Source organism: Crocosphaera sp. UHCC 0190 (assembly GCF_034932065.1).
Taxonomy (GTDB): domain Bacteria; phylum Cyanobacteriota; class Cyanobacteriia; order Cyanobacteriales; family Microcystaceae; genus UHCC-0190.
Genome location: NZ_JAYGHP010000002.1, coordinates 115,344 through 346,029, shown reverse-complemented (window position 1 = coordinate 346,029; position 230,686 = coordinate 115,344). Strand labels below are relative to the sequence as shown.

Genomic DNA, 230,686 nt, shown 5'->3' with positions numbered 1-230,686 from the left:
TGTTAAGGCGCGACTAATGCCATAAGCAAGGGATAATCCTATTAATGAAACAATTAGCATAATCGCCAAATTTTTGATATAAAGAGCTTGTAATTGAAGCACATAGGGTTGGCTAGGCACCCGAATAATTAACTTCCAAGGAAGATTATTCTTTAAATCAATTTCTTTAATATAATAGGACTCTTGCCAACGACTCATCAGGGGTTTTCCTGGCTTAATGGGTAGCCATTGCATCAGATCATTTTGAATTTTATGAATCTCCCCTCCTGCTTGCCAATTAAAAATTTCTCCGGTTTTAAAATTGTCTGGACTATTAGTAATTATTGCATTATTTTGATCAACTAAAATAGTTTCAATGACAATTTTTTCTAGCTTGATTTCGATTGATTTTTGTAATTCTTTTAAGGTTAAATGACCATGAATAATTCCGCTAAAACGGTTTTGCTCAGCTTCAATTATTGGCACTTGAATCGTCAAATCATGTAAATCAGAATACTGATTTTTGTGGAGTTCATATAGCCATGGTTTCTGTTGCTTTTTTATTTGATTCCATTGCCCTTGATCAAGAATATTTAAACTGAATAAAGAACGACCAATTTTTTCACGATTAGGATAAGCATTGGTGATAATTCCCTGCTCATTCGTCTGATAAATTTCGTCAAGCTCAGAGAAAGAATTTTGAATTAAAGCTAGGTTATTTTGATTGGCAGAAGTAGAGGCATATTGAGCTAAAGATTGCAAAGCATTGAGATTAGATTGATACCATCTTTCCACATTATTAGTGATTGGATTAATGACAGTTTGTATTTCTATATTAATCTCAGATTCAATGGATTTAAGAATTTGATTGCCTTGGATAACTGTTATAATTAAGCTAGGAAATAGAATAAATGCTAATAAGAGATCAAATATAGTTTGTTGAAACGATAATTGACGAATCAACTTACGTTTACCAATAATTCTGTCAAGAGGAATGTAAGTAATCATTAATTGAGCAACAAGTGCATTAACAATTCCATTAAGTCCTTGTTTCAAAAGAATTACCCAGGTTGCTGATACTGTAGTGGGCAAAAGCAACCCATAAAATAACCCAACCAAGGGCATTCCAATTCCTACCCAAAAAATGCCATCTAGTAAGACAAAATTGTTATAGCGACGGGATAAAAGGGCGATAAATAAAGCTTCTAAAATGATTACCACCATCGCATAAGGATGACCCCAGAGATAAAAAGTAACGCCACCACTAATCAGAGCCGCGAGGGTTCCCCCAAAAATGCCGTAATAATAAATAACAATTAAAACCGCGATACTACCAAAAATAAACTTTATGTCAAAAAACAAAGAAAAACTGTAATAATTTCCCAAAAATGCGGCTGCCAGTAAACAAGCAAAACTAAGATAATATCTAAGATTCCCCATCAATTAATAGCATCTCCCGAAGATGCTTGCGCTTCTTCTTCCATTATGGGGAATTTTGTCACTTAATGATGTGATTCGTGTAAATTATGTTGATGATCTTCTCCTGTCGGTTGAAGGTGATTTTGATGATTATGGGGTTCCGACTTAATTTCAACTGGCCCCACTTGCCATCTTCCTAAATTGACCAAGGACATGGTTTCTACCCCAAAGGCAGCAATTCCCATCGTTACAATACCCGTCGCTACGGTTCCCATGGCCACTGCTCCAAAGGAAACCACCCCCATTGGCACAACCCCAATGGCAAGAATGCCCATGGGTGCAATACCAATAGAAATAATCCCTGTGGGGGTGATGCCGATAGAAATGAGTTTTCTTTTCTGCTTGCTACAATCTCCGGTGGATTGAATCTCAATGAATTTCTGGGGTTCTAATTTTGACACCATGACTCGCTATTAGACAAGGTTTTTTAAGGTATTCATTGTACTAATAAGGGCAACACCCCGTCAAAAGACAGGCGGTCAAACTTACCAACGCCCCACCCCTATTGCCCCTTCGCGGAATCCAAAATGCAGCATTTAGTCAATAACATTGATGGCAGTACATCCCACCTGAGAAGTGGAACCATCGGGCATGATGGCACCGCATAGGTTAGCCTCATCCAAGTTAGAATCAACCAGCACCGCCCCCAGTAAGTTAGCATCACTTAAATCGACCTTTTGCATATCAATGTCTGTCAATTGTGCCGAGGCTAAATTAGCATTACTCAGATTAGCCCCAACTAAATAGGATGAATTGAGATTAGCTCCTTGTAAATCAACACCACTCAAATCGACCTTTTGCATATCCATTTCTGTCAATTGTGCTGAGGCTAAATTAGCATCACTTAGATTGGCCCCAACTAAATAGGATGAATTGAGATTAGCCCCTTGTAAGTTAGCATTACTTAAGTTGGCCCCTTCCATGTTAATTTCTGTTAGTTTGGCGGCGATTAAATCAGCATCACTGAGATTCGTATTAACCAAATAAGCAAAGTGTAAGTTGGCATTTTTTAAGTTGGCATCTTTTAGGTTTGCTGCTTCTAAATCAACGTCTTGTAGGTTAGCATTCTCTAAGTTTGCTCCCTCAAAATTGGCATAACTCAGATCAGCATGGAGGGCAGAAACTTCAGGAATAACAAACTCACCAATTAACCCTAAAACTGCCCCAGGATAAATCAAGGGAATGGGTGCTGTAGCTAGATTTAAAGCCATTTTTGCTGTGGTATTATTGGGATAATCTAGGGAGAAATCTGTGGCGGAAAGATTGGCCCCTTGAAGGTTGGCTTCTTTCAGTTTAATACCTCTTAAATAGGCTCCGGTTAAATCAGCATTTTGGAGATTGGCCCCTTCTAAATTAGCTCTTTCTCCATCATGAAGGGTTAAGTCTGCCCCTCGGAGATTGGCTCCTTCTAGGTTAGCCTTTTTCATCAAAACCCCTCTCATTTGCGCTCCTTCTAAGTTGGCATTTCTTAAAATAACCCCATCGAGATCCGCATTAACAAGATTTGCCCCTTTTAGGTTGGCATCACTCAAATTAACCCCATTTAATTGGGTATTAATTAAGTTGGCGTTTTCTAAGTTAACTCCTTCTAAATTTAGGTTTTGCAGATCGGCATCTTGTAAGTCACAACCGACACAAGCATGGGTATCTTTTAATTGCTGTAAATGAGCCGGATTTTCTGCTTTGGCCATTGGCACGACTAACAAAGAAGCCATGACAATAATTCCGATTCTGGTGATCGCTTTCATAATCTTTCCTTCTCTTAAACCTTTGATTTTTGATTAAATTTATGCTATACTTACCAAGTCGAACCTTTGAATCAAGGTCTTCCTCACAACCCCTGATTCCGTCAAATCCTCCATCTTCATTATGTCTTAATCGAGCAACAAATTTTGGGGAAAACTTAGGAAACTTAGTAATTTGAAATATTCCTTAAAGAAAAACTTAAGAAGTGACCGAGAATGAGGGTTCAAAAAGTATCATATTAAAAGATAAAAAGCGATTTTCTGGAGTTAATCCATGTCTTCTCTCTCCCCTGATTTTAATTTTACTGATGCGATTCCCCTCGATAAAATCCGCTATAATGAACAGGGATTAGTGCCAGCGATCGCCCAAGATTATTTGGATGGCACTGTCTTGATGATGGCCTGGATGAATCGAGAATCCCTCAAAAAAACCTTAGCAACGGGAGAAACTTGGTATTGGAGTCGTTCTCGTCAGGAATTATGGCATAAAGGGGCCACCTCTGGCCATATTCAAAAGGTCAAGGCAATTCGTTATGATTGTGATAGTGATGCCCTATTAATTACTATCGAACAATTGGGGGATATTGCTTGTCATACGGGGGAAAGAAGCTGTTTTCATCAATTAGAAGATTCCCAAAAAGTTGCGCCCCCTGCTGATGCTTTGTCAGGGGTTTATGAGGTGATTTGTGAGCGTCGAGATCATCCGGTTGAGGGATCGTACACCCGCACTTTATTAGCAGGGGGAGATAACAAAATCCTCAAAAAAATTGGGGAAGAATCTGCTGAGGTCGTCATGGCTTGTAAGGATGATGACAAAGACGCGATCGCCTCAGAAGTTGCTGATTTATTCTATCATACTTTAGTGGCTTTATCCTATCATCACGTTCCCCTAAAAGATGTCTATCGTAAGTTACAAGAAAGAAGACGATAGAAAGGAGTTTATCTTACTCTAGATTAGAAAGGTTTTGCAGAAAATTTTCAATGTCTTTTTCTAGATTTGTCAATAACTCCTCATGAGTTTTTTTAAATAAAGATTGACGTTGTTCTTCTAATTTTATGCGCTTTCTTTCTAAAGCTTCATTAAGTTTTGTTGTGGAAAAAGAGCTAGTCATAAAATCAAGATTAGGTAACAATTTCAAAGGTTAAATGCTCTTCTTTTAAGAAGTTGTAGGTAAAATGATCAACAACATTAGTATCACTTAATTCTAAGTTATAAAAATCAACTTCATCGTGATCAAAATATGGCCCTGCGTGCCAAGTCCCCACATTTAATTTAATAAAGCAATTTCCTGGAATTTTAAAGGCTTTTAATTGTGTCAAATCAGGATAATTTTGCTCACTAGGAGGTGCAACAGCCATAAACCATTCTTTCCCTTCTAATGCTCCTAAACATTGGGTACATTGACAATGACGAGTAATACGATCAAACTGTCTACCTCGTTTTTCTAAGTGCATAATATAGAAGCGAGGGATGCCATTTTTTAGGTTTAATTGGGCATCAGTTTCATCATATAGTTTACCATGTTGCGACGGGGTAATTAACTGACCATAGGCTTGAAAATTGTCAGAATTAATGGCGAGAGCAGGTAAAGGTTTAATGGTGGCTAACATAATGATTCACCTCTTGATTTATGGTTACTAATTCGTCTGTCTTCTCCTCTTTTTATTGGTTTTAATTTTCCTAAATTACTTGTTTATTGCTTAACAAATTCTCGAACTTTTGTCAAGTAAGTTTCTGGGGCTTCTAACATGGGGAAATGAGCCGTTTTTTCAATCTCTACATATTCAATTTTATCATTTAAACTGGCTGCCATACGTCCCATTGCTGCCGGAATAATGATATCTTTTTCCCCTGCTATTAACAAGGTTGGAACAGAGATTTCGGCGAATATTTGAGGCATAACTTCCACAGCTTTTAGACTAACGGATGTATAAATAGTTCCTAATGCTGCTTCATAATCAGCTAAAATAAAATCCTCTAAAAAAGCAATCCTTTCTTGTTTTTCAATGGGACGATGGAGAAATCTCGCCATAAATAAGCGATCAGCAAAGGGGAATTTTAGAAACCAATTATAACGAAATTTAACTACATAACCACCAAACTTGTGAAAGGCAGAAAAAGCCCTTTCATCATATTCAAAAATTCCGTTGCAAGTGAGAATTAATCTTGCTACTTTTTCGGGGTACATGGTAGCAAACAAAGCTCCGACAGATGCCCCCATTGAATGACTATGGAGATACATTTTATTGATTTTTAATGTTTCTAATAACTCTTTTAAATCTTCGGCATATTCTTCTAATTCATAGCTTAAATTTAATGGATTTTCTGGTAATTTAGAGCGTCCAAAACCTCGTAAATCATACAATAAACAATCATAATTATCACTTAAAAATGTGGCGGTACTGCGCCAATATCTAGCGGAACCTCCCCAACCATGAACAAACACCATGACAGGTTTTTGCAGGGTTCCTGGTTGTCGTATCCACTCATAATAGTGATCGACACCTCGAATATTTACGGTTCCCACTTCTTGGGTGGTTAATGGGGGTTTGGGTTGGGTAAGGGATGGATTCGTTTTCATGTTATTTATCCCTGGCAAGATATGGATTTATCTACTTTATTTTAACTCACATTGGTATGAATGAAGCAATGAGCCCTAAGTAAAGTTTAATTATTTAGATTAATTTAAGTTGATTGTTGTTTTAATCAATTAATTCATTTTAAAGTTTATTGTTGTCTAGACTAGCTAAAATTTCGATTAATTGATAGTTGACTATTTCTAAGAAGTTTTCATAATCTCCTATTTCATTATTCTCACCTTCTTCTAAGGAGTATTCTAAATTCTCCCCCTTTACTAAGGGGGGTTGGGGGGGTTCAAAATTATAATAAACTATCCCAAAAAGAGGGACGTAGGGGCGTATGGCATACGCCCCTACGTCCCTCTTTTTCCGCTTGTAGGGGCGCAATGCTTGCGCCCTCTAGCTTGCACTTAATATCTGAGAAGTTACAGGAATAAATTCAAACATGATGCTTATTAAAATAGTTATGTATTTAGCGAACCGTTTTAAACGGCCCCATCGTGTCTGATTATAGTAAAATCACAACGCACAACCCAATTTGTAGCAAAAAAACATAGAATAACGAAAGAAATCTTAAAATAATGGCTGTCCATGACTACTGTTACCATTTCCGTTCCCGCAACCACCGCAAACATCGGCCCAGGTTTTGACTGTCTTGGGGCAGCCCTAACCCTTTACAATCAATTCCAGTTTACCCTAGCACAAGAAAACAGCCCAGAGCTACAAATTACCGTCACCGGAAGCGAAGCACACCGCGTCAGTACGGATAAAAGTAACCTAATCTATCAAGCCTTTGCTCATTTGTACCACCATTTAGACAAAAAAGCCCCTAGAATCGCCATTAACATCCGTTTAGGTGTTCCCCTAGCCAGAGGGTTAGGAAGCTCTGCTACGGCTATTGTCGGCGGGCTAATGGGGGCCAATGAATTAGCGGGAAACCCCCTCTCCTTGTCAGAAATCATGGAACTTGCGATCGCCATGGAAGGCCACCCCGATAATGTCGTACCCGCTTTACTGGGAAACTGTCAATTATCCGTCGGAGAGATGGGAAACTGGGAAATTTGTCAAATTCCTTGGCATAGCGATATTATCCCCGTGGTTGCTATCCCTAACTTTGAATTATCCACCGAAGAAGCAAGGGCCGTTTTACCCAAAACCTTACCCCGTGCTGATGCTATATTTAACATTGCTCACATCGGACTGCTAATTAGAGCCTTGGAAACAGGCAACGGAATTTGGTTAAATAAAGCCATGGCCGATAAAGTCCATCAACCCTATCGTAAAGGACTAATTGAAGGCTATGAATTTGTGCAAGAATCGGCACTGAAAGCAGGAGCCTATGGTATGGTCATTAGTGGAGCAGGGCCAACCCTTTTAGCCTTAACAAGTCCCCAGAATCTTCAAGCTGTTGAAAGTGCCATGAAAACAGCTTGGACGCAACGAGAAATTAATTGTGAAGTGCGATCGCTTACCATTGATACTCAAGGAGCAAAAGTTCAGTAATATCTAAAATTAATTCAGCGGCCAAAATGCTAACACAAAATTATCTAAAAAATCTTTATGAAATTGATGAATATCTTTGGCTAGAAGAAACCATTAAAATTCTTAAAGAACACCGTTTAAATGACTTAGATATAGAAAACCTCATTGAGGAGTTAGAAAGCTTGGGTAAAAGGGATAAAAGCAGAGTAAGTAGCTTTCTAGAACAGATTATTAGACATTTATTATTATTACAATATTGGGAACTGGAAAAGCAAAGAAATCAGAATCATTGGCGAGCAGAAATACAAAGTTTTCGGACTCAGTTAAGAAAATATTTGACAACTAATTTACAAAATCATCTAGCAGAAGAACTAGATAATATCTATGAAGATGCTTTGGGTTATGTTCAAGAAAAAACAGGCTTTTTTGTAGATTTTCCTGAAAAATGCCCTTATACATTAGAGCAATTATTGACTCAAAAATGGTTCCCTAGTGAAGATTAAGGATAATTCTAAATTAGGCGATCATCTTTCCGGTGAGTCTTCTTGAGGATAACATCATCAAGTCATTTAACCGTGTAGATATCGATAATCAGATAAAATAAAAAGTATTTCCTGAAAATCAGCTAAACATGATTACCATTGCATTACCCAAAGGCGCACTTTTATCAGATTCCATTGAACTCTTTCAAAAAATCGGCTTAGATTTTAGTGGATTTTTAGACTCAAAAAACCGTCAATTACAAATTACCGATCCCACCAATACCGCCAAAGCCTTATTAGTCAGAGCAACAGATGTACCTGTTTACGTCGAATATGGCCAGGCACAATTAGGCATCGTTGGCTATGACTTATTATTAGAAAAAACTCCCACAGTAGCCCATTTATCCGATCTAAAATTTGGCAGTTGTCGAATGTCAGTGGCCGTCCCTGCATCAAGTCCCTATCAACGGCCAGGAGAACTGCCCCCCAATGGAAAAGTAGCCTCAAAATTTGTCAACTGCGCTAAAGATTATTTTCGCCGCTTAGATATCCCCGTAGAAATCATACCCCTGTATGGTTCAGTAGAATTAGGCCCCATTACCGGAATGTCAGAAGCGATCGTCGATCTCGTTTCCACCGGACGCACCCTCAAAGAAAACGGTCTAGTCGAAATTGACACCCTATTTCAGAGTACCGCCCGTCTCATTGCCCATCCCCTCAGTTATCGATTAAATTTAGATAATCTTAATGATTGGAGTGAAAAAATTAGAGCAATCGTCTCTGAAACCCAAGCAATCAAGGGTTAAAATGAGAGAAGATCATCGTTCAGATCAATATTCAACCTTTCCCCAAAGGCGTAAAACCACAAACAATGATCAAACCAAGCACAACAGTAGTGAACGCTACAAAAATCAAACTTAAATAACAGTAAAAAAAAGCTGTGTTAAAATCAGCTTACACGGGCAAGCAGCAGGTGATGGATAAATAAAGATATGTTTGAACGCTTTACAGAGAAAGCTATCAAGGTAATAATGTTAGCTCAAGAGGAAGCTCGCCGCCTCGGCCATAACTTTGTCGGGACGGAACAAATTCTTCTAGGGCTAATTGGCGAGGGAACCGGAGTCGCGGCCAAAGTCCTCAAATCAATGGGGGTTAATCTTAAAGATGCTCGCATTGAAGTGGAAAAAATCATTGGTCGGGGATCAGGGTTCGTCGCCGTTGAAATTCCCTTTACCCCAAGAGCAAAACGAGTGCTGGAACTCTCCCTAGAAGAAGCCAGACAACTCGGTCATAACTACATCGGTACCGAACACCTTTTATTAGGACTAATTCGAGAAGGGGAAGGAGTCGCTGCTAGGGTATTAGAAAACCTAGGGGTAGACCTCTCCAAAGTTCGTACCCAGGTGATTCGTCAACTCGGCGAAACTGCTGAAGTGGCGGCCGGTGGTGGCCCATCAGGACGGACAAAAACACCCACTCTCGATGAATTTGGCTCTAATTTGACTCAATTAGCCGCCGAAGGACAACTTGATCCTGTGGTCGGACGACAAAAAGAAATCGAGCGGGTCATCCAAATTCTCGGCCGTCGTACCAAAAATAATCCCGTTCTGATCGGAGAACCAGGGGTCGGTAAAACAGCGATCGCAGAAGGGTTAGCCCAACGCATCGCTAATAAAGATATCCCTGATATTCTCGAAGATAAACGGGTCGTTACCCTCGATATTGGTTTATTAGTGGCCGGAACCAAATATCGGGGTGAATTTGAAGAACGACTGAAAAAAATTATGGACGAAATTCGTCAAGCGGGAAATGTTATTCTCGTTATTGATGAAGTCCATACCCTGATTGGGGCCGGGGCTGCCGAAGGGGCGATTGATGCCGCCAACATCCTCAAACCCGCCTTAGCACGGGGTGAATTGCAGTGTATCGGGGCTACCACCCTAGATGAATACCGCAAGCACATTGAACGAGATGCCGCCCTAGAGCGTCGTTTTCAACCCGTCATGGTGGGTGAACCTACCGTAGAAGAAACCATTGAAATTCTCTACGGACTGCGGGAACGCTATGAGCAACATCATAAGTTAAAAATCTTAGATGAAGCCCTGGAAGCTGCCGCTAAACTGTCAGATCGCTATATTTCTGACCGTTTTCTTCCTGATAAGGCCATCGATCTTATTGATGAAGCGGGTTCGAGAGTACGTCTGATTAATTCCCAACTGCCTCCCGCGGCCAAGGAACTGGATAAAGAACTGCGTATCATCCTCAAGCAAAAAGATGATGCAGTGCGTTCTCAGGACTTTGATCGCGCCGGAGAATTACGAGATCAGGAAATGGATCTCAAGTCCCAAATTCGCGCTATCTCCTCAGCTAAGAAAGGGGAAGGGGAAGGTGACGAACCTTTTGTTGATTCAGAAGAAATCGCCCATATTGTAGCCTCTTGGACAGGGGTTCCCGTTAATAAGTTGACGGAAACTGAGTCTGAAAAGCTCCTGCACATGGAAGATACCTTACATCAGCGTCTCATTGGTCAAGAAGATGCGGTGAAAGCGGTTTCCCGGGCCATTCGTCGGGCCAGAGTTGGTCTGAAAAACCCCAACCGTCCTATTGCCAGCTTTATCTTCTCTGGGCCGACAGGGGTTGGTAAAACTGAATTAACCAAGGCTTTGGCCGCCTATTTCTTCGGATCAGAAGACGCGATGATTCGCCTCGATATGTCCGAATACATGGAACGCCATACCGTATCCAAGTTAATTGGGTCGCCTCCTGGCTATGTAGGATACAATGAAGGAGGACAACTGACAGAAGCAGTTCGTCGTCGTCCTTACACGGTGGTTCTCTTTGATGAAATTGAAAAGGCCCACCCTGATGTCTTCAATATGCTCCTGCAAATCTTAGAAGATGGTCGCTTGACTGATGCTAAGGGTCGGACAGTGGACTTTAAGAATACCCTGTTAATCATGACCTCTAATATCGGTTCTAAAGTCATTGAAAAGGGTGGCGGTGGCCTCGGCTTTGAGTTTGAACAAAACCAAAATGAAGCCCAGTATAACCGCATTCGTTCCTTAGTCAATGAGGAATTGAAGAATTACTTCCGTCCTGAGTTTCTCAACCGACTTGATGAGATTATCGTCTTCCGTCAGTTGAACAAGGACGAGGTCAAGGAAATTTCCGAAATTCTCCTCAAAGAAGTCTTTGCACGGTTAACGGAGAAGGAAATTACCCTCCGAGTTACCGACAAGTTCAAAGAACGCTTAGTTGAGGAAGGTTATAACCCCGCTTATGGGGCCAGACCTTTACGTCGTGCCATTATGCGTCTTCTCGAAGATGTCCTAGCTGAAGAGATTTTGTCAGGACGAGTCGGGGAAGGAGACACGGCTGTCGTGGATATCGACGAACAAGGCCAGGTTAAAGTGATGCCAGGCGATACACAGCCAGTTTTAGCCAAGGCTACTGACTAAACAGAATTAACCCTCAAAGCACGGTAGAAGTTTAACCCTTCTACCGTTTTTTTCATTAAATCCTCAATTATTTTATAGCAGTCTGAGGGATGAATTAAGGGCAAATTAAGGGCAGACCTATTTCCATCCTACCGTTACTATCTCTATTAGCATACAAAAAAGTAGTATGGTTTGTCAACCCCTTGCCTTCATTACTTATTAAGAAAGATTTTTAATTATTATGTTCATGATGAACATTTACAAGGGTATTTTGTCTTTAAAGTTACAGTTTTTGGCGATAAAAGTCATATTTAAAATACAAATATGTTACAGATTATTTGGTTGTTAAAACTTATAAATATGTGACTAAAAAATCATTAGTAAAAGTTTATAACCAAAATTGGCGATCGCCTTCTGGGGTTGTCGGATAAATACCTTGTAAGCGACGATAAGCAATAATATCAGAACCATAAACAGGAATAGGTAAACGGGGGTCTTTTAATGACCCATGATGTAATAAAGTTAGCTTTAAGGTAGCATCAATTCAACTTTCGAGGGATGCTTGTTCTCCTGCTTCATGAATCCGTAAACGGAGAGGACGAGGTATGCCGACTGTTTCTTTGACTTGAGTGGTTACTAATATCACTTCTCTCTCGGAAAGCTTTAATCCTAACCCTCTGGTGGGTGCATTGATTTGAGTCAAATCTTCACTCAAGTTATACAATCTGGGAATTTGAGATTTAACACATTCAACCAGAATAAATTTAGCATTAATAGCTTTTGCTCTACCTAACAAATGGTTAACCTCTTCGCCTTGAAACCGTCCATCTCGATAGATTAAAACGGTTTTAGTTTTAAATTGTGACTGGGGAAAGAAATTTTCTATGGTACGTTGGGGAATTTCTTCCCCTTCAATGAAAGAATCTTCTAAGCGATATTGAATAAATTCCCCTTGTTTTCCATAAAATCTTACACTCGCACAAATATTCCGACTTCCTGCTGTTTTTTGATTACTCATACGGGAAATATCTAATCCCACAAAAGCATCAGCAATTTCTAAGGGTTCTGCTAAGATAAAGGGTAAATTTCCCAGTTTAGCTAAAATCCCAATCACAACTTGATTTAAAATATTTTTCTGCTCATATTCATCATTAAGTGCTTTTTTTAGGGTGTCTTCATAAATCACCTGACTGGCTATATTTCGACGGAGTAAACGAGATTTAATCCAAGAATAAAGACTCCCTTCTTCTGTTTCATCTTTATCACGATCATCTGTGGGCAAAAAGACCAAAACAATATCAGTAGGTACTTGAATTAAATCATCCACAATTTCTTCTAATTTTGCTCTTGCTTCTACCCCTGTTAACGCATCAATATCATAATTCTTACTACTTTCTGGAGGTAATAAGGACTCAAATTTATAGCTTTTAAGTTGTTCTTGTAAAGCCTTTCTAAAATTTCCGACTTTAATTGTTGTTGGTTTAAGAATTGCTAAACGAATTTTTCTATTAGAATCTAGAAAATCTTTGTGTCTTCGATAAACACCTCCTGCTTGTAATCCTGACAAACTTCTATTTTTATTTTTTATTACTCCCTTGCCAAATAATAATTTAACGTCTTCAAGTTTGATTGTAGGTTGAATAAATAGAGATTTCTGATCTCTGGTATTGATACTGGTTTTTGAATTAATTTTAAAAGTTGCCAAACACTTTGTCATTGCTTCTCGATATAATCTAGTATACTCTTGTTTCTTACAGTATGTTAGTTTTGTCTCTTTTGATAAATCACCATATTTCACGCCAAATAAATTCGCAGTTTTTGCTGTAATACGAGGAATTAAAGCAGCTAAAGGATAGTCATATAATTGAGAATTTTTACCAAATTTTACACTAACAATAGGTTCATTATCATCAGCATTTAACAACTTTTCTCTGCTAGTAAAACGGGACGCTTTTTCTAATAATTCATTCCTTCTATTGCCAATTATTCCCGCTATATCTACTATAGTTGCTATACTATTTTTTTCAATGTCTTTAACTTGTAAACCTACTAGAATTTGTTCGGGTTGATTACGTTCAGGATGATGTTCAAAGAAATATTGTAAGTCATAATCATAGATCATTTCTGTTTTTGTATTAAAGGCGATCGCCGGCCATGTTTTTTGATTATATTCAAAGGTTTCTGCCCAATAATCGAGTTCTGTTTTCACACTAACTTGATTTTGAGTATAGATAGTTTGAGCAGAAAAATTATTATTTATTTTTAGCACTCTTATGGCTAATTCTGCTTTTACATTAGCTGTCATTTCAGGGATATTTCGGATTTCTTCAAGAATATAGTTTCTCTCTCCAATATCGTCCTTTAGCTGTTCTTGAATTTCATTTAATCTATCTTGCCATTCCCGTTTATTGAAAATAGTAATTTCTGGTTTTCCTAACATACAAAAATACTTATCTTCTCGATCCCAAATTACAATAATATCTGGATATTTGGTACTTAATTGCCAACTCAAACGATTGCCAATTTCTTTGCCAATATTAGGACTGACCCGAAAACATTGACAATTTTTATTGAGAAATTCAATGGGAAAAATCTCACCAACGGAATTAGGTACTTTAGGGGTTTGAGTCATTATTTTGTTTCCTGAGAAGTATAGTGACAAATTGTGTTAAAAATGCAGTTGCGGCAAGCAATGCCAGGATTAGGGGGAAATAATTGAGAAAAGTTTTGAGGATTTTTACGATATTTGTTTCTTTCTTCTTGCCAATATTTTGAGATTTTATCTAAATCCATAAAAATTGACTCTAATCCTTGAGAACTTAAGGTAATTCTTTGATGCCATTTTTGAGTTTCTAAGTTATAAAATGAAACGAAACAGGAATGATTAGGATAGAGAGATTTAGCTACCAGTAAATAAACGTAAGCTTGTCGTTGATCAGGAGAGGTTTTCCCTGTTTTAAAATCTACAATATGAAGGCTGCCATCAGGTTCTTGTACAACACAATCAAAGACATAATACAGTTTAAGCGGATTATTTTTTTGTCCGATAATTTCTGAGGGAGTATCTTTTACATCTTCATCTCCTCGTTTTAACTGTAAAACCTCTTTTCCCTGTAAAATAGGATTAGTTTGATAATTCTGAATAATGGGAAAAACTCTTTCTTTTACTTCATCAGGTTCTTGATGTAACCCTATAGCATCGGCAACTTCAAAGACTCCATTTTCTTTCGTTAATAACTCTGGTTGCTGATGAAATTCCCAAACAACTCTTTGGGCTAAATGTCCAACTTTTTGAGGAATGGTATCCTGTTCGCATAAAAATTTAACCTCTGGTTCTTCTTGTTTGCGAAATCTTTTGTATCCTCGCTGCATTTCACAATGAAAATGTTCCATTCCCACTTGAGGATAATAGTCTGACCAAAGAGCATAACTCGCAAACCGAAGCCAAGGCTGATAGGGTTTTTGGGTTACAATGGACATAGATGATGAATTCTTTGGCTGCATTCTGATCAAGCTTAATATTCCCCCTTGAGATGAGTTAATTATAGGTTGACTAAAATAATCAACCCTGATATTCACTAAGCATAATCGATGTTGACTAAAAAAGTCAACCGTGATAAAATACCTAATTAAGAGAGGTAAACGACCGTGAAAAAAACCTTTGGTCAAATCATTCGCCAAGCGCGAAAGGAACAGGAATATAGTCAGAGGGAACTAGCCAAGATTGTTGGTGTTAATTATACCTATCTTTCTAAATTAGAAAATGATCATGCTGGATATCCTCCTAGCGAAGAAGTGATCGAAGCATTAGGAAAAAATCTTAATTTAGACGTTCAAGAATTAACCACATTAGCAGGAAGAATTAAACCAGAAGATGAACAGGTTTTTCGTGAATTAGTGCAGCAATATCAAGAAATGCCAGCTTTTTTACGTCGAATGCAAAGTAATCCTCAATTTGCTAAAAAAGTTTTATCTGAAGCAGAAAAAATCGAGAATGAGGACTAATAAAATTGGAAATTATCAAGCCTTTTCGTTGGTATAACAAAGAAGAAATTGAAGACTTAGCTGATACATTACTTATAGAGGTTGAGTCGAAGCGTCGTCGTCGTTTACCTGCGTTCAATTTAGCAGAAGTTATCGCGGATTATTTAGATTTAGGCATTGTTTGGGAACAGATTTCTGGAGATAAAGAGGGAGAAATTGCCGCCATGATTATCCCGACAGAAAGAGAAATTATTATTAATAGTAGTATTGATGAATCAAATGAAGGGTTTAAACAATCTACGATTGCTCATGAAATTGGCCATTGGATACTCCATATTAACCATGATGCCGTTCATAAATTTATTGATTATCGAGAGCAAGGGATTGATTTGACACTCAAACCTTTTTTATGTCGTAGTCGTCAATCTAGCCAAAAAAATGAATGGCAAGCCCAGTATTTTGCCAGTTGTTTGTTAATGCCAATATCTAAATTAAAGCGAGTGCAGAAAGGACGAGATTTAACGAACTGGAAACATCTCTATGCAATGGCAGATGAATTAGGGGTTAGTATTTCTAACCTAAAGACTCGACTAATTGACCTAGAATGGATTATGCAGCTAAACTCATCCAAACGCCTTTATTTGGGAAGTAAGGGAAAATTACTCATGAATGAATCCTTACAAAGATAAAAATAACTAAAATATCAGCTAGAGGAAACCTAATAAATTTGGTGTGAGGATTAGATAATGAAGCAACTCCAAGGGCTATTTTGGGGACTGGTCGCTTCTCAAGCAGTTTGTATCGCTGTTGATGCCAATACTCTAGAATATTGGGATTTTGATGTGCAACAAAATCGGCTGGAAATTGTCACCGAAAATGGTGTCCGTCCCCAAGCATCAATGATCCCTAACCCTACCCGTCTCATTATTGACTTACCTGGGGTTAGTTTGGGTCAAGGGAGTGTTCATCAGGGGGATATTACTGGTTATGTCACTCAGGTACGAGTCGGACAAGTAACCCCCTATACCACCCGTATTGTTGTAGAATTGGGGCGACAATATTCTATGCGTCCTTGGGAAGTTAAAGTCCGTAGTTTAGGGCCTAACCGTTGGTATGTACAGTTAGCTGAGTTTCAACCCCATTCTGTCTATTCTTTACCTGTAGAAGATGAACCTGTTGCCATTATGGTTCCCTTACCTTCCCCCAATTCTAACCCTGTCTATTCACCTAGGGGTGGTTATAAGGTGGTGATTGATCCTGGCCATGGGGGTCGAGATCCTGGGGCCATTGGTATTGGTGGGTTACAGGAAAAGAACGTCGTTTTATCTATTGCCGCAGAAGTGACGAAAATTCTGAAACAACGAGGAATACAGGTGATTATGACTCGTTCTGGCGATTATTTTGTGTCTTTATTGGGACGGGTAAAACGGGCAGAAAATAGCAATGCTAATGTATTTGTGAGTATCCATGCGAATGCAGTAGGGGGCAATAATTCTCAGGTTAATGGGTTAGAAACTTATTATTATTCTTCGGGTTATCGGTTGGCTTTAAGTATTCATCGCAATATTTTACAACAGGTACAAGTAGAAGAAAATCGTGGGGTGAAACAAGCACGGTTTTATGTCTTAAGAAAAACTTCTATGCCTGCTGCTTTAGTGGAGGTCGGGTTTGTGACAGGAAGAACAGATAATCGTAATTTAAAAAATCCTAGTTATCGTAAGAAGTTAGCAGAGGCGATCGCTGATGGAATTACAGAATATTTAAGATAAAACAGGCACTGCGTAGCAGACCACACTACAATTTTTCTAGCAATCTGTCATACTCTGCGTGTGAACCAACCCAAAACCAGATCACAGTATCTCCATCCAATTGACCTACCGCTCGATAGTTTATGTTTATACGAGCCGAATAAATTGGCAGTTGTGGATGTACCTTCTTGAAACGTAGACTTGGATAGCTTGAATCTTTCTTGAACTGTCGATACGCTGCGCGGGTTTGTTCTTGAACCTGTTCGGGTAAATCAGCGAACAATTTACGGAACTCGGCGTTAGTGCGTGATTTCACATTGTCTCTGGATCAAGTTCTTGAGTTTTACCTGCATGGTACTCAGCCATCGCTGAGGCCGCAAGTTTTGCCAGAATATCTGGTGAACGAGAAAACGATTCATCCCAACGCCGATCATCCTCAATTTCTTCTAAAATCATGGCCGCGATCGCGTCTTGTTCGCTTTCAGGCAAAGTTTGCAACCTAGCAATTGCACGCTCAAGTAAATCAGTCACGGCTACCCCACTTAAAACATTAGAACAGTATCCTATTCATTATTTTAACAAAATAACTCAATAAATTAGGTGCGTTACATTTCATTAACGCACCCTACAAGATCTACAAGATCCGCGATCGCTAATGTTTTGCTATTTTTTCCATGAAAATTCGTTCTTGTTCCTCCAAGGGTATATCTTTGGAATATATTACAGGATTTGGATCTCGCTTTAATAATTCTGCTAGTGCTTCACTAAATTTATCATCATCACTGCGATTTTTAGATAAATATTGTTTTAATTCTGTTACAGTCATTTGAGTTAGATCAACCATTAGAAAAACCTCCAGTTTCCATCAGAATAAATTACTAAGGCAATTTCATCATTGACACCCCCTTGAATATAAATCGTTTTTAATTTGGAGTCATAACGAAAAATATTGATGGGTTGATAACTATTAGATAACCACTGACAAAGAATAACAGCTTGAATAGATTGTGCTGAGGTTGGCCATTTATCAGACTCCTTATTTTAACAAAAATTATAACTCAATAAATTAGGTGCGTTACACTTTGTTAACGCACCCTACAAGATCCGCGATCGCACTGCGATTTTTAGATAAATATTGTTTTAATTCTGTTACAGTCATTTGAGTTAGATCAACCATTAGAAAAACCTCCAGTTTCCATCAGAATAAATTAACAAGGCAATTTCATCATTGACATCCCCTTGAATATACATCGTTTTCAGAGTATTTCAAGTATCTCAACTGCATCCTTTTCATCAATCATGTTCAACTCAATCATCCTCAAGAAATAAGATATCCTGTGAGTCCCCTCAAAAAGACATAATTTCTGATTGGCATAAAATCCACAACCAAGTTTTAAGGCATTTTCATATTGAATTACAATTGGCGGGAAAGGCCATTTTTTATTGTTTATCATTTCTTTGAAGATTACATAATCATAATCATTCTTATTTAAAAAATCATCAAATTGGTCTTTCCACATATTGATAACCTCCCCATTATCATATCTTAATTCATCTACTAAATATTTACCGACAACTTCCCTTCTGAGAATTTTATTAACATTTATATCAAAATATGGAAAATATTGATTAAATCTATCAGGATGCTCAAAACATACTTGACTTATAAAATCCTTATCCAACAATGGGTATTTTTCATGTGCATTTTTCAAGAAATCTCTATAATTTTCATCTATCAACATTTGGTTGGGTCCACATAAATCTTTAGGTAGCATATTTTATAATTAATTATATTTTGACTTAACTCACAATCTTATCAGTTCAGTACGGAATCCACATTTATCAGTAAAAATACTAATCCCGACTAAAATAGTCGGGTATGTTTGACGGGGGTTTTCACCCGTGTTACTGTACAAGAAGATTGACAAAGTGTTACCCAAGTACCCAACCATGACCCAGGCAACCCAAACCCAAACCCAAACAGGTTTTAGCCCCACTTTTACCCACCTCGTATCTAAAGAAGGTGGGGTTAAATATCCCCTCAAAGCCCTTCATGTCTGTGAAGAAACCTTTTCACCCCTAGAAGTGGCTTATGATTATGATGCCATTCGTCGCCAAGTTACCCGTGAAACTATTCAAGCGGGCCCCAACTCAATCTGGCGTTATAAAGCATTTTTGCCCGTAGAAAGCGAAAATCCCATTGATGTTGGCACAGGGATGACCCCTCTCGTTAAATCTAACCGTCTCGCCCGTCGCCTGGGTCTAAAGAATCTCTACATCAAAAACGATGCGGTTAATATGCCTACCCTTAGCTTTAAGGATAGAGTCGTCTCCGTTGCTTTGACTCGCGCTAAAGAATTAGGCTTTACCACCGTTTCTTGTGCTAGTACCGGAAATTTAGCCAATTCTACCGCCGCTATTGCCGCTTACGCAGGTTTAGACTGTTGTGTGTTCATTCCTGCTGATTTAGAAGCCGGAAAAGTATTAGGAACCCTCATCTACAATCCTACCGTAATGGCGGTTAAAGGCAACTACGACCAAGTAAACCGTCTCTGTTGTGAAGTAGGCAATACTTACGGATGGGGCTTTGTTAACATTAATCTACGTCCCTATTATTCTGAAGGTTCCAAGACATTAGGTTTTGAGGTAGCAGAACAGTTAGGCTGGAAACTTCCTGACCATGTGGTAGCACCTTTAGCCTCTGGTTCTCTTTATACCAAGATTTACAAAGGTTTCCAAGAATTTGTTAAAGTTGGGTTAGTGGAAGACAAGCCTGTACGTTTCAGTGGCGCACAAGCTGAAGGATGTTCTCCCATTGCCACAGCTTTCAGAGAAGGACGGGACTTTGTAACCCCCGTTAAACCTGATACCATTGCTAAATCAATTGCTATTGGTAATCCTGCTGATGGTTATTATGCCTTAGATATTGCCCGCAAGACTAACGGTAATATTGAAAGCGTTAACGATGCTGAGATTATAGAAGGCATTAAATTATTAGCAGAGACAGAAGGTATCTTTACCGAAACTGCTGGTGGTACTACCGTCGCTGTGTTGAAGAAACTGGTGGAAGCAGGTAAAATTGATCCCGAAGAAACCACCGTTGTCTATATCACTGGAAATGGCTTAAAAACCCAGGAAGCGGTACAAGAATACATCGGTCAACCCTTATTTATTGAACCCAAACTAGATAGTTTTGAGCGTGCGTTGGAACGTTCTCGCACCTTAGACCGTCTAGAATGGCAACAAGTTCTAGTTTAGCCTCAATGCCATAAGCGAAAACCAAGCTAGTAGGTACAGGTCGCAAGAAAAAGTTTGGGTCTTGGGAACCAGGACTCCTGCCCTTGGAGGGAATATAAGACCAAGAGAATTTTGGTTCTGGCGGCAATTCCCGATGAATTGGGAAGCCCACACTGTACCGTAGGTCAGTGTGTGGTAGTTCACTCCCCGCTACAGTCGTCAGGTTTTCCTCATCTTGTATCCCTGACGGCTGTTTTATGGGTAATCATTACCCATAATTGATTGTAATTTGTTCATTTTTCAAGGACTATGGCTATAAAAGTATTAATTCCCACACCCCTACAAAAATACACGAATAACCAAGCTACCTTAGAATGTAGTGCGGAAAATGTGATTTCCTTAATTGAAACCTTAGAACAAACTTTTCCTGGTATTAAGGCGCGTTTGTGCGATGATGATGGAACTCCCCGCCGTTTTTTGAATTTCTATGTGAATAGTGAAGATATTCGCTTTTTGGATAATACGGAAACCTCTCTCAAAGATGGGGACGAGGTGAGTATTGTTCCTGCGGTTGCAGGGGGTTAAGAAAGGAAGAATTAAGGTTTTTCCTGTTGGTAAAGGTAAAGTATTGCTTCAATCAATGTGTTTTAATTAGACCTGCTGATGCAGGTTTTTTTGTATATGGCAATATTGTTGGCGATCGCTGTAAGATTGAGGATTAGTGAAAACCTTTTTATTTTGGAATCTTAATAGCAAATAAGTAACCCCACTGAAAAAAAGATGGTCTTTATCCCCCAAAAACAGCAAACACACCCATTTTATTAACAAAAATCCGAGTTATGATCAGTGATTAAAGTCGGATAAAAACCATATGAATTCATCCTTATTAGAGACAAAAAATGAGCAACACACGAATGGTTATTTTGGGGTTTTACAAAAATGTGTTAATGATAATAATAGTCTTTCTGTTTCCCAATGAATCGTAATTATTATCTTAGTCTCCAACAAAATTGATAAAAGGAATTCTATTAAATTAACCATAATTATTCAATTAAGAAAACATAAAACTACGAAGAAGATCTAAGACCATACAACAATTTAACAATATTGGTTAACTTCTTAATAATTGGGCGCAAACCTAGAAAAAAACTTAAAAAACAGGGACATTTCCGGTTAGCTTTCCTAGACTTGAGAGACAGAAAGCAACAAAAATTACTGGTTAATTATTTATCTTGATAATTCTTAACTAGCTACCATACTATAGGCATAAAATTAGGAAAACCATGGGGAAACTGGAACAAACGCAACAAGGTCAAGGAAAGATATTCTCCCAGAAAACAACCACCAAGATGCAAGGGTTACGACGTATTTTAGCCGCCTTATCTCTGGGGGTTATCTGTTTAGAATCAACCTTACCCGTGTTAGCGGCCCCACCTCGTAACCCCGAAGAAACCGTTAACTGTGATATTTTAATAGTAGGAGGTGGACTTTCAGGAGCCGCTGCTGCCTATGAAGGGTTATTAACAGGGCGTACCGTGTGCCTCACGGAGATAACTGACTGGATTGGGGGACAGATTTCCTCTCAAGGAACTTCTGCTCTAGATGAAGGCAAAAGTCAGCGATCGCTTCAATATTTTCCCAAAGGGTATCGGGTACTAAGGGATAATATTACAAGGCTTTACGGTAAGCAAAATCCGGGAGATTGTTGGGTCAGTGAAAGCTGTTTCCTTCCCTATCACGGTCATCAACTATTATATCAACAGTTAAAAGAGGCTGAACAATTGGGGCGAGGCACTCTCAAATGGTTTCCCTCAACGGTGATTAAACAATTAGAAATTAGTGATAACAAAAAACTGATTAATGGGGCGATCGCTATTCAACATAATCCCAAAGCAGGGATATCTCCCAATCAAGACCCCTTATCCCAAACTATTGAAGATGCTTATAGTTACCAAAACTCTGATAAGTTTAACAAAAAAATTATCCGCTTTCAGGCCAAATCAAAAAAAGGTCATCCTACAGATTGGTTTGTGATTGAAGCCACAGAAACGGGTGAAATCGTGGCTTTAGCTGATGTTCCCTACCGTATCGGCCTTGATCCCCGAAGCTATCTTAACCCCTCCTCCCCCACAGAAAAAGGCGATCCCTATTGCGTCCAAGGGTTTACCTATCCCTTTGCGATGGAAAGGACAGCGACACCCCAACCCCAGTATAAACCCTCATTTTATGAACAATACCAACCTTACTACGGTTATGATAGCGATCGCCGATTTGCCTATTTTGATTTAGTCTTTACCTATCGACGGATTTGGAGTCCCCAAAAAGGCCAATTGATCCGAGTGGGACAGATGAAGGTTCATGAACCCACACCAGGGGACATTTCTATGCAAAACTGGTTATGGGGCAATGATTATCGGCCAGGAACATCCCAAGATAATCTGATTTACACCCATGATCAATTAGAAAAAACAGGACAACTGCAACCTGGGGGATGGAAAGGCGGGTTACGCACGGAAACCCTGAGAAAAGGAGAGGAAATTTCCCTAGGATTTTATTATTGGTTAGTGGCAGGCAATACAGATTCTCGGTTAGGCTATGGCATTAAACGGCCTGAACCCAATCATCGTCTGTTAACTGGGGTAAATTCTCCCATGGGAACCCAGCACGGGTTATCTAAATATCCCTATATTCGGGAGGGAAGACGCATTATCGGTAGACCATCTTATGATCATCCTGAAGGGTTTTCTCTCAATGAAATTGATATTTCTACCAAAGATTATTGGAATGATTTTTATCGGACGACCCTACCCCGGCCCATGTATCAACAGGTTTGGTCAACCATTGCCAATTTAGAAGCTACGACGATGACACCCAATGATCGCCCCTCCTATTTAATGACCAGACGCACCCATGCAACGGTTTATCCTGACTCGGTGGGAGTAACTCAGTATATGATTGATTTCCACCCTTGTATGGCTTTGTCTCCTCCAGAAAAGCCAGGAAACCGAGAACGGGAAGATGTTCGTGTGGGTCAAGGTTCCGCTTATCCGGCACAAATTCCCCTCAGAGCAATGATTCCCCAAAAAGTTGATAATTTGATTGTTTCAGGAAAAAGTATTGCCAGCAGTCACATTGCGGCAGCGGCCTATCGGGTACATGGGTTTGAGTGGTCAGTGGGGGCAGCGGCGGGAACTTTAGCCAGTTTTGCCTTGGAAAAGAATATTTTACCCTATGAATTAATCGATAATCTACCTCAACAAGAAGCTAAATTACAAGAGTTACGTTATCGACTCGAAAATAATGGAAATCCCACGGCTTTTCCTCAAACTATAATGTTTGATGCTCGTCGTCATTAAATTAATGATGGCAATTTGAGCAAATTTATGATTTTTTGATGACACAAAGGCTGATTTTTTGCCATCAGATGTGTTATCCCATGATTAGGTGAAACGAGAGAGTTTTGAGAGTTCTGTTTACTGTCAACTATGATCAAAAAAGGTAGAATCTACTGTTTTCAAGCGGATTATCGAGCATCCAACCACTTTAATGAACATCGTGTTCCTGATTGGTTATCTTTAGAAGTTCATTGGCAAGGTTATTGTATTTCAACGGTGCCTTGGGTTGCTGATGTCGCTCGCATTTTAGGAATTTTGCCCATTGATGATACCCCAGAAGCTTGGATTAGTTATTTAGAAAGTTTAGGTCTTAGGGGCGTAACACAGGTAGGTTGCGAAGATTTTTTTGAAGATAGGTTGTATTGTTTATAATCTTTGAACCTACTGAACTGATTTAAACATGAAGCGAGATTGAGTTTTAAAGCCTAAATTATCATAAAGATTGAGGGCCGGTTGATTAATATCAAATACTTGTAATCCGAGTTGATGATTCCCTTGTGAGATCACCCAAGTTTTTGCCTGATTAATCAACTGAGTTGCTAACCCTCGACGACGGTGTTGCGGCATTACATAAATTAAGAATATATGACCATAGCGATCGCCTGTTACTTGATCAATTCCCGTCCCCATCCAAAGACAGGCCACAGGGGAAACTGACGGCAATTTATCTTCCTCCAATATAATCCACCAGAGGGGAGTTTTGGCAGAAAAATATTGGGACACCGTTTTCTTGAGGTGGCTAAAATCCGACTGCTCAGGAAACAATTCTTGATAAGTCAGCTGCATAAACTTTAATAGTTTAGCGTGATCAAGCGTTGAACCTCTTTGGAGTTGATAGGGAGAGGGTAAGTCCGTCCCTTGCTTTGTTTCCATTTTAACAATAGTTTATCCCACATCCCAAACTACACTAGACATTCCCAGATCATCAATGGGAGCAGGAGCCGCTAAATCTGAGGGTAAGAAAGCACGGGCCGTTACAGCTACCAAAGCGACTAAAAAAATCAAGACAATCAACAAAGGCGCAATATATTGACGAAAAAATACCATTTGATTCCTTGAATTACAAGAGATGATGAATTATTATATTATAGTCGATTGTATAATTAAGATGCAGGATTGATCTTAGTTGAATACTTTTAAGAGCTAACCATAATATGAATCTAACTTTAACCTAAAAATAGCCTAACAACTTCCCTTCAATTTCAAAAAATGTTGTATAATCAAGCAATAAACCTTAAAAATAAAGTCAAATAATGGTCGTCATTAATCAAAAACAAATGCCCATCAACCCTATCTTTAACCCAGAAGGAGATGATGCAACAGAAAACCGATCTATCTGGTTTGGTAATACAACTAATTTAATGCAGTTAAATGATGTTCGTTATACTTGGGCAGTGGGTTTATATCAACAAATGCGGGAAAATTTCTGGATTCCTCAGCGTCTAGATATTACCCAAGATGTCACTGATTATGCTAATTTAACCGAAGATGAACGGTACGCTTATGATGGCATTCTATCCTATCTTACCTTTTTAGATTCTGTTCAAACCTGCAATATTCCTCACATAAAAAGCAGTGTTACTGCTCCAGAAATAAGTCTCTGTATGGCAGAACAGATTTCTCAAGAAGGAATGCACAATCAAAGTTATCAATACATTATTGAAACTATTATTCCTCCAGATAGAAGAAGTCAAGTTTATGATTTTTGGCGCACGGATAAAGTCTTAAAAGACCGTTGTCAATTCATTGCCACATTATACCAAAAATATATTGATAATGCAACGGCTGAAAACTATTTCATCGCCTTACTTGCGGACTTTTTATTAGAAGGATTATACTTCTACAATGGCTTCATTTACTTCTATAACTTGGCTTCTAGGATGTTAATGCCAGGGTCAGCCGACATTTTCAAAATGATTAATCGAGATGAACTAAGCCATGTTAGATTGTATCAAAAATTGATCCCAGAAGCCCGAAAAATTTTTCCTCATTCCCTGGAACAAATCTATGAAATGTTTGACATGGCCGTTGAACATGAATGCCGTTGGACTAACCATATTGTGGGCAATAATATCTTAGGAATTACGGAATCAAGTACGGAAAAATATACCAAATATCTCGCCAATATTCGCTTACGTTCTATTGGTTTAGAACCCCTTTATCCAGAACCAAAATACAACAAAAGTCCCTACAGCCATTTAGAGAGATTTTCTGATACTAAAAAAGAAGGTCATACTAAAGCAAATTTCTTTGAAGCAACCGTTACCAGTTATGTCATGTCTTCTGGAGTGACAGGATGGGATGAAATTTAGATTTCTTAATCTAAAAGAGTAAAAGTAAGTAGCTAATCATTTAAAAAGTATTAGCTACAATCCAAATTATTTGAATAGGAAATCAAGTAAAATGTCAATACAAATTTCATCAAAAATATCAAATTTGTATCAAGAAGATTTTAATTTATGGTTAGAAAGGATGGTTGACTTATTGCGGGAAGGTAAATTATTAGAGATTGATTATCCAAATCTTATTGAGGAATTAGAAAGCATGGGGAGAAGTGAGAAAAATGCTTTAAAAAGTAATTTAAGAATTTTATTAATGCACTTACTAAAATATCAGTATCAACCTCAAAAAAGAAGCAATAGTTGGCGTTATACCATTAGTGAAAATCGTCACAGAATTGCCGATAGTTTAGAAAATAGTCCAAGTTTAAGGCTTTTTTTAGCAGATAATTTTGAACAATGTTATCAAGGAGCAAGACGCTTAGCATCTGATGAAACTGGCCTATCTCTTAATATGTTTCCCGAAGATTGTCCTTTTCTGTTAGATGAAGTGATAGACATGAATTATTTGCCTGATTAAAAAACTAACAAAACATTGAAATTATGATGATGATTTTTCATCTCTGGTATCTTGATAAGCGGCCCCTAAATATAATTGTCCCACTTTGGGGTCGTTTAATAACTCTTTTCCCGTTCCTTCAAAGCGATCGCGTCCACTTTCTAATACATATCCCCGATCTGCCATCATTAACGCTTTCTTAGCGTTTTGTTCCACTAAAACAACGGCTTTTCCCGTCAAATTGATGGCCTTAATTTGTTCAAATACACTATTAACTAAAATGGGAGATAAGGCCGCCGAAGGTTCATCTAACAATAAGACATCAGGATCTAGCATTAAGGCCCGTCCCATCGCTAACATTTGTCTTTCTCCCCCTGATAAAGTGCCGGCCCGTTGACGACGACGTTCAGCAAGTCGGGGAAACATGGTGTAAATTCGTTGTTTTTGCTGTTTCAAAGAACCATGACTAATAAAGGCCCCCATCTCTAAATTTTCCTCGATAGTTAGGGCAGAAAAAACATTAGAAATCTGAGGAACATAACACATTCCTAATTTAACAATTTCATCGGATTTTAGCCCCGTAATCTCCTGTCCTTTAAAAATAATTTTACCTTGATTCGCCTTTAATAGTCCAAAAATTGTTTTTACTAACGTAGATTTTCCCGCCCCATTAGGGCCAATTACAGTGACTAATTCCCCCATTGCAATACGAAAATTAATGCCCTGTAGGATATTCAAATCTTTTACATATCCGGCATAAACATCATGAACTTCGAGGATATTTTCCATAACTAAAATGATAACATCTTAAACTTATCCCTGGAAAAATGCTAACTTAAGGTTAGGGCGTTTTTTGCAATTCTGGTCGTTCTTCGGGAACAATTGCCCCTTCTACCGGACAAACTTGTAGACAAATTCCGCAGTCAATACAAGTCGTAAAATCAATCCAATACCAATCAGTTCCCTTGGCATTTTTACCCGGCCCTTCATGAATACAAGCCACGGGACAAGCATCTACACAGTCGGCAACGCCTTCACAGGTTTCAGTGACAATAGTATGGGGCAAGGTTTTTCTCCTTTGAGTTTGATTCTACAGTTTGTTATTGTAAACTATCTCGGTCAACCTGACTAGATCTAATCAAGTTTTTTTATTCCATTCTTTTGCTAGAATACCTTTGACAAAAAAATATTTTTATCAAAAATGCTCAAAAGTGCTAGGTTTAAACTCTCCCCAGAAATCATCAATTTATTAATTGCTTGTGTGGTAGTTCTTGCTGTTACACTCTATTTTTATTTTAGCAAATTTGATGGCAATATTACAGGTTTTTTTCGCATTGGTTCAATTTTACCCCTTTCCCCCTATCTTAATGCTGATCAAACTTTGATTTATCAAGGAGAAATTGGTTATGATGGACAACAATTTTTAAGCTTAGCTCTTGATCCTTTTTTACAAAATCCGGAAACAATTAACGCCCTTGATCATCCTATTTATCGGTATCGGCGTATTTTATATCCTTTATTAAGTTATGTTTTTAGTTTTGGCTATCGTCCCTTAATTCCCTATATGATGGTAGCAATTAATGCCCTTTCAATTATTACGATTGTGGGGCTAATTAACCTTTATTTTAAATCAGATAATAAGTTTAAATATCAGCCCCTACTTACCTTATGTATTCCTGGGGTTTGGATGGTATTATCTTTAGGCACGGCTGACTTATTAAGTAGTGTCTTCTTAATCGCCGCTTTTTATTGTTATCGTGATCATAAATACTTAGGGACTGGCATTTTTATTAGTTTAGGTTGTTTGACCAGAGAAACATTATTAATTATCTGGTTTTCTCTCTTTTTAGCTAGTCTTTTACAACAAAGAATGAAGCAGATTAACTATTTATTAGTTGCCTTACTTCCTCCTATTTTTTGGACTGTTTATATTACTTTTTTAAATTTACCGGGAAAAGTCAGAGTCAAAGATAACTTTGGTCTTCCTTTGATGGGCATTATCAATAAATTTACGGCTCTTTTGACCGGGGGATTAAACGGGAGAAACTTGTTTGAAGCTTATCTTTTTATCCTGTTATTGATGAGTTTTATCGCAATTTTCATGATTTATCTAAAAAACAGACAAGCTAACGTATTAATACAAATTAGCAATAGTTTTTATAGCCTCATGTTTACTTTTAGTAGCATCACAATTTTAGGTTATTATTTAGATTATTCACGGGTCTTTATGGATGTTTATTTTTTACTTTTACTGAGTTGGAATACCAGTAAAATTCCTGGCAAAACCTTCCTATTATCGGCATCAGGATTAAGTAGTGTAGCCTTCTTGTTCCTACATTCCTAGGGGGAAGAAGTTATTCAAGTGCTAATATCAATCAAGAAATATGACCCATGACAGGAAAATTAGGCTTCTTTAAAACTTGCTGATATAATCTTTCAACCCGCGAAATATTCTTAGTCAAAGAATAGCGTTCTAAAACCCGTTGTCTGGCTTTTTGTCCCAACAATTGGGTAATTTCGCTATGCTCTCTAAATAGAGGTAATAGAGTTTTCAATTGAGTCGTTACTCCTTGGGTATTTAACACGACACCGGCCCCATCTTCCAACACTTCTCCGTCGGCCCCCGCATCCGTGGCAATACAAGCGACACCACAGGCCATGGCCTCCAATAAAGACAAAGATAACCCTTCCACCAAAGAAGGCAAAATAAAGACATCAGCGGCCCGTAAAATATCAATACGCCGTTGTTCATCCGCAATAAACCCCAACCAATGAATGCCATATTCCCGGCCATAAAAAGGTTCTAAAGAGGGTTTAAGAGGGCCATCTCCCACAATTAATAATTTACTATCCCGGCCCATATTGGTATGTTTCCACGCCTTCAGTAACGCTTCTACATTCTTTTCTGTGGCAATTCGTCCCACATAGACAAATAAACGCTTCGCTTTAACCTGAGACTTCACATAAGAAACCCCAGGAGAATATTTAATCAAATCAACCCCATTGGGAATTACAGCTAATCTTTCTTCAGGAACCCCCAATTTCATCAATAATTCTTGTTGGAGACGAGAAAAAACGATGACCTGATCATAATTAGCCAAAAAAGGCGCATAAAGCTGATAAGTTAAAAATTGAGTACTTGACTTAAGATTCCGCAACTTGCTGTCAAAGGGTGGATGAAACGTGGCAATGAGGGGTAAATTTAAGGCCTGACAAATTTCAGGCAGTCGGAAATCTAGGGTAGATAAAGTTAAAGACGCATGAACAATATCAGGTTTTAATTTGGCCAAAGCATCCATCAAAACTTTACTGGATTTCGGGGTGGGGATAGTGTAAACCTGAGATTTGTAGAGAAAAGGCAAGAAAACCTCTGGACAGTCGGGCCGGTTAATCTGATGGGAATCTTCTTCGGAAAAATGAATAAAACTGACCTGATACCCATGATCTAGAAGAGCATTAGTCACTTCCCGACCATAAGTAACATTTCCACAGAAAGGGGATTTTTTCCCTAGCCAAGCGATGTGCATTCAGATATAAAGACAGATGGTTATAACGAACTGATTAAGTGTAAATTAGCTTTAATTGTATGGGTAAAAGGATGAGATAGATTAGCCAATTTGTCAATTGCTCTCATCAGTTTCTTGATGCAACCGGACAACTCAGCTACCAATCATCGGGAAAAGTCCTCTAAGTTGATTATCAGACTAAGATAGCATGAGTTTAGGGATTATCGCCCGTAGAAATCCTCATCGAGAATCTGCTCGACGGAAAAAGGACAGATCAGAGGATACTCACTTTCTTCTGGCACCCGCACCCCAAACTTCCCCAACTTCCCTTGCTTAATCGCCAGTTTCCGACCTTGTGGATAAGCTTTGGCGATCGCCTCTCTAAGAAAACTCTGGAGTGAAGGCGTATCTACCAAATTATTGAGAACTCGCTGACGATGTTCAACCACTGAACTATACCAACTGCCCTTCATACTATCAGGTACATCATGCTGAACCGTCAATTTGAGTAAATGTGCTAACAAAATCATGAGATTGCTTCTCAGTGCATTTTTTTCCGATTTACCCAAATCAACTAACTCCTCAATCAAATTCTCAATATCCAAGGACTCAAATTCACGATTTTTTAATTGACTAATCGTTTGCTCAATCCAAAGTTGCAGATCGTAATCGTATAGCGTGTTAGACATTCCTTAGATCTACTCCTAGCCATCAAACCTTATTAGCTCTCTATTTTACTATTAATTTTCTGGGCTATAAATTACTCGAAAAAGTTATTAACCCTTGAAAATTGTTCGAGACTGTTGTTAGAATTTTGAAAAAATCATTGTCAATTCAAACAAGATTTTTCCCTGCTCTCAAACAACTTCATTTTATTAAGGATAGATTTACCGTGAAAGGTTTATTGCCAACCATGTTTCTTGCAGTCACGATAGTGGCCACAGTCCCCGTAAGTCAGGCACAGGCAGCAACAACGGTCTTTGCTGCGAATCTGGCCGGATCAAACGAGTCCCCACCTGTTGCCTCTGCGGGGACAGGAACAGCCATTGTTACCCTTGATGACATTGCCAACACGATGCGCGTTCAAGTAACCTTTAGTGGACTAACAGGGAACACAACTGCTGCTCATATCCACAGTGCGACTGCCGTTCCTGGTGTCGGTAATATTGGGGTTGCGACACCGGTTCCTACCTTTCCTAGCTTTCCGTTAGGTGTGACTAGCGGAACCTATGACCAACTTTTTGATATGACGCTGGCATCCTCTTACAACCCTACTTTCATCACGAACAACGGTGGCACCACGGCAAATGCCCAGATTGCTCTTTTTGACGGGATTAAGTCGGGTCGTGCTTACCTGAATCTTCATACAACTGCCTCCCCTAGTGGTGAAATCCGAGGGTTTTTTGTATCTGTACCAGAACCCACTTCTGTCCTCAGTCTTCTTGCTCTCGGAACCCTTGGGCTAGTCTCAACCCTAAAACGCAAACTATAGCAGTACATTTTTTGATTGATTCATAACGTGTTCTTCCACAAAATTTGTATAAACATCCCCTGCTAAAAAGGCGGGGGTTTCTAATACCCGTCGATGGAAATCAATAGTAGTGGGAATGCCTGTAATAGCACATTCTCTTAAAGCCCGTTTCATGCGTTTTATTGCTGTATGACGATCAGGCCCCCACACAATTAACTTACCAATTAAAGAATCATAATAGGGGGGAATTTCATAATCTGTATAAACATGAGAGTCCATTCTCACTCCTGGGCCACCAGGGGGAAGATAACCGCTAATTCTGCCTGGATGGGGACGAAAATTGAGGTCAGGATCTTCGGCATTGATCCGACATTCGATCGCATGGCCTTTTAATTGCACTTCATGTTGTTTTAACTGTAATCGTTCCCCTTGGGCAATGCGAATTTGTTCCGTAATTAAATCTAACCCTGTAATCATTTCCGTCACAGGATGTTCGACTTGGATACGGGTATTCATTTCCATAAAATAGAAATTCCCCTTATTATCCACCAAAAACTCGACGGTTCCTGCTCCCACATAATCAATAGACTTGGCCGCTTTAACTGCCGCTTTACCCATTTTGTCCCGTAATTGGGGCGTTAGAAAGGGGCTAGGGGCTTCTTCTAACAGCTTTTGGTGACGACGCTGAATCGAACAATCTCTTTCCCCTAAATGAATTACATTGCCATAACTATCAGCTAAAATTTGAAACTCAATATGACGGGGACGTTCAATAAACTTTTCTAAATAAACCCCGGCATTACCAAAGGCCGCTTCTGCTTCCCCTTGGGCCGCATGAAACAGACGAGAAAACTCGCTTTCTTCCATTACCAGGCGCATTCCTCGTCCACCACCCCCCGCAGTGGCTTTAATCATTACAGGATAGCCAATATCACGGGCAATAGTTAGGGCTTCTTGTTCACTGCCAATTAGTCCCCAGCTTCCAGGTACCGTCGGAACCCCGGCTTTTTGCATGGTTTTTTTGGCGGTAGATTTGTCTCCCATGGAACGAATGGCATCAGGAGAGGGGCCAATAAAGGTAATTTGATGATCGGCACAAATCTCAGCAAATCGGGCATTTTCTGCTAAAAATCCGTATCCTGGATGAATCGCGGTGGCGTTACGGGTGAGGGCCGCTGAAATGATATTGGGAATATTGAGGTAACTTTTACCGCTTGCGGGGGGGCCGATACACACACTTTCATCAGCTAATTGAACATGAAGTGCCTGACGGTCTATGGTAGAGTGAACGGCAACTGTCGCAATGCCGAGTTCTTCACAACTGTGTAAAATTCGTAAGGCGATCTCCCCGCGATTCGCAATCAGGATTTTGGAAAATTGCATCGTTTAACCTGTGCATAAACAGTTATATCTAGTAGGATATCTGGTTTTGTCCTTCTGATGTTAGGTTTGGGGTAAGCCAGTGAGGGAGTGAGGGGAGAAAATCCTTAATTGATAGATAAATGAGTTAATCCTTCCCCTTATTAAATTTTTTTAAGTATTAATACTCAATTTGTTATCAGGTTTAACTGTCTATGCTACATCATCAATACAAATAATTCTATGATTATGATAGATTGACAAGATTTTTACTTTTAACTGATAAATTTGGGTAATTTTTGGTATGGACGAATTTTTAAATAGGGATATCTTGGTAGTAATTACACTTAATTTTTCAAAACTTTATCCCTAAAAATTCAAGAGAAAGATAATATCAGTTTCTTGTCTATACTTAATAGGATACCTATGCAATCCGTTGGGAAATGATTTAGGACAAAGATATAGTGGATAATGGTCAAAAAATCCTTAATCTTATCAAATTTTCATTTAAGCGATTATGAATCAGAAATCTTTAAATATTAATCTTACCGATCATCAGTCAGAGAAACTTAGACAATATTGTCAAAAAACGGGACAAACCGAATCAGACGCAATCAGAGAGTTCATTAATTTATTAGATGATTCTAGCTTAATAGAAGTCTCTAAAAACATGAGAGAATTCCCAGAATCAACAAAGAAAGAAAACTTTTTACAATTAGTATTAGATAATATTCCTCAACTTATTTTTTGGAAAAATAATGAATCAATTTTTTTAGGATGTAATCGTTTATGGGCCAAAGTATCTGGGTTAGAAAATCCTGATGAAGTCAAAGGGAAAACCGACTATGAGATTTATAATTCTCAAAATAGTCAACATTTAGCTCCCCCAGTTCGTAACCTTGATTATTATCTTGAACAGGATCGCAAAATCATAGAAACAGGAATCCCTGAATTACATTTTATTGAACATAAACAAAATCCAGACGGGCAAGAAGTTTGGTATGATACCAATAAAATTCCTATCAAAGATTCTCAGGGTAATATTGTCGGAATTCTAGGAACTATTGAAAATATTACTGAGAGGAAATTAACAGAAAGAGCTTTATTTGAAGAAAAAAAACTCGCTCAAATTACTTTGCAATCTATTGGTGAAGCTGTCATTACTACCAATGAGAAAGGAATGATTAGAGAACTTAATCTAATGGCTCAAGAATTAACCGGATGGACAGAACCAGAAGCCATCAGAAAGCCACTTATAGAGGTTTTATGCCTAAGAGATGAAACCGGGGAACCTCTGGAAGATTTACTCACTGAAATCTTCCAAAAAAACAGAAGTCAGGAGGTGAGAAATTCAGCTATTTTAGTTGCTAAAGATAAAAGGCAATATGCAATTGAAAATATTATTACGCCCCTTCTTAGTCCAGAATGTGAACTGTTAGGAACTGTCGTGATTTTTCGTGATATCACCCAATCGGCAAAATTGGCGAATCAGTTATCATGGGAAGCGAGTCATGATGCTTTAACAGGATTAATTAATCGACGGGAATTTGAACAACAATTAAGAATCGCTTTGGAGGAAATAAAAACTCAAAAAAATAACTATATTTTATGCTATTTAGATTTAGACCAATTTAAAATAATTAATGATACCTGTGGACATATTGCTGGGGATGAATTACTGAGACAAATTACTCATTTATTGCAACAAAGAGTCCGTGCTGCTGATATTTTAGCAAGACTGGGAGGGGATGAATTTGCCCTATTACTTAAAGGTTGTTCTCTTGAACAAGCAGAAACGATTGCCCAAACATTAAGACAATTAGTAAAAGACTTTCGTTTCACTTGGGAAAAGCAGATTTTTTCCCTGGGAGTTAGTATTGGAATGGTTGTCATTAATGAAGATATTCATAGTGTTGCTCGTGTCCTCAATGAAGCAGATATTGCCTGTTATACGGCTAAACAAAAAGGAAGAAACTGCATTTATGTTTATCAAAAAAATGATCATCAATTAGGTAAAAAACGGGGAGAAAACCAATGGTTTTCTAGACTAAATGAAGCCCTTAAAGAAAACCATTTTTGTCTTTATTCTCAATCAATTGTTCCCTTGCGATCGCAGAAAAAAACTTACCATGAAATTTTGCTGAGATTATTAGATGAATCGGGTAATATTATTTTGCCTATGGCATTTATTCCAGTGGCTGAACGCTATAATTTAATGTGGAGAATTGATCAGTGGGTCATTGAAAATTTTTTAAGAGTGTATGGCAATTATTGTCAAGAAAAATCTAGTCAGAGACTAGAATTACCAGCCAGTTTATATATGATTAATCTCTCAGTGGATAGTCTCAAGAATCATCAATTTATAGAGTTTGTTCAAGAACAATTATCTCGCTTTAATGTTAATCCTCAACATCTCTGTTTTGAAATTACCGAAACAGTGGCAATTACTCATTTTAATCAAACCTTTAAATTAATTGAATCTTTGAAACCCTTGGGTTGTTCTTTTGCTCTGGATGATTTCGGTAGTGGCATTAGTTCTCTATCCTATCTTAAAAATTTACCTGTAGATTATTTAAAAATCAATGTAAATAATCTTAATAATTCAGACATAAATTCCGTAGATTATACCTTAATTGATTGTTTTAATCGCATTGGTCATGTGATGGGTATAGAAACCATTGCCGAATTTGTGGAAAATCAGGAAACTTTGGCAAAATCACGGGAAATTGGCATTGATTATGGTCAAGGATTTGAGTTTGATCAACCCACACCTTTTATCATTTTACCTAGATGAGTCACGAGAAAACAGACAATAATTAGAGATAAACTATACAAAATTAGACAATAACGTATAAAGTTAGACATTTTTAAACTATGGCATTTTCTCAATTAATGAGCTAAACTTGCTTAGTAATCAATACTTAAATAAATATATTAAGAATATATAAGCTAAAACTATGAACAAACTCTTTTCAACTTTAGTGGCTGCTTCTCAGCCTCTCTCATCTGTGTTAGCGACTGGTGCTGCATTGACTGCCAGCTTACTGGCATCTTCCCTATTCTCTCCCGCTTTCGCTATTCCTAACTTACAGTTGAATGTTACGGGGGGTACTTACCTCTCTGGTGATGAATCTGGCACTAATGTCGATGGTAGCGGTGGAACTATCAACCCATTTACCCTGAATCTCCTCTGTCAAACTGCTAACGGTAATAATGCGAATCGGAATATTTGTCCGACAAACAACTATTTCTTTTCCATCGCGCTGCTTGATGCGGGTATGAATTCCCTTACTAATGGCTTTGATTTTACTAACATTGGCTCCTTTAGCGTTAAAAATCTTGCGACCAATCTAACAACAATCTACACTCCTAACTCTACTGATTTCAGTTTTGGACATCCAGGAACTTCGGCAAGTGGTGCTTTACAACCTCACGGTGTTTTTGATACTTGGTATAAGGAAGTATCCATCGGGAACTTCGCCACAAGTCCCAAGACGTTGTCAGTTGACGCAGTAAATGCTAACGCTGGATTCGATCCAACAGCGGGTACTCAATGCCCCCCCAATTCAGGATGTGATATGTTCTATCAACAATTTGAGATTGATATTGCTAATCTCAGCAACCAGGTTAAGCTCCATTTCGACTTTTACAACAAGAACGCGAATGGAAGTGTTAAACAGAACGCTCCTTTCTCTCATGATGTCGTGTCCACCGTCGGTGGCGGTGGAAATCCTCCAGACGAAATTCCTCCAGACAACGTTCGTGATGTTCCAGAACCTTCAAGCCTATTAGGATTAATCGCTTTTGGCACATTAATCGCTGGCTCTTCTCTTAAGCGTAGATAATTGATGAGTGGGGGAAATGTTCCCCTTAGAATCCTATTTTCAGGACTAACGTACAGTTGCGTCAGTCTTATTTTTTTGGCTAAAAATTACTATTCAAGTATCAGTTAATACCAAATCCGGTTATCAAAATAGATTAACGTAGAGACGTTGCAGGCAACGTCTCTACTGGGTTTTGTTGGTTTTAATAACTCTACTTTTTAAAGCGGATTTGGTATAAGTCATTTATTTTCGGCAGAAACGATTAAACTGTGAGAAGGCTGTTTCCTGTTCCCTGACGCTGACACTCCTTTAGGGTTAAGCTATAATCTCAAAGCCCGCGAAAACGGGCTTGGTTTGTATAACCCCAGGGTTGAGACTGAGGGAATTTGAAAGAATGAAACAACCCTGAGTTAGTTATTGTCAATCAAGGATTAAATGACCGTTCTTTTACCTGCGATTATTCCTGTTGCGTTTATTATTTTTATTGGCTTTATTGCGGGTAAAACCCTCAAGCTTCAACAACAAACTCTCTCTCAATTAACTGTTTATATTTTAGCTCCTGCTTTGGTGGCAGATAGTTTATATACAACAACAATGTCCGCCGAAAGTGCGGCTAAATTATTGTTGGGAGTATTTATTATTGCTGCTGTGCTTTATTTATTAGTGTTAGGCGTTAGTTATTGGCTTAATTTATCATCCCTAATTCGGAAAAGTTTAATTGCCACCACCTTACATCCTAATAATGGTAATATGGGACTCTCTTTAGTGGATTTTGCCCTGGGTTCTGGGGGCTTAGATCGCGCTATTATTTATATGATTGGTTCCAGTATTTTGTTATTTGGCATTACGCCCGCTATTTTAGCAGGTAGTAGTTTAAAACATAGCTTAGGGGTGGTTTTTAAACTGCCTTTAATTTGGGCTATGATCGCGGGTTTAAGCCTGAGAGTCTTACAAATTAAACTGCCATTTAACTTAGGTGAAGGCTTACATCTATTGGGAGTAGCTGCAATTCCTATTGCTCTATTAATACTGGGAATGCAGCTTGCTGATACTAAGTTTAAAGTTAGAGAATTTGAATTTGCTTCCCTTAATTTACGCCTAATTATAGCTCCTTTGATTGCTTTTGTGACTGGAAAATTAATTAATTTAGAAACTTTAGATTTACAAGTTTTAATCCTACAAAGCTCCATGCCCACCGCCGTTAATACTTTAGTTTTAGTAACAGAATTTGGGGGTGATCCGCCTCTAGTTGCTCGGACAATTGTTGTCACAACTTTGCTGAGTTTTTTAACCTTACCTATGGTATTATGGTTGTCAACTAAATTATAAATGCTGTAAAATTTATCTAGACTCAAAAAGCTGTAAAAATTGAGACATCATTATGGAAAAACTCGCCCAAAATCACTATCCTCTCCATGAGTTAATTAAACAGCGTTGGAGTCCTTTAGCTTTTAATTCTCGTCCCGTTGAACCCGAAAAAATTGGTAGCTTATTAGAAGCCGCTAGATGGGCTGCTTCTTGTTATAATGATCAACCTTGGTTTTTTATTATCGCTACTCAAGATCAGCCTAAAGAATTTGAAAAACTGTTAAATTGTATCGTAGCAGCTAATCAGAAATGGGCTAAAGATGCCCCAATTTTAATAATTTCTGTGGCTAGATTGTCCTTTAAACACAATAATAAACCCAATCGTCACGCCCTTCATGATGTGGGTTTAGCGATGGGAAATCTAACCTTACAGGCTCAATCTTTAGGGTTATTTTTGCATCAAATGGGAGGGTTTGATCAAGAAAAAACTAAGGAAACTTATCATATTCCTGAAAACTATGAACCAGTTGCTGCGATCGCCATTGGGTATCCAGGGAATGTTAATCAATTAGAATCAGATTTACAAGAGAGAGAATTATCTCCGCGAAATCGTAAACCCTTAGCAGAATTTGTCTTTCAGGATGATTGGGGAAATTCTTACTTTTAAATAAGCAAAAGTGCTTCCCCCAAAAGAAGAGTAGAAGCACTTATTAGAGGAATCAAACAACAATTTTGACAGAAAAAAAACTTAGAAAGGACAATCATCCTCATCATCTAATTGCATATCCCATTTAGCGGCTAAAACTTGAGTTACCATTGCTTCTAAAGCAGCAGCATCAAGGTTAGAATTACTATCAGGTATTGGGGAAGAATGGGTAACAGGCATCAGCCTTAAACGGCGGTTATCCTGAATTAAATCAAAATAGGTTGCTTGAGTGTCTGATCGCTGAAGTTGTAGATAATCGAAACTTTGAACATTAAGATAAAGAGAACGATTCGCTACAATGGTCGCTTGCTGGGGATCACTAAAAACTTCAACAATCCACCCCTCTCCTTCACTTTGTAACTGTCCATCAAGGGTATGAATATAACGCACCCGTCCGAGATCGTTAAGGATGCGTTTTATATCTTCGGCATTAATAATAATCCCAAAGTCAATAATGCAGGGAGCGGGAAATGGGTGTGAGGTATGGTCGTGACTCATAAGAAATTGCCTTCAAGCGCGACTATCTTGGCCAGTCTGGAGTTAAGATCCCTGGTCTTTGATTGGCCTGTAAGAGTGATTAGGGCTATGACATAATATTAACCTAATATTCCCTGGGGATTTCTTAAAGTTTGAATAAATTATGAAAAAAATAAGTATTAATGCTCAAAAAAATTCAGAACAAATTTATTGATTCCTTAACATCTCTGTTAGGGGCGATTACTTTTTACACAATTCTGCCCTTACCTCCCCATTGGCCCCTAAAATTTCAACGCCTGGCCCGTTGGGCCCCCCTCATTGGCTTGGGGTTAGGGGGAGGTTTAGGATTAGGAGATGAACTCTTAAAATTGATCGGGTTTCCCGTCGGGATCAGGAGTGCATTAATTATTGTCCTAGGGATTGCCATCACAGGGGGATTACATTTAGACGGGGTGATCGATAGTGCCGATGGTTTGGCCGTTACTGATCGCCAAAAACGGTTAATTGTCATGGAAGATAGCGTGACTGGGGCCTTTGGAGTGATGGCAGGGGTGAGCGTTATCGTCCTAAAAATCTTGGCCTTGGGGGAAATCTCTGATTATCGTTGGTGGGGGTTAATGGTGGCAGGTGGATGGGGAAGATGGGGACAAGTGAGCGCGATCGCCTTTTATCCCTATCTTAAACCCACCGGAAAAGGGGCCTTTCATAAACAACAAATCCGTCTCCCCCAAGATCTCTGCTGGGGGTTTCTCGCTTTGTGGGGGATGAGTGGACTATTAGCCTGGTTAAACCCTGATTTATGGGGATTAGGGGCGACGATGGGACTGATGGCAATGGCGATCGCCTTGGGGGTTGGCGCATGGTTTAATCAACGTTTAGGGGGTCATACCGGAGATACCTACGGTGCCGTAGTAGAGTGGACAGAAACCCTAATTTTATGTGTTTTAACCCTGGTATTTAGCGAGTGACAGGGCGTAACCGCGTCACCTTTAAGCGAAAATTGCCACTTCCCCTTTCCCCAAAGGCCCGGACACGGATGATATATTTGCCAGTTTCCGTAATCCGAGAAAATAACAGAGAATTGGTACTGCCATCAGGGCCATCATCATTTTCAGCGATGGTTGTGCCATCTTCTCCGATCAATAAAATAACACTATCAAATTCCTCTGACATGAGATCGATGGCCACTTGATCCCCCTGTTCGAGATCTACCAGATAATCTTTAGCAAAGCCTCCTTCTCCCGTGGGAATATCCTGAGTAGTCAGGCGATCAGAGACTTCCGCATCAGATTTAAGCGGGATCGGATTATAAAGTCCTTGCTGTCCTCGGACGGGTAAGGCCGTAAGTCCCACAACCAGAGAAAATAAAGCGATCGCCAGGCCATGAGAGGAAGATTTACCAAACAAATAGGTCATAAAATCTATAAAATGATGCGTAAACGGACTCCATTATAATCACAAGTTCCCGCTTAGAATCAGGGATCTTATGAAATCCCAAGAACAGGCAACATACTTTTACCTATCCCCGTCTACTGCAACCAAACGCTCTTAAGATTCTCATCGGAATCGTTTCATTAAATTCAATTTAAAATCGGAAAAGTTCTTACTTGAGGAGATTATGACTGCTGCACGCGATTACTCACCCACACCATCCCGATCCCGTTCATACCGTCGAAGAAAACCCTTGGCCCCCTCTGAGTCTTCTCAGTCTTTCCCTCGCCCTTCCAAGGTAACTCCCCTCCCCAAAACCTCTCAACAACTCCCCTTAGCCCTCCAGTTTCTCTTATTGGTACAAAAAAGTTCCACCACCCTTACCTGTTGTTTAGTGATGATCACCCTGGCCGTCTATGGTTGGACAGTTTACGCACCGACTCTGTGGACAAAAGAATTTTCCAAACTCAAAACCTTACAACGCAACGAACGTCAACTTGCCTCGACAAATGAAACCTTAAAGAATAAAATGGCACAACAAGCCGAACAACCTGGTTCTGGCTTAACTGAACCTAACCCCAATCAATCCCTGTTTCTGGCCCCAGCTGAGGTTCCTAAGATAAGTGTTCCTGTCACCCCAGCTTCCACCAAAGCACAACCCCTCATGCCAGATTCTCCCATTGCTTATTAATTGGGGGAGGGGAAATCGGCAATCGGAGGAGTTGACTCAGTTAAAATGGGCCAAACCATTGAAGTTGGCTAAATTGTCTCTAACTTCTTACTTCTAGCTTCTACCTTCATCCCTACTCCCCACACCTGAACAGGCCATGCGTAACTCTCGCTTTAAACAACGTCCTAGTCGTTCAAACCGTCCATCCTCTCCCAAATCTGTCCCTAGGGGTCGTTTATCGCGGCCTGTTAGGACTAAACCCCAACCCCCCCAAAAAAATCAACCGACTCCCTTACCAAAATTCCGCTTATTAATGGTTTGGGGGGTGCTGGTTGCTGGAATGTTGGGTTTAAGTTGGAAAATTTATCAGTTACAAATTGTTCAATCTCCAGAATTAAAAGAAAAGGCTCGTTCACAACAAACTGTTAATATTCGCCCCTATATTCCCCGACGTTCCATTATTGATAGTGAAAACAATATTCTAGCAACCGATCGCCTCGAATATATTCTTTATGTCCATCCGATTCAATTTAAGCTGCCTCAAGCAGAAGTGGCAGGCCAATTAAGTCCTATTTTAGAAAATAAAACCCCACAACAACTCATAGAACGATTCAAAGAGCGTAAAACAGGAATTCCTCTCGCACGGGGATTAACGGAAGGGGTGGCGGAACGGATTAAGGCCCTAAAACTTGATGGGGTAGAAGTCAATGAAACCTATCGTCGCTTTTATCCTCAGGAAAACGTGATGGCCGATGTGGTGGGTTTTGTGGACAATGAACGACAGGGCCAAGCGGGAATTGAATTAAGTCAAGAAAAGCTGTTAGAACGGGATTTAATGAGTCTTTATGTGCAAAGAACGGCTTTGGGTTCGATCATACCCAATTCTCTGCCTTCGGATTTGCTCAAATCCAATGATTGGCGGGTACAATTAACTATTGATATGCGCTTACAGCGGTCTGTCCGTTCTGCCCTACAACAACAGTTAAAGAAATTTAATGCTAAACGGGGGGCTGTCATTGTAATGGATGCAACGGATGGTTCTTTGTTGTCTTTGGTCTGTGAACCGACGTTTGATCCCAATCAATTTTATAAGTCTAAGGTAGAATTGTTAAAAAATTGGACAGTGAGTGACCTTTATGAACCCGGTTCGACTTTTAAACCGCTTAATATCGCCTTGGCCCTAGAAGCAGGGGTAATTGAACCGAATACAGTTATTTTTGATTCGGGTTTGGTGACAGTTGATGGCTGGAATATTTTCAACGCATCTAAGACAGGAAACGGCTCTATTAGTATTGCTGAGGTGTTACAAACCTCTAGTAATGTGGCTATGGTTCAGATCATGCGACGGTTGAATAAGGAAGATTATTATAAACGCTTACAAAAGCTAGAAATTAATCAAAAAACAGAGATTGATTTACCTGGGGAAGTCGCAGGAAGATTAAAAAATAAAGATATATTTACTGAGCGTTCTATTGAAACGGCAACGGCTTCTTTTGGTCAAGGTTTTTCTTTAACACCTATGAAGTTAATACAATTACATGGGGCTTTGGCCAATGGAGGTAAATTAGTGACTCCTCATCTGGTGAAGGGTTTAGTCGATGTGGAAGGAACACTACACTGGAAACCGAATTATGAGACAAAACAAATTATCTCCCCGAAAGTGACGAAAGAAGTGGTGGAGATGATGGAAACTGTTGTTAATAGCGGGTCAGGGGAAGCCGCAAAAATTCCTGGCTATCGTATTGGAGGGAAAACAGGAACGGCCCAAAAAGCGGGGCCGAGGGGGGGGTATTTGCCTAATGCCAAGATTACGAGTTTTGTCTCAATTTTGCCGATAGAGTCCCCTAGATACGTGGTTTTGGTGGTAGTGGATGAACCGCAAGGAGGCAATACCTATGGGTCAACAGTGGCCGCTCCTGTGGCTAAATTGGTGATTGATACGTTAATTTCTTTGAAGGGAATTCCCCCCTCGAAATAATACCAAATCCGGTTGTGAAAACCCACTTAAAGGTAAGAGGGGGAAGTGTGGGAAGTGTGGGGGGATAAACACCAAAAATCACAAGGGGGGTCTGGGAACCGGATGTTGAAAAAACCATAACTCCGAACTCAGGTCATTCGGAATCCTTGCTAAGATGATGATGTAAGGCCTGAAGTCCTAATAGATAACTTTGGGCCCCAAATCCAGTGATCTGTCCAATGGCGATCGCTGCAATATAGGAATGATGGCGGAAAGATTCTCGCTGATAAATATTGCTCAGATGGACTTCCACCGTGGGAATTTTTACCCCCAACAGGGCATCCCGTAGGGCAACACTTGTATGAGTATAGGCTCCCGCATTGATTAAAATTCCTTGATGTTTCCCCCAGGCCCCATGAATGGCATCCACTAAGATTCCTTCATGGTTTGATTGCATTGTGGCTAAACTGACGTTTAGCGTATTTGCTACCTCCGTTAAACGGCCATTAATCTCATCCAGAGTCAGAGAACCATATAGACCAGGTTCGCGTCTTCCCAACAGATTCAGATTCGGGCCATGAATCACCAGAACACTTAACGGTTTTAACCCTTTGTTCGACACGAAGAATTTCTCAACTTTAGCGACGGCGTTGACGGTCATTCACAGGAATTGGAATTAACTCTGGTTCCGGTTCTGCTTGCGGCCCTAACAACGTCTCAATGAGTTTTTGGGCCCATTCTTTGAGTTTTTCGAGAACTTTTTCCAAATAGTCCATCAGACAGACGGCTCCTCTGATACGGTGGCTTTTCTATGATGGCTTGTCACTGCTAGAACAGACACAAACATAGATTTGTATCTATCGTTACTATATCAGTTGTTAGAAATGACAAACCTAGCTTGTAAACGAGTTTATAGATACATTAAGTTTAGCACAAGGTTTCTGAAGATGGGCAAAAATTCGAGATTTTCTTGTTCGTCCTTAACTTCCCTCTCACCTCTAACCCTTTGTTTATCTGCCTTATGGCGACTGGGGCTAGACAAGAATAATCTTATTAAAATATCCCTTGAAACTAGGACTATTTTTAAATGCTTAAGAAACATTTTTTCCCTAAGACAAGCAAATTACAGGCGCACAACTCGGCTAATCCTACCGTTACTATCATTCATTACTATACAAAAAAGTAGTATGGTTTGTCAACCCCTTGCTCTCGTTTCTTAATGAGAATATTTATCATATTTTTTGTTCATAATGAACATTTTTTGAGGTATTTTGTATTGAATATTACAGTTTTTGGGGGTAAAAATAATATTTAAAATACAAATATGTTACAGCTTGATTGATTATTAAATATGACGGGCCGTTTGTTTTAGTTCAACATCTACATAGCTAATAAAATTTCCTTCTGTCTCTAATAGCATATGAGCTTGCTCAGATTCATAATTTTAACTTAACCACTATCTAGAATAGAATAAAGTTTAGTAAGGTGGGCATTGCCCACCCTACCCATTAATTTGCACAAGCAGTACAACTATTATCAGACTCTTTAAAATCGTCTTTTTGTACCGTTCTGACGTAATAAATAGCTTTACAACCTTCTTTCCAAGCTAACATCAAACTATCAAAAATATCCTTAGCGGTTAAACAGCGTTCCGGTTCATTAGGGAAGTAAACCCCTTGATTCAAATTAAACAATAATTCCATGGAAATTCCCGTATCTATCCACTGTTGAATAGTTGCCACTGCTTTAACTACTTTTTGTTGATCTAAGGTCTTATTTTCGTGATAAAACCAAAATGAATCATTAATAAATGGGGGGGCAATGGGAACTGTACCTTTGGCCCATTTATCATAGAAGAAACGACTATAAACGGGGAGAATACTTGCTGTACAACCTTGCACTAATGAGGAGGAAGTATTCGGTGCGATCGCGGTAATATGGGAGTTACGAATTCCGTAAGTTTTAATATCTTCTGATAAAGTTAACCAACGGTCTTTTTGATGAGCATTTTCTAAGAACCATTCAACAGGTTTTGACCCAATTAATTTACCCAAACTCCAATCACTTCCACCGAAAGCATTATAAGCCCCTCTTTCTTTTGATAACTCCATAGAAGTTTGAGTACACCAATAACCGACTTCTTCAAATAATTGGCTAATTTCTGTTAAGTGATCATAGGTTAAACGCCTTTTAGCTAACCAGTCTGCTAACCCCATACAGCCAACCCCAATGGTGCGATATTCATTATTATGACGCTTAGCATCATCAAAGGGAGGGTTAGTAATATCAATGGTATTATCGAGAATACGAACTGCTATGTTACATAAATAATCAATTTCTTGATCCTCAATATTGGCCAAATTAAGACTTACGAGGTTGCAACAATGACTATGTTTTCCTGGGGATACATTTGAGAAGCTCTCAGTGCAAAGGTTCACACCAGGAATATAACCAACGTGCTTATTAGGATTTGCTCTATTTATAGTATCTTTAAAAGCCAAATAGGGCATTCCTGTTTCCACCTGCGATCGCATGATAGTTTTGAACAATTCACGGGCATTCACTCGCTTATACAGTGTAATTTTTCTGCCTAATTCTGCTTCAATTAAGCCATAAGCTTCTTCAAACTTTTCGCCCCATAATGACCCTAATTCAATGCCCAAATTGTTACGAACTTCGTAAGGATCAACTAACGTCCATTCCTGCTTATTTTCCACCCGACGCATGAATTCATCGGTCAAAATTAACTGAGGAAAAATATCATAAGCTTTCCGTCTTTGATCCCCATTTTCTGTCTGTATTTCCAAAAATTCTGGGACATCTAAATGCCAAATATCCACCCCAACGGTGACGGCCCCGGCCCGTCTTCCTCCTTGGTTAACGGCGATCGCCGTATCATTCAAAAGTTTAATCCAAGGAATAACCCCCCCAGAGGCATTGGCTTTCCCCATGACCCAACTGCCCGTGGCCCGAATACGACTGACATTGACCCCAACACCACCGCCATTTTTAGAGATTCTGGCACTATTGGTAATCTCTTCAAAAATGCTCTCTAAGCTGTCATCAATCGACAAAATAAAGCAACTGGTCAACGACCCCCCTGGAACCCGTAAATTAGCTAAAATTGGCGTAGCTAGGGATACTTTACGACTGGCAATGGCTTCGTAAAAACGCTTCGCCCAAAGGAGACGGTTTTCGGGGGTTTCTACCGTCGCTAAAAGTAAAGCGCAGGTTAAGATAGCCTCTTGGGGGAGTTCATCGGGTAACAGGTAGCGACTGGTGAGAAGTACGGCCCCTGCATAGTCATAGTCTGTATCCCAATCAGAATTAATCCAGGAATTCGCTTCTTGTAATTCTGCCGTAGAATAGGTTAAGAGGCGTTTATCATAGCTCCCATTCTCTACCTTAGTCCTGACGGTAGTTTCATAATTCCCGTATTGATAACCGCGACTGACTAGAGTGTCTTTCCAAAGACTCCAGATGTGCAGTCTTCCCGCAACATAACGCCAATCCGGTTCTTCGGGACTACACATTTCCAAAGCGCAGTTAATTAGGTTATCCTGGATTTCTCTCGTGGTGATGCCATGACGTAAACGGGTGGTTAATCCGGCCTCTAGCGCAATTGTATTAACTTCTTGGTCAGCACAGGCCCAGTCTACAACTGCCCGAATTTTACCAATATTCAAGGCAGTCCAAGAACCATCCCGTCGGATCACTTGAATTTTATTCGTTCCTAGCTGTGAAGGGTTGCCGGAATGAGGGGTGTGGGTGTCTCCAAGATGGGTTTGATGGGGGGAAGTTAAGACTGTCGGTTGCATCATTTACACTGCTAGGACTAAGGGTAAAAAACTAATAGTTTTGTACTAAAAAAATCACTGAATTTGTGCCAATTAAAATCAGGACACTTTTCGTTTATACCACAGATATGGTGTCATGTCCTCTTTAATTTCTCAATACTTACTCTATATGTGGAATTATAGGATAGCTTGTTTTTTCAGGAATGGTTGTGATTTGGACTACATTAGTCGTTAATCGTTCAAAAAATATGAGCGTTACACCAGTAAGCTCAATAAACCCGTCCTTACAGGGTTGATAGTTAAATTAATATTATTTTGAAAAGTGATTAATTTTCTAATAAAACCCGATGCAAATAATGGGATAATGTAAAGGCATCAACCCCCAATTCTGTGCGTTCTTTTGCTGCTAAAATTCCCCCTTGACTATGCCACCAAGCGGCAGTAGCAACCATAGCTTCTAAGGGTTTTTCTTGACGCAAAATTTGTCCTAATAAGCCCCCAATTAATCCGGTTAAAACATCGCCACTGCCGCCTCTTGCTAAGGCGGGGGTACTTTCAGCAATAACCAAAGTCGTTCCTTGAGGATGAGCAATAATCGTTCTGGCACCTTTTAATAAAATAATCGCACCGCTTTCTCTGGCCGCAGTTTTCACCGCCGTAATTCTATCTTTTTCAGGATGAAGAATCTGGGGAAAAAGTCGTTTAAATTCTCCTAAATGGGGGGTTAAAATTGTAGGGGCAGGGCGTTGAGAGAGATGGGAAACCATTCCTAATTGGGCTAAAATATTGAGTCCATCAGCATCTAAAATAAGGGGGCAATTGGCTTCTAAAACTTTTTCGATGATCTGAGGGTTTTCTCTCGTTAAACCAGGGCCACAAGCGATAACATTATAGGAGTCGAAGTCTGTCGCTAAAGGGGGTAACTCAGCGATCGCTCCGGTTGCGGTTTCGGGACAGTCAATAATTAACGCATCAGGAAGCTGACTCACCAGTAAAGGTTTGATGGAAGTAGGAACAGCGATCGATAACATCCCTACCCCACTGGCCCGGGCCCCTAATCCGGTTAAAATACTGCCCCCCGCATAACGACGGGAACCACAAATAAGCAGTAAATGGCCTTGCTGATATTTATGGGTAAGTAGGGGACGGGGCAAGGGTAAAAACTCTAGTGCTAGGGTTTGAGTTAAAATTTGTAAAGGAGGCGGTTGGGAAATAATCGACCAAACATCTCGTAAAGGAATACCAAAATCTATCCTTTCAGCTTGTCCAATGTAGGGTAAAGCTTGATCCTGAAAAAAAGCAGGTTTCCATAACCCTAAACATAGGCTAAGACTCGCTTTAACAGCAGTGCCTAAGATTTCTCCGGTGTCGGTGTGTAAACCAGAGGGAATGTCTACACTAACCACGGGAATTGACCATTCATTGAGGAGATCTACGGCTAAAGCAATATTACCCGATAGTGATCTCGTCAGGCCAAACCCAAATAACCCATCAATAATTAATTGACAGTTGCTTAAAGATTCGATGTCACCATAATAGGGAATACCTAAACTATCGGCATAGTTAGCGTGTTGTTGGGTTAATTCTTTTAATTGAGGAAAGGGACGATATAAACAAACATCATAGCCTTGTAAATGCAGTTCCCTAGCAATGACTAAAGCATCACCTCCATTGTGGCCTGGCCCCACTAATACCCCAACCCGTGAGATCTGGGGGAAAGGATAAAGCTGCTGAATGCGTCTGAACATGAGATAAGCAGCTTTCTCCATGAGGGCCGCCACTGGCATTCCGGCCGCAAAAATTCTCCCTTCAATTCTAGCCATTTGTTCGGCAGTGACTACAATGGAGTCAAGTTGTTTTCTCTGTTGCATGATTACTGCTCTTTTCTCAAACTATTTTATTGTATAGATAATTCTTTTCTTGATGCTGTTTATTCAGGAAACTTTAAACCGTTAAATAAAGTTGTATTAAGGGTAATTAGAATCAATGTAGAGACGTTATCCATAACGTCTCTATCTCTAATTTTTATTATTCCCCTGTTACAGATAAATTATCAATCCAAATTCTCGGACAAACTCCCCCAGGAGTAACTTCTGATTCTGTTTCGATACAAATAATTGACTTTAACAATTCTAGAAAATCTCCTGCTACTGTTGCCGCATCAATACTGGTTAATTTGCCTTGGTTAACTAACCAGCCATCAAAGGGCAAAGAAAAAGATCCTTGTAAGGCATTTACTCCCGCATGAAGGGCTTGTAATTTGTCAATTAAAATGACATTATCTGCCTGATCTAGAGAATATTGAGGGGCTTCTGTTGCATTAGAAAAGACGTGATAAAAATGAGAACCCACTGTCACTTTTGACCCAATATTGGCGTTTCCTGTGGGCTGAGCATTCATCCGTTTAGCGGTTCCTGTGCTGTGTAATAATCCCCTGAGAACCCCATTTTTAATTAATTCAACACGACGGGTAGGAGTTCCTTCTCCATCAAAGGTTTCGGCCCCAATATTATCAGGATGTAAGGCATCATCACAAAGACAGAGAGAATTAACAGCAACTTCTGTTCCTAATGAATCTGGGTTAGAAAGACTTTGTTTATCTAAAATATTCTGAGCATTAAACAGGTTAGAAAAGGCACTAATTAAGCTTAAAAATGCTTTTGGAGAAAAGACAATTCTGTATTTACCAGAGGGAATACTTTGATAATTAATATGACTAATTGTTTTTTCAGTCACTTCTTTTAAACAGCCCTCAATATCTAAATCTGATAACCCCCTGCTGATTTTCATGGAACTTGCGCCCCTCGGTTTTTTCCCTTCTTCTTCCGTGCGACTATAGAGATAAATAACAGAATAGGAACGAGCTTCTTGACGCATAGCTCCTTCACTGTTTAAATAGAATCGTTTAATATCTTCTTGAGATAACCCGTTATAAGGAACCCCTTTAATCGCAGGATGAGCTTCTAAGAGGGTTTTTTCTGCTTGAATTAAGGTATCAATTAAGGTAGGAACGGGGGACGGTTCAACCAATTGATCGGGTATATTAGCAATGGGAGCTTTTGCTTCGGGACTGAATTCTGGAATGTTTTCTGTATTGCCAAAAATACTAGCTTCTTTAGCTGTTTCTAAGGCTAATTTTATGCCTAATTCATCTAAATCAGTGGTGGTTGTTACCCCGACAGTTTCCTTCTCATTCCAGACTCTAACAATAACACTTGAACGATTTGATGCTTGGACTTGTTTGGGTTCCCCGTTATCAACTTCAACGCTGGTTTCATCAATCGATGAACCATAAATATCATATTTAGTGATGCCGATTTCTTTGGCACTTATTTGAGCATAATTGGCGATTTCTTCTGTATTGATCATAGGGATTTATGGTGCTTTTTCAGGATATAATGTTGAGCTTACTATCCTTTATTTTACACTCTTTAGTCAACTATGTATCTTCAGATGTCGAGATTGTTGGGCTATTGCTTAAGACAGACAGCCCAAACAATAATACTAGCAAATCCAATGTATCCGAAAACGGTAAACCAATCCCAAAAAGTATAATAATTCATGGGTTATTATTTGATTATTAAGGGAATTAAACAGTAACTCACCCCATTTTAACGCTTTAATTCTTGCCAAGCAACTTTTAGAGCATTGGGTAAACGTTGAGCCATGTTTTTAATTTTGTTGACTCCTTGTTTTATTGATTGCCTTAAGCTTAGGAATTTTTTACGCCAATTAGATGATTTTTTGAGGGGATAGCTAGGAACTTCAATTATTACTTCATTGGGGTTAATATAACGAGTGCGATGGGGTAAATCTTCCGTTTCTAGCCAATCAGTTAATTGATGAGGATAGAAATATTCAAACCCTGTACCAGCATCCGTTAAAAGATAAAAAGGAAAATCCGGGTCTTGTAATTTAGCATAAACCTCTTGATCGCTCAAGTAATGAACCTGTTTTTTTCCATCACACCAAATCTCCTCAACCCCACTTATTTTAGGGTGATTATTGTTGTCATGATTGACAATTTTAATTTGATGATAATGACGGTAAATGTGACTCATTTTCTGACTCCTCAATAATTCAGCAGGAATTATCTTCTGTTGTCAGCCTAACCCAAAAAAGCCGTAAACTGAGTTCGGTTTAGTTCCCTAAATCGGTAGAGATTTCCCCTAACTGCTTATTTTTAACTTAAGTATTAAGGCGTTTCAAACAAACGATCATCAGGGAAGTTACTCACGGCTCTTTGTAAGGCATTCAGAGACTGATTATATTGAATAATTGCCTGTAAAAAACGCCCCCGCGCACCGGAAAGATCCCGTTGAGCATTAATAACATCGGTTTGAGTTCCTACCCCTGCCTGAAACCGTAGACGAGCTAATCTCAGGGCTTCATCAAAGGTAGCCACATTCTTACGGGTACTATCAATATTTTCCTTATTGGCAATCAAATTGTAATAAGCTTCTTCTACTTCAAAGCGAATTTCATTGCGTTGGTTAGCAAATTCGAGGTTTGCTCGATCCATACGACGTTCAGCCCGTCTTGCCCCCTCAAAGGCTCTCCCCCCGTCAAAAATACGCCATCTGACGCGAGCTTGGAACGTCCAATCCGTTAACACAGGTACACCATCATCAAAGTTCTCACGAGCATCATAATTCGCCGTAAAATCTACTCTAGGCCTAATCTCTGCTAAGGCAATTTCTCGATCATTTTCCCCAAGTTCCCGATCAATTAATCTTTGTTCTAGCTCAGCCCGATTTTTGTAAGCGCGGACAATGGTTTCATCCAGGGACAAATTCCAAATCCCTGATTCGGCAATTTCATCGGCCGCCGATAATTCGACCTGTTGCCCCAAACTTAGGGTTTCTGCCAGTCTTCGCCTGGCTGTTCGTTGATCGGCGATCGCCCTGGTTAACTGTTCATTGGCTGTGGCTAAGTCTCCTTCTGCCCGTAGGACATCAAATCGCGTCCCTAAACCGGCCCTTTCTAATAATTGAGCATCTCGTAAGGTTTGAGAGGCATTTTCCACATCCGCTTGCCGGATAGCCACCTGAGCATCAGCATTTTGTAGTAGGTAATAGTTATCCGTCGCTTCAAAGCGGACTCGCTCCGCAATCACTTCCACTTCTAATTGCTGACGACGCACTGATCGCTCCGCTCGCTCAATCCTGGCAGAACGTCCTCCCCCTGTATAAATATCATAAGTTAGGTTTGCGCTGGCTCTGGCATCGGTAAAGGTTTCTGCTGAAGTGACCTCAGGCCCCAGAACGTTTCCCAGTAGGTCTGTACCCCCCCCGAAAACCCGGTCATTCCGAAAACGCACCAGGCTGGTTTCGATGTCAAGAATCGGGAAAAGTTCCGCTCTAGCGACCCCTAATTCTGCCTGAAGTTCTTCTAAGGTTGTTCGGGCTGTTTGAACTTCTCGATTGTGTTGTAAGGCTAAGGCGATCACTTCTTTTAAGCTAATGGCTTGACGAACATTTGTCTTTACTTCATCGGGTTTGGTGGGAAATAGTAAAGGGTTGCCACTCGGATTAAGATTATTTGGGGGCAATTTTTCTAAAATGGTTTCCGACGGTTGCAAAGATTCTTGGAAATTGGTGGGCGAAATGGGCTGAGGGGGAACGGCTTGTTCTCTAACCACTGTATTCTCTTGATTGCTTGGAGTAACTCCTTCTGTGTCGGGTTTAACCGAAGTTTCTTCCAATTGCTTAAGTTCACTGACACGGGGTTCTGATTTTAATTCGTCAGCCCCTTGATTCAGGGAAGACGTGGTTTGGGCTGTCACTGAGGCCTCATAAGCCAGTGCCACTAAAAGACTTACACTCACACACACACAATAACGTAAAACAAACATAGGATTTATCAGGAATTCGAGGTGGACATAGGAAAATGACAGATGTGAGAAGTGAATAAATTGAGAGATCTTGTTACATAAGTTACAGTATCTCTCATCAAATCGGAAATCGTCGAGTTAACCTGAATGCTCCTGAAAAGTTTAACAAACAATAGCGACTCCTGCCCGACGGGGATCGCCAAACCCTTCTAAGGTTCCTGCTTCCCCATATTTAACCCCGTGAACTCCCCCAAAAAACATACTGGTTTCTTGCCAGGGTACAATTTCAGTCTCTGGGGGAAGATTTAAGGACGCAAAATTACCCAATTGCTCCATGGGTTCTAGGTTAAAAATATTATTTTCCCAGTGAACTCTGGGATAATTGATGGCATTTTCTAGGGAAAGGTTAAAGTCTAATAAGTTAGAAATAACTTGTAAAATGGCAGTTCTAATTCGGTTTGATCCCCCTGATCCTAAAACGATTTCGGGCTTGCCTTCTTTTAAAATAATGGTGGGAGACATCATGGAAGAAATTCGGTGATCGCTCTCCCAAGTATGAAAGCCTAACGGGTTTAAATCCGCTTCTCCTAACATATTGTTTAACATAATTCCTGTGTTGGGAATTACATAGGATGAGCCTTCTCCATTGGAGTTGGTCACACTGGCAGCATTTCCGTCTTGATCGACCGCACTAATATGAGTGGTACTGCCCCATTTATTGAGGGTTTTTTCTAATTTTTCTTGCGAGTTATTTAGGTTTTCTTTACTTAGAAATTTCTCAATAATATCGCCTTGGTAAACATAGTTATCATAGTTTATTTTTCTGGCTTCATTGGTTAAAGCCATAACTTGAGCCAAAATTTCTAGATGTTGTTTACTTCCCCATTGCAACCTATTAACAGGATAAGATTCTAATAATTTTAAGCAGTACGCAATTAAGATTCCTCCCGAACTTGGTGGGGAATTAGTTAATAATTCATAGCCGTGATATTGGAATTTAAGAGGATGTCTTTTTATGACACGATATTGACTTAAATCTTCTAGGGTTAAATGTCCTCCTTGCGAAATATCTATGATAATTTGATGGGCAATTTCTCCTTGGTAAAATTCCTGAACGCCTTTTTTAATTAGTTCTTCTAGAACATTGGCAAAGTCTTTTACATAAGCATTTTGCCCAGTTTCTAATAAGTTACCGTCTGGAGAATACAGTTTTTGAGCATTACTTGATCCAGTTAAAATCGGTTCTAAAATCTCAAATGTTACCCGATTATACGGGGTGACTAGATAACCGTTTCTGGCATATTCAATGGCCGGTTCCGCAACAACATGAAATGGCAGTTTACCCAGTTGTTTTTGTACTTTAAAAATTCCTGCTAAGGTTCCAGGAACGGCAATGGAACCTAAGCCAATATGAAAGACTTGAGTAGCCCCTTTAAAATCTAAATTGACGGCATAAAAATCGAGATCTTCCCTCGCGTTTTTCTGGCGCGGAGTTTGACAAAAAAAATCAAATAAAATATTCTCTCTCTCTTTAGTATGGGCTAAGAAAAATCCACCCCCTCCAACAGATGTTAGGGTAGATTCCACCACACAAGAGGCTAACATGGCTGCAATGGCTGCATCAAAAGCATTGCCCCCTAATTCAAAGATAATTTGACCCGCCTCCGCCGTTTTTGGATGGCCCGCAGCTATCGCACCTCGCGTTTTTTGACCCATTAATCTCTCAATGAAAATTGCTCTATTTTTTTGACTTCTTTTATGGTATTATTTTATTGAAAAAGATTTCATAATGGAAATATAAAGATTTGTCCATAAACAAAGCCATTCCCATTATGATATAAATTGTCTCATAATTGCGTGAGGGTTGTCAAGAGCAACAACCCTATATTTTGAGTTAAAAATGCTAAGAAATATTACAATCATTAATGCCAAATTACCAGGGTATCGAGAGAGTCAAAAAATCGTAATTGATGAGCAAGGAATCATTAAAGATATTGAGTCAATGAGTGCGAGAGTTTCTCCTGACTACCAGCAGAATTATTATGATGCTCAAGGGGACTGGATTTCTTTAGGGGGAGTCGATTTACAAATTAATGGAGGATTAGGATTAGCCTTTACTGATCTCCAAGAAAAACACATTCCAAGCTTACACAAAATCTGTCAATTTTTATGGCAAGAAGGCGTTAATAGTTTTTTGCCTACCCTGGTAACAACCTCCGTGGAAAATATCCAGCGATCGCTGTCAGTAATTGACAAATTTATCAGGATACAAAGGCAAGAATTACTTGAAACTTCCCAAATATTAGGCGTTCATTTAGAGGGGCCATTTCTCAACCACGAAAGAAAGGGAGCGCACCCGGCCCAATATTTATTAACCCCTTCCGTTGAAGCCATTGAATGGTTACTAGGAGACTATAGCCATCTGGTCAAAATCATAACCTTTGCCCCCGAATTAGAGACAACAGATGAAGTCATTCCTTACCTATGTTCACGGGGAATTGTTGTCAGTTTAGGTCATTCCCAAGCCAAGGCTCAAGATGCCAAAAAAGCCTTTAAATTGGGGGCTTCAATGGTCACTCATGCCTATAATGCCATGCCTAGTTTACATCATCGTCAACCAGGATTATTAGGGGAAGCAATGATCAATCCTCATGTATATTGTGGGTTAATTGCGGATGGGAATCATGTCTGTCCTACCATGATTGAATTATTATTAAGAGGGAGTCTTTATGAAAGGGGAGTTTTCTTAGTCAGTGATGCCTTAGCCCCCATTGGATTAGAGGATGGGGTTTATCCTTGGGATGCTCGACAAATTGAAGTTAAAAAAGGCACAGCGAGACTTGCCAATGGAACTTTAGCGGGAACAACGTTGCCCTTATTGATGGGGGTAAAAAACTTAGTTAAATGGCAATTATGTTCCCTAGGAATTGCCATTGCCCTAGCCACAGAATCCCCCAGAAAAGCGATTAATTTACCAGGCATTTCTTCAGGACAACCGGCCCATTTATTACATTGGCATTGGGACGAAGAAAATAATCAAGTTAGTTGGAAAAGAATTTGAGATGATATGATTTTAGTCGGGAAGTTATTATTGGAAATCATGTCGGACTTTTGCCCTTCTCTCCATCTCATCACCTCTTATCGTCCTTATCCGAGTTGTGTCTTCCTGAAATTAGAAGCAGGGACAGCACAGACAACAGGGGAACCCTTGCCCCTGACATTAACCCTGGAATGTAATGAACAAGAAAAAGCCTTACTCAATGGTCATCTGAAATTTGGCATCAAAGGGGGTAAACTCACCCTGAAAGTTGAAAATGGAGAGATTATTGCACCCCAAAGCTTATTAAATGATTTTTGTCAGTTAGTCAGCACATCTAATACTGTTGCGACTTGGCAATTGATTCCTCAAACTGGGCAATCAATATTTACAGTGGAGATGGTTGCATTTTTGGCCAAGATTCAAGTCACAAGCCATCCCATTGCTCTTACTTTGAGTTGTGATGTCAGTCTAGCTGATATTTCCATCACTGATGTGGTTGGATTATGGAAACATGATATTCATCCCAATAAACAGAGTATTTTAGAAAGGAAATTAGCACAATTTTTGTGGAAGTTGCGGCTTTCTCCCCATTTATCTCTGTTAAAGTTTACCTCAGACTTAGCTGCTTATGAAAGGCTAGAAGAAAGTTCGACAACTACCATTGATCCTAAGGCCCTTTCCCAACTTCATCAACAAATTGACCGCATTTATAACGCTGAAACCAATAATTTATTAGAATTAGCCCAAATCGCCGAATTAAATCCCTTACAAGACTTAGGGGGGGGGAATTTCCTGGCCACTGAATTAAGCGGAATTGAGTTAAGTGGGGCCAATTTAACTCAGAGTAATTTTCGGGGAGCCAATTTAACTGATGCAGACTTAAGTGAGGCGGTGTTAAACTATGCAAGATTTAGCGGGGCTGATTTAAGTGGGGCTTATTTAGGCAATGCCAACTTACAGCAAGGGGACTTTTATCGGGCCAGTTTAGCCTTAGCTAATCTCATTGGGGCTAATTTAACGGATACTAATTTGCAGGATGTGAATTTAAGCCAAACAAATTTGAGTGGGGCGGTGGTTAAAGGGGCAAAATTTGGCAATAATACAGGAATGACGGCAGAATTGGCCGCAAGTTTGCGGGAACGGGGCGCGATTTTTGTCGGTGATTCCTGACGTAATGGTTAACAGCATGAGGATGAATCATGTTATCCTAGAGAAAACTGTGGACACGTAGCTCAGTGGATAGAGCACCAGGTTCCGGTCCTGGGTGTCGGGGGTTCAAATCCCTCCGTGTTCGTTTTTTGTACAGTGACAGTTTATTTGTCATCGTTGGAATTTTGGAACAAGATACGGTTACATGGTTTTGGATTGGAAGTCATGATAAGTATGAGGCATTTTTTGGGTAAGTTAGGGTTAGAGAGTTGCGATCGTTGCTTGTGGGATAATGGCAAAGTTGAACAGTGTGATTGAAAGAAAAACGGCGATCGCGTCTTTGACCTAATATAGAGTTTGCAGCCAATTCTCCGTATAATAGTAAAATATATATTCTGACAGATTAGGGAGGGCTAATCGATTGTCCAAGCCAGTCAAGGTTGCTATACTAGGAGCAACAGGAGCCGTTGGCACTGAGTTACTCGAACTCTTAGACAGCCGCAACTTTCCCCTTGGGAGTCTAAAACTCTTGTCTTCTCCTCGCTCAGCAGGGACTACCCTGACATTTAAAGGAGAAAAACTCAAGGTTGAGGCAGTCGAAGCAACTTCCTTTCAGGGAGTTGATTTAGTATTAGCGTCTGCGGGAGGCTCTACCTCAAAAGCTTGGGCAAAAACCATCACAGAAGCAGGGGCCGTGATGATCGATAACTCCAGTGCTTTCCGCATGAACCCAGATGTACCTTTAATTGTCCCAGAAATTAACCCAGAGGCGGCAGCTAACCATCAGGGAATCATTGCTAACCCCAACTGTACCACCATTCTCCTGGCCGTGGCTATTTACCCCTTACATCAAGTCCAACCCATTGAGCGCATTGTAGTAGCTACCTATCAGTCGGCCAGTGGGGCCGGGGCCAGAGCAATGGAAGAGGTAAAAATTCAATCTCAAGCCATTTTAAACGGAGAAACCCCGAAAGCGGAAATTTTCCCCTATCCCTTGGCATTTAATCTCTTTCCCCATAACTCCCCCTTAACAGAGACAGGATATTGTGAAGAAGAGATGAAAATGGTCAACGAAACCCGTAAAATATTTAATGAGCCTAACTTGAAAGTCACTGCGACCTGTGTACGGGTTCCCGTGTTGCGGGCCCATTCAGAAGCTGTTAACTTAGAGTTTAAGGGGCCATTTCCAGTGGCTAAGGCGCGGGAAATTATTGCTAACGCTCCAGGGGTGCAACTTCTAGAAGATTGGCAGCAAAATTATTTTCCTATGCCGATAGATGCGTCTGGTAAAGATGATGTCTTAGTGGGTCGAATTCGTCAAGATATTTCTCATCCTTGTGGCTTAGAATTATGGCTTTGTGGGGATCAAATTCGCAAAGGTGCGGCCTTAAATGCGGTACAAATTGCTGAATTGTTGATGGAAAAAGATTGGCTTAAACCTACCAATAACAAAGAAATCACGGTTTAAATCTTAAAGAAAAACCAGCCTTAAAGTTGACCAAGAAAATAACTGTAACTGATAACAAAACGAATGAGTGATCCAAGTTTTGGACGGGTAATCACCGCCATGATAACCCCCTTCGATGAAGCGGGGAATGTTAATTATGCTGTTGCTGAAGAATTAGCTGCTTATTTAGTGGATAATGGCAGTGATGGGTTAGTGGTTTGTGGGACAACGGGAGAATCACCGACCTTAAGTTTGTCAGAAAAATATCAGTTATTTCAAGTGGTTAAAAAGGCGGTAGGAAACAGGGCCAAAGTGATTGCAGGCACAGGAGCAAATGCCACAGATCACAGTATAGAAATGACTGAAAAAGCGGCTAAACTGGGCTTAGATGCTTGTTTACAAGTGGTTCCTTACTATAATAAACCCCCCCAAGAAGGACTTTATGAACATTTTAAAAAAATTGCTCAAAGTGTAGGCGATTTTCCCATAATGTTGTACAATATACCTGGGCGCACTGGTCAGAATCTTCTCCCAGAGACGGTGATTAAATTAGCAAAAATTGATAATATTATTGCCATTAAAGAAGCCAGTGGAAATTTAGAACAGTCCTGTAAAATTCGGAGAATGACTGACCCATCTTTTTTAATCTATGCGGGAGATGATCTTTTGACTTTACCCTTACTGACGATGGGTGGCACGGGAATTGTTAGTGTAGCCAGTCACTTAGTCGGCAAAGAAATTCAAGCCATGATTCAGGCTTTTGAAAATGGTCAGGTAAAAATAGCCACCGAGATTAATTTGAAACTTTTTCCCTTATTTAAAGTCTTATTTTGTACAACCAATCCTATCCCCATTAAAGCGGCCTTGAATTTACAAGGGTGGAAAGTGGGAGGGTTAAGACTTCCCTTACTGGAAATTTCGGCTGAGTTGCAACAAGAAGTTAAATCAGTGTTGCAAGAATTCTCCCTCATTGAAGGCTGACAAAAAAGCAAAAATTAGCTAGTCTAAGATCAATGATTGATGCCTATTAATGAAGCATCTTTTAAAAATAAACTTCATGGTTATTAAGTGGCTAAACCTAGCAATTCTTATTAAAATTTCCAATTTTTCCCAACAGATTCATAACTGAATGACTTTAACTTTAAGGAGGCAAATGAGTCCAACTAAAAACCAACCGACGCTAAAAATTATTCCCTTGGGGGGATTACATGAAATTGGCAAAAACACTTGTATTTTTGAGTATGATGATGAAATTATTCTTTTAGATGCGGGTCTTGCCTTTCCGACAGAAGAAATGCACGGGGTCAATATTGTCCTGCCCGACATGACCTATTTACGAGAAAATCGTCATAAAATCAAAGGAATGATCGCCACCCATGGCCATGAAGATCATATCGGTGGCATTCCCTATCATTTGAAGCAATTTGATATTCCTATTATTTATGGGCCAAAACTAGCCATGGCCCTATTACGGGATAAATTAGCAGAGGCAGGAGTGAGCGATCGCACCACCTTACAAACCGTTGGCCCGAGGGAAATGGTGCGGATTAGTCCTTCCTTTTTAGTTGAATTCATCCGTAACACCCATTCCATCGCCGATAGTTTCACCGTAGCCATTCATACGCCTTTAGGGGTTGTGATCCACACGGGAGACTTTAAAATTGATTACACCCCTATTGATGGGGAAACCTTCGACTTACAAAGACTCGCTGAACATGGGGAAAAGGGGGTACTCTGTTTACTCAGCGACTCCACCAACTCAGAAGTGCCTGGAATGACCCCGTCCGAACGTTCGGTCTACCCTAACTTAGATCGGATCATTGCCCAAGCACCAGGGCGGTTAATGATCACCACCTTCGCCTCTTCAGTGCATCGGGTTAATATTATCCTGCAATTGGCACAGAAACACCAGAGGAAAGTGGCGGTAGTGGGACGTTCAATGTTAAATGTCATTGCCCATGCCAGAAACTTAGGCTATATCAAATGTCCCGATGATGTCTTTATTCCCCTGAAAGCGGCCCGAAATTTAGCCGATGAAAAGGTCTTAATTTTAACCACCGGATCACAAGGGGAAACCTTAGCGGCCATGACTCGCATTTCCAGAGGAGAACATCCCCATATTAGAGTGCGTCAAGGAGATACGATTGTCTTCTCTGCGAACCCCATTCCTGGGAATACCATTGCCGTTGTCAACACCATTGATCGCTTAATGATGCAAGGGGCCAACGTGATCTATGGTCGTCATCATGGCATTCACGTCTCCGGCCATGGATCTCAAGAAGAACAAAAATTAATGTTGGCCCTAACCCGTCCTAAATTCTTTGTTCCGGTTCATGGGGAACACCGAATGTTAGTGAAACACGCCCAAACCGCCTATAGTATGGGGGTTCCAGCCGAAAATATGGTCATTATCAATAATGGGGACATTGTGGAAGTGTCAGCCGATAGTATTGGGGTGACTGGGGAAGTATCTTCCGGTATCGAATTAGTAGATCAAGCTGGTGTTGTGCATGAACACGTCATGCAAGATCGTCAACAATTAGCCCAAGATGGGGTGGTGACGGTAGCTGCCCCCATTAGTTGGGACGGTCAATTATTGACTCCACCACAAGTGCATTTGCGGGGTGTGGTGACGAAAGTTGAACCATCTTTGCTGCGACAATTGATTATTCGGGCCATTGAAAATTTATTAGACGATCGATGGGACGAATTTACCTCAACGGGACGGACAACCAAAGTTGACTGGTCATTGCTACAAACAGAAATTGAAGCCACTTTACAGCGACTGGTGAAACGAGAATTACGCAGTCATCCCTTGGTGGTATTTCTCTTACAAATGCCAGAACAACCCCCAGAAACAGAACAACCACAACCACAACCACAACCACAAACACAGACACAGACATCGACGAAAACCTATCGTCGCCGTCGTTCCACAGCATCAGCGACTTTGTAAGTCACTGCTAAGTTGATCAATGTTTCTCTGGTAGGGGTGAACGGCCGTTCACCCCTACCTTTTGATAGGGTAACTTTTCTTAAGCAAACAAGATTGAGGCCCCCTTAAACCCGTAAACTGTAAAGTGGACATATTTGGTAGCGCAGTTAGAAACCTTTAAGGGAAACATCATGGCAACAACCTCTGATCCAAATCAAAAAACGCCCCTAGAAATTCGAGAAATTCAAGAATTAGCGATCGCTATCTCGGCCAAAAATCTCAATCCTACCATGCTATCTCAAGAGTTTCTTAAACAAACTGGCATTGTTCCCAATGAGTGGGAATTAGGGAAACAACCAGTTTTGGGGCCGAATTTATCTCAAGTTACCTTCCAAAATGGGGTCAGTATTGTTGCTCAACCCCGCAATATCACCTTTATGGAGTCTATTGGCACCAAAAACCCCAGTGAATTGAATATACCTAATATTGCTCGTCAGTATGTGGAAAAATTGTCTAATGCTGAGTATCAAGGGTTGTCTATTAGTCCAAAAAGTTTAATTCCCTTTCCAGGGGGTGAAGATGGGGCCAGAAATTATATTACGAGAACCTTGCTTTCTCCTGGTTCTTGGCAAGATTATGGGAAAGCTCCTGTACAAGCGGGGTTAAATTTATTGTATCAGCTAGATCGGTGTCAATTTAGCCTGAGTATTAATGAGGCAAAAATCCAAATGCCCGATCAATCTTCTATTCCTGCTTTATTATTTGCCGGCAATTTTAACTATAATGTGGGCAGTAATAGTCAACAGGAAATCTTGGCACAGTTAAAAAAGGGAATTGATGATTGGAGTTCGGATTTAAAAGACTTTCAGGAAATTGTCAACCAGCGATTTTTAACCCAACAACAGCAAACGGTTTTTCCTGGTGCATAATCTATAGAAATCCCTCAATTTTTGATTATTGGTATAGGAGTTAGCATAACTCCTTTTTTTTGCTTAACTTGGGACTAACATGATTGATTCTATCGAACTTGTTCTGCTAAATCAACACCTACTATAGAAACCAAGTCTGCCTTCGGAGACTAAATTATACCAATTTCCTAAAGTCTAGGGACACATTCTCCTAGGGGTCAACCCTGAGCAGAGTCGAAGCGTTGACCCCTACAATATCCACATCTATAGTCCAAGTTGATGAAAATAGTATAAATCAACTTTGCCTACTTTTGTGATTAATCATTTAATTGTCTCATTGCATCAATGTTTGCTAAATTGAAGATCAATCGTCACGATTAGTGGAATAATGTACGAGATCACATTTAGGCTGCCTTCACTCTTAATTATAGGAGGAATCTTCGTTATTTTCTGTGGTGCCTTATTCTATTTTGTATTCTACAGACAGCAAGCAAAACGAATCAGGGATAAAATGGAAGGAAGGAAACAAGTAGAAACAGAGAGTAATTCACAAAAAATTATAGAAAATCAACTAATCAATCAACAAGAATTACTGAAAACAATTGTTGATAATATTCCAATAATGTTGGCTTTCTTTGACAAAAAATATAATGTTAAGTGGATCAATAAAGAATGGGAAAATATTTTAGGTTCGAGTTTAGAAGACATTGAAAAGGGAGATGTTTTAGCAGAATTATATCCCGATCCTAATTATCGTCAGTATGTTCTCAATTATATTCAATCTGCCCAAGGGATTTGGGGAGACTTTAAAACTTGTTTACCTAATGGCACAATTATTGATACTGCCTGGATGAATATCCGTCTGTCAGATGGTAGTAATATCGGCATTGGACAGGATATTAGTCAACGGAAACACATGGAACTTGCCTTGCAAAAGTCAGAAGAAAAATATCGTTTATTATTTGAAGCTAATCCTCATCCTTTATGGGTATATGATTCAGAAACATTACAATTTTTAGAAGTTAATGAAGCCGCTATTCAACATTATGGTTATTCCCGTCAAGAATTTTTAGAAATGACCATAGAAAATATTCGTCCCGTGGAAGATATTACTATGTTAAGAAAGTTTCTAACAAACCATCCTCATCGGATTCATGAATCTGGAGTATGGCAACATAAAAAGCGCAATGGCGAATTGATTAATGTTGAAATTATTTCTCAGGAAATTATTTATACTGGCAGGAAAGCTAGACTGGTTTTAGCTCATGATATCACTGAGAGTCTTAAGGCGAAACTTGAGTTAAAAAAGAGTGAAAAGCGTTTTCGACGAGCGATTATTCATGCTCCTTTGCCGATTATTATTCATGCTGAAGATGGAGAAGTTTTACAAATTAATGATACTTGGACGGAGTTGACAGGATATACTCATCAGCAGATTCCTACCATTGCTCAATGGACGGAAAAAGCCTATGGAGAAACTAAAGAAATTGCTCGTTCAATCATTGATAATCTTTATTCTTTAAACAACAAAATTGATGAGGGAGAAATTACCATTAAAACCGCTCAGGGAGCAGAAAAAATTTGGCATTTTAGTTCTGCACCTTTAGGGAGACTTGCTGATGGAAGACGGATGGTCATTTCCATGGCAATTGATGTTACTGAGCGCAAAAAAGCAGAAGAACAATTACGACATGATGCCTTACATGATAGTTTAACTGACTTACCAAATCGACTTTTATTAATGGAGCGATTAGAGCAATCAATTCAACGGGCTAAACGCCATAAAAATTATCGGTTTGCTCTGATTTTTCTGGATTTAGATCGCTTTAAACTTATTAATGATAGTTTGGGGCATGTCGTCGGTGATCATCTGTTAATTCGCATTGCTTCTCACTTAAAAAATTGTGTTCGCGTTTTGGATACAGTGGCTCGTTTGGGAGGAGATGAATTTATTATATTATTGGATGATTTACAGGAAGAAATTGAAGCATTACATATTGCAGAACGAATTATTGAAGCCTTAAAAACACCATTTAAAATTGGTGATCGGGACGTTTTTACAACAGCTAGTCTGGGAATCGCTTTTAATAAACAAGAAGATGAAAATGCCTATCATATCCTGAGAAATGCTGATTTAGCTATGTATAAAGCGAAGGAAAAAGGTAAGTCATGTTATGTGATTTTTGATCAAAAAATGCACGTTCAAGCACAAAAATTGCTCGATTTAGAAACTAATTTAAGATTAGCTCTTAAACATCAAGAATTTCTGCTTTATTATCAACCAATTCTCTCCCTTTCTACGAGAAATTTAGCCGGGTTTGAAGCTTTAGTGCGGTGGCAACATCCCCAAAAAGGTTTGATTTCTCCGGCTCATTTTATTCCGGTTGCAGAAGAAACAGGGTTAATTATTCCTTTAGGGGAATGGGTTTTATTAGAATCCTGTCGTCAATTAAAGGGTTGGCAAGAGCAATTTGCTCAGTTTCAACATTTAAAAATAAGTGTTAATCTGTCAAGTCAGCAACTCAAAGATCATCAGATTATTGAAAAAATCGATAATATTCTGAGTCAAACTGGATTAGATGCAAACTGTTTAAAGCTTGAGATTACTGAAAGTATCCTCATGGAAAATAAAAGTATTGCTAGGGATATTTTATTACAATTAAAGGAACGGGGAATCGAGATAAGTATTGATGATTTTGGGACGGGTTATTCTTCTTTAAGCTATCTTCACCATTTACCTGTTGATAGTTTAAAAATTGATCGTTCTTTTGTGATTAATATGAATCAACATCAAGATAATATGAGAGTGACTGAAGCAATTATTACTTTAGCACATCATTTACAGCTTGATGTGATTGCTGAAGGAATAGAAACGGAAAAAGATTTACAGCAATTACGAGATTTAGGGTGTGAATTTGGTCAAGGATATCTCTTTTCTAAACCTTTATCTGGGAAGGAAATTGAAGCAAAACAGTTTTTATTTTGAGTTTGATTAAAATGTGGTTTTAGCTGGCTTTTTAAGTTAATATTTGGGGCTATTTCATTCTTCCTGATGCTGAACCCTTTAGGGTTCAGCTATTATCACTAAGCCCGCCTTCGCTGGCTTCATTCCTATAACCCCAGGCTTTAGACTGAGGGAATTTAAGGTACTTTTAAAGATCGTAAACGGTTTAGGGCTGCAGCTAATTCAAAGCGACGAAATAACACAAAATCTCCCTGAGGAAACTCACTTAAAATATCTAAGCCTTTACTATCAATATCTATCATAACATGAGCTAAAATTTCTGGCAAGGTATTTTGACGATTCATGTATTTATTTTTAGCATAAATAATCGCTGCAGCGATGGCGCGTAATTGCCCTGATTCAACAATTTGTTCAACAGCAGTTAAGTCAATATCTTCTGTCCCAAAAACCACTTCATCTACATCCCTAACTTTCACTTTAACGTCTCGTCTTCCTCGACTGGGATCAATACTTTCAGGAAGGGGAATTCTAGGGGTGATTTTACCGAATTCTTGACCTCCTTCTATTAATCTTTCATTGGGAGTTTGTTGAGCAATTAGTTTAGCTTTTTCTGTAACATCATGAGGTTGAAAATTTTCCATTGCGATGACAGTATTAGCGACATCAAAATAGTCACCACTTCCTCCCATAACTAATATGGTAGATACTCCATATTCTGTATATAATTGTTGAATTTTATCAATAAATGGCGTAATGGGTTCCTTCTCTTTTGCAATTAACTGTTGCATTCTGCGATCGCGGATCATAAAATTGGTAGCAGCCGTATCTTCGTCTACTAATAACACTTGAGTTCCGACTTCTAATGCCTCAATAATATTCGCTGCTTGGGAAGTGCTACCACTGGCATTTGTACTTGAAAAATGATCTGTTGAACGCTGTTGAGGCAACTGATTAATAAATGGTGAAATATTTACTCCTACAATACTTCTACCATCTTCTGCTCTTATTTTTACCGATGATGGATCGCTGACTACGAATTCTCTACCATCCCCAGGAATATGATTATAAATTCCTAATTCTATGGCCCGTAATAAGGTAGATTTACCATGATAACCACCGCCAACAATGACAGTAATACCTTGAGGAATTCCCAGTCCTTTTATCAATCCTTGGTTGGGACAATTAAAAGACACTTCTAGAGATTTAGGAGACTGAAAGGGGATATAATTAGTTTCTAAAGCACGAGAATCAACACCACTTTGACGGGGTAAAATTGAGTTATTAGCAATAAAAGTAACTATTCTTTTTTCCTTTAATTCTTGACGTATCCAGTCCGCATCTTCTGTGGTTTGAACTTGTGTTTGAATAGCTTTTGCATCTAAGGCTTGATATTTCAAAGCTTGCTCAACAATATTAGGAATATCTTCACATAACATTTGAGCCGCTTGACGACCTAAAATACTGCGTCCTCTGGCGGGAAGTCCCACAAAAAAACGAATTTCTATCTCTTTATTATTGACAGTTGCTGCTGTTCTTTTTAATATTTCCTGTCCGACTTTAACAATACTAATTAGACCACTTTTTCCCGTTCCCCGACGACTACTTAATTGTTCACAAGTTTGATGAAATTGACGGATTAAATAATCTTCTAAGGCGATTCTTCTGCTATCAGTTTGATAAAGAATAGCAGGAAATTTAGCGACAGCTTGAGGAATTTTTATAATCAGTTTACTAGGAGAAGCAAAGGGATCGCCTTGCACGTGTTCAATGATTAAGGTAAAATCAGGAAATTGATAACTTCCCTTAATATCTTTATAAGCTTTATAACCCCTGGCATCTATTTTTAATAGGTGATTATATAAGTCTTGATTGTCCATCATAAATAATCTCAAATAAAGAAGGATAAAGGATTATTTTATGGTTTTTTTCCAAAATTATACACAACTCGAAACCCATGATAATAGCTACGATGATTACGTTGCACTTTGTTACGGGTTGCGGAACGACAATAAAAAGGAAAACCACCCCAAGAACCACCACGCATAGGTGAATCTTGCTCATTTCCATCTAACCAAATACTACCATCTGTTGGGGCATTTTTGTAATTTTCATGCCAAGTATCTGCACACCATTCCCACACATTACCGTGCAGATCATATAAACCAAAATTATTGGGAGAAAATTGACCAACTTCTGTAGTTTGTTGACGATAATTTCCAAGGGGTTCTTGTTGATAAGTTGTGCGACTGTTATAATTAGCTAATTCACGGGTAATGGTTTCACCAAAATAGAAGGGAGGATAGGTTTCTTCCCCATCAATTCCTCGATAATGACTGGGGTTAAGAATAGCACGACAAGCATATTCCCATTGTGCTTCACTGGGTAATGTAACATCTATTCCTATCGTTTGAGATAGCTTTTCACAAAATTCTAAACAATCATAAAAAGAAATGTTTTCAATCGGTCTATTTTTCCCTTTAAAATGAGCAGGATTATTTCCCATTATCATCTCCCATTGTGCTTGAGTAATAGGATATTTACCCATACAAAAAGAAGCAACTGTTACCCAATGTCTAGGTTGTTCAGTTTTACTATCTCGACTTTCTAATTTAGGACAACCCATGAAAAATTTACCCCCTTTAATTGCAACCATATCCAAGGTAACACCTTGTCCTAAGTCAATGCTAAATGACTGATTTTCTTGCCTTTGACGGTTAATAATTTCCCCTTTTTTATTAACGGTAATGACTTCAAATTGAAAGTTTTTAGGGGAACTAATGCGGTTTTTGTCTGGTTTTCTTGGGGGGGTAGGTGTGGGAGGTTGGGAAAGTGTGGGAGGTTGGGAAAGTGTGGGAGGTGTGGGAGGTGTGGGAGGTGTGGGAGGTTGGGAAAGTGTGGGAGGTTGGGAAAGTGTGGGAGGTGTGGGAGGTGTGGGTAATTTATTCCTTTTCAAGGGATTAAATAATAATATCCCTAACCTGAAAATGAGAATTCCTAAACTTATCAAAGCTACATAATTAAATGATTTTTCCCAGAGAGTTAAAGACGGAGAAGATGAAGAATAAAAAACTAATTTTATAGACCAAGTTATGACAAGTCCTAAACTTACCCAGGCGGTATAATCAAGTAATTTCTCCCATTTTCTTAAACTATTTTTAAGGGTTGTTTCAGTTTGAGTTAATGCTGAGGATGATGTTTCAGTAATAACTAAAGGTTGAGATAAAGAAGCAGATAAATTTAACGCTTGTAAAATTTCCTGAGCATTATCATAACGATCTTGAGCCAAATGTTGTAACATTTTATCTAAAATATTCCCCAAGTTTCCATCAATTTTTCGCCCTTGTTTTTCTAAAATCTCTCGCCATAACCAACTGGCAGTATTACTATCATAAATTAGGTCATTTTGATTACTTTCAGAGGGTAAACATCCGGTGAGTAAACGGACACAAGTTGCCCCTAAACTATAGATATCACTACTTGGTTGAGGATGACCCGTCATTTGTTCTATAGAAGCATAACCAGGGGTATAAATTAATGTTCCAATGGTTTTAGAAACTTCTTTAACACCACCAAAATCAATTAAAACTAATTTATGATCTTGATGACGACGCATAATATTATCAGGTTTAATATCTCGATGTAATAAGTTTCTTTGATGGAGATAATCTAAAACAGGTAGTAAATCTTGTAATAAGGATTTAATTTTTTCTTCCCTAAAGTTTCCCTCTCGCTCAAATTCACTAATTAAGTCATCTCCCTCGATATATTCTTCAACTAAATAGAGAGAATTTCCCTCTTCAAAATGATCATAAATAGCGGGAATTTGCTCATGTTTTAAGGTGTCTAATATTTCTGCTTCCCGTTTAAATAATTCTTGTGCTGTTGCTAAAGCTTTTCCTTGGATAGCAGCAATGAATTTTTTTAAAACCCGTTTTCTACCCCGAAAATTTTGGTCTTCTACTAAATAAGTTCGGCCAAAAGTTCCCTCTCCTAAAACCTGAAGAACTTGATAGCGATCGCGGAATTGATAACCGAGAGTAGTTTGGGCTAATTCTTGACCACACCCTTGACAATATTGGTGAGTATTCGGGTTATCAGGAGAGGGACAAGTTGGGTTAAGACAATAAAGAGACATGATGTTAGCAGTCAGAATTCCGTAGGGGCATAATATATTATGCCTCTACTTGTATTTTTTTATTGCCCTTCACCACCCCGACGCTTATGATCGAGAATAAATGATTCTACCAGGCTAACATCTTCTTTAGAACCAATCACTAAAGGACTTCTCGCATGAAGTTTATTAGGAATAAGATCTAAGATAGGTTGTAACCCATCACTCGCTTTTCCTCCTGCTTGTTCTATCAAAAACGCTAAGGGTGCAGTTTCATAAAGTAAGCGTAATTTTCCTTCAGGTTTCTTAATAGTACCAGGGTATAAAAACACACCCCCTTGCATCAAAATTCGGTGAATATCTCCTACTAATGCCCCACTATAACGGGCAGTATAACCTTCATGACGATGAACATAACGAGTGTAGTCTCTAATCGCTTCATCCCACTGCCAAAAATTCCCTTCATTGGTACTATAAACAGGCCCATGGTCGGGGATTTTAATATTTTCTTGGGCCAAAATAAACTCCCCTAAACTGGGGTCAAGCAAGAAAGAATGAACCCCATGACCAATAGAATAAACCAACATGGTAGAAGGGCCATAAACAATATAACCTGCGGCTAATTGTTCCCGTCCATTTTGCAATAAATCACTACCTTCTCCGTCTAAATCTTCCCCTACTTGTTGACGAATAGCAAAGATTGATCCCACACTCAAATTAATATCAACATTGGATGATCCATCAATCGGATCATATAGCAAAGTATAACGACCAATGGGACAATTTTCAGGGATATAATAGGGTTTATCCATCTCCTCAGAAGCAAGACGACAAACTAACCCACTTTGCTTAAAAACGGAGATAAACACATCATTAGCAAAGATATCCATCTTTTTGACGGACTCTCCTTGCACATTGGTTTCTCCGGTAAACCCTAACACATCAGCCATTAAACCGGCCCGACTGAGACGACGGGCGATTAACTTGCCAGCCAGGGCAATGCGGTTCATAATAGCACTGAGATCCTGTGCTTCAGGGGAAAAACTCTTGAGTTGCTGTAAAACGTGGCGGGAAAGAGTGGTACAGTCGCGGTCAAGGCTATGTTCAGGAATTACGAGGGGCTGTAAACTTGTCATAATGAAGTCAGAATTTCAGAATATCAATTGGGTGTAGGGTGTAGGGACACCGCTTTAATTCAGAAGTCAACTGTTTGACTTCACAAATGTTATTACCGATCTTAATCAAAAATAGTTGAAACTGCGGATAACTTTAGACTAGCTTCAGGTTAGGTTAATAATTAATAGCTGTTCACCATGAACAATTTATCAATGTTATCTTAGAAAAGTTAAAAAATTAAGGTTAGCGGTTGTGGCGGAGGTTAAATATTTAAGTGGCCATCACCACACAATCTCTTCCTTGGGCTTTAGCTTGATATAAAGCTGCATCTGCATTCGATAACAGTTGAGAGACAGTCATCCCTTTTTCGGGATAACTTGCAACCCCAAAAGAAGCCGTAATTTGTCGTAAATGTTGCCCTTGATATTTAACAATTAATTGTTTAATTCCTTGACGAAGTTCTTCGGCCCGATATTGGCTTTCTTCTAGACTAGCATCAGGCAAAATTAAGGTTAATTCTTCTCCGCCATAGCGACAAGCAATATCAGAACCCCGAACACTTTTTTGTAAAAATTCTCCTACCACCCGCAACACGATATCACCAGCTTCATGACTATAATCATCGTTAAAGCGTTTAAAATGATCGATATCCACCATAATCACCCCTAGAGTTTGTTGGTGGCGTTTGGCCCTTGACAATTCCCGTTCTAAAGAAGCCTCTAAATAACGACGGTTAAACAGTCCCATTAAGGGGTCACGGATACATTCTTGTTGTAAGGTTTCCCTTAATTTTAAGTTGCCTAATGCTAAGGCTAAATGTTCCGCAACCGTCGCCACAAATTGTTGTTTTTCCTCTGATAAAAAGGTTTTTTTGCGATCATATAAATAAATTAATCCCAAGGTTTCTCCCCTTGCTGTCATCGGTAAACAAAGGGAAGCATTTTTGTTAGGACTGTTCATGTCAACATGGGAACATAACAAACCACAACCACTATGAACTGTGTGCAAACGTCCTCGTCTCAAGGCCCAGCAATCATTGGGAGAAAAGACTAATTCACTATTAGTTTGTACTCCCCAAGTTGTCATCGCTTCCATGAGTTTATTGTCTTGATTAAATACAAAAATTGACCCTGAAACCCCTTGAAATAAACGAGGAACTTGCATTTTTAAAAGCTTTTGAGCTTCATCTAGAGAAAGACAAGCTTGTAATAATTCAATGGTTTCTCCTAACATCACAATATCGTGATTAACTATCTCTAATTGTTTGACAGATGCCTTTAATTTGCTATTAGTTTGTTTTAACTCTTTCTCAAATCGTTTGCGTTCGGTAATATCCGTCGCCGTAATCACAATCCCGATAATTTGCTTATTTTTGTCACAAATTCCATCAGCATGAAGGCAAAGCTGTCTCTTTTGACCTTTAGGAGAACGAATCCCTAATTCACCACGCCAGGAATTACTGCCTTCAGCAATGGCATTAATTACAGTTTGATAACGAAAATAATCTTGATCACAAAATATTTTTTTCAAACCGCCCATCTCGTTCAAAGTGTCTGGTGTATAGCCAAACAATTCCACAAAAGCAGGATTATGATAGAGAGATTTCCCCTTTTTATCGAGAATACTAATCGCTTCACTCGAACTTTCCACCGCCGTACTAATTTGTAATAGAGTCTCTTCTAATTTTTTATGTTCAGTAATATCAATACAAGACCCAATATAACCGACAAATTCCCCTTCAGATGTCAAGCGAGGAACCCCACGACTTAATAACCAACGATAGTTACCATCAAAATGCTTCAGGCGGAATTTTTGTTCAAAACTAGCTGGTTTTTTAAAGGCGTTTAAATAGGTTTTTAAATAACTAGATTTATCCTCAGGATGTAGATTTTTTTGCCAACCGTCGTTTAATTGTTCTTCTAAAGATTGTCCTGTGAAAGTTAACCAAGGTTGACTGACAAAGGTAAATTCTCCTTGGGTTCCTGCCATCCAAATTAACACTGGGGCTGTGTCGGCCAGGAGGCGAAATCGCTCTTCACTTTCTTTGAGGGCCGCTTCTGCCTCTTGACGTTCCGTTACATCTCTTAAAGAGGCTAAATATGCAGTTTCTTGATTCCAAGGAATTTTCGCCACTCGCATCTCTGCAATAATTAATTGCCCTGTAGGACGAAAAATCGTGATTTCTGTCTCATCATTACTGACAGGCATTCCTAAACAATGATTGATTAATTGATTCCCTGAACGGCCCAATAATTTTTCAGCGGCCGGATTGACAAATTGGATATAGCCTTCCTGGTTAACAATAATTAAAGCATCAGCTACCCCTTGCAAGATGATTTCAAAATCAGTTTTAGTATGATTTTGTTGGCTTAATACCTGAATTTCTTGCTTTTTTGCCTTTAATTCCTGTTTTAATTGTTGATTCTCCGCTATTAATTGGGCAATTAATTGTTGTTTACTGTCCTCTCTCGATTGATGGAACCCCACGGTTTTCTGCCCCGACACTGATTGATTCTCCGTTTCAGGTTGTTTTTGAGAGGGAGAAGTCTCAGACACCAAGATGTCTAATCGGTGGTTGGGTTGGAATTTCATGATTTTTAGGGGTCAACAGGAGTTTGCTCTTCATTATCGAGTCTCACAAGGAAACACAGATTAAATTTTAGAGTATTTTTATTTTATCAACAACCATCAACTAGCGGTTAGTTGTTTGGTTATATCTAAAAATCAAGTAAGCTTGTTACTTTAAAAGACAGTTATATCATAGTGCTATAATAAGGGGGATGATTGAGAAATAGCTGTAGACGCTAACCTAAAATATTAGAGCGACCCTGAAAAGTTGTTAGTAATAAACCAAATTCCATGACGAATAAAAAGATTAACTTAACCATCATCGGTGCAGGATTATGGGGACAAGCATTAGCCACCTTAGCCAAATATAATGATCAGAATAATGTCCGAATCTGGTCACGAAAAAGTACAGAATCTTTAGCCGATATTGTTCAGGAAGCATCGGTCATTGTTTCTGCAGTTTCCATGAAAGGGGTAAGACCGACTATTGAGAAACTTCAAGCCTTAAAAATTCCCGAAGAAACCATTTTTGTCAGTGCAACAAAAGGATTAGATCCTGTTACAACCTTAACCCCTTCTCAAATTTGGCAAGAAACCTTTCCTACCCATCCCGTGGTGGTATTATCAGGGCCCAATTTATCAGAAGAAATTAAAAAAGGACTGCCCGCGGCCACCGTTGTTTCTAGTGAGAATATAACCGCCGCAGAAACTGTGCAAGAAATCTTTTCATCGGATATTTTTCGGGTTTACGTGAACAATGATCCCATCGGTACAGAATTAGGAGGAACCCTGAAAAATGTCATGGCGATCGCTTCTGGGGTTTGTGATGGCTTACAGTTAGGAACTAATGCCAAATCTGCCCTATTAACCCGTGCGTTACCGGAAATGATTCGTGTCGGAATGGAATTAGGAGCTTCCCCAGAAACTTTCTTTGGCCTATCAGGATTGGGGGATTTAATGGCAACTTGTGATAGTTCTTTATCCCGTAATTATCGCGTCGGTTATGGTCTTTCTCAAGGGAAAACCTTAGAGGAAATTCTCCTAGATTTAAAAAGTACGGCAGAAGGGGTTAATACGGCGAATGTGTTGGTAGATTTAGCTAAGAAATACAGAATAGCCATTCCCATTTCCCGCCAAGTTTACCGACTGTTAAATGGCAAAATTACCGCACAAGAAGCTGTCCAAGAATTAATGGCCAGAGATCTTAAAGCGGAGTTTGATGACCTAGATTTTACTTAACTGAAGACTACCGAGTTGTTAAATCAGCCATTAGCTAAAAACCCAAAAAATCAGCTAATGGCTTCTTTGTTGTTGATTGAGATTATGAGATTATGACGGTTGTAAACCCCCAAAAAAGAACTCGAAATTTCTTAGAACTTTGGAACATGAGTTTTGGTTTTTTTGGCATCCAATATGGGTGGGCTTTACAAATGGCCAATACCAGTGCAATTTATGAATATTTAGGGGCTAATCCTGAACAAATTCCCTTACTTTGGTTAGCGGCCCCAGTAAGTGGTTTAATTGCTCAACCCATTATTGGTTATATGAGTGATCACACTTGGGGCCCTTTAGGCCGAAGAAGACCTTATTTTTTAGTCGGTGCAATTTTAAGTTCCTTGGCTTTAATCTTAATGCCTAACGCTTCAAACCTGTGGATAGCTGCTGGATTGTTGTGGATTTTAGACACATCAGTTAATATTAGTATGGAACCTTTTCGGGCTTTTATTGCTGATTTACTCCCCAAAAAACAGCATACAAAAGGCTTTGCCATGCAAAGCTTTTTTATCGGTTCAGGAGCCGTTATTGCCTCTCTTTCTCCCTGGATATTGACTCATTTATTCAACTTAAATAATCATTCTCCTGCACCGAATACCATTCCCCTTACTGTTAAAGTCTCTTTTTATATCGGGGCTTTTGTTTTTTTTAGTACCGTCCTTTGGACAGTATTAACGACAGAAGAAAAACCACCAAAAAATTTAGAAGCCTTACAAAAATCCGTAAAAAATCAAAGTATAGGCAATAAATTTCTGGAAATTTTTTCCTTAATTAAAGCCATGCCAAACACCATGAAACAATTGGCAATTGTGCAGTTTTTTACCTGGTTAGGTATCTTTTGTTTATTTTTGTATTTTCCCCCGGCCGTTGCTCATAATATCTTTGGAGCAGTCAACGAAAATTCAACCCTTTATACGGAAGGAATTGAATGGGCAGGAATTTGTATTGCTGTTTACAATGGGGTGTGTTTTCTCTTTTCTTGGCTGTTACCAAAACTAACAGAAATAACCAGTAAAAAAATCACCCATTCTGTTTGTTTATTGTGCGGCGGAGTGGGAATTATTTCCTTATTCTGGATAGAAAATCCCTATTTTATTCTGTTACCAATGGTCGGTTTTGGCATGGCTTGGTCAAGTACCTTAGCCATTCCCTATGCCCTGTTATCGCCGACGATTCCTGAGAAAAATATGGGACTATACATGGGACTTTTTAACGCCTTTATTGTTATTCCTCAAATTTTTGCTGCCCTTGGTTTAGGTTGGATTATGCACAATTTTTTAGGAAGTAATCGTCTACTTGTTGTTGTTTTAGGTGGCTTTTCTCTCATGGTAGCAGCTTTATTAATCCACAGTGTAGACGAGGCAGAATCAGTTAATAAAACTCAGCAAAAATTGAGTCTTTCTTAGAGGATAGGGAATAAGCTAAAACCCATTTAAAATGCGTTTTAGCAAGGCAAAAGGGAAGAGGGTTGTAGCCTTTTTTCTAGTGATCGCTTGATAAATTCCTGACACTAAATCAAATTAGAGAAAGTGCTTTTACCTTGGCGATCTTATCGGCACTCAATCCTTGTAATTCCCCAATTTCTAACCAGTCTTCTTTGAGCAATTGAGCAAAGACAAAAATTAACATCGAACTACGAAAATCATATTTACCATCGAGATCATGCCTTCTTGCACTGAGAAAATCATGCAGTTTCCATAGTTCATCTGGATTGGTCGCTTTTTGAGCTTGTTGTTTAACTTCTGCCATCATTGAAGCGACTTCACGACGATAGGCTGTATCAAAAGCAGCCTTGGCAACTTTTTCTTCTTGAGGTGACCATTGAGTTTCAGAAAGGGGCATTGTCAGCATTAATAGTTTTTTGAATTTATACAATCTAAGAACATTATTTTTCTGATCTAGCCGTCAAAGCATAGGCTACTAGATCCTCAAAAGTCGTGAGCTAGTGCTTATTGTCTATTGCCTATGGTATTGTGCTATATCAATGCTAATTATAATAGTTTTTGGTGACTTTGGGAAATGAAAGTTGCTTGAGGCAGTTGAAACCAAGGAATTTGGGGAAAAGCGTGGTGTTCTTGATGATAGAAGCCAAAGTGATAACAAGTTAGTAAGGACCAGCAATTCCCTAAAAAATGAGTGGGGTGCGCCCTGTTTGGCCAAGATATGGCTTTGCCATGAGGCAAATATGTCCCAAAAAAGAAAAGCTGAAGCGAACTCAAGACCAGAGGAACCAGGAAAAATAGTAATAAATTTAAGTAAGCAACATCAAATAAAGCATGAAAAAAGAGAGACAATAGAGCGATCGCCCCCAAAAATTTGATAAATTGGGCAACAGAAAAGTAACTGCACAGGAATTTACAATACCAAAAAATTGCCTGACAATGGACTCCATCATGGAAGTCAGGATCGCCAATTTGTGCCGGGTTTAAATGGTGATTTTGATGATTGTTTTGACAATTTTCATAGGACAAGCAAGCATATAAACTGACGGCTATTTGACCTATTTTTTGGTTGAGAAGAAGATTGTGAGGAACGAGATTGCCATGCATCGCATCATGGGCAAGGATAAATAACCCTGTGTGTAAAAAAGAGCGAACCCCTACTCCTACGGCGATCACCATCCAACTCATCTGGGTCAGGGGAAAAGCCATGAGGACAAGGCCACTGCTTAGCCACAATAAAAGAATAGCGATCGCCAGCCATAAACCCAAATATGATTCCTGTTTCTGTAATACCATGATTTCCGTTGTAGGTTGACAAAAAAGCGTCCCCTCTGAGGACGCTCTCATTTTAGTCAGCAGAAAAATTTGGAGATATCCCAGTCCAAATCGCCAACAAGTCTCTATTTACGCACCAAGTTTAAAAGTTCCTTGGCAGATGCCAATAAATCAACCGCAACAAAGAATATTTGGCCATCAGGATTTAACAGAAAACGCCAAGCAATATTCATGCCGACATTTGCACCAAACCAAGGGGTTTGACAAGTCCCAGTGACCTTAATTTGCAGGAAATCATCATTAGCTGGTTCACTCACACCCCGTTCAGGTACAAGTTTAAGATTTTGACATTCTTCTCTAAAGAAACGAAGTATAGATTCTTTTCCCACAATAGGGCGTTGGAAAGGCGGTTGGAGCGCACCATCTTCTGCAAACAATTTAATCAGGGCATCAAAATCATTGGCATTGAGATTGGTCATATATTGAATAATGGTGGGATTATCAATTCCTTCGATAGTCACCTTTTCGCGCTTAGAGACTTCCGTGGGTACAACGACAGGTTCAGATAGACGCTGATAGTCCTGAATCTTGTTCGGATCATAGCCCATGTCTACCACTGCATTTCTCAAAACAGTGATTTGCTGTCCGGGTTCAAGACTACAAATGGTTGCGAGAATTGCCGAAGCATTCGCAGAAAGTTGATAACCGGGAGGAATGGGAGCAACAAATCCTTCGGACATCCATTGACCTAGACGATACCAAAAGCCCAGCTTAATGTTGGCCGTCCATGTTGCATAGGTACGATTGATGGGGGTATCGATCCGATTGGCTAGATCGCACATGGCTTGGGATTGTTCCCTGAAGGACATTTCCTTAATCTGTGCCAAAGTCAATTCAGCAAACTGCATATTAGCCGCTCCAGGAGCCGCAATCGTAATGTTTTTTCCCATTTCTAAGTAAGCAAACCAAATCAACGCCAGTTGATCTTCTGCACTAAGCTGGTTAAAACGGGCTGTTGTTGCGGGAACAGCATCTGCGGCCAAGGTATTGGAAAAGATATTACGTGCTGTATCAACGGTGTAAGGCATAAATTACTCCATTAGATGCTGAATTTGACAGAAGAAAAAACTTTTTTCTTCGTCCAAAGTTTGTGATTAGGTCAAGTCTAACATGGTGAGTGATCGCTTATTAGGAGTATTTAGATTCAAAGTTCTTCTTGTAACATTTGCTGATAAATTTTAGGCAAATGGGAACTCATAGAATTGGTTTCAATACCATAGCCTAAACTTGTCCAAGTTCCTGATAGTAATCGTAATACCTCCTCAATTTTGCCGGCTTGCAATAATTGGGAAATATTCACTCCCCAGGCTTTCGGATCGCTTAACCAACGATAAACGACCTTATCTTGATATTCGGGTTCAAAACTGTAGGATTTCCACCAAAATAGTCCTGAAGAGTTGGGATGATATCGTTTAGCTTTGCTGGCCCAGGTAGTATTTAGGAATTGATATCGCCCGGCTGCGGTGGTACAGTTTCCTTGATTGGGGCCGGTTACAATCCTAATACAAATGTCAGGATGTTGGTCTAAATTCGAGACATATTGACCCCCATAGAGAACATGGTAAGGTTTGCTGACATTTGCCTCACTAGCAGTAATTGTCCGCATTAATGCCCGAATATAGGGATCGCCCCCTTTCATGACTAAGGGTTGAATTTTAGCGGTTGATTGGGTTTTAGGAAAAAGAGAAAAGGGATTAAAATCATGAATTGATGAGTATAATAACCAACCTCCTGTCATTAAAACAACAGAAGTAATAAAGGTTTGATAAATACGGCGAAATGGGTAATCATAGGGATTAGTATTTTTCCGCAAAACTCAACCTCAACAATATGTTTGATGATCGTGAAGATCTTATAAAACCCTAAAAATAAAAGGATAGCGAAAGATTTTATTCGGGTCACTTAATACCTGAATAATGGCAAGAATCGGCATAATTAAAGTAAAAATTCCTAAAATTCCTAACAATAGCCAACCAATAATAATTAAAGTAAGAATGCCAAAAATAATACCATAAAGCCAAATATTTAGGTGAAAGTTTAAGACTTCTTTGGCATTACTTTGAATGGTGGCATCATCAGAAATAAATAAAATAGCAATTGGGATACCAATTGAGACAACAGTCGCACTAAAAAAAATAGAACCGTGACATAAGGCAGACAATAACTTGCGTTTTGCTAATTCTTCACTCATAGAAAATTTTCTCAGAACTCACCACTTCTTATCATAATTAAGAGTGCGCTAATTGAGCAACGCACTCTTTCTTAATTAACCATTAACAAGCAGTTGCTGAACAGACTTTACTAATCGCTTTTTCAAGAATGGCGGCTGCTTGATTAACCTCTTCCTCAGACACAATTAAAGGCGGAACAAAGCGTAACACTTTTGGACCTGCCGGGGCTAATAATAACCCTTCTTCCATGGCCGCCTTAACAATATCAATAGCAGTAACAGACATCTCCTCATTGATTTCCATACCGTTAATTAATCCCCAACCTCGTACATCCGTAAATAGGGTAGGATCTTTTTGAGCGATCGCCCGCAATTTGCTGCGTAATTGTTCCCCACGGGCTTGTACATTGTGTAAGAGATGATCTTTTTCAATGGTGTGTAAAACAGTCAAAGCAGAAGCACAAGCAAAGGGGTTGCCGCCAAAGGTGCTGGCGTGGGTTCCTGGGGTAAACACATCGCAGAATTTTTTACACATCATGGCCCCAATGGGAATACCCCCGGCTAACCCTTTCGCGCTGGTAAAGATATCAGGTTCAACCCCCAAATTTTCATAGCCCCAAAGTTTTCCGGTGCGTCCCACTCCCACTTGGACTTCATCAAAGACCAAGAGAATATTATTCTCATCACAAATCTTTCTCAGACGCAAGAAATAATCCATATCACCAGGGCGCACTCCCCCTTCTCCTTGTAAGGGTTCTAACATGATTGCTGCTACCCGACGGTTGCCTTCATCAATATCAGCGATCGCGTGTTCAACGGCTTTGATATCATTGTAAGGAACATATTCAAATCCAGGCATCAAAGGGGCAAAATCCTGTTGATATTTGGGTTGTCCTGTGGCGGTAATGGTGGCTAAAGTTCGTCCATGAAAACTCCCTTTGGCGGTTAAAATAACCGGTTGCTCTAAAAAGTCGAGAACAGTATGGGCATATTTACGAATCAGTTTAATAGCTGCTTCGTTAGCTTCTGCCCCAGAATTACAGAAAAAGACCCGATCCGCGCAGGAATTTTCCACAATCCACTGAGCCAGTTCTCCTTGTTGGGGAATATAGTATAAATTGGAGACATGGTGTAGCTTTTGGATCTGTTGGGTTACTGTTTTAATTAGGGCAGGATGGGCATGGCCTAGGGTACAGGTGGCAATACCCGCCACAAAATCAAGATATTCCTTTCCTTCCGTGTCCCAAAGATGACAACCTTCTCCTCGTTCCATGGCGATAGGAAACCGCCCATAGGTGTGCATCACATAGGTGTCAAATTCATTGGTATCAAAGGCTTTAGCTGGCGTGTCTATTAGGGTGTTGTGACTCACGGTTAGCTCCTAGAAAAGTCGCGTTACGCTCTATGGGCAATTGTAATCAAAGTTAGGGATAACATTAGGATTTGTTTAGTTTTTCCCCAGATTCTATCTTAGCTAAATTCTCAATGATCAATACAAATTGCCTTACTTATCGGGGCATAGTAGTATATTTAAGCTCTGAGTTTTAAAGGCTTCTTCGTTGATTATGACCTTTCCCAATTTTCATCAATATGGTTTGGCGTTACATACTAGCAGTTCTCAACTCGGACTGAGTCTGAGTGACTTTGCTCAAGATACTTATACAAAAACTTGGGATTTAGATCGAGAATTATCTAATTATTTACATCAATATTTATTAGACTTTATTGACCAGAAAACTTGGCAGCATTTCAAGTTTATTGCTGTGGCGAAAGGGCCAGGCAGTTTTACCAGTAGCCGCATTGGTGTGGTAACAGCCCGAACTTTAGCCCAACAATTAAATATTCCTCTGTTTGGGGTTTCTACCTTAGCTGCTTTCGCTTGGTTTCATCAAGATAAATATGATATTAATTCCCCTATTCCGGTACAAATGAAAGCTTCAAGAGGTCAATTATATGGGGCAATTTATACTAAAAATACTGAGAATACAGGATTAAAAACAATATTAGAAGATTCCGTCATGATGCCGGAGGAATGGACACAAAAGTTACAGGATTTACAGATTTTTAGTCAACCTTTAATCACCCCATTAGCTTTAGGCATGACGGCTAATAGTGTATTAGAATTAGCTGATTATGACTGGCAACAGGGAAAACGCCCCCATTGGTCAGAGGTGATTCCTTTTTATGGAATGTCTGTGGTTACTTAATAATGAGTGTTTAAACTTTTTCCTTTAACTTATTAATCAATTCAGCTTTTTTGAGACTACTATATCCCGTTATTCCTGTGTCTTTTGCCAATTGTTTTAACTCCCTGACTGTTAATTTATTTAATTCTGATTTAACTATAATTGGTTCAGGTTCAGGTTTAGGTTCAGGAGTTAAATAGAATACTTGTTTAAGAGAATCTAATTTTTTCCCTTTAGTAATGCCACATTTAAGCTTAGTTACTGGCTCAAAATTCTTCCAAAACTTACAATCAGATTCATCGATTTTATTGGTTGCAACCGCTAAATTTACCCCTTTTAAGGGTTTGTCTCCTTCTTCAATTAGATAACGAAGTGCTGATTTAATTTCATCTCTAGATGCAGTAGAAAGATTAATTTTAGGAATGGTTTCTCTGGCTAAAACTTGACTGATTTCTTCTGCTTCTTGACTAGCTTCAGCAATAATACACCAAACCCTTTCTAATTGGGCAGCTTTTGCCACTGCATAAACAAATAGAAATAGGGATTTAAGTCAAAATTTTCCTCTGCTTGTGTTTTTTCAATTACTACTTGAATTGCTTTATCAGTTATTCGTTTTTGCGCTTTAGTCATAATTTCTCCATTAAAAAAAATAGGTAAAGAAATTGGATTTCCTTTGCCTTTATATTTCTCTATTTCCGGTATAAATTGACTAATCGTTATCGCTGCATTTCTTAAAGAAGAAAGATTATTATGTTTAGTCGGAATTAAAACAGCGTTAGCCGCGTAAATCGAACTTTCACTAAAGAAATTTTTATTAGGAGGACTATCAATAAAAATGTAATCATATTTTTGTCTTAATTCTTCTATGAGTTTACTCAGTGTCCGTACATTACAATATTGTCGTAATTCTAACTCAGAATCGCTGATTGATTGTTGATTATTGGAAGCAGGAATAATATCAATGTTACGCTCCGTGTCATTAGGAAAGACATGACTAAAATTAACAATCGTTAAAGCCAAATCTTGACTTTCACCTTTTAAAACATTAAACAATGTAATTTCATTAGGTTTTATTCCTAAAGAGTTGGTTAAATCTCGCTGTTGAAAATCAAAATCAATCACTAGGACTTTTTTACCTAACATAGATAAAACTCCGGCTAAATTGACTGTTGTTGTTGTTTTTCCTACTCCTCCTTTATTATTATAAATGGCTACTGTTAAAGCGCGAGGTGGATTCCAGATTGTTTGTTTAAAGTTAGCAATAATGGCATCAATATTATCTTCAGTAATTTTAATACAACGAGAAGCGGGATAAATGACTTTATTGTGTTTGCGAAATAATTGAACATGATTAGCATTACAAATTAATCCCCATTGAACTGTTTTAGAATTGGGATCAAGTAAATATCCTTTTAACTGTTGTACTGTCTTTCTATAGGTAGCCGTTCCTTCCGTTAAATTAATATTTCTTCCCTTAGCTTCTAAAATAAGATAAGGGTTAATCGGATTATGACTAAATCTATCTGATGTTTGGTTTTTTCGTGCAGCAAAATCAACTGTTACATTACCCGCATTTTTCCTTCCTGTGGGAAATTGAGGGAATATTTCATCAGGACAATTAAATCCTAAAGCTTCTAGAAAAAAAGTAATAAAACTAGCACAAACAGGAGGTTCCTTCGCATTTTCTGGTAATTCCTTCCAGCGAGACTTGAGATCAGGCATTGTTGCGACCATTGATTTTACTTCTGAGTGTAAATACTTAATTGTTAAAGGTTAATGCTCTAACAATAGTATGCCCAGAATTCTTAGAGAATCTAACAGTTGTGCAAAATAAATTTGTGAAGATTTAGATCTCCGAAAAATTTCTAACTGATAATTACTTTAAAAGTATCAACAATATGATCAACGAATTCTTGTTGAATATTCATGACCCTCCCTTAAATCATTTCTTGACCAAGGGCTTCACTTTCCACAAAATCTATCACATCATCTGGGTATTGAAAGTCATGGGGAATACTAGATAATAATTGATCTAGGGTCGAAACATTTTGCTTCTTAGTAATGACAAGAGCATCTTTTGATTCTGTCAATTCTACAATTGAGTTTTCATCAATGCCAAAACTTTCAGCAATTTTTTGAGGAATAGGAAATCCGATACTATTACCCCATTTTTTTAATTGTATATCCATTCTTATGTCTTGAACTACCTAGTTATACATTGATAAAATTATAAGCAATTAATCTTATGAATTGATCTAAGCCTATCTGTAACCCAGATTGTTAAGCAATGTAACAAAATTGTTAAGCTCTATTTCAAATTTGAGAGATTTTGACTGATCGCTGTCTTTAAAGTGAACCTCTATGATACGATGCAATCCGTAATCCCTTCTGGAAATAGGAGAATAGCCTTGGTTTTACGGGTTGCTGTTGTCGGTTCAGGGCCGGCCGGATCTTCCGCCGCCGAAACATTAGCAAAAGCTGGCATTGAAACATACTTATTTGAGCGTAAACTAGATAACGCCAAACCCTGCGGTGGTGCCATTCCACTCTGTATGGTCAGCGAATTCGATCTACCGCCAGAAATTATTGATCGACGGGTGAGAAAGATGAAAATGATCTCTCCGTCCAACATTGAAGTTGATATCAATCTTGATCGACAAGATGAATATATTGGAATGTGCCGTCGAGAAGTTCTAGACGGGTTTTTACGCGATCGCGCCGCTAAAACGGGAGCTAACCTGATTAACGGAACGGTTTACCAATTAGATCTTCCTAAAACTAACACCGATCCCTACACTCTCCATTATGCCGATCATGGCAACGGAAACGCCCAAGGGGAAATGAAAACCCTCAAGGTTGATGTGGTAATTGGAGCAGATGGGGCCAACTCTCGCGTTGCTAAGGCCATTGATGCGGGAGATTATAATTATGCGATCGCCTTCCAAGAGCGCATTCGTTTACCCCAAGACAAAATGGCTTACTATGAAGACCTAGCCGAGATGTATGTGGGTAAGGATGTGTCTCCTGACTTCTACGCTTGGGTATTCCCGAAATATGACCACGTGGCCGTAGGTACGGGAACCATGAAGGTCAATAAATCCATGATTAAAGGGCTACAAGCTGGAATTCGCGCCCGTGCAGCCCGTAGACTGGAAGGGGGAGAAATTATTAAAGTAGAAGCTCATCCCATTCCTGAACATCCCCGTCCCCGTCGTGTGGTGGGTCGTGTCGCGTTGGTAGGAGACGCAGCAGGGACTGTTACTAAGTCTTCTGGGGAAGGAATCTATTTTGCCGCTAAGTCCGCCCGTATGTGTGCAGAAACCATCGTAGAAGTGACGAATGCGGGTCAACGTATTCCCACGGAAGAGGATTTAAAACTGTATCTCAAACGTTGGGATAAGCAATATGGTATGACTTACCTGGTTTTAGATATTCTACAACGGGTCTTCTATCGTTCTGATGCTTCCCGTGAGGCTTTTGTGGAAATGTGTTCTGATAAGGACGTACAACGGATGACTTTTGATAGTTATCTCTACAAAACCGTTGTCCCGGCTAACCCCTTAGTACAGATGAAAATTACCGCCAAAACCATTGGTAGTTTATTACGGGGTCATGCCTTAGCTCCTTAATTTTAAATAAGTTTAAGTCAAGTGCTTAGGGTGGGGTATCCTCACCCTATTTTTTTAGGGAAGGTTGGAAGGTTAAAGCCTTGCCGGAAACAAGATTCTGATGATATAATAATGAATTGTGTCTAAATTTTATATAAGTTCATGCCAAAACTAAAAACGCGCAAGGCTGCCGCTAAGCGTTTTCGAGCAACAGGCAGCGGCAAAATTATGCGACGAAAAGCTTTCAAGAACCACTTATTAGACCATAAGAGTCCTGAAAGAAAGCGTCGTCGTTTGTCCCAGATGACTTTAGTCAGTGAACAAGATGAACCGAACGTTCGTTTGATGCTTCCCTATCTCTAAAGGGTTAACCCATCAAACCGTCAATGACCATAAACTAAACACTTAGATCAAGCGTAACTATGACAAGGGTAAAACGGGGCAATGTCGCTCGTAAACGCCGCAAAAAAATCCTCAAACTAGCCAAAGGGTTTAGAGGTTCCCATTCCAAACTATTTCGTACCGCTAACCAACAGGTAATGAAGGCGTTACGGAATGCTTACCGCGATCGCCGCAAACGCAAACGGGACTTCCGTCGTCTGTGGATCACGCGGATCAATGCCGCCGCTAGAATCAACGGGGTGAGTTATAGTCAATTAATTGGCCAGATGAAAAAGGCTAATATTGAAATAAATCGCAAGATGCTTGCCCAATTAGCGATTCTCGATCCCGCAGCCTTTGCTAAAATTGTTGAAACTGCAAGTGCTAGTAACTAAACTATACTGCAACAAGTAGGGGTCAATGGCCGTTGACCCCTGAAACAAGCACATGAGACAATAATAGGGGCGATCGCGTAGAGAAACCATGAATCAGCAACCAAAAATTATTGTCTTAGATGATGATCCAACGGGATCGCAAACCGTCCACAGTTGCTTGCTATTAATGCAATGGGATGTGGAAACCCTCAGATTAGGCTTAAGAGATGAGGTTCCCATTTTCTTCATTTTAACCAATACTAGGGCGTTAACCCCCGAAAACGCCGCCCAAGTTACTAGAGAAGTTTGTCATAATCTTAAACTGGCGATCGCCGCAGAAAATATTCAAGATTTTTTAATTGTTAGTCGGTCAGATTCTACCCTCAGAGGTCATTATCCCATTGAAACGGATGTTATTGCCTCAGAATTAGGGGGGTTTGATGCTCATTTTCTGATCCCTGCTTTTTTTGAAGGGGGAAGAGAAACTATCGATAGTGTTCACTATTTAAAAATAGAGGGAAAATTAACCCCTGTTCATGAAACAGAATTTGCCAAAGATTCCGTCTTTGGTTATCACTATAGTTATCTTCCTGATTATGTGGAAGAAAAGACCAATGGCAGGATTAAAGCAACAGAAGTCGAAAGATTTTTATTAACGGATATTCGTCAAGGAACGTTAGAAAGACTCCGACAACTAAAAGATAATCAATGTGGAGTTGTTGATGGAGAAGTACAAGAAGATTTAGATAAGTTTGCCCAAGATGTATTAACGGCAGCAGCATCAGGAAAACGCTTTTTATTCCGCAGTGCGGCCAGTATTTTAACTTCTTTAGCACAACTTGGCCCCCAACCCATTGCACAAGAAGAAATGGCAAAATATAAACCCACTAATGATCCTGGGGTGATTATTGTGGGTTCTCATGTCAAAAAAAGCAGCCAACAATTAGCAGATTTACTACAACAAACTGATGTGGTTGGTATCGAAGTCGATGTTAAACAATTACGAGATCATCCTGCTCAAAAAGATGCTTTATTACAAGGAATTTTGGATAAAGTTAACATCGTTTATGAGACAGGTAAAACGCCAGTTGTTTATACCAGTCGAGAGGAATTAACCTTTGATACCGTACAAGAAAGATTAGATTTTGGGATAGGAGTTTCTTCCTTATTAATGGAAATTGTACAAGGTTTACCCCGTGATATTGGGTTTTTAATTAGTAAGGGTGGCATTACCTCTAATGATGTTTTAAGTACGGGTTTAAACCTGCGATCAGCCCGTTTATTAGGTCAAGTTTTAGCGGGATGTTCAATGATACGGACTGAAAAAGATCATCCTTTATTCCCTAATTTACCTGTGGTTTTATTTCCTGGAAATGTCGGCAACGTGCAAGGATTAACAACGGTTTATTTACGTTTAAATAAATCGGTTTAATGTTTATAAGTTTATTATATATATTGAATGTCACAAGGGCATAAAGTTTTGAATAAACATCATCATAAATTTTTTGATCCATAGCTCACACTTCTCCTTTTCTAAAAAGTAATCACACTACGAATTGACTCACCTTGGTGCATTAATTCAAAAGCATCATTAATCTTTTCTAAAGGCATTACATGGGTAATTAAATCATCAATATTAATCTTACCATCCATATACCAATCCACAATTTTTGGCACATCGGTGCGACCCCTTGCTCCCCCAAATGCTGTCCCTTTCCAAACCCTTCCCGTAACTAATTGAAAGGGACGGGTACTAATTTCTTCCCCTGCACCGGCCACCCCAATAATAACCGAAACACCCCATCCTTTATGACAACATTCTAACGCCTGTCTCATGACTTTTGTATTACCAATACATTCAAAACTATAATCCGCTCCCCCTTTGGTTAAATCCACTAAATAAGGCACTAAATCCCCTTCTACCTCTTGAGGATTAACAAAATGAGTCATGCCAAATTTTTCAGCTAAAGCGCGTTTTTTGGGGTTAAGATCTACCCCAATAATCATATCAGCCCCGACCATTTTTGCCCCTTGAATGACATTTAAACCAATGCCCCCTAACCCAAAAACAATTACCTTTGATCCTGGTTCAACTTTAGCCGTATTAATAACAGCACCTAAACCAGTTGTTACCCCGCAACCAATATAACAAACCTTATCAAATGGGGCATCTTCTCGAATTTTTGCCAGGGAGATTTCGGGAACAACGGTATAGTTAGAAAAGGTAGAAGTTCCCATATAATGAAAGATTTCCTGTCCATCTAAGGAAAACCGACTACTGCCATCAGGCATTAAACCCCGCCCTTGAGTCCCCCGCACCGCTTGACAAAGATTCGTTTTCATGCTAAGGCAATATTCACACTGACGACATTCGGGGATGTACAACGGGATCACATGATCCCCTGGTTTAAGGCTTTTTACCCCTTCTCCCACCTCCACCACGATACCCGCCCCTTCATGACCTAAAATCGCCGGAAACAAGCCTTCTGGGTCTTTTCCTGAGAGGGTATAGGCATCGGTATGACAGACCCCTGTGGCTTTAATTTCCACTAAGACTTCCCCCGTTTTGGGGCCTTCTAATTGTACGGTTTCAATGATCAGGGGTTTTCCAGCTTCAAAGGCAACGGCAGCTTTTACGTCCATAATGGGGGTGTAATTTTGACTTCTAGGATAATGGGAGCAGGGTGTGCATTGCTCACCTTACATTAATCTGAATCTTGCGTGAAACGTGCAAATTAGCAAATAATCTAAAGAATCTATAAACTAGATAGAAATTACCATGACTGTTTCTCCTGGGTTAATATGTGTTGTTCCTATGGGGAGAATTGCTAAACTATTTGTTAAAGCTAAATTAATTAAATTAGCCGAATTTTGCTGCCCTTGTGCCAATTGAAAGATATATTCTCCATCAACTAATTTTAATTGTCCCCAAATATAAGTTTCTCTTTGACCATTAGAAGACAAAGATTGACTAGATTTTGCTTTAATAAACTTGGGTTTCCAGTCATCTTTAATTCCTGATAATTTTTGTAAGGCCGGTTGTACAAATCGCCAACAACTCACTAAAGCAGAGACGGGATTTCCAGGAATACCAAAATAAACAGATCCCTGATTAAACTTAGCCACTGTTAATGGTTTTCCTGGTTTTATTGCTACACTATCAATGTGAATTTTTGCCCCTAAATCCTTTAAGATCTGGTCAATATAATCATAATCTCCCACAGAAACACCCCCCGTCGAAAGGACAACATCAGCACTATTAATTCCTTCTAATATTTTTTCTCGTATTAACTGAGGTTGATCAGGTGCCATACCTAATGGAATCGGAATCCCTCCATTTTTCAGAATAAATGAAGTTAAAGCATACTGATTTGAATCAACAATTTGCCCAGGTTGTAAGGGTTGAGAAGGAGTCACTAATTCATCTCCAGTTGATAAAATAGCCACCAGAGGACGACGATAAACTGTAATTATTGGACATTGTGCCGTTGCTAAAACAGCAATTTCTGGGGCATTAATTATAATTCCTGGGGACAATAAAGGATTTCCTGCTTGATAGAATTTCCCCCGTTTTCTGACAAATTCTTGAGGAACTTTTGGGGGAGATAAAATAAGAACTTGATTGTCTTTTTTCTGGGTATTTTCCTGGATGATAATAGTATCAGCCCCATCGGGTAACATTGCTCCCGTAAAAATTCGACAAGCTTGACCAGAATTGACCCTTTTTTCTGGTTTAATTCCGGCGGGAATCTCATCAATAATATCAAGAAGAATAGGGTTTTTTGCAGAACAGTTAACCACATCTTCAAACCTCACAGCATAACCATCCATTGCCGAATTATCCCAATAAGGAAAATCTAAGGAACTGGTCACAGATTGGGCTAAAATTCTTCCAGTTGCTTCTGTTAAAGTAACCCTTTCTGTGTCAGTTAAAGGGGTAACTAAATCGAGAATAATGGTGTCAGCTTCTTGAACAGTAATCATCAAATTATCATTAAATAATTAAACCTTTCTAGACGCGAACAGCCCTTCGCCCCTAGGTAATACTTTAACTTAAACTAGGGATAGGTAAAAAATTTCTCCATCCTGTCTATCTTTCGACCTTGACGTTAGGCAACTAATCCTAGTATCTTCATAAAAGATCAGGCTTATTTTAGGTGGTGTGAGATGTTAGAACGTTTATTTTTAGCTGGCACAGTTACGTGCTTGCTATACTTATCATTGCAATTGGGCCAATCTTCTGTGACCCCGACAGGAACGGAGCAAACCGCAAGTCGTGTCAACATTGAGCATTCCTCTGGGTTCAACGTTGGTTCTAATACTGTTAACTTTACCGTGGCTCAAAAATAACCGCAATTATCTTTTCCTCACACCGAATGAATTCAAAACCCCACCCTAAAATCTCATGAGGGTGGGGATATTTTTGGCTAAGTTAATTGTACTATGACCTAAAACACAGGTACTTCCTCCCGATCCCAATTTCTCGGTTCGAGATCTGAGTCAACTGCATCAAAATCAGGAATACAGTTATTTTTCATGTACTTAAGATAATTGTCCTTGGCCGTTGCACATTTATACTCATCCCATCCACAATATTTTTGCAGAGTATCAATTAAACTGGGTAACGCTTCTAACCCATATTTTCCTTCCATAGCGATCGCAGTGCGACGACGGGCCAAGTCAACTAAGGTATAGGCATATTCCTGACGAACCCCGTAGACAATTTGCGCTTTAATATCTGGTAAATTTGAGGTAATTAATGTCCCTAAATCCGGTTCTACCTCCGTTAAACCTAACACATCTAATGCTTTCGCCCCATACATCGCAAATAAATGATCAATTGAGCGACGGGATACCTTATCCTGATACTTGTCATGAGCTTGTTTAATGCGCGGATCAGTCTGTAAAATATAGCCAGGTAAGGGCTGATCTTCCGTGGGACAAGGAGGGGCAGACTTACCGAGTTTTTGGTAGACAATATCGACGATTTCTTCCCCGACTTGACGATAAGTGGTTAACTTACCCCCAACCAGAGAAATCAGATTTTTGACCCCTTCTTTTCCATGATCAAAGAAGATGTGACGACGGGTAATACTCCCCGCTTTTTTCCCTTCTTCATTGGGTAAAGGACGCACCCCAGAATAGGTAAACTTAACGTCTTCACGGGATAACTGAGCATTGGGGATAATATTATTGGTTTCCCGCAATAAATAATCAATTTCGTCATTATCGGCCTTCAGTTGATCCGGTGTCCCCTCAAATTTATAGTCCGTTGTCCCAATTAAATACATTCCCAACCAAGGCACAATAAAGAAGGGACGGCCATCGGATTTTGCTTCGACATATAAACTGGTATCAGGCGCACCTGCAAAGGGATCTACCACGATATGACTGCCCTTTGTACCCCCAATTTTCTGGGTTTTGCCAATGGGGGCATTTTCCCCATCTTTAACCCCTAATTGACACACATCGTCCACCCAAGGGCCAGAAGTATTAATCACCATGCAATTATCTTTCCCTGTGATGGTGAATTCTTGTCCCGTTAGGCCATCTTTACAGGTTAAATGGCTGATTTTATCCCCTTGACGGTGTAATTGGGTGACTTTGACATAATTTAGCACCGTGGCCCCGGCCTCATCAGCAGAGAGAATGTTCTCTAAACAGAGTCTTTCTGCATAGGTTACTTGACCATCATAATATTGCGCGCCACCAACCAACCCATCGGGATCTAGGGCCGGAAAGAGTTGCTTAAATTTGGCGGTGGAGAGCATTCGATGGGCAGGAACAGTCTTATCTGCACTTAAAATGTCATAAAGGCACATTCCCGCCCAAATTTTCCAGTAGGGACGAGAGCGATCGCGGTATATTGGTATGGTTAGTAAGAGAGGCCTGACTAAATGGGGGGCCGTATGTAAGAGAATTTCTCGTTCTCGCAAAGATTCCCGCACTAAAGGGAATTCAAAGTATTCTAGATAGCGTAACCCGCCATGAATTAAACGGGTAGACCAGCTTGAGGTGCCACCCGCAAAGTCTCCTTTTTCGATGAGAATGGTTTTAAGACCTCGCAAAGCCGCATCCCGTGCGACTCCCGCCCCATTGACTCCGCCACCAATTACGATTAGGTCGTAGGTTGTTTGTTGAATGGATTGAAAATCTCGCACAATTCTTATTATTATCTTGCTACATTGTTATCTTAATCAAAAATTCTATTCTTTGCAGGGTTTCTGCTTATTTTTGCGGTTTTGATCTCATCAGATAAATTTATTTTTCCTTTCCCAATCAAGGGACAAATTTTAAAATAATTTCTTGTATAATGTCTTCAATCGATAAATTGATATTAATAATCATGGCATTTTCTGGTTCTTCTAAAGATTGAAATTGAGACAGTAACATCCCTGATTTCATATAATGTTTTTGTCTGTTTTCTAGACGGTTTAAAATTTGTTCATAACTTCCTTTTAAATAAATCCAGATCAGAGCTTGAGTGTTTTTTCCTAAGAAGTTTCGATAGGACTGTTTAAGGGCAGAACAAGTAATGACTGCGCCTTTTTCTCTCTGTTGATATTGGTCAATTACGTCTTTTATTGCTGTTAACCAAGGTAAGCGATCGCTATCAGTTAAAGGAATACCCTGACTCATTTTAGCGATATTTTCTGGAGGATGAAAGTCATCAGCATCATAAAAAGGATAACCTAATTGATGACTTAAAGCTTGTCCGATAGTGGTTTTTCCTGAACCCGATACACCGATGATGAGATAAATCATTAATAAATCTATATATTTCTTAACAAAAAGACAAAAATCCAGAATTACTGTTCAGCTTTTAGAATCTATACTATGTATAGTCATAATATAAATCTTTAGAGAATTGGTTTTAACATCTATCAACTGTATTCATAAACGCCCAAGACTAAGCCCGTTTAGAGTCATTGGTATATCACTCCTGATAGGGATAAACTCCTTATTAGGCGCGTGTCAAAAACAGAATAACTCAGCTATTGTAACTCAAAACCAAGAGAAAAATCCCTCAGAATTTTCTCAACACAAACTTTGTCAACCCCTAGATGTTGATAGTATAAAAGAGAGTTTTCAAGCAACGAAACCCTGGCGCATTGGTTATCTTCTCAAAACCAGTAGTGATCCTTTTTGGCAACAGATAGACCAAGGAATAAAACAAGTTAGTCAAGACTTTGGCATTCAAGCTACTGTCAAATTTACAGCAGATAAACCCAATAGTACAGGAGATGTCAAAAACCAAATTGCTCTGATTCTCGATTTAATTGAGAGTAAAAAAGTTGATGGCTTAATTATTGCCCCAGAAGACTCTATTCAGTTAGTCCCTGTGGTTGAAAAAGCTACTAATAAAGGAATTACTGTCATCATCATTGATACGCCTATTGATACTAATCAGATTTTAACCTTTGTCAGTTTCGATAACTTTCAGGCAGGTAAAATGATGGGGAAATGGGTGATTCAACAATTAGAAAAGTCTAATCCTTCTGCTCACAATATTAATGTTTTAATTTTAGAAGGATCATTACATGAAGAAAATACTGTTGAACGTCGTCAAGGATTTTTAGAAGGATTAAAAACCATAAAAAAAGCTGATAATCTTGATATTTTGGATATGAAATCCGCAGTTTGGGAAACATCAAAAGCTAAAGAAATCACAGCCGATTGGTTAAAGAAATTTTCAGATATTGATGTTATTATGGCAGCAGATGATCAGATGGCAATCGGTGCTAGTCAAGCAGTGGCAGAGGCCCAAAGATCAGGCATTCTTATTACTGGATTTGATGGGATGAATCAAGGATTAAATGCCATTAAAGAAGGAAAAATTAACGCTACTGTCAATCAAATTCCTGAAATCCAAGTCAAATTAATGACTCAATTGATGATTGATTATTTAGAAGGTAAAAGGCAATATTTTCCTCCTTGTCAACTAATTTGGAAAAATCAGACAGAGAGTTCTTTAATAATTACACTTGAAAACATTGATCAATATTTAAAATAAGGGATTCAATGAGTCAAAAACCACCTAAAATAAAAGGGTTACTTATCCAACAAATTACTCAAAGAATTGTTTTATTGAGTGCCATTAGTTTACTGGGAATTGTCAACACTATCTTTTTGTCTTCTGTGTTTATGACAAAACGAATTGAATCGACGATGGAACAAATTAGTGAACAGAAAATTGATACATTTAAGCTATTTTTTACGACCTTAACCATTGATCTTTTAAGAAATAGAGTTTTATCCCCTAAAGCTACAGTACAACAAAAACAACAAATGTTACGTCAAATTCGCTGGCGAAATCCTGCAATATTAGATATATTTTTAGTTAAAAATAATGGTAAAGTTATTGCCCAAAGTAGTCGTAGTTTTCGTTATAATATTACTTATTTAGAACAACAACCTTGGTTATCTAAGCTTCAAGAAATCACTCAAGTTTGGTTGGGTTCTGTCGAATATGACCGCAATACTTATTCAGTGACAATGGCCGTGAAAGTAACCGATGAATTAGGACTACCAATTGAAGATCTTACCCTAGTTTCCCACATTGATTTAACGGAACTTTGGCGAAAATTAATAGAAAAAACAATTGGGACAACTAATATTTATGTTACGGATGAAAGTGATCATAAAAATCGGATTATTGTTCATCGAGATCCTCGTTTATTAAATACTGAAATTTCTTCTTTTGACAGGATTGTCAAAAAAATTGGGAAATTAAACATTGAACAATCTCCCAATCAACAGTTAGTTATTGCCTATCATAAAGCATTTGAAATTTCTCTTTCTGATCAATGGATAGAACCTTTAAATAATGTTGTTTGGGTAGCGACCATTGAACAACCTTTTTTTGAAACAATTTCGCCATTTGTTCCGTTAATACTAACATTTACTCTTGTTTTAATCATCGTTATTATCATTGTTATTTCTATAATTAAATTTATCCAATATCGTGTTATTAAACCTATTAATAATTTACATCAAGCGGTTATGTCCCTAAACCATAATCAATTTAATCAACCAATTATAATAGAAAATGACGATGAATTAGGAGCATTAGCTAACGCATTTAATCAGATGACAAAGCAGCTAAAAGAATCTTTTGAAATCTTAGAAACTCGTGTTGAACAAAGAACCTTAGAACTCCACAAAGCCAATCAAGCAAAACAAGACTTTTTAAGCAAAATAAATCATGAATTGAGAACCCCTTTAAATTTAATTCTTGGTTATACTGAGGGATTAAATCAAGATGAATCTCTGAATCATGAACAAAGAAAAAAATTAGAAATCATTAACCGCAGTGGGGAGCATCTTCTATCATTGATTAACGAAGTTTTAGAAATATCTAAAATTGAAGCCGGACAAATGTTCCTCAAAGAAAACAGCTTTGATCTTTATCAATTATTAGCTCAAATTTCAGAAACATTTGCTTTAAAAGTCAAATCCAAAGGGCTTAATATTATTCTAGAAAATAAACTAAATAATGATTTTTACTATATCTATGCAGATGAAAGTAAGCTGCGTCAAATTTTAATTAATTTGCTTTCTAATGCCATTAAATTTACAGACGAAGGAACCATAACCTTACGAGCCAAAGCAATTAACTATCAAGGAAAAAAACAGCAAAAGAATAATGATGAATTACACTTTATTCAATTAGAAATAGAAGATACAGGCCAGGGAATTTCCTCAGAAGAAATTCATAAATTATTTAAGGCCTTTGAACAAACCCAAAGTGGCATTAATACTCAAATAGGTACAGGTTTAGGCTTATATATTAGTCGTCAATTTGTTGAACTGATGGAGGGAGAAATCACCGTTAAAAGCGAGTTAAATCAGGGAACAATTTTTACAATTAAACTCCCCGTTAAATTGAGCCAAGCTGAGGCAATTTTACCCCAACCGATAGAGACTAAAGTGATTGGTTTAGCTCCCAATCAACCATGTTATCGTATTTTAGTCGTAGATGATCATGTCGAAAGCCGTCAATTTTTAGCTAATTTGCTCTCATCTGTAGGTTTATCCGTTAAAACTGCCACAAATGGACAAGAAGCCATTGAACGATGGCAACAATGGCAACCTCATCTCATTTGGATGGATTTACAAATGCCTATCATGGACGGTTGTGAAGCTACTCAACAGATTAAAAAGATAGCTCAGGGAACAAGTCCTTATATCCTGGCTTTAACCGCTTATGTTTCAGAAAAAAAGCGGACAATGGCTTTATCTTGCGGCTGTGATGATTTTATCGGAAAACCCTTTCGGACAACAGTGATTTGGGAAAAAATGTCCCAACATTTGGGGCTAAAATATATTTATGAACCGTTAAAAATGACAGTTGATAATTATGGGCAACAGGAAGAAGTTTCTTCAGCATTAACCCCAGATTCATTAACAGCAATGCCTAGAGAGTGGTTAGGGCAACTCTATCAAGCCAGTCTTCACCTCAATGGAAAAAAAGTGTTATCTTTGATTGACCAGATTGCTTTGTCCCATCCCACTTTAGCAAAATCTCTGAAAGAACTGGCAGAAACTTACCAATTTGCTACAATTACAGAACTCATAGATTCTCATCACCAATAATCTCAAAATGAGATGTCATGATTAACTTAATTTGTTCCCTATTTTCTGTTGTTTCTTTTACCATTTTATCATTTATTAAACTAACCTGTATTAATCATGTTCTCTCCTTATACTGTCCCCCAACCCGTCATTTTAGTGGTTGACGATTCTGCTGATAATCTCGCCTTGCTGTCTGGTATGCTGGATGAGCAAGGGTATGAGGTGCGTCAGTCTCTTAATGGCCCCATTACCTTAAAAGCCGTTGAATTAGCTCCCCCTGATTTGATTTTGCTCGATATTCGTATGCCTGGTATGGATGGCTATACGGTTTGTCAACAATTAAAAACGAATCCTAAAACCAAAGATATTCCCGTAATTTTTATTAGTGCTAGTGATGAAGCTTTCGATAAGGTAAAGGCTTTTTCCGTGGGAGGTTGTGATTATATTACCAAACCCTTTAAATTGGTTGAAGTTTTAGCTAGGGTACAAAATCACTTAAAAATCAGACAATTACAACAAGAATTACAAAGCAGAAATATTTATCTAGAAAGTCTGGTTAAAAAGTTAGAAAAAGCCAATGATCACCTAGAAAAATTGTCTCGTCTTGATCCCTTGACCCAAATTGGCAATCGTCTCCATTTTAATGATTGTATGGAGCAAGAATGGCATCGGGCTATCCGAGAACAACAACCTTTAGGACTCATTTTATGCGATGTTGATTACTTCAAAAAGTATAATGATACCTATGGACATTTAGAAGGCGATCGCTGTCTTTATCAAGTGGCACAAGGGTTAAAAACAGCCGTCTTACGAGCCACGGATCTTGTCTGTCGCTATGGGGGCGAAGAATTTGCCATCATTCTCCCCAATACGGATACTAAGGGCGGAAAACCCATTTGTCAGAGAATTATTGAGCAGATCCAACAATTACAAATTCCTCATCGTCGCTCTTCAGTTTCCCCTTATGTTTCTATTAGTGTTGGGTTTGCCAGTATAATTCCCCAGAGTAATTTAAAATCTGATCTCTTGATTTCTCTCAGCGATCAGGCTCTTTATCAGGCTAAATATCAAGGGAAAAATGGTTTTGTCTTAGATGTTTCTGCCCTTGAATTATGCAAAAAGAATCGCAAACAAATCTTATCAAATTCAAAGGCTTATCAATAAACCTAGGGTTAGAATTGTTGATCCTACAGGTTTTTTTCGTTTAATTTTGTAAGCGATAAATAATCGTATTAGGATCAACTTGATTGAGAATAGTTTTGATGACCATACTTGGGCCCAAAGGCCCCCAACTACAGCCTTTTTCTAAATATTCTTGTGCTGCTTTACCAATAATATAAGTAAAATATCCGGCAATTCCTCCCTGCATTATAGCCGTACTACTATAAGTCGTTAATAGGCCTGGATTATCAAATAAACTAGAAGCAGCTAAGGCACTTTTTCCCAATCCCAAAATGACACTGCTGCCAATTTCTCCTAATAATAATCCTCCCGAACTCAACAGGATTTTACGCCATAATTTCCCTGCTTCATAACTGGTAATGGGTAAGCCGTATAATTGCGCTAAAGAGCGAATTAAGCCTAAATCTGTGATAGCTCCCCCGATTAGATCAAAAATCGCAATGGGATTAATAGCAACAGCTAAGGATTTGTATTTAACATATTTCCAGATAATTTCTTCTGCTTCTTTTTGTCGAATCTTAACAGTTTTTCTGGCAATATTTTCCTCTGCTTTTTCAGCTTGTCTTAAGGCATTCAGGGATAATAAAGAACGGCCTTCTTGATTTAAAATAGTCAAAATTTTATTTCTTAAAGCATCAATTTTAGGGGCAGGGGTTTCCCATTCTTCAGCAGTTGTGCCATCAGGATATTTGACTAAAATAGGAATAGGTTGGGGGGCAGCCGCAATCAGAACAATATCTTCTGGCACAATCAGTAATTGAGATTTTTCTTGAGACTTTTGACCAATCTTTTGTAATTGTTGATAGATTTCTTGGCAATCTTTTTCTGGATAGAGATCAATTTTATTAAACACCAAAATTAGAGGTTTTGAGGTTTTTCTTAAGCCTAATAATGCCTCATATTCAGTGCGAGTAATATCCTCAGAAATCACAAACAAAATTAAATCCGCTTGTTCGGCAATTTCCCGCGCCATGATAGCCCGTTGTTCCCCGTCAATTTCATCTAATCCAGGGGTATCAATAAACTCCACCTGAATTTTACCACTAGGGGGAGTCCAACGGACAGATTTTGGCCATTTTGTCACCCCGTGAATGGGGCCACTCTCAAGCATTTTTTGACCCATTAAGGCATTAATAACCGCAGATTTTCCCCTACTTACTAACCCAAAGGTAGCAATTTTAATAAAATTTTGCTCCAGCTTTTCTAAGGATGCTTTTAAAGCTTGTAAATCTGGCCTAACCGCCGCTTGAAGTTCAGGGTTTGGGGGATAATTCCAATGACGGCGAACACTACTATACCAGGATAGAGCCTGTTGAAGACTGGCGCGAGCTTGTTGTAAATGGGTTTCTTGTTGAGTCAAGGTAAGTCAAACAAAATGATTTATGGTTAATTATAATTAATATTAACAAATAACTCAGCCCGCGAAGGCGGGCTTTGTTTTAATAGCTGCACCTTTCAAGGTGTCAGCTTAATCCTCACTCTTATCCTTCACTCCCCGAACAATCCGAGATAATTCGCTTTTCTCATCAACAGCAATACGAGTTGGAGAACCACTAATAATCCGTTCATAATTACGGAATGAATCCTGAATAATGGGGCCATCTTGATTAATCATGTATTCTCGAATGCCTTTATCATGCCACGAACCCCGCATCTTAAAGACATTAATGGCCCGGGACATTTCCCCACGAATTTCGACATATTGCAACATCAAAATTGTATCTGTGATGGTAGAAATATGAGATTCCGTAATAGAATGGGCCCCCATAAATTGATCGGTGGTATTGGTAAAAAATCCCGTAATTTCTTCTTGTTTTGCGTACCCTGTTACCCCAATCACAAATTGACGAAAGGCATTATTTGTTACCCCTCTGGCCAAAGCTGATAAAGAATCAATAGCAATACGACCAGGTTTAAACTCAGAAATTTCTGATTTAATAATCTGTAAATGGTCTTCTAATCCGGCTGATTCGGGATAGGTACAGAGGAGTTTTAAGAGTCCTTTTCGTTCCATTTCTTCAAAATCAATCCCCCAAGAAAAAGCATTTCGAGATAACTGGGCCCGGGATTCTTCATAGGCAAATAAAATCGCTCTTTCTCCTTGGCGACATCCCTCTTCTAAAAATTTACTAACTAATAAAGTTTTACCCGTTCCCGTCGCCCCTGTGGCCAAAATAATGGAATCTTTAAAGAACCCTCCCCCGCACATTTCATCAAGGGTTTTAACACCGGAAGAAATTCGCGTATTAGATGACCGTTGTGTGAGTCGCATTGCTCCTAAGGGGAAGATATTAATGCCATCATTGGTAATCGTAAAAGGATATTCCCCTTTCATGTGGGTTGTCCCGCGAAGTTTCAGGATTTCTGCGGTACGACGGCGACGTTCTCCTTCTAAAACATTGCGAACAATTACCACATTATCCGAGACAAATTCTTCTACCCCAAAACGAGCAATTTGTCCATATTCTTCTATCCGTTCTGTGGTTAAAATTGAAGTGACACCGAGTAGCTTTAAACGAGCAACAAGGCGAAAAATTTCTCGTCTGACGACTGGGGCTGCATCATATTGTTGAAAAACTGCTGTCACAGAATCGATAGAAACAAGCTTGGCTTTATACTTATAAATCGCATACTGAATGCGTTCAATTAAAGCCGATAAATCGAAACTTCCAACGACTTCTTGACCATCAGGATCGGGGGAAGCATCGAGAATAAATAATTGCCCTTCATCAATGAGTTTTTGTAAATCCCAGCCAAAACTATAAGCATTTTCAATAATGTCAGTAGGGGATTCTTCAAAGGTAACAAATAATCCAGGATAATCGAAGTATTTGATGCCATGATAAAGGAATTGTACCGCGAGTAAGGTTTTTCCTGTTCCTGACGTTCCACTGACAAGGGTTGTTCTCCCCAAGGGTAAACCACCATGGGTAATTTCATCAAATCCTTCAATCATTGTCCGAATTTTTCGGACTCCTTTGGGAGATAATTCTTGTTGCTTGTTGCCGCTAGGAAGAGCTTGATTCATGATCGCTTTATTTAACTACTTTAAAAAGAAGATTATTCACAAATTAGGGAAAAACTGAAAGCTGAACATGGAATCTCATGACTTTATAATTAAAGTTTTAGAGTTCATTTTCTCTTTCTCGGATCTCTTCATACAGAAGATCTAGTCCAATTAATACTTTCTCTCTATCTGAGAGATCGCCAATAATTTTACGAACGGGTGGGGGCAAAATTTTGGCAAGGGTGGGGGTGGCTAAGATTTTGTCTTCTTCAGCGAGTTGGGGATTTTTCAGCACATCAATCACCTTTAAAGCATAAACCCCTTTAAATTCATCTTCAAGAATATTTTTTAGGGTTTTTAAAGCTCGTACGGAGTTGGGGGTGTTACCTGCGACATAGAGCTTGAGAACATAGGTTTTTTTAAAGTTAATCATGGGTGCAAGTTAGGAAAAATCATTGAGTAAGGATCTTGAGTTTAGAGATAACATAAAAAGGTTAAAAAATCCCAGACTGTTGTCTTACTTTAATCTATTTGATTTAATAAATCAAAAAGAATATCTCCTCTGGGAATAGAACGGCGATACATTTCTCCTAAATGAGCTAGAATATCAATAATTGTTAAGCGATAGTCCAGCAAAATTTCTTCACTACGCCCTTCTAATTTAAGTTGTTGAGAAAATTCATCCATTAACTCCATGTGAATTTCTAAGACACGAGACACAGAAACATCGGCAAAAAATGCCTGATTTACGAATTGATCGATCGCTTGATTGACATCGGAATTATCATTAAAGTAATTAAGCACAATTTCTCGATAGTTGTCACTTAGTTGTTTAATTAACTCCTTTTTATCTTCTGGGGAAAGATTACGATAAAAACACTTGGGGTTACGTTTATAGTACACACCTAAATATCCCAGTCTTTCTTTTAGCTTTTCTGCTAACCGACGCTGTTGTAATAATAAAAAACTCTGATGATTTTCATCAATTATTTCTTGTTGAGGAGACGCAGGACGACTGTTGAGAAAACAACTGGGGCCAAGAGTGAGAAACTTAGTAATAGCACGGTCAATGGTGATAGGAATATCATCTAATTCACGGGCAATATGATGAATTTCCGCACTATGATACAAAAAAGTTGGAGACTCTTTCCCTTGGAAGTTTTCCTCAAATTCTATCTCTCGCTCAATAATTATAACGGGTAACAGGGTTCCCTGTTCATAAAGTTGATTAAATAACGGCAGGATAGCGGGATCTCGAATGACAATCAGACAATCGATGGTTTCGCTTTGCTGGGTAACGAAGGCCAATAATTCCTCTGCTGCCTCTATTATATATAAACGATAGCGTTCGTCCCTCAGATGTTTGGTCAGAGACTGGGCGAGAATTCTGTCACCGCTATAAAGACAAATCGATAGTCGAGTATGCAATGTCCTTCAGGTAAATAGACGAAAATAAATCGGAGGACAACTCCTCTTTAAGAAGTTAACATAATCAACTTACGCCAAGCTACATTTTTTTTTAAGATACTTTGTCAAGCTCAGTTTATAAAACTTATTGATTAGTTCTTCTGTACTCTCTACGCTGTTATCTGAATTGGGTTATTTTTGGGGATAAGGGAAAACTAAGGAAAAACGCAAGTAACGAAATACAGGGTTTTGAGGGTTGTAATCGAATTTTTGTATGGAGAGATGCAACATAACATTAGTATAGCAGATTTTGAAAATAGGCAAATTCTGGTTTTCGGGCAAATTTTAGCAAAATCAGGAAAAACAGGATCTTCATGAAGTTCTGTCAAGGGCGTTGATTGATTGAAATAAATCATAGTTTATACAATTTAATATAATTTGGGCTAATTAATAGAGGTGGTATTCTGGTTATTTTTTTCCTAATAGAAAATAAGTTAATAAAATCAGTTATTATTATCAGATTTTTAGTCTTATTTTCAACCTTATAAAAGCCTGGGAAGCCAGGCTTTGTTTATGTAGTCTTAGCCTTTAGGCTATAGAACATTGATAATTAGATTAGCCATGGTGAGAATATCAATATTTTAGATCAGTATTCATGATTTTGTGATGTCATGATCAAGAAATTTTATCGTAGGGTGGACAATGCCCACCTTTGTTATTATCAATATTACTCAAATCCATGAATGACTAATTCATAGTAATCTTGATGAATGGCTTCGAGGGCTTGAGTTAAGGCATCAGAATGAATCCAACCCACAAAACCCGCATAAAGACATTCTTCTTGCTCATTCGCCACAAAAATATGAAGCACATTGAGGGGATTTGTCCACAGTCGAATACTGACTCCTTTTTCAAAGGTTAAATAGGTTTTCGCTCTCTCAAAATCTCGCGGATGAGCATCAGTCATTCCAGGAATTAATTGCAGTCGCTCAATTAAAATGCTAGGCAAATCTTTTTCAAATAAGGCGGGACTAGGGGAAGTTTGCCAAAACTTTTGAATCACTTCAACGACATGGGGATGATTTTTAAGTTGGGCGTGAGAAATGGCTGGTAAACCAACAAAATGAGCATAGGATAATTTAGTGGCTGAGATGGGAATAGTACCATCGCTGCCATTATCAATATTACCCGCAATCACTAAGGTGGGAATAATTTTAGTGATTCTATCAGCCATGATTCGGCGGTTTTTTCCTAAGTCTTTGGCAATGCCAATACCAAGGGATAAGGGGTCAATAATTCGGGCAATATCTGCACCCCCGACAGGAGAAGCAATGAGAGTTAGAGAGTTGATTTTTGACCACCATTTAGGATGTTTATTGAGAATTTCTAACCAAATTAATCCCCCCATGGAGTGACCAATAATTTGCCAAGGAGTTGTCGGATATTTTTCAATGATTTCTAGGGCAGAAGCTTCAACGGTTTCCATGAGAGCGTCAAGACTTAACCAGGTTTTTAACCACCCCAAATTAGGGGCAATGATTTTTGTATTCGGAGTAACTAATGCGGTGGCCAGTTGACTAATTTCTTCATTGGTATCCGCCCATCCATGTTGGGCAAAAAGTATGAAATCAGGCGCGTCAATCATGGGTTTATTGAGTCTGATACTTAAGGATAAAGTTGGGCAGCTAAAGCAATCCCTTGGGGGAAAATTTTGTGTTCTTGAATTTGAATTCTGGCGTGTAAGGTTTCTGGAGTGTCATGGGGCAAAATTGGTACGGCAGCTTGTAATAAAATGGGGCCACTATCTACTTCTATACTGGCAATATGAACGGTGCAACCTGTGATTTTTACCCCAGATTCTAAGGCTTGTTCAACGGCATTAATTCCTTTAAAACTAGGTAATAAACTAGGATGAATATTGATGACATGGTTGGGAAATGCTTCTAATAAAACTGGGGTCACAATTCGCATCCACCCCGCCATGATCACCCAGTCAATTTGGTATTCTCTAAATAGGTTGACAATGGCTTGATCTAGGTCTTCTCTCCCCTTAAATTTGCGGTGATTAAGTAATTTTGCCTCTAGGTTTAATCTCTGCGCTCTTTCTTGAACTTTTGCCTGGGGATTATTGTAAATTACTAAGGGGATTTTGGCATTGAGTTCTTGATGATTAATGGCTTGAGCAATTACTTCAAAATTGCTACCACTTCCTGATGCTAATACTCCCAATTTTAAAGTTTTTTCTATGTGCAGTTCTTCAGGAGATAATTGGGGAGAGATAAAACTAGGGGTGTGTTCTAATTGCAAGGAAGTGTCCATAGGCAATGAAAATTAGATGATTAACCGATTTACTTGGGTTTGCTGGATTTACTCTTTGTTAATTATACCAGGGTAGTTGCTCCTTTTTTGCTCTTGAGGTACATTTTTATCAGATCACTTTTTCCAACAAATCCCAGGAAATTTTTTGGCGGAAAATAAGATTTTTCTTAGCTTATTTTCTCTGACTTTTGAAATAGATTTATGAAACTAAAACTCTACTTTTTCTCAACTTCACCTAGGAGTTTAATCAGTTTTTGTACTTGACTAATAGTAGGATTGACTTCATGGGTTTTCTGGTTCTTATTTTGTAAGTAAGCTTGTTGTTCTTGTTCAATCATTTTAACATCTTGTGCCACTAATCCATCTAACATTTTTTGTGCTGTTCCCCATAAACTATTTTTGAGTAATTGTCGAAACCAAATCGGTAATTTATGTAATCGCCAAAAGGCGTTTAAAGAGGTAAAATGAATTAAGTAAGCGCGAGTATGGGTTAAATTAATCGGACAAAATAAACAATAAATTGTAAACTCTTTACCTAATTTTGATAGCCAATGGGGATAAATATAACTGACAGTTAAGGGTTCAGAATGTAACCGTCTTAATTGAGGGAAAAATAATTGACTAACTGACCAAATTTTATCAATTTTATAATAACTTTGGGCTTCATAAAAAGCATTAACTTTATGCTTTTCTGTGCATAATTCTTTTAATTTTGCTCCCGTCCAAGCCTGATAATTATGATGGAGATGACCATGATACATATCCATTAAATTTTCAATCAAAAATGAAAAATGTCCTTGACAATCAATGACTGAAACAGTTCCTAAATAATTGAGAGCTTGCCATTCAGGAATTTTTAAGGGCTGAATATTATTCGCGTTCAAAATACTTTTATCCCCAGGAAATACCCAGATAAATCCATCAGATTCCTGAACAGGATAGGCATAAATTTGACAGTTAGGTAATTGTTGGCTTTCCGTTAAATAAGGAATAACAATACAGTTTCCTTCCTGATTAAATTGCCAGCCATGATAAGCACATTCTAGAGAATTTTCGACAACTTGACCCTCACTTAGTTTGACTTGTCGATGGGGACAACGATTATCAAGTCCATGAATTTTCCCCTTACTATCTCGATAGAGTACAATAGAACGATACCATAATTGAACCCCTAAGGGTTTAGTGGTAACATCTGTGCTACGAGCTACCACATACCAATAGTTTAAATTGATCTCACAAGTACGGATATCCATGGGAAATGGTAATAAAAACAGAACAACCTAGGATTAAAAAATACCATGAAATGTGAGTGGATAAAAGTTCAAGGAATTCTCATAAAAGGCCATCAAGTCGCTTCAGGAATCGCCAAACATAGCCCCTATCCCCAAGGTTCGATTGAGATGCAAACTCCCTTTTTTCAAAAACTAGGATTAGATATTTCTGCTCTGTTTTCAGGAACCTTAAATGTTTCCATCCGTCCTGATAAATTTAGCGTAAAATCTCCAAAATATACCTTTAAACAAGTGCAATGGAATCCTACCTCTCCCCCAGAAACCTTTTCCTTTTCTCCTTGTCGCCTTAGTTATGAAGGCTTTACTCATGATAGCCTAATTTATTATCCTCATCCTGAAACCAAACCCAGCCACTTTCAAGATGATTCAACCTTGGAAATTCTGGCCCCTCCCATTGCGAAAATTCAATATGGCGATCGCGTCCAACTCGAAATTAATCCCCAAGAAATTGCTATTTTCCTTAATTGAGGTATAATATATATAACGATGAAATTAACGACTAAAATTGAAGCAATTCTGTACTTGAAAGGTCAACCCTTAACATTAGTTGACATTGCTCAATGGGCAGACTCGTCCGTAGAAGAAGCACAAGAAGCGATCATGGAATTGATATCTGATTATGCCTACCGAGACAGTGCCTTAGAAGTCGTAGAGACAGGAAGCGGATACAGCCTACAGTTGCGCTCCGTTTTTGACGATCTGATGGATCATCTCATTCCCGCAGAGTTAGGAAAAGGAACTTTAAGAACTTTAGCGGCCATCGCTCTTAAAAATCCCATTGTACAGACTGATTTAATTGAGTTGCGGGGAAGTACAGCTTACCAACAAGTTCAGGAATTAGTTGAATTAGGATTTATCCGTAAACGCCGTCAAGAAAATGGTCGTTCTTACTTATTGGAAGTTACTAGCAAATTTCATCAATATTTCGAGATTGAGCAACTTTCTGAATCTAGAGAGTAATTTTTAGCTATTTCTCCCAGTAGCGTTTATAGTGGGTAGTATGTAACAGTGGAAAGTAAGTCAACCCCAATTTTGGAGTTCTAATGGTATTCAATTTTGACTTTTTCGCTTCTGAACCAGAAGAACAAAACGCAAATGCCCTCATTCAATACTTACAACAACAACACCCTGAAACCCTAACCCGCATTGCCCAATCTGCCAGTCCAGAAATCCAGCAAATCATCACCCAGAACGTCCAGGGATTGGTGGGAATGCTACCCTCTGAAGATTTTAACATGGCTATTACCACTGATCGAGAAAATTTAGCCAATCTCTTGGCCTCGGCCATGATGACGGGATATTTCCTGGGTCAAATGGAACAGAGAAAAAATCTAGAGGTGACACTCTCTAATACAGAGTCATTACATCCTAATCCTTCCCCTAATCGTCAAGCCAAGGATTAAGACAGTGGGATGCTATAGTTGGGACAGGGAAGCCCTATCATCTAGTTTAAGCGCGTAGTTAACGTTTTCTCTTCCTTGTCCCCTGATTGTCCCCCCAAAAAGGATTTAACCCCCTTTAGCAAAGCTTCCCATCACTAAAGCAGATAGTAAAATCCCTGGAGTCAACAAAGCAATTAAGAGTAGTAGTTGATCAACCGTCATCTTCTTCTTCCAAATTTTAATACATTCCTCTGTTAAGCTAACGTATTTCTGTGAGAATTTCCCCGATTTAATCAACTTTTAACAACTAGCTAATTGCTCATTTTCAAATCACTCATTCATATTCTTATAAGTTGCAACAGCAGAAGGAGAAATGCGGTTGAGATAACGGAAAATCCAGTATTTTAAAACCGTATCTAAAATCACCGGAAACGTGGCAATAAACAAGAAATTAAACTCCTTATTTTCTGGTAAACCAAAATGACGAGCTACCCCTTCTAGGATAACTTCCCATCCATGAGGAGAGTGGAAACCAACGAACATATCCGTAAACAAAATAATCAGAAATGCTTTAGCAGGATCACTCAAACCGTACAAAATTTCGTCAAGAAATGATTTAAGAACCTCAATTTCTTTTTTACTAGTGGTAATAACGACCCCAAAAGAAATGACAGAAAAAAGATCCGCAAAAATATTAGCAATAGCATCAATCCCTTGATGGCGGTATTCTTCAGTAATTTCTTGGGCCCTTACTTTGACTTTTTCTTCTATTTCTTCCTTATTTAAGGGTTCTCTCAAACCGATTAAGTTCTGAAACTTAAGAATTTCTTCATAATGACCTAATTCTTGAAAAGCTTCTTCTTCTAAGTCTCTATTAATAAAAATAACCTGCTCATGTTGTTGAAAATAATGATTAATAACCGGAGTCAAGATAAAAGTTTTTGTCAGTTGATGGGTTAATAAAGGCACAATAATTAGTAATAAAATAAACTTAATTGATAGGGCAGTTCTGTAACGAGATTTTCGATATTTATTAAGAACTTGTTCTTCAGTTTCTCCTGATTTGGGATCAATTTCTTGCTTAATTTTATTGAGGGTATTAACAAAAGATCGAGGCAGTACCCCAGTCTTTTTAGAGGCAGATTCTAACCCTTGATCTCGCTCTTTATGAGTACCATTTTTGTTAGGATTTCGAGTAGAATCTGCGGGAACAATTTGAGAAGAATTTAGACTATCTAAAGAGGCCGTATTTAAAGCAAGAGAACTAGATGAAAGCTCATCAACATCAGGAGAATGATATTTAGATGTTATCTCGTCAATCACCTTTAACTTCTCTAGAATAATTGCCGCTTTGGTGTTTTTTTCCTGTAACTCTCCTTGGGTTTCTGGGTTTTCTGATGACTCCTGAAGATTCGATACATTGAGAAATAAGCGACTTGCCTTAAACACGCCTAATCCCATATTAATTTTTTGTATGTTACCATTCACTTCTGTTTTAAAATAAGCAATAACACTCTCACCATAGTCAGCATTCTCAGCAGAGACTTTTTGACCTCGAAAATGTTTATCTTCAATATCTTTAATTTTTAACGCGGCTTTATAAGCTCGATCTAAAGATCTTTCAGGGGTCGCAGTTAACCAGTCAGAAGCATTTCTAATTAGGGAACTCAGTTTCATATTAATTGATACTTACTTTTAGCAAATAGGGAATAAAATAGGTGAGCAGAAACAACAAGGCAAACACCTGAAAGTGATTGTATATTAACAAATTAATTTGAGTAATCTCCATGAAATTGACCTCTCTTTGGATTGAAGGAACTACCCGCAGTGGAAAAACAACCCGTTTAATTGAAGAATTTGGCCGCTGGGTGGAGAATAAACCCTATAAACCCCAAAATACCTCTCCCATTCCCTCCGTTACCCAAAATCTCGCCTCATCTGTGTTAGTCTTATCAGCAAATGATGAGAATCGCCGTGAATTGGGGGACAAACTCTCCTTATCTGTCCGAGGAAGTTATCCCATTCTTTGCAAAACCCTTTTAGGATTGATCAGGGATGAGGTTAACCTGTTTTGGCCTCTATTGTTTGAAGAACTCAACTTAAAGGCCCAATTTCCCCTCTTGTTACGTCCCGAAACCGAACAAACCTTAGCTACCCAATTATGGCGGTTTCAGTTAGACAAGTATCAGGAATCACTGAGTGGAAGCAGCGAGTCCCGTTTTGTTCGCCAGACCTTGGATTTATTACAGTTGGCCGGTGCAAGTGGCATCAGGGTCGAGGATATCCCCTATATTCTAGAACATGGTTTAGGGGAGGGGGATGGCTTTTTAGGACAGTTAAATAATTCTGAGGGTTCCCTAGGGAATTTAGGGCAATTACGGGGAGATTTAATCTTAGAATGGCAGCAGTGGTGTTTAGAACGCGGTTTATTGACTTATGGATTGATTTATACCCTTTATTGGCGATATCTCTTACCGCATCCCCAATATCAACAACATTTAATTAGTCGTTATCAGGCCATTTTTGCCGATGACGTGGATGATTATCCGGCGATCGCCAAAGATTTATTTAAGTTTCTTTTAGATCAAGGGGCCTTTGGGTTATTTACTTACAACCCAGAGGGACAAATTCGCTTAGGATTAAATGCTGATCCTCAATATTTATCTCAATTAGCATCTTATTGTCAGGTCAAAATATTACCGAATTCTTCAGGAATTGCCAAGGAATATGGGGAATTAATTGTGAACTTAGCTACCGATCCCCTTTATATTACTAATCTTCCCGATAAATTTACATCTATTCAAACTATTTCCCGTGCTGAATTACTCCGCAAAACTGCAAACTTGATCATTAAAATCATTAAAACAAGGCAAGTTAATCCTGAAGATATTGCTATTATTGCTCCAGGATTAGATGAAATTGCTCGCTATACTTTAATAGAAATTTTATCTGCAGCAGACATTCCTATTAAACCATTAAATGAACAACGCCCCTTAATTAGTTTTCCCATTGTTCAAGCTTTATTATCGTTATTAGGACTAACTTATCCCGGATTAGGGCAACTAATTAGAACAGATGATATCGCCCAAATGTTAACAGTTTTAAGTCAAAATTCTGATCAAAAAAATCCTGCAATTGATCCCGTTAGATCGGGTTTGATTGCTGATGCTTGTTATCAAATTAATAGTGAACATCCTCAATTATTGCCTGTTGAAAAATATAGCCGTTGGGATAGATTAGGCAATCAAGCAACAGAAGATTACAAAAGGATTTGTCAATGGATTGAAGTCACAAAAAATCTTGTTCAACAAGAACAGTTAACCAGTCCCATGATTGTGTTAGACAAAGCAATTAAGCAATTAATTGAAGTCAAAATAAAGTTGTCTTATGAACAATTATCAGCCTTACGAGAATTAACAGAAACAAGTCAACATTTTTGGGAAATTGATCGCCGTTTACGACAACATGATCCTAACCCCAAACCTCAAGGAGAAACCTTGATTGACTTTATTCAATTGTTACGCAAAGGAACCATTACAGCTAATCCTCGACCGATTCGTTATTTAGGAAAACAACCAGGTTATGTTACCTTAGCAACAATTTTTCAATATCGTTCTTTAAGGCGTTCTCATCCTTGGCAATTTTGGTTAGATACCTCATCAAATTTGTGGGAAAAAGGCGGGGCTTCAGTGCTATTTTGCGCCCCTTTATTCTTACGGGAATGGTCAGGGCGTACCCTAACCCCTGAAGATGAATTTGAGGCTGATCAAGCCCGTTTAAAGCGTATTCTAAGGGATTTATTAGGTAGGGCAGAAGAAAAAGTTATTCTCTGTCACAGCGATTTAAGTGTTAAGGGAACAGAACAAACAGGGCCATTATTAACCTTAGTTAATGGTTGTCAAGAAGTAGATTTAGAAGAAGAATTAATTAAATAATTTAAAGTTTGCTCAATTCCCTTGACAGATCAAGATTTTTAGAATATTGTGTGGATTGATCTCATTTTGAGATCTAACAAGAACCTTGAAAATTAGGAGACGCTTTGATGCGAGTAATCAACGACCAGTTGCTTGCTAACTTTAGCGCAATTTATCCAGAAGCAACCGTACCGTTGGATACTTGGTTGCAAGTTGCTAAACAAGCAAGATGGAAACATCTGTTTGATATTAAAATAACTTGGAATCGTGCAACAGATGATGTTGATGGTAAAACCGTCTTTAACATAGGAGGGAATAAATATCGATTAATTGCTACTATTAACTACAAATTAGGAATTGTAAAAATTGATTATATCTTAACCCATCAAGAATACAATAGAGGAAATTGGAAAACTAACAGTTAACTAAATATCCAGAAAATATATAAAATTTCTGAGTATTCCCATTATTACAAATAATCTTAGCTTATTTCATTTTTTATTCTTATGTTTGACACTTCCTAGCTTAACTTAAACCTTCTTTCAAGAAGGGATTTATTTAACTTAGTTGACATGATATACATAGAGGACATTGGCTATGATGACTCAAGATTACATTAATCTTCTAACCACAGTACAACCTAAACCAATTCACACAGAACAAGAAAAACAGAAAATGTTAAAACAAGTCGATCAACTCATGGCGATTGACGAAAATGAGTTGACATTAGAACAAGAAAACTTGCTTGAACTATTAGCAATCTTGATTGAAGATTATGAAAGTAGAACTGTTCAAATGCCCCAAAAAGCTTCTCCTAATGAAATTCTGATTGAACTCATGGAAAGCAATGATCTTAAACAAAAAGATCTCTTAGACATTTTTGGTTCAAAAGGGATTATTTCTGAAGTGGTTAATCAAAAAAGAAGTATCAGCAAAAGTCAAGCAAAAGCTCTAGGAGAAAGATTTAATGTATCCCCGGCACTTTTTATCTAAATATCAAAACTAAAAAATTATGACAGTGTAATAGTAGTTACAAATATCTTTTTTTCCCAGACCAATCTTTTGGGAAAAAATGACGACTAAGACGAATAAAAAGTCGGGAGAATAGCAGAATATGGCTAAAAAAAAGCATTTTAAAGCAAAAATTTCTGACTTTAATCTTTGAGAAAGTCAAACACAGGATTTGATAACAATGGCTTTGATATTTTCTGCAAATTTTTCAGCCATTTCCCCTACACAACAACACCCCCCCAGGAACAATTCCCCCGTGCTTGCCCCAAAACAACAACAGAGCAAGGGGCCATGTCTAAATCATGTAATCTCAACATTACCCTTAAATAGCGACAATTTTCGACCTATGACAATTCAAAAATTCGGATATGTAATTGAAGAGTACACAAAGTGGAGATTCCATGAAAACGAAGTCCAGCACTGCACCGGATTTAAAACTAAATCTGATGCTCAAGAAGCTCTAGAAGAGCGAATAAAATTTATCATTGATAGTGATAACCTGTCCTATCGTGATACGAAAATATTCTCTTATGAAGACTTAGACGCTAATTAGTCAAGTTTCTTCCCTTAAGAGAAATTGCTAGTTAAATAACTAAGAATTCCTCAATAACTGCTTAACTGTTCCCAATAATTCACTGGCAGGAAACGGCTTAACGATATAAGCATCTGCTCCTTGTTTTAATCCCCAATAATGATCGACTTGTGTACTTTTTGTTGAACAAAGAATCACCGGAATATGCTCTGTTTTCGGATCAGTTTTAATGCTGCGACAAGTTTGATAGCCATTTAGTTTTGGCATCACCACATCTAAAATAATCAAATCAGGAGACAGGGAGGCTAACTTTTCTAACGCTTCAGCCCCATTAATTGCTGTCGTCACAGAAAAGCCATTTTCTATCAATAAACCAGCGATTAATTCTCGCTGGGCGGTGCTATCATCGGCCACTAAAATGGTTCGCATGAGATATCACTAGCAATAAATTTAGTAACTTTGTATCTTTTATTATATACTCAGATGGCAGGAGAAAGCCTTAAGTATCATTCCCCATTATCTGACAGTTAAGGGACAGATAGTGAAAAAAAACCAGGGGATTTGGTGCCAGATCTTTGAGTAAGTCTCATTGATAGAATACCCACATAAGTTATTGAACTATCATCTTGTCGAAAAATTCTTCCTAAATTTGGGGAATAGGTGAAAACCCCAACTAAATCACTTCGTTGGGGCTTTTGATTCTTCCCCAAACCAACGGAGAAGGGCTACAATATGAATTAACATCTGCTTGCCATAGATGTTTCTCGCATTTAACGTCTGCGCGATCGCTGTCTCCGCCGAGTTGCTTCTTTGCGCTTCCGTTTTTCCTGTGGCGTTTCAAAAAATTGGTGCTTTTTATAGTCTGTGTAGATTCCAGCTTTAGCAACCTGCCGTTTAAACCGACGTAACGCAGATTCGATGGGTTCGTTTTGACCAACGACTACTTGGGTCATTATTTAACTTTACACCTCCTGTTTGTTTCGATAGGTTGGACAGTGATCAGCCCTAAGACTGAGAGACTTTATCGGGATTAAGGTCAATTGAGCTACAATTCCTCAACCTATCAAGTATATCCTATTTAGGAGGCTCAAGATTAATATAACAATTTATAAAGCTGACACTTTTTTGTGCCTTAGTTTCCTCATCTCAGAGTAGGGAAAAACAGACTTTTACCCCTAATTTAATTGTGTCCGACTACTTGACTTTATCAAAATAATACATAACTTTTGGGTAGTCTTTAGGATCACTTCATACTGTGATCACAATCACGACCCTAGGGATATCTCGGTCACTGTCCGTATTCATTCTTAGAGATTACAATAGACCAACATAGGTGAACTGTGACGGTATTATGGCTAAAACATCTGAACAACCACTGCAACCTAATCCTTTTCGTACCTACCGCGATCCCCAAACGGGGTTATGGGTAGTGATTAAACCAACCCCTGTGTCAGTGACGAGTTCATCTGCTGACGGACAACCCCAGTTTTCAGACTCCCAGAATACCACATCAGTACAGTCTTTCTGGACTTAACTATTTGTCAAGAATTGATGAAGTTGCTTGTTGTTTAAACCATTCTGTAATCCCATCGGCTAGGGTTTGAGCAAGAATAGTTTGCTCCTGAGAATTTGTTACCCATTCAAATTCTGTCGGATTGATCATAAAACCTAATTCTAATAAAACGGCCGGAGTTATCTGGGGACGGGTTAAAGCGAGATTATTCCAGAATACCCCATAGGAGGGGCGATTGGCCTTTGTGACTAAGTAATCATGAAGAAATTTTGCTAAGTTTTCAGCTTGGGGATGATACCAAAAGGTACTAATTCCCGACGTATTCATGGCATCCCCTCCATCGGGTAAGGCATTATAATGAATAGAAAGGGCGATCGCGGGTTGAAGGCGATTCATCATTTCTGCCCGTTGTTCTAAAGACACCGTTTGATCCGTTTCTCTCGTGAGGTAAACCGTAGCCCCTCGTTTAATTAATTCCTGTTTTAATAGTTGAGAAACGGTTAAATTAACAGACTTTTCGGGATAACCATTGGGGCCGACTGAACCTAATTCATCACCCCCATGGCCGGGATCTAGTAAGATCTTAATATTGTTTAAAGGTTGCTGACTATTGGGTTTTATTTCGGGGGGATGACGTAGGGTAAAAATCAAGTTAGTGCCTTCATATTTTAAATTATATCCCCACTGTTGATTTGAGGTTAAATCAAAGCGATATTCTATTTTATCGGGGCTGACTTGTTGCCAAGAAAAACTTTTAATCATCGGTTCATATTCAAGGCGAATGGTGTCAGTTTGGGCTGTGGTATTATATAAAGTAAGGATCAGTTGATTATTTTCTTGAGTCACCGTCACAGGGACGGGAAGGGTTAAGGGAAAAATAACTTGAGTTTCTTGATTATTTTTTTGAAATTTAACACTTCTAATTAAGGCATTAGGGGACGTTAAATTTGGTACAACTTTAGTTTCCTTTTGTTTAATCCACCCCCCATAATCAAGCTGTAACCATTCCCCCGTTTGACCAACTACTGAGGCAATTGTCCCCTTGGGTAAGGGGGTAAGGCGTGAATTATCGGTGCTAGGGCCAGTTCTGGCAACCCCTTCATCTGCTATCACTTCAATAATTGTTAATTGATTGGGATTCAAAATTTCGACTGTTCCCATCCCTTTTTGACTCACGGTTTTCTGATTAAGATTAAGTTGAAAAATCGGCGTTCCTAAATTGCCAAAGGTTGTAAATATTGTACAGCCTTGATACTGAGTAATTGGGGAGGGAATGGGGTTATTAGAATCGGTCAGAATAGCAGAATTAGGAGGAAGTTCCACCGAATTATTTTGAGGCAATAAGGGAATCGTTTGATTAGCGAGGCTCACAGAAACCTGAGCATTAGGAGCCGCGATCGCCCCAAAACAAACCTGCTTATTTGGTAGGGTTGCAATTGACTGATTTGGAGTTAAGGAATTATTAGCGAAGGCCGCCCCTTGAGGAATAACCGGAGTAGAACTTAGGCGGGTTACGGTGACATTAATTGTCTTATTATTGTGGCGTAATGTAAACTGATTTGCTCCCATTCTCAAGGGAAAAGTTGGGGCAAAATGCCCTTGGGGACTCTGTTGAATTCTTTGACCATTAATAGTAACATCTCCTGGGAGAGAAGCCGTGCCAATTAAGAAAATTTTGTCAGAACTTGTTTGATGATTATTAGGGGGATAAACTAAAAATAAAGAAGGTTTATTTTTAGCCATAGAACGGCCAATAATGCTACCTTCTAGAAGGATTAAGGTTGAGACAGTAAATCCCAATAATTTTTTGGTCATAGCTTGCTCTTGGAGGATCAGGGGGAAAAATAGAGATTAATTAAAACAAAAAAATTCAGGTATTGCTCATGATAGCAATAATTGGCCATCTCAAATTGTTTTTGAGGGGTTAACATAAGACTTAAGGGAGAGATTTTCGGATAAGATCAGCAAACTGTGCTACGATACCCCCATAAGAGTTATTTCCTTTCGCTGTTTTGTCAAACTCTCTTTGCAAGCATCCGAGTGAATTTAACTCTCTACGATATCCACTATAGATTCTCATTTTATGTCAATTTACGTCGGTAACTTATCCTATGAGGTAACACAAGATGACCTCGAACAAGTTTTTGCAGAATACGGCACAGTAAGTCGCGTTCAACTTCCTTTGGATCGGGAAACAGGCAAAATGAGAGGTTTTGGTTTTGTCGAAATGAAAACAGAAGCAGAGGAAGATGCCGCCATTGAAGCCCTAGATGGGGCTGAATGGATGGGACGTTCTCTGAAGGTTAATAAAGCGAAGCCGAGAGAAGACAGAAAAAGCCCTGGCCGGGGGGGTTCTACTCGTCGCTATTAAACCTCAATCTACTGTCTAGTGTAGCTTGCCAAGAGAATCCCAGTCCAATTCAACCCAATTTATGAGGGCATTATGATGAATATTAAAGAACTTTTAAGCCGATATGGTGCCGGACAGCGGGACTTTAGAAATATTAACCTGATTGCTGCCAACCTGAGAAGTGTCAATCTGAGTGGCATTAATTTAATGGGTGCCGATCTCAGAGGTGCGAATCTGAGTAAGGCGAATCTTAGCCATGCTAACTTAACAGATGTCAGTTTGAAAGGAGCCAATTTGACTGAAACAAATTTAATTTCAGCCGATCTCAGTGGGGTTGATTTAAGTGATTTAGATTTGAGTCAAACTCGTCTTTCGAGGACTATTACGGCTGCTCAGATAGATGCTAACTTAATCTTGAAATAGGGATTAAATCAGTCGCCATTTTTGGTCATTGTTCATGGGTAATGATAATAGTTTGCTTCTACTCACTATCCAGAATCAAGTATCAAAAGATGACCATCAATAATTAACAATTAACTGTCAAAAATAAAGCGAAAGTTTATTGTTGTTTGGTATGGTAGGCGGAGGACTGAAACCCCAAAATTCAGAGGTTTTCCCTGTATTGGTGACTATTTGCTGTTAATGTTATTGAGGCCAATGTTTTGATGAATCTAGGAGAAGAAAATTAATGACCCAAATTATTCGTGGTGAAAATGAGGGTATTGAATCAGCCCTACGTCGTTTTAAAAGACAAGTGAGTAAAGCGGGAATTTTTCCCGATATGAAGAAACATCGTCATTTTGAAACCCCTATAGAAAAGCGTAAACGAAAAGCCCTCGCTAAACAGCGACAACGGAAAAGAAATTATCGCTAAAAATTAATACAAGAATTGAGCAAGCAGGATAAGCAACATCGAGGTTATTCTGCTTTTTTATTTGTAACATTAATTTACATTTATTTTTATTTCTTAATTAAACGTTGACCTTACTTTAAAAGACATTGCAAGATGTGTTTTCCCATACCCAAAGTGCGTTAAACTCACTACATTAAAAATAGAAACCCATATAGTGCGAGCTTGATTTTCCTTGTGCTTAGCACGCCATGTTAGGGAAACCTCCCCAACCTCTCTGTGTTGAGCGTCCCTTGAGAATTGGCTCAAAGGAGGTATTTTATGACCCACAAAGTTTTGGAAAATGTTAGGAATGTGGCCATCGTGGGCCCTTATTCAAGCGGCAAAACCACCCTACTCGAAAGCTTACTCTCGGTAAGTGGTGCCATTACCCGTAAAGGAAGTATTAAAGATGGTAACACCGTCAGCGATAGTTCCCCAGAAGCGAGAGAACGGCAAATGAGTGTGGAAGTTTCTGCCGCAAGTACCACCCACGACACCATTGAATTCACCTTTCTTGACTGTCCCGGTTCCATCGAATTTGCCCAAGAAACCTATAATGCTTTAGTAGGTGCAGGTGCGGCCATTGTAGTTTGTGAACCCGTGATCGATCGCCTGTTAACCCTGGCCCCCTTGTTAAAATTTTTGGACGACTGGGAAATTCCCCATCTAATTTTTATCAACAAAATGGATCGATTTAAAGACAGTTTTATGGACGTTCTTCACGCCCTCAAAGATGTCTCAACCCGTCCCGTTTTACCCCAACAATATCCCATTCGTCAAGATCGAGAATTAGTGGGATATATTGATCTAATCACCGAACAAGCCTATCATTATCATGCAGGTAGTCCCGCCGATCCCGTTCCTCTCCCTGAACGCCTCAAAGCAGAAGAACAAGCGGCCCGCCATGAAATGTTAGAAGTCTTAGCGGACTTTGATGATCATCTTTTAGAAGAATTAATTGAAGATATTGAACCGCCTCAAGCAGAAATTCTCAAAGATTTAAAACAGGATCTAGGTGCTGATTTAATTGTTCCCGTCTTCTTTGGTATTGCGGAACAAGACTATGGGGTGAGGCCTTTACTCAATGCCTTATGTAAAGAAGCCCCGGCCCCTACTATTACGGCCGAACGTCGCGGCTTAAAATCCACGACTGAAGCGGAAACCTTAGTACAGGTTCTCAAAACTTATTTTACTCCCCAAGGGGGCCAACTTTCCTTAGTCAGAGTATGGCAAGGAGAACTAACTGATGGTATGTCCCTAAATGGCGTTCGGGCCAGTGGTATTTATCGGTTGATGGGACAACAACAAAAGTCTGTACAACGGGCTTCTGTGGGGGATATTGTGGCTATTGGACGCTTAGAAAGTATTAAAACAGGAGACACCCTATCCAGTCAAGCCCAACCCAGTGAAGTGTTACCCAAAGCGGCTATTTTAGAACCTGTGTATGCGTTAGCTGTGACCCCAGAACATCGCAAAGATGAGGTGAAACTGAGTGGGGCTTTAGGTAAACTGATGGAAGAAGATCCCTCCTTGTATTGGGAACATCATGGAGACACCAAGGAAGTGATTCTGTGGGGACAGGGAGAGATTCATTTACGGGTAGCGTTAGATCGGTTGCGTCGTAAATATAACCTGCCTATGTCCACTCATTTACCCCAAACTCCCTACAAAGAAACCATCCGTCAAGGTCATAAAGTCCATGGCCGCTATAAACATCAAACGGGAGGTCATGGGGCCTTTGGAGATGTTCATTTAGAGATTAAACCTTTGGCCAGGGGTGAGGGTTTCCACTTCCATCAAACTATTGTGGGGGGTGTTGTACCAAAACAATACATTCCTGGGGTAGAAATGGGGGTTAAAGAGTATTTAGACCATGGCCCCTTGGGTTTCCCTGTGGTGGATGTAGATGTGACTTTAACGGACGGTTCCTATCATGCGGTGGATAGTTCAGAACAGGCGTTTAAACAAGCGGCCCGCATTGCTATGACGGAGGGAATGCCTTTATGTCATCCGATCTTATTAGAACCCATTTTATCAGTGGTGGTGTCTGCTCCTGCGGAATGTACTTCAAAAGTGTTGCAGTTGGTGAGTGGACGACGGGGCCAAATTCTTGGTTATGAGAGTTTAGCCCAATGGAAAGGATGGGATCAGGTGAGTGCTTATTTACCTCAAGCTGAGATGCACAATTTTATTGTTGAATTGCGATCGCTGACGATGGGTGTAGGTACGTTTACCTGGAATTATGACCATTTACAAGAAGTTCCTGATAAGGTGACAAGTAATGTTTTAGCTGCCAATGGTAACGGGAAAAATTAACGCTTTTTTCGGATTGCTTTAGGTGGTTTTTAATTGTAATTGGGGTAGATTGATATCTGCCCTTTTTGTGTATTATGTTAGAATATTCAAATTAATTTTTTCAAATTTTGTGAGTGGAACTGTCTATATTGAAACCAGTATTTTCGGTCATTTGACTGCTAGACCAACCAGTAATCTGATTGTTGCCGCTAATATCAAGATTACCCAAGATTGGTGGGATCAATACCGCAGCACATTTACACTTTACGCATCAGAGATCGTTGAAAATGAAGCAGCACAAGGCGATCGGATAATTGCTGCTCAACGGTTAGATCTGTTAAAGTCTTTAAGGCTGCTTGAATTGACGGAAGAGGTGTTTGAACTCTCTCAAGGGTTTCTGAGTCAAAGCAATTTACCCCCTAAAGCAGCCAACGATGCTTTACACATGGCACTTGCAACGGTCTATAACTTAGATTATTTGTTAACATGGAACTGCAAGCACATGGCAAATGCTCAGATTCAGCGTAAGTTAGCTCAAATTAGTTCCGATCTTGGCTATTTGTTGCCAGTCATTTGCACTCCCTATGAGCTTATTGGATATAATCCAGAGGTTTAGTTATGTACAAAAATGAGATTCTTGATGAAATTCACAGATATAGGGATGAATATGCTCAATCATTTCAATATGATCTAAGAGCAATTTTTAATGACTTGAAACAAAAGCAATTAATTCATAAAGATAGACTGGTTAAACTTCCCATCAAACGCTGGTCTAAACATTAATCAGATCTCGCTTTGCGAGTGCAACTGCAACCCTGACGATGGGTGTAGGTACGTTTACCTGGAATTATGATCATTTACAAGAAGTACCTGATAAGGTGACAAGTAATGTTTTAGCTGCCAATGGTAACGGGAAAAATTAACGCTTTTTTCTGATTGATTTAGGTGGTTTTTAATTATAATTAGGGTGGGTTTAGATCTGCCCTTTTTTTATTTATTAATTCAGGGGATATATAATCGTTAAGAGTACCTCAAAGTGTATTTGTGTTGTATTTAAGAAAAATTAACAAGCAAAAATGGCAACAATATCCTTTAATGATCGAGAAAAAATAAAAAAATTCATAACCCCACCACCTACCGACAAAGGTTATGTCCTAAATTTCTCCAATAATAATTTTCAGGAGTTTATAGGCTCCGCCACGGAACTCAATATTTATGAAGAGGGAAAATATGATAACCTTGGAACTTCTAAGGCAAATCGTCTACGCTCTTTTTTGGAGAAGGAACCTAATGCTATAGCAGGTAAGGTACTACTAAAATTAGTAGAGTATCAAAAAACTTTAAATCCTATTTATCATTCTTCAGAGATAAAACCTGATGAAATAGTAGAAATAGCAAATAAGCTGCTACAAGATAGCATAGATGAAGAAGGGGATGCTTCTGGAACAGTTTACTTTGAAAAGATCAGGGAGAATATTTTAAATGAACTGAAACAAGCTGAATTTACAATTTGGATAGCAGTAGCTTGGTTTACAGATCCTTGTCTGTTTAAATGTCTAATCATGAAAAAACTTAAAGGATTAAATATCCAAGTAATTATAAATGATGACCAGATTAATAACTCATCTGACTTAGACTATAATCAATTTGAAACTTATAAGTTGCCACCTTTAGGAGTTTACTCAAAAAATAAGATGCACCATAAATTTTGCATTATAGATTTCAAAACTGTTATTCATGGCTCTTATAATTGGACTAAAGCTGCAAGATATAATGGCGAAACGATAGAGATTTCAACTGGATATGAAAAGGCAAAACAATTCTCTCAAGAATTTATGAAACTTAAATTAGAAGGGATGAATTAAAGAAAGCTAATTGCTCTCATAGTGCGATCGCCGCTCTTGTCGGGTGCGTTAATGAAATGTAACGCAGCTTATTAAATTGAGTTAAATTAAGATTATTATTAAGCTAGAATGACAAATAATAGTCTATATATTATCCCCTAAAACTATGACTGAACTTCTCCAACAAGTAATTACAGAACTCAAAAAACTTCCCCCAGATCAACAAGATGCGATCGCTTCCCGTTTGATGGCTGAACTAAAAGAGAAACAGCTTGCTGAACTTAGACCCATTACCAATAATAAACCATTACGACCATTTGGTTTATGTGCTGGAGAATTTACCGTTCCAGAAGATTTTGATGCTCCTTTACCAGAAGATATTCTCAGCGCATTTGAAGGTCAATGAGGATTTTACTAGATACCCATATTTTTCTCTGGTTTATTAGTGGTAACAATCGTTTATCAATAGATGTTCGTGACTGTATTCGTGATTCAGATAACGAAATTTACTTGAGCGTTGTTTCCATTTGGGAATGTATTGTTAAATATCAATTAGGTAAGCTACCATTACCAGACTCACCTGAAATTTATTTACCAAAAGAGCGTAATCGTCATCAAATTGTTAACCTTGATTTAGATGAAAAAAGTGTTATTCAATTAGCTCAACTACCACCTTTACATCGTGATCCATTTGATAGAATGCTCATCTGTCAAGCTTTACAAAATGGCCTGACAATTGCAACAATAGATGAAGCAATTCGTGCTTACCAGGTCAGCACTTTATAGTGTGCTCTGCTCCGCAGTGCCTTCGGCAACGCCTATCTTGTAGGTTGGGTTGAGGGACAAAACCCAATAATCATCAATTGAAAAGAAGCGATCTCCTTGAATGACCCTGAAAAATAAGACTGATTTATTTATAAGAATGTATTATATTTGTATTTCTTAAGTTCGGATTCGACCAAAAAGAGTAATCATTTATACTAAACAGCCCTAAAAATGTTCAGCATGATCAAAAAAATTTGCAAAAGATTATCAATAATTAACGACAGAATAACCTTGACAAACCATACTACTTTTTTGTATGCTAATAAACAATGGTAGATGTAAATTGGGTAATCTGTATCTGCCTATAGGCCCTGAGATATTATTGCACTTAAATTAAAACTCTAGGCTCTCCCGACATCTTGGTATAAAATGTATAATCAGCTACAATACTTAAGATGGTGGGTTACGACGCGGATTAAAACTTATTAGTTTTTCATCAAAATCATAGCCGCGTCTAACCCACCCTACGAATTATAAGCTTTACTTATCACCACAAGTACGGGAGAGCCGAAACTCAACAAGCGATTAAGAATATAGAAGAACAGAAAAACTTAACCACTTGTAATAATAAAAATGAGCTTTATCATGAATTAGGAATTTAATGTTATCTCCTGTTTTTGAAAATTGTTTTAAGAAAGACATCAAATATCTGTGGAGGTGGTAACTATGACCCAAACCCGATCCAAGTTAGTAACCTTTAAACAATTTATCGAATGGTACCCCTCAAACGGGGTAAGATACGAACTACATAAAGGAGTCATCATAGAAATGCCACCCCCAACTGGCGAACACGAAAATGTTGTTGGATTTTTGGCGGCACAGATAACCTTCCAGTTCTTGCAAATGGGGCTTCCGTTTCGTATCCCCAAAACTGCCTTTATCAAAATTCAGAGCAATAATTCAAGCTATTCTCCCGACATTTTGCTATTAAATCATGACAATCTCGTTAATGAACCTCTGTGGAGCAAGCAATCGACTGTTGTTCAAGCTGCATCTATCCCAATAGCCGTTGAAGTTGTTAGCACTAACTGGCGAGACGATTACTACGACAAGTTAAGGGACTACGAAGACATGGGAATTCCTGAGTATTGGATTGTGGACTATGCCGCACTCGGTGGCAAAAGATTTACTGGTAATCCTAAACAACCAACTATTACAATTTGCGAATTAGTTGAGGGAGATTATCAAATGACTGTATTTAGGGGAAATAATTTTATTGCATCGCCTTTATTTCCCCAACTCAACCTGACAGCACAACAAATTTTTGATTCGGCTTTGTAGTGATATTTATTGATAACTCATCCAAGCCTTAATAAAGATATAAACTGCTAGAATTCCTAACATTCCATAAAAACAAAAGCTTACAACTTTATCAGGTAATCTGGGTAAAAAACGGGTGCTAATTTGCGCCCCAACTAATCCCCCTAATCCCAAAATAATGCCAACCAGAAATAAAACATTACCCCTCAAAGCATGACCAATAGTAGAAGAAATTGAAGTAATCACAATCACGCCTAAACTGGTTTGAATAGCAACTTTAATCGTTGTTTTTAATAACAACATTTGCAGAGGAACCATAATAACTCCGCCACCAATACCAAATAAACCAGCTAGAAATCCTCCCATCGCACCTGTTAATAATCCTGCCATTTTTATTGAAAAGTTAGACAAAGATAAATCTGAATTTTTGAAAATTAATTGACGGCGTAAATTCCCTAAAAAGATATTAAAAATCAAGAACGTACCAAAGGCAGTTAGTAAAATATAATCGGGTAAATAATTAGCAACTTTTACTCCTAATTGAGCCGTAATAATAGCAGGAATTCCTAATAAGATAACTTGCCGCCAATTAAAGTATCCCATGCGCCAATTTTGGATACTTCCCGATAAAGATGTAATCACAATGGCTAAACTACTGGTAGCCACTGCTTGTAAAGGGGTATGGTTGAGAGCAATTAAAAGAGGAACTAAAACCGTTCCTCCACCAATTCCTAAAATTCCTGCTAGTAGTCCTGAAAATAACCCACTAACTATCAAGACTAAAATATTATCTAGCATTTTTTGTTCAGAGGAACTCTCCTAAAATTTTATTAGTTTTGAGGTTGAGAATTTGAAGATTCTTGATAAGGTTCAACTTCAATGGGAATGCCGACAGTTTCTTCTGGAGATGCAGAGGAAGAATTATCATAATTCACAGGTGGTTGCCTCTCTTTGACAGCAGAAAGTTCCTCGACAGGAATAAATTTACTCTCAGACATTTTATCCTCTGATGAGGCAGTATTCATGTCTTGAGTCGTCGTTACATCCTGCTTTTCTGGCTCAGACGAGTTAACCTCTGATGAGGTTTTAGTTTCAGAATTTTCTAGATTGACTTGACTCTCCTGATGGTTGTTTGGGGCAATAGTTTCCTGAATAGGTTTATGATTAAAAAGCGGTTTCAATGGGGAAGGAGAGACTGATTTAACTTCCGAAGTATGACAAGCTGCTGAAGATAACCCCAAATAGCATCTGATTTCTTCTCGCGCGAGGGAAATCCCAACCCCCGTTACTGACACCACTAACGCTGTCATGGGCAAAAAGTATTTGAACATAGTACCACTCCTCATCCTCTAAACTAGCATTTCTCTATTTTATCGGGAGTTGTTGAAAATTGCTTGAGGGTTTCTTAAAAGTTAGAGATAGCATCATTAACTAAGCTAATCTTCAAGAAAAAAAATGATCACGAAGTTAGAAAGATAGCAGTATTGAAAAATTATTGAGCATCTTGAATCACTTGTTGTCCCGTGGGAGAAGTCCCATAACCTAAAAATGCTTTGACAACTTCAGAGGGTGGATTTTTATAACTATAAAATAAGGTTCGTTGATAGGGATAGGTTGAAGCTTCAGGAGTTAACCCATCAATTGATAAGGTTTTCACCGTTTGTTGCTCCGCAACTTGAGCATAGGTAGCGTAACTTATGCCATTTGTTCCTAACCGTTGTAAAATCGGTGTAGTCGCATCATGATCTAAAGTCGTAATATTGGGCGTATTGCCAAAATTTTCCCCATTTAAGACTAATTCAGCAAAGGTTTGTCGCGTCCCACTTACCGAAGGCCGATTAATTACCTCAATCCTACCAGGCGATCGCCCTAGCTCTGACCAATTAGTAATCTTACCTTGAAAAATATCCTTAACCTGCATCATGGTTAACCCTTTACGGAAAGGATTATTTACTCCCACCACAACGGCGATCGCATCTTGAGCAATGGGAATGGCCACTAACCCCTGTTGTTGTTCCTGGGCCGTTAAGGGACGGGAAATAGCTGCCAGATCAATTCTCGCCTCTAGTAGCCCTTGAATCCCCTTACTTGACCCTTGAGCATTCGTCATCACCTGAGTGCCAGGAAATTGCTGTTCAAAGCGATTTTTTAAGGCTTGATTGATTAATACCATACTGGTAGACCCATCAATTTTTACCCTCGTTCCCTTTGGTACATTAGTCGGGGGACTAAAGGCCGTCACTGAAGCGGGAGAAGGGGGAACGGGTAAGGGACGATCAGAGGTAGCGGGTTGATTGTCAGAAGTAGGAGAAGATAACACATTGTTGAGATTACCTTGATTTTGATGGGTAAACCACCAATAACCCCCCCCAAGAATCCCTAGGGTAATCATCAAGGATACAATCGTTATTAGGGTTTCTTTTTTTTGCGTCATCTCCTAAATACCTCGGCCACCTAGTCTGGCCAACATTGTACGATAAAAGGTTAATTAAATAGTGATGAACATTCGCATTGGTAACGGTTATGATATCCATTGTTTAGGGCCAAACCGTCCTTTAATTTTAGGGGGAATCACGATTCCTCATCCCCTGGGACTTATGGGCCATAGTGATGCTGATGTGCTGACTCATGCCATTATGGACGGGATGTTAGGGGCCCTCAGTTTAGGGGATATTGGTCATTATTTTCCCCCCTCTGACCCCCAATGGGCCGGAGCTAACAGTTTATTATTGTTACAAGAGGTTAATCAATTGGTGCGATCGCAGGGTTGGCACATTGGTAATATTGATTCGGTGATTGTGGCAGAAAAACCCAAAATGAAGCCCCACCTTCGGGCCATGCAGGAAAAATTGGCTCAAACTTTAAGCATTAATCCTGATCAAGTTAGTATCAAAGCGACAACTAACGAGAAGTTAGGCCCAGTGGGACGGGAAGAGGGAATTGCTGTCTATGCTGTAGTATTACTTTCTAAGGCTTAAAATGCTTGTCTAATAATTCAGTCACTTGGTAAGGTTTTACCTGGGAGTAACGGGTTTTATCAGGTAACATAACCAGGTTAGGCCCCTGTTTACATTGTTTTAAACATCCCGTTAATTGAATCTCTACGCGATCGCTTAACCCTTGCTCCCCTAACTGTTTTTCTAACTGTTGACATAACTTTTCTCCCCCTCGTTTCCAACAACTGGATTTTTGACAAACTAAAATTTTTCCTGATGCTTGATTGGGGGTTTCTGATACAATTACTGCATAGGAAATGTCAGGAGTTGGTAACAAATTAACGGTGCTAACTTTTAGCTCGAAAAATCCCATTTTCTTCTTCGTTTCTCTGGTTCCTGTCACTTCTAACCAGGTTCCAGGGGACAGATTGGGATCGATCTCAGACCGGAGTTGTTTGGGGATTTTCAACCAATATTCTCGTTCATTCACCTTAATTCGGAGATATTTAAGTTTATCCCCTTCTTTGATGACAAAACTTTCTAATTGACCGACTAAGCGAAATTGGGAAACGGCGGTAAGATTTGACATAATTTTTTATTTACTAAGAGGTTAATTGAGAATTTAAGTCTCTTTAGCTTGCCAACAAGTATGTAGCCATTCAATCAACTCCCGACGAGAGGCCGAGTATTGTTTGATGACACTCCATAGCTGAATGGCTTCCGTGGGACTCGATAGCTGGACTTGTAAAGGCTGATGGGTTGCACAATAGGAAGGGATATGTAATTCCTGAAGGCGATGGTAGACAATCCAGCGATCGCTCCACTCGACTTGTACAACTTGACTCGATTCTAGGGGGAGGTTGGTTGAATTCATTGACACTGACAAATGAATAATATTGTCATTGTTTCCTTACCTAGTATACCGGACAAATGCTAATTATTCTCAAGTATTTTCTACAAAAAATTGAAGTGCAAGATAGGCCAGAAGCCAGAAGAGTCTTACCAAGGTTGTCCTAGGGAAAATCTAAATCTTTCTTGAGGATTTTACGGAGTCTCGATAAACTGTTGCTAAAATGAGGTATTTTATTGATAGAAGTGTAGTTAAGAAGGGAATACACACATGGCAACCACTCAAGTTAAAGCCCCAATTCGTGCTTTTGACCAAGTAGGAGACAATCCAGTCGGACTAGACAAAAGCGTAACAACTCCCGTTTGTGAAGGCTTTAATATTGCCATCGCAAGCTTTCAAGCGTTGTTCCTACAGTATGAAAAACACCATTTTGTGGTTGAGGGTTCAGAATTTTATTCTTTGCATGAGTATTTCAGCGAAAGCTATGAAGAAGTTCGGGGTCATGTTCATGATCTCGCAGAGCGTTTAAATGGGTTAGGTGGAATTCCCGTGGCCAGCTTCAGCAAATTAGCTGAAATGTGCTGCTTTGAGACTGAACCCGATGGGATGTATGATTGTCGCACCATGGTTGAGAATGACTTGAAAGCAGAACAAGACATCATTAAAATGTTGCGTAGTCAAGCGTCCCAAGCAGAAAGTTTAGGGGATAGAGCAACTCGTTACCTATACGAAAAAATGCTTCTAGAAACAGAAGAACGTGCCTATCATTTAGATCATTTCTTGGTATCAGATAGCTTGACAATTGCATTTGTTGGTAACGGTAACTAGATTTTTCGACGTTGGAATATAACTGAATTTAGCTAGTGATTGTTATGATCACTAGCTCTTTTTATTTTTTATAATCCCTGGCCAATTTCTAATAAATCCCGTGTTCCTGTGATACCTTGTCCCATAAATAATAACAAAGCAAAGCAATTTAAAATAATGTGAATATTGCGCCAACGATTTGAGCGATCTTGATAAATATCTTCGATAATTGCTAAAGAAAAGATCATTAATAAAGCAGCAACAATTCCATAATAGTAATGGGAGATATACCATTCATTGGTACGACGATAGACTCCTTCTTGACAGCCTAAAATTACGACTCCCATGCCCGTTAAGGTGGCAAAAATACCGCGCCAATGTTTTTGTCGAGAACGATGTAACATAACTAAAGAAGCAATTGTTACCATAAACATGAACATCAAAAAAAGGAATTGGAAAAAATTACTTGACCAAAGCTGTTGATTAATGATATTTTTCCCAATAGGATGAGCTAAACCTAAGAGGGTTATCCCAACAACAAAACTTGATAACCAACGACCAATTTGGACGTGTTCTCTGCCAACAATAGGGGGGATTTTACTCTTGTTTCCTTCGAGGGTTTGTAATCTTCTTTGACGAGTTTGCCAAGCATAATAAGAGACAATTCCTATTAAGGGAAAGACAGAAATTATTGTCAATGCAGGATGAATAATGAGCCAAAAAATAACAGGATTCATACTGTAAAAACCTCAAAAAGTATGGCAATAAACAGAATTGACTTTATGGTAGCAGTTCTCAATTAGAACGGGAATAAACTGGTCAGGATTCATGATAAAATCTTGACAAAGAAAGTAGATTTTTTCTGGGCAGCTTATCCTGATATTAAAGAGTATAATTAATCAAGCTTAAATTTTGATGAGAAAATCCCCTAAGTTTAGTTAATAGAATTAATCTCCCTGAGCATCCTGTCGCAGTTAACAATATTATTATTTTGATTACTATATCTCACAAAAAAAGCTAGATATTAAGAATCACGTGAAACCATTCTGAATACCTAACTTCGTTGATTTTTCAGCTATTAGGAATAGCTTTCTTGGTTTTCCCAGATTAAAACCTCCATCGGACTGCCTGTGGTTGGTGGGGGATAAATGCGGATTTTAGCCTGTTTTCCCAGTTCTTTTAAATAGTTACTAAGGGTTTCTAAAGACTTCAAAATTTGCCAAGTTAAACCCTGTTTAGGACAAATTAAAACCAAGGTTAAACCATCACCACCTGTGATTAAATTCCAACCACATTTTGACAATAATTGTTGAATTTGTTGATCACAAGCATGATAAAACAGACGACTAACAACTTCATTAAATTCCCAATAAAGCTCTAAGTCATTAGACATCCAATAGGGTAAATCATCGGGGGGGAGAAAAGATGGGTTCATGGGGACAATTATCAAGGATTTATTATCTATCTCTATTTTTGTATAAAATGTTACAGAAGTCAACTAGGATTTATATTAAAAAGCATTACAAAAATCAAACAAAAAAAGGCGATCGCAGCGATCGCCGAAAAGGGTAGGGTGGGCAAGACCACCTTACATTAATAAATTGTGAAAGTTTAGACGGTCGCTAACTCAGGTTGAGGACGTTTGCTATTGCGAACCCCTTCAATGGCCTCAGCATAGCTTGGTGCTTTAAATACAGCCGATCCAGCGACAATCGCATTAGCACCTGCTTCTAAGACTTGCCAGGTGTTACCAGGTTTTAAACCACCATCCACTTCAATCCAAGGATCGAGGCCCTTTTCGTCACACATTTGACGAAGTTTACGGATTTTGGCAACCATTTCAGGAATAAAGCTTTGACCCCCAAAACCAGGGTTAACACTCATAATCAAGACTAGATCGCACAATTCTAGGACATATTCAATCAAATCTAAAGGAGTGGAAGGATTGAGAACAACCCCTGCTTTTTTTCCTAATTCCCGAATTTGGCCGAGAGTACGATGTAAGTGGGGAGACGCATTGTGTTCTGCATGAACAGAGATAATATCCGCACCCGCTTTCGCAAAGTCAGCGACATATTTTTCGGGTTCGACGATCATTAAATGAACATCTAAAGGCTTTTTCGTATAAGGACGAATGGCATCCACAATTAAGGGCCCAATGGTGATATTGGGGACAAAACGACCATCCATGACATCTACATGAATCCAGTCAGCACCAGCGCGATCTACGGCTTGAATTTCTTCTCCTAAGCGACTGAAGTCAGCCGAGAGGATAGAAGGTGCGACAACAATAGGTTTGGTGGATTGACTCATAATAAGGTGTGTTCTCCCAGGCTCGCTTATGGTAACAATATTAACAAAATCTTTAGATATTCTCTAATTAAACATTTACAATAGCCTATCTTGGTCAATCAGGCTAGGGGCCGTTGTCTAAACCCCTTAATTCTCAGGGGAGTTAGGAGAAGATTTTTGAGAAAGCTTATTAATTAACCAACTTAAAATTGCCCCTAAAAAAAGAATACCAATGGCTGGATTAAATAAAGGTTGCCATAGTTTGTACCATAAATCAAACCCCAGGGGAACCCCGATAGAGCGTCCAATTACAGCCGCAGCAAACCAAAAAAATGCCAATAAGACTAAAAAAACATCCGCCACTAATAAGCGATTTAACCAAGTCAGAACAGTTTCTTTCATTTTCTCGTTTCTCCTAAGATTCGGCATCATATATTATGGCCCTACAGGAAGTCAAAAGTAAAACCCTGATGGGTCATCGTTTATTTTAGGATCTAATTAAATTTCTTATGCAAGTTGCTTTGACGAGTCAAGACTGGTTTCAATGGGCGATCGCTCTCATTTTAGGCTTTCCCTTTTTGATGATTTTTTTAAATGAAGTTATTGTGCGACTTCGGCAAGAAGAAAAGTCTTTAATTAAAACATTTTTTATCCTGCGTAACTTAGTTTTACCAACGGTTGCTCTCCTCTTATTTTTAACAAAAGTTCTCGAAATATCTGAAGAAGAAACGATTATTAGAATTGTCAAAACTTTAGTCTGGATTTGTATCATTCATGCGGCCCTCTCAGGCTTTAAAGTTTTAGTGTTTGATCAAGCAACTCCCGAAAGTTGGCAAGCTAAAGTCCCTGATTTATTACTCGATTTAATGCGGTTCTTTCTGGTGACTTGTATTGCTGCCCTTATTCTATCTACGGTGTGGCAAGTTGATTTAGGTGCGCTTTTAACCGCGTTTGGGGTCGGTTCTCTTGTCATTGGTTTAGCTTTACAAGATGCCCTTAAAAATCTCTTTTCAGGGATTTTATTATTGTTTGAACGTCCCTTTGCTTTAGGAGATTGGTTAAAAGTTGGGGATACCATTGGTAAAGTGATTAAAGTCAACTGGCGATCTGTTTATTTACAAACCCGCGCTCAAGATAGCGTGGTGATTCCTAATTCAATTTTAGCTCAAGGAAATTTTACTAATTATCATCGTCCCACTGAATTGCACGTTGAAACTTTTACTTTTGGTTTTTCCTATGATGATCCACCCAATAAAGTGATTTATGTCCTCAAAGAAACGGCTTTAGCCACCCCAGGAATTTTAAATGATCCCAAACCTTGGGTGAGAATTGAAAACTATGCTGATTTTTCGATTATTTATAAAATTGGTTTATTTATTCAAGATTACGAAGGGATGTTGACTATTCGCAATGATTTTGTGATTCGAGTTTGGTATGCTGCCAAACGGTATCATTTGACCATTCCTTACCCCATTCAAACAGAATATCAAATGAATCTTTCCGAAATGCCCAAACCTAACCCAGTGGCCAAAGTGACAGAAATGATGCGATCGCTGCCTAATTTTGGGTCAGTCGCTGCGGAACGATTAACGAAAGAAAAAGATGCCACCAATCTCCGATATTATGCTCAAGGAGAATGGATCTTTCAAGAAGGGGAAAGAATTGCCGGACTCCATTTGATTTTAACTGGCTATGCGGCTATTTTAGTGAGAGATAATCTTGGTCAAGAACAAGAAATTGCTCAGTTAGGTAAAGGGGAATTTTTTGGAGAAAAGATTCTATTAACCGGAGAATGTAGTGATGTCTCAGTGATCGCCTTAGATGATTTGGAAGTGGCTGTTTTATCCCCTGAGGTGATCGCCACCCTCCTAGAACAAATGCCCCGACTCTCTCAAGAATTTAGTGAACTCTTAGAAACGAGACGCAAAGAGGTGATTAGAGCTAAAAACCAGAATTATGAGGAATTTCCCTTTAATTCTCAAATTTAACCCAAGATCAGAAAGAGAACCGACGACTTTCCATGTTTCGTCTCGGCTCTCTTGCTGGTTCGCTCCTCACACTACAAATAAATATACAGGAAACTTTGCATTTTGTCACTATGCTTAAGATTCTTTTTTGATTCGTTGCTTAACTTTACAATTGAGGGCGAGGGGGTCGTTCAATTTGAGATAACCACAACCCTTTTAATATATACTGGGTAAGGGCAACTAATCCTAATCTTACTTGGGATAATTCAGGATTAACTAGGGCAGTTTCGCCGAAAATACGACAGTAACTGTCAAATTTTAAGAAAGACTCACTTAAATGATTTGCTAACTTTATTTCATCGACAGAAGACTCGTTTACTAAGCGATCCGTCGTAGTAACAAGTTGAGAAATCAGCGATCGCTCTACCGGATCTGATAATCTTAATTGTTCCCTTTCTAAGTCATACCAAGGGATGATCTGAGGGTGTGTAAATGACTGAAAATTTGGCTCAAATAACCCATTATTTAACTGAATAATCCCCTCTTGCTCTCCTAACCTTAGTAACGCACCACAACGGGTTTGAGAGTATTCTAGGGGGAATAAATTGTTATCATTTACTGACATTAGGGGATTATTTTTGACTGGCCAGGGAAAGGTAGGTAAATTTTGTAACCAGTCAGCCAAAGTGCGATCGCTTAATTCAAACTGTAACCAACCAGGAGCAACCAATTTTACAGTAAAGCTGAAGGAAGAAACTTGCCTTTCTATCAAGTTCAAGATTTCTTCAGCTAGGGTAACAGGAGAAACAGAAAACTGAGGGGCCAACTTAACTGCGATCGCACAACGATAGGTAAGGGAATGGAGATGAGGTAAACGAAACACAGAAACCGTGTATCGAGGAAGTTCACAACCAGGAACTTTTAAGGGATACCAAGGGGTCAATAGAGTCTCTAGGGACTGTTGTAACTGCCTTTGCAGAGAAAAATAAGTTATAGTCATTTCTAACCGCTAAAAATTCGCCAAAAACCCTTTATTTGCCAGATTTAATCCCTACTGATTAAGATAAATCAATATTTTCCGTCCTCATCTAGATTAACGCCCCTGAGATGTTTTCCTCTAAACCCCCTCCTATTTTTGAGACAGAGCAACCCTTTAGCACATGGCAAGAACTGTGTAATTGGGCCCGTTCCCATTGTCGTCAGCGTATTTTTCAGAAAGATCAACAAATTCCAGCCCGTCCTGGGTTACTGTATTTAGTAACACAAGGAGCAGTGCGTTTGATGGGATGTTCACCCCTAAAAGAAGAGCAACCATCCTTAGAAAAGGAGATCACCGAAGCCATTTTTCTGGGTATTATTGGGATAGGACAGCCCTTTGAAATTACGGAACATCCTCAGAGTATTATCCATGCTTATGCCCATTTAGAAAAAACCTCAGTCATTTGGTTCTATTGGCATGAATTAGCCGCTTCATTAACCTGGTATATCAAAGTCTTAGAAATGTTTCGCCAACAGCATCAACGTAAATTATTGTGGATGAGTATTATGGCACAAAAACGAACCGTTGATCGACTGATTGGTTTTTTTACCCTATTAGCTCTAGAAGAAGGGGAAGGGACGGAAAAAGGCTATTATTTACCCTATCCATTAACCCAGGCTCAAATTGCCAGTGCCATTGGCACCACGAGGGTAACAGTGACACGCTTAATGGGAAAATTGCGACAAGAGGGATTGATTGAAATTCAGGAAGACAACCGAATTTGTTGGAAAATTAAGTAATTTATTGGGAACAATAAACATGAAACTGTTAGGTAAAAAGTCATGAAAAAACTAGGAACAATTATCTTTGTCGTGGGCTTAATTTTTATCGGCATGGGGGATAGTTTTTTACCCAAACCCCTAAGTACCATTAGCAGACAAACGCGCACCAGTATTAATCAGTCTTTACTGGGTTTGATGCCTAATCCCAAAATTAGGAAACCCAGTGAACAACATGATGCTGAAGTAACAGAAATGGAAGAAAGGGTTAAAGGAAACCGCGATCAATTAGTGGACGAACCTAATAAGTAATCGCAAATCATCCCCTATTCCCCTTTCTTCATGGCCTTTATTTATCCTTTAACCAGCTAAACATGGCCCGTAAATCTGTCCCGACTTCTTCAATGGGATGTTCTGCTTCTTGACGACGCATGGCCGTAAATCCTGGTTTACCCGCTTGATTTTCTAAGACAAATTCCCGTGCAAATTGTCCGCTTTGAATTTCTTTAAGAATTTTTTTCATTTCAGCGCGGGTTTCATCGGTAACAATGCGCGGCCCTCTGGTTAAATCTCCATATTCGGCGGTATTGGAGATACTATCACGCATTTTAGCTAGTCCCCCTTCCACGATCAAATCCACAATTAATTTGACTTCATGGAGACATTCAAAATAGGCTAATTCCGGTTGATAACCTGCGGCCACGAGGGTTTCAAACCCTGATTTAATTAAGGCAGACAAACCACCACAGAGAACCACCTGTTCCCCAAATAAGTCGGTTTCTGTTTCCTCTCTGAAGGTAGTTTCTAGGATACCGGCACGGGTTCCACCGATTCCTTTAGCATAGGCCATGGCGCGATCGCGGGCCTGGCCGGTAGCATCTTGGTAAACGGCAAATAAACAGGGAACTCCTTCCCCTTGTTCATAGGTACGTCGCACTAAATGGCCAGGGCCTTTAGGGGCAACCATAATGACATCAACGGTTTCAGGGGGAACAATTTGCCCAAAATGAATATTAAACCCGTGGGCAAATAATAAAACCTTGCCATTCCGTAGGTTAGGTTCAATTTCCTCTTTATAAATGGTTTTTTGGACTTCATCAGGCAGCAAAATCATGATCCAGTCAGCGACACTGGCTGCTTCTGAGACGCTGAGAACTTTTAAGCCAGCATCTTCGGCTTTTTTAGCTGATTTACTGCCTGGATACAGCCCCACAACGACTTTTATGCCGCTATCTTTCAAATTTAGGGCGTGGGCGTGACCTTGGGAACCATAACCGATGATCGCAACGGTTTTATCGGCTAAAAGGTCAAGGTTGGCATCTGCGTCGTAATACATCCGAGCCATGAGGCTGTCTCCTAATTCTTATGCAAACTCTCTATTATATAATCTATAAGGCTAATGGAGTCCCTTCGGATAATTTGTAATCTTTCTTTTGACTTTTAAACTGAGAACTCATACCAAATTAGCCCATAGTAAAAGCAGTTAAAAGAGGTTTTGAGAAAATATCAATAATAATTCCGAGTAAAATAATGATAGCAATTCCTTGGATAATATCTAATTTTTGATTAAGCTCTTTAAGTTCTGTTTTAAGATCACTTTCTCTGTCTGTAACGGGTTTTGCTAATTGAGTTTTTAAGTCGTTGATCTCTTTGATAATTTGAGAGTTATTCTGATCTTTTTGAGACAAAACAGTCTCAATCCCATTAAGTTTTTCTTGAATGGTTTCTGCTCTGATTTCCAGACGATCAATTTTAATTTCTAGAACACCGATGACTTTATTTTGAATCAAGAAATTTCGCTTATTATTATCCATAACATTTAGGGAGTTTTGATCAGGAAAAATTAAGAGTTAAAAAGGGTTGAATTTTTTGGTAAAGCAACCCAACTGATTTACTTAACCCAAAAACTAGATTAAAATTTGCAGATGCTGCATTAATTGGGAAGCTTGCATTGCTCCTTCAATCCGTTTTACAGGTTTGCCTTTTTTAAATAATACCAAAGTGGGTAAGGTTTGAATACCGTATTTGGAGGCAATTCCTGGGTATTTATCCGTATCAATTTTGATGACTTGTAAGCGGTTTCTCATCTGGGTTCCTACTTGTTCTAAAATAGGGGACATCATCTGACAAGGGCCGCACCAGGTAGCATAGAAATCCACTAAAACCGGGACATTTGATGTCATCAGAAGTTCTTCAAAACTGGAAAATTGTTTTTTGACTGCCATAATTTTTAGATAATCAGAAAAACGGTAGGTTCCCAAGTCAAAAAACTTGGGTTTTTGGGGTTTATGAGGGGTTTTTAGGGGATGCAGCCGTTTTCTTGCGTTTGTCTTTTGCGCTCCTTCTGACACGACTCGATGACTTAGTTGGTGGGGTTTGAGGGGTGTCTGTTGAGGGTTGAGTAACTCGTTTTAAGAGTAACCCTTGAGAGTCACATAGTTCAAAACAGCGCAAATCAGCTAAAGTTGTGTTGGGATCGAGTCCTGGGGAAGCGATCGCAATTTCCCACTCATTCAGATCTAATTGTAGCCAATCTCCGATGGTAATGGTCAAAGGATCGCCTTCAAGATGGGATACCATAACAATTTGTTCGGAATGATTTTCAGGATTAGTTCGCATTCCATAAAAAACGGTTCTTTCTTCTTCATTAATGCGATTAAAACGATCCATTTGTTGTAAGTTATGATGGAGCCAAGGATGAGTTTTACGGAAGCGACGCAGTTCTAAATTATAGCGAACTTGTGCCGGATTGAGGAGATCTTCATAATGGGAGACATTACACACTTCATGGCAATCTTCCATAAACAGTAAAGCAAACTTTTTCAGCTTTGGAATAGTGAGGTTTTTCAGGAAAGGAAGACTTTCATGACGGTTTAATTTTCCTAAAACAGAAATCTCACAAACTTGAGCATCGTTGAATTCTCCAAAGCAAGCTTGACAAAACTTAATTACTGCTTCTAAATCGTATTCTCTTTCTACCATGCTGAGGGCAATTGCCTGACCAAATTCTCGCAGGACTTCTAGGGTATCAAATCCTAAAGACTTTACCCGTTTAAAAGCCCAATTCTGTTCATAAATCTCTGGGGTTATTTGCCAATCTAAAAAGCCCATTTCTTCCGAAACAACTTTCACCCCATAACGATCATCTGTGTTGCGGAAAAACATCCAAGGCACTCGCATTAAAGCATTAATAAAGTCCATGGGTAAACCTGGCATAAAACCATAAACCCAGAGACTAATTGCTGGATTATCATAGGCATTATGAATGACTTCAGATAAGGTATTTCCCAATTTTTCATTAATCGGTTGAGTGGGATCAACTTGATTACCTCGCCTCACAGTATCATGATTTCCACAACCAGTAATCCAGTGATCTCCTTTTTCCATCACTTCACAAATTCGTTGCCATTTTTTTTCCCAAAACCCTTTTAAAGTCGGGGTATTATGGGCAAAAATCAAGGGGCCCCATTGATAGGATTCTGGCATTAATTCAATGAGATCTCGATAAGTTGATTTTTCTTCCCATCCCTCTTCTGGCCAGGGTCTGCCGTCTTCAAAAATTGTAAATAAGAGCCGTTTATGACCTTCAATTTCTTGTTCAACATTAGCCATTGCTAATAAATAAGCATCATCCTGTTCTACTCGTCCTGTTAAGGGATTAAAGAAGCGAAAATCTTGACCACCATCAATACGAATGCCATCGGCACCTGTATTAATTTTCCGTCTTTGCATTTCTAATAAAATAGCACGGGGCATTGGTAATTGATGGTTTAAATCTTGCCCATACATATTCGGCCCTTTAAGAAATTGCCGATTAATTAAAAGTTCCGCTTGATTATCGGCATGACCATAAACCAAATCATAAATTAAGTGAATTGGCCCAGTGGGAAAATTATGTAATGTCCCAATAAATTCAATTAATTCATCAGGACGAAGACTTCCTAATAGGGCTGGATTTGTGGCACTTGATCCTAAAATTGGAACATCATAACCCCAATCCTGGGTGTTTGGTTTAATCAGTTTTAAAGGGGAACGATTCATCGGAGGAAGCAAGCGACTTCTCGGACTTTTATCCTCAACAGGAAGGACAAATATTCCGCTTTCTGGACTCAAATCATCTCGATATTCAATGGTGGGTTCGATAGGAAGTAATTGAATGGCATCATAGCCAATATAATTTTCTTCAACGGGAGTTAGGAGATTATTATTAACAAGTTTATGGCTGATTTCTTGATAAATTTTCGTTAATCCAGCAATGGTTCCCTCTGGGGATGCAGTGCCAACATGAAGTTGTAAAATATTCGTGGGAGCAGCAACACGAGGAGGAATTTCTTCACTACTAGAAGGAACTCCTGTTTTTTTAAAATAGTCAAGATCAACTCGCTTTTTTTGAACCGTTGCCATATCATATAATTCTGCTGGGGCAAAAATTCCAAAAGGAAGAGAATAGGGAACTAAATCTCTAACCGTTTTCAATTTCCCGAAATGATCATAATAACGTAACCAGTAAAATGACCCGACTTCTTCTTTGTTTCCTGGTTTCATTCCAGCGATCGCACCCCAAAAAAATTCCCCCTGTTGTTTGAGTTGCAGACAGTCCCGTCGTACTTTAATCGTTTGTTCTTGTTGCTGCCAATTAATATTTTTGAGAGGGGTGAAAACTTCGAGATAAATTTCTCTCGCTTGCATGATTTCCCCTGTTAATTCTGGTGTCCAAAACCCAATTTCTGTGATACCATCATGACGGTAATGGGCCCCTAAACGGCTGGCCAAGGCTTGAGATTTTTCAAAAACGGTTCTCTCGGAATGTTCAATCTCTACGACCCAATCTAACATAGACTGGGTTAAAGTTTCTTCCAGTACGGGCGTTTTTTTTTCTGGAGTCATTGTGTTACTAACTTACATCCTCTATTGATAAATTGTTGAGTCGTTGCAATCATAAAGATTGATCGGAGTTATTTGCCAATTACTCTATTCCCTGACTCTCTATTGATGATAGTATCCTTTCTGATCGAGCCGAGTTAGGCAAATTCCCTGCTATTTTAGCATCTAGACACTATTCTAGATGATTTGTCAGATATAGACTAATCCTCCATAAGAGACTCTCTCTGATGATAGGTTGCAGATATTATTAATTAATGTTAGGATACAGGACGTAAACTTAGAAAGCCTGAACAGAACCAAGGGCAGAGCCACTCTGTATCAATCTAAGGGAGCCTTTAGTTAATGACAGGGAAGTACATTTGTATAACCCCCATGTTTATCAAAAAAATGAACAGGAATCAATTCATATCTGCACGACTAGAATATCCAGTTTTGTCGAGCAAGAGTGTAATATTAGATACGAAAAAACTTAATCAGCTAATCAATTTTAAAAAAACTGTTTTCTGAGCAGTTTGAACTATTCAAAAATCATCATTGTGAGCCATTAATTAGATTAATTTACCTAGCTAATTCAGGGTAAGCCAATGTCCTCAATCAGCTTGTAATTCTCATGATAGAAGCCAAATCAAAAGCATTCCTGTCAGTAACCGGATATCTTGACTATTAATCGACAGAAAGATCAGATTGAACAGTTACTGAACAAGCTTAAAACTCCAGAAAACTCCAGAAAACTCCAGAAAAATTCAGCTTATGAAATCATCTCTTGTTATCTTATACCACCGCGAACCCTATGATGAAGTGGTAGAAAATGGACAAATTCGCTATCTTCGCAAGAAAAGTCCTAACGGCATTCTTCCTACCTTAAAAAGCTTTTTTGCTGATGTCAATCAAGGAACTTGGATTGCTTGGAAACAGGTAACAGCAAAACAAAGAACCAATTTTGTTGAACGAGTAAGCGTGGAAGATGAAGGCAATTATCGAGTCTTTCGCATTCCCTTAAGTGCAGAACAAGTTAAACAGTTTTATCACATCACCTCCAAAGAAGCATTTTGGCCCATTCTTCACTCATTTCCCTATCATTTCACCAGCGAAACCTCTGAATGGGAAAACTTCCGAGAAATTAACCGTCTGTTTGCGGAAGCAGCTTGTGAAGAAGCGGCTGATGATGCCTTAATTTGGGTGCATGACTATAACTTGTGGCTTGCACCCTATTATATTCGCCAGAAAAAGCCCAATGCAAGGATCGCCTTTTTCCATCATACGCCCTTTCCTTCTGTCGATATCTTCAATATTTTGCCTTGGCGTGAAGAAATTGTTGACAGTTTACTCTGTTGTGATCTAGTTGGCTTTCATATTCCTCGCTATGCCGAGAATTTTGTCAGCGTAGTTCGTAGTTTACGCCCCGTAGACATCGTAGAAAAGCAAAAAGTATCAGGACACTTAACCACCGTCGGCATTGCCCTAGCAGAGCCAGAAGTGACCACTAAACTACGCTATAAAAATCAGACGGTTAGGGTAGATGCCTTCCCCGTGGGAACTAACCCCAAAAATATTCTAGAGGTGTTACATTCTCCTGAAGCCCAAGAACGAATTGTAGAATTTAAGGAAAGTTTGCATGATCGCAAGTTAATTTTTGCTGCCGGTCGAGTAGACTATGTAAAGGGTAATCAAGAGAAATTAGAAGCTTTTGGTCGTTTATTGGATCGTCGTCCCGATTTACACGGCAAAATTAACTTTATTATGACTTGTGTACAACCTGCGCCGGGAATGCGGGTTTATAAGACAGCCCAAAGTCAAATTGAGCAGTTAGTGGGCAGAATTAACGGCCGTTACGCCAAACTGGACTGGACACCCATCGTGCTGTACACTCAGCCCATTCCTTTACTTGACCTATTCTGCTTCTATAAAGTAGCGGATATTTGTTGGACAACCCCTCTGCGGGATGGTTTAAACTTGGTGGCCAAAGAATACATTGTTGCCCATGAAGGACAAAACGGGGTGTTAATTCTCTCAGAATTTGTGGGAGCCGCCATCGAATTACCCCAAGCCATTTTAACCAATCCTTACTCGGTTAAACGCATGGATGAGGCTATAGAAAAAGCTTTAATTATGTGTCCAGAAGAACAAAAAGAAAGGATGGCCAAGATGTATCATACAGTCACTACTTATGATGTTAAATATTGGGCTGATCGTCTTTTAGACTACTTCGGCAAGCTGACTCATGAAACGGTAGAAGAAAGAGTATGATCCCTTAAATTTCCTTTCCCATTCCCTGATCCCAATGAAAAACTGGTTCAGACAGAATATTCCGAGAGTTCCCCCGGAAACCCGCGAAAAATTGCATCAAGAACTATTAGAAGAGGCTCAACTCGATACCAATTTTCTCGTTTTAAACTTAAGTTCTTGTCTTATTGCCAGCTTGGGACTCTTAATGAATAGTCCGGCGGTAATTATTGGAGCGATGTTAATTGCTCCTTTGATGATGCCCTTACGAGGTTTAGCTCTTGGTGCTTTAGATAACGAGCGTCACTTAGTGAAAACCAGTCTGATCACCTTAGTGATAGGGACAGTAGTCGCAGTTATCATGTCTGGATTAGTCGGGGGGATCTTTGGCTTGCCAGAGTCCTCCTTTAGTACAGAAATTCTCGGACGAACCCAACCTAATTTAGCTGATTTAGGGGTAGCAGTGGCAGCCGGGGCAATTAGTGGCTTTGCCAAAATTCGGCGTAAACTTAGTGATGCTTTAGCAGGAACAGCTATTTCTGTGGCTTTGATGCCCCCTATCTGCGTGGTAGGCATTGGTATTTCTCAGCAAGCATGGCAATTAAGTAATGGTGCCTTTTTATTGTATTTAACCAATCTTTTGGGCATTACCCTCTCTTGTGTCATCGTTTTTGTCTTAGGGGGATATTACCTTGATTACCAGCAAACTCGTCAAGCATTGGGGGGATTTTTAGTGATGACGGGCATCCTGATCTTCCCCTTGTTTATTAGTTTTGGCAATCTTTTACGTCAAGAGAGAATTGAAGCAGAAATTAAGACTATTCTGCAACGAAAAACGGTGACAGTGGGTCAGCAAACGGAATTAGTCGGGTTTAAGGTACAATGGCCGACCTTTCCTTGGGATCAAGACTATCCGATTATTTTATTGACGGTTCAGGAAAATTCGGAAAATCCCGTCACACCCACCCAAGTTCGCTTAGTCGAAAAATTGATTCAACGAGACTTAGGCAAAAAATTTAAGTTAGTGTTTCGGGCCAGTCAATTAAGAGAGGTAAGAGCAGATTACGAAAAACCTTTATCCCCTCCCTTACTATTTGGCCCGGCCCAATTACCACCGGCCCCCTTTCGTCCCCAACATCAAGATGCTAACTCTTCCCAAGTGAATTAAGAAACGTAATTGAGGGATTAACGGCCAATTTTCTGAGCTTGATTGACAAATCCGGCACTGATATAACGACCATAGTTATTCAGGCGATCTTTTTGTCCCATGCGATCAGGGTTATCAAAAAGACCTCCTAGGCCAGTAATCACCACTGTAACCATGCCCATAAGGATCAAATAATTACGGAGTATTATAATTTTTTTTGAGGTCGCTGAGAGCATCGATATAGCCTCATGGGTGTTTAGCAAGGAGAGAAATGAGTATTAGTGATAAATTTGAAGGTTTTGAGTTGAAATACTCAATCCCGAATATTTAAAAATTAGTTTCTAGCATAACACTTGTGTCCACCTTTCATCAGGGAATCTTCATAATCTAATTGCTCAAATCTGCTTGCTTTCTCGTCTTATCCCTTCTATGGTTGACATAATGATTAATGCAGGAATTTTTTCTCGTTTGATAACTGAGTAAGACTATGGAACAATTTTGGTGTGAGGTGTTAAGCTTCTGTCAAACCACTACGAAAGCGATCGCGGCTCCCCTGATTGAGCAGTCTGGGAACATCTCCCCTAAGATGAAAGAGGATGGCTCTTTGGTGACTGAAGGCGATCGCTGGGCCGATCAGGCCATTCGGGAAGCGATCATGGCTCAATTCCCTGAGCATGGGGTTTTAACGGAAGAAACGACCCATATTTTCCCGGCTCAAGATTGGTGTTGGATCGTTGATCCCATTGATGGCACGACCAATTTTACCAGAGGCATTCCCATCTGGTCTATTTCTTTGGGTTTATTGTATCGAGGAACTCCTGTATTTGGGTTTGTTTATCTTCCCCAATTACAACAGTCTTTTTATGGGTATTGGTATGGGGAAACGGGGTTAACGGGGCCGACAGGGGCCTATGTTAATGGCAAACCCATTCACACGAGCAAGGATACACCAAGTAAGGGTCATTTATTTAATCTTTGCGCTCGAAGTATAAAGATCTTACAAAAGCCTTTTCCTTGTAAAATTCGCATGATTGGAGTAGCAAGTTATAACATATTATTGGTGGCTTGTGGGGCAGCATTAGGGGGAGTAGAAGCGACTCCGAAAGTGTGGGATATTGCAGCCGTTTGGGTGATTATTCAAGCTGCTGGCGGCGTTTTGATTTCTTTAAAAGATGAGTCAATTTTTCCCTTGACAATTGGTCGAAATTATGGTAGATATTCTTTTCCTTGTTTGGTGGTGAGTCAAGCTGAATTTGTGCCTTTATTTAAACCTTTGGTAGAGTGTATTTTATAGATGGTTGAACGCAAAAGTTTGAAGTTAGGAAAGGTTGAATTATCCTATTTAGAATGGTCCCAAGGTCAAGAGCCTTTGTTATTATTACATGGGTTAGCTGATCTGGGATGGGTTTGGTCAAGTTTAGGGGATTATTTAGCCCCAAATTATCATATTATTGCCCCTGATTTGCGGGGGCATGGGGAAAGTAGTAAACCGGAAACAGGTTATAAATTCTCTGATTATATTAATGATTTAGATGCTTTAATGAGTTATTTTGGCTGGAATTCTGCGACAATTATCGCCCATTCTTGGTCAGCAAAATTAGCAGCAATTTGGGCGACTAAACAGCCTGAAAGGTTTAAAAATTTAATTTTAATAGATCCGTTTTTTATTGATAAAATGCCATCAATGTTTAAAGTTACCTTTCCTTTGTTATATAAAGTCTTGCCATTTTTGAAAGCCATGGGGCCATTTAATAGTTATGAAGAAGCTGAAAAATTAGCTCGTAGTTTAAAACAATATCGTGGGTGGAGTCCCTTACAACAGCAAGTTTTTCAGTTAGCAATAGAAGAAAAAATAGAGGGAAAATGGGGTAGTAAATTTATGCCGCAAGCGAGGGATGAAATTTTTGAAGAAGTGATGAAATATTCAGGATTAACTCAAGTAATTGATCTACCTACTTTATTGATTAAACCCCAACAAGGACTGAATAGAACTGAATGGCAACTTAAACCTTATAAAAAGTATTTAAAACGGTTACAAATTGTTGAAGTTCCTGGCAATCATTGGGCGTTTTTAGTCGAACCAGATGCTTTTAATAAAGCGGTTGAAGCCTTTTTAAAAGAGCAATTTAGTTGATTTTTTTAGCTCTACCAAACCTACTGTCTAAAACTATTAGAAATTATAGGATCAAACCCTTAAGGGTTAAGCTATACAGACAAAACCCGCCTGCGCGGGTTTAATTTAGACTGCGAAGGGAGGCTTAGTTTGTATAGTATCAGGCTGGCTTCAGTCTGTCTGTAAGTATTGATTTAGCTTATTCTTATTACTTATTACTTATTATCTTAATCATCATCAAGATAATTATCAATTTCTGGATTATATTTGCGCTCTATTTTATCAATAGCAGACTCATCCGTATTAATAATTTTATTCTCATCAAGATAGTAAGCTCCTGTTTCATAACCTTCTGCCAAAGATAACATCATAGTGGTTAAACTACTATAAACCATCCAAGGATCATCTACCTCTCTATCTTCTTGAAAGACGAGATAAACAGGAGAAAAAGCCTGGCAATTTTCAGAACCTTTGATAATATAATAATCACCTTGAAACCTTGAAAAAGGAAACCAACAATCATTCCAAGAAGCCTCAGAATGGTTAGTTAATTGCGCCTGAATTTGTTTTTCTTCTTCAATAAAAGAAAGAGCTACATCTAAAGGAAGAAACCAATGAAAAGGGAAAAAATTATAGTCTTGACTACTGCTACCATTACGCCATTGATAAAGGGTGTAAATTTCTGCGGGTAACTGAAAGGGAAAAGCGGATAATAATGCTTCAATTTCTGATATACTTAAGCCAGGTTCAAGAGCCGCTGCTGACTCAGGAAGATTTTGTTCTAACCAATACCTAATTCTTTCGAGAGCTTCGATTAAAGGAGATAACATATTTGATGGCGCAAAAGATCATTAAGGTTAGTATAATCGAGAAAAATCAAAAAAACGTTAAGTCATACCTAAAAAAAACCAAGTGATAGTCGTAAGGGCTTAATATTATTAAGCCCTTACTGAAAAAATTAATGACTTGCCATCTTTCCCAAAGCATCTGGTTCATCATGAATAGCTAACCTTTCTAATAAGGTTGCACTGGCTTCATTTAAGCCAACTAATTCAACTTTTACGCCCCGTCTACGGAATCGTAAGACTACTTTATCCACCGCATCAACTGCAGATTGATCCCACAAATGAGCATGAGTTAAATCAACAATAACATGGGCTAATTCTTCCCGAAAATCAAAGGAACTCAAGAAACTATCAACAGAGACAAAAAAGATTTGACCATTAACACTATAAATCCTTTTACTTGCTGCTTCATCTAAGAAAGAATCAATAAAAATTAGGTTAGCAATTTTACGACTAAAGAAAATAGCACTCATGGCCACACCAATAATTACCCCGACGGCCAAATTATGAGTTAATACCGTAATTAATACTGTTGTAATCATCACTGTGGTTTCATTTTTGGGTACTTTACGAAAAGAACGAGGATGAATAGATTGCCAATTAAAGGTACTAATAGATACCATAATCATGACTGCTACTAAAGCAGCCATAGGAATACGCGCTACCCAGTCCCCAAACACCAAAATAAAGATAAACAGAAAAATTCCCGCACTCAAGGTAGAAAGACGGGCCCTTCCCCCAGAGCGAATATTAATCACCGATTGACCAATCATCGCACATCCGGCCATTCCCCCAAAAAATCCCGTTACAATATTAGCCACCCCTTGGGCCAAAGCTTCTTGATTTTTATTACTAGAAGTATCCGTTAAATCATCAATTACATTAGCCGTTAAAAAGGATTCAACTAACCCCACTAAAGACAGGCCTAAAGCATAGGGCAGAATAATTTGTAAGGTTTCAAAATTAAAGGGGACTTCAGGCAGCAAAAACATCGGTAAGCTAGTGGGGAGGGTTCCCTCATCTCCTACTGTGTGTACTTGCCATCCTGCGGCCCAAGAAACGGCAGTAATAACGACAATAGCGACTAAAGGAGAGGGAACGACTTTGGTAAATCGAGGTAAACCGTAAATAATGCCTAAACCAGCGGCTACCATTCCATAGACTAACCAAGATGCCCCTGCAAACTGGGGAAGTTGGGCCTGAAAGATAAGAATAGCCAAAGCATTGACAAACCCCACCATTACCGCCCTAGGAACAAAGCGCATTTGATTTCCCAGTTTGACCCAACCCCAAAGGATTTGTAGAATACCAGTGAGGACGGTGGTAGCCAGTAAATATTGTAATCCATGATCTCTGACTAAAGTGGTCATTAATAAGGCCATGGCACCCGTTGCGGCGGAAATCATGCCAGGACGACCCCCGATAATAGCGGTAATAATGGCAATGGAAAAAGAGGCGTATAATCCCACTTGGGGGTCAACTCCTGCAATAATAGAAAAGGCGATCGCTTCGGGGATTAGGGCTAAGGCAACCACGGCCCCCGCTAATAAATCATTTTTGACGTTAGAAAACCAGACTTTTTTGGTGAAAATTTCGCTCATGCTTTCTGAGATGATAGGAATAAAACAAGATTGTTAGAACCATTATTCAGGAAATCGCAAAGATGCGCCGTGACTGATGTTACGACACCCAAGCTTGACGGGGTCTAAATAGGCTTCACTGAGTAACCCTTTCTAGGATAGGATAGTTAAATTCTGGGATCACCTAATTTTATTGACAAATTTATCATGTTTTTCAAATCCTACTTATCGCGCCTTCTTGCCCTCATTTTAGTGGCAGTCATTTCTCTGACGGGTTGTGCTAATAGTTCAACGGGACTTACTGGCAATTATAGTCAAGATACCCTAAACGTCATTGAAACTCTAACCACAGCCCTTGATTTACCCAAGGATGCTGACAATATAAAAGAGATTCAGTCTTTAGCTAAAGAGCAAATTAATGATTATATTTCTCGCTATCGACGCAATAATTCATCCGGTGGCCTTCGTTCCTTTACCACCATGCAAACGGCGTTAAATTCTTTAGCTGGTTATTACACCTCCTATGGTAGTCGCCCCATTCCTGAAAAATTAAAAACCCGTTTAAAACAAGAGTTAAAACAAGCAGAAGTCGCTGTTAAACGCGGAATCTAATCAATTTCATGACTTATAAAATTATCTGAGGTTTGAGTAATCAAGCCTTTTTTTATTCTTGGTATGAGGAACAATTAACCCATAACAATCTACAGTTATATCCAGATACCGAGAGAGGGAATATCAGTGAATCAGCGATCGCTTACTCAAAAACTTCTACAGAGTATCATCGGGAGTCTTGTTATTCTGGGAAATTCCATAATTCCCCTGACACAAATCAAGGCCGTACAAGCAGCAATAGGGAATTATTGTCAATTTTCTCCTGATGCGATCGCTATGAAGGAAAATTTCTTACAAACAGCCCTAAAAGGTGATCCAGAAGACACAAAAAACTATCAAATTTTAGTGCGAAAACAGGCTGAAGAATTACGTCGTTGTCGCGCCCAAACTTGGCCCCAAGAACAAGCAATTTGGTTACGCTTCTATCCCTGTGATGTGCGTCCTGGTTCCGTTGAGGCAGTGTTAGATCGTATTGTTAATAAGGGTTATAATACGGTTTATGTAGAGGTTTTTGCTGATAGTCAGGTCTTGTTACCTCCCGCAGATAACCCGACCCCTTGGGACACCGTTGTGCGGACACCAGGGGCCGAAAGAGTAGATTTGTTAGCCCAAGCTATCCAAAAGGGACGAGAACGGGGACTTAAAGTCTATGCTTGGGTATTTACCCTAAATTTTGGCTATGTCTATGCTCAACGAAGCGATCGCCAATCTGTCTTAGCAAGGAATGGCAAGGGACAAGATAGCACTAAGTTTGTTCATGATCAATCTCAGGCCTTTGTTGATCCCTATAATCGTCAAGCCCAAACTGACTATTACAGTCTACTGCAAGCTGTTCTCAAACGGCGACCCGATGGGGTATTATTCGATTATGTACGCTACCCTAGAGGCACAGGAACCCAGTCAGCAGTGGGAAAGGTCAAGGATCTTTGGATTTATAGTGCAGCCTCTCAACAAGCGTTCTATGAACGGGGTTTAAATAACAAAGGACGGGATTTAATTCAACGTTACGTCACGAAAGGCTATATTACGGTTAATGATGTCTTAGAAGTGGATAAAATCTATCCTGATGAGGGTTCCCCTTTATGGCAAGGGCGTGTCCCTCCGGCAACAGAAGGAAAAGACTCGTTACAAGTGCGCTATCAACGGTTAAAGACAGATTTGTGGTATCTTGCCGTTGCCCATGCTGCCCAAGGTGTCATCAATTTTGTCTCTTTTGCAGCTTCAGCAGTAGAACGTAACGGTATCCCTGCGGGGGCGGTGTTTTTTCCTGATGGGAATCAATTAGTCGGAGACAGAGGGTTTGACTCTCGTTTGCAAGCATGGGATAAATTTCCCCCTTCTTTAGAGTTTCATCCTATGGCCTATGGACTCTGCAAGGATGCTGCTTGTATTGTTAAACAAGTGGAACGGGTCGTGAAAATGTCTCCCCCTAAAGTTAAAATTACTCCGGCGATCGCCGGAGTATGGGGCAAAACTCAAGATAACCGTCCCACTTTAGAGACACAAATGGCAGCAATTCGGGCTAAGTTTCCTCAACTGCGATCGCTTAGTCATTTTGCCTTTTCTTGGCAAGAACCAGAATTTGATCAAAGTCGGCGATTTTGTCGATAAAAGAGGATAATTTATATTTTCTTTAAAGATTATTCCATTCTTCTATACTTAATTTAGACTGATTAACAACAATATTATATAGTGTACCTTTAGGAATATCACTACTATGAATTGGTAAAACTACCATTCGACCATCAGAATGCTTTAAAACCAAATGACTACCTCGTTGATGGTGTTCTCTAAATCCTGCTTTTTTTAGTTTCCGTAGAGCCTTTTTAGCGGTAATAGATGATAAACGCTCACTCATGCTACTAACTCAATTAATAGCACAGTTCCCGTTGACTTTTTCGGACAACTTGGTATCGGTAAACCATCCATTTTTAAAGCTTCTAAATAAGCTAAAACTGCTTCAATAACATTCTGTTCCGCTTCTGTAAAATCTTTGCCAAAAGATGAAATATAATTTAAGTCTGGTACAGTTGCAATAACTGAATTTGTTTCAACATCAAAACTATATTCTACCGGAAACTCAAGACGATTCATTGTTTGATATTTTTGTTCTAAGATTTATTAATACTTATGGCATTTTATCACATTTTATAGGCTATACGACTTAACTCGAATTCCTTCTACTTATTTCTATTGTAGGGATCAACAGCCGTTGACCCCTACGGTTTTAATTATTGATAAACTCCAGTTATAAGTAGAATAACAAAACAATATATTGATAAAATACATTAGTAAATTAAATAATCATAAAAATTAAACTATACTTATGAATATGATTAATTTTTTGTTATGGTTGACGAGGTCAAAAATAAGTTTTTTTTAAATAAAGGTGCTAAACTGATTTAACAAGTTGAGCAAAATCAATAAAACCCATTGAGTAACCTCAACTAAACGCACTCATAAAAATAATTAATATTAGTGCTATAAGCTTTATTGGATAAGGTTTTAAGTCCTTTTTCCAAATATTATGTCAGTTCATTTTTCTGTTTAAATTTATTAGCAGGAGTAGAGTTTTATGTCCGATTTTTCACCTTTATCTCGTCGTAAATTTTTAGTAACTGCCTCTATGTCGGCGGCTAGTGCAGTCTTATTAAAAGGATGTTTGGGCAATCCTCCCGAACCCACGGCCAATAATTCCCCAACTACAACCCCATCCCCCGCAGGTTCGCCTTCAGCTTTAACACCAGAAACCACTCCAGAAACGACAAAAATTAAATTAGGTTATATTCCCATTGTGGAGTCTGCCCCCTTAATTATTGCTCAAGAAAAGGGCTTTTTCGCCAAATATGGCATGACAGAGGTGGAAGTCTCCAAACAAGCAAACTGGGCATCAGCTAGGGATAACGTAACCATTGGTTCCCAAGGGGGCGGTATTGATGGGGGACAATGGCAAATGCCCATGCCTCACCTAATTACAGAGGGAATTATTACCAATGGAAAGAAATTACCCATGTATGTTCTAGCACAATTGGTGACCAACGGTAATGGCATTGCGGTCGCCAGAATGCACGCGGGAAAAGGACTCCATTTAGACATTACCAAGGCGGCAGACTATATTAAAGGGTTTCCCCAAACCAACGGCAGAAAGTTCAAAGCTGCCCATACTTTCCCCAATGTTAACCAAGATTTCTGGATTCGTTATTGGTTTGCCGCCGGAGGCGTTGATCCTGATACAGACATTGATTTACTCGCTGTACCTCCAGCAGAAACAGTTCAAGGGATGCGTAACGGCACAATGGATGCTTTCAGTACGGGCGATCCTTGGCCCTATCGCATCGTTACCGAAGATATCGGTCACATGGCGGCGTTGACTGCTCAAATTTGGAAATTTCACCCCGAAGAATACCTAGCCATTCGTGGTGATTGGGTTGACCAAAATCCTAAAGCGACAAAAGCCATTTTAAAAGGAGTGATGGAAGCACAACAATGGTGTGATGATCCCACTAATCGCCCTGAATTAATTGAGATTGTCGCGGGCAGAAATTACTTTAATGTTCCCCCTGATATTCTCCAAGCACCCTATAAAGGAATGTACAAAATGGGTGATGGTCAACCGGATATCAACGATTTCAACATGGGGCCTTTATATTGGAAAGACGATTTAGGCAGTGTTTCTTATCCCTATAAAAGTCATGATCTTTGGTTCTTAACTGAAAGTATTCGTTGGGGTTTTCATAAGGACAAAATTAAAGATATCGCCACAGCCAAACAAATTATTGACAAGGTAAACCGCGAGGATATTTGGCGTGAAGCAGCAACGGAAGCAGGGTTTGCGGCAGATATTCCTGCTAGTACCTCCAGAGGTGTTGAAACCTTCTTTGATGGGGTTCAATTTGACCCAGAAAATCCAGAGGCTTACTTAAACAGTCTCAAGATTAAACGAGTTTAAATTAGTCGATTATTATTAGTCAACAACAGGAGAGAAAGAAGATGACAGCTACGACAAGAATCCGCAAAAATGGCTCTAATAGTCAAAACTTTTTGTCAACTTTTTGGAAGAAAAATAAAGAAGAAATATTGCTGCCTATTTTTGGAATCCTCGGCTTTTTATTGGTATGGCAATTTGTTTCAATGGTTGGCTTAATTAAATTACCTCCCCCTAGTAGTTTGTGGACAAACGAGCGGACTCGTACTTTATTACTGTATCCTTTTTATGATCGGGGTGGATTAGATAAAGGCTTATTTTGGCAAACTTTAGCCAGTTTAGGACGGGTTGCCCAAGGCTATTCTTTAGCTGCTATTGTGGGCATTAGTGTGGGTATTTTAGTCGGCACACAACCGTTAATTGATAAAGCTTTAGATCCCCTATTTCAATTCTTACGCATGGTAGCACCTTTAGCTTGGGTTCCTATTGCTTTAGTTGCCCTTCAACAAAACCAACCTGCTGCTATTTTCGTCATCTTTATTACTTCAGTTTGGCCGATCTTAATTAATACCACTGAAGGCGTAAAACAGATTCCTCAAGACTACATTAATGTGCAGCAAGTCTTACAATTATCCAACCAAAAATTCTTTTTCAAGATTTTGCTTCCTTCTGCTTTACCTTACATTTTTACAGGCTTAAGAATTGCGGTTGGTTTAGCTTGGTTAGCCATTATTGCGGCAGAAATTGTGATGTCAGGTATTGTCGGAATTGGCTTCTTTATTTGGGATGCTTACCAACAAAATTACATCAGTGAAATCATTTTAGCAGTCATCTATATTGGGGCAGTTGGTTTATTACTTGATAGAGGCATTGCTTACTTACAAAAAGTTATTGCACCAGGAGAATAAGTAATAAGTAACAAGTCGGTTGGGTTGAGATTACGAAACCCAACACACCAATTAACTAACTCTCTAATTAATCTTAAAAACAATCAGTAAAAGAAGAGGTAAAAATCATGGGCGTTTTTGTTGCAGTTGATGATATCGATAAAGTTTTTCCCTTAAGTGGTGGTGGTGAATATATTGCCCTCAAAGGAATAAACTTAGAGATTAAAAAAGGGGAATTTATCTCTTTAATTGGTCACTCTGGTTGTGGTAAATCAACACTTTTGAATATGATTGCAGGGTTAGATTTACCCACGGAAGGAATTGTTACCTTAGAAGGACAAAAAGTGAAAAAACCAGGGCCAGATAAAATGGTTATTTTCCAAAATTATTCCCTCTTACCTTGGTTAACCGTTCATCAAAATATTGCCCTAGCAGTTGATGAAGTTATGAAAGATTATCCCGCCGCAGAACGCAAAGAAATCATTGAACAACACATTAAGTTAGTGGGTTTAGGTCATGCGGTTGATAAATATCCCAAACAACTCTCAGGAGGAATGAAACAACGGGTAGCTATTGCCCGCGCCCTCTCTATTCGCCCTAAATTATTGTTACTTGATGAACCCTTTGGGGCTTTAGATGCCTTAACTAGAGGCAATTTACAAGAACAATTAATGAAGATTTGTGAGGAATATAAAATCACCTCTGTTATGGTGACTCATGATGTAGATGAAGCCGTCTTACTTTCTGATAGAATTGTCATGTTAACCAATGGTCCAAAATCAAAAATTGGGGGTATTTTAGAAGTCGATATCCCCCGTCCCCGTAAACGAATGGAAGTCGTAAATCATCCCAGTTATTACAGTCTTCGCAGTGAAATTATTTACTTCCTCAACCAACAGAAACGTATTAAAAAATTACGCGCCAAAAAAACAGATGCTATCCCCCGTCATGGCTTAGAAAAAGTCAATTTAGAAATTGGCTTTGTACCCCTTACCGCTTGCGCCCCCTTAATAGTTGCCCAAGAACGGGGATTTTTCGCAAAACACGGTCTAGATGAGGTGAATTTAGTCCGTGAAAGCAGTTGGCGGGGTATTGTGGACGGGATCGCCGGAGGTTACTTAGACGGGGCCCAAATGCCCGCAGGAATGCCCACCTGGTTAACCGCAGGAGGACACCAAGAAACCCCCTTACCCATTGTTTCGGCCTTAACCATGACCCGCAATGGTAACGGTATCACATTGGGACAGCCTTTTTATGAACAGGGAGTTCACACCGTCACCGATTTAAGACGTATGTTACTCGAATCTACCGAAAAACGTCACATTTTCGGCATGGTTCACCCTTCTTCTGTCCATAACATCTTATTACGCTATTGGTTAGCCGCAGGAGGTATTGATCCTGATCAAGATGTACAATTAGAAACCATACCCCCTGCCCAAATGGTAGCTGACCTGAAAGCGGGAACTATTGACGGTTACTGTGTGGGTGAACCCTGGAATATGCGGGCCGCAATGGAAGGAGTCGGGTTTACGGTTGCCACAGACTTAGAAATTTGGCGGGGACATCCAGGGAAAGTCTTAGGTGTTCGAGAAGACTGGGCCAATACTTATCCTAATAGTCATATTGCCTTGGTTAAAGCCTTATTAGAAGCCTGTCAATATTGCGCTGATCCGGCGAATCATGAGGATATTCGCCAATTATTAGCAAGTCGTCAATATCTGAGTACCAACCCCGAATATATACAATTGGGCGACCCGAATAACTATAGTTGCAATCTGGAAAAAACCGTCGAATATGCCCATCATATGTTTTTTGGGGAAGGAATGAACCGTCCCAGTCGCACAGAACATTTATGGATGATGACTCAAATGGCGCGATGGGGTCATATTCCCTTCCCTCGCAACTGGGTAGAAATTTTAGAACGGGTATGTCGTGTTGGGGTATTTAGTACCGCAGCAAGAGAGTTAGGAATGGTGGATATTAAGTATCGTCGTGAACCTATTAAGTTGTTTGATGGTATCACTTTTGATGCAGAAGATCCGGTTAATTATCTCAATGAATTAGCCATTAAACAGAACTTTACTATGGCTGAAGTTCATCTTGATGGGATTAAAACTCCTATTGCTGTTGCTGCTTAATTCTATCAATTAAACCCTGTAGAGACGTTTCATGAAACGTCTCTACAAAAGACAAAACTATTTATCAATACGGAGAAAAAATGCAAAGTATCAAATCTCAAAACCCGAAAACTTTGAACCTGAAACCTCAACCAACTATGAATAATAATCTGTCTGTTGTTATCGAAAACGTCAGTAAAGTTTATCCCACTCCTAAAGGGCCGTATACAGTATTAAAAGATGTTAATTTAACCGTTAAAGATGGGGAATTTATCTGTGTAATTGGTCATTCTGGTTGTGGAAAATCGACCCTTTTAAATATGGTTTCAGGGTTTGCCACTCCGACAAATGGATCGGTTTTAGTTAATGGTAAACCTGTTACGAAACCCGGCCCCGATCGCATGGTAGTATTCCAAAATTATGCCCTACTTCCTTGGTTAACCGTGTTTGAAAATGTCTATTTAGCGGTCGATGCAGTGAGTCCTAACAAGCGAGAAGCAGAAAAACGGGGTATTGTACGGGATCATCTAGCAATGGTGGGTTTAACGGAAGCAGAAACCAAGAAACCGACGCAAATTTCTGGGGGGATGAAACAACGGGTTTCTATTGCCCGGGCCCTTGCTATTCGGCCAGAAGTGTTAATCTTAGATGAACCTTTTGGGGCGTTAGATGCCATCACCAAAGAGGAATTACAGGAAGAATTGCTTAAAATTTGGAATGATCACCGTTGTACAGTGTTAATGATTACCCATGATATTGATGAGGCGTTATTCCTTGCTGATCGTCTCGTTATGATGACCAATGGGCCGGCCGCTGCGATCGGAGAAATTATGACTATTCCCTTCCCTCGTCCCCGTGACCGCGATCGCATTATGGAAGATCCTCAATATTACGATTTACGGAACCATGCTTTAGATTTCCTTTATAATCGTTTTGCCCATGATGATGATGCGGCCTAATCATTAATTAAACGTTATCTGCATGAGTTTGGGTGCGTTCTCCACGCACCTTTTTATTTTTCTTCTATATTGGTATAAGGATAACTATATTATACTATTTACTATTATGAGCATTAATTTACCGACTGAGCTTCTAGAAACAGCCCAAATGACTGAAATAGAAATGCTTAAAGAAATTGCCATAATGCTTTATCAACAACAGCGTATTCCCCTTGAAAAAGCTGCTCAACTAAGCAGAATGACAAATGATGATTTTTATCAACTGTTATCGAATCGGAATATTGTAAGTTCACCGATAGATGATGATGACGAAAACAATGAGCTAATCATTGCTAGTTTTCGGACTTCTCTACAACAAGTAAAAGAAGGAAAACTTCATCCTATTTCTGAATTATGGGATGGCATTGATGTCTGATATTAATCTTTTTTTCTCTGATGAATTTAAAGAACGACTTCGGACACTTGCTAAACGTTATCGTAGTATTCGTAAAGATTTACAACCACTTATTGATGAACTTCAGTCTGGTAACTTTATCGGCGATCAAATCATAGGAACAGGTTACACTGTGCTAAAAATTCGTCTTAAAAATAGTGATATTCAAAAAGGAAAAAGTGAGGGATATCGGGTGATCTATCAAATTAAAAATAATCAGTGCATTTTAATGCTTATTATTTATTCTAAGTCAGATCAGACGGATATTTCAGCTAAACAAATTAAAGATATTATTAACGATTTTGAAACGTACTAACGCAAAATTTACAAATATTAAACGATAATCGCATTATGGAAGATCCCCAATACTACGATTTACGCAACTATGCTTTAGATTTCCTCTATAATCGTTTTGCCCATGATGATGATGCGGCCTAATCATTAATTAAACTTTATCTGCATGAGTTTGGGTGCGTTTTTAGCGCACCTTTTTTTATATAATAGGCGGAAGTTTAGAATTTAGCTTAGGTTGATAAAATGAAATTGCTGTATTTTCTACTCTATTAAGTAACCATTCAGGAATTTCAACCCATTCAATATAAATATCTGTTCCATATTCACTAACAATTTTAGCCAGTTTATGATGGCCATTTTTCCAGCGTTTGTAAATATTTTTTGATTGTCCAATATAAATTACTTTACTTTGAGAATCAATCACTTTATAGATTCCACTAACCCGTGGGAGTTTCTCAATTTCAGTAAGACAGACTCTCATTATAATTCCTCTATATGAATATCATGAATATCAGTAAATTGGTTTTCAAGTTTAATTCGTTGCCAGTCAAGCTCAATCATTTCATTACTTAAACCGGCCAAATGACCAACAGTAAGTAATGATTTTTTTAGCATTTTTTCGGATTCTTCTAAATCAGTTAAGGAAAAATCTAGACCTTGACTTCGTAAGAGTTTTACTTCGTCTAGAATCGCTATCCATTGTATTTTGTATCGCAAATCTCTATTTTTGACCAGTTCAGGACGTTGTTTTTTTAAGATTTTTGTATTTTTTGTACAAGTCAATTGATAAACTTTTTGCTTGATTTCTTGTAATTTCATGATTTACTCTCTTCATTTAGTTTTGCATATCTGATTGCAGATTTAACTAATTTTAGCATTTCAGATTTTTTTAAATCAAATAAATCTGTACCTAATTCAACCACTTTATTTACTGAACGAGTGCTATATATTTTATTGACTTTTTCGATAATTTCTTCAGAGACTTCTTCATCTTTTAGGAGTTTTTTAACCAGTTCTCTCTGTACTCGATAGGTATCATTCCAGGTTTGTAAAGTTCGTTGGCTATTTTGCAGTTTAGCGACTTCTTTAATTTTTTCTGACCAGGAATCAAGAAGATGAGTAAAAGCTAATGCAGTACCGACTCCTACTTTATCGAACCATTGCTTTATTAAAGCTCCTTTTTTTTGACCATCTTTAATAACTTTGATATGTTCATCTCGATATTTTTCAAGAACTTGTTCCGCAGCACCAATAACCGCTTCTTTTTCTTGTCTTCCTGTTACATAACCTTGTTGATCACGACGATTATCAAGAACTTGATCATAATTAGTTACATTATGACGATAATGATTAAAAAGTTCTCTCCCGTTCGCTTGTTCTAAATCAATAATGTTTCCCTCTTTATCTCTAATTTGATATAGTTGCTCTGGTTGGGTCAATTGTACTTTATCTCGGATTTTAGGGTTATCTCGATCATTCATTTAGTATTGTCTCAAAACTATTATGTGTTTAGAATGCCCAAAACTCTAAAAAAATTATCAGGGATGAGATTATTTTTAAATATTCTTGAAATTTTGTGTTATCTTCTTCCTTCTATCATGCGATCGCTACTCTTGTAGAATGTATTGAGGTTGTTTTGTTGTATGTATATTCACTAGAATGATTTGATTTTGTCTAATTAATTGGCCTATTAGAAAAAAATATTTATAAAAATTTACAAAGTCTGATACAATACCATCAATAATCTAAAAAATAGTTTTTTGATATAAAAAACATGATAACCGCCCAATTTCCTTGGTTAACGGCAATTATCGCATTACCACTTCTTGCTGCCTGTGGTATTCCCCTATTGCCTGATAAAGATGGTAAATTAGTCCGTTGGTACGCCCTAGGGGTAGGTCTTGCGGATTTCGTCCTTATGTGCTATGTATTTTGGGCTAATTACGATATTAGTAACCCAAGCTTTCAACTCGCTGAAAAATACCCTTGGTTGCCCCAAATTGGACTAAGTTGGGCTGTTTCCGTCGATGGGATCTCCATGCCTCTTGTTCTCTTGGCGGGACTGGTAACAACCCTTTCGATCTTTGCCGCCTGGCAAGTCGATCGCAAGCCAAAATTATTCTATTTTTTAATGTTGCTGTTATATTCAGCCCAAATAGGGGTATTTGTCGCTCAAGACTTACTGTTACTCTTTATTATGTGGGAATTAGAGTTAGTTCCCGTCTATCTCCTGGTTTCCATCTGGGGAGGTCAAAAACGACGTTATGCAGCCATGAAATTCCTACTCTACACGGCAGCCGCGTCTATCTTCATTTTAATCGCCGCCTTAGCTATGGGACTCTATGGAGGTGGTCAGATGACCTTCGATATGGTGGAATTAGCCGCTAAAAACTATCCTCTCGCCTTAGAATTGCCCCTATACGCTGGATTATTAATCGCTTTTGGGGTTAAATTAGCCATTTTCCCCCTTCATACTTGGTTGCCCGATGCCCACGGGGAAGCTTCCTCGCCCGTTTCCATGATTCTGGCGGGAGTATTACTAAAAATGGGAGCCTATGGCTTAATTCGCCTGAACTTAGAAATGCTCCCCGAAGCTCATGTCTATTTTGCGCCCATCTTAGTTATTTTGGGAGTAATTAACATTGTTTACGGCGGTTTTGCCTCCTTTGGCCAATCCAACATGAAACGCCGTCTCGCCTACTCCTCCGTGTCTCACATGGGGTTTGTTTTGCTCGGTATTGCCTCCTTTAGCGATATTGGTATCAGTGGTGCGATGTTGCAGTTAATTTCCCACGGGTTAATTGCGGCGTTGTTATTCTTCCTGGCTGGTGTCACTTATGATCGCACCCACACCATGTTTTTAGACGAAATGGGCGATATTGGACAAATAATGCCCAAAGTCTTTGCCCTCTTTACCATTGGTGCTATGGCTTCTCTCGCACTACCTGGAATGAGTGGTTTTGCTAGTGAAATTTCTGTTTTCGTCGGAGTAACGAGCGGTGATGTTTATAGTTCTATTTTCCGCACTGTTACCGTATTTTTAGCAGCAATAGGACTGATTTTGACCCCCATTTATCTTTTGTCGATGCTACGGCAATTGTTCTATGGTTCGGATAGGGCCTTAACCTGCGGATTGGTTGATACCCAATCTCTCAAATCTGGGGAAGAAAAAGCGGTCTGTTTTGGGAATAGTTGTGTTTTACCCACAGATGCAGATTTTAGCGATGCTAAACCCCGTGAACTCCTAATTGCTTTTAGTTTCATCGTCTTAATTATTGGTATTGGCTTTTATCCAAAGTTCTTTACCCAAATGTATGATGTGAAGACGGTTGCAATTAATGCTCAGGTTCGTAACTCCTATCAACAAATTGCTGAAATTAATCCTGAGATTTATGCTTTTGCTCCCAAAATTCAAGAAGTGTCTGAATTAGCATCAAGTTTAGATCTGTCCCATTAATCGGTTAATTAGGGCAAAATGACGATTATAACCATTTTGCCCGTGACCATATGGCTAGAAGCTTGCCGAAAATTGGATTTAGTTACATTAAAAATTGATGAATTAATAGCAATAATAGAAGTTGATTTACGTCATCAAAATTTTAAAAAATTCCAATGTAAAAGTGAGTCTAGTGAATATGTTTCTTTGGAGATTATTCCATTCTTCTATACTTAATCTAGCCTGATGAACAATAATATTATAAAGCTATATTCTACAGGAAATTCAAGACGCTTCATCGTTTTATATCCTTGTTTTACTGCCTTTATTTTATTATCTTGACATTACCGCGCTTGAAGTTTGGCTCTATTTTGTTCATAATTATCATAAATACTAATTTCTGGACTATTCCAATCATCTGCAAAAGTTGTTAGAATTGAATGAAACATGATGATATTGAATATTTCTTTTTTTAAATGGAAACTGGAGATTTTTAACATGAAACCGAATTTTAAAACAAAGATATCTTTGTTAAATTAACCCTTAATAATAATGGGAGAAATACCTGCTTGATCCAAAATTTCGGGGATTAAATCTTCTCGTTTAACAGCCATTATATGAACTCCTTGACACAATTGTTTAGCTAATTGTACTTGTTCAGCTGCAATTTTCACCCCTTCTTTTAAGGGTTCATCTGCATCAGCTAAACGTTTAATAATACTATCAGGAATCTCTACCCCTGGTACATTCTTCTTGATAAATTGAGCATTTTTCGCCGACTTTAATAAGAAAATCCCTGCTAAAATTGGCTTATCTGATTTAGCTGCAATTTGGTGCATAAATTTGTCTAATTTATCAAAATCTGTAATTAATTGACTCTGAAAAAATTGCGCCCCGGCTGCCAATTTACTCTCAAATCTTCGTTGTAACCCTGACCAACTAGAAGACTGGGGATCAACTGCGGCCCCCACAAATAAATCTAAGGGGTCATCGGGTAAAGACTTCTGATTATAGTCTACCCCACGATTGAGATTATCAATCAATTTGAGCAATCTTACCGATTCTAACTCAAAAACGGCTCTGGCTTTCGGGTGATCTCCTGCTTTGACGGGATCGCCTGTTAAGGCTAGAATATTGCGTAATCCCAGGGCATAGGCTCCCATCAAGTCTGCTTGCAGGCCAATAACATTGCGATCGCGGCAAGCCACCTGACAGATTGGTTCTATGCCATACTGCAATAATAAAGCAGAAGCAGCCACAGAAGACATCCGCAACACGGCCCGACTACCATCTGTGACATTTACCCCATGGACTCTCCCTTTGAGTTGTTTGGCCATCTCTAACATTCGGGTGGGGTTTCCTCCCTTGGGGGGCGTGACTTCTGCGGTGATCAGAAATTCCTTATTTTGGGCAGCTTGGCGAAAATGGTTAATCATAGAACGAGTCACAATAAATAATAAGAATTGAATAAAATGATTAAAGGGTGGGTAAATAGCCTAATGCGTCTTTAACCCTGTTTAAAGTGTGATTAGCAACGGCTTCAGCTTTCTCTTTGCCATCTCGTAAAACAGAATCTAAATAATCTTTATTATCCATGATCTCTTGATATTTTAGTTGAATTGGTTCGAGGGCTGCTATCGTTGTCTCACTGAGTAAGGGTTTAAATTGTCCCCATCCCATATCTTGACATTCAAGGATAACTTCTTGTTTCGTCTTTCCTGATAATAATCCATATAAGCCTAATAAATTGTTACATTCAGGACGTTCTTTATTGTCCAATTCTAGGCCTTTAATGGGGTCAGTTTTACAGCGTTTAATTTTTTTGCCAATTAATTCAGGAGGATCTAATAAATTAATACGACTGAGATCTGATGGGTCGGATTTTGACATTTTTCGGCTGCCATCGGTTAAACTCATTACTCTGGCCCCTTCTGTACGAATTAAGGGTTCAGGTATTTTTAAAACAGGGTTTTCAGGAGTAGCAAATTGATCGTTAAACCGGGCCGCAATGTCTCTAGTTAATTCTAAATGTTGTTTTTGATCTTCTCCCACAGGCACGCGATCGGCATCATATAATAAAATATCTGCTGCCATTAATACGGGATAATCTAATAGTCCAACGCTGACATTTTCTCCTTGTTTAACGGCTTTTTCTTTAAACTGAATCATCCTTTCTAACCAGTTTAAAGGTGTGATACAGTTTAATAACCAAGCTAGTTCCGCATGGGCCGTCACATGGGATTGAACAAAGATGGTAGCGTGGTTTAAATCAATGCCACAGGCGAGATAAAGAGCCGCTATAGTATAAGTATCTTGAGCTAAGGTTTTGGGGTTGTGGGGGACGGTAATCGCGTGTAAATCGACCACACAAAAGAAGTTATCATAGTTTTCTTGGATGTCTACCCAGGTGCGAATAGCCCCTAAATAGTTGCCTAGATGCAGGTTTCCGGTTGGTTGTACCCCTGATAAGACCCGTTGTTTTCCCATTCTACCCCTATCTGAATTTTTCTTAACTGTATTATTTCTTTACAATTATGCCTGATCCTGGTGATTATGTAAAAAAGTTCTCCGATTTCACTGTAGTGGATTAATACAGTTAAAATGAGGCAATAGATTATTAAGTTCGTAGTCGGGGCTTTAGCCCTATGATAAGCCCTTTAGGGCTTACTACGAGCGTTAAGGTCAATGGTTATCAATCGATCAACATTTTTTCCTATTTTTTGTCCTATACTGAGTCATCTTAAGAATAAGTATTTCCTGAAAACATGAATCAAGACTTAAACTATTATTACCTCATTCATCAAGAAATTGCCTCTTTACTTTTGTACCAATCCATTTTTGAGGATGAAATTGGTCAAGCATTTCTTAAACTTTTAAATTCTATTTATAATCGTGTTCCAGATACCATTAATTTTAACTGTTTGACGGCCTATAGTCATTGGTTTAAAACCTTGGCATCTCAAGGCATTAGTTGGCAAGATTATCTTGTTAAAAGAATTTTAGTCGATAATAATCCTTTTAGTCAACAAGTTCAATCTGATTTTTTATCTAATGTACCAAAGTCTTTAATTGAGGCCACTGAACATGATTTAAGTATTTTAAACACTTTATATAATCTTCCCTTAGAAGCCGTTAGCCAATGGGTAAAAGAAGCCGCAAAAGTTCCTTTTTCTCCCTTTATTGTCCAATTTGAGAATAAAGACAATACTTTTTTACATAAACAAGAGCTTTGGGAAAATTGCTTAGAAGAATTAGCTAATTATTACCGTCAACATGGGACAGGAATTTTTGCTCAATATAAAGCATTACAATGGCAAGATAATCAATTAATGGGTATTGCTAATCCTGATCCCATTAAATTAACTGAAATTGTCGGTTATGAAGCACAAAAAGCAACCTTGATCAAAAATACAGAAATTCTACTTTCTGGTTATACGGCTCTTCATGTCTTATTATATGGTAGTCGTGGATCGGGTAAATCTTCCCTAGTTAAAGGTTTATTAAATCAGTATAGTTCCCAAGGATTAAGATTAGTAGAAGTCAATAAATCTCAGTTATACAATTTACCGTTAATTGTCGATAAATTAAGAAATGTTCCACAAAAGTTTATTATCTTTGTTGATGATTTATCCTTTGAAGAAGATGACGATTCTTTTAAAGCTTTAAAGGTAGTTTTAGAAGGAAGTGTTACCGCGAGAGCAAAAAATGTTATCGTTTATGCAACATCAAATAGAAGACATTTAATTAGGGAATTTTTTGATGATCGTCCTCGTCCCAGTGATGCTGATGAAATTCATAATTGGGATACCGTACAAGAGAAATTATCCTTTAGCGATCGCTTTGGTTTAACCTTAACTTTTGAACCTGCAAATCAAGAAACTTATCTCAAAATTGTCCATCATTTAGCAACAGAAGCAAATCTAAATTTACCCCCAGAAGATTTAGAATTTAGGGCGAAACAATGGGCAACTAAACATAATGGTAGATCTGGAAGAAGTGCTAGACAATTTATTGATTTTCTCCAGGGAGAATTAGGGTTAAAATATTAACAATTTACCATCATCTTTATCTATAGATTATTTGAATTATATCTCATTTAATTTATAAATAACTTGTTTATTTTCAGTCTGTTTGATAACTCTTGATTTCCTTCTGGTATTGCTCCCTGCATTCGCACCAAAACAGGTACATTCTTAATTATATTTAAAGCTTCTGTTGCTCCTGCCCATGTTCCACCTGTGTTATGGTCAGCACTAATAACTAACCCATAATTAGCCAAAGCATAGATATATTTATTGCGTCCCATAGCGTTACCAACATGAAAAGAAGCGTTAGGATCAACCGCAGAAATTAAGGTCAATTTTCCTTCTTTAATACTAGGACGATATTGGCCATTAACAGATGCTTTAAGTAAGTTATTTGCTAATATGCCAATTGCTGTCCCTCCTGCTTTTAATGTTCCTAACATCGAAGCTTGATCAACCCCTTTTGCACCGCCTGAAATCACTTGAATCTTTTGTTCTGCACAGGTTTCTACTATTCGATAAGTATAGTCTAATCCTTCTTGATCAACATTACGAGAACCCACAACAGCTAACCCTCCTTTTAATAATAAATCTTGATTACCAATCCCATATAAAATAGGAGGAGCTAAGCTTTTCAATTGTTGTTTTAATCTTTGAGGATAGTTACTATCAGCACGACTGATGACCCATAAACCTTGATTGAACCATTTTTCAACCGTTAAAGCTAATAAACCACCTCTTTGTAGCAATGCAACTAATCGGTTAGAATCTAATTTACCTATATTTAATTTTTGATTTTGCTAACCACTGGAATAAAAGGGATTTGTAAGCGATTAGCCAGTTTTTGGGCAAAATTTGGGACTAAATGGGGACGATTGAGAGAAGGAATACAAGTTATCCAAGTGGGTTTGGGTTCAGGGTTCCAGCGTTGAATCATTTCTGCCATTGCTTCTACTAATTGATCATCAAAATGATTAGTTTCATATTTTCCCTGTTTGACTAATTGTCCCCATCCTGTCCTTTGAACGACTAACAAACGAGAACGATTCTGCACTAAGTCTGAAATAGCTTCCCACTGTCCGTCTCGAAAGTTAGCATTAGGGTTATTTAAAGCATTACGGAGGTATCGTAACGCCTTGTCATGAAGTTGACTTGTCATAGAAAAATGAAAATTAATTATATTAGTAGTATTCCCAATCCTTTTGATAAAATTCACAATAGGATATTGATTTTTCCTATATTACCAATATTTTGTCTTGAAAAATGAATTATGCTAACAGAAAAAACAAAAATTAGTATCTTAAAAACCCCTACTCAAGAAGCTTGGATCGAACAAGCAATTAATAATTTAGATGTAATTTTATTAGATCATTCCCATTGTGAAAGAAAAGCCGCAGGTGTTGCCTTAAATTTGATGTTTCGTTATTCTTCTAATACGGTTTTAGTCAGAAAATTAACCGTTATTGCCCAAGAAGAATTAGAACATTTTGAACAAGTTAATCAATGGTTAGAACAGAGAAATATTCCCCTAGGCCCCATTTCTTCCCCTCCCTATGGAGCAAAATTAAGGGGCGCAATGAGAAACCAAGAACCCGAAAGATTGTTAGATTCTCTGTTAGTTGCTGCCTTAATAGAAGCGAGATCCCACGAAAGATTAGGACTATTAGGTAAACATTGTCCTGATGACAATTTAGCTAAATTTTACCGCAGTTTAATGGCATCAGAAGCGCGACATTATGGCATTTATTGGGTATTAGCAGATACTTATTATGATCGAGATTTAGTACAAACAAGACTTGATGAATTATCAATCATTGAAAGTGAAATTTTAGCCACTTTACATCCTCAACCAAGAATTCATAGTTAAAAAAGCAATCAGCAGTCAGCAATCAGTAGTCAGCTTTAAAGACAAGGGGATTTAAACCCAAGCTTTCAGATACCATTACCTATAAACAAAATTTTAGGCTGATAGCTGATAGCTGATAGCTGATAGCTAGTTAAAACTAAAAGGTAGGGTGGGCAATGCCCACCCTACGGTTAATCTTCAGCAAAAACATAACGATATAATTCACTAGGATCGGGTTCAGGACTTTCCTCTGCAAACTTAACCGCATCATCAACAGAGGCTTGAACTTTTTGCTGAATCGCTTTTAATTCATCCTGATTCGCTAAATTATGTTCTATCAAATAATTAGCTAATCGTTGAATGGGATCTTTATTGCCCCAAAATTCTTTTTCATCCGGCGATCGCATTTCATCAGGATCAGCCAAAGAATGGCCGCGAAAACGATAAGTTAAGGCTTCGATCAAGGTTGGTCCTTCTCCAGCACGGGCGCGGGCCACAGCCTCTTGGGCCACTTGTCGCACCGCTAAGACATCCATCCCATCAACTTCCACCCCAACCATATTAAAGACACTAGCTTTTTTATAGATTTCCGGTTGAGAGGTTGCCCGATCATGAGCCATACCGATCGCCCATTTATTATTTTCTACCACATAAATAATCGGCAACTTCCAAAGGGCGGCCATATTCAAACATTCAAAAAATTGACCATTATTGCTGGCCCCATCTCCAAAGAAACAGGCCGTCACTTGATCCGCATTTTGATCCCCCATCACTTCCCGTCGATATTTACTCTGAAAAGCTGCTCCCGTAGCCACCGGAATACCTTCAGCCACAAAAGCATAGCCCCCCAATAAACGGTGTTTTGCCGAGAATAAGTGCATCGAACCACCGCGCCCTTTACTACAGCCTGTGGCCTTACCAAATAACTCCGCCATCACCTCACGAGGGGGAACCCCACAACTCAAAGCATGGACGTGATCTCGGTAGGTACTCGACACATAATCTTCATCAGAACGTAAAGATTTAATAATGCCCGTAGAAACCGCTTCTTGTCCATTGTAGAGGTGGACAAAGCCAAACATTCGGCCTCGATAATACATTTCAGCACATTTATCCTCAAACAGCCGTCCTAGGGTCATATCTTCGTAGAGGATTAAGCCTTCCTCCTTGGTAATTTGGACAGCAGTTGTGTTAAATTCAGGCAAAATACGTTCAGAAACCATAAAAACTAAACAATAATAAAGAACATTTGAACTGTCAAAAAGGAGAGCCAACCAAGATGAAAAAATACCGCTACAATCATATACTTAGGTGAGCTATCCTAGAGGCTTAAAGAAAAAAAACAATAACCTCCAGTTTCAGTTTAAACTGAATAGGCATCGTCAAGTAAAGCGATTGAATTGAAAATAAATAAAAAACTTTTACTAAAATGAACCTTTAAGTTACAATTTTCCCAACTAATGTCTTTACCCGAAGACAGCCAAAAATCCCTAACCAATGTCCGATGGTAAATTATCATCACTCTTGTAATCCCAAATCTACTGAGTCACCCTGCTCTGAGGAAGTCAACCGTGCGCATACCGCTCGACTACTACAGAATTTTGGGAATTTTTCCCCAAGCCACAGATGAGCAACTTCGCCAAGCTTATCGAGATCGTAGTGTTCAATTACCCCGTCGGGAATATAGCCAAACAGCGATCAAAGCGAGAAAGCAGTTGCTAGATAAAGCCTATGGCCTTTTTTGCGATCCCGGCCAGAAAGCCGCCTATGAAGCGCAATTTCTCCAAGATCAGTTGTCTGATGAATCCGTAAGCGAAGGAGGTTTCTCCTGGTCAGGGACGGAGCCTACAGAGGAAAGTTCCTCAGCCAAAGCGTCAGGAATTGAAATTGAACCGCAACAGTTACCCGGTAGCCTCTTAATTCTCCAAGAGTTAGGAGAATACGAGCTAGTGATCAAATTTGGGGAACGTTATCTCAACAGTTTGCCCTCCTCCTCTTTGACCTTAGAATTAACCGATACGGCCGCCAAAAATCGGGCTGATACAATTTTAAGCATTGCCCTGGCCTATTTAGAAATTAGTCGGGAACAATGGCAACAAGAAAAATATGACAAAGCGGCAGTTTATGGCGTTAAAGGACTGAGTTTACTGGGTAAAAACAGCCTTTTTCCTGGCCTTCAATCCGAAATTCAGACAGAACTTGATAAATTGCGACCCTACCGCATTTTAGAATTATTAGTCCAACCGGAAACCAAGAAAGCCGCCCGTGAGACAGGGATAGAACTACTCAAGTCCATGTTACAAGAGCGACAAGGGATTGATGGTCGAGGGGATGATGGCTCAGGTCTAGGGATTGATGACTTTTTGCGCTTTATTCAACAAATTCGGACTTATCTGACAGCCCAAGAACAGCAGGATTTGTTTCTCGCTGAAGCACAACGTCCCTCATCCGTAGCCGCTTATTTAGGGGTATATGCCCTGATCGCCCGTGGTTTTGCCAAAAAAGAACCCGCCTTAATGGTGGAAGCACAGACCATTTTAGATGGCTTAGAACAGCGTCAAGATGTGTCCATTGAGCAGGCTATTTGTGGCTTATTATTGGGACAAACCCAGACAGCCACCCAAGCCCTAGAACGGTGTCAGGATCAACAAGCTTTAAAATACATTCAGGACTGTTCTCAAGGTTCTCCCGATTTGTTGCCAGGACTTTGCTTATACGGAGAGCATTGGTTACAAACGGAAGTATTTAGTCATTTCCGAGATTTAGCCAAGCAACGACCCTCTTTAAAAGAATATTTTGCTGACCAAGAGGTTCAAGTCTATCTCGAACAACTCACCTTAATACAACAGGAAAAGGAAGTCTCAGCGGCCCAAAGTGTGACGCAAAATCGGGTCTTAGGCAAGGCCGCCAGCAGTCGCTCTGCTGCAATTGCTTATCCAGTTTATCAACAAAATCAGGTCATGGTTAGTGGGGGTGGTGCGGCAGTAGCGGCCGCAATGCCAGCTATGCCAACTCCCTCTACAGCCCCCGTTGATATTCGTTCGGCCCGTCGTCGTAAATACAAGCGCAATTATCAGCAACAAGCCCATGAAGAGCCAAGGGTTTCTACCAACCTTGAGCCTTCCCCACCCCCCCCATTAAAGCCCTCGGCCCCTGTCTCTACTGGGACGGTAGACCCTTCAACCAAACCCCATGCTCCTTCTCGGCGAAGACCCCGTCGCACCCTCGCTTTCAGTCCGAAAATGGGACTCACGGTTTTGGGCGGTTTAGGGCTAGTTGGATTATCTGTGGCATTTATCCATCAGGGGACTTCTCCCTTAGCTGCTCTGGAAAAAGATCAGTATGGGGTATCCTTACATCAGTCCCTGATTGAGATTCCCCCGGCTGATGCTCAAATTACTACCCCCACAGGAATGTTGACAACGGAAGGAGCAACACAGGTAGTGGAAATGTGGCTATCGAGCAAGGCTCAAGCTTTTGGTAAACAACACGATCTTGATGCCCTGAATAAAATTTTAGTCAATCCTTTATTGTCTCAATGGCGCGATCGCGCTGAAAAACTCAAGCAAAATCAAAATTATTGGACTTATCAGCATCAAGTTAAATTTAAAGATTTTCAAGCCAACAAGAATGATCCTAACAAAGCAATAGTAGAGGCGAATGTTCAAGAAGTCGCTCAATTCTATCAACAAGGACAAAAAGGCCGAGCCTATAATGATAATCTGCAAGTTCGCTATGATTTAGTTCGTCAAGGCGATCGCTGGTTAATTCAGAATATTAATGTTATTAACTAAATTAGGGCTGTTGGATTAATAACTAATCTTGCTAAAATTAGCGACTTTCGGTCGAATTTTAGGGAAATTTTTTTATATATTTTCTACCCTTGACAACATTGAGTAAATAGGGATAAACTTACCCGTGTCTGTTAGCAGATTTTACCCAATACTAAATTACTTTAATCAGTGTCAATAATTATGAAGTGTGTGAGTGCTTTAAGAATGACGGGTTGGCTAACCTTAGCCAGTCTCGTGGGTGTGGGCAATGCTCAAGCAGCAACCATTATTGATACCTTTGATCTGCCAACCAACGGCAGTCTTACTCTTAATCGTAATCTCGCCAACGGAACAACCGTGGGGGTGTCCTCATCAGGACTGGGAATGGCCACTGTAGGGGGAACCAGAGATTTAACTCTAACGAAGACAGCTGGAACTGGTCCACCTATAGCGGGAAGCACTATAACAGTTAGTCCCACCAATAATGCAGGAACCCTATCTTGGTCTAATCCCACGGGCTTTAACTCAAGGTTCAATGTTGTCTGGGACGCGGACACTAATTTCAATGTGATTGACCGTAATGGCTTGAATCTTAGTCTCAAGACGGCCGATGCCTTTATTTTAACCTCAAGCTTCATCGATATTTTGGGTACTCAAGCCACCATTAATGTGTATTCAGGTAGCAAAAAATCTGCATTGACCATTGCTAACCTCGGAATAGTACCAAACGGAACGCCTACGGATTTTACTTTTGAATTCTCTCAATTTATGGCTACGGAAGGGGGTGGTGTCAATTTCGCTGTGGATACCATTGGAGCCATTGAATTAGTCGTCAATGGAACAGCAAACGCCATTGATGCGAGATTTGAGATCTTGACCACCCGCGATGCTCCCCCACCCGTAACTGAACCTGTGGTTTCCCTGTTAGCTTTATCCAGTGCAGCAACCTTAGCCGGACTTACTGGCAAACGGCAAAAATTGAAACAAAGGTAAGTTTGTGAATTTCTGAGCAGTCTTACCCTTAACCCTTCGAGTTGAGGGGAGATTCTTCAAAAGAGGATACCTTGACGAAAAAATGCAAAAAACCGCTTTTTACGGGTTTTAACCCGATTGAACTCCTTGCCTTTTGGCTGAAAATATATTTTTAAACAATCAGATCTAACTTTTTGATTTAGTCACTGCTTTCAAAGGAAATAGGAGAATATGAAAACAACGAATGGGGTAAACATTCCCTCTAAACTATTAATTAACTGTGGTGTTGGCTTATTAGCCACCATGACAATCTATTCAGGCAAAGCGCAAGCTATAAATTTAGTTCTTGACAGTTTTGACGAGTCTGTGGACGGGTTTCAATTTGTTTCGACAGATCCTGACTCCGGCTTCCCCACACAAGATCAAAACGGCCCTAACTCAGAATCTAATGTAGTTGGGCAATATCGAGAATTAATTTTATTCGACGTGATGAATAGTAATCCTCCTAACGTTAGTGACAGTGTGGTTTTCGCCGACATGGGATCTAGTTCTTTATCCTGGAATAATGGGGATGGAGTTGACTCCAAATTAAGAGTTGTTTGGGATGGGGTCAATGAAAGTTTTACCAATGGTATTAATACCACTGGGTTAAGAACAAATAATGGAGGTGTTGGCAGGGATTTTACCTTGATGGGCGCACTTGATAGTATTGGCCTAGAATTAATATCGGCTGACCAAGGTTTACAGATTACAGTTAATATCTATACAGATAACAATAGTGCATCGACTCTTAGCAAAACTTTTAATGCTATTAGTGGTTCCCCCACCAAAACCTTTTATAATTTTGCCAACTTTACCACTCTAGCCGGATTTTCTGGTGGGGCAAATTTTGCTAATGTGGGTGCCTTTGAACTAATCTTAAGTGGCCCGACTGCCGTAGACGCATCCATAACATTTGTCGAAGCAGCCGTTGATCCAAATCCCCCGATACCGGAGGTTCCTGAACCAAATCTGGCGAAAGGATTGTTAGCTTTTAGTTTATTATCAGGCTTATTAGCTGTTACCAAGCGGTAGGGGCTTAATATTATTTATCCCTGACAGGAAAGTTACGCAAAACGCCTCACGAGAAGCAAGTCCCGATTCCTCATCGGATGGCTGTTCACTGCTACATAAAACTGATACAACGCGACATAACATGACACATTGAGGTTTACTCCCTGCTTCAACCAGAACCCCTATAGAACCCATGAGACTTGCTAAAACCAATTGAAAATCGGTTTTAGACCTCTTTTTCTTCCCCAGAAAAACATCAAAGCACTTGCGCCCTTAACCAAGCGACAGGAAGATAAAGCATTTTCTTCGGGGTAGCCACAAAAGCCCGTTTACTAAAGACATCATAATCATTAGCTTCGATCCCATTCAGAATACCCTGATAAAGCATCAAAGCGGTCCAAACCGGCCAACGACAATCTCGACTGAGGACACGAATTCCCCGTTCTGCGTCTTTATAATATTGACGGGCCCGTTGAATTTCAAAGCGCATTAAATCTCGCCAACGATCATCAATCACGCCCTTAAATAAATCTTCTTGAGTATAATTAAACCGTTCCAAATCTTCTAAGGGTAAGTAGATTCGTCCCCGTTGGGCATCTTCTCCTACGTCCCGCAGAATATTAGTCAATTGATTAGCAATTCCTAGGGCGATCGCTTCTTCTTGGGGAATGTATTTCGGTTGATTTTGTTCCCAAGGTGGGATCACCTGATCTTTTTCGATACCTATGACCGCATTGGACATTAACCCCACCGTCCCCGCAACGCGGTAACAGTATAGTTTCAGTTCCTCAAAGGTTTCATAGCGACTGCGATACAAATCCATCTGCTGTCCTGCGATCATATCCCGAAAGGGGCTAATTTCCACAGGGAAACGTTCTAGAGTATCCACCAAAGCCACATCTTCATCATCCAGGGGATGACCGGAAAATAGGGCGTTTAAGTGGTCTTCCCACTGTTTGAGAGTTTCTGGGGTTGTATATTGGGCCTGGGGGCCATCAACTAATTCATCAGTGCGCCGACACCAAACATAGATGGCCCAGATGGCCCGACGTTTTTCGGGGGGCATCAATAAGGTTCCCAGGTAAAACGTTTTAGAATACTTCTGGGTAATTTGGCGACAGAGTTCGTAGGCCTCTTCGAGAGAGACGAGGACTTTTTGGGGTTGGGGGGGTTTAGGCAGTTGCAGCATTCAGCACAAGCAGAATGATTTTTTATAGTAGGGGGACGGAACCGAATCCTTGAGCGTTAGCCATTTAGCATTGTCGCATTCAATGGCCGTTTCGTCATTAGGGATAGGTTAATCGGTCATTTTTAACCTTCTAAAAGGTTAGTCTTTAGCTTACACTAAGGAGGGTTGTTTCGTCGGTTCTGACTGAGATATGGGAAGCTGAGCCGGATAGTCTTGGGCGATGGTTTGCGCCGCTAATTTTCCCGAAAGTACCGCCCCTTCCATGCTCCCTAGATATTTCTGCATGGTGTAGTCTCCAGCTAAATAAAAGTTAGCAATTGATGTTTTTTGGGACGGGCGGCATTGTTGCCGTCCTGGGGTCGCTTTATAGACAGAACGAGGGGTTTTTACCACATGGGATTTAAGCAATTTTGCCTGATTTTCCCCATTAAAATGTTGAGGAAAGAGTTTTTCTAATTCTGCCATAGTCGCAGCGATGATCGCTTCATCCGATTGACTAATCCAATCTTGGGCCGGAGCTAGGACTAACTCTAACATGGAGCGATCAGGGTTGGCGTATTCTTTACAGGTGTTACTCATGTCCGCATAGACACTAAGTAGATCGGAACGGGAGAATAATAGATGATCAATATCGGTCAGTTTGCGATCAAACCAAAGATGGAGGTTAATGACGGGAACCCCTTCTAACCCTTCTAATTGCTTGAATTCTGGCAGTTGTCGCCAGGGTTGAGGTAACATGACCTTGAAAGGATCAACGGGCATAGCTGACAAGTATAAATCCGCCTCAAAGACCTCATCAGGTGCGCCATTAAGCCCTCTTAAAAGAAAACTTTTAACGGTATTGTCTTCATTGAGTAGAATTTCTTTTAAGGGCGCATTTAATCTGACTTCTCCTCCCCGTTCTGTAATGTAATCTACAATGGGTTCACAGAGTCTTTCTGTGGGAGAACCATCGAGAAAGGCCATTTTTGAGCCGTTCTTCTCTTGTAAGAAACGGTTTAGGGCCGTTAATAAAATGGTGGCGGAAATTTCATCGGGGTTAATGAAGTTTAGGGCCTTAGACATGGCGATAAAGACTTCTTTTTCCACCCTAGAGGGAATATTCTGTTTTTTCAGCCATTCTGACCAAGAATAACGATCCATTTCTTCGACGTAACTTTGTCCCCGCACGATCGCCGGAAGTAACCCTAGGCCGAATTTAATTTTTTCTTCCCAGGTAAGCATATCGTTATTGCCTAAAATAGCCACCATTCCGTTGACTGGGGCAGGAATATCAGGAAAATCAAAACGGGAATAGGTTCCAGGGGTTTCGGGTTGGTTGAAGATCATGGAATGTTCTTTCCACTGTAGGCGATCTTCAATGCCTAATTCTTGGAATAATTGCAGCATATTAGGATATGCCCCAAAAAAGATGTGTAGGCCGGTTTCGTACCAGTCTCCATCTTCATCTTTCCAGGCGGCTATTTTACCCCCTAATACATCTCGACGTTCTAGTACAATGGGGGTGTGGCCCGCATCAACGAGATATTTGGCACAAGAAAGGCCCGCTAAACCTGCTCCGGCGATCGCAACTCGCATTTATACTAATCTCTGTAAGGGTTTGTGTGTGTTACTCATTATACTTTGCATTTCGTTACATTTTGTTGAGATTGGCAAAATTTCTCTGCTCCCAGGGGTCAAGTCCCTCCACTCCAATTCAAAATTATTAATAAAGATCATAAATTATGACACAAGAATTAACAGAACTCAGGAATTATATTAATGAAGGTCGTTATCAAGAAGCATTAGAAATTATCGATGATTTGGAACAAATGAGTAAAAAAGCAATTCTAGCAAAAATTCAAAGTTTTTTGTTAAGATTGCTCATACATTTAATTAAAAATCAAGTTGAACAACGATTAACCAATTCTTGGGCAGTCTCTATTCGAGATTCTATTTTAAAAATTCAATCCCTTAATCTCAAAGAAAATAACAAATCTTATTATCTCAAAGAGCAGGAATGGGGAGACTATTTAGATGAAACTTTTGAAGATGCTATTTTTGCTGCTAGTTTAGAAGTTTTTGAGGGTAAATATAATCCTTTTCAACTCAGAGAAAACGTTAATGAAGAATATATTAAAAAGATAGCCTGTCACTTTTTAAAGATGACTTATACTTATTCTAGAAAAGCTATTAGAGCAGAAATTAATCATGAATTATCCAAATTACCAGGGGGAGAAAATTGGCAGTAAACTCAACACTGGTATAACTAAGAAAGGTTAAAAATGAATGACTAATTTGGCAAATAATCTGAATTGATAACATCTACTTTTATGAAGGGACAATTATGAGGAAATATCTTGATATCTAACCCCGTTTCATCTGCGGCTAATTCTCTAGCATCTTGGTAAGATTCAGCAAATATATCATTAAAATAAGGCTTAAGACTCGGACTTTTTTTGAAAGCTTTTTGAATTCTTTTACGATGTTCTCTAATAGTATAAAGCCAACTGTTAGAACGCTTAGACTGTTGATATTGCCATTTTAGTAAGTGCATTAATAAGATTCTTAAATTACTTTCTAAGGCATCTTTTTCACTGCGACTCATTCCTTCTATTTCTTCAATTAAATTATCAATATCTAACTGGTCTAATTGTCCATTTTTCAGGAGATTAGCTATGGTTTCAAGCCATAAGTTAAAATCTGTTTCATATAAAACTTTTAGGCTTGTATTAGGGTTAATAAGTGTCATTTTTTTCAACGGGGAACAGGAAACTTTAAATTCCCTCAGTATCAAGCCTGGGGTTATGATAGGAAGCCCGCCTTCGCGGGCTTTGAGCTTATAGCTGAACCCTTTAGGGTATCAGCGTCAGGGAGAATGAAACAACCCTGGTTTGCTATTTACTTACCCATGCCTAACTGTTGAGCTTTTTGATAGACTTTGCCTTCCGTCAATAACGAAGGGGCAATAACCACCTCAACCTGCTGCATTTCCTTCATATCCTTCGCCCCCAAAGTTCCCATACTTGCTTTCAGGGCCCCTAAGAGGTTATGAGTACCATCGTCTAATTTTGCCGGCCCTGTGAGAATTTCCTTGATAGTTCCCGTAGTTCCCACATTAATACGGGTTCCCCTTGGCAGCACAGGGGAAGGAGTAGCCATACCCCAATGATAACCCCGTCCAGGGGCTTCAGCAGCGCGAGCAATGGGAGAACCAATCATCACCGCATCAGCACCACAGGCGATACACTTACAAATATCACCCCCAGTCACGATACCTCCATCAGCAACGACGGGAACATAACGGCCCGTTTCTTGTTGATAATCATCCCGTGCGGCCGCACAGTCAGCGACGGCAGTTGGTTGAGGCACTCCAACTCCCAAAACGCCGCGAGAGGTACAAGCAGCACCCGGCCCAATACCGACCAAAACAGCAGCGGCTCCGGCCTTCATCAAATTTAAGGCCACTTCATAGGTGACACAATTGCCCAAAACCACTGGCATAGGCATTTCTTGGCAAAATTGTCGTAAATCAAGGGGAAGAATGGATTCAGGGGACAAATGGGCCGTTGATACCACTGTCGCTTGTACAAACAATAAATCAGCCCCTGCTTCAGCCACAATTTTTCCGTATTGGGAAGCTCCTACTGGGGTTAAACTGACTGCGGCAATGCCCCCTTGGGATTTAATTTCGATGATACGTTGTTTAATTAATTCTGGTTTAATGGGTTCAGCGTAGAGTTGCTGCATTAAACCGACAAATTCCGATTTTCCCACAGAAGCAATGCGATCCAAAATCGGATTAGGATCTTCATAGCGAGTCTGAATGCCTTCTAGGTTAAGAACGCCGATCGCCCCTAATTCTGACAATAATACCGCCATTTTGACATCAACCACCCCATCCATAGCACTCGCTAGAATAGGTATCTGGCGTTCAATGCCGCCTATTGTCCAACTTGTATCTGCTAAACTCGGATCTAAGGTACACAGGCCGGGGGCCAGGGCAATTTCATCGATTCCGTAAGCTCGCCGGGCGGTTTTACCACGACCAATAACTATATCCACGCTTCTATATCCCATTCCCTTAAGTATTAGAATAGGCTACCAAATTTTGAGAGCTTTAGGGAATAGGTGTTTGTCAGAATCATGGAAAATTGGTTCTATCGAACTTGTTATGCTAAATCAACACCTACATACAGACTGAAGCCTGATAATATAGAAACCCTCTTTTGTAACGTTGGGGCAAAGTGATATCTATAATCCTTATTCCATAAGTATTTTACTATTTTCATAGTATTGGCGATCTTTTATTGGGAAATAAAATAGTGATTGTTCTTCAGACAAAAGTTTCAGATTTTTTAATTTATAAGTATCTTCCGTAAGTGATAAAAGAGGGTTTTGAGTCATAATAGACCCATTTAGCCAATCTGAATCAATCCATTTTGGTGGAGATAAAAACACAAGTATTTTCTCCAGACCTTCAAACATTGGTTGATAATGAAATAGAGTTTTTGAATTGCTTCCAAGATCTATAAGTTCTTTCTTTCTAATAGATCCAATATATTTTCTAAAGCCATCGAACTTTTGACTATATAAGTTTAAATGATCACTTGCCGGAAGATAAATTATTAGATCATTAAAACTTGGTTTACTTTGATAATAGCATTTAATATTACGATAAGATACACATAAATCTTTATCTAATTTTTCAGTGAGATAGTTTTTCAGAACCAGCTTTTGTCCATTTGAATAAAGCTGTGTATCAGTTATGTCACTGAAATTACTACCCTGATTTATTTTATAATTCATGAAAGCCGTGAATTGCATTACATCATAATTATTATTATGAGGAAAGAATAGACCTAAGTCATTACCATTAGGGTGATTATAAATATATTCTTGAATAAATTGAACAAATTTGACCCGTGAATCTATATGTTTTTTTCTGGATATAATTGCGTAAGAAGACAAATGAATATTTTCTAAACACAATAAAAATGTCAATGCTATAATCGTTGATTTTTTTAAATGAGACTTATTATTACTAAAATCAATTCGATCTATTAAAATAGCAAGGTACAAAATTGCAATAAAATCTGTCAAACTTGTATAATAGGTACTATACATACCAAGTTTGATATAACTAATAAAATACAAAATAGAGCTAAATGCTAAAAAATCCCATAACATATCTGGATTTTTTTTGATTTTACCTAGATAAATAATTCTCACAAAAAATACAATAAAAAATACATTTAAAATAATATCTGTTGTAAGATAAGAAACAATAATAGAAAAAGTGTTGACTTGATTGTTACTCATATAAGCGTCTTCAATATTTGGAAAAATACATAAAAAATAATAAGATAGAAAAATAATTGATAATATAATTAATGAAACATCTATCCATCTATATTTAATGACCTTAGATAGATTCCCCCAGTTGCTCCATATTTTAATAATAACTAAACTATTTACTAATCGCATAGTAGCAAATCCACCTATTAACAAAAAGATTGGTTCTTTATAGTAAAGTAAAAATTGAGCGGCAATAATAGCTCCAATAAAGTAAATAATAGAATTACTTTTCTCAAATTTCTGAATAGATAGGATTAATATACTTATCCAAAAAATTAGATTCCTTTCAGGGAAAATAAGCCCTTGAAAAGAAATCACAAAACTATGAGTGATCATAATAAAAAAAATCACAAAAAGTTTATAACTAATGCTTTTATTTTCTAAAATAAGCCAAATGACACAAAGACAAACAACTAATTGAAAAACCGGAAAAAGATGGTAAGCAAGGGGAGTTTTACTGAAAAGACTGATCAAGTTAAACTCTTGATGTCCAAGAGGCCAAAATCTTCCCCCACTTGGATGTATAGGCATACCCAAAAAATTTCCTGATAATGAAAACAAAGTGTATTGCTCATTGTCGTGATAAGCAAAATCCTCCCCATAAAGCATCAGGTATATATAAGTAATACAAAAAAGTAAAAAAAAACCAATCTGAATATAAGTATTTATTTTATAACTTTGCTTGATTTTCATTCTCTTGTCAGTTAAATTCAATATAGATATTGATAACTCGTATTGATAAAACCTAAAATAAAAAGTATATAAACTAATTAAAAATATAGGGGGAATTGTAAGTAAAGCAAATATTTTCCAGTAAGAGTTAAAATACGCTATGATTTGCGGATAACTTTGTTGAAGAAAAAGAGTTAACATATAAAGTATCTCAGTATATAGAGGGCAAAAAAGAGAGAAGTGGAAAACAAACTACGACGGGAAAGGCTTTTAATGCGAGATTAGTTTAACAGCCATCTCAAAACTTGGCAATACAACCTAAAATTAGACTAATCCAGACATTAATCTAAAAATCCTATTTATTCTTGTTCATTCTTATTCAAGGTATGATAAATTTTGTCTAATAATGTCAATAATTAGGATAAAGATTTACATTTCTTATGCTAAATATTGAGTATAAGGTGTTGTGTATTTAAAAAACTTATAGGGGAAACTCTTATTAATTCTGTGCCATCATGCCGAAGGAACTTCTGACTTGCTAAAACGCATTTTAAATGCGTTTTAGCTTAATCTCAACCCTAATTAACCCTTGAATATTCTGCTGATTCTTGTTCAGAAGCAACGTTGACACGACGGAGGTTTGCACCTAATTTTCTGAGCTTGCCTTCTAAATTGTCATAACCCCGATCTAAGTGTTGCAAACCTTGCACCACAGTAGTTCCTTTGGCGGCTAACCCTGCTAAAACTAAAGCAGCAGAAGCCCGTAAATCTGTAGCCATCACAGGCGCACCTGAGAGGAAGGGAACCCCCCGTACTAGGGCAACATTACCTTTAACCCGTATATCTGCTCCCATGCGCTGTAATTCAGCCACATGACGCAAACGGTTCTCAAACACTGTTTCTGTGACGATACTACTGCCTTCACTCAAGGTTAACAGTGCCATAAATTGAGCTTGCATATCCGTGGGAAACCCAGGAAAAGGTAAGGTTTCGATGTCTGTAGCTTTTAAGGGGGCAGGAACTAAGCGGATACGATCTGGCCCGTCTATAACCACTTGGGGGCCCATAGCGCGTAATTTGGCGATGACAGAGGCTAAATGTTCAGGAAAGACAGGGGCGAGGCTAATTTCTGATTGAGTGATCGCCCCGGCAATTAAGAGAGTTCCTGCTTCAATGCGATCGGGAATGACAGAATAATCGGTACTATGGAGCTTTTCTACCCCAGAAACGATGATCGTCTTGCTGCCGTCTCCTTTAATTTTCGCGCCCATGGAACGGCAAAAGTTGGCTAAGTCAGTAATTTCGGGTTCTTGAGCCGCATTTTCAATGATGGTTTCCCCTTCTGCTAAGGTGGCCGCCATCATGATCGTTTCGGTTGCGCCCACACTAGGATAATCTAAGTAAATTTTAGCCCCTTGTAACCGTTGACGACTGCCTTTAACACAAGCATGAACCACACCATGCTCAATGCGGACATCGGCCCCCATAGCTTGCAACCCTCGGACATGGAGATCAACGGGTCTGGCCCCAATGGCACAACCACCAGGTAAAGGAACGCGAGTCATGCCTAAACGGGCTAATAAGGGCCCAATGACGAAGAAACTGGCCCGGAGTTGAGAAACTAACTCATAAGGGGCTTGATCTTGTCCAATGTGTTGAGCGTTAATATCTAGAATATCCCCATTTCTTTGGAGCTTAACTCCTAAAGCAGCTAAAATTTGGGTCATGCGGTGGATATCAGCCAGGGAAGGCAGATTCCGTAGGCGACAGTCCTCAGAGCAAAGAATGGCTCCGGCCATCAAAACGAGGGCTGAATTTTTGGCACCGCTAATAGTGACTTCGCCTTTTAAGGTGGCTTGTCCTTGGATTTTTAAAACGGGTTGCTGTTCTTCTAGATGGGTTGTCATAGGATTCGATATATAAGAGCGTTCTATGGTTATATTCTCCAAAAACTATAAACAATTATAGTATTCGGTTCAAATTTGCTTTCAATGTAACTTGAATGATTAAAAAAGTCTAGCTAAAGTTCCAGGGTTACTATTCTTAAGGGTCAAGTTCTGACAAAAATCCCTAATCTGTCTGGGTTGAGATTAGGGAACGTCACTTTGAAATAGAAATTAGCCTAATCCTTCGACGACAGGATGGAAATAAAAGGCAATACCAATCACGGCATAAGTGGCGAGTAATAAAGTTCCTTCTAACCAATTAGAACGACCATCAGAACTAATCGAATTAGTCAGTAAAACAGCCACAGATACTGCCACTAATTCAAAGGGATTAAAATCTAAATCCATGGGTTGGCCTAAAAACCATCCTGAAATTACTAAGACAGGGGCAACAAATAGGGCTATTTGTAAACTGGAACCCACAGCAACCGACATAGATAAATCCATCTTATTTTTCATGGCTACTGTGACGGCTGTAGCGTGTTCTGCTGCATTACCAATAATCGGTAATACAATCACCCCTGTAAATAATGCGGTTAAACCCAAAGACTCTGTGGCCTCTTCTAGAGAATTGACTAATAATTCGGATTCAAAAGCAACTCCTAGGGTAATTAGCAACAGGATAAAAACCCATTTACTCACATTTACGTCTTCTTTTTTTTCCTCGCTCTCCTCTTCAATTGCCACTCCTACATCATAAAGATAAGCATGGGTTTTCATCGAAAAAAGCAAGGTCAAAGCATAGACTAAAATCAGAACAATAGCAACAGCAACGGATAAATGTTGTAGGGTTACTTCCTCAATGCCAGTCGAAGTGTATTGTACTGCTGTGGGTAATAAAATTGCTGCCACAGCTAAATTCATAGAAGATGAATTTAAACGGGCAGCTACTGATTGAAAGCTTTGTTCTTTATAGCGTAATCCTCCTAACAACATAGAAAAGCCAACTACTAACAATAAATTGCCAATAATTGACCCAGTAATCGTTGCTTTAACGACTCCAATTAACCCTTCTTTCAGGGCAACTAAGGCTAAAATAAGTTCTGTGGCATTGCCAAAGGTAGCATTTAATAACCCCCCTAAATTGGGGCCAACCACAACCGCGATCTCTTCAGTTGCCTTGCCCATTAAGGCGGCTAATGGCACAATAGCTAAACCGGCCGTAATAAAAACGACGGTTGCCCCCCATTCTAAATATTCAGCCGCCAAAGAAATGGGAATAAACACCAATAAGACTGACAAAATTGTATTTTTATTCAACATAGTAAGGGTCAACATTCAAGAAGTCAGAAGTTCTGGGAGCGTGAATATACGGAAGTCAGAAGTGATAATCTTCTGATTCTCAGTTTATGATATTAAAGGCGTAAACTGTCACCAAAGTAAGAATCCTTACATCTTCTCTGCTCAAGGGGTTAGGCTTGGTGGAGAAATATAAATTTTGAGAAAATGTGAATTTATATGATAAAACCATTAAGAAGTCCCTATACTACTGACACCTTAACATGAGTCACGGCACCTCCCATCCTTCTCCAGACCAAGACAAAAAACCCATCCCAGTTGTTGTCTATCAACCAGAAAGTCGTGTCAGACATCCTGTGCAATTATTGCAGGAGATGTGGCATGATTTATTGGCCTCCCGTGAGTTGGCTTGGCAGTTGATTCAACGGGATATTCAATCTCAATATCGTCAATCTGTCTTAGGTATTCTCTGGGCTTTTATTCCACCACTTATTACTGCTATTGGTTTAACTTTTCTCAAAGAAGCTAAGATTTTGAATTTGGGACAAACAGATATTCCTTACCCAGTATTTGTTGCTTTTAGTATGACCCTCTGGCAGACTTTTACCCAGACTTTAACGAATACCATGAGTGCGGCCCGTTCTGCCAAAAGTATGTTAATGAAATTAAATGTTCCCCCTGAGGCCTTTGTTCTTTCTGCATTAGGACAAATTATCTTTAACTTTTTTATCTCATTAATCCCTATCGTTTTCTTCTTTCTTTGGTTTAAAGTACCTGTTACTTGGACAATTATTCTAGCACCCGTAGCTTTCATTCATTTACTGATGTTTGCGACAGGTATTGGCTTAATTATGGGGCCTTTTTCTTGCTTATACGGTGATGTGAGTAAATTCATGGGTTTTGTTATTCGGATCTGGTTGTTTGTTACTCCAGTCATCTATCCTGAGCCAAAAGAGGGGATTTGGGCGATTTTAGTGGGAATTAATCCGGTTACGCCTTTATTGGTAACAACAAGAGAATTGGCAACCACAGGAATCATTTCTAATCCGACAGGTTTTTGGATAGCCAGCATTATAGCCATTTTGATAGCCTTGATCGGCTGGTTTTTCTATCGGTTAGCGATGCCATTTATTGTGGAAAGAGCCTAAATCCATGAACAGCCTTACTTTTAAAATATAATAGTCCAATTGTCAGTCTTATTTAGAGGGAAATTCTGTGACAGTTAGAGTTCGTATTGCCCCCAGTCCTACGGGAAATTTACACATCGGAACCGCGAGAACGGCTGTTTTTAACTGGTTATTTGCTCGCCATTATGGGGGTACTTTTATTTTACGGGTTGAAGATACGGATCAGGAGCGATCGCGTTCAGAATACACGGAAAACATTAAATCGGGCCTCTCTTGGTTAGGATTAACTTGGGATGAAGGGCCTTTCTTTCAAACCCAACGTCTTGAACTTTATCGTCAAGCTATCCAAGCTTTATTAGATAAAGGTTGCGCCTATCGCTGTTATTGTACCTCAGAAGAATTAGAACAGATGCGAGAGGCACAAAAAGCAAAAAACCAAGCTCCTCGCTATGATAACCGTCATCGTCATTTAACAGAAGAACAACGTCAAGCTTTAGAAGCAGAAGGCCGTAAACCTGTGATTCGGTTTATTATTGATGACCATCGGGAAATTGTTTGGAATGATGTCATCCGAGGTAAAGTAGTTTGGAAAGGCAGCGATCTGGGTGGGGATATGGTGATCGCTCGTATTCCTGAAACCGACGAGCAAACTTTTGGCCAACCCCTTTATAATTTAGCGGTGGTGGTGGATGATATTGATATGAAAATCACCCATGTGATTCGTGGGGAGGATCATATTGCTAATACCGCTAAACAAATTTTACTCTATGAAGCATTAGGGGGAACGGTTCCAGAATTCGCCCACACTCCTTTGATTTTGAATCAAGAAGGGCGTAAACTCTCAAAACGGGATGGGGTGACTTCTATTGATGATTTTCGTAAAATGGGCTTTTTAGCCGATGCTTTGGTCAATTATATGACACTTTTGGGATGGACGGCCCCTGATTCTACTCAAGAAATTTTTACTCTCTCAGAAGCTGCGACACAATTTACGTTAGATCGGGTTAATAAAGCAGGTGCTAAATTTGATTGGGATAAATTAGATTGGCTCAATAGTCAATATCTTCATAAAATGCCCGCTAATGAATTAGTAGAATTAGTAATTCCCTATTGGCAAGAAGCAGGATATGAGGTTAATTTAGAAAGTGATCGCCCCTGGTTAGAACAGATGGCTGCCTTAATTGGCCCTAGTTTAACTCGTTTAAGTGATGCTCCCAAAGAAAGTCATTTATTATTTGGTGAAACGGTGACTTATAGTGAAGAAGCCATGGCCCAAATTGAACAAGAAGGGGTAAAAGATATCCTCAAAGCGGTGTTAGACAACTTAGAAGATGTGGCTGAATTAACAGAAGAAAAGGCCCAAGAAATCATCAAAACTGTGACCAAAACCTTTAAGGTCAAAAAAGGGTTAATTATGCGATCGCTGCGGGCAGGTTTAATGGGAGAATTACATGGCCCTGACTTAATTCAATCCTGGCTTTTATTAAATGATAAAGGTTGGGATAAAAGTCGTTTAAAAGAGGCGTTAAGTTAAGATTTTAAAGGGTTGAGGAGTGATTTTATTTATTTTTCAAAATGAAATTGGGTTAGAACTATGACTATCTTTAGTTTGAAATCTGGTAATAAAAGATCCTCTTAAGTTTCCCTTCAATTATTGTTAAATTACCTTCTATAATAAAAGAAGTGAGGCTATTGTGCTGAAGACACAATCTTAACCCCACTCAATTTACAATAAAGTCTTAACAGTTATCTGTGTCTTGTTAACATGGATAACTTTTATTTTTGCTTCTTACGCTTGGAAACTAAACCTAGTCCACCTAAAGCAAGAAGTCCTAAAACAGTACCAGGTTCCGGTACGTGCTTGATTGAGGTAATTTTAATGACGAAATCTGCTGCATCGTCGTCACTAGTACCTCCTCCTCCATTCCCGTCAGAAAAGCCGATGTAAACCATGTCGGTACCAGTTGTGGTCGCCCATGTTCCGTCGAGGGTTGCAAAGTAGTGCGCTCCTACAACATTACCATCACCGCCAATAGTTGGCTCATCTCCGTTAGCAACCATTGTCATAGGAGGCAGATTAGTCCTGAACTCAAAGGGAACATTGTCTAATGCTTGTACCATCGTGGATGCACAAGGAGAATCAAAACTATTGGGGTTGGGGCAATTTAGACCGGCAAAAAGTTCTTGACCATTCCAGAAGAGTTGGTTGTTCTGGCTGGAAGTCCCTTTCCCGAAGAATTCGATCTTGAACCACGATGAAACTCCGGGTAAAGGATCGTATGTTATTGTAGGATTATCGTAACCATTAACGCCATTAACGCCATGCTGAGAACCTTCACCAGCACCGGTAGGAAAACCTGGAAAGGTTGTCCAAATGAGTTCTCCTGGACTTCCTGATTCAGTATCTCGTACTCCTGGGTTAGTTGAATTATTTGGCAATTGAGGGGTCAATGAAAATACTCCAGCCTGAGCAGGAGAAATAGCCAAACCCACACCAGAGATCGCTGATATCGCACCAGCGATCGCCAATTTTTGTAATAACTTAGATGTATTCATCAGTTTTTCTCCAGAAAAAATCTTGATTATGCCGTTAACACAAAATTAAATGTGTTCTCACGGGAACTATAGCTAACCTCAAATTTAAAATCAAGGATTGCAAACATCAGGATTTAGATAGTATAAGATTGTTTTATACTTCTCCCCCTTTTCAAGTTTTACCCCTTATTTTTTATTTAATTAATGTCAACAATTAAATTCTTAAACTTAGAAATCATTCCCTAAAAATCGATCAAAACTCCCCAAGTAACTTGTCAGAAGCTTAACAATTGTATATATTTTTTTCGTATAAGATAAGAATACTAAATATTTGGACATTTGTTAAATTTGATGTCTAACAATGTTTGTCAAAATAGTAGGGGCAATTCATGAATTGCCCCTAGGGGTGAAGGTAGGTGGGCATTGCCCACCCTACGGTTTTAGACTAAACCGACTAATTGTTCACTAAGATCCCACATCCGTTCTGCTTTTTCCTCATCCCTTGCTTGGGGTGAAACCTTTTGTACAAAAGCTTCACGGCCTTTTTTCTGACGGTTTCCCCAACTCCAATATGACCCAGACTGACCATATTCCGCTTCTGTGACGACATCAGCCACCCTTTCCCCTGCTAATTCTTGAGAGACATAACCCCCGGTAATATTCTTTTGGAACCAGGGAAAAATCTTTTGAAACAAGGGATAATGATTACGGAATAAAGGAGTATCAGCCACACAACCAGGATAGAGAGAGGTGAAGATAATACCTGTGCTTTCATGATAGCGTCGGTGTAATTCTCGCATAGTCAAAACATTGCACACCTTACTATCCTTATAAGCTTTAACAGGTTCAAACTTTTTGCCATCAATCATAGTAATTGGGTCTTTAAATCCATTCACAAACCCTTCCAGTTTTCCTAAGTCGGGACGAGGGGGAATTTTACCCCCTAACTCATCAGGGTTATGGGTGACAGTTCCTAAAATTACTAACCGTTTTTCAGAGGCGGAGGAATTTTTCAGATCCTCTAACATGAGGTTACATAAGAGAAAGTGTCCCAGATGGTTTGTGGTCATGGTTAACTCGTAACCTTCGGGACTCCGTAAGGGTTCCTTTAACAAAGGCATATAAATAGCAGCATTACACACCAAAGCATCCAGCGATCGCCCACTAGACCTAAAATCCTTGACAAACTGTTGCACACTGTCTAAACTGCCTAAGTCAAGCTGCATCACAGTATAACTATCCATGGGAATTTCTAATTCCTTGGCCGCTTGGTGTGCTTTAGGTTGGTTACGACAAGCCATAACCACGTGCCAACCGCGTTTGGCCATGGCTTTAGCCCCGTATAAACCCACCCCTGATGATGCACCTGTAATGACGACGGTTGATTGACGATTTTCTGCCATTATTTTGAGACTCCCTGAAGATTCCCTCTAACATTAAAAGATAGAAAAATTATGAGTACATTTATGCCATGAATTTTAGGCTATTTTTATGTTAACTCATTAACTAGCTCGTTGAATAAAACTCTGACTGTATGTGCTGCTACTTTTATTTGACATCTAGTATTCTACTTTAAATTGATAAGTAGGTGGGCATTGCCCACCCGACAGGTTAGATTTTTGCTTCTTCTTTGACTAATTTCTCCCAACCTAATTCTTTCAGGTTATTATTGCGACGTAGGGGACGGGTTGCTAACTCTAAGATATCCCGCGCATTAGTAAACCCGTGAATTTGTGCAAAGGTAAATTCTACTGACCATTTAGTATTAATTCCTCTTGCTTCTAGGGGGTTTGCATGGGCCATTCCTGTAATAACGAGGTCAGGTTTCAACTCATAAATGCGTTGAATTTGATTATAATTGTCTGGTTTTTCGACAATTTTAGGAACGGGAACTCCCATTTCTTGGCAGGTTTTTTCTAGAAACGCTAATTCTGCTTGTTGATACCGTTTATCCATGTAAGGAATACCAATTTCCTGACAAGTCATCCCACAACGAATTAAGAAACGGGCTAAAGAAACTTCTAACAAATTATCGCCCATGAAGAAGACAGATTTACCCCGAATTAACTTAAGATAGTCTTCTAAACTCTCCCAAATTTGTGCTTCTCTTTCTTCTAAACCTTGGGGTTCAATATTAAAAACAGAGCAAATTTTTTCAATCCATGCGCGGGTTCCGTCGGGGCCAATGGGAAAGGGTGAACCGATTAATTTACACTTACGACGACGCATTAAAGTTGTAGCGGTTCGTGATAGGAATGGGTTAACTCCACTGACATAATAACCCTCATCAATTACAGGTAATTCTGTATACCGTTTTGAGGGCAACCAACCTGCTATTTTTATGCCTTGTTTCTTCAATTCTAGGGTTAAATTGGTAACAACTGGATCTGGTAAAGATCCAAACATAACTAAGGGAGGATGATCCTTATATTCGGACTCCTCTTGTTTAATATCTTCTTTCTTCCTTCCAAAGTTTAATAGTTTATGGATGGCATTTCTTTCTTCTTTTTCTCCTTCTTCTTTGACTGCTGTGGGACATTTATGGGCCATTGCTGCTAAGACGGTATCTTCCCCTTGAGTAAAGGCATAATCTAAACCGTTTGCTCTTGCTGTTACGATAGGAATACCGATTTCTCCCTCTAATTTGGGGGCTAAACCTTCTAAGTCCATTTTAATGATTTCGGTGGTACAAGTACCGATCCAAACGATGACGCTAGGATTGCGATCGCGTTTAATTTGTAGACACAATCTTTTGAGTTCTTCGTAATCATTTAATTGAGCAGAAATATCCCCTTCTTCTAATTCTGCCATTGCGTAACGAGGTTCGGCAAAAATCATCACTCCCATGGCATTTTGAAGGAAGTAACCACAGGTTTTTGTGCCAATAACTAAGAAGAAACTATCTTCAATTTTTTGGTATAACCAGGCAACGCAACTAATGGGACAAAAGGTATGATAATTACCCGTTTCGCATTCAAATTGTAAAGCAGTGGGTTCTTGTACAGCAGTCATAATTTAGATTTCTCCTTTGCTTAATTGTTGTCTAATTCGTTCGATTTCATCGATTTCTGATGGTACTACTGGAGGTAATTTTGCCCTTTCTTCTGCTCTTTTTTTTAGTTCCTTCTCAGGATCAAAATGTAATCCCAGAACTTCTATAAGCTTATTCCCATCTGAATTAAGTTGACAAAAAGGTAACATCCAGACAGATAATTTTGGTTCTAGGGCAGTAATTACTCCTAAAATTATGTCAGCACAAGGACGTTTACCATCATTGGGCGTTTTATGCCACCAATTTCTAGAGTCCATTAAAGTAATCATTATTAAGTCTCCTTATTAGCAAAAGTAACTATATCTAGTATTCCCTCACTAACTAGAATTTGTATCACCTCAGAGAAAACATCAAGCTAAACTTCTCTAAAACCCATAGCATAACATTCTTATTTGAAATATAAACAATTGTGGTACAGGCTTCCAGCCTGTGACGGGCAAGATGCCCGTTCCACATTTATATCTCATTTAAAAATGTTATACAAACCTAAACCATCATTAGATCTAATGCTTCTTCTTCTGTTTTAACAGGAGCTTGAGGATTAAGATAGAAATCAGATAATAAGGTGAATAATTCCCTGTCTTGAGCATCCTTAGGAATTACCCCTTCAGGCATTGCTAATAATTGGTCTGCAATGTTTAAATAGTAATTACAAACATACTCAAGAGAAGGGTCAGTTTCTGTCATTTCAAACAAGGTTTTACCCTTAACACGAGATACCCGGATATCTTCAATTAATGGCAGAATTTCTAACACAGGCATGGGAACCGCTTCTATGTATTTATCAATTAAATCACGCTTAGAAGTACGATTACCAATTAACCCCGCTAAACGTAAAGTATGGGTTCTTGCTTTTTCTCTTACGGAAGCAGCAATACGGTTAGCAGCAAACAAAGCATCAAAACCATTATCTGTCACAATTAAACAATAATCTGCATAGTTTAAAGGTGCAGCAAAACCACCACAAACAACGTCACCTAAGACATCAAAAAGAATAACATCATACTCATCAAAAGCATTCAATTCTTTGAGTAATTTAACCGTTTCTCCTACTACATAACCACCGCAACCTGCACCTGCGGGGGGGCCACCTGCTTCTACACAGTCTACCCCTGCATAACCTTTATAGATAACATCTTCAGGCCAAATATCTTCGTAGTGAAAGTCTCTTTCTTGTAGGGTGTCAATGATGGTAGGAATAAGGAACCCAGTCAGGGTAAATGTGCTGTCATGTTTGGGATCACAGCCAATTTGTAGCACTTTTTTACCCCGTTTGGCTAATGCTGTGGAAATATTACAGCTGGTGGTAGATTTGCCGATACCGCCTTTTCCGTAAACTGCGAGTGTTAAAGTCAAGGTTCGAGTCTCCTGTGTGATCAAATAAATCTGGTTTTCCTTATCACTGCTTTTTTAGGACAGTGGGTTTGTCAATCTCATTACTCGCATTATGGGGCAAATGGATAAGAATTGAAAGGGCCTTCTTTAGAGATTTTAGGTTTAATCCTAAGTTTTATAGAGTATTAATCAGTAAAAATATTTTTTTTAAATTATAATCTGTTTTATTATCAAAAATAATCTTAAAATAAATTTTGTGTATTGTATTACTATAATCAGGAACAAAAGCAAAACAATCGGTTACTCACCATGTCTTAAACAAGCTTTACAATAGTTGCAAAGCTTGTTCAGCAAGGATTACAACGAATTTGACAGGGGATCACAACTAGCCTAAACTCGTTAAATTATTAAGGAATGTAACAAAAAATAGGGGGTTTTTGGTCAGTTGTTGGTCTTAGCAACTTGGTCAAAAGATTTTTATAAAGAATAATTACAATTTTAGGTAAGTAAATTAGGTGTTCATCAATAAACCTAGGGTGGGCATTGTCCACACCACAGTTTTTGTGTAATTCATTTCAAACAAAAATACAAGAAATATTTAACGCTTTTTGCAATAAATTTTGATATTCTTTATCACTGACTAAATAAGAACCAAATCTTTCTAAATGTTCATTTTGTAATTGGGCATCAAATAAGATAAACCCTCTGGCTTTTAAATGTTCTACTAACTTTACCATAGCCACTTTAGAGCCATTGGGAATACGATAAAACATCGATTCTCCAATAAAAGCACCCCCAAGGGTAAGGCCTAAAATTCCTCCGGCTAATTCGTCTCCTTGCCAAGTTTCAAAACTATGAGCAAATCCAGCCAAATGTAGCTGATAATAGATTTCAATTAGTTCAGGAGAAATCCAAGTCACCTCTCGATCAGCACAACCCTGACAAACCCCCAAAAAATCCCGATTAATGGCGACAGAAAACTGTTCTTGATTCAAAACCCGTTGCAGGGATTTAGGATAGCGAAAACCCTCATCTAAGGGGACTAGGGCCCGTTGACGACTGGAATACCACCCCAGAACATTGTGTTCATCCGTCATCAAAAAGTAACCTTGAGCATATCCCTGTATAATGGGGTCTAGATCTTCGGCAAATTCCATCGTAGATTTCCGTAGTTAATAAAGTTCCATGACGGCAGAACCGATTCCTCCCATTACTTTACCCCCAATTCGCAATCCCCAACAGGAAGGGGAATGGTTGCAGGTGGCTTTGCAAAACTGGTTAGATGAAGAGTTTATCCCTGAAAAAGTCAACGAAAATATTGCTAAAAGGGCCGCTCAAATTTTCGTGCGTCAGCGATTAGAAGGGGAAAATGATTTAGGCTCCCTAGTCATTGCCATTGTGACGGAAATGCAGGCCTTTGATTTTCGAGAATCGTTTTTTAGCGAGTTTGCCGTTGCGAATGCAGTCAGTGACTTAATTTTAGATAGTTTAGGTATTGATCGTTGCTGTGGGGAAAGTTAGTTCCACAAGGAATAGGGACATCCTTTCTGTTTATCGGACTGTCCCACTCACTTGATTCGATCATTCCTTGAAAGCCATCTTAATTTAGTCTTAAGAAAAGCTTACCAGCTAGATTTAACTACCCCAGGAAGTAACCCTTCATGGGCCCATTCTCGTAGAACATTACGGGATAAGCCAAAATCCCGATAATATCCTCTAGAGCGGCCTGTTAACCAACAACGGTTACGAAGACGGTTAGGCGCACTATTACGGGGTAAACGTTGTATTTGACGATGAATCTCGATTTTTTCTTCGTAGTCTTCAGCATTGTTAAACTCTTCTTTCAGAGCTTCTCGCTTATCTGCATACTTATCAATTAAGCGTTTACGTTTTTTCTCGCGTTCGATCAAGCTTTTTTTAGCCATAGGGGTTCAGTTTAGAATTTTCTGATTAAAGACACTATTTCCTATCTTATCAAAATTTTCCCCCAGGACAATAGATTTCGGTTGAAAGGGAACAGCAGTGTTGTGGTGAGAATCCTATCGGGGCGGGGTAAAAAACCCGCCCCTACTACTTCTGACTTTTGCGATTACCCCATCACCCTAATTATCGGTGACTTTTTCTTGCATTCTGTCCCAGCGAGGATTAGGATCTTGAACCGTTTGACGTAATTGTTGCCAACGGAGTCCAATCGGTTTTGGGGTGGCCGGAGTAGAGAGTGGTGCAGCATTACTCTTTAAAATCGAGAGCGCACGATTATATTGGGGATCAGCATCGGTTCCCATCAAGGTTGGATCATTTCTTAACTGAACTTGTTGCTCCATAGTTAAGTCAAGATAGACATCAGGACGAATGCCTTTATGGTTAATATCCGTGCCGCTTGGTGGATAATAACGGGCAATGGTGACAGCTAACCCGGAACCATCAGTGAGAGAATGTACGGACTGTACTGTTCCTTTGCCATAAGTGGTGGTGCCAACAATGGTGGCCCGGCCATTTTCCTTAAGGGCCCCTGTCAGAATTTCGCTGGCACTGGCTGACCCTTCATCCACTAAGATCACTAAGGGTAAATCTGTGATTGATGTACCATTGGCTGAAAAATGGCGATCACCGCCTTTACGATCAATGGTACTGACAATTTCTCCTTTTTGGAGCCAGAGACGGGCAATATCGACGCTAGAAAAGAGGAGTCCCCCTGGATTACCCCGTAAGTCTAAAATGAAACCAGAAACCTGTTGCTGTCCTAGCTCTTCGATCGCTTGTTTCATTTGTTCAGCAGCATGGGAGCTAAATTCATCTAATTTGATATAACCAATGCGATGTTTTTCATCTTCTTGGAGATGATAAGTCACGGAAGCAATTTCAATCTGAGCGCGTTTGAGAGTGACTTGAAATACCCCTTTTTCCCGCCGAGATAACTGTAAACTAACTTCCGTACCCACTGCTCCGGTAATTTCTTCTTGGGCCTGTTCTAAGCTCATTAAAGCGGTGGGTTTGCCATTGATCCGAATCAGGCGATCGCCTCGTTTAACTCCAGCTTCCATAGCGGGGGAATTTCTGACAGATTCTACGACATAAAGTTGGCTAGTGCGTTTATCGAGGGCTAGTCGGACACCTACTCCTGATAACTCCCCAGAGGTTTGACTGGTGAGGACAGAAAATTCATTAGGGGGTAAAAAGCGAGTATAGGGGTCGCCTAAGTCTTTGAGAGCGTCCCGAATCGCTTTATAAGCTTGTTTGGGGTTAGCATAGTCTTGGCTGAGTAATTCCCGTCGTTTTTCTTGCCAATCAACCCGATTAAAGTTCCGATCCACAAACTCATTATTAACAATTTGCCACATCTCATCGACCATGGCTTTGGGATTATCTTCTAACACTTCGGGTTGGGGCGCACTCAAAGCGGGAGAGGTGAGGCTATGTAGGGAAATCGTAGCGACAATTCCTCCCCAGAGTAAAGGGTGATTGAGACTCAGGCGTTTTATACAGTTATTCATAGTATTATCAAGGTCAAGGGGGAATTAGGTGAGAAGGCGTTAGTTAAGAGTAAAGCGGACAAGAAATTGCCAGTAAGAACTGAGGAGTTACCCCTTAGAACTTAATTAAGGGTAAATTTAGAGATCGACCTTGGGGTCATGATGTTCCTCCTTTGTTCTACTTTAATGGGAATTTAAGAAATCGAGTAAAATTTTTTGGTGAATTGGGCCAAGAGGACGCACTTTGTCAAGTTTTCCTGAATAACATTGCCCTTTTGCGATATCTTCAGGCGGCACTAATTCCAAGTCTGCTCCCTCTTGTAAGACTAACTGTTCTAGGGGAACCGTGAGGGGAGCATGGAAAATATGACGAATCGCCCGTTCATCGGCATAACAATCAAAGATAGTGGGATTTTGCAGATCGTAGGCAATTTCTTCCCAGATTTCTCGTTTAACCCCTTCTTCTGGGGTTTCATTCGGTTCTAGATGACCCCCAAAAAATCCCCAATGGCCGGGATAGAGAATGGTGGGAATATCGTCTCGCAACTGCATTAAAAAGTGACCATCTTGATAGAGGATAGCGACAGCAACGGCAGGAATGACACTATTTGGCGTTACGTTTATGGGGGAGGAGGAATTCATCGAAATTCGGTTGGGGTGTGGGTTTAACTTGGGGAGAGGACACAGGTTGAGCGACAGGAGAGGAAGCGACAGGAGGGGTGTCAAGTTTTTCTACCTCAACAATATACAATTCCCCCACATCTTGGCCGCCAATGGCAATCGATTGATAGGCCACTTTTCCTTTTATTATGATCTCTTGCCCCGTTTGGGGAAGGTCGCCATTAGTCAGTACCCAAACTGTCCCTGTGGCATCCTGGAGTTGATAGGAACCACTTTCCATAAAAGGGGCCCGATCAACGACTTTTCCCTCTATGTAAATAATTCCTGCTTCTGGACTGGTTTGTGTACTAGGTTGGGGGGAAATTTCCCGAATAGGAGTAAGGGGGGTTTGTGCTAACCCTAAATAATTAAGTGGGGTACAACCAACCAGTCCCCCCACCAGGAGGGATAATAGTCCACCATGAACCCCTCGAATGTTTAAAATTTTCATGATGACCGTGATTAGCTTGACCTTCTTGAGATATCTTAACCAATAGGACACCTTAGAATGCTCCTACGTTCCAAAATTTACTGACAATTATCCATGGCTCCTCAGACTGCTTCTTTGTTAAACGGTAAAGCATTAGCCCAAAAAATTCAGCTTGAACTCAAAGCATCCATTGAACAGTTACAGCCTAAAATCGGTCGTCCTCCTGGTTTAGCTGTCATTATGGTCGGAGATGACCCCGCGAGTGCGGTTTATGTTCGCAACAAGGAACGGGCTTGTGCTAAGGTAGGTATCGCTTCTTTTGGTCGTCATTTACCCCACCAAAGTTCTCAACAAGAGGTGGAGTCTATCATTAAGGAACTCAATCAAGATGAACGGGTGGATGGGATTTTGGTTCAGTTGCCTTTACCTGCTCATTTGGATACCGTTTCCTTATTATTAGCGATCGCTCCTGATAAGGACGCTGATGGCCTCCATCCTATGAATTTAGGCCGATTAGTGCGGGGGGAAAAGGGATTACGCAGTTGCACCCCAGCCGGAGTCATGAATCTTCTAGAAGAATATCAGATTGAGGTCGCAGGTAAACACGCTGTTGTGGTAGGACGTAGTATTTTAGTCGGAAAACCCTTGGCCTTGATGTTGTTGGAGAAAAATGCAACGGTAACAATTGCCCATTCTCGTACTCCAGATTTAGGAGCAATGACCCGTCAAGGAGATATTATCATTGCTGCGGTGGGAAAACCCCTATTGATTACTGGGGAAATGGTTAAACCAGGGGCCGTGGCGGTTGATGTGGGAATTAATCGTATAATTAGGCCGGATGGGGCTTCTCAGTTGGTGGGGGATTTTCACTTTGATTCTGTGGCAGAAGTCGCTAACTATATTACTCCTGTCCCTGGGGGGGTTGGCCCGATGACGGTGGCGATGTTATTACAGAATACGGTTTTAAGTTATGGCCAACAAGTTTGAGTTGTGACAGCCTAGAAGGCTGTGTTACGGTTAATCAACATTAATTTTTATTGGCAATGAAACCGTGAATTTTGGTCAGTGGATTGGGTTATCTAGCTTAGTCATTTCCGGTTATATTCTTTGGCAAATTAGACAACTGCTTTTACTTATTTTTACGGCAGTTATTTTTGCGACGGCACTTAATCGACTAATAAAATGGCTACAACGGTTTAAAATTCAACGAAATCTAGGAATTTTTATTGCTATTAGTAGCCTGATTTTATTAACCATTCTTTTCTTTGGTTTAGTGGTTCCTCCCTTTATCGATCAGTTTCAAAATTTACTTGATTTATTACCGAATATTTGGGGAAAATTTAGAGAGACATTAATCTCATTGAGTGAGCAAGAAAGTCGTTTTTTTTGGTTGTCTTCTACCCCATCTTTAACGGATTTAATTAACCAATTACAACCTTTGTCAACGGCAATATTTAAGAATTTTTTCAAATTATTTTCTAATTCTTTTGTGGTGATTTTACAATTAATTTTTGTTTTTATCCTAACCATTATGATGATTATTGATCCCCAAAGATATCGAAAAGCTTTTCTCAAGTTATTTCCGTCTTTTTATCGAAGAAGAGGAGATGAAATTCTAGATATTTCTGAAGTTGCTTTAGGTAACTGGTTGATGGGAATTACAATTAATTGCTTATTTATTGGGACATTAAGTGGTTTAGGGTTATGGATTTTACAAGTTAAATTAGTCTTAGTTCATGCTATATTAGCAGGGTTATTAAATTTTATTCCCAATGTTGGCCCAGCAGCAAGTGTAGTTTTTCCCCTTATGGTAGCATTACTTGATGCTCCTTGGAAAATTTGGGCAATTGTTGTTTGGTATTTTATCATTCAAAACATCGAAAGTTATTGGTTAACCCCAACAGTAATGGCCAAACAAGTTTCCCTTTTACCAGCCGTTACCTTAATGGCACAAATTTTCTTTGCTCAAGCTTTTGGTATCTTGGGATTATTATTAGCTCTCCCTTTAGCAGTTGTGACCAAAACTTGGATAGAAGAAGTTTTATTTAAAGATATTTTAGATCCTTGGAATCCCTTAATTAATATTATTGAATATGATGATAAAATTTAAACAACTATTTAGCTTGACTCCTTTACTTTTTGGGTTACTTTTATCTTTACCTACCAATGCACAAACAGAAACTGTGTTAGAAAAAATTAATCAAACAGGGTTACTTAAAGTAGGTATTCGAGAAGATGCAGTCCCCTTTGGTTATCGAGATATTAATGGAGATTTAAACGGATTATGTCTAGATTTTATCGCGGTTGTTCGAGGGGAATTACAACGTAAATTAAACAAAAAAGTAATCGCTATTAAGTTATATAAATCAACCCTATTTAATCGCTTTGAATTAGTCAGCGATCGCATTGTTGATTTAGAATGTGGTCCTAATACAATTCGTGCTGTTTCTGACTATAATATTCAATTTTCTTCTCCCTTCTTTCGGACAGGGACTCAACTACTTGTCAAGGCGGAAAATGAACAATTAATCAACTCAAATAGTACCTTAGAGAATGTGTTAATTGGAGTCTTAAGAAATACGAGTAATGAACAATTAATTTCTCAAAAATATCCCTCTGCAAATCAGGTAGAATTTCAAGGTGTTACGGGGCGTTTTCGAGGTCTACAAGCCTTACAAGGGGGCAAAATAGAAGCATTTGCTAGTGATGGAATTTTATTAATCGGAGAAGCATTAATCCAAGGATTGGCGATCGGCAAAGACTATGTTTTGCTGCCAAAATACCCCTTAGACTGTGAAAATTATGGCTTAATTTTACCTAAAAATGATCCTGAATGGTTAAATTTTGTGAACTCAGTCATCAAAAATTCTGCTAGTAGAAGCAGTTTTGAACAGTGGTTTGGGGAAATTTTACCGCAAATTAAGGCGATAGAATCTTTTTGTCAGACACAAACCTAATTTTAAACCCTGAAGGGTTTTGCTATATAAACAAAGCCCGCCTTCGCGGGCTTTAATTATTTTGTATCTTCTGATTTTTCTGGCGTTTCTTCAACCTTTTCTGATTGTTCAGCAGTCTCGGCAGAAGTAACGGGAAAAGGTGGGGTTTCTGGTTCTATCTTAACGGTTTCAGTTGCCACTTTCTCCAGTTTAGGTTGATAGCTTTCAATCAATGTTTCTGCTTCATCATCAGCAAGAAATGGTTCAAAATCAGCCACATATTGTTCTAAAGTTTCGGGTTGATTAGTTGTTTTTTCTAGTACAACTTCCGATGAAATCGTAGTTTCTTCAGGAATTTCTACAATAGTTTCTGCTGTAATTACTTCAGTTTCTTCTACAACTTCTGACAAGTCATCATCATCATCATCATCCCAGTTTTTTTCTTCCCTTGTCATTTCTTCGGTTGTTTCGACAACCATTGGGATAGTTTCTTCAATTTCTAATGATTCATCTTCATCTTCATCTTCCCAGTTTTCTGCTTCTGTCTCTTTTTCCTGTTCTGGTAAAGGTTTAGAAACAGGTTGAGACTTAGATTTCCCAAACCCAAACCAAGATTTCAAGGAAAATCCCTGTTTTTTAATTACTGGTTGAGGGGGAACATCGGATGATAGTTCTGCTTCAGTCTCCGTTTCCGTCATAAGGGGTTCGGATAAAGGTTCTGTTTCAGGAGTTTCAGTTTCCTCTATGGTAACAGAGGCTTCTCTGGCCTCAGCGACTTCTAGAACTTCCTCTAAGGTCATTTCCTCAACAACTTCTGAGGTTTCTATTTCAGGGGTTTCTTGGGGTTGAGAAATTACTTCACCTTGAGGAATTTCAGGTTCCTCTGTTTCTTCTATAACTGGGGTAGGTGTTTCAACCACTGGAGGGGTTATAGGTTGGGGTTGGGTTTTTTTCCCCAGACGGTTTTGTACCCAAGTTAGCAAAGAAAATCCGCTAAGATCCGTTTGTTCATCAGGATGGGCGATCGCCCGTCGTAAGCGAACCGTTTGCCAACCAAAGGATAACATTAAGGTGACAGCAGCCGCTTGGCCTAACAAAACTCCTCCTGTCATTCTTCCTGCACATACCCATAAAATGAGGGCGTAGAATAAACCGACACCACTCCAGAGAAAGTCATCTTTTCGATGCAGTTCCGGTAAGAAAAATGCCGATAAATAAAGACTTAAGCTTGCAAGGGCAATAGCGATCGCTAGGATGTATGCCAACATCTGTGGGTTACTCCTTTGGTGGTTTCTTTTTCTTATTGTGAGGCATATTGCCCGTTATTGCTGATCAATTCTCCCAAAGAATTTTACAAAAGTAAGTTAGATTAATCAACAAAATCCTGTTTTGCTTAGCGATATCAATTTTCGCAGCACAACTCCTCTCTCTCCCGTTTCGGGGTAAACCCTATGAGTCAGTCTCCAACGCCTCAAAACTCCCTTTCTCAGCGTCTTAACCATCTTCTGAGACTGCTGAGACAACCCAAGACTATCGCTGTGGGAACTACGTCTTTTGCTTTAATTCTCCTTGGTTATGGGGGGTTACGTTTATTTTTGCGGGAATATTTACCTCCTTGGTTAGAAGAACAAGTTAGTCAAGTGATTAATCGTCCGGTGGAAATTGGGGAGTTAAATGGGTTTTCTTTGACCAGTTTACAGCTAGAAGGGGCTTCGATTCCAGCGACTTCTGAACATAAAAATCAATTAATAGCAAAAACTGTCATTATTAAGTTTAATCCCCTCGCTGTTTTATTTGAGGGAACTTTACCAATTACAATTTCTCCTGAAGATGTTCAGGTTGAAATTCGTCAAAAGTCTCAAGATGAGTGGTTAACGTTAAATATAAGTGATGAACTAATTCCTGTTGATTTAGATTTAACTTTTGATGTCAAAAATACTGATATTGCTTTATTTCCTCAGAATGCTAAGAATCCGGTTAAAATGAAATTGAAGGGTAAGGCAACTTATCAAGAAAAGGGAGAAAAACAATGGAAATATGCCATTAATCTTGGCTTTTTTGATAGGGACGAAATTACTCTTAAGGGGAGAACATTAATCACTACAATGCAAAGTGAAATTGAGTTAACCTTGAATAAGTTAGCTTTACCAGCAGTGATGTCTCTATTGCCTAATTTTCCGGTGGAAGTTGTGGGAGGTAATTTACAAGCAAATCTTAATCTTAATGTACCATCTATTGAAAATTTGAGGGAAACTCAAGGTAAGGGAAATCTAGCTTTAGGAGAGTTTAAAGGACAAGTTAAACCCTTAAAAGAACCGATTCGAGCTTTGGCTAATATTTCCTTTGATAAGGATAAGATTTTAATTGATAAAGCTCAAATTAGTTTAGGGAAAATCATCACAACTATCCAAGGTTATTATGATTGGAAGACGGGAAGTAATATTAATATTGCTGTTCGGAATTTAAGTGTTAGTAACATTCGTCAGGTTTTTCCGTTTTCTTTTCCTTTTAAGCTTAAGGGAGAGTTTGAGTCCAATCTTAATCTTTCGGGACTGTTTCAAAATCCGTTATTAAAGGGAGAAATTGTTAATACTAAAATCATTGAAGTTGCTCAAACCCCAATTAAAAAGATTGTGGCTGAGTTTCAAGTAAGTTTGGATAATTTTTTATTACAAAATGTACAAATTGAAACCCAAGGAGGAGGAGAAATTAAAGCGCAAGGAAAACTAAAACAAAATCTAACTAAATTAATCAAAGAAAAGAAAAAAAATGATTTTAAAACCTTACCTTTTGAGTTGAGTTTTCAAACAAAATTACCGAGTAAAACCCTGATTAATGCTTATTACAAGTTACCTAATCAATTAAATTTAGATTTGTTGAAAGCACAAGGAACAGTTAAAGGGACTCTCGACAATCTTAATGGTTTGATTAAATGGCAAACTTCGGGAAACTTAAAACAATTAAATACTGAAGTTGTTGGTCAAGGCAATATTTTAATTAAACAAGATAATTTGCTTTTAAATGATACAGTAATTAAGACAAAAAAAGGAACAATTAATGTCACGGGAAGGGGGAATGTAAAAAATACACAATGGCAAGTTTCTTTGTTGACAGAGAAATTAGACTTAAATTCCTTTGCTGCTGTTTTCTGTCAAAATCAACTTTTTAAATGTCCTCAAAATATTATCTTAAATAACGGAAATATTCGCTTAGCGGGTAACTTTAAGCAACCTATCCTACAATCTCTTAAAATAGATTCTAATCTCTTATTATCGATTGATCAGGGTAAAATTGGGATTAATAGTCAAATCCAACAAGGCAATTTTATCACATCATTAACAACCTTACAATTGCCCATCAATTCATTTTTACCTCAGTTAACACTTCCTGTGAGTTTGAATAATGCTCAAATCAATTTATTGGGTGACTTAACAACAATTTGGCAAAATTCAACCCTTAACTTAAATGCACTTAAAGGTAATGGTAATCTTGCCTTAACTATAGGAAATAGTCGCATTATTGCCAGGGGGAATTTACAGGGAGAGTCCTTAACAGGGGTTGCTAATATTAATGATTTATCGGTTAATCAGGTGTTTTCTCAGCTTCCTATTCCCGTTAATATTGTTCAGAGTGAAATTGACTTAAAAACAAATCTGCGATCGCTTTTATTTTCGGGAACAAAACCCAACTTTAATACAGTACAAATCAGAGCAAATACTGAGCTATTAATTGCCAATCAAACTATAACAGCTAACAGTCAATTAAATCAAGGAACTATCAACGTTAATGTTGCAAAGATACCCTCATCACCAACTCCATTTGTTCTCAAAGGATATCCTCTCATTAAAGTCAACAAAGTTCAAGGTAATTTAACCGCTAATTTATCATCTTTGCTTTCCTTTGATCTTAGCAGTCTTGCGGGTTCTACAGAAGCAGAATTAGAAATTGCCCAAGGAAAAGTTACATTATCTAGTCAGTTAAAGAATAACCAAATCCAATCTAATATTAACACAAATAACATTAATTTATCACAAATAAATCCTGAATTATTCTCATCATTAACATCTCAAACACTTAATGGAAAAATCAAGACTTCTATTGCTTTAGATTCCATCTTAGTCGCGGAAACCTTACTTCCCATTAAAATACAAAATATTTCCCTTCAGTTAGGAGAAGAAACCTTAGAAGCAGATGGTTCTTTTCTGATCTCCAATTTATTAACAAATCCCGATGTTAAAAATCTCTTAATTAATGTAGATACTAAATTGAATTTAGCCAGCTTACCCTTGAATCAAATTATCGCAAAAATACCAATAAAGCGACATTTTTTACCCGAAACCTTACAATTAACAGGAGTCGGAGAATTTAAGGGAAAATTAGCGGGTAATAATTTATTAACGGCTCCTTTTTCTTCAGGCAATTTACAATTAAATGGGGATCTAAAATTATCAGAATTGAGTTTTAATAAGTTAATTTTTGAACCTATTTTACAAGGAAAAGTACAAGTAGACTTATCTGAAAAAATATCAATTAACTTACAGGGAAAACAAGACATTATAAGTGCTTTGGTTAAACCTTGCTTACAGGAAAAATGTCTTTTTCCTTATTCAATTCAATCTTTTGAAATTCGTCAAGATTATAATAATAAATCTCCCATTATTGCCCAAGGAAGTAGTCAAGATAATAACCTAATTGCCAGAATAGAAAATTTACCAATAGAACGCTTAAGAATCATGCCTTTAGGGGATTATGGTTTGCCCAATTATTTAGGAGGAACCCTCAATTTTGATTTGACTTTTAATCCTTCAAAGTCAAAAGCGATAGGAAAACTAACAATTATTGATCCTCGATTTGGTAAAATAGTAGGCGGTAAATTGCAAGCAAATGTCATCTATCAAGACCAACAATTTATCTTAGAAGAAACCACTCTCAACATTGGCGAAAGCAGCTATAATATTGCGGGCAGTTTTGATGTTAAATCAAGAGAAATAAGAGGAAATGCTAACATAAATAATGGTTATATTCAAGATATTTTAACCGCCTTACAAATTTCCAACTGGGATAGTTTACTAAGGTTATTACAACTCAAAAAACCTGACTTTACGACAGCAGAGAAAATTAGCCCAAACCCATTAGGAGATGCAGAGTCTCCCCTTGATCAACAACTCAATCAATTCTGGAATAATGATCGTAAAGTTCGACAAGTTTTTACGGAAACTCAAGCAGGAGACTTACCCAGAGAATTAGATTTTCGAGGCAAATATCAAGCTCAACTTAATTTAAGTGGAACCCTTCAAGATCCTAAAATTTCTTTAGAATTTCAAGGAGATAAATGGCAATGGACTCCTCAATCTTCTACCGCTTCAATTGTCAGATCCTTGGGATTAGTGATGGAAAGTTCTCAAGTAATTCCCATTGAAAAATTGGCGATTCAAGGAGAGTTAAGTGATGGACTAATTAAATTAAATCCTAGTATTAAATTTGGACAAGCTTTAGTTAATGCAACCCTTAATTTAGCTTATGAAAATACTAAATTTTCTTTAGATTCCTCCGAATTTAAGATACAAAATTTAACCTTAGATCTGGTGCGTAACTTGATTGTTATCCCCAGTGATGCCAATGGAATTATTAATCTTGAAGGAACGATAAATGGAACTTTAGCTAAACCAAACATTGATGGACAGTTTGCATTTAATGATGGTGCAATTAATGCTAGATTACTTAATCAAAATTTAAGCGGTAAATTTAATTACAGTGATGATAAACTTAGGGTGAATACAACCTATCCAGATTTTATAAAAATTACAGCTAATATACCTTTTCCAATTCTAGGAAATCGTAATAATGACTTTGATATTAAAGCAAATTTAGGCAACCAAGCTTTTGCGTTATTGCAACCTCTCACCCTGGATCAAATTATTTGGGTAGAGGGAAATGGCGGTATTAATGCTGATATCAATGGTAAACTTTATGTTAATAATCAAATCAAGCTATCTTTAGATCCTGATAGTAAAATTGATATTAACTTAAATCAAGCAAAATTTACTAATAATCTTTTACCCACAGTCGTCACACTTAATGGACAAATTAAACTAAAAAATGGCAATATTAATGTAGAAGATTTAACTGCAAACTTTGCCAAAACTCATATAAATGCAAGAGGAATTTTCCCTTTATTTCCCCCTAATCCTAATAATCCAATTATCAACCCTCTGACCATTAATATTGCTCAAAATGAGATTAATCAATCGGGAATTTATCAAGGATTAATTAATGGAGAAATCTTAATCACAGGAGCATTAATTAGCCCAATTATTGGAGGAGAAGTAATATTTAGTGAAGGAAAATTAATGGTTCCTGAAATAAATATAAAACCAGAAAATAAGTCCGAAATTTTTGTTAACTGGTTAGGAACATTAGCTTCAGAAAATAACTTAGTTATTCCCCCTCAATTAAATAATTTTAAGATATCTCTTGAAGAAATCGCAGTTCAACGAACCAGCAAAAGACCAAATATCTTTAGCGAAACCCCTAATGTCTTTCTTAATTTGAGTGGTGATATCGCTTTAAACGGTCAAATAAATAGCTTATCAATTACTGAATTACTATCTCTTGAACCATCAGGACAAATTAGGATTAATGGTGGTCAAGTTAATATTCCAATTACCCGTGTATTTGTCAGTCGTCAACATGAAAATACCTTGACATTTTTACCCAACCAAGGGTTATTAAATCCCAATATTGACTTAGAATTAAAATTTTATCTTTTCCTCGTGGGATTACAATCAATTAAAGATAATGAAATTACCGATGATATTGTGCAAAGTGGTCGATCAAAATCAGCAGAAGTTACCTTGAAAATTCGAGGAAGTGCTAGTGAAGTATTGCCTAATTTGGGTCAACAATTAGAACAAGTTTGTCAACTAAGATCTGCCAATAGTCCCCCAATTCCTGCATCTTCCGAGATTTCTCCTGAGAAGTTACGCCAACTAGCAAGATGTATTGAAGTTAATAATTTAGGAACCAATTCTATTCAAGATTTACTGCGTTCTCCTATTGTTTCATTTTCAAGTAATCCTCCTCTTAGTAATAGTGAACTTTTAACATTATTTGGGACACAAAAATCTGATATTGCGGAGCAATTACAAAGGCAAAATTCTACCCAATTACTTGAAGCAGGTGTCCTACAATCTGCTGTGGTTGTCTTACCCTTTTTACAAGATTGGGTCTTTGAATCTAATGAAGCAACGAGTGAATTTGGCCAAAAATTAGGCTTAACCAATTTACGTTTATATCCTGTGTTAGAAACGGTTTATGAACTGCCACAAAGTTCTCTAATTCGATTTTCTTATGACTATGGGTTGAATGAAGCTACAATTCGTTATGAAACAAATTTTTAAGGAAAGTAATAGCAAATTGATTCTATTAGGATTAAATATAGAACAGATTGCCGAAGCTTTGGAATTAGATAGGGAGCAAGTCAGAAAAGCAACCCAATCTAATTCTTAATACATTTATTTCTCTTAAAATTTTGCTAATTCATTGGCTTTTTTAGCCAAATTAACATCTTTATTAGTAATCCCTCCTGCATCATGAGTCGTTAAATCCATGGTGACACGATTATAAACATTAAACCATTCAGGATGATGGCCCATTGATTCAGCAACTAAAGCAACACTAGACATAAAACCAAAAGCTTCAACAAAGGACTTGAATTGAAACTGACGATGTAATTTACCCTCTTTTTCAGTCCAACCATCTAATTGTTTTAACGCGGTTTTTAATTCTTCAGACGATAATATTTTAAGATCGCTCATAGCTATTTCATGATTGACAATAGGAGATAGAGAAGCCTGAGAATTCAAGGGGAAAGTGCTACTAGCAATAAATAGAAACATTGCCATACATAAAAGCAAGATCACTCTAATTCCTTTCATACCTCATTCCTAACTTCTTATCATTCTTAGCTTAACAAAAATCAATTTCCGGAAAATTCACCCAGTTGGATGAGTCAATAAGGGGGAAGTATCAAACAGAAGATATCCCTTACACTAACTCCATCACCATAATACGGTACTATCATGGCTCTTACCCTAACCCAATGGCTGCATCCCCATTTTACCCGTAGTAAAGAACTTCAGATTACTCAATACAATCAAACTGAAGAAAACAACATTAAACATTCTATTAATAATAAGAACAAAGAAACTCCATCTTTAAGTTATTTAGATGATTATATTCATCAATTGTTTTAACCAATGACAGATAAACCTTCTACAATGACAGAAGGGGTGTAACAAGACTCTGTCCAACGGCAATCATTCCCTAGCGCAATGACTTCTTTCAGGGCAGTATAAACATTACCCGTTACCATTGTATCCTTAATTCTGCCCATAATTTTTCCCTGACTGACTCCATAACCTAAGTCAATATTAATCGAAAACTCCCCAGAAAGCTCTGCCCCTCCCCCTAACATTTGATCGACAATAATACCTCGATCTAATTGTTTAATTAACTCCTTAAAGTTATCGGTTCCAGGTTCAACAATTAAATTGACCAAACTAGGGGTAGGATAACGGCCTAAACTGGGACGAAACCCATTTCCTGTACTTTCTTTACCTAAAGCGTGTCCAATGGTGCGATCGCTGTAAAATTGTTCTAATTTTCCCTGAGTAATGAGGGCTAAATGTTGGGTAATGGTTCCTTCATCATCAAAAGGACAAGTGTAGGGTTCTCGATTTGGTTGTTGCGTAATGGTTAATTTTTCCGAGATTACCTTTTCCCCCAATTTATCACTCCAAGGAGAAGATTTTTCTAAGACAACTTTGCCATTGATTGCATCAGCAACCGTTCCCCATAACATAGCCGCAGCATTGGGAGTAAATAACACAGGAATACGGCCGGTCGGCGGTGACACATTGTTTTTCGCCCATTCTAACCGTTGTAAAATCTCTTTAACAACCCCATCAGTATTAATGTGATTGCGGGTTTGTTCTCCTTCATAAATGCCTAAAAAATCTTCTCCTCTGACCCATTCTAATCCCAGATAATAATTGATGGAAGTTTCACTATATTCGCAATGAAGCCCTTGAGAATTGATTAAACAAGTGACATCTTCTTCGCAAGAAAATTCACCGCTACAAATCGCTTCTGGGTAAGCTTCTCGTAATTGGGAAATCGCATTTTTTCCCGCTTCAACTAAAGTATTAACCGGAACAACTTGCCCAACATTCGGCTGAATATCAGTGCGCGGATCAGTTAATTCGATAGTTTCAGCACTGTTTAACTCAGATAAAGCGATCGCCTTTTCTACTAATTTTTGACTCTCCACTTCTCCATAAGCAACCGCTAACCCTGGACATCCTTCTTTCCAGAGACGTAAGGCCGTTCCTTCTGACTGAGAACTTTCTAATTGCTTGAGACGGTTGGCTTCAAAAAATACCGGATGAGAGAGGGAACGGGAATGATAAACTTCTGCCTGAGAAGCCCCCATTTTTAAAGCTAAATCAATCAATTCTTGTGCTTGTGTGGTCATATATCTAGTCGGTTTTGGCTCAACTGTCGGTTGGGTTGAACGAGAGTGAAACCCAACAAAACCCCTTGCTGTGTTGGGTTTGGTTTCCTTGGACTATCCCTCAGGACACTGCCTCAACCCAACCTACTACATTTTAGGGTTTATAAGCATTAACAACCCGTTGAACATAGGTTTTAGACGGATCACGATCGCAACCTTGATATTTTCCGGTCATCCACCAACAAGCGACTCCTTGCACAGACTTCATCTCGTTTTTCGTCGTCTGATATTGGCTATTTAATTCCCGTTTCACAATACAACTAACGGTCTTTTCCGCCGCTTTAGTATCCTTTTCAAACTGTTCGGGGGTCATTTCTTTCCCCACACATTGCTTTGTCCAACTAGGGATAATATTCGGTAGAACCTGCCAAGCACTATACATTCCATCATTGGCACGGTTAGGGGGTGCAGCTTGTTTCATGGCCTTGACCAAGGCATTGACTTGATTATCCTTGATTTGAGCCAGACTGGGTAAAGGAATTAAGCCAACGGTAGTGACTAAAGTGGTGATCAACAGAGTTTGAACGATTTTCATCCTTATATCCCAAACATTTCCATAAGTTTTTCTACTTTACAACTTCTCCCAAAATTTGGCACATTATTTTATTACCGATTGATAACGTGGTGTGAGATCCTAGAAATGGTTAATAGAATCCCCAGCAAAATCTAATTCAAAAGAACGTTTGTACTAAAAATAACGATAAATATGACATAATATTAATAAACTTAATCCTGAAAAACTATGCCACGAAAACGTTTAATTATTGAGATGGGAATGGGAATTGATCAACATGGTCAAGATCCTACTGTAGCAGCAGCGCGAGCCGTTCGCAATGCGATCGCACACAATGCGTTACCTGGAGTCTGGGAAGTGGCCGGTTTGAGTCATCCGAATGAGATGATTGTCGAGGTACAAGTGGCAGTTCCTTACCCTAAAAATGTCCGTCAAGATGAAGTTTTAGCCGTATTACCTTTTGGTCAAAAAAGTATTACGATAAAAGAGGGTGGCATGATAGTTCAAGGACGAGCTATCCCTGAATTAAATGATAAGAATGATGACATGATTATTGCCAATGCTGCGGTAACTGTGCTTATAGAAACACCCTAAATAATTATTGTAGGGTGGGTTAGGTGGAGATAACTGAAGAAACCAACCAACTAACTAATTAAATGTCCACCGTAACCCACCAAAATGTTTTTTATAGTTAAATTGTGAATAATTTATCTACTTCAAAATCAACGGATTGGTTAGCTTTAGTTATTGGTAATTCTCGTTTACATTGGGGATACTTTAAACAAAATAAATTACAATCTATTTGGGATAATGAGCATTTATCTAAACCCTTAATCACTCAAATCTTACCCCAAAATTTATTACTTCCTAACATCCCCAATAATTTACCCTTATATATCGCTTCTGTGGTTCCTTTTCAAACTAAATTATGGCAAACTTATCCTGAAACTCAAATCATTACTTTAGATAAAATTCCTCTTAACAATCTATATTCAACCATGGGAATTGATCGCGCTTTAGCATTGTTAGGTGCAGGACAAATCTATGGTTTTCCTTGTTTAGTTATAGATGCAGGAACCGCATTAACCTTAACAGGAGTTGATAGGGATCGCGCTTTAATGGGAGGAGCAATTTTACCAGGATTAAAATTACAATTTCAGTCATTAGCAACCAAAACTGCAGCGTTACCTAATGTTAGTTTATCTGAAACTTTACCCCTTCGTTGGTCAATCAATACTCCCGATGCCATTACCAGTGGAATTTTGTATACTATATTGGGGGGGATTAGAACATTTATTGATGATTGGTTAAATAATTATCCTAACAGTCCAATAATTCTAACAGGGGGAGATTCTCAACTATTATTAAACTATTTTAAACAAAAATACCCTGATATATCAGAAAATCTTAAGCAAGATAAAGATATAATTTTTTGGGGTATATTTTTTAGTTCTTACTGAGGTCAAACGATGCAAGTTGTAACCAGAAAATTTACTGTTAAAGAGTATCACAAAATGGCGAAAGTTGGCATTTTAACGCCAGAGGATAGGGTGGAATTAGTTCAAGGAGAAATTATTACCATGTCCCCAATTGGTTTAAAAAACGCTGCTTGTGTCAATCGTTTTAATCAATAATCAGCAAAAAGACATTAAGAGAATTTCTCCCTTAGCTTTTGCAGAAATTAGTCTAACGAGTCATGATATTTTGGGTTAATTCTATCAGGACAAGTAAAGGTCATCAGTTGTTTTGTCCTAGGATGAATAAAAGCAAGCTGATAAGCGTGAAGATAATAACCACAATCTCCAGGAACCGCTAATTTATCATTATCATTTATTTTAGGAATTCCCCCAATTGTATATAAAGGATCACCCAATAAAGGATAACCCATTGTTGCTAAATGAATTCTAATTTGATGGGGACGACCCGTTAATATTGTAACTTCTAAAAGAGTATTTTGATCCCTACGTTTTAGAACTTGACATTCACTATAAGCAAACTTTCCATCAGGAGTAGCAGCGTAAAGATAACCTAAGCTTGGATAGGGAATTTTACCAATAGGATGATCGATGATAAAATGATCAGGTAACTCGCTTTTTCCGATTAAAGTTCGGTAAACTTTACGAATTTGACGATCTCGCATTTGTTGCGTTAAATTAGAGCGAGCAAGAGGCGATCGCGCTATCAACATCAACCCTGATGTTCCCCTTCCTAAGCGATGAATCGGAACAGGTTTATCTTGAGGATATTGTTGTTGTAATTGCCATAATAAAGTATGTTCTAAAAATCCGCCTCCTGGTAACACAGGAAGTCCTGATGGTTTAGCAATAATGAGTAAATCTTGCTCCTCAGACAAGACTTCAAAAGATAAGGGAACATCAGGTTCTTTCCAAGGAGGACGATGATAGGTTAAATTCTGTCCAGTTTGTAAACAAGTATGAGGGTTAACAGGTTGATTATTCAGTAAAATTTGCTCAGATAAAATGCGTTTTAACCACTCCTCAGAACCCGAATGATGATAACGTTCTGTATAATATTCTAAGACAGTCAACCCTGCATCAATGGGGCGTACTTTATCTCGATAAATCCAACCTTGATTCATGAATTTTACTCTATCAGAGTCTAGCTATTTTATCTAAAAATATAGCCAAAATTTTTGCTCTTTTTCAGGTTATAGCGTTTCTTGGACTCATGAGGTACACCCTAGTTTATTCCCTGTTGCCTGTTGCCTGTTGCCTAAAACCAGAGAACTCTGTACCTCACAAGTATGAGACTTGCTATATATGATACAATGGGAGGAAGACTGTAGTTATATAGGAGCAAAAGAGAAATTTGAGACGAGCAAAAACAAGAAATAAGCCCGTTAAACCTTTTGAACAATCTGATCAATACCGAGTTAATCATAGAATTAAAGCGCAAGAAGTTAGAGTAATTAGTGAAGACGGACAACAACTCGGCATTCAATCCCTACAAGAAGCCCTTAGTTTAGCAGAACAAGCAGAATTAGACTTAGTAGAAGTTTCCCCGAATGCGTCTCCTGCTGTGTGTAAGATAATTGATTATGGCAAGTTTAAGTATCAATTACAGAAAAAAGAAGCCCAAGCGAAGAAAAACCGCACAGAAACCTCCGTTAAAGAATTGCAACTGAGATATTGCATAGATACAGGGGATTTAGATACCAAACTAAATCAGGCCCGCAAGTTTCTTAAGGATGGTTGTAAAGTCAAATTTTCCATGAGATTTCGAGGTCGGGAAAGGGCATTTATTCAACTTGGCCGCGAAAAATTGGAACAGATTGTCGAAAGACTGAGAGATGTGGCCAATTTAGAAGGAAATAGTAGTTACAGTGGTAATCAGCTACATATTTTCTTAGAACCCAACTAACAAACGGCCAGTAGAGACGTTTCATGAAACGTCTCTACAAGATAGCTGATTAGTAGCATTCTTTTTCCGATTGGGTTTAGTATGGTGCTACCCACCTTAACAATTTTGCCTTAATTCCCCAATTGTCTAACTATTTTTTAAGAATCACTCAGAACTTAACCTTGGCTAAGTTTATGCAGCTTCTAACCAATCAAAAATTTTTTCTAATTGACCTAAGTTAATTAGCCCATATTTCCATAGTTGCATCGGTAACTGGGAGGGAATGGCTTGGGTGTTACGTAAAGCAAGATGAACTTGTTCTGCGGGGATATCTAACTCGTCTTGCAAGAACATTACCAATTTTTCTAACATAATTCAACGTCTCCTAATATTTTCATCAATACGAACAGGGATCACGACGGAATCAGATTGTTGCTGAGACTGAATGCCTTTAACGGCCATCACAACTGCGGTAAAGGCGATGAGTTCGATGATGAGGTTACTCATAATTGGTTTCCCTGTGTAAACTTATATTAACTATTCTAATGTTTTTGTAAAAAAAAGGCAAGGACTCTTGCCATAATTAACGATCTCATGTTAAAACCTGGTTTACATCTAAGCTGGCACTTCTACCGTTTCCTTCCCTGCCAACTCAAAGGCTTGATGCACAGCTTTTAAGGCTTTGATCCCTTCTTCCTTGGGAACCACACAGCTAATTTTGATCTCTGAGGTGGCAATCATTTTAATGTTAATTTTTTGACTCGCTAAGGCATCAAAAAACTTAGCAGCGATCCCAGGTTGTCCCACCATTCCGGCCCCGACAATACTTACCTTAGCAATATCTTCATCAACCAGCACCTCATCAAAGCCATCAGAGAGACTATTTAAGGCCAAACAAGCCCCTTTTACATCCCCTTGGGCAACGGTAAAGGCAATGTCACGGGTGGGCATTCCTGCCACAATACGACAGCGTTGGGATTGAATAATAGTATCCACACTAATATTATGCTCTGCCAATACCCCAAAAATGCTGGCTGCCATGCCTGGGCGATCTTTCACATGACGGATGGCAATTTGGGCCTGCTTCATATCTAAGGCCACACCCCGAACCGGGGGAGACATAGCAACGGTTTTCGCTGTCACAGGGACAGGAGACAGATCCACATCAAAAGCGTTACAGAGGGCTTCAATCGCGCGATCACCGTCTTCTTGGTCGATGACACAACTGACTTTTACTTCCGAGGTAGCAATCATTTCAATATTAATATTAGCTTCTGCTAAAGTTTTAAACATTTTAGCTGCAATACCCGGCCGGCCAATCATTCCCGCCCCTGCGATCGCAATTTTGGCCACCCCTTTTTCTACGATCACCTCTGCTTCTTGGGGGTTGGCCGGGTAACTCCGTAGGGCCGGGGCGATCGCTTCGGCCACTGCTTCTGCTTTGGTTAACACATTTTTCACCACCGTAAAGGCGATATCATTACTATTGCCTTCGTGGATTGATTGAATAATCAGGTCTACATCTACTTTTTGATGGGCAATTTCCCCAAAGAGACGGGCCGCAATTCCAGGGTGATCGGGAACTCGTAATAAGGCAACTTTTGCCTGATCTCTGTCAAATTCTACCCCATCGACCGCTTTGGTAATTTCTAACCCTTCTAAGGATCTCGGTTTAGGAATGGGGGAAACCACAAGGGTTCCAGGTTGATCACTCCAACTGGATCGCACGACTAAGGAAACCCCATAATTTCGGGCAATTTCCACGGCCCTTGGATGCAATACTTTGGCCCCTAAACTTGCCAATTCTAGCATCTCATCACAGGTAATTTCTGCCATTAATTGAGCATCAGAGACGAGACGGGGGTCAGTGGTTAAAATACCAGGCACATCGGTGTAAATTTCGCAAAAATCGGCTTTTAAGGCGGCCGCGAGGGCAACGGCTGAGGTATCGGAACCCCCACGGCCCAGGGTCGTAATTTCTAAGTCATCGATGTTACTTATTCCTTGAAACCCCGCCACCACAACCACTTCTGAACGGTTAAGATGACGTTGAATGCGATCGGGTTTAATGGAGAGAATGCGGGCCCGACTATGTTCTGCTTCTGTGACAATGCCTACTTGGGCCCCCGTTAAGGAGATGGCCGGTTGTCCTATTTGTTGCAGGGCCATGGTCATTAGGGCAATGGATACCTGTTCTCCTGTGGAGAGTAACATATCCATCTCTCGTCGGGAGGGGTTTTCGGTAATTGCCTTGGCTAAACTGACTAAAGTATCGGTGGTTTTTCCCATCGCTGACACAACGACAACGACACTGTTACCGTTTTGGACTGTTTTATGAATGCGTTGGGCCACAGTTTGGATACGTTCCACTGAACCGACTGAGGTTCCCCCATACTTTTGAACGATTAGAGCCATAGGTGAAATAGAAGCAGAGATATCAATCATCTAACTTAGCAAAATTACTTAGGAATGTAGGCGCATTTGTTACATTTTTCTATATAAATTGGCTTTATCAACTATTCAGTAAAGTTTCACCTCTTTTACTGGTAATAATAATCTGGCGATCGCGTCCAAATAAAACTGAGCCAATGTTAACGTCAAAATCAACGTATTTATGGATATATTCCTGTGTCCGTTTATCAATAGTTTCCGCAAGAGATTCATAAATTTTTTCAGTCCAATTAGTTCCCATCTCTTGATCTAATTTTCTCAATTTTTGTAACCCATTTTCGGTGGTTTCGCAGGTAAAAAGTTGTTGTAGAATTGGGGTTGATAATCCTATTTTAGCCCCATGAGCGACTAATATTTCTCGTCTTCCATCGGCTAGATGATGATGAGTATGAAAGATTCCTCCTGCTAATTTAATTAATTTTCCGTGATAGCCAAAGAGTAGAATAGACTGGACTTTTTCTAGTCCTGCTGTGACTAATAATGGCCCTAACCAATTAGCTGTTTTAATTAATTGTTGAGGGTTAATACCCGATTTTTGGGCTAAGTCTAAGCCATTTTCTCCTAAACAAAAAACTACGGTGTCAAATTGTTTAGCTTTCTCTTTTAATTGTTGTTGATAAAGTTCTAATTGACTGGGTGCGCTTAAGGGTTGAGATATGCCACTTGTCCCTAATAAGGATAATCCCTCGACTACCCCAAATGCTTCATTAGAAGTTCGTTTTGCTAGTTTGCGTCCTTCCGGTAAAATAATAGTAATAATAATAGTTTCTTCAAGTTTAAGATGTTGTTTTAAATTATGATGTAATAGTTTTTTGGCATAAGAATAAATAGCATCTTTTTGATTATTATTAATTTGTTTACCAATTCCTTCACCCCCTTTGATGATAATTTGCTCATCAGTTTGACTATTTTTAACTATTTCAACTATGGCCCAAATCGGGGTATTTCTCGTTAAATCTAAGTTATCTCCTGGATCACTAATGGTAATTCCCAATGCAATATTTTCCTGGATTTTAGCTACTTGTTGAATAGGAATATTTACCGTTGCCGATGGTTCAATTAAATCGAGAGAAACTGTCTGATTAATCTCAATGTTATGGAGGCAATCTAAAGCAGCAATCCCAGCAGCACAAGCAAAGACAGGTAAAGTATAACCTGATCTGGGTTCAGCATTATTCATCATGATTAAGATTTATTTGTCTTTGTTTTTCTCTTTGTTTCGCTAACTTTTCAGGGGTTAAGTTTGCAAAGCAATGGGGACAGGATACCCCTTCTTCATATTGCAATGATAATTTATCTTCCTCGGAAATTGGATGACCACAGCCAAGACACATTTCATAACTTCCTCCCTCTAATTGATGTTTAATGGCTACCCTTTCATCAAAAACAAAACATTCTCCCTCCCATAAACTCTCTTCTGGGGGAACTTCTTCTAAATATTTCAAAATTCCTCCCTTCAGATGATATACTTCTGAAAATCCTGCTTTTAATAAAAATGAAGTCGCTTTTTCACAACGAATTCCACCCGTACAAAACATAGCAATTTTTTTGTGTTTTTGGGGATCTAAATTTTGTCGTACATAATCAGGAAACTCTCGAAAAGAATGGGTTTTAGGATTAATTGCACCCTGAAAACTGCCAATATCTACCTCATAAGTATTACGAGTATCAATGACCATAGTTTCATCATCACTAATTAACTGATTCCACTCTTTGGCATTAACATAAGTTCCTACCTGTTGACTGGGATCAATTTCTGGCATTCCCAAGGTAACAATTTCCTTTTTTAAACGCACTTTTATCCGTTCAAAAGGAAGCTGTTGAGCAGAAGAATATTTAACCTCTAAGTCAGCGAAACGGACATCATTGCACAAATAGTTAATAACTGCTTCAATATCATCAGAAGTTCCGGCGATCGTCCCGTTAATGCCCTCTTGGGATAACAAGATTGTGCCTTTTATTTGGTGATTTTGGCAATAGGCTAGTAAAGAAGCCTGTTTTTGGGCAAAGTCCGCTAAGGGGACGAACTTGTAAAAAGTGGCGACAGTATAGGGCATAGGAAAATTTTCAGAAAAATTCTTGCTTATTTCAGATGACTCTGTGTATAATGGTAAGAGTGAGTAAATTTCTGGGGGTTTAGCTCAGTTGGTAGAGCGCCTGCTTTGCAAGCAGGATGTCAGCGGTTCAAGTCCGCTAACCTCCATAACTAATCGTAATTTGTATCGGCAAAAAAAGGTATGAGGCGCACAAAATCATCTAGAGACGCGCCCCCCCTTATACCCTAACCCTAACTTATTCCTCGTCGTTTTCTTCCTCTTCATCTTTAGGATAGACAAAGCTGTTAGAACGTTCTGTCATGACAGACTTACCCAAGGATAGGGCTTTTTTAGCTTCTAAAGCTGCGGTGCGCTTCCAATGCGCTTTACGTTGATCGCGTTTGGTACTAGAAGTTTTCTTCTTAGGAACTGCCATCGGACTGATGCTCGAATATAGACAACCTTTCTATTGTAAGTCTTCTCACTAAATTTTGGTGAAGGAAAATTCCCTAAATAACATAAGAAAAAAATGGGAACGGTATCTATCCATCAACAGTCTGCTGAATAGAGAACATCCCCGAACCGACAATACAATAGCGTCAAATCATCAACAATGGCGTTGGGATATAAGAGGAGAAAACAGCCATTATGGAAAATTTTCGCGCTATCACGATGGGAATTGAAGAATATTTCCATTGGCAACCCCTAAAAGGCCCAGAGAATAACGCACAAGCTCTCTATTGCTATTTTTTCCAAGAAGCGAAACTCCCCTCCCGTCAATTACTCTTATTAACGGATACTTCCCCCTCTCCAGGAAAACGCTCAACCTATCCCAACCGAGAAAATATACTGGAATGGCTTAATGATAGTCCCCTAAAAGTTAAACATTGTTGGTTCTTTTTTCAAGGATATGGGGTTAATTATCAAGGAGAAGACTATTTATTGCCTATTGATAGTAACCCCCAAACCATCCCCCAAACAGGGATTAAAATGCGATCGCTGTTTGAAAAATTAAACGCCAGTAGTGAACAATTATTAGTGATCTTAGATCTACAAAATCCGTTTAAAGATGGCAAGTTAGGACAAATAACCCTAGAATTAGCCCAACAAAAGGGCATTTCTTTGATTTTTTCCTGTCGTTCCCCTGTCTATCAAACCATCAGTGCAGAAAAAGGCATCTTTATGACGGCTTTAATTGAAGCCTTGCGTTACTATGGTCATCATCTCACCCTGACTAAGTTAGATGCTTATCTACAAGAACGCTTAAACCCTATTCATCGGGCTAATTTTCCGACTATTGCACTCCCCATCATTATTAGCCCCAGTTTAACCGCCAGTCGTCAACCTTTGTTACCCCAACCCCAACCCCAAGAAAAAACTGATTATCAAGCCTTAACCGTTACTTTACAACAAAATTTGCACCAAACAACGGTTAATCAACCTATCACAACCCTAAACTTACCGATTTTACCAAAATCACCGATTCAAACTCAGTTTAAGTTTTCCTTACCCAGACAACAAAGCAAGGGCAATACAACCCAAGGTGATAATCAGCAAATAGTAACCCCCACCGTCAAAAAACAGGCAATCTTAACTAAAATCAAAGGCTTGCCCCAATGGTTGGGGTGGGGAGGGGTAATGCTCGTTTTAATCGGGTTATTCTGGCTGATACCCGGAAAAATCAGACAACAGCTAGATTTGGCTAATCAGGAGAAAATCGAGAAAAATCAACTTGTTTTAGACTATGCCAAAATCCCCTTAAGTCTATATCAAGCTTCGCGCTTAAATGAGTCTATTCAATTTGCCCGTCAAATTCAGCCCCATACGCCTTTATATGGGGACGCAAGACGAAATATTGCCCGTTGGAGTCAATTAATTCTCGATATTGCCCAAGGAAGAGCGACTCAGGGAGATTTTGGGGGCGCGATCGCTGCCGCGCAATTAGTGCCTAATGAGCATCAAACCCTTTATTTATCAGCCCAGCAGTCGATTAAACGTTGGCAAACCTTGAGTCAACAACAAGCGGATAATCAAGTCTTAATTGAGGCAGCTTTAGCCTTAGTGAAGCCAAACCAAGCATCTTCTTATAATCGGGCAATTACGACTTTAAAATATCTAAAAATGGGAGAACCTGGCTATAATACCGCGCAAAAGTTGATTGAACAATTGAGTCAACAAATTTATCAATTAGCCCAAACTAGGGCAAAACAAGGACAATTAAGCTTAGCTCTGAAAACGGCTCAATTTGTTCCCCAGGATAGTCAGGTTTACGAAAAAACACAACAGTCGATCAAACAGTGGCGACAGCAGTTGCCTCCCCGTTAACAGTTTTTTATGATATAAGAAGAAAGGATAAGCTTTAGACTTATTTAATTATTTTACCGACAAAAGTGTGTTACCGTCTATGAAATGTGTTGAGTCAGGAAAGTGTCGTTACGAAAACCCTGGTTCTTTTCTGTTAAAAAGTGGTGTTTTACAGGAGGCCAATTGAACAAAAATAAATGAGATCTAAGAAATAACCTGATCATAGTCTAGGTTTTTCTGATTTTTATAATCTGTTTTAAGATTAATGATTTTTCTTTTGACCTAAAATTTACACGCTTTTATCCTTCGCAAATTACCATAATTTGAGAGGTATTTCTGTGGGATAATTTCTGAGATTTTATCAGTCAAAAAAACCAAAATATTCAAGTAAACCAAGGGAAAATGTGACTGATAATACATCGCAATTTAGATAATTTAGATATCCTAGGAAAGACGAATGTATTAAACCCAGTTAAGAATCATGAATTAGGCACTAATCAGGATTATTAGCAGTCCATTTATCTGATTAGTTAGGGAAGATAAACACAATCATATTTAGTAACTCTCACTCACCAATATGAACTCTGAATCAATGAACAGCATACCTCAATTTGATTGGTCTGTTAACCAACATTCTCAGTCCGAAGTGGTTATTAAAACGATAGAGTCTGTAGAAGAAACACGCCAAGCTCTGCAACTGTTGCAGCAAAGAAGAGTCGTAATATTGATTTTAGAGAGGTTGAGTGTCCAACAAGCTCAGCGTGTGGTAGATTGGATGGCTGGTGGAACTTGTGCCATTGATGGTCAGACATTTTGGATTAGTGAAAAGACCTTTATGTTTGTGCCTAACCAAGTGGCAATTACTTCTAAACGTCCCTCATCTCCTTCAGTTTCCCCTTGCTTGAAACTGGGGAATAAGAAAGTAGAAACAAGAAAATAATAACAGTATGGGGTGTCTAGTCTGCACCCCAATATTATAACTAATTCTGGTTATAAACTAAATCTAATTGACCCTGATTATGAAGAACGAATTGATAGAAATCTTGCACAACACGCTCATAGTCTTCTCCGGCGATCACCCCCACATTATTATGATTAGCATTGGGGACTAAAAACAGCTTTTTCGGAACCGTTGCTGCTTTAAACAGTTTTTCACTCATGGAAGCGGGAACCGTGCGATCGCTAGTGCCATGAATTAAGAGTAAAGGAATCTGTAATAATCGTAATTTACTCAAAGAATCAAAGCGTTGATGTAAAATTAAATCCGCCGGAAAAAGTTGATAAAATGACCCTAAATAATCCATCATATCCCTCATGGAAGTGAAAGTATTTTCCACAATAATTCCCGCCGCTTGAGGTTTACGCACCCCTAAATCAATGGCTACTGCACCCCCTAAAGAATGACCATAGAGAAAGATATTTTGGGGTTTAATTTTCCGTTCTTCAATTAAATAATCCCAGGCAACTTGAGCATCTCGATAAACTTCTGATTCTGTGGGAAACTCACCCTGACTGCGGCCATAACCCCGATAATCAATAATTAAAACAGAAAATCCCGCTTCTTGAAAGGATTTGATGGGGCCTAAGTTATAACTAATATTACCCCCATTGCCATGCAAATATAATAAGACCTTTTGACTCGAAGAAGTGGCCCGAATCCACCAACCATGTAATTTTTCTACAGTGTCTTGGGGGGTTAAAACTGATAACCAGACATCCTCATAAGCTAATCCTAAATCAGCAGGGGTGGTTGTGATGGTAGAGACAGGTTTAAAAATGAGGCGATTTTGAGCAGCAACTAGGGCCAAACAGGCGCAGAGATAGGTGATCGCACCCATGCCTACACCACTTAGCAATCCTTTAAGTAAAAGATTGGTCATCATTGGGGCATTATCCTCAATCGGTTATCAATGATTATGGCTCATTGTTGCTAATTTACCAAAAATGTCAAGAAAATGGCTTGGGAGGAGTGAGGGAGTGAGGATATGAGGAGAAAGTTTTCCCATCACCCCGTCACCCTATTACTTTAAGGGAGGAATTTTAGTCTGCCAATCGCTAGATTTTTCATAAGCATAACCGACTTGAAATAATTTCCCTTCTTCAAGGACATTGCCGATGAGTTGTAACCCGATGGGTAAACCTTGTTTGTCGAACCCGCAAGGAATACTCATCCCTGGCAAACCTGCTAAATTAACAGGAATGGTCATTAAATCAGATAAATACATACTTAAGGGATCTGAAGTCTTTTCCCCTGCTTTAAACGCTGTGGTGGGGGTAGTGGGACAAACCAAGACATCTACCTTTTCAAAAGCAGCATCAAAATCATTTTTAATTAAGGTGCGAACTTTTTGGGCCTTGAGATAATAAGCATCATAATACCCTGCGGATAAAGCATAAGTTCCTAACATGATACGTCGTTTAACCTCGGTTCCAAACCCTTTAGCGCGGGTTTTGGTGTACATATCAATTAGGGTATCTGCATCCTCTCTAATGCCGTATTTTACCGCATCATAACGGGCTAAATTGGCAGATGCTTCTGAGGGGGCAATAATATAATAAGCAGGTAAACCGTAACGGAAACGGGGACAGGAAATCTTGTTAATTTTTGCCCCTAAACTCTTTAAGTGGGTGATCGCCTCATTAACCGCTTTTTCTACTACCCCATCCAATCCTTCCCCAAAGGTTTCCTCAATAACTCCAATCGTTAGCCCTTTTAAGGAGGGTTTCAGGAATTGGGTATAGTCGGGAATAGGAACATTTAAGCTGGTAGAATCTTTGGCATCGTACCCGGCGATCGCCCCTAATAAAATGGCTGCATCTTCTACATTACGGGCAAAGGGGCCAATTTGGTCTAAGGATGAAGCATAGGCCACTAAACCAAAGCGAGACACTAACCCATAGGTGGGTTTTAGCCCCACTACGCCACATAAAGCGGCTGGTTGACGAATTGATCCCCCTGTATCTGAGCCAAGGGCGACAACGCATTCTGAGGCAGCTACAGCAGCAGCAGAACCCCCAGATGAACCCCCAGGAACCCTAGATAAGTCCCAGGGGTTGGCGGTGACTTGATAACCGGAGTTTTCGGTGGAACTCCCCATGGCAAACTCATCTAAGTTGGTTTTGCCTACCATGACGGCTCCCGCGTCTTTTAATTTCTGGGTGACGGTAGACTCATAAGGAGGGACAAAATTTTCTAATATTCTTGATCCGCAGGTAGTGGTGATGCCTGTGGTACACATATTATCTTTAATACCGATGGGAATTCCGGCTAATAGCCCAATTTCTTCTTTAGCCGCGATTTTTTTATCGACTTGCTTGGCCATTTCTAGGGCAGAATCGGCAGTAATCTGTAAGAAGCTTTTGACTTTGGGGTCTACTTTTTTGATGCGTTCTAAGGCTTCTGTGGTAATTTCGACAGCAGAACGTTCTTTTTTGACTAATTGTTGATGGAGTTCGCGGATAGATGTCATGGTGTACTCTTTTCAATGATTGAAGGGATGAGAAGTCGGAAGTCCTAGGGGCGAACGGCCGTTCGCCCCTACAGAGGTCACTTCGGCGCAACCGCCTAAATATTATATGGTATGAAAACTCTTAGGCTAATTGCCTCTAGGGGTTTATCATTAACAAAGCAAGTATGCTATACAGAATAAGACAAAAAAACCATTGGGAAACGCTAAAATGTCTGCCCCTGAAGAACTCATTCCTGAGATCTCCCAACCCGTTGACGCTGAGTCTTCCTCAACCCCTGAACCTGAAGTAAGTCCCGTTCTATTTCAAGCGATCGGTACTCTCAAAGGTCAACCAGAACAAGATGAGGAAGGTAATTTCTTTATTCGTCTAGGGGGAAAACGTTATAAGTTATTTATTTCTGGTTATCGCTATCAAGCCTGGCTCAAACAAATCGCCAGTCATCCAGATCAAACCCTATTTCTGCGAGTTTATCCGAAATGCCTCATTATTCCTCGTCAAGATCCTCAAATTTACTTTCAAGTGGCTGCTTGGGAAGCAGAAAACCCCTGGGAAGAAGAACCTGGGATCTTTAAATTTAGAGGGGTCTGGCAATTTGTCCCTCAATTGAGAACCCCGGTGATTTCCGTCTATCGAAATCAGAATGCCAATGACCCCAAAGGTAAATTTAAGGCGGCCCATCTCCCTGTTTTGATGAGACGAGAAGATGAGGCTAAACCCTTTCGTTTTAACCCTAAAATGTCTAGGGAGGAATTACCCCCTCGTTGGTTTATTCAGGCTCATTTTAAGTTTATTCCCTCCCGCAATTGTTGGGGATGGGATGTGGATTTAGAACCCCCAACAGAAAAAATTCCCAGATACAAAAAACCAGTTAAAGCGATCGCCGATGGGAATCAACCACCGAAAGGAGACAAAAAACCCCCTATGAAAAACAATAAACCCACACAACCGATTAAAATTCAGAAAGTGGAAAAAAATAATTAAAAAAAAGCACGAGGATCTGGCTTTGAGTTCCATAACTTGGCCCGCAAAACTCAAACCAGTCCCAGATAAAAACCCTTTAGGGTTTTGATGTTGTTCCCTACTGTTTTTTATAGTAATTTATCTGGAGAAATAGCTTATTTATACTCCTCCCTTAGCCCGTTTAATTGAACAACTGCAACGCTTACCAGGAGTTGGGCCAAAAACGGCCCAAAGACTTGCTTTGCATATCCTAAAGCGGCCTGATGCTGAAGTTCAAGCCCTAGCGAAAGCGTTAATTGAAGCCAAAAAACAAGTAGGCCTCTGTCAAGTGTGTTTTCATTTTTCAGAACAACCTATTTGTGAAATCTGCCGTAACCCTAATCGAGATTCACAAACGGTTTGTGTCGTCGCCGACTCCCGCGATGTGATTGCGTTAGAAAAAACCAGAGAATATCGGGGCAAATACCATGTTTTAGGAGGAGTCATGTCACCGATGGATGGCATTGGCCCAGAGCAATTATATATTCAACCCCTAATTAGAAGAGTCACCCAAGACGGTGTTAAAGAGGTGATTTTAGCCATTAGTCCCACCGTTGAAGGGGAAACCACAACCCTTTATCTCGGCCAACTGCTTAAACCCTTCACCAAAGTCACCCGTATTGCTTTCGGTTTGCCCATGGGTGGGGATCTCGAATATGCGGATGAAATTACCCTAGCGCGGGCTTTAGAAGGAAGGCGAGAATTGGACTAACAATCTAGTAAGGGCGAACGACCGTTTGCCCCTACTAAACCCTCGACCCTGAAAAAGCAAGGCCAGACAATGCCTAATCAATAATGGCATTAAGCAACACATCCGTTAAAGACATATCTTTCATATCATCAACGGTGACGGTATCAACGATATCAAACTTAGCACCTGCGGCTTCGAGTTGATCGTCTAAGGCTTTAAGAAATGCCGTTGCTTTCTTATCATGACCCACTTGAATCAGAGAAATTGCTAACTCTTCATCTCGGTCAATTTTTTGAGTCGCATCAATGATGAGGCGAATCACGGCTTTCTGTTCGGTGGGGGTGCCATCAGTGATGACAATGAAGGTTTCTCCATTGGGTTGGGCTTTTCCTGCGGCTTTACGTTCAAAATAGTTCTCCAGGGCATCTTCAAGAACAGAGACTAAGTCTGTTTGTCCCATGGGTTCGTTTTCTTCATAAATTTTTGTCACCTTGTCGGAGGTAACGTTGTCATATCGCCTAAAACGACCCGAAAATACATAAACTGTAATGCCATCAGGATCAATTTCTTCACACTTCTTGGCTAATGCCAGGGTAGACTCCTGGGCAATTTCCCAACGGGTTTTTCCATCGGGAGCATCAGAGGTAGCCATACTGCTGCTTTTGTCGATCATCAGGGTATAATCCCGATTTTCGATAATTGAGTCTCCTGCCATAAGGGAAACAACCTCCTATATCAAACTGTATGATTACTCTGTCCTCTAGGCTATTACGACCTTTAAGGATTATGGCTAAAGCTCCTGAATTTGATCATAATTGAGGGAAAGGCTCCGGGTTTTTGGCCTTAATTCATCAACGACTCATCACATAAATGGGTCTAATTGTAAAGTCATATTGCGACACTTGATAAAAAATCTTTAAATATCGACCTATTGCTGATGATCATCATTAATGTAGAACATCAGAAGAAGCTGATTTTGGGAATTTCACTAATGGACAACGAAGCTCAAAAGTACCGTATGGTCTGCACCCTTACCTTCGGTGATATCTACGGTCAAATTATTGTATGGTTAATTGTCATTTTCTTAACCTTGGCTAGTGCTTTAGGGTTGTGGAGTAGCACTCGTCAAATTTATGCCTTGGCCGTGGTGGGACTGGTTTTAGTCTTATCTTTACCATTTCTCTTGTTTGCTTTTGTGACAACCCTACTCAACCACATTGAGTTTTCTCCTCTCGAAGCCATGGAAAGCACTCGTTCCTCTTCTCGTAGACACATTAAAGCAAGTCAGAAACCGGCCGAAGCGGCTGGTTGATTACTAATCTAGAGATTTGTAAGGGCCAAAATCAAGAAGTTAGGGTGTAGGGGTCTATTTTCAACCGAATTGAGATCGACACCCTTCTTCTTAAGAAATGATTAGTGATTAAGCAAAATTTTTGTTTATCTTTATACCGTCACTCTTCAGCCTTAGAGATAATAGAGTTAATTATAGCAAATTGGGAAAATTCTTAACTGTTCTCGCTCCTTGATTAATGAAAAGGAGTCAGAAGAGTTTGGCTCAATTTTGATGTGTGGAAATTGTGGTGTGCTGATTGTTCTTGTGAGGAGTGAGGTCAACCGTAAGTTAGGTAAAAATGATGAATATGTTTAATACATTAACACAATCTACTCAAATTTTAATGGGAGGGATAATTTTGGGAATCGGAGCTTTGTTTCCCGTCTTCCCTTCTCTGGCCGAAACAGAGGTTATTACTGACCCGAAACCGTTAGAAATTCATACGGGGACGGTTCAAGATTTAAACGGGACTGAGTCTAGAACTCAAATGGAAGGGTTAGCTGGTGTTGGGGGGGAATATCCCTCATCTGAGGAGCTTTCTGCCTTTGAACTGGAGAAAAGCCCCTATGAGGTCAAAACTGAGGCAATTAACAACACTTTGGAACGAAATGACGATAATTTAGGAGATGTTCAACGTCCAACTTATCGGGTTCCGTTTGTTCATTTTTAATTGGTTTTTCCTAGGGACAATTCATGAATTGTCCCTACTTTGTGATAAATAAAGACTAAAATCCTAGATCTGCTCTCCCTATTTTAGCAGCAGCAAATACGGCTTCATCGGATAATTCTGACCAGTCTGTTTCGCCTATTTCTGTATAGAATTGTTGATCGTAAGGACGGGTTTTAATGACGACTGGCATTGGTACCGCATGGCCTAAGATTAAAGCTTGTTGTTTAGAGTCTAATTTTGCTAAAACTGACCGTAAATTTTGCCCCCCAGAAACCCCTGTAAAAATGGCATCAATATCTTTTTCATCATTTAATAAACAGGTGATTCTGGTTCCGACTTGAGACATCACTTCATTGTCAATTCCTGATGGTCTTTGATCCACAATTAAAAGGGTAACAAAGTATTTTCGCATCTCTCTAGCGATAGTCCCAAAGATAGTTTGATGCACAATTTTAGAATCTAAAAAGCGGTGAGCTTCTTCAATAGTAATAACTAATTGTCGAGGTCGATCAACAGGATTTTTAGACTGTAGAAATTTTTCAGATCTTTTGACATAATTAGCATGAATCCGACGACTAATCATATTCGTTGCTAACATATAAGAAAGCAGGTTAGATTGGGAGCCAAATTCAATGACGACGTGCTTACCTGCATCGAGGGATTCTATTACTTGATTAATATAATTATGGGGGCAAGCTGTGCGTAAATATTTCAAGTTATCTAAGCGCATTAACTTCCGTTGTAAGGACATGATTGATCCGGCATGACCTTGTTTCTCTTGGCAAAATAGTTTAATGTCTTCATTGGTCATATTTAATAGCTGAACGATCCAGGATTTGCCATATTCAGCTTCGAGAATATTGGCATTATCTAAACTTGCCTCAGAAATCCCTAATTCATAGCCAACTAAGCGAATATCTTCTATTTCAATTTGATCGTAACTTAAGTATAATTCTTGAGCATCTCTGACCCCTCTACGTTTCGTAGATTCAGAGTCTAAGGTATAAATTTCTACCTGTCCAGGAAACAATTGACGTAACCCTTTAACCGTCGAAACTTCCTTGCCTTCTTTCATCGCTTCCCAGCCATATTCTGAGTGCATATCAAACATTAAATTAACGGCTGCTTGTTTACGAATAATACCAGAAATTAACAACCTGGTTAAAAAAGATTTCCCTGTTCCTGACTTCCCAAAAACTCCATTACTTCTTTCAACAAACCGATCTAAATCAATACAAATAGGCACATCCGTATCTAAGGGTTTCCCAATGGCAAAATTGCGACGGGTGGGATCATCTTCCCAGCCAAAAACCGCCCTAAAATCCCGTTCTAAAGCTTCATAAACTTGGCTAAAATGAGCGGGAATTGTTTTCACTGGGAGTAATTCGATATCAGCGTTCGTTTGTGCTTCAAAAGACGCGAGGGAATTATGTTCTTTTTTGGTTTCAGAACCTCTTTTTTGTTCCCCTTCAATGGGGGTAAACATCAACATAGGAGCGAGTTCTACGGTTCCATAAGTGCCACTTCCGGCCAAAACATCCCGCATGAAGGTATCCTCAAAACTGGGAGGGTTCGCTAAAATTCGGGGGTTTGCAGTTCCTAAAGAAACATCCGTGAGCAGACAGAAAAACCGCGATCGCACCCCTTGCACGACTAAAAACTTGCCTACCCGCATTTGTTCGACGGAAACATCGGAATGTAACCGCACTTCTAAACCTTGAGAAAGGGAACCTTGAATGACTACTCCGAGGGGATGTTCTATCATTATTGCTGTCTCGTGGACATTTACTAAAAGAAGTAACCCATAGGTATAATTATCCTATGGGTTGTTGCTTGATTCTATGTTAACTCATTTGTGAGATAGAATCCGATTGCTTCTTTTATTAATTATCCTTTAAAAACCCCCAAAGTTTTCGCCACCAAGGCACATTTTCTCCCTCCATAAAATTAATTTTTTTGCGAATTTCTGTCAAATTCCATCCCGTTAACTGGGCTAAGTTTTTTGCTTCGGTTTCTTGTCGCTCTCTCACCGATTTATAATAAGGTTGTGCAGCGTCACAATCTCGCTTTTCTTTAAAAGGATGACGAATCACATATCTTCCCTGGAAAAATTGATTATTAGCGGTTTCTTGAAATTGTAAATCTTCAGGAAAAGTTGGGCGAGCATAACGCACATGAAGACGAGTAATAAATACTTGATTCGAGAAATTAGAATCTAACCAAAATACTCCTGCTTTTCTGAGTTCATCAGGGTTTAAAGGTTGAGCAGAACAAGGATCGCAACTGGCCATATTCCAAGCATATTCAACAAAGGCAATTTTTTTGCCATTTTTTTCATAAGCTGTTTTAAACATTGCCTGATAAAATGGGGCAAATTCCCCTTGAACAAATTCAGGAATATCTACATCAGAAGGTACTTGAACAGTTCGATAATTGGTTAATTCAACTTGTCCTTTAGGAGATAATAAGTACACAATTAAATCCTGTTCTCCGTTAGCATTGAGCATCCCTAAGCGAATGGGTAACATAAACTTAGGTGATTCATAGGCCATCATGAGGGGACGTAGGGATTTAAAACCAGTATTTTTATACTCAGTTAAATTGACTTTTGCCACAAAAAATTTGAGAGTTTGCTGAATATAAGGACGTAAAAGTTGACTCGCTCCATTGGGAATTTTATAGCCATTATTTCGTAACCAAATTTCTAACCCATTAGACTCTTTTGCACTGAGAATTACAATATCATATTCCCCGACAGTAAACTCTTCCTCAACCGTTACTCCTAAGGCATTACGTCTTCCGGTTTTCATCTCAGATGAGGCTGAAGGAGCCGCTGGCATTCGGAAAGCTCCATCTTCAAGATAAGGACGATTACAAGGATCAGCATCAAAATATTCCACTAATCTTGGCGCACTAAATTCATCTAATCTTTCAAGAATTTGGGGTTCACCAATATGCACTTGTTCTTCTTTTAAGATTACTGGAACCGGAACAACCATCGCAAAATCTTTCACCGCTCCCTGATAATCATTAGCCATGGTTAAAACCGTACGATTGCCATCCTTAGCAATAATGACTTGAGAGGCTTGATTATAAAGTTTGGCATCGGCTTTAGCCACATAAAATCCACAAAATGCGAGAGCATTATTAATGGGAAAAATCAAGAGCAGAAAGCTTAAAAATACAAGAATTAAAGGGCGTAGGATTTTCATGGAGATTTCTCTATCGCAGCAATAAATTTGTTTGATCATGAATATTCTTTGTTTTATTAAAGCGCGATTCTTGCTATCATCAAATGAAAATGCCACAAAAATTAACGATATTTAAGATATAATTAGCAGATATAAAATTAACACTTTAGTCCTTCTGAGATTGACACAGGGATGAAAAATATCATGGAATGGAAAAGTTCTCTACAGGAACCTAGGGCCTGGTTAGGGGCGTTAGGAATTGCCTTAGCCGGATTACAACTGACGGTACTAGAATTTTCTAAAGCTCCTAACCTGATGAGTTTGAGTATTTTAGTCTGGTTAGCGATCGCCTCTCTGATCTGGGATAAACGAGATGAGTTAAAATTTCATAGCAGTGTTTTTTCTAGTGTGTTTGGGGCAACTTTAATTATCTTTGTTTTGATTAGAAGTTTGTCACCCGTAGGTTATCATTTAACGGTTTCTCCCTTGATTTGTGGGGTAGGACTGGCATTAATGGCATCAGGTTTTAAAGGATTATCTAGCTACTGGAAGGAACTAACAATTCTGGCTCTCTTAGCATCTTCTAGCATCTTAACAGGAATTTTAAATGCCATTAATTTACCGCAATTAACCGCTAAATTTTCTAATGGTTCTCTGTGGACAGCAGGGTTTAAATCCTATCGAGAAGGAGTATCTATTATCTTACCAACAGGACGAGTTGAAGTCTATGGTTCTTGTTCTGGAGTAGAGAGTATTTTACTGATGTTTTTTGTGGGTGTTCTCTTTCTTTTTATCATTCCAATTAAGCGAATTCAACAAGTAATTTGTTTAAGTGTTGCCGTTTTTATTGGATTTATAACCAATGCGATTCGGGTTTCTATCATGGCTGTTTTAGTGGCCTCTTCTCAAAGAGAAGCTTTTGAATATTGGCATGGAGATGATGGCAGTCTAATTTTTGCTTTAATTTCTGTTTTGATTTTTGGTGTTTTTTGCTGGTTTGCTTATGTTCGTTCCCTAACCCTAACTTCTGAAATTGACGAAGATTTTCTAATAGATGAGGAATAAAACATATTTTGTGCAAAAAATATGTTTAGAAAAATTAATTTACTTTTGAGACAAAGATGGAAATTTTATCAATACAAAAAGCTAGAATTAGCTTAATCGCTATTGTTTTATTGGGAGTAGTCGGCGTTACTATTCGTTCTTTTTTTGTACTATCATCTCAAGGGGATTCTGAGGTATCCTCAAAAAAAGATTTATTTGAGTTTCCAGCCACAATTCCCCTCAAAGAATGGCAGATGATAGACTCAAAATTGGCTCCTTCAGAAATCCATAATATACAAGTCTATCAATATCAGAACAATGGGGAAAAATTAGAGATTAAAACAAGCTATCGTCAATATGATGGGGCTAACGTTAGCCGTCTGCTCTTTAAAGAAGCAAAAATCCCTCCAGCAACTGTGGTAATGAATATCAAAAATCAGGAAGGAATTGGTCATTATGGAATGTTTCAGTATGAAGATAAAGCTTATTTAACCGCTTGTCTTAATAAAGCAGGAGAAAACACTGTCACTGAACAACAATATACTCAGAATAAATATAAATATGGCTGGAGTCCCCAAAGAACATTTTTGTGGATTTTAGGACAAAACGATCTCTTTGAAACAGGTTGTTTATGGACACTTATATCAACCCCTGTTGAAGCCAATCTTGAAACAACAACCTTAGAAAAAAAATATCAGACCTTAGAAACAATTTGGTCAGACTGGTATGGTTGGTGGAAACCTAAATTATCAACTTATCCTTAGTTTTAGGTCGGGTTAATTCGTGAATTAACCCGACTAGAGATTTAAGCAGATTTCATAAACTAAATTACCCAGACTTTGCCTCTACAATTGCCAGATTTTGGGGTCTCGCTATGTTAAAATAGGAGAGACTAGAGTCGATCTAACAATTTTAATTATAACGGGGCTTTTTTTGTCAATTTTTAAGACAATATTTCCCTAATTTGCATTCTTTAAACGGAGTTCACCCCCCTATGACAACCCCTCAAGATCGGATCATTCCCACAGACTTGAGCAATGAGATGTCCCGTTCCTACCTAGAATACGCGATGAGCGTCATTGTAGGGCGGGCATTACCCGACGCGAGGGATGGGTTAAAACCAGTCCATCGTCGCATTCTCTACGCCATGTATGAACTGGGTTTGACCCCTGATCGTCCCTTTCGTAAATGCGCCCGTGTCGTGGGGGAAGTCTTAGGGAAATACCACCCTCACGGGGACACGGCAGTCTATGATGCCCTAGTACGGATGGCCCAGAATTTTTCCATGCGCGATCCCCTCATTGAAGGCCATGGAAACTTTGGCTCAGTGGATAACGACCCCCCGGCGGCCATGCGTTACACTGAGTGTCGCCTGCAAACCCTATCAACTAATGCCCTCTTAAGGGATATTGAATCAGAAACGGTTGATTTTGCCGATAACTTTGATGGCTCGCAGCAAGAACCCGTGGTTCTTCCGGCCAGAATTCCCCAACTTCTCCTCAACGGTTCTTCTGGCATTGCAGTAGGCATGGCCACCAATATTCCCCCCCATAACTTAGGGGAATTAATCGACGGAACGATCGCCTTAATCCACAACCCAGACTTAACCAACAAAGACTTAATCAAAATTATACCCGGCCCCGACTTTCCCACCGGAGGACAGATTTTAGGGCGATCAGGGATTGAAGATGCCTACCATGGGGGACGGGGTTCTATTACCATGCGTGGGGTAGCCCAAATTGAAACCATCGAACACAGGGGCCGGCCAGACAAAGATGCCATTATTATCACCGAATTACCCTATCAAACCAATAAAGCAGCTTTAATTGAACGCATTGCCGAATTAGTTAACGACAAACGAATTGAAGGTATTTCCGATATTCGGGATGAAAGCGATCGTGATGGAATGCGGGTGGTGATCGAACTCAAACGGGATGCTTATCCCAGAGTCGTTCTCAACAATATTTATAAACAAACCCCTGTTCAAGCCAATTTTGGGGCCAATATGTTGGCCTTAGTCAATGGAGAACCCCAACTATTAACCCTCA

221 protein-coding genes, 2 tRNA genes and 3 pseudogenes (2 of these 226 only partly in view) are annotated in these 230,686 nt (G+C 39.0%); 108 read left to right on the top strand and 118 right to left on the bottom strand.

Annotated elements, in window-relative coordinates; translation table 11 throughout:
* The 3 genes from VB715_RS04755 to VB715_RS04745 all read right to left on the bottom strand — a co-directional run.
* Nucleotides 1-1,419, bottom strand: the start of a protein-coding gene (locus tag VB715_RS04755; RefSeq protein WP_323300044.1) for an ATP-binding protein. Its footprint begins 2,175 nt before the window's first position; only the first 1,419 of its 3,594 coding nucleotides appear in the window; its start codon is at nt 1,417-1,419; the stop codon falls past the left edge of the window.
* A gap of 62 nt (nt 1,420-1,481) precedes the next feature.
* Nucleotides 1,482-1,862, bottom strand: a complete 381-nt coding sequence (locus tag VB715_RS04750) for a hypothetical protein (RefSeq protein ID WP_323300043.1) — start codon at nt 1,860-1,862, stop codon at nt 1,482-1,484.
* A gap of 132 nt (nt 1,863-1,994) precedes the next feature.
* Nucleotides 1,995-3,206, bottom strand: coding sequence for a pentapeptide repeat-containing protein (locus tag VB715_RS04745; RefSeq protein ID WP_323300042.1), 1,212 nt, complete (start codon nt 3,204-3,206; stop codon nt 1,995-1,997).
* Between the two features lie 271 nt (nt 3,207-3,477).
* Between VB715_RS04745 and hisIE the strand changes: the two genes are divergently transcribed.
* A complete protein-coding gene (gene hisIE / locus VB715_RS04740; RefSeq protein WP_323300041.1) occupies nt 3,478-4,134 on the top strand; it encodes a bifunctional phosphoribosyl-AMP cyclohydrolase/phosphoribosyl-ATP diphosphatase HisIE in 657 nt (218 codons plus the stop codon).
* Nucleotides 4,135-4,147: 13 nt separating this feature from the next.
* Here hisIE and VB715_RS04735 read toward each other — a convergent pair whose 3' ends face one another.
* The 3 genes from VB715_RS04735 to VB715_RS04725 all read right to left on the bottom strand — a co-directional run bounded on the left by VB715_RS04735 (nt 4,148) and on the right by VB715_RS04725 (nt 5,785).
* Complete coding sequence (locus tag VB715_RS04735; protein ID WP_323300040.1) at nt 4,148-4,342, bottom strand: hypothetical protein; 195 nt, start codon at nt 4,340-4,342, stop codon at nt 4,148-4,150.
* Complete coding sequence (locus tag VB715_RS04730) at nt 4,326-4,814, bottom strand: ureidoglycolate lyase (protein ID WP_323300039.1); 489 nt, start codon at nt 4,812-4,814, stop codon at nt 4,326-4,328. Before VB715_RS04730 ends, VB715_RS04735 begins: the two co-directional genes overlap by 17 nt.
* Nucleotides 4,815-4,897: 83 nt before the next feature.
* Nucleotides 4,898-5,785, bottom strand: coding sequence for an alpha/beta hydrolase (locus VB715_RS04725; protein WP_323300038.1), 888 nt, complete (start codon nt 5,783-5,785; stop codon nt 4,898-4,900).
* Nucleotides 5,786-6,374: 589 nt separating this feature from the next.
* Between VB715_RS04725 and thrB the strand changes: the two genes are divergently transcribed.
* The 4 genes from thrB (at nt 6,375) to VB715_RS04705 (ending at nt 11,205) form a co-directional block, all read left to right on the top strand.
* A complete protein-coding gene (gene thrB / locus VB715_RS04720; protein ID WP_323300037.1) occupies nt 6,375-7,286 on the top strand; it encodes a homoserine kinase in 912 nt (303 codons plus the stop codon).
* Nucleotides 7,287-7,312: 26 nt separating this feature from the next.
* Complete coding sequence (locus VB715_RS04715; RefSeq protein WP_323300036.1) at nt 7,313-7,768, top strand: DUF29 domain-containing protein; 456 nt, start codon at nt 7,313-7,315, stop codon at nt 7,766-7,768.
* 128 nt (nt 7,769-7,896) lie between these two features.
* Nucleotides 7,897-8,553, top strand: a complete 657-nt coding sequence (hisG, locus tag VB715_RS04710) for an ATP phosphoribosyltransferase (protein WP_323300035.1) — start codon at nt 7,897-7,899, stop codon at nt 8,551-8,553.
* Nucleotides 8,554-8,739: 186 nt separating this feature from the next.
* Nucleotides 8,740-11,205, top strand: coding sequence for an ATP-dependent Clp protease ATP-binding subunit (locus VB715_RS04705; RefSeq protein ID WP_323300034.1), 2,466 nt, complete (start codon nt 8,740-8,742; stop codon nt 11,203-11,205).
* Between the two features lie 523 nt (nt 11,206-11,728).
* Here VB715_RS04705 and VB715_RS04700 read toward each other — a convergent pair.
* Nucleotides 11,729-13,816 carry a Piwi domain-containing protein gene (locus VB715_RS04700; protein ID WP_323300033.1) on the bottom strand — a complete coding sequence of 696 codons (2,088 nt, stop codon included), beginning with the start codon at nt 13,814-13,816 and terminating at the stop codon, nt 11,729-11,731.
* A complete protein-coding gene (locus VB715_RS04695; RefSeq protein ID WP_323300032.1) occupies nt 13,816-14,664 on the bottom strand; it encodes a PD-(D/E)XK nuclease family protein in 849 nt (282 codons plus the stop codon). Before VB715_RS04695 ends, VB715_RS04700 begins: the two co-directional genes overlap by 1 nt.
* 168 nt (nt 14,665-14,832) lie before the next feature.
* On the opposite strand from VB715_RS04695, the gene VB715_RS04690 reads away from it, so the two are divergent.
* From VB715_RS04690 to VB715_RS04680, 3 genes are read left to right on the top strand one after another with little or no spacing between them, the layout of a single operon-like run.
* On the top strand, nt 14,833-15,189 hold the full coding sequence (locus VB715_RS04690) for a helix-turn-helix transcriptional regulator (RefSeq protein ID WP_323300031.1): 357 nt from the start codon (nt 14,833-14,835) through the stop codon (nt 15,187-15,189).
* A gap of 5 nt (nt 15,190-15,194) precedes the next feature.
* Nucleotides 15,195-15,857 (top strand): ImmA/IrrE family metallo-endopeptidase, encoded by a 663-nt coding sequence (locus VB715_RS04685; protein ID WP_323300030.1) that lies wholly within the window; start codon nt 15,195-15,197, stop codon nt 15,855-15,857.
* A gap of 57 nt (nt 15,858-15,914) precedes the next feature.
* Nucleotides 15,915-16,937 carry an N-acetylmuramoyl-L-alanine amidase gene (locus VB715_RS04680; protein ID WP_323300029.1) on the top strand — a complete coding sequence of 341 codons (1,023 nt, stop codon included), beginning with the start codon at nt 15,915-15,917 and terminating at the stop codon, nt 16,935-16,937.
* Between the two features lie 25 nt (nt 16,938-16,962).
* Here the strand turns inward: VB715_RS04680 and VB715_RS04675 are convergent, their stop codons facing one another.
* From VB715_RS04675 to VB715_RS04660, 5 genes and pseudogenes are all read right to left on the bottom strand, one after another.
* A complete protein-coding gene (locus VB715_RS04675; protein ID WP_323300028.1) occupies nt 16,963-17,232 on the bottom strand; it encodes a hypothetical protein in 270 nt (89 codons plus the stop codon).
* Nucleotides 17,229-17,447 (bottom strand): hypothetical protein, encoded by a 219-nt coding sequence (locus tag VB715_RS04670; protein WP_323300027.1) that lies wholly within the window; start codon nt 17,445-17,447, stop codon nt 17,229-17,231. Before VB715_RS04670 ends, VB715_RS04675 begins: the two co-directional genes overlap by 4 nt.
* A 121-nt stretch (nt 17,448-17,568) precedes the next feature.
* Nucleotides 17,569-17,760, bottom strand: a complete 192-nt coding sequence (locus VB715_RS04665; protein ID WP_323300026.1) for a DUF6887 family protein — start codon at nt 17,758-17,760, stop codon at nt 17,569-17,571.
* Nucleotides 17,760-17,927: pseudogene (locus VB715_RS21945) on the bottom strand (DUF6888 family protein); the annotation flags it as partial. The gene VB715_RS04665 and the pseudogene VB715_RS21945, both read right to left, overlap by 1 nt.
* Nucleotides 17,928-18,172: 245 nt before the next feature.
* Nucleotides 18,173-18,691: a hypothetical protein gene (locus VB715_RS04660; RefSeq protein WP_323300025.1), complete on the bottom strand. Its 519-nt coding sequence runs from the start codon at nt 18,689-18,691 to the stop codon at nt 18,173-18,175.
* A gap of 175 nt (nt 18,692-18,866) precedes the next feature.
* Here VB715_RS04660 and thrC point away from each other — a divergent pair, with 175 nt between their 5' ends.
* From thrC to VB715_RS04640, 4 genes are all read left to right on the top strand, one after another.
* Nucleotides 18,867-20,174: a threonine synthase gene (gene thrC, locus VB715_RS04655; RefSeq protein WP_323300024.1), complete on the top strand. Its 1,308-nt coding sequence runs from the start codon at nt 18,867-18,869 to the stop codon at nt 20,172-20,174.
* A 288-nt stretch (nt 20,175-20,462) separates the two neighbouring features.
* Nucleotides 20,463-20,738: a MoaD/ThiS family protein gene (locus VB715_RS04650; protein ID WP_323300023.1), complete on the top strand. Its 276-nt coding sequence runs from the start codon at nt 20,463-20,465 to the stop codon at nt 20,736-20,738.
* Between the two features lie 698 nt (nt 20,739-21,436).
* The gene (locus VB715_RS04645; protein ID WP_323300022.1) at nt 21,437-23,509 is read left to right on the top strand and encodes an FAD-dependent oxidoreductase; all 2,073 of its coding nucleotides are present in this window, start codon (nt 21,437-21,439) and stop codon (nt 23,507-23,509) included.
* Between the two features lie 129 nt (nt 23,510-23,638).
* Nucleotides 23,639-23,920, top strand: coding sequence for a hypothetical protein (locus VB715_RS04640; RefSeq protein WP_323300021.1), 282 nt, complete (start codon nt 23,639-23,641; stop codon nt 23,918-23,920).
* Nucleotides 23,921-23,929: 9 nt separating this feature from the next.
* On the opposite strand, the gene VB715_RS04635 is transcribed toward VB715_RS04640, so the two are convergent.
* The gene (locus VB715_RS04635) at nt 23,930-24,421 is read right to left on the bottom strand and encodes a GNAT family N-acetyltransferase (protein ID WP_323300020.1); all 492 of its coding nucleotides are present in this window, start codon (nt 24,419-24,421) and stop codon (nt 23,930-23,932) included.
* 12 nt (nt 24,422-24,433) lie between these two features.
* Nucleotides 24,434-24,595, bottom strand: a complete 162-nt coding sequence (locus tag VB715_RS04630; protein ID WP_323300019.1) for a hypothetical protein — start codon at nt 24,593-24,595, stop codon at nt 24,434-24,436.
* A gap of 206 nt (nt 24,596-24,801) precedes the next feature.
* Here VB715_RS04630 and VB715_RS04625 point away from each other — a divergent pair, with 206 nt between their 5' ends.
* Both VB715_RS04625 and VB715_RS04620 read left to right on the top strand, forming a co-directional pair.
* Nucleotides 24,802-25,860, top strand: a complete 1,059-nt coding sequence (locus tag VB715_RS04625) for a ribonucleotide-diphosphate reductase subunit beta (protein ID WP_323300018.1) — start codon at nt 24,802-24,804, stop codon at nt 25,858-25,860.
* 91 nt (nt 25,861-25,951) lie between these two features.
* On the top strand, nt 25,952-26,407 hold the full coding sequence (locus tag VB715_RS04620) for a DUF29 domain-containing protein (RefSeq protein WP_323300017.1): 456 nt from the start codon (nt 25,952-25,954) through the stop codon (nt 26,405-26,407).
* Nucleotides 26,408-26,428: 21 nt separating this feature from the next.
* Here VB715_RS04620 and VB715_RS04615 read toward each other — a convergent pair whose 3' ends face one another.
* Together VB715_RS04615 and VB715_RS04610 are read right to left on the bottom strand one after the other, a co-directional pair.
* Nucleotides 26,429-27,175, bottom strand: a complete 747-nt coding sequence (locus VB715_RS04615) for an ABC transporter ATP-binding protein (RefSeq protein WP_323300016.1) — start codon at nt 27,173-27,175, stop codon at nt 26,429-26,431.
* A gap of 52 nt (nt 27,176-27,227) precedes the next feature.
* On the bottom strand, nt 27,228-27,452 hold the full coding sequence (locus VB715_RS04610) for a ferredoxin family protein (RefSeq protein ID WP_323300015.1): 225 nt from the start codon (nt 27,450-27,452) through the stop codon (nt 27,228-27,230).
* 135 nt (nt 27,453-27,587) lie between these two features.
* Here VB715_RS04610 and VB715_RS04605 point away from each other — a divergent pair, with 135 nt between their 5' ends.
* Entirely contained in the window at nt 27,588-28,730 is a 1,143-nt protein-coding gene (locus tag VB715_RS04605; RefSeq protein ID WP_323300014.1) for an AZOBR_p60025 family cell surface glycopolymer formation protein, read from the top strand.
* A gap of 31 nt (nt 28,731-28,761) precedes the next feature.
* Here the strand turns inward: VB715_RS04605 and VB715_RS04600 are convergent, their stop codons facing one another.
* Nucleotides 28,762-29,913 carry a glycosyltransferase family 4 protein gene (locus VB715_RS04600; protein WP_323300013.1) on the bottom strand — a complete coding sequence of 384 codons (1,152 nt, stop codon included), beginning with the start codon at nt 29,911-29,913 and terminating at the stop codon, nt 28,762-28,764.
* A 200-nt stretch (nt 29,914-30,113) separates the two neighbouring features.
* Nucleotides 30,114-30,581, bottom strand: a complete 468-nt coding sequence (locus VB715_RS04595; RefSeq protein ID WP_323300012.1) for a DUF29 domain-containing protein — start codon at nt 30,579-30,581, stop codon at nt 30,114-30,116.
* A gap of 224 nt (nt 30,582-30,805) precedes the next feature.
* Here VB715_RS04595 and VB715_RS04590 point away from each other — a divergent pair, with 224 nt between their 5' ends.
* Complete coding sequence (locus VB715_RS04590) at nt 30,806-31,384, top strand: CHRD domain-containing protein (protein ID WP_323300011.1); 579 nt, start codon at nt 30,806-30,808, stop codon at nt 31,382-31,384.
* On the opposite strand, the gene accC is transcribed toward VB715_RS04590, so the two are convergent.
* A complete protein-coding gene (gene accC, locus VB715_RS04585; protein ID WP_323300010.1) occupies nt 31,379-32,746 on the bottom strand; it encodes an acetyl-CoA carboxylase biotin carboxylase subunit in 1,368 nt (455 codons plus the stop codon). The two genes, VB715_RS04590 and accC, sit on opposite strands and share 6 nt — an antisense overlap.
* A 493-nt stretch (nt 32,747-33,239) precedes the next feature.
* Here accC and VB715_RS04580 point away from each other — a divergent pair, with 493 nt between their 5' ends.
* The 4 genes from VB715_RS04580 (at nt 33,240) to VB715_RS04565 (ending at nt 38,521) form a co-directional block, all read left to right on the top strand.
* Nucleotides 33,240-35,516, top strand: coding sequence for a GGDEF and EAL domain-containing protein (locus VB715_RS04580; protein ID WP_323300009.1), 2,277 nt, complete (start codon nt 33,240-33,242; stop codon nt 35,514-35,516).
* A 163-nt stretch (nt 35,517-35,679) separates the two neighbouring features.
* A complete protein-coding gene (locus VB715_RS04575; RefSeq protein WP_323300008.1) occupies nt 35,680-36,567 on the top strand; it encodes a choice-of-anchor N protein in 888 nt (295 codons plus the stop codon).
* A 414-nt stretch (nt 36,568-36,981) separates the two neighbouring features.
* Nucleotides 36,982-37,875 carry an AEC family transporter gene (locus tag VB715_RS04570; RefSeq protein WP_323300007.1) on the top strand — a complete coding sequence of 298 codons (894 nt, stop codon included), beginning with the start codon at nt 36,982-36,984 and terminating at the stop codon, nt 37,873-37,875.
* 52 nt (nt 37,876-37,927) lie between these two features.
* Nucleotides 37,928-38,521 (top strand): nitroreductase family protein, encoded by a 594-nt coding sequence (locus tag VB715_RS04565; RefSeq protein WP_323300006.1) that lies wholly within the window; start codon nt 37,928-37,930, stop codon nt 38,519-38,521.
* An 81-nt stretch (nt 38,522-38,602) separates the two neighbouring features.
* Here VB715_RS04565 and VB715_RS04560 read toward each other — a convergent pair whose 3' ends face one another.
* Nucleotides 38,603-39,058 carry a hypothetical protein gene (locus VB715_RS04560; protein ID WP_323300005.1) on the bottom strand — a complete coding sequence of 152 codons (456 nt, stop codon included), beginning with the start codon at nt 39,056-39,058 and terminating at the stop codon, nt 38,603-38,605.
* A 161-nt stretch (nt 39,059-39,219) separates the two neighbouring features.
* Here VB715_RS04560 and cobS point away from each other — a divergent pair, with 161 nt between their 5' ends.
* Nucleotides 39,220-40,005: an adenosylcobinamide-GDP ribazoletransferase gene (gene cobS, locus VB715_RS04555; protein ID WP_323300004.1), complete on the top strand. Its 786-nt coding sequence runs from the start codon at nt 39,220-39,222 to the stop codon at nt 40,003-40,005.
* Here cobS and VB715_RS04550 read toward each other — a convergent pair.
* Complete coding sequence (locus VB715_RS04550; RefSeq protein ID WP_323300003.1) at nt 39,995-40,453, bottom strand: PPC domain-containing protein; 459 nt, start codon at nt 40,451-40,453, stop codon at nt 39,995-39,997. The two genes, cobS and VB715_RS04550, sit on opposite strands and share 11 nt — an antisense overlap.
* A gap of 202 nt (nt 40,454-40,655) precedes the next feature.
* Between VB715_RS04550 and VB715_RS04545 the strand changes: the two genes are divergently transcribed.
* Nucleotides 40,656-41,159 (top strand): hypothetical protein, encoded by a 504-nt coding sequence (locus VB715_RS04545; protein WP_323300002.1) that lies wholly within the window; start codon nt 40,656-40,658, stop codon nt 41,157-41,159.
* A 136-nt stretch (nt 41,160-41,295) separates the two neighbouring features.
* Nucleotides 41,296-43,116, top strand: coding sequence for a penicillin-binding protein 2 (locus VB715_RS04540; protein WP_323300001.1), 1,821 nt, complete (start codon nt 41,296-41,298; stop codon nt 43,114-43,116).
* A 133-nt stretch (nt 43,117-43,249) separates the two neighbouring features.
* Here the strand turns inward: VB715_RS04540 and aroQ are convergent, their stop codons facing one another.
* From aroQ to ggt, 8 genes are all read right to left on the bottom strand, one after another.
* Nucleotides 43,250-43,717 carry a type II 3-dehydroquinate dehydratase gene (gene aroQ, locus VB715_RS04535; RefSeq protein WP_323300000.1) on the bottom strand — a complete coding sequence of 156 codons (468 nt, stop codon included), beginning with the start codon at nt 43,715-43,717 and terminating at the stop codon, nt 43,250-43,252.
* A 16-nt stretch (nt 43,718-43,733) separates the two neighbouring features.
* The gene (locus VB715_RS04530) at nt 43,734-43,871 is read right to left on the bottom strand and encodes a hypothetical protein (protein ID WP_323293482.1); all 138 of its coding nucleotides are present in this window, start codon (nt 43,869-43,871) and stop codon (nt 43,734-43,736) included.
* A gap of 732 nt (nt 43,872-44,603) precedes the next feature.
* On the bottom strand, nt 44,604-46,913 hold the full coding sequence (locus tag VB715_RS04525) for a ribonucleoside-diphosphate reductase subunit alpha (protein ID WP_323300187.1): 2,310 nt from the start codon (nt 46,911-46,913) through the stop codon (nt 44,604-44,606).
* A 305-nt stretch (nt 46,914-47,218) separates the two neighbouring features.
* Nucleotides 47,219-48,763 (bottom strand): NAD(P)H-hydrate dehydratase, encoded by a 1,545-nt coding sequence (locus VB715_RS04520; protein ID WP_323299999.1) that lies wholly within the window; start codon nt 48,761-48,763, stop codon nt 47,219-47,221.
* 157 nt (nt 48,764-48,920) lie between these two features.
* Complete coding sequence (locus VB715_RS04515) at nt 48,921-50,261, bottom strand: TldD/PmbA family protein (protein ID WP_323299998.1); 1,341 nt, start codon at nt 50,259-50,261, stop codon at nt 48,921-48,923.
* A gap of 242 nt (nt 50,262-50,503) precedes the next feature.
* Nucleotides 50,504-50,953, bottom strand: coding sequence for a hypothetical protein (locus VB715_RS04510; protein WP_323299997.1), 450 nt, complete (start codon nt 50,951-50,953; stop codon nt 50,504-50,506).
* 134 nt (nt 50,954-51,087) lie between these two features.
* The gene (locus tag VB715_RS04505) at nt 51,088-52,746 is read right to left on the bottom strand and encodes a TolC family protein (RefSeq protein ID WP_323299996.1); all 1,659 of its coding nucleotides are present in this window, start codon (nt 52,744-52,746) and stop codon (nt 51,088-51,090) included.
* Nucleotides 52,747-52,887: 141 nt separating this feature from the next.
* The gene (gene ggt, locus VB715_RS04500; RefSeq protein ID WP_323299995.1) at nt 52,888-54,441 is read right to left on the bottom strand and encodes a gamma-glutamyltransferase; all 1,554 of its coding nucleotides are present in this window, start codon (nt 54,439-54,441) and stop codon (nt 52,888-52,890) included.
* A 184-nt stretch (nt 54,442-54,625) separates the two neighbouring features.
* On the opposite strand from ggt, the gene nagA reads away from it, so the two are divergent.
* The 8 genes from nagA to VB715_RS04460 all read left to right on the top strand — a co-directional run bounded on the left by nagA (nt 54,626) and on the right by VB715_RS04460 (nt 65,190).
* Nucleotides 54,626-55,786: an N-acetylglucosamine-6-phosphate deacetylase gene (gene nagA, locus VB715_RS04495; protein ID WP_323299994.1), complete on the top strand. Its 1,161-nt coding sequence runs from the start codon at nt 54,626-54,628 to the stop codon at nt 55,784-55,786.
* Between the two features lie 39 nt (nt 55,787-55,825).
* The gene (locus VB715_RS04490) at nt 55,826-56,935 is read left to right on the top strand and encodes a pentapeptide repeat-containing protein (RefSeq protein WP_323299993.1); all 1,110 of its coding nucleotides are present in this window, start codon (nt 55,826-55,828) and stop codon (nt 56,933-56,935) included.
* A 51-nt stretch (nt 56,936-56,986) separates the two neighbouring features.
* Nucleotides 56,987-57,059: transfer RNA gene (locus tag VB715_RS04485), tRNA-Arg, on the top strand.
* A 276-nt stretch (nt 57,060-57,335) separates the two neighbouring features.
* Nucleotides 57,336-58,382 (top strand): aspartate-semialdehyde dehydrogenase, encoded by a 1,047-nt coding sequence (locus VB715_RS04480; RefSeq protein WP_323299992.1) that lies wholly within the window; start codon nt 57,336-57,338, stop codon nt 58,380-58,382.
* 63 nt (nt 58,383-58,445) lie between these two features.
* On the top strand, nt 58,446-59,342 hold the full coding sequence (gene dapA, locus VB715_RS04475; protein ID WP_323299991.1) for a 4-hydroxy-tetrahydrodipicolinate synthase: 897 nt from the start codon (nt 58,446-58,448) through the stop codon (nt 59,340-59,342).
* A 172-nt stretch (nt 59,343-59,514) separates the two neighbouring features.
* A complete protein-coding gene (locus VB715_RS04470) occupies nt 59,515-61,317 on the top strand; it encodes a ribonuclease J (protein ID WP_323299990.1) in 1,803 nt (600 codons plus the stop codon).
* A gap of 170 nt (nt 61,318-61,487) precedes the next feature.
* Nucleotides 61,488-62,225: a hypothetical protein gene (locus VB715_RS04465; RefSeq protein ID WP_323299989.1), complete on the top strand. Its 738-nt coding sequence runs from the start codon at nt 61,488-61,490 to the stop codon at nt 62,223-62,225.
* A 490-nt stretch (nt 62,226-62,715) separates the two neighbouring features.
* Nucleotides 62,716-65,190, top strand: a complete 2,475-nt coding sequence (locus VB715_RS04460) for an EAL and GGDEF domain-containing protein (RefSeq protein ID WP_323299988.1) — start codon at nt 62,716-62,718, stop codon at nt 65,188-65,190.
* 155 nt (nt 65,191-65,345) lie between these two features.
* On the opposite strand, the gene VB715_RS04455 is transcribed toward VB715_RS04460, so the two are convergent.
* The 4 genes from VB715_RS04455 to VB715_RS04440 form a co-directional block, all read right to left on the bottom strand.
* On the bottom strand, nt 65,346-67,049 hold the full coding sequence (locus VB715_RS04455; protein WP_323299987.1) for an ABC-ATPase domain-containing protein: 1,704 nt from the start codon (nt 67,047-67,049) through the stop codon (nt 65,346-65,348).
* A gap of 35 nt (nt 67,050-67,084) precedes the next feature.
* Nucleotides 67,085-69,304, bottom strand: coding sequence for a bifunctional serine/threonine-protein kinase/formylglycine-generating enzyme family protein (locus tag VB715_RS04450; RefSeq protein WP_323299986.1), 2,220 nt, complete (start codon nt 69,302-69,304; stop codon nt 67,085-67,087).
* 59 nt (nt 69,305-69,363) lie between these two features.
* On the bottom strand, nt 69,364-70,416 hold the full coding sequence (fbp, locus tag VB715_RS04445; RefSeq protein ID WP_323299985.1) for a class 1 fructose-bisphosphatase: 1,053 nt from the start codon (nt 70,414-70,416) through the stop codon (nt 69,364-69,366).
* 250 nt (nt 70,417-70,666) lie between these two features.
* Nucleotides 70,667-72,988, bottom strand: a complete 2,322-nt coding sequence (locus VB715_RS04440) for a diguanylate cyclase (protein WP_323299984.1) — start codon at nt 72,986-72,988, stop codon at nt 70,667-70,669.
* A gap of 267 nt (nt 72,989-73,255) precedes the next feature.
* Here VB715_RS04440 and VB715_RS04435 point away from each other — a divergent pair, with 267 nt between their 5' ends.
* Nucleotides 73,256-74,203, top strand: coding sequence for an NAD(P)H-dependent glycerol-3-phosphate dehydrogenase (locus tag VB715_RS04435; protein WP_323299983.1), 948 nt, complete (start codon nt 73,256-73,258; stop codon nt 74,201-74,203).
* A gap of 92 nt (nt 74,204-74,295) precedes the next feature.
* Nucleotides 74,296-75,645, top strand: a complete 1,350-nt coding sequence (locus VB715_RS04430; RefSeq protein ID WP_323299982.1) for an MFS transporter — start codon at nt 74,296-74,298, stop codon at nt 75,643-75,645.
* Between the two features lie 109 nt (nt 75,646-75,754).
* On the opposite strand, the gene VB715_RS04425 is transcribed toward VB715_RS04430, so the two are convergent.
* From VB715_RS04425 to VB715_RS04400, 6 genes are all read right to left on the bottom strand, one after another.
* Nucleotides 75,755-76,090 (bottom strand): hypothetical protein, encoded by a 336-nt coding sequence (locus VB715_RS04425; protein ID WP_323299981.1) that lies wholly within the window; start codon nt 76,088-76,090, stop codon nt 75,755-75,757.
* A gap of 140 nt (nt 76,091-76,230) precedes the next feature.
* Nucleotides 76,231-76,977, bottom strand: coding sequence for a fatty acid desaturase (locus VB715_RS04420; protein WP_323299980.1), 747 nt, complete (start codon nt 76,975-76,977; stop codon nt 76,231-76,233).
* A gap of 104 nt (nt 76,978-77,081) precedes the next feature.
* A complete protein-coding gene (locus VB715_RS04415) occupies nt 77,082-78,044 on the bottom strand; it encodes an orange carotenoid-binding protein (RefSeq protein ID WP_323299979.1) in 963 nt (320 codons plus the stop codon).
* Nucleotides 78,045-78,160: 116 nt separating this feature from the next.
* Nucleotides 78,161-78,829 (bottom strand): glycoside hydrolase family protein, encoded by a 669-nt coding sequence (locus tag VB715_RS04410; protein WP_323299978.1) that lies wholly within the window; start codon nt 78,827-78,829, stop codon nt 78,161-78,163.
* Nucleotides 78,830-78,868: 39 nt separating this feature from the next.
* On the bottom strand, nt 78,869-79,207 hold the full coding sequence (locus VB715_RS04405; RefSeq protein WP_323299977.1) for a DUF4870 domain-containing protein: 339 nt from the start codon (nt 79,205-79,207) through the stop codon (nt 78,869-78,871).
* Between the two features lie 82 nt (nt 79,208-79,289).
* Entirely contained in the window at nt 79,290-80,558 is a 1,269-nt protein-coding gene (locus VB715_RS04400) for an aspartate aminotransferase family protein (protein ID WP_323299976.1), read from the bottom strand.
* A gap of 193 nt (nt 80,559-80,751) precedes the next feature.
* Between VB715_RS04400 and tsaB the strand changes: the two genes are divergently transcribed.
* Complete coding sequence (gene tsaB / locus VB715_RS04395; protein WP_323299975.1) at nt 80,752-81,393, top strand: tRNA (adenosine(37)-N6)-threonylcarbamoyltransferase complex dimerization subunit type 1 TsaB; 642 nt, start codon at nt 80,752-80,754, stop codon at nt 81,391-81,393.
* Nucleotides 81,394-81,403: 10 nt separating this feature from the next.
* On the opposite strand, the gene VB715_RS04390 is transcribed toward tsaB, so the two are convergent.
* From VB715_RS04390 to VB715_RS04380, 3 genes are all read right to left on the bottom strand, one after another.
* On the bottom strand, nt 81,404-81,892 hold the full coding sequence (locus VB715_RS04390) for a Rho termination factor N-terminal domain-containing protein (protein WP_323299974.1): 489 nt from the start codon (nt 81,890-81,892) through the stop codon (nt 81,404-81,406).
* Nucleotides 81,871-83,094 carry a ParA family protein gene (locus VB715_RS04385; protein WP_323299973.1) on the bottom strand — a complete coding sequence of 408 codons (1,224 nt, stop codon included), beginning with the start codon at nt 83,092-83,094 and terminating at the stop codon, nt 81,871-81,873. Before VB715_RS04385 ends, VB715_RS04390 begins: the two co-directional genes overlap by 22 nt.
* A gap of 215 nt (nt 83,095-83,309) precedes the next feature.
* A complete protein-coding gene (locus VB715_RS04380; protein WP_323299972.1) occupies nt 83,310-83,561 on the bottom strand; it encodes an AbrB/MazE/SpoVT family DNA-binding domain-containing protein in 252 nt (83 codons plus the stop codon).
* Between the two features lie 219 nt (nt 83,562-83,780).
* On the opposite strand from VB715_RS04380, the gene chlP reads away from it, so the two are divergent.
* From chlP to VB715_RS04360, 4 genes are all read left to right on the top strand, one after another.
* Nucleotides 83,781-85,001: a geranylgeranyl reductase gene (gene chlP / locus VB715_RS04375; protein WP_323300186.1), complete on the top strand. Its 1,221-nt coding sequence runs from the start codon at nt 83,781-83,783 to the stop codon at nt 84,999-85,001.
* 141 nt (nt 85,002-85,142) lie between these two features.
* Nucleotides 85,143-85,343, top strand: a complete 201-nt coding sequence (gene rpmI, locus VB715_RS04370; protein WP_323289784.1) for a 50S ribosomal protein L35 — start codon at nt 85,143-85,145, stop codon at nt 85,341-85,343.
* A gap of 59 nt (nt 85,344-85,402) precedes the next feature.
* Nucleotides 85,403-85,756, top strand: coding sequence for a 50S ribosomal protein L20 (gene rplT, locus VB715_RS04365; protein WP_323299971.1), 354 nt, complete (start codon nt 85,403-85,405; stop codon nt 85,754-85,756).
* Between the two features lie 88 nt (nt 85,757-85,844).
* A complete protein-coding gene (locus VB715_RS04360) occupies nt 85,845-87,167 on the top strand; it encodes a four-carbon acid sugar kinase family protein (protein WP_323299970.1) in 1,323 nt (440 codons plus the stop codon).
* A gap of 101 nt (nt 87,168-87,268) precedes the next feature.
* On the opposite strand, the gene VB715_RS04355 is transcribed toward VB715_RS04360, so the two are convergent.
* Nucleotides 87,269-88,378 carry an S-(hydroxymethyl)glutathione dehydrogenase/class III alcohol dehydrogenase gene (locus tag VB715_RS04355; RefSeq protein WP_323299969.1) on the bottom strand — a complete coding sequence of 370 codons (1,110 nt, stop codon included), beginning with the start codon at nt 88,376-88,378 and terminating at the stop codon, nt 87,269-87,271.
* Between the two features lie 120 nt (nt 88,379-88,498).
* Entirely contained in the window at nt 88,499-89,719 is a 1,221-nt protein-coding gene (gene glp / locus VB715_RS04350) for a gephyrin-like molybdotransferase Glp (RefSeq protein ID WP_323299968.1), read from the bottom strand.
* A gap of 183 nt (nt 89,720-89,902) precedes the next feature.
* Between glp and VB715_RS04345 the strand changes: the two genes are divergently transcribed.
* Nucleotides 89,903-90,085 carry a hypothetical protein gene (locus VB715_RS04345; protein WP_323299967.1) on the top strand — a complete coding sequence of 61 codons (183 nt, stop codon included), beginning with the start codon at nt 89,903-89,905 and terminating at the stop codon, nt 90,083-90,085.
* Nucleotides 90,086-90,183: 98 nt separating this feature from the next.
* On the opposite strand, the gene glpD is transcribed toward VB715_RS04345, so the two are convergent.
* Together glpD and VB715_RS04335 are read right to left on the bottom strand one after the other, a co-directional pair.
* Nucleotides 90,184-91,896, bottom strand: a complete 1,713-nt coding sequence (gene glpD / locus VB715_RS04340; RefSeq protein WP_323299966.1) for a glycerol-3-phosphate dehydrogenase — start codon at nt 91,894-91,896, stop codon at nt 90,184-90,186.
* 118 nt (nt 91,897-92,014) lie between these two features.
* Entirely contained in the window at nt 92,015-92,500 is a 486-nt protein-coding gene (locus VB715_RS04335) for a gluconokinase (RefSeq protein WP_323299965.1), read from the bottom strand.
* Between the two features lie 103 nt (nt 92,501-92,603).
* On the opposite strand from VB715_RS04335, the gene VB715_RS04330 reads away from it, so the two are divergent.
* The 3 genes from VB715_RS04330 (at nt 92,604) to VB715_RS04320 (ending at nt 97,474) form a co-directional block, all read left to right on the top strand.
* Nucleotides 92,604-93,749: a sugar ABC transporter substrate-binding protein gene (locus VB715_RS04330; RefSeq protein WP_323299964.1), complete on the top strand. Its 1,146-nt coding sequence runs from the start codon at nt 92,604-92,606 to the stop codon at nt 93,747-93,749.
* A gap of 8 nt (nt 93,750-93,757) precedes the next feature.
* The gene (locus tag VB715_RS04325; RefSeq protein WP_323299963.1) at nt 93,758-96,331 is read left to right on the top strand and encodes an ATP-binding protein; all 2,574 of its coding nucleotides are present in this window, start codon (nt 93,758-93,760) and stop codon (nt 96,329-96,331) included.
* Nucleotides 96,332-96,427: 96 nt separating this feature from the next.
* Nucleotides 96,428-97,474 (top strand): diguanylate cyclase domain-containing protein, encoded by a 1,047-nt coding sequence (locus VB715_RS04320; protein ID WP_323299962.1) that lies wholly within the window; start codon nt 96,428-96,430, stop codon nt 97,472-97,474.
* A gap of 40 nt (nt 97,475-97,514) precedes the next feature.
* On the opposite strand, the gene VB715_RS04315 is transcribed toward VB715_RS04320, so the two are convergent.
* From VB715_RS04315 to VB715_RS04285, 7 genes are all read right to left on the bottom strand, one after another.
* The gene (locus VB715_RS04315) at nt 97,515-98,852 is read right to left on the bottom strand and encodes a GTP-binding protein (RefSeq protein WP_323299961.1); all 1,338 of its coding nucleotides are present in this window, start codon (nt 98,850-98,852) and stop codon (nt 97,515-97,517) included.
* A gap of 108 nt (nt 98,853-98,960) precedes the next feature.
* Entirely contained in the window at nt 98,961-100,520 is a 1,560-nt protein-coding gene (kaiC, locus tag VB715_RS04310; protein WP_323299960.1) for a circadian clock protein KaiC, read from the bottom strand.
* A gap of 97 nt (nt 100,521-100,617) precedes the next feature.
* Complete coding sequence (gene kaiB, locus VB715_RS04305) at nt 100,618-100,932, bottom strand: circadian clock protein KaiB (RefSeq protein ID WP_323293542.1); 315 nt, start codon at nt 100,930-100,932, stop codon at nt 100,618-100,620.
* A gap of 89 nt (nt 100,933-101,021) precedes the next feature.
* On the bottom strand, nt 101,022-101,927 hold the full coding sequence (locus tag VB715_RS04300; RefSeq protein ID WP_323299959.1) for a circadian clock protein KaiA: 906 nt from the start codon (nt 101,925-101,927) through the stop codon (nt 101,022-101,024).
* Between the two features lie 706 nt (nt 101,928-102,633).
* Nucleotides 102,634-103,551: a serine aminopeptidase domain-containing protein gene (locus VB715_RS04295; RefSeq protein WP_323299958.1), complete on the bottom strand. Its 918-nt coding sequence runs from the start codon at nt 103,549-103,551 to the stop codon at nt 102,634-102,636.
* Nucleotides 103,552-103,571: 20 nt separating this feature from the next.
* Complete coding sequence (gene purN, locus VB715_RS04290) at nt 103,572-104,225, bottom strand: phosphoribosylglycinamide formyltransferase (RefSeq protein WP_323299957.1); 654 nt, start codon at nt 104,223-104,225, stop codon at nt 103,572-103,574.
* A 215-nt stretch (nt 104,226-104,440) separates the two neighbouring features.
* Nucleotides 104,441-105,478 carry an aromatic ring-hydroxylating dioxygenase subunit alpha gene (locus VB715_RS04285; RefSeq protein ID WP_323299956.1) on the bottom strand — a complete coding sequence of 346 codons (1,038 nt, stop codon included), beginning with the start codon at nt 105,476-105,478 and terminating at the stop codon, nt 104,441-104,443.
* A 45-nt stretch (nt 105,479-105,523) separates the two neighbouring features.
* Between VB715_RS04285 and VB715_RS04280 the strand changes: the two genes are divergently transcribed.
* From VB715_RS04280 to VB715_RS04270, 3 genes are all read left to right on the top strand, one after another.
* Nucleotides 105,524-105,985 (top strand): hypothetical protein, encoded by a 462-nt coding sequence (locus VB715_RS04280; protein WP_323299955.1) that lies wholly within the window; start codon nt 105,524-105,526, stop codon nt 105,983-105,985.
* A gap of 18 nt (nt 105,986-106,003) precedes the next feature.
* Complete coding sequence (gene scpB / locus VB715_RS04275; RefSeq protein WP_323299954.1) at nt 106,004-106,477, top strand: SMC-Scp complex subunit ScpB; 474 nt, start codon at nt 106,004-106,006, stop codon at nt 106,475-106,477.
* A gap of 83 nt (nt 106,478-106,560) precedes the next feature.
* Nucleotides 106,561-106,920 carry a DUF760 domain-containing protein gene (locus VB715_RS04270; RefSeq protein ID WP_323299953.1) on the top strand — a complete coding sequence of 120 codons (360 nt, stop codon included), beginning with the start codon at nt 106,561-106,563 and terminating at the stop codon, nt 106,918-106,920.
* 309 nt (nt 106,921-107,229) lie between these two features.
* On the opposite strand, the gene VB715_RS04265 is transcribed toward VB715_RS04270, so the two are convergent.
* Nucleotides 107,230-108,576, bottom strand: coding sequence for a proton extrusion protein PcxA (locus tag VB715_RS04265; RefSeq protein ID WP_323299952.1), 1,347 nt, complete (start codon nt 108,574-108,576; stop codon nt 107,230-107,232).
* 110 nt (nt 108,577-108,686) lie between these two features.
* Here VB715_RS04265 and VB715_RS04260 point away from each other — a divergent pair, with 110 nt between their 5' ends.
* The 4 genes from VB715_RS04260 (at nt 108,687) to VB715_RS04245 (ending at nt 112,377) form a co-directional block, all read left to right on the top strand.
* On the top strand, nt 108,687-110,834 hold the full coding sequence (locus VB715_RS04260; RefSeq protein ID WP_323299951.1) for a recombinase family protein: 2,148 nt from the start codon (nt 108,687-108,689) through the stop codon (nt 110,832-110,834).
* Between the two features lie 107 nt (nt 110,835-110,941).
* The gene (locus tag VB715_RS04255) at nt 110,942-111,238 is read left to right on the top strand and encodes a type II toxin-antitoxin system HigB family toxin (RefSeq protein WP_323299950.1); all 297 of its coding nucleotides are present in this window, start codon (nt 110,942-110,944) and stop codon (nt 111,236-111,238) included.
* Between the two features lie 172 nt (nt 111,239-111,410).
* Nucleotides 111,411-111,806, top strand: coding sequence for a transcriptional regulator (locus tag VB715_RS04250; protein WP_323299949.1), 396 nt, complete (start codon nt 111,411-111,413; stop codon nt 111,804-111,806).
* A 199-nt stretch (nt 111,807-112,005) separates the two neighbouring features.
* Complete coding sequence (locus VB715_RS04245; protein WP_323299948.1) at nt 112,006-112,377, top strand: hypothetical protein; 372 nt, start codon at nt 112,006-112,008, stop codon at nt 112,375-112,377.
* A gap of 39 nt (nt 112,378-112,416) precedes the next feature.
* Here VB715_RS04245 and VB715_RS04240 read toward each other — a convergent pair whose 3' ends face one another.
* Both VB715_RS04240 and rpsU (VB715_RS04235) read right to left on the bottom strand, forming a co-directional pair.
* Nucleotides 112,417-112,785 (bottom strand): response regulator transcription factor, encoded by a 369-nt coding sequence (locus VB715_RS04240; protein WP_323299947.1) that lies wholly within the window; start codon nt 112,783-112,785, stop codon nt 112,417-112,419.
* A 341-nt stretch (nt 112,786-113,126) separates the two neighbouring features.
* On the bottom strand, nt 113,127-113,309 hold the full coding sequence (rpsU, locus tag VB715_RS04235; protein WP_012596483.1) for a 30S ribosomal protein S21: 183 nt from the start codon (nt 113,307-113,309) through the stop codon (nt 113,127-113,129).
* A 398-nt stretch (nt 113,310-113,707) separates the two neighbouring features.
* Between rpsU (VB715_RS04235) and VB715_RS04230 the strand changes: the two genes are divergently transcribed.
* Nucleotides 113,708-113,890 (top strand): hypothetical protein, encoded by a 183-nt coding sequence (locus VB715_RS04230; RefSeq protein WP_323299946.1) that lies wholly within the window; start codon nt 113,708-113,710, stop codon nt 113,888-113,890.
* Here the strand turns inward: VB715_RS04230 and VB715_RS04225 are convergent, their stop codons facing one another.
* Nucleotides 113,891-115,684 carry an N-acetylmuramoyl-L-alanine amidase gene (locus VB715_RS04225; RefSeq protein WP_323299945.1) on the bottom strand — a complete coding sequence of 598 codons (1,794 nt, stop codon included), beginning with the start codon at nt 115,682-115,684 and terminating at the stop codon, nt 113,891-113,893.
* A 268-nt stretch (nt 115,685-115,952) separates the two neighbouring features.
* On the opposite strand from VB715_RS04225, the gene VB715_RS04220 reads away from it, so the two are divergent.
* The 11 genes and pseudogenes from VB715_RS04220 to VB715_RS04175 all read left to right on the top strand — a co-directional run bounded on the left by VB715_RS04220 (nt 115,953) and on the right by VB715_RS04175 (nt 123,356).
* Nucleotides 115,953-116,240, top strand: a complete 288-nt coding sequence (locus VB715_RS04220; protein ID WP_323299944.1) for an RNA-binding protein — start codon at nt 115,953-115,955, stop codon at nt 116,238-116,240.
* A gap of 72 nt (nt 116,241-116,312) precedes the next feature.
* Nucleotides 116,313-116,642, top strand: coding sequence for a pentapeptide repeat-containing protein (locus VB715_RS04215; RefSeq protein WP_323299943.1), 330 nt, complete (start codon nt 116,313-116,315; stop codon nt 116,640-116,642).
* A 265-nt stretch (nt 116,643-116,907) separates the two neighbouring features.
* Nucleotides 116,908-117,093 (top strand): 30S ribosomal protein S21, encoded by a 186-nt coding sequence (gene rpsU, locus VB715_RS04210; RefSeq protein WP_323293525.1) that lies wholly within the window; start codon nt 116,908-116,910, stop codon nt 117,091-117,093.
* A gap of 297 nt (nt 117,094-117,390) precedes the next feature.
* On the top strand, nt 117,391-119,427 hold the full coding sequence (locus VB715_RS04205) for an elongation factor G (protein ID WP_323299942.1): 2,037 nt from the start codon (nt 117,391-117,393) through the stop codon (nt 119,425-119,427).
* A 109-nt stretch (nt 119,428-119,536) separates the two neighbouring features.
* On the top strand, nt 119,537-120,022 hold the full coding sequence (locus VB715_RS04200) for a type II toxin-antitoxin system VapC family toxin (protein ID WP_323299941.1): 486 nt from the start codon (nt 119,537-119,539) through the stop codon (nt 120,020-120,022).
* A 2-nt stretch (nt 120,023-120,024) separates the two neighbouring features.
* Complete coding sequence (locus VB715_RS04195; protein WP_323299940.1) at nt 120,025-120,189, top strand: hypothetical protein; 165 nt, start codon at nt 120,025-120,027, stop codon at nt 120,187-120,189.
* A gap of 29 nt (nt 120,190-120,218) precedes the next feature.
* Nucleotides 120,219-120,329, top strand: a pseudogene (locus VB715_RS21940) (elongation factor G); the annotation flags it as partial.
* A 153-nt stretch (nt 120,330-120,482) separates the two neighbouring features.
* On the top strand, nt 120,483-121,271 hold the full coding sequence (locus tag VB715_RS04190) for a phospholipase D-like domain-containing protein (RefSeq protein ID WP_323299939.1): 789 nt from the start codon (nt 120,483-120,485) through the stop codon (nt 121,269-121,271).
* Nucleotides 121,272-121,416: 145 nt separating this feature from the next.
* Nucleotides 121,417-121,656, top strand: a complete 240-nt coding sequence (locus VB715_RS04185; RefSeq protein WP_323299938.1) for a prevent-host-death protein — start codon at nt 121,417-121,419, stop codon at nt 121,654-121,656.
* Nucleotides 121,653-122,036 carry a type II toxin-antitoxin system VapC family toxin gene (locus VB715_RS04180; RefSeq protein WP_323299937.1) on the top strand — a complete coding sequence of 128 codons (384 nt, stop codon included), beginning with the start codon at nt 121,653-121,655 and terminating at the stop codon, nt 122,034-122,036. Before VB715_RS04185 ends, VB715_RS04180 begins: the two co-directional genes overlap by 4 nt.
* A gap of 705 nt (nt 122,037-122,741) precedes the next feature.
* On the top strand, nt 122,742-123,356 hold the full coding sequence (locus VB715_RS04175) for a Uma2 family endonuclease (RefSeq protein WP_323299936.1): 615 nt from the start codon (nt 122,742-122,744) through the stop codon (nt 123,354-123,356).
* 6 nt (nt 123,357-123,362) lie between these two features.
* Here the strand turns inward: VB715_RS04175 and VB715_RS04170 are convergent, their stop codons facing one another.
* The 3 genes from VB715_RS04170 to VB715_RS04160 all read right to left on the bottom strand — a co-directional run bounded on the left by VB715_RS04170 (nt 123,363) and on the right by VB715_RS04160 (nt 125,769).
* The gene (locus VB715_RS04170; protein ID WP_323299935.1) at nt 123,363-124,133 is read right to left on the bottom strand and encodes a sulfite exporter TauE/SafE family protein; all 771 of its coding nucleotides are present in this window, start codon (nt 124,131-124,133) and stop codon (nt 123,363-123,365) included.
* 32 nt (nt 124,134-124,165) lie between these two features.
* Nucleotides 124,166-124,666 (bottom strand): hypothetical protein, encoded by a 501-nt coding sequence (locus tag VB715_RS04165; RefSeq protein WP_323299934.1) that lies wholly within the window; start codon nt 124,664-124,666, stop codon nt 124,166-124,168.
* A gap of 161 nt (nt 124,667-124,827) precedes the next feature.
* Nucleotides 124,828-125,769 carry a phosphate ABC transporter substrate-binding protein gene (locus tag VB715_RS04160; RefSeq protein ID WP_323299933.1) on the bottom strand — a complete coding sequence of 314 codons (942 nt, stop codon included), beginning with the start codon at nt 125,767-125,769 and terminating at the stop codon, nt 124,828-124,830.
* Nucleotides 125,770-125,833: 64 nt separating this feature from the next.
* On the opposite strand from VB715_RS04160, the gene ispF reads away from it, so the two are divergent.
* On the top strand, nt 125,834-126,313 hold the full coding sequence (ispF, locus tag VB715_RS04155) for a 2-C-methyl-D-erythritol 2,4-cyclodiphosphate synthase (protein ID WP_323299932.1): 480 nt from the start codon (nt 125,834-125,836) through the stop codon (nt 126,311-126,313).
* On the opposite strand, the gene VB715_RS04150 is transcribed toward ispF, so the two are convergent.
* Together VB715_RS04150 and VB715_RS04145 are read right to left on the bottom strand one after the other, a co-directional pair.
* The gene (locus VB715_RS04150) at nt 126,303-126,860 is read right to left on the bottom strand and encodes a (2Fe-2S) ferredoxin domain-containing protein (protein ID WP_323299931.1); all 558 of its coding nucleotides are present in this window, start codon (nt 126,858-126,860) and stop codon (nt 126,303-126,305) included. The two genes, ispF and VB715_RS04150, sit on opposite strands and share 11 nt — an antisense overlap.
* Nucleotides 126,861-126,893: 33 nt before the next feature.
* A complete protein-coding gene (locus VB715_RS04145) occupies nt 126,894-127,145 on the bottom strand; it encodes an Asr1405/Asl0597 family protein (RefSeq protein ID WP_323299930.1) in 252 nt (83 codons plus the stop codon).
* Nucleotides 127,146-127,391: 246 nt separating this feature from the next.
* Here VB715_RS04145 and VB715_RS04140 point away from each other — a divergent pair, with 246 nt between their 5' ends.
* Complete coding sequence (locus VB715_RS04140) at nt 127,392-127,949, top strand: Dps family protein (protein WP_323299929.1); 558 nt, start codon at nt 127,392-127,394, stop codon at nt 127,947-127,949.
* A gap of 68 nt (nt 127,950-128,017) precedes the next feature.
* On the opposite strand, the gene VB715_RS04135 is transcribed toward VB715_RS04140, so the two are convergent.
* From VB715_RS04135 to VB715_RS04120, 4 genes are all read right to left on the bottom strand, one after another.
* On the bottom strand, nt 128,018-128,665 hold the full coding sequence (locus tag VB715_RS04135; RefSeq protein WP_323299928.1) for a DUF4079 domain-containing protein: 648 nt from the start codon (nt 128,663-128,665) through the stop codon (nt 128,018-128,020).
* A gap of 341 nt (nt 128,666-129,006) precedes the next feature.
* Nucleotides 129,007-129,363 carry a hypothetical protein gene (locus tag VB715_RS04130; protein ID WP_323299927.1) on the bottom strand — a complete coding sequence of 119 codons (357 nt, stop codon included), beginning with the start codon at nt 129,361-129,363 and terminating at the stop codon, nt 129,007-129,009.
* Between the two features lie 176 nt (nt 129,364-129,539).
* A complete protein-coding gene (gene rpe, locus VB715_RS04125; protein WP_323299926.1) occupies nt 129,540-130,241 on the bottom strand; it encodes a ribulose-phosphate 3-epimerase in 702 nt (233 codons plus the stop codon).
* A gap of 126 nt (nt 130,242-130,367) precedes the next feature.
* The gene (locus VB715_RS04120; protein ID WP_323299925.1) at nt 130,368-130,622 is read right to left on the bottom strand and encodes a hypothetical protein; all 255 of its coding nucleotides are present in this window, start codon (nt 130,620-130,622) and stop codon (nt 130,368-130,370) included.
* A 107-nt stretch (nt 130,623-130,729) separates the two neighbouring features.
* On the opposite strand from VB715_RS04120, the gene VB715_RS04115 reads away from it, so the two are divergent.
* A complete protein-coding gene (locus VB715_RS04115; protein WP_323299924.1) occupies nt 130,730-132,208 on the top strand; it encodes a mechanosensitive ion channel domain-containing protein in 1,479 nt (492 codons plus the stop codon).
* Nucleotides 132,209-132,353: 145 nt separating this feature from the next.
* Here the strand turns inward: VB715_RS04115 and VB715_RS04110 are convergent, their stop codons facing one another.
* On the bottom strand, nt 132,354-133,187 hold the full coding sequence (locus tag VB715_RS04110) for an arginyl-tRNA synthetase (RefSeq protein ID WP_323299923.1): 834 nt from the start codon (nt 133,185-133,187) through the stop codon (nt 132,354-132,356).
* A gap of 107 nt (nt 133,188-133,294) precedes the next feature.
* Here VB715_RS04110 and VB715_RS04105 point away from each other — a divergent pair, with 107 nt between their 5' ends.
* A complete protein-coding gene (locus VB715_RS04105) occupies nt 133,295-133,966 on the top strand; it encodes a Crp/Fnr family transcriptional regulator (protein ID WP_323299922.1) in 672 nt (223 codons plus the stop codon).
* 42 nt (nt 133,967-134,008) lie between these two features.
* A complete protein-coding gene (locus VB715_RS04100) occupies nt 134,009-134,257 on the top strand; it encodes a hypothetical protein (protein WP_323299921.1) in 249 nt (82 codons plus the stop codon).
* 37 nt (nt 134,258-134,294) lie between these two features.
* Here the strand turns inward: VB715_RS04100 and ilvC are convergent, their stop codons facing one another.
* The 4 genes from ilvC to gghA all read right to left on the bottom strand — a co-directional run bounded on the left by ilvC (nt 134,295) and on the right by gghA (nt 138,832).
* A complete protein-coding gene (ilvC, locus tag VB715_RS04095) occupies nt 134,295-135,290 on the bottom strand; it encodes a ketol-acid reductoisomerase (RefSeq protein ID WP_323299920.1) in 996 nt (331 codons plus the stop codon).
* Between the two features lie 118 nt (nt 135,291-135,408).
* The gene (locus tag VB715_RS04090) at nt 135,409-135,759 is read right to left on the bottom strand and encodes a hypothetical protein (RefSeq protein WP_323299919.1); all 351 of its coding nucleotides are present in this window, start codon (nt 135,757-135,759) and stop codon (nt 135,409-135,411) included.
* Nucleotides 135,760-135,852: 93 nt separating this feature from the next.
* Nucleotides 135,853-136,170 (bottom strand): thioredoxin, encoded by a 318-nt coding sequence (gene trxA / locus VB715_RS04085; RefSeq protein ID WP_323299918.1) that lies wholly within the window; start codon nt 136,168-136,170, stop codon nt 135,853-135,855.
* A 61-nt stretch (nt 136,171-136,231) separates the two neighbouring features.
* Entirely contained in the window at nt 136,232-138,832 is a 2,601-nt protein-coding gene (gene gghA, locus VB715_RS04080; protein WP_323299917.1) for a glucosylglycerol hydrolase, read from the bottom strand.
* A gap of 747 nt (nt 138,833-139,579) precedes the next feature.
* Between gghA and ggpS the strand changes: the two genes are divergently transcribed.
* Both ggpS and VB715_RS04070 read left to right on the top strand, forming a co-directional pair.
* A complete protein-coding gene (gene ggpS / locus VB715_RS04075) occupies nt 139,580-141,076 on the top strand; it encodes a glucosylglycerol-phosphate synthase (RefSeq protein WP_323299916.1) in 1,497 nt (498 codons plus the stop codon).
* Between the two features lie 34 nt (nt 141,077-141,110).
* A complete protein-coding gene (locus VB715_RS04070; RefSeq protein ID WP_323299915.1) occupies nt 141,111-142,220 on the top strand; it encodes a DUF389 domain-containing protein in 1,110 nt (369 codons plus the stop codon).
* Nucleotides 142,221-142,237: 17 nt separating this feature from the next.
* Here VB715_RS04070 and VB715_RS04065 read toward each other — a convergent pair whose 3' ends face one another.
* Nucleotides 142,238-142,381 carry a hypothetical protein gene (locus VB715_RS04065; protein ID WP_323299914.1) on the bottom strand — a complete coding sequence of 48 codons (144 nt, stop codon included), beginning with the start codon at nt 142,379-142,381 and terminating at the stop codon, nt 142,238-142,240.
* 305 nt (nt 142,382-142,686) lie between these two features.
* Here VB715_RS04065 and VB715_RS04060 point away from each other — a divergent pair, with 305 nt between their 5' ends.
* Both VB715_RS04060 and VB715_RS04055 read left to right on the top strand, forming a co-directional pair.
* Nucleotides 142,687-143,493, top strand: coding sequence for an inositol monophosphatase family protein (locus VB715_RS04060; protein ID WP_323299913.1), 807 nt, complete (start codon nt 142,687-142,689; stop codon nt 143,491-143,493).
* On the top strand, nt 143,494-144,333 hold the full coding sequence (locus VB715_RS04055; protein WP_323299912.1) for an alpha/beta hydrolase: 840 nt from the start codon (nt 143,494-143,496) through the stop codon (nt 144,331-144,333). It begins immediately after the preceding gene.
* A 206-nt stretch (nt 144,334-144,539) separates the two neighbouring features.
* Here the strand turns inward: VB715_RS04055 and VB715_RS04050 are convergent, their stop codons facing one another.
* Nucleotides 144,540-145,142: an SMI1/KNR4 family protein gene (locus tag VB715_RS04050; protein ID WP_323299911.1), complete on the bottom strand. Its 603-nt coding sequence runs from the start codon at nt 145,140-145,142 to the stop codon at nt 144,540-144,542.
* Nucleotides 145,143-145,270: 128 nt separating this feature from the next.
* Nucleotides 145,271-146,758, bottom strand: a complete 1,488-nt coding sequence (locus tag VB715_RS04045) for a SulP family inorganic anion transporter (protein WP_323299910.1) — start codon at nt 146,756-146,758, stop codon at nt 145,271-145,273.
* Between the two features lie 186 nt (nt 146,759-146,944).
* Here VB715_RS04045 and psb27 point away from each other — a divergent pair, with 186 nt between their 5' ends.
* Complete coding sequence (gene psb27, locus VB715_RS04040; RefSeq protein ID WP_323299909.1) at nt 146,945-147,349, top strand: photosystem II protein Psb27; 405 nt, start codon at nt 146,945-146,947, stop codon at nt 147,347-147,349.
* A 183-nt stretch (nt 147,350-147,532) separates the two neighbouring features.
* A complete protein-coding gene (locus VB715_RS04035; protein WP_416336909.1) occupies nt 147,533-148,960 on the top strand; it encodes a family 10 glycosylhydrolase in 1,428 nt (475 codons plus the stop codon).
* 22 nt (nt 148,961-148,982) lie between these two features.
* Here VB715_RS04035 and VB715_RS04030 read toward each other — a convergent pair whose 3' ends face one another.
* Both VB715_RS04030 and VB715_RS04025 read right to left on the bottom strand, forming a co-directional pair.
* Entirely contained in the window at nt 148,983-149,207 is a 225-nt protein-coding gene (locus VB715_RS04030; RefSeq protein WP_323291900.1) for a type II toxin-antitoxin system HicA family toxin, read from the bottom strand.
* Entirely contained in the window at nt 149,204-149,443 is a 240-nt protein-coding gene (locus VB715_RS04025) for a type II toxin-antitoxin system HicB family antitoxin (protein WP_323291901.1), read from the bottom strand. The genes VB715_RS04030 and VB715_RS04025 overlap by 4 nt, the downstream gene beginning before the upstream one ends.
* 481 nt (nt 149,444-149,924) lie before the next feature.
* Between VB715_RS04025 and VB715_RS04020 the strand changes: the two genes are divergently transcribed.
* From VB715_RS04020 to VB715_RS03990, 7 genes and pseudogenes are all read left to right on the top strand, one after another.
* The gene (locus tag VB715_RS04020) at nt 149,925-151,298 is read left to right on the top strand and encodes a CmpA/NrtA family ABC transporter substrate-binding protein (RefSeq protein ID WP_323299907.1); all 1,374 of its coding nucleotides are present in this window, start codon (nt 149,925-149,927) and stop codon (nt 151,296-151,298) included.
* A gap of 41 nt (nt 151,299-151,339) precedes the next feature.
* The gene (gene ntrB / locus VB715_RS04015) at nt 151,340-152,182 is read left to right on the top strand and encodes a nitrate ABC transporter permease (RefSeq protein WP_323299906.1); all 843 of its coding nucleotides are present in this window, start codon (nt 151,340-151,342) and stop codon (nt 152,180-152,182) included.
* Between the two features lie 107 nt (nt 152,183-152,289).
* Nucleotides 152,290-154,299, top strand: a complete 2,010-nt coding sequence (locus VB715_RS04010; protein ID WP_323299905.1) for a nitrate ABC transporter ATP-binding protein — start codon at nt 152,290-152,292, stop codon at nt 154,297-154,299.
* Nucleotides 154,300-154,436: 137 nt separating this feature from the next.
* Nucleotides 154,437-155,237 (top strand): nitrate ABC transporter ATP-binding protein, encoded by an 801-nt coding sequence (locus tag VB715_RS04005; RefSeq protein WP_323300185.1) that lies wholly within the window; start codon nt 154,437-154,439, stop codon nt 155,235-155,237.
* A 106-nt stretch (nt 155,238-155,343) separates the two neighbouring features.
* The gene (locus tag VB715_RS04000) at nt 155,344-155,652 is read left to right on the top strand and encodes a UPF0175 family protein (protein WP_323299904.1); all 309 of its coding nucleotides are present in this window, start codon (nt 155,344-155,346) and stop codon (nt 155,650-155,652) included.
* A complete protein-coding gene (locus VB715_RS03995; RefSeq protein WP_416336906.1) occupies nt 155,636-155,986 on the top strand; it encodes a type II toxin-antitoxin system RelE/ParE family toxin in 351 nt (116 codons plus the stop codon). The genes VB715_RS04000 and VB715_RS03995 overlap by 17 nt, the downstream gene beginning before the upstream one ends.
* A 29-nt stretch (nt 155,987-156,015) precedes the next feature.
* Nucleotides 156,016-156,108 (top strand): annotated as a pseudogene (locus VB715_RS03990) (bacitracin ABC transporter ATP-binding protein); the annotation flags it as partial.
* A gap of 55 nt (nt 156,109-156,163) precedes the next feature.
* Here the strand turns inward: VB715_RS03990 and VB715_RS03985 are convergent.
* The 3 genes from VB715_RS03985 to VB715_RS03975 are packed head-to-tail and all read right to left on the bottom strand — an operon-like array spanning nt 156,164 to nt 157,445.
* On the bottom strand, nt 156,164-156,445 hold the full coding sequence (locus tag VB715_RS03985) for a GIY-YIG nuclease family protein (protein ID WP_323299903.1): 282 nt from the start codon (nt 156,443-156,445) through the stop codon (nt 156,164-156,166).
* Entirely contained in the window at nt 156,445-156,783 is a 339-nt protein-coding gene (locus VB715_RS03980) for a hypothetical protein (RefSeq protein WP_323299902.1), read from the bottom strand. The genes VB715_RS03985 and VB715_RS03980 overlap by 1 nt, the downstream gene beginning before the upstream one ends.
* On the bottom strand, nt 156,780-157,445 hold the full coding sequence (locus tag VB715_RS03975; RefSeq protein ID WP_323299901.1) for a hypothetical protein: 666 nt from the start codon (nt 157,443-157,445) through the stop codon (nt 156,780-156,782). The genes VB715_RS03980 and VB715_RS03975 overlap by 4 nt, the downstream gene beginning before the upstream one ends.
* A gap of 293 nt (nt 157,446-157,738) precedes the next feature.
* On the opposite strand from VB715_RS03975, the gene VB715_RS03970 reads away from it, so the two are divergent.
* Nucleotides 157,739-159,421 (top strand): NAD(P)H-quinone oxidoreductase subunit 4, encoded by a 1,683-nt coding sequence (locus tag VB715_RS03970; protein WP_323299900.1) that lies wholly within the window; start codon nt 157,739-157,741, stop codon nt 159,419-159,421.
* Between the two features lie 515 nt (nt 159,422-159,936).
* Here the strand turns inward: VB715_RS03970 and VB715_RS03965 are convergent.
* Both VB715_RS03965 and trpS read right to left on the bottom strand, forming a co-directional pair.
* Nucleotides 159,937-160,836 (bottom strand): methylenetetrahydrofolate reductase, encoded by a 900-nt coding sequence (locus VB715_RS03965; protein WP_323299899.1) that lies wholly within the window; start codon nt 160,834-160,836, stop codon nt 159,937-159,939.
* Nucleotides 160,837-160,876: 40 nt separating this feature from the next.
* Entirely contained in the window at nt 160,877-161,887 is a 1,011-nt protein-coding gene (gene trpS, locus VB715_RS03960; RefSeq protein WP_323299898.1) for a tryptophan--tRNA ligase, read from the bottom strand.
* A 278-nt stretch (nt 161,888-162,165) separates the two neighbouring features.
* Between trpS and VB715_RS03955 the strand changes: the two genes are divergently transcribed.
* Nucleotides 162,166-163,449, top strand: a complete 1,284-nt coding sequence (locus VB715_RS03955) for an ATP-binding protein (RefSeq protein ID WP_323299897.1) — start codon at nt 162,166-162,168, stop codon at nt 163,447-163,449.
* A 47-nt stretch (nt 163,450-163,496) separates the two neighbouring features.
* On the opposite strand, the gene VB715_RS03950 is transcribed toward VB715_RS03955, so the two are convergent.
* Nucleotides 163,497-164,174, bottom strand: coding sequence for a DNA-processing protein DprA (locus VB715_RS03950; protein ID WP_323299896.1), 678 nt, complete (start codon nt 164,172-164,174; stop codon nt 163,497-163,499).
* A 35-nt stretch (nt 164,175-164,209) separates the two neighbouring features.
* Nucleotides 164,210-164,584 (bottom strand): hypothetical protein, encoded by a 375-nt coding sequence (locus VB715_RS03945; protein WP_323299895.1) that lies wholly within the window; start codon nt 164,582-164,584, stop codon nt 164,210-164,212.
* A gap of 111 nt (nt 164,585-164,695) precedes the next feature.
* On the opposite strand from VB715_RS03945, the gene VB715_RS03940 reads away from it, so the two are divergent.
* Nucleotides 164,696-165,292: a tRNA-(ms[2]io[6]A)-hydroxylase gene (locus VB715_RS03940; RefSeq protein WP_323299894.1), complete on the top strand. Its 597-nt coding sequence runs from the start codon at nt 164,696-164,698 to the stop codon at nt 165,290-165,292.
* A 170-nt stretch (nt 165,293-165,462) separates the two neighbouring features.
* Here the strand turns inward: VB715_RS03940 and pdhA are convergent, their stop codons facing one another.
* Entirely contained in the window at nt 165,463-166,494 is a 1,032-nt protein-coding gene (gene pdhA / locus VB715_RS03935; protein ID WP_323299893.1) for a pyruvate dehydrogenase (acetyl-transferring) E1 component subunit alpha, read from the bottom strand.
* Nucleotides 166,495-166,842: 348 nt separating this feature from the next.
* On the opposite strand from pdhA, the gene VB715_RS03930 reads away from it, so the two are divergent.
* The 3 genes from VB715_RS03930 to VB715_RS03920 all read left to right on the top strand — a co-directional run bounded on the left by VB715_RS03930 (nt 166,843) and on the right by VB715_RS03920 (nt 171,090).
* The gene (locus tag VB715_RS03930; protein WP_323299892.1) at nt 166,843-169,065 is read left to right on the top strand and encodes an IMS domain-containing protein; all 2,223 of its coding nucleotides are present in this window, start codon (nt 166,843-166,845) and stop codon (nt 169,063-169,065) included.
* 180 nt (nt 169,066-169,245) lie between these two features.
* Nucleotides 169,246-170,037 (top strand): hypothetical protein, encoded by a 792-nt coding sequence (locus tag VB715_RS03925; protein WP_323299891.1) that lies wholly within the window; start codon nt 169,246-169,248, stop codon nt 170,035-170,037.
* 210 nt (nt 170,038-170,247) lie between these two features.
* Entirely contained in the window at nt 170,248-171,090 is an 843-nt protein-coding gene (locus tag VB715_RS03920; RefSeq protein ID WP_323299890.1) for a hypothetical protein, read from the top strand.
* A 235-nt stretch (nt 171,091-171,325) separates the two neighbouring features.
* On the opposite strand, the gene crtB is transcribed toward VB715_RS03920, so the two are convergent.
* Both crtB and pds read right to left on the bottom strand, forming a co-directional pair.
* Entirely contained in the window at nt 171,326-172,258 is a 933-nt protein-coding gene (gene crtB / locus VB715_RS03915) for a 15-cis-phytoene synthase CrtB (RefSeq protein WP_323299889.1), read from the bottom strand.
* A gap of 150 nt (nt 172,259-172,408) precedes the next feature.
* Nucleotides 172,409-173,836: a 15-cis-phytoene desaturase gene (gene pds / locus VB715_RS03910; RefSeq protein WP_323299888.1), complete on the bottom strand. Its 1,428-nt coding sequence runs from the start codon at nt 173,834-173,836 to the stop codon at nt 172,409-172,411.
* Nucleotides 173,837-173,982: 146 nt separating this feature from the next.
* Between pds and VB715_RS03905 the strand changes: the two genes are divergently transcribed.
* A complete protein-coding gene (locus VB715_RS03905; protein WP_323299887.1) occupies nt 173,983-174,489 on the top strand; it encodes a DUF29 family protein in 507 nt (168 codons plus the stop codon).
* 41 nt (nt 174,490-174,530) lie between these two features.
* Here the strand turns inward: VB715_RS03905 and VB715_RS03900 are convergent, their stop codons facing one another.
* From VB715_RS03900 to cax, 5 genes are all read right to left on the bottom strand, one after another.
* The gene (locus tag VB715_RS03900) at nt 174,531-174,989 is read right to left on the bottom strand and encodes a DUF29 domain-containing protein (RefSeq protein ID WP_323299886.1); all 459 of its coding nucleotides are present in this window, start codon (nt 174,987-174,989) and stop codon (nt 174,531-174,533) included.
* 149 nt (nt 174,990-175,138) lie between these two features.
* On the bottom strand, nt 175,139-176,302 hold the full coding sequence (locus VB715_RS03895; protein WP_323299885.1) for a GuaB3 family IMP dehydrogenase-related protein: 1,164 nt from the start codon (nt 176,300-176,302) through the stop codon (nt 175,139-175,141).
* Between the two features lie 198 nt (nt 176,303-176,500).
* Entirely contained in the window at nt 176,501-178,288 is a 1,788-nt protein-coding gene (locus VB715_RS03890; RefSeq protein ID WP_323299884.1) for a hypothetical protein, read from the bottom strand.
* 557 nt (nt 178,289-178,845) lie between these two features.
* Nucleotides 178,846-180,174, bottom strand: a complete 1,329-nt coding sequence (gene murA / locus VB715_RS03885; protein WP_323299883.1) for a UDP-N-acetylglucosamine 1-carboxyvinyltransferase — start codon at nt 180,172-180,174, stop codon at nt 178,846-178,848.
* 210 nt (nt 180,175-180,384) lie between these two features.
* On the bottom strand, nt 180,385-181,476 hold the full coding sequence (gene cax, locus VB715_RS03880; RefSeq protein WP_323300183.1) for a calcium/proton exchanger: 1,092 nt from the start codon (nt 181,474-181,476) through the stop codon (nt 180,385-180,387).
* 239 nt (nt 181,477-181,715) lie between these two features.
* Between cax and VB715_RS03875 the strand changes: the two genes are divergently transcribed.
* Both VB715_RS03875 and gltX read left to right on the top strand, forming a co-directional pair.
* Nucleotides 181,716-182,600: an ABC transporter permease gene (locus VB715_RS03875; protein ID WP_323299882.1), complete on the top strand. Its 885-nt coding sequence runs from the start codon at nt 181,716-181,718 to the stop codon at nt 182,598-182,600.
* Nucleotides 182,601-182,667: 67 nt separating this feature from the next.
* Nucleotides 182,668-184,113, top strand: coding sequence for a glutamate--tRNA ligase (gene gltX, locus VB715_RS03870; RefSeq protein ID WP_323299881.1), 1,446 nt, complete (start codon nt 182,668-182,670; stop codon nt 184,111-184,113).
* Between the two features lie 242 nt (nt 184,114-184,355).
* On the opposite strand, the gene VB715_RS03865 is transcribed toward gltX, so the two are convergent.
* From VB715_RS03865 to aat, 6 genes are all read right to left on the bottom strand, one after another.
* Nucleotides 184,356-185,135, bottom strand: a complete 780-nt coding sequence (locus VB715_RS03865; RefSeq protein WP_416336905.1) for a PEP-CTERM sorting domain-containing protein — start codon at nt 185,133-185,135, stop codon at nt 184,356-184,358.
* Nucleotides 185,136-185,554: 419 nt separating this feature from the next.
* Nucleotides 185,555-186,517, bottom strand: coding sequence for a protochlorophyllide reductase (locus VB715_RS03860; protein ID WP_323299880.1), 963 nt, complete (start codon nt 186,515-186,517; stop codon nt 185,555-185,557).
* 208 nt (nt 186,518-186,725) lie between these two features.
* The gene (locus tag VB715_RS03855; protein WP_323299879.1) at nt 186,726-188,126 is read right to left on the bottom strand and encodes a ferredoxin:protochlorophyllide reductase (ATP-dependent) subunit N; all 1,401 of its coding nucleotides are present in this window, start codon (nt 188,124-188,126) and stop codon (nt 186,726-186,728) included.
* A 3-nt stretch (nt 188,127-188,129) separates the two neighbouring features.
* Complete coding sequence (locus VB715_RS03850; protein ID WP_323299878.1) at nt 188,130-188,435, bottom strand: DUF5331 domain-containing protein; 306 nt, start codon at nt 188,433-188,435, stop codon at nt 188,130-188,132.
* A gap of 217 nt (nt 188,436-188,652) precedes the next feature.
* Nucleotides 188,653-189,522 carry a ferredoxin:protochlorophyllide reductase (ATP-dependent) iron-sulfur ATP-binding protein gene (gene bchL / locus VB715_RS03845; protein ID WP_323299877.1) on the bottom strand — a complete coding sequence of 290 codons (870 nt, stop codon included), beginning with the start codon at nt 189,520-189,522 and terminating at the stop codon, nt 188,653-188,655.
* A gap of 554 nt (nt 189,523-190,076) precedes the next feature.
* Nucleotides 190,077-190,658, bottom strand: coding sequence for a leucyl/phenylalanyl-tRNA--protein transferase (gene aat / locus VB715_RS03840; protein WP_323299876.1), 582 nt, complete (start codon nt 190,656-190,658; stop codon nt 190,077-190,079).
* Between the two features lie 28 nt (nt 190,659-190,686).
* On the opposite strand from aat, the gene VB715_RS03835 reads away from it, so the two are divergent.
* Nucleotides 190,687-191,022, top strand: a complete 336-nt coding sequence (locus VB715_RS03835) for a hypothetical protein (protein ID WP_323299875.1) — start codon at nt 190,687-190,689, stop codon at nt 191,020-191,022.
* 101 nt (nt 191,023-191,123) lie between these two features.
* On the opposite strand, the gene rpsN is transcribed toward VB715_RS03835, so the two are convergent.
* The 4 genes from rpsN to VB715_RS03815 form a co-directional block, all read right to left on the bottom strand.
* Nucleotides 191,124-191,426 (bottom strand): 30S ribosomal protein S14, encoded by a 303-nt coding sequence (rpsN, locus tag VB715_RS03830; protein ID WP_323299874.1) that lies wholly within the window; start codon nt 191,424-191,426, stop codon nt 191,124-191,126.
* A 177-nt stretch (nt 191,427-191,603) separates the two neighbouring features.
* Nucleotides 191,604-192,995, bottom strand: coding sequence for a carboxyl-terminal processing protease CtpB (gene ctpB, locus VB715_RS03825; RefSeq protein WP_323299873.1), 1,392 nt, complete (start codon nt 192,993-192,995; stop codon nt 191,604-191,606).
* 162 nt (nt 192,996-193,157) lie between these two features.
* Nucleotides 193,158-193,616: an NUDIX hydrolase gene (locus VB715_RS03820; RefSeq protein ID WP_323299872.1), complete on the bottom strand. Its 459-nt coding sequence runs from the start codon at nt 193,614-193,616 to the stop codon at nt 193,158-193,160.
* Nucleotides 193,579-194,085 (bottom strand): DNA-binding protein, encoded by a 507-nt coding sequence (locus VB715_RS03815; RefSeq protein ID WP_323299871.1) that lies wholly within the window; start codon nt 194,083-194,085, stop codon nt 193,579-193,581. The genes VB715_RS03820 and VB715_RS03815 overlap by 38 nt, the downstream gene beginning before the upstream one ends.
* Before the next feature lie 93 nt (nt 194,086-194,178).
* Here VB715_RS03815 and folD point away from each other — a divergent pair, with 93 nt between their 5' ends.
* From folD to VB715_RS03800, 3 genes are all read left to right on the top strand, one after another.
* On the top strand, nt 194,179-195,051 hold the full coding sequence (gene folD / locus VB715_RS03810) for a bifunctional methylenetetrahydrofolate dehydrogenase/methenyltetrahydrofolate cyclohydrolase FolD (protein ID WP_323299870.1): 873 nt from the start codon (nt 194,179-194,181) through the stop codon (nt 195,049-195,051).
* A 64-nt stretch (nt 195,052-195,115) separates the two neighbouring features.
* Nucleotides 195,116-196,174, top strand: coding sequence for an AI-2E family transporter (locus VB715_RS03805; protein WP_323299869.1), 1,059 nt, complete (start codon nt 195,116-195,118; stop codon nt 196,172-196,174).
* Nucleotides 196,158-197,021 carry an amino acid ABC transporter substrate-binding protein gene (locus VB715_RS03800; protein ID WP_323299868.1) on the top strand — a complete coding sequence of 288 codons (864 nt, stop codon included), beginning with the start codon at nt 196,158-196,160 and terminating at the stop codon, nt 197,019-197,021. The genes VB715_RS03805 and VB715_RS03800 overlap by 17 nt, the downstream gene beginning before the upstream one ends.
* A 56-nt stretch (nt 197,022-197,077) precedes the next feature.
* On the opposite strand, the gene VB715_RS03795 is transcribed toward VB715_RS03800, so the two are convergent.
* On the bottom strand, nt 197,078-198,268 hold the full coding sequence (locus VB715_RS03795; protein ID WP_323299867.1) for a Ycf66 family protein: 1,191 nt from the start codon (nt 198,266-198,268) through the stop codon (nt 197,078-197,080).
* Between the two features lie 183 nt (nt 198,269-198,451).
* Here VB715_RS03795 and VB715_RS03790 point away from each other — a divergent pair, with 183 nt between their 5' ends.
* Nucleotides 198,452-204,400, top strand: a complete 5,949-nt coding sequence (locus tag VB715_RS03790; RefSeq protein WP_323299866.1) for a translocation/assembly module TamB domain-containing protein — start codon at nt 198,452-198,454, stop codon at nt 204,398-204,400.
* Between the two features lie 123 nt (nt 204,401-204,523).
* Here the strand turns inward: VB715_RS03790 and VB715_RS03785 are convergent, their stop codons facing one another.
* The gene (locus tag VB715_RS03785; protein WP_323299865.1) at nt 204,524-204,937 is read right to left on the bottom strand and encodes a 4a-hydroxytetrahydrobiopterin dehydratase; all 414 of its coding nucleotides are present in this window, start codon (nt 204,935-204,937) and stop codon (nt 204,524-204,526) included.
* 144 nt (nt 204,938-205,081) lie between these two features.
* Here VB715_RS03785 and VB715_RS03780 point away from each other — a divergent pair, with 144 nt between their 5' ends.
* Complete coding sequence (locus VB715_RS03780; RefSeq protein ID WP_323299864.1) at nt 205,082-205,255, top strand: elongation factor G; 174 nt, start codon at nt 205,082-205,084, stop codon at nt 205,253-205,255.
* On the opposite strand, the gene VB715_RS03775 is transcribed toward VB715_RS03780, so the two are convergent.
* Together VB715_RS03775 and VB715_RS03770 are read right to left on the bottom strand one after the other, a co-directional pair.
* Nucleotides 205,252-206,535, bottom strand: a complete 1,284-nt coding sequence (locus VB715_RS03775) for a TldD/PmbA family protein (protein WP_323299863.1) — start codon at nt 206,533-206,535, stop codon at nt 205,252-205,254. The genes VB715_RS03780 and VB715_RS03775 overlap by 4 nt on opposite strands.
* A 133-nt stretch (nt 206,536-206,668) precedes the next feature.
* Nucleotides 206,669-207,109: a hypothetical protein gene (locus VB715_RS03770; RefSeq protein ID WP_323299862.1), complete on the bottom strand. Its 441-nt coding sequence runs from the start codon at nt 207,107-207,109 to the stop codon at nt 206,669-206,671.
* A 207-nt stretch (nt 207,110-207,316) separates the two neighbouring features.
* Here VB715_RS03770 and VB715_RS03765 point away from each other — a divergent pair, with 207 nt between their 5' ends.
* From VB715_RS03765 to VB715_RS03755, 3 genes are all read left to right on the top strand, one after another.
* The gene (locus tag VB715_RS03765; RefSeq protein ID WP_323299861.1) at nt 207,317-207,682 is read left to right on the top strand and encodes a Lin0512 family protein; all 366 of its coding nucleotides are present in this window, start codon (nt 207,317-207,319) and stop codon (nt 207,680-207,682) included.
* A 104-nt stretch (nt 207,683-207,786) separates the two neighbouring features.
* On the top strand, nt 207,787-208,548 hold the full coding sequence (locus VB715_RS03760) for a pantothenate kinase (protein WP_323299860.1): 762 nt from the start codon (nt 207,787-207,789) through the stop codon (nt 208,546-208,548).
* A 9-nt stretch (nt 208,549-208,557) separates the two neighbouring features.
* Nucleotides 208,558-208,722: a hypothetical protein gene (locus VB715_RS03755; protein WP_323299859.1), complete on the top strand. Its 165-nt coding sequence runs from the start codon at nt 208,558-208,560 to the stop codon at nt 208,720-208,722.
* 47 nt (nt 208,723-208,769) lie between these two features.
* Here the strand turns inward: VB715_RS03755 and VB715_RS03750 are convergent, their stop codons facing one another.
* Nucleotides 208,770-209,687: an RluA family pseudouridine synthase gene (locus VB715_RS03750; protein ID WP_323299858.1), complete on the bottom strand. Its 918-nt coding sequence runs from the start codon at nt 209,685-209,687 to the stop codon at nt 208,770-208,772.
* A gap of 230 nt (nt 209,688-209,917) precedes the next feature.
* On the opposite strand from VB715_RS03750, the gene infC reads away from it, so the two are divergent.
* The gene (infC, locus tag VB715_RS03745; protein ID WP_323299857.1) at nt 209,918-210,469 is read left to right on the top strand and encodes a translation initiation factor IF-3; all 552 of its coding nucleotides are present in this window, start codon (nt 209,918-209,920) and stop codon (nt 210,467-210,469) included.
* Nucleotides 210,470-210,640: 171 nt separating this feature from the next.
* Here infC and VB715_RS03740 read toward each other — a convergent pair whose 3' ends face one another.
* From VB715_RS03740 to VB715_RS03720, 5 genes are all read right to left on the bottom strand, one after another.
* Nucleotides 210,641-210,820 carry a DUF2949 domain-containing protein gene (locus VB715_RS03740; protein WP_323299856.1) on the bottom strand — a complete coding sequence of 60 codons (180 nt, stop codon included), beginning with the start codon at nt 210,818-210,820 and terminating at the stop codon, nt 210,641-210,643.
* Nucleotides 210,821-210,823: 3 nt separating this feature from the next.
* Nucleotides 210,824-210,955, bottom strand: coding sequence for a hypothetical protein (locus VB715_RS03735; RefSeq protein ID WP_323299855.1), 132 nt, complete (start codon nt 210,953-210,955; stop codon nt 210,824-210,826).
* A gap of 108 nt (nt 210,956-211,063) precedes the next feature.
* The gene (locus VB715_RS03730) at nt 211,064-212,863 is read right to left on the bottom strand and encodes an aspartate kinase (protein ID WP_323299854.1); all 1,800 of its coding nucleotides are present in this window, start codon (nt 212,861-212,863) and stop codon (nt 211,064-211,066) included.
* Between the two features lie 97 nt (nt 212,864-212,960).
* Nucleotides 212,961-214,079 (bottom strand): cobalt-precorrin-5B (C(1))-methyltransferase CbiD, encoded by a 1,119-nt coding sequence (cbiD, locus tag VB715_RS03725; protein ID WP_323300181.1) that lies wholly within the window; start codon nt 214,077-214,079, stop codon nt 212,961-212,963.
* Nucleotides 214,072-214,956: a rhodanese-related sulfurtransferase gene (locus tag VB715_RS03720; RefSeq protein ID WP_323299853.1), complete on the bottom strand. Its 885-nt coding sequence runs from the start codon at nt 214,954-214,956 to the stop codon at nt 214,072-214,074. The genes cbiD and VB715_RS03720 overlap by 8 nt, the downstream gene beginning before the upstream one ends.
* A 73-nt stretch (nt 214,957-215,029) precedes the next feature.
* Here VB715_RS03720 and VB715_RS03715 point away from each other — a divergent pair.
* Nucleotides 215,030-215,102: transfer RNA gene (locus VB715_RS03715), tRNA-Ala, on the top strand.
* Between the two features lie 89 nt (nt 215,103-215,191).
* Here the strand turns inward: VB715_RS03715 and rpmF are convergent.
* The gene (rpmF, locus tag VB715_RS03710; protein ID WP_323299852.1) at nt 215,192-215,371 is read right to left on the bottom strand and encodes a 50S ribosomal protein L32; all 180 of its coding nucleotides are present in this window, start codon (nt 215,369-215,371) and stop codon (nt 215,192-215,194) included.
* 212 nt (nt 215,372-215,583) lie between these two features.
* On the opposite strand from rpmF, the gene VB715_RS03705 reads away from it, so the two are divergent.
* Together VB715_RS03705 and VB715_RS03700 are read left to right on the top strand one after the other, a co-directional pair.
* Complete coding sequence (locus tag VB715_RS03705; protein ID WP_323299851.1) at nt 215,584-217,260, top strand: caspase family protein; 1,677 nt, start codon at nt 215,584-215,586, stop codon at nt 217,258-217,260.
* Nucleotides 217,261-217,816: 556 nt separating this feature from the next.
* A complete protein-coding gene (locus tag VB715_RS03700) occupies nt 217,817-218,179 on the top strand; it encodes a cell division protein SepF (RefSeq protein ID WP_323299850.1) in 363 nt (120 codons plus the stop codon).
* A 40-nt stretch (nt 218,180-218,219) separates the two neighbouring features.
* Here VB715_RS03700 and VB715_RS03695 read toward each other — a convergent pair whose 3' ends face one another.
* Together VB715_RS03695 and gatA are read right to left on the bottom strand one after the other, a co-directional pair.
* Complete coding sequence (locus VB715_RS03695) at nt 218,220-219,122, bottom strand: alpha/beta hydrolase (RefSeq protein WP_323299849.1); 903 nt, start codon at nt 219,120-219,122, stop codon at nt 218,220-218,222.
* Nucleotides 219,123-219,260: 138 nt separating this feature from the next.
* On the bottom strand, nt 219,261-220,709 hold the full coding sequence (gene gatA / locus VB715_RS03690; protein ID WP_323299848.1) for an Asp-tRNA(Asn)/Glu-tRNA(Gln) amidotransferase subunit GatA: 1,449 nt from the start codon (nt 220,707-220,709) through the stop codon (nt 219,261-219,263).
* Nucleotides 220,710-220,917: 208 nt separating this feature from the next.
* On the opposite strand from gatA, the gene VB715_RS03685 reads away from it, so the two are divergent.
* Both VB715_RS03685 and recR read left to right on the top strand, forming a co-directional pair.
* Nucleotides 220,918-221,691 (top strand): hypothetical protein, encoded by a 774-nt coding sequence (locus tag VB715_RS03685; RefSeq protein ID WP_323299847.1) that lies wholly within the window; start codon nt 220,918-220,920, stop codon nt 221,689-221,691.
* Between the two features lie 136 nt (nt 221,692-221,827).
* Nucleotides 221,828-222,421 carry a recombination mediator RecR gene (gene recR, locus VB715_RS03680; RefSeq protein ID WP_323300180.1) on the top strand — a complete coding sequence of 198 codons (594 nt, stop codon included), beginning with the start codon at nt 221,828-221,830 and terminating at the stop codon, nt 222,419-222,421.
* A 73-nt stretch (nt 222,422-222,494) separates the two neighbouring features.
* Here recR and VB715_RS03675 read toward each other — a convergent pair whose 3' ends face one another.
* Nucleotides 222,495-223,115 carry a VWA domain-containing protein gene (locus tag VB715_RS03675; protein ID WP_323299846.1) on the bottom strand — a complete coding sequence of 207 codons (621 nt, stop codon included), beginning with the start codon at nt 223,113-223,115 and terminating at the stop codon, nt 222,495-222,497.
* A gap of 276 nt (nt 223,116-223,391) precedes the next feature.
* Here VB715_RS03675 and VB715_RS03670 point away from each other — a divergent pair, with 276 nt between their 5' ends.
* Nucleotides 223,392-223,712: a hypothetical protein gene (locus VB715_RS03670; protein ID WP_323299845.1), complete on the top strand. Its 321-nt coding sequence runs from the start codon at nt 223,392-223,394 to the stop codon at nt 223,710-223,712.
* A gap of 319 nt (nt 223,713-224,031) precedes the next feature.
* Nucleotides 224,032-224,403, top strand: a complete 372-nt coding sequence (locus VB715_RS03665; protein WP_323299844.1) for a hypothetical protein — start codon at nt 224,032-224,034, stop codon at nt 224,401-224,403.
* Nucleotides 224,404-224,458: 55 nt separating this feature from the next.
* On the opposite strand, the gene VB715_RS03660 is transcribed toward VB715_RS03665, so the two are convergent.
* Nucleotides 224,459-226,168: an ATP-binding protein gene (locus VB715_RS03660; protein WP_323299843.1), complete on the bottom strand. Its 1,710-nt coding sequence runs from the start codon at nt 226,166-226,168 to the stop codon at nt 224,459-224,461.
* A 118-nt stretch (nt 226,169-226,286) separates the two neighbouring features.
* The gene (locus tag VB715_RS03655) at nt 226,287-227,615 is read right to left on the bottom strand and encodes a DUF2330 domain-containing protein (RefSeq protein ID WP_323300179.1); all 1,329 of its coding nucleotides are present in this window, start codon (nt 227,613-227,615) and stop codon (nt 226,287-226,289) included.
* Between the two features lie 183 nt (nt 227,616-227,798).
* Between VB715_RS03655 and crtA the strand changes: the two genes are divergently transcribed.
* The 3 genes from crtA to gyrA all read left to right on the top strand — a co-directional run.
* Nucleotides 227,799-228,659: a cyanoexosortase A gene (crtA, locus tag VB715_RS03650; RefSeq protein ID WP_323299842.1), complete on the top strand. Its 861-nt coding sequence runs from the start codon at nt 227,799-227,801 to the stop codon at nt 228,657-228,659.
* 56 nt (nt 228,660-228,715) lie between these two features.
* Entirely contained in the window at nt 228,716-229,402 is a 687-nt protein-coding gene (locus tag VB715_RS03645) for a cyanoexosortase A system-associated protein (protein WP_323299841.1), read from the top strand.
* A 230-nt stretch (nt 229,403-229,632) separates the two neighbouring features.
* Nucleotides 229,633-230,686: the beginning of a DNA topoisomerase (ATP-hydrolyzing) subunit A gene (gene gyrA, locus VB715_RS03640; protein WP_323299840.1), read on the top strand. Its footprint extends 1,532 nt past the window's final position; only the first 1,054 of its 2,586 coding nucleotides appear in the window; the start codon lies at nt 229,633-229,635; its stop codon lies off the right edge, out of view.

What these genes read in the sequence shown, in the direction of transcription:
- fbp (WP_323299985.1), bottom strand. Translation starts at nt 70,416, where the DNA reads ATGACAAGTTTACAGCCCCTCGTAATTCCTGAACATAGCCTTGACCGC.
- VB715_RS04325 (WP_323299963.1), top strand. Translation starts at nt 93,758, where the DNA reads ATGAGTCAAAAACCACCTAAAATAAAAGGGTTACTTATCCAACAAATT.
- VB715_RS04575 (WP_323300008.1), top strand. Translation starts at nt 35,680, where the DNA reads ATGAACAAACTCTTTTCAACTTTAGTGGCTGCTTCTCAGCCTCTCTCA.
- VB715_RS03755 (WP_323299859.1), top strand. Translation starts at nt 208,558, where the DNA reads ATGCAAGTTGTAACCAGAAAATTTACTGTTAAAGAGTATCACAAAATG.
- VB715_RS04250 (WP_323299949.1), top strand. Translation starts at nt 111,411, where the DNA reads ATGATGACTCAAGATTACATTAATCTTCTAACCACAGTACAACCTAAA.
- hisG (WP_323300035.1), top strand. Translation starts at nt 7,897, where the DNA reads ATGATTACCATTGCATTACCCAAAGGCGCACTTTTATCAGATTCCATT.
- VB715_RS03665 (WP_323299844.1), top strand. Translation starts at nt 224,032, where the DNA reads ATGATGAATATGTTTAATACATTAACACAATCTACTCAAATTTTAATG.
- rpe (WP_323299926.1), bottom strand. Translation starts at nt 130,241, where the DNA reads ATGAGTCAATCCACCAAACCTATTGTTGTCGCACCTTCTATCCTCTCG.
- rpsU (WP_012596483.1), bottom strand. Translation starts at nt 113,309, where the DNA reads ATGACCCAAGTAGTCGTTGGTCAAAACGAACCCATCGAATCTGCGTTA.
- VB715_RS04385 (WP_323299973.1), bottom strand. Translation starts at nt 83,094, where the DNA reads ATGCCTGATCTCAAGTCTCGCTGGAAGGAATTACCAGAAAATGCGAAG.
- rplT (WP_323299971.1), top strand. Translation starts at nt 85,403, where the DNA reads ATGACAAGGGTAAAACGGGGCAATGTCGCTCGTAAACGCCGCAAAAAA.
- trxA (WP_323299918.1), bottom strand. Translation starts at nt 136,170, where the DNA reads ATGGCAGTCAAAAAACAATTTTCCAGTTTTGAAGAACTTCTGATGACA.
- VB715_RS04520 (WP_323299999.1), bottom strand. Translation starts at nt 48,763, where the DNA reads ATGCAACAGAGAAAACAACTTGACTCCATTGTAGTCACTGCCGAACAA.
- gatA (WP_323299848.1), bottom strand. Translation starts at nt 220,709, where the DNA reads ATGACATCTATCCGCGAACTCCATCAACAATTAGTCAAAAAAGAACGT.
- VB715_RS04150 (WP_323299931.1), bottom strand. Translation starts at nt 126,860, where the DNA reads ATGTCAAATCTTACCGCCGTTTCCCAATTTCGCTTAGTCGGTCAATTA.
- VB715_RS04295 (WP_323299958.1), bottom strand. Translation starts at nt 103,551, where the DNA reads ATGATTGACGCGCCTGATTTCATACTTTTTGCCCAACATGGATGGGCG.
- VB715_RS04525 (WP_323300187.1), bottom strand. Translation starts at nt 46,913, where the DNA reads ATGCAACCGACAGTCTTAACTTCCCCCCATCAAACCCATCTTGGAGAC.
- VB715_RS04230 (WP_323299946.1), top strand. Translation starts at nt 113,708, where the DNA reads ATGGCTAAAACATCTGAACAACCACTGCAACCTAATCCTTTTCGTACC.
- VB715_RS03785 (WP_323299865.1), bottom strand. Translation starts at nt 204,937, where the DNA reads ATGAAAGGAATTAGAGTGATCTTGCTTTTATGTATGGCAATGTTTCTA.
- cax (WP_323300183.1), bottom strand. Translation starts at nt 181,476, where the DNA reads ATGTTGAATAAAAATACAATTTTGTCAGTCTTATTGGTGTTTATTCCC.
- VB715_RS04680 (WP_323300029.1), top strand. Translation starts at nt 15,915, where the DNA reads ATGAAGCAACTCCAAGGGCTATTTTGGGGACTGGTCGCTTCTCAAGCA.
- VB715_RS03750 (WP_323299858.1), bottom strand. Translation starts at nt 209,687, where the DNA reads ATGAATCAAGGTTGGATTTATCGAGATAAAGTACGCCCCATTGATGCA.
- VB715_RS03675 (WP_323299846.1), bottom strand. Translation starts at nt 223,115, where the DNA reads ATGGCAGGAGACTCAATTATCGAAAATCGGGATTATACCCTGATGATC.
- VB715_RS04560 (WP_323300005.1), bottom strand. Translation starts at nt 39,058, where the DNA reads ATGAGTCACGACCATACCTCACACCCATTTCCCGCTCCCTGCATTATT.
- VB715_RS04745 (WP_323300042.1), bottom strand. Translation starts at nt 3,206, where the DNA reads ATGAAAGCGATCACCAGAATCGGAATTATTGTCATGGCTTCTTTGTTA.
- rpmI (WP_323289784.1), top strand. Translation starts at nt 85,143, where the DNA reads ATGCCAAAACTAAAAACGCGCAAGGCTGCCGCTAAGCGTTTTCGAGCA.
- VB715_RS03850 (WP_323299878.1), bottom strand. Translation starts at nt 188,435, where the DNA reads ATGATTACTTTAATGGACTCTAGAAATTGGTGGCATAAAACGCCCAAT.
- VB715_RS03730 (WP_323299854.1), bottom strand. Translation starts at nt 212,863, where the DNA reads ATGGCTCTAATCGTTCAAAAGTATGGGGGAACCTCAGTCGGTTCAGTG.
- VB715_RS04630 (WP_323300019.1), bottom strand. Translation starts at nt 24,595, where the DNA reads ATGGTATTTTTTCGTCAATATATTGCGCCTTTGTTGATTGTCTTGATT.
- VB715_RS03980 (WP_323299902.1), bottom strand. Translation starts at nt 156,783, where the DNA reads ATGAAATTACAAGAAATCAAGCAAAAAGTTTATCAATTGACTTGTACA.
- cbiD (WP_323300181.1), bottom strand. Translation starts at nt 214,079, where the DNA reads ATGAATAATGCTGAACCCAGATCAGGTTATACTTTACCTGTCTTTGCT.
- VB715_RS03925 (WP_323299891.1), top strand. Translation starts at nt 169,246, where the DNA reads ATGAAGTGTGTGAGTGCTTTAAGAATGACGGGTTGGCTAACCTTAGCC.
- kaiC (WP_323299960.1), bottom strand. Translation starts at nt 100,520, where the DNA reads ATGAATCAAGCTCTTCCTAGCGGCAACAAGCAACAAGAATTATCTCCC.
- VB715_RS04430 (WP_323299982.1), top strand. Translation starts at nt 74,296, where the DNA reads ATGACGGTTGTAAACCCCCAAAAAAGAACTCGAAATTTCTTAGAACTT.
- VB715_RS03855 (WP_323299879.1), bottom strand. Translation starts at nt 188,126, where the DNA reads ATGACTGCTGTACAAGAACCCACTGCTTTACAATTTGAATGCGAAACG.
- VB715_RS03700 (WP_323299850.1), top strand. Translation starts at nt 217,817, where the DNA reads ATGAACTCTGAATCAATGAACAGCATACCTCAATTTGATTGGTCTGTT.
- VB715_RS03670 (WP_323299845.1), top strand. Translation starts at nt 223,392, where the DNA reads ATGGACAACGAAGCTCAAAAGTACCGTATGGTCTGCACCCTTACCTTC.
- VB715_RS03815 (WP_323299871.1), bottom strand. Translation starts at nt 194,085, where the DNA reads ATGAAAATTTTAAACATTCGAGGGGTTCATGGTGGACTATTATCCCTC.
- VB715_RS04725 (WP_323300038.1), bottom strand. Translation starts at nt 5,785, where the DNA reads ATGAAAACGAATCCATCCCTTACCCAACCCAAACCCCCATTAACCACC.
- VB715_RS04415 (WP_323299979.1), bottom strand. Translation starts at nt 78,044, where the DNA reads ATGCCTTACACCGTTGATACAGCACGTAATATCTTTTCCAATACCTTG.
- VB715_RS04645 (WP_323300022.1), top strand. Translation starts at nt 21,437, where the DNA reads ATGGGGAAACTGGAACAAACGCAACAAGGTCAAGGAAAGATATTCTCC.
- VB715_RS04000 (WP_323299904.1), top strand. Translation starts at nt 155,344, where the DNA reads ATGAGCATTAATTTACCGACTGAGCTTCTAGAAACAGCCCAAATGACT.
- VB715_RS04220 (WP_323299944.1), top strand. Translation starts at nt 115,953, where the DNA reads ATGTCAATTTACGTCGGTAACTTATCCTATGAGGTAACACAAGATGAC.
- VB715_RS04470 (WP_323299990.1), top strand. Translation starts at nt 59,515, where the DNA reads ATGAGTCCAACTAAAAACCAACCGACGCTAAAAATTATTCCCTTGGGG.
- VB715_RS03955 (WP_323299897.1), top strand. Translation starts at nt 162,166, where the DNA reads ATGAATCAAGACTTAAACTATTATTACCTCATTCATCAAGAAATTGCC.
- ggpS (WP_323299916.1), top strand. Translation starts at nt 139,580, where the DNA reads ATGAAATCATCTCTTGTTATCTTATACCACCGCGAACCCTATGATGAA.
- cobS (WP_323300004.1), top strand. Translation starts at nt 39,220, where the DNA reads ATGCTCAAAAAAATTCAGAACAAATTTATTGATTCCTTAACATCTCTG.
- VB715_RS03735 (WP_323299855.1), bottom strand. Translation starts at nt 210,955, where the DNA reads ATGAGTAACCTCATCATCGAACTCATCGCCTTTACCGCAGTTGTGATG.
- VB715_RS03720 (WP_323299853.1), bottom strand. Translation starts at nt 214,956, where the DNA reads ATGCCCTATACTGTCGCCACTTTTTACAAGTTCGTCCCCTTAGCGGAC.
- VB715_RS04240 (WP_323299947.1), bottom strand. Translation starts at nt 112,785, where the DNA reads ATGCGAACCATTTTAGTGGCCGATGATAGCACCGCCCAGCGAGAATTA.
- VB715_RS04105 (WP_323299922.1), top strand. Translation starts at nt 133,295, where the DNA reads ATGTTTTCCTCTAAACCCCCTCCTATTTTTGAGACAGAGCAACCCTTT.
- VB715_RS03945 (WP_323299895.1), bottom strand. Translation starts at nt 164,584, where the DNA reads ATGACAAGTCAACTTCATGACAAGGCGTTACGATACCTCCGTAATGCT.
- glp (WP_323299968.1), bottom strand. Translation starts at nt 89,719, where the DNA reads ATGATTACTGTTCAAGAAGCTGACACCATTATTCTCGATTTAGTTACC.
- rpsU (WP_323293525.1), top strand. Translation starts at nt 116,908, where the DNA reads ATGACCCAAATTATTCGTGGTGAAAATGAGGGTATTGAATCAGCCCTA.
- VB715_RS04135 (WP_323299928.1), bottom strand. Translation starts at nt 128,665, where the DNA reads ATGAATCCTGTTATTTTTTGGCTCATTATTCATCCTGCATTGACAATA.
- VB715_RS04115 (WP_323299924.1), top strand. Translation starts at nt 130,730, where the DNA reads ATGCAAGTTGCTTTGACGAGTCAAGACTGGTTTCAATGGGCGATCGCT.
- VB715_RS03860 (WP_323299880.1), bottom strand. Translation starts at nt 186,517, where the DNA reads ATGGCAGAAAATCGTCAATCAACCGTCGTCATTACAGGTGCATCATCA.
- VB715_RS03740 (WP_323299856.1), bottom strand. Translation starts at nt 210,820, where the DNA reads ATGTTAGAAAAATTGGTAATGTTCTTGCAAGACGAGTTAGATATCCCC.
- VB715_RS04460 (WP_323299988.1), top strand. Translation starts at nt 62,716, where the DNA reads ATGGAAGGAAGGAAACAAGTAGAAACAGAGAGTAATTCACAAAAAATT.
- VB715_RS04270 (WP_323299953.1), top strand. Translation starts at nt 106,561, where the DNA reads ATGGTATTCAATTTTGACTTTTTCGCTTCTGAACCAGAAGAACAAAAC.
- kaiB (WP_323293542.1), bottom strand. Translation starts at nt 100,932, where the DNA reads ATGATTAACTTTAAAAAAACCTATGTTCTCAAGCTCTATGTCGCAGGT.
- VB715_RS04120 (WP_323299925.1), bottom strand. Translation starts at nt 130,622, where the DNA reads ATGAAAGAAACTGTTCTGACTTGGTTAAATCGCTTATTAGTGGCGGAT.
- VB715_RS04550 (WP_323300003.1), bottom strand. Translation starts at nt 40,453, where the DNA reads ATGACCTATTTGTTTGGTAAATCTTCCTCTCATGGCCTGGCGATCGCT.
- VB715_RS04160 (WP_323299933.1), bottom strand. Translation starts at nt 125,769, where the DNA reads ATGACGCAAAAAAAAGAAACCCTAATAACGATTGTATCCTTGATGATT.
- VB715_RS04070 (WP_323299915.1), top strand. Translation starts at nt 141,111, where the DNA reads ATGAAAAACTGGTTCAGACAGAATATTCCGAGAGTTCCCCCGGAAACC.
- ggt (WP_323299995.1), bottom strand. Translation starts at nt 54,441, where the DNA reads ATGGGTCAAAAAACGCGAGGTGCGATAGCTGCGGGCCATCCAAAAACG.
- VB715_RS04450 (WP_323299986.1), bottom strand. Translation starts at nt 69,304, where the DNA reads ATGTCTCTTTATTGTCTTAACCCAACTTGTCCCTCTCCTGATAACCCG.
- VB715_RS03965 (WP_323299899.1), bottom strand. Translation starts at nt 160,836, where the DNA reads ATGATTAACCATTTTCGCCAAGCTGCCCAAAATAAGGAATTTCTGATC.
- VB715_RS04065 (WP_323299914.1), bottom strand. Translation starts at nt 142,381, where the DNA reads ATGGGCATGGTTACAGTGGTGATTACTGGCCTAGGAGGTCTTTTTGAT.
- VB715_RS04595 (WP_323300012.1), bottom strand. Translation starts at nt 30,581, where the DNA reads ATGTCTAACACGCTATACGATTACGATCTGCAACTTTGGATTGAGCAA.
- accC (WP_323300010.1), bottom strand. Translation starts at nt 32,746, where the DNA reads ATGCAATTTTCCAAAATCCTGATTGCGAATCGCGGGGAGATCGCCTTA.
- gghA (WP_323299917.1), bottom strand. Translation starts at nt 138,832, where the DNA reads ATGACTCCAGAAAAAAAAACGCCCGTACTGGAAGAAACTTTAACCCAG.
- VB715_RS04625 (WP_323300018.1), top strand. Translation starts at nt 24,802, where the DNA reads ATGGTCGTCATTAATCAAAAACAAATGCCCATCAACCCTATCTTTAAC.
- VB715_RS04665 (WP_323300026.1), bottom strand. Translation starts at nt 17,760, where the DNA reads ATGGTTGATCTAACTCAAATGACTGTAACAGAATTAAAACAATATTTA.
- VB715_RS03890 (WP_323299884.1), bottom strand. Translation starts at nt 178,288, where the DNA reads ATGAAAATCAAGCAAAGTTATAAAATAAATACTTATATTCAGATTGGT.
- VB715_RS04010 (WP_323299905.1), top strand. Translation starts at nt 152,290, where the DNA reads ATGGGCGTTTTTGTTGCAGTTGATGATATCGATAAAGTTTTTCCCTTA.
- VB715_RS03940 (WP_323299894.1), top strand. Translation starts at nt 164,696, where the DNA reads ATGCTAACAGAAAAAACAAAAATTAGTATCTTAAAAACCCCTACTCAA.
- VB715_RS04260 (WP_323299951.1), top strand. Translation starts at nt 108,687, where the DNA reads ATGAAATTGACCTCTCTTTGGATTGAAGGAACTACCCGCAGTGGAAAA.
- VB715_RS04530 (WP_323293482.1), bottom strand. Translation starts at nt 43,871, where the DNA reads ATGGACTATTTGGAAAAAGTTCTCGAAAAACTCAAAGAATGGGCCCAA.
- VB715_RS04565 (WP_323300006.1), top strand. Translation starts at nt 37,928, where the DNA reads ATGGAAAAACTCGCCCAAAATCACTATCCTCTCCATGAGTTAATTAAA.
- VB715_RS03655 (WP_323300179.1), bottom strand. Translation starts at nt 227,615, where the DNA reads ATGAAAATCCTACGCCCTTTAATTCTTGTATTTTTAAGCTTTCTGCTC.
- murA (WP_323299883.1), bottom strand. Translation starts at nt 180,174, where the DNA reads ATGACAACCCATCTAGAAGAACAGCAACCCGTTTTAAAAATCCAAGGA.
- VB715_RS03795 (WP_323299867.1), bottom strand. Translation starts at nt 198,268, where the DNA reads ATGTTGGCATACATCCTAGCGATCGCTATTGCCCTTGCAAGCTTAAGT.
- VB715_RS03660 (WP_323299843.1), bottom strand. Translation starts at nt 226,168, where the DNA reads ATGATAGAACATCCCCTCGGAGTAGTCATTCAAGGTTCCCTTTCTCAA.
- rpmF (WP_323299852.1), bottom strand. Translation starts at nt 215,371, where the DNA reads ATGGCAGTTCCTAAGAAGAAAACTTCTAGTACCAAACGCGATCAACGT.
- VB715_RS04750 (WP_323300043.1), bottom strand. Translation starts at nt 1,862, where the DNA reads ATGGTGTCAAAATTAGAACCCCAGAAATTCATTGAGATTCAATCCACC.
- VB715_RS04335 (WP_323299965.1), bottom strand. Translation starts at nt 92,500, where the DNA reads ATGATTTATCTCATCATCGGTGTATCGGGTTCAGGAAAAACCACTATC.
- VB715_RS03995 (WP_416336906.1), top strand. Translation starts at nt 155,636, where the DNA reads ATGGCATTGATGTCTGATATTAATCTTTTTTTCTCTGATGAATTTAAA.
- VB715_RS04515 (WP_323299998.1), bottom strand. Translation starts at nt 50,261, where the DNA reads ATGATCAATACAGAAGAAATCGCCAATTATGCTCAAATAAGTGCCAAA.
- VB715_RS03780 (WP_323299864.1), top strand. Translation starts at nt 205,082, where the DNA reads ATGGCTCTTACCCTAACCCAATGGCTGCATCCCCATTTTACCCGTAGT.
- ctpB (WP_323299873.1), bottom strand. Translation starts at nt 192,995, where the DNA reads ATGAATAACTGTATAAAACGCCTGAGTCTCAATCACCCTTTACTCTGG.
- VB715_RS04715 (WP_323300036.1), top strand. Translation starts at nt 7,313, where the DNA reads ATGCTAACACAAAATTATCTAAAAAATCTTTATGAAATTGATGAATAT.
- VB715_RS03900 (WP_323299886.1), bottom strand. Translation starts at nt 174,989, where the DNA reads ATGACACTTATTAACCCTAATACAAGCCTAAAAGTTTTATATGAAACA.
- VB715_RS04640 (WP_323300021.1), top strand. Translation starts at nt 23,639, where the DNA reads ATGATCAAAAAAGGTAGAATCTACTGTTTTCAAGCGGATTATCGAGCA.
- VB715_RS04090 (WP_323299919.1), bottom strand. Translation starts at nt 135,759, where the DNA reads ATGGATAATAATAAGCGAAATTTCTTGATTCAAAATAAAGTCATCGGT.
- VB715_RS04590 (WP_323300011.1), top strand. Translation starts at nt 30,806, where the DNA reads ATGTTTCTTGCAGTCACGATAGTGGCCACAGTCCCCGTAAGTCAGGCA.
- VB715_RS04165 (WP_323299934.1), bottom strand. Translation starts at nt 124,666, where the DNA reads ATGTTCAAATACTTTTTGCCCATGACAGCGTTAGTGGTGTCAGTAACG.
- VB715_RS03705 (WP_323299851.1), top strand. Translation starts at nt 215,584, where the DNA reads ATGGAAAATTTTCGCGCTATCACGATGGGAATTGAAGAATATTTCCAT.
- VB715_RS04705 (WP_323300034.1), top strand. Translation starts at nt 8,740, where the DNA reads ATGTTTGAACGCTTTACAGAGAAAGCTATCAAGGTAATAATGTTAGCT.
- VB715_RS04110 (WP_323299923.1), bottom strand. Translation starts at nt 133,187, where the DNA reads ATGACTATAACTTATTTTTCTCTGCAAAGGCAGTTACAACAGTCCCTA.
- ilvC (WP_323299920.1), bottom strand. Translation starts at nt 135,290, where the DNA reads ATGGCTCGGATGTATTACGACGCAGATGCCAACCTTGACCTTTTAGCC.
- VB715_RS04030 (WP_323291900.1), bottom strand. Translation starts at nt 149,207, where the DNA reads ATGAGTGAGCGTTTATCATCTATTACCGCTAAAAAGGCTCTACGGAAA.
- VB715_RS04435 (WP_323299983.1), top strand. Translation starts at nt 73,256, where the DNA reads ATGACGAATAAAAAGATTAACTTAACCATCATCGGTGCAGGATTATGG.
- VB715_RS04280 (WP_323299955.1), top strand. Translation starts at nt 105,524, where the DNA reads ATGAAATGTGAGTGGATAAAAGTTCAAGGAATTCTCATAAAAGGCCAT.
- VB715_RS04570 (WP_323300007.1), top strand. Translation starts at nt 36,982, where the DNA reads ATGACCGTTCTTTTACCTGCGATTATTCCTGTTGCGTTTATTATTTTT.
- VB715_RS04650 (WP_323300023.1), top strand. Translation starts at nt 20,463, where the DNA reads ATGGCTATAAAAGTATTAATTCCCACACCCCTACAAAAATACACGAAT.
- VB715_RS03970 (WP_323299900.1), top strand. Translation starts at nt 157,739, where the DNA reads ATGATAACCGCCCAATTTCCTTGGTTAACGGCAATTATCGCATTACCA.
- crtB (WP_323299889.1), bottom strand. Translation starts at nt 172,258, where the DNA reads ATGCTGCAACTGCCTAAACCCCCCCAACCCCAAAAAGTCCTCGTCTCT.
- VB715_RS03920 (WP_323299890.1), top strand. Translation starts at nt 170,248, where the DNA reads ATGAAAACAACGAATGGGGTAAACATTCCCTCTAAACTATTAATTAAC.
- VB715_RS03770 (WP_323299862.1), bottom strand. Translation starts at nt 207,109, where the DNA reads ATGAAAATCGTTCAAACTCTGTTGATCACCACTTTAGTCACTACCGTT.
- VB715_RS04060 (WP_323299913.1), top strand. Translation starts at nt 142,687, where the DNA reads ATGGAACAATTTTGGTGTGAGGTGTTAAGCTTCTGTCAAACCACTACG.
- VB715_RS04145 (WP_323299930.1), bottom strand. Translation starts at nt 127,145, where the DNA reads ATGAATTCAACCAACCTCCCCCTAGAATCGAGTCAAGTTGTACAAGTC.
- VB715_RS03985 (WP_323299903.1), bottom strand. Translation starts at nt 156,445, where the DNA reads ATGAGAGTCTGTCTTACTGAAATTGAGAAACTCCCACGGGTTAGTGGA.
- VB715_RS04425 (WP_323299981.1), bottom strand. Translation starts at nt 76,090, where the DNA reads ATGCTGACAATGCCCCTTTCTGAAACTCAATGGTCACCTCAAGAAGAA.
- VB715_RS04465 (WP_323299989.1), top strand. Translation starts at nt 61,488, where the DNA reads ATGGCAACAACCTCTGATCCAAATCAAAAAACGCCCCTAGAAATTCGA.
- VB715_RS04215 (WP_323299943.1), top strand. Translation starts at nt 116,313, where the DNA reads ATGATGAATATTAAAGAACTTTTAAGCCGATATGGTGCCGGACAGCGG.
- VB715_RS03790 (WP_323299866.1), top strand. Translation starts at nt 198,452, where the DNA reads ATGAGTCAGTCTCCAACGCCTCAAAACTCCCTTTCTCAGCGTCTTAAC.
- VB715_RS04025 (WP_323291901.1), bottom strand. Translation starts at nt 149,443, where the DNA reads ATGAATCGTCTTGAGTTTCCGGTAGAATATAGTTTTGATGTTGAAACA.
- VB715_RS03800 (WP_323299868.1), top strand. Translation starts at nt 196,158, where the DNA reads ATGATGATAAAATTTAAACAACTATTTAGCTTGACTCCTTTACTTTTT.
- VB715_RS04050 (WP_323299911.1), bottom strand. Translation starts at nt 145,142, where the DNA reads ATGTTATCTCCTTTAATCGAAGCTCTCGAAAGAATTAGGTATTGGTTA.
- VB715_RS04190 (WP_323299939.1), top strand. Translation starts at nt 120,483, where the DNA reads ATGGCAACAATATCCTTTAATGATCGAGAAAAAATAAAAAAATTCATA.
- trpS (WP_323299898.1), bottom strand. Translation starts at nt 161,887, where the DNA reads ATGGGAAAACAACGGGTCTTATCAGGGGTACAACCAACCGGAAACCTG.
- VB715_RS04420 (WP_323299980.1), bottom strand. Translation starts at nt 76,977, where the DNA reads ATGGTATTACAGAAACAGGAATCATATTTGGGTTTATGGCTGGCGATC.
- VB715_RS04005 (WP_323300185.1), top strand. Translation starts at nt 154,437, where the DNA reads ATGAATAATAATCTGTCTGTTGTTATCGAAAACGTCAGTAAAGTTTAT.
- VB715_RS04175 (WP_323299936.1), top strand. Translation starts at nt 122,742, where the DNA reads ATGACCCAAACCCGATCCAAGTTAGTAACCTTTAAACAATTTATCGAA.
- VB715_RS04490 (WP_323299993.1), top strand. Translation starts at nt 55,826, where the DNA reads ATGTCGGACTTTTGCCCTTCTCTCCATCTCATCACCTCTTATCGTCCT.
- VB715_RS03835 (WP_323299875.1), top strand. Translation starts at nt 190,687, where the DNA reads ATGACGGCAGAACCGATTCCTCCCATTACTTTACCCCCAATTCGCAAT.
- VB715_RS04695 (WP_323300032.1), bottom strand. Translation starts at nt 14,664, where the DNA reads ATGTCCATTGTAACCCAAAAACCCTATCAGCCTTGGCTTCGGTTTGCG.
- VB715_RS04265 (WP_323299952.1), bottom strand. Translation starts at nt 108,576, where the DNA reads ATGAAACTGAGTTCCCTAATTAGAAATGCTTCTGACTGGTTAACTGCG.
- VB715_RS04405 (WP_323299977.1), bottom strand. Translation starts at nt 79,207, where the DNA reads ATGAGTGAAGAATTAGCAAAACGCAAGTTATTGTCTGCCTTATGTCAC.
- VB715_RS04255 (WP_323299950.1), top strand. Translation starts at nt 110,942, where the DNA reads ATGCGAGTAATCAACGACCAGTTGCTTGCTAACTTTAGCGCAATTTAT.
- VB715_RS04440 (WP_323299984.1), bottom strand. Translation starts at nt 72,988, where the DNA reads ATGAAATTCCAACCCAACCACCGATTAGACATCTTGGTGTCTGAGACT.
- VB715_RS03975 (WP_323299901.1), bottom strand. Translation starts at nt 157,445, where the DNA reads ATGAATGATCGAGATAACCCTAAAATCCGAGATAAAGTACAATTGACC.
- VB715_RS04170 (WP_323299935.1), bottom strand. Translation starts at nt 124,133, where the DNA reads ATGCTAGATAATATTTTAGTCTTGATAGTTAGTGGGTTATTTTCAGGA.
- VB715_RS03685 (WP_323299847.1), top strand. Translation starts at nt 220,918, where the DNA reads ATGTCTGCCCCTGAAGAACTCATTCCTGAGATCTCCCAACCCGTTGAC.
- VB715_RS04615 (WP_323300016.1), bottom strand. Translation starts at nt 27,175, where the DNA reads ATGGAAAATATCCTCGAAGTTCATGATGTTTATGCCGGATATGTAAAA.
- psb27 (WP_323299909.1), top strand. Translation starts at nt 146,945, where the DNA reads ATGTTTTTCAAATCCTACTTATCGCGCCTTCTTGCCCTCATTTTAGTG.
- thrC (WP_323300024.1), top strand. Translation starts at nt 18,867, where the DNA reads ATGACCCAGGCAACCCAAACCCAAACCCAAACAGGTTTTAGCCCCACT.
- VB715_RS04620 (WP_323300017.1), top strand. Translation starts at nt 25,952, where the DNA reads ATGTCAATACAAATTTCATCAAAAATATCAAATTTGTATCAAGAAGAT.
- VB715_RS04020 (WP_323299907.1), top strand. Translation starts at nt 149,925, where the DNA reads ATGTCCGATTTTTCACCTTTATCTCGTCGTAAATTTTTAGTAACTGCC.
- tsaB (WP_323299975.1), top strand. Translation starts at nt 80,752, where the DNA reads ATGACCTTTCCCAATTTTCATCAATATGGTTTGGCGTTACATACTAGC.
- purN (WP_323299957.1), bottom strand. Translation starts at nt 104,225, where the DNA reads ATGGACACTTCCTTGCAATTAGAACACACCCCTAGTTTTATCTCTCCC.
- VB715_RS04545 (WP_323300002.1), top strand. Translation starts at nt 40,656, where the DNA reads ATGACTGCTGCACGCGATTACTCACCCACACCATCCCGATCCCGTTCA.
- VB715_RS03695 (WP_323299849.1), bottom strand. Translation starts at nt 219,122, where the DNA reads ATGATGACCAATCTTTTACTTAAAGGATTGCTAAGTGGTGTAGGCATG.
- VB715_RS04660 (WP_323300025.1), bottom strand. Translation starts at nt 18,691, where the DNA reads ATGCTACCTAAAGATTTATGTGGACCCAACCAAATGTTGATAGATGAA.
- nagA (WP_323299994.1), top strand. Translation starts at nt 54,626, where the DNA reads ATGCTAAGAAATATTACAATCATTAATGCCAAATTACCAGGGTATCGA.
- ispF (WP_323299932.1), top strand. Translation starts at nt 125,834, where the DNA reads ATGAACATTCGCATTGGTAACGGTTATGATATCCATTGTTTAGGGCCA.
- dapA (WP_323299991.1), top strand. Translation starts at nt 58,446, where the DNA reads ATGAGTGATCCAAGTTTTGGACGGGTAATCACCGCCATGATAACCCCC.
- pdhA (WP_323299893.1), bottom strand. Translation starts at nt 166,494, where the DNA reads ATGGTTTCTGAACGTATTTTGCCTGAATTTAACACAACTGCTGTCCAA.
- VB715_RS04055 (WP_323299912.1), top strand. Translation starts at nt 143,494, where the DNA reads ATGGTTGAACGCAAAAGTTTGAAGTTAGGAAAGGTTGAATTATCCTAT.
- thrB (WP_323300037.1), top strand. Translation starts at nt 6,375, where the DNA reads ATGACTACTGTTACCATTTCCGTTCCCGCAACCACCGCAAACATCGGC.
- VB715_RS04185 (WP_323299938.1), top strand. Translation starts at nt 121,417, where the DNA reads ATGACTGAACTTCTCCAACAAGTAATTACAGAACTCAAAAAACTTCCC.
- VB715_RS04320 (WP_323299962.1), top strand. Translation starts at nt 96,428, where the DNA reads ATGTTCTCTCCTTATACTGTCCCCCAACCCGTCATTTTAGTGGTTGAC.
- VB715_RS04180 (WP_323299937.1), top strand. Translation starts at nt 121,653, where the DNA reads ATGAGGATTTTACTAGATACCCATATTTTTCTCTGGTTTATTAGTGGT.
- VB715_RS04600 (WP_323300013.1), bottom strand. Translation starts at nt 29,913, where the DNA reads ATGCACATCGCTTGGCTAGGGAAAAAATCCCCTTTCTGTGGAAATGTT.
- VB715_RS04605 (WP_323300014.1), top strand. Translation starts at nt 27,588, where the DNA reads ATGCTCAAAAGTGCTAGGTTTAAACTCTCCCCAGAAATCATCAATTTA.
- VB715_RS04380 (WP_323299972.1), bottom strand. Translation starts at nt 83,561, where the DNA reads ATGGATATACAATTAAAAAAATGGGGTAATAGTATCGGATTTCCTATT.
- VB715_RS03865 (WP_416336905.1), bottom strand. Translation starts at nt 185,135, where the DNA reads ATGAATACATCTAAGTTATTACAAAAATTGGCGATCGCTGGTGCGATA.
- VB715_RS03765 (WP_323299861.1), top strand. Translation starts at nt 207,317, where the DNA reads ATGCCACGAAAACGTTTAATTATTGAGATGGGAATGGGAATTGATCAA.
- VB715_RS04540 (WP_323300001.1), top strand. Translation starts at nt 41,296, where the DNA reads ATGCGTAACTCTCGCTTTAAACAACGTCCTAGTCGTTCAAACCGTCCA.
- VB715_RS04730 (WP_323300039.1), bottom strand. Translation starts at nt 4,814, where the DNA reads ATGTTAGCCACCATTAAACCTTTACCTGCTCTCGCCATTAATTCTGAC.
- hisIE (WP_323300041.1), top strand. Translation starts at nt 3,478, where the DNA reads ATGTCTTCTCTCTCCCCTGATTTTAATTTTACTGATGCGATTCCCCTC.
- VB715_RS03875 (WP_323299882.1), top strand. Translation starts at nt 181,716, where the DNA reads ATGAGTCACGGCACCTCCCATCCTTCTCCAGACCAAGACAAAAAACCC.
- VB715_RS04130 (WP_323299927.1), bottom strand. Translation starts at nt 129,363, where the DNA reads ATGAACCCATCTTTTCTCCCCCCCGATGATTTACCCTATTGGATGTCT.
- VB715_RS04100 (WP_323299921.1), top strand. Translation starts at nt 134,009, where the DNA reads ATGAAAAAACTAGGAACAATTATCTTTGTCGTGGGCTTAATTTTTATC.
- rpsN (WP_323299874.1), bottom strand. Translation starts at nt 191,426, where the DNA reads ATGGCTAAAAAAAGCTTGATCGAACGCGAGAAAAAACGTAAACGCTTA.
- VB715_RS03905 (WP_323299887.1), top strand. Translation starts at nt 173,983, where the DNA reads ATGACACAAGAATTAACAGAACTCAGGAATTATATTAATGAAGGTCGT.
- VB715_RS04045 (WP_323299910.1), bottom strand. Translation starts at nt 146,758, where the DNA reads ATGAGCGAAATTTTCACCAAAAAAGTCTGGTTTTCTAACGTCAAAAAT.
- VB715_RS04140 (WP_323299929.1), top strand. Translation starts at nt 127,392, where the DNA reads ATGGCAACCACTCAAGTTAAAGCCCCAATTCGTGCTTTTGACCAAGTA.
- VB715_RS04195 (WP_323299940.1), top strand. Translation starts at nt 120,025, where the DNA reads ATGTACAAAAATGAGATTCTTGATGAAATTCACAGATATAGGGATGAA.
- VB715_RS04285 (WP_323299956.1), bottom strand. Translation starts at nt 105,478, where the DNA reads ATGGATATCCGTACTTGTGAGATCAATTTAAACTATTGGTATGTGGTA.
- VB715_RS04360 (WP_323299970.1), top strand. Translation starts at nt 85,845, where the DNA reads ATGAATCAGCAACCAAAAATTATTGTCTTAGATGATGATCCAACGGGA.
- pds (WP_323299888.1), bottom strand. Translation starts at nt 173,836, where the DNA reads ATGCGAGTTGCGATCGCCGGAGCAGGTTTAGCGGGCCTTTCTTGTGCC.
- aat (WP_323299876.1), bottom strand. Translation starts at nt 190,658, where the DNA reads ATGGAATTTGCCGAAGATCTAGACCCCATTATACAGGGATATGCTCAA.
- VB715_RS03820 (WP_323299872.1), bottom strand. Translation starts at nt 193,616, where the DNA reads ATGAATTCCTCCTCCCCCATAAACGTAACGCCAAATAGTGTCATTCCT.
- VB715_RS04505 (WP_323299996.1), bottom strand. Translation starts at nt 52,746, where the DNA reads ATGTTTGTTTTACGTTATTGTGTGTGTGTGAGTGTAAGTCTTTTAGTG.
- VB715_RS03775 (WP_323299863.1), bottom strand. Translation starts at nt 206,535, where the DNA reads ATGACCACACAAGCACAAGAATTGATTGATTTAGCTTTAAAAATGGGG.
- crtA (WP_323299842.1), top strand. Translation starts at nt 227,799, where the DNA reads ATGGAATGGAAAAGTTCTCTACAGGAACCTAGGGCCTGGTTAGGGGCG.
- ntrB (WP_323299906.1), top strand. Translation starts at nt 151,340, where the DNA reads ATGACAGCTACGACAAGAATCCGCAAAAATGGCTCTAATAGTCAAAAC.
- VB715_RS04580 (WP_323300009.1), top strand. Translation starts at nt 33,240, where the DNA reads ATGAATCAGAAATCTTTAAATATTAATCTTACCGATCATCAGTCAGAG.
- VB715_RS04455 (WP_323299987.1), bottom strand. Translation starts at nt 67,049, where the DNA reads ATGATGGACAATCAAGACTTATATAATCACCTATTAAAAATAGATGCC.
- folD (WP_323299870.1), top strand. Translation starts at nt 194,179, where the DNA reads ATGGCTCCTCAGACTGCTTCTTTGTTAAACGGTAAAGCATTAGCCCAA.
- VB715_RS04510 (WP_323299997.1), bottom strand. Translation starts at nt 50,953, where the DNA reads ATGAGTCACATTTACCGTCATTATCATCAAATTAAAATTGTCAATCAT.
- VB715_RS04635 (WP_323300020.1), bottom strand. Translation starts at nt 24,421, where the DNA reads ATGGAAACAAAGCAAGGGACGGACTTACCCTCTCCCTATCAACTCCAA.
- scpB (WP_323299954.1), top strand. Translation starts at nt 106,004, where the DNA reads ATGAAATTAACGACTAAAATTGAAGCAATTCTGTACTTGAAAGGTCAA.
- VB715_RS04245 (WP_323299948.1), top strand. Translation starts at nt 112,006, where the DNA reads ATGGCTTTGATATTTTCTGCAAATTTTTCAGCCATTTCCCCTACACAA.
- VB715_RS03645 (WP_323299841.1), top strand. Translation starts at nt 228,716, where the DNA reads ATGGAAATTTTATCAATACAAAAAGCTAGAATTAGCTTAATCGCTATT.
- VB715_RS04700 (WP_323300033.1), bottom strand. Translation starts at nt 13,816, where the DNA reads ATGACTCAAACCCCTAAAGTACCTAATTCCGTTGGTGAGATTTTTCCC.
- VB715_RS04225 (WP_323299945.1), bottom strand. Translation starts at nt 115,684, where the DNA reads ATGACCAAAAAATTATTGGGATTTACTGTCTCAACCTTAATCCTTCTA.
- VB715_RS04345 (WP_323299967.1), top strand. Translation starts at nt 89,903, where the DNA reads ATGTTAGAACGTTTATTTTTAGCTGGCACAGTTACGTGCTTGCTATAC.
- VB715_RS04205 (WP_323299942.1), top strand. Translation starts at nt 117,391, where the DNA reads ATGACCCACAAAGTTTTGGAAAATGTTAGGAATGTGGCCATCGTGGGC.
- VB715_RS04355 (WP_323299969.1), bottom strand. Translation starts at nt 88,378, where the DNA reads ATGGACGTAAAAGCTGCCGTTGCCTTTGAAGCTGGAAAACCCCTGATC.